General features: G+C 59.8%; 203 protein-coding genes, 4 tRNA genes and 4 pseudogenes (2 of these 211 only partly in view). 93 read left to right on the top strand and 118 right to left on the bottom strand.

All coding sequences use genetic code 11. The features are described 5' to 3' along the window. From BN2664_RS07970 to dcd, 6 genes are all read right to left on the bottom strand, one after another. A protein-coding gene (locus tag BN2664_RS07970) for an MrpF/PhaF family protein (RefSeq protein WP_007000718.1) crosses the window boundary here: on the bottom strand, positions 1 to 359 show its 5' portion. 196 nt of this gene lie to the left of the window's left edge; the window shows 359 of its 555 coding nt (coding positions 1–359); its start codon is at positions 357 to 359; its stop codon lies beyond the left edge, outside the window. Beyond that, on the bottom strand, positions 356 to 991 hold the full coding sequence (locus BN2664_RS07965) for a Na+/H+ antiporter subunit E (protein ID WP_007000719.1): 636 nt from the start codon (positions 989 to 991) through the stop codon (positions 356 to 358). The genes BN2664_RS07970 and BN2664_RS07965 overlap by 4 nt, the downstream gene beginning before the upstream one ends. Next, the gene (locus BN2664_RS07960) at positions 988 to 2,871 is read right to left on the bottom strand and encodes a Na+/H+ antiporter subunit D (protein ID WP_007000720.1); all 1,884 of its coding nucleotides are present in this window, start codon (positions 2,869 to 2,871) and stop codon (positions 988 to 990) included. The genes BN2664_RS07965 and BN2664_RS07960 overlap by 4 nt, the downstream gene beginning before the upstream one ends. Beyond that, complete coding sequence (locus BN2664_RS07955) at positions 2,868 to 3,413, bottom strand: Na(+)/H(+) antiporter subunit C (protein WP_007000721.1); 546 nt, start codon at positions 3,411 to 3,413, stop codon at positions 2,868 to 2,870. The genes BN2664_RS07960 and BN2664_RS07955 overlap by 4 nt, the downstream gene beginning before the upstream one ends. Next, complete coding sequence (locus tag BN2664_RS07950; RefSeq protein WP_007000722.1) at positions 3,406 to 6,624, bottom strand: Na+/H+ antiporter subunit A; 3,219 nt, start codon at positions 6,622 to 6,624, stop codon at positions 3,406 to 3,408. The genes BN2664_RS07955 and BN2664_RS07950 overlap by 8 nt, the downstream gene beginning before the upstream one ends. 374 nt (positions 6,625 to 6,998) lie before the next feature. Continuing rightward, positions 6,999 to 7,595 carry a dCTP deaminase gene (gene dcd, locus BN2664_RS07945; protein WP_007000723.1) on the bottom strand — a complete coding sequence of 199 codons (597 nt, stop codon included), beginning with the start codon at positions 7,593 to 7,595 and terminating at the stop codon, positions 6,999 to 7,001. A gap of 209 nt (positions 7,596 to 7,804) precedes the next feature. On the opposite strand from dcd, the gene BN2664_RS07940 reads away from it, so the two are divergent. Beyond that, a tRNA-Gly gene (locus BN2664_RS07940) sits at positions 7,805 to 7,878 on the top strand. Positions 7,879 to 8,086: 208 nt separating this feature from the next. On the opposite strand, the gene BN2664_RS07935 is transcribed toward BN2664_RS07940, so the two are convergent. From BN2664_RS07935 to BN2664_RS07890, 9 genes are all read right to left on the bottom strand, one after another. Then, positions 8,087 to 9,658: a recombinase family protein gene (locus BN2664_RS07935; protein WP_007000724.1), complete on the bottom strand. Its 1,572-nt coding sequence runs from the start codon at positions 9,656 to 9,658 to the stop codon at positions 8,087 to 8,089. Next, entirely contained in the window at positions 9,655 to 10,905 is a 1,251-nt protein-coding gene (locus tag BN2664_RS07930; protein ID WP_007000725.1) for a recombinase family protein, read from the bottom strand. Before BN2664_RS07930 ends, BN2664_RS07935 begins: the two co-directional genes overlap by 4 nt. Positions 10,906 to 11,672: 767 nt before the next feature. Beyond that, positions 11,673 to 12,488 (bottom strand): N-acetylmuramoyl-L-alanine amidase, encoded by an 816-nt coding sequence (locus BN2664_RS07920; RefSeq protein ID WP_007000727.1) that lies wholly within the window; start codon positions 12,486 to 12,488, stop codon positions 11,673 to 11,675. Beyond that, the gene (locus BN2664_RS07915; protein ID WP_007000728.1) at positions 12,488 to 12,946 is read right to left on the bottom strand and encodes a phage holin family protein; all 459 of its coding nucleotides are present in this window, start codon (positions 12,944 to 12,946) and stop codon (positions 12,488 to 12,490) included. The genes BN2664_RS07920 and BN2664_RS07915 overlap by 1 nt, the downstream gene beginning before the upstream one ends. Before the next feature lie 91 nt (positions 12,947 to 13,037). Beyond that, positions 13,038 to 13,259 carry a hypothetical protein gene (locus tag BN2664_RS07910; RefSeq protein ID WP_007000729.1) on the bottom strand — a complete coding sequence of 74 codons (222 nt, stop codon included), beginning with the start codon at positions 13,257 to 13,259 and terminating at the stop codon, positions 13,038 to 13,040. Then, entirely contained in the window at positions 13,256 to 13,678 is a 423-nt protein-coding gene (locus tag BN2664_RS07905; protein WP_007000730.1) for a DUF1617 family protein, read from the bottom strand. Before BN2664_RS07905 ends, BN2664_RS07910 begins: the two co-directional genes overlap by 4 nt. 16 nt (positions 13,679 to 13,694) lie before the next feature. Next, entirely contained in the window at positions 13,695 to 16,526 is a 2,832-nt protein-coding gene (locus tag BN2664_RS07900; RefSeq protein ID WP_007000731.1) for a phage tail spike protein, read from the bottom strand. Positions 16,527 to 16,599: 73 nt separating this feature from the next. Beyond that, positions 16,600 to 17,292 carry a hypothetical protein gene (locus BN2664_RS07895; protein ID WP_007000732.1) on the bottom strand — a complete coding sequence of 231 codons (693 nt, stop codon included), beginning with the start codon at positions 17,290 to 17,292 and terminating at the stop codon, positions 16,600 to 16,602. Between the two features lie 2 nt (positions 17,293 to 17,294). Then, positions 17,295 to 19,970: a phage tail protein gene (locus BN2664_RS07890; protein ID WP_007000733.1), complete on the bottom strand. Its 2,676-nt coding sequence runs from the start codon at positions 19,968 to 19,970 to the stop codon at positions 17,295 to 17,297. Positions 19,971 to 20,226: 256 nt separating this feature from the next. Here BN2664_RS07890 and BN2664_RS07885 point away from each other — a divergent pair, with 256 nt between their 5' ends. After that, complete coding sequence (locus BN2664_RS07885) at positions 20,227 to 20,844, top strand: alpha/beta fold hydrolase (protein ID WP_040316952.1); 618 nt, start codon at positions 20,227 to 20,229, stop codon at positions 20,842 to 20,844. Here BN2664_RS07885 and BN2664_RS09215 read toward each other — a convergent pair. From BN2664_RS09215 to BN2664_RS07840, 10 genes are read right to left on the bottom strand one after another with little or no spacing between them, the layout of a single operon-like run. Beyond that, complete coding sequence (locus tag BN2664_RS09215) at positions 20,841 to 21,011, bottom strand: hypothetical protein (RefSeq protein WP_007000736.1); 171 nt, start codon at positions 21,009 to 21,011, stop codon at positions 20,841 to 20,843. The genes BN2664_RS07885 and BN2664_RS09215 overlap by 4 nt on opposite strands. A gap of 23 nt (positions 21,012 to 21,034) precedes the next feature. Then, positions 21,035 to 21,451, bottom strand: a complete 417-nt coding sequence (locus BN2664_RS07880) for a hypothetical protein (RefSeq protein ID WP_007000737.1) — start codon at positions 21,449 to 21,451, stop codon at positions 21,035 to 21,037. A gap of 12 nt (positions 21,452 to 21,463) precedes the next feature. Then, positions 21,464 to 22,060 carry a major tail protein gene (locus tag BN2664_RS07875; protein WP_007000738.1) on the bottom strand — a complete coding sequence of 199 codons (597 nt, stop codon included), beginning with the start codon at positions 22,058 to 22,060 and terminating at the stop codon, positions 21,464 to 21,466. A gap of 12 nt (positions 22,061 to 22,072) precedes the next feature. Further along, positions 22,073 to 22,417, bottom strand: a complete 345-nt coding sequence (locus BN2664_RS07870; RefSeq protein WP_007000739.1) for a hypothetical protein — start codon at positions 22,415 to 22,417, stop codon at positions 22,073 to 22,075. Further along, on the bottom strand, positions 22,414 to 22,851 hold the full coding sequence (locus BN2664_RS07865; RefSeq protein ID WP_007000740.1) for an HK97-gp10 family putative phage morphogenesis protein: 438 nt from the start codon (positions 22,849 to 22,851) through the stop codon (positions 22,414 to 22,416). The genes BN2664_RS07870 and BN2664_RS07865 overlap by 4 nt, the downstream gene beginning before the upstream one ends. A gap of 2 nt (positions 22,852 to 22,853) precedes the next feature. After that, positions 22,854 to 23,183 carry a phage head completion protein gene (locus tag BN2664_RS07860; protein ID WP_007000741.1) on the bottom strand — a complete coding sequence of 110 codons (330 nt, stop codon included), beginning with the start codon at positions 23,181 to 23,183 and terminating at the stop codon, positions 22,854 to 22,856. Positions 23,184 to 23,187: 4 nt separating this feature from the next. Beyond that, entirely contained in the window at positions 23,188 to 23,505 is a 318-nt protein-coding gene (locus BN2664_RS07855; RefSeq protein ID WP_007000742.1) for a head-tail connector protein, read from the bottom strand. A 35-nt stretch (positions 23,506 to 23,540) separates the two neighbouring features. Next, positions 23,541 to 24,770, bottom strand: coding sequence for a phage major capsid protein (locus BN2664_RS07850; RefSeq protein ID WP_007000743.1), 1,230 nt, complete (start codon positions 24,768 to 24,770; stop codon positions 23,541 to 23,543). A gap of 14 nt (positions 24,771 to 24,784) precedes the next feature. Further along, positions 24,785 to 25,663: a head maturation protease, ClpP-related gene (locus BN2664_RS07845; protein WP_004012032.1), complete on the bottom strand. Its 879-nt coding sequence runs from the start codon at positions 25,661 to 25,663 to the stop codon at positions 24,785 to 24,787. Beyond that, the gene (locus BN2664_RS07840) at positions 25,660 to 26,961 is read right to left on the bottom strand and encodes a phage portal protein (RefSeq protein WP_004007612.1); all 1,302 of its coding nucleotides are present in this window, start codon (positions 26,959 to 26,961) and stop codon (positions 25,660 to 25,662) included. The genes BN2664_RS07845 and BN2664_RS07840 overlap by 4 nt, the downstream gene beginning before the upstream one ends. Positions 26,962 to 27,024: 63 nt before the next feature. On the opposite strand from BN2664_RS07840, the gene BN2664_RS07835 reads away from it, so the two are divergent. Next, entirely contained in the window at positions 27,025 to 27,363 is a 339-nt protein-coding gene (locus tag BN2664_RS07835) for a DUF2651 family protein (protein WP_231723463.1), read from the top strand. Here the strand turns inward: BN2664_RS07835 and BN2664_RS07830 are convergent. From BN2664_RS07830 to BN2664_RS07795, 8 genes are all read right to left on the bottom strand, one after another. Continuing rightward, entirely contained in the window at positions 27,333 to 28,937 is a 1,605-nt protein-coding gene (locus BN2664_RS07830) for a terminase large subunit (protein WP_040316953.1), read from the bottom strand. The genes BN2664_RS07835 and BN2664_RS07830 overlap by 31 nt on opposite strands. A gap of 29 nt (positions 28,938 to 28,966) precedes the next feature. Continuing rightward, positions 28,967 to 29,254, bottom strand: coding sequence for an Nmad4 family putative nucleotide modification protein (locus BN2664_RS07825; RefSeq protein WP_007000745.1), 288 nt, complete (start codon positions 29,252 to 29,254; stop codon positions 28,967 to 28,969). A 94-nt stretch (positions 29,255 to 29,348) separates the two neighbouring features. Further along, complete coding sequence (locus BN2664_RS07820) at positions 29,349 to 29,999, bottom strand: hypothetical protein (protein WP_007000746.1); 651 nt, start codon at positions 29,997 to 29,999, stop codon at positions 29,349 to 29,351. Further along, positions 29,996 to 30,178 carry a cell division protein gene (locus BN2664_RS07815; RefSeq protein ID WP_227469325.1) on the bottom strand — a complete coding sequence of 61 codons (183 nt, stop codon included), beginning with the start codon at positions 30,176 to 30,178 and terminating at the stop codon, positions 29,996 to 29,998. The genes BN2664_RS07820 and BN2664_RS07815 overlap by 4 nt, the downstream gene beginning before the upstream one ends. 75 nt (positions 30,179 to 30,253) lie before the next feature. Further along, entirely contained in the window at positions 30,254 to 31,660 is a 1,407-nt protein-coding gene (locus tag BN2664_RS07810) for a DNA cytosine methyltransferase (RefSeq protein WP_007000747.1), read from the bottom strand. Beyond that, positions 31,653 to 32,906 carry a site-specific DNA-methyltransferase gene (locus BN2664_RS07805; RefSeq protein ID WP_007000748.1) on the bottom strand — a complete coding sequence of 418 codons (1,254 nt, stop codon included), beginning with the start codon at positions 32,904 to 32,906 and terminating at the stop codon, positions 31,653 to 31,655. Before BN2664_RS07805 ends, BN2664_RS07810 begins: the two co-directional genes overlap by 8 nt. Next, on the bottom strand, positions 32,878 to 34,068 hold the full coding sequence (gene metK, locus BN2664_RS07800) for a methionine adenosyltransferase (protein WP_007000749.1): 1,191 nt from the start codon (positions 34,066 to 34,068) through the stop codon (positions 32,878 to 32,880). The genes BN2664_RS07805 and metK (BN2664_RS07800) overlap by 29 nt, the downstream gene beginning before the upstream one ends. A 79-nt stretch (positions 34,069 to 34,147) precedes the next feature. Beyond that, positions 34,148 to 34,720: a P27 family phage terminase small subunit gene (locus tag BN2664_RS07795; protein ID WP_004007621.1), complete on the bottom strand. Its 573-nt coding sequence runs from the start codon at positions 34,718 to 34,720 to the stop codon at positions 34,148 to 34,150. A 70-nt stretch (positions 34,721 to 34,790) separates the two neighbouring features. Between BN2664_RS07795 and BN2664_RS07790 the strand changes: the two genes are divergently transcribed. After that, complete coding sequence (locus tag BN2664_RS07790; RefSeq protein WP_240923141.1) at positions 34,791 to 35,327, top strand: ClbS/DfsB family four-helix bundle protein; 537 nt, start codon at positions 34,791 to 34,793, stop codon at positions 35,325 to 35,327. Between the two features lie 237 nt (positions 35,328 to 35,564). After that, a complete protein-coding gene (locus BN2664_RS07785; RefSeq protein ID WP_227469326.1) occupies positions 35,565 to 35,999 on the top strand; it encodes a hypothetical protein in 435 nt (144 codons plus the stop codon). Here BN2664_RS07785 and BN2664_RS07780 read toward each other — a convergent pair. The 10 genes and pseudogenes from BN2664_RS07780 to BN2664_RS07740 all read right to left on the bottom strand — a co-directional run bounded on the left by BN2664_RS07780 (position 35,990) and on the right by BN2664_RS07740 (position 46,265). Continuing rightward, positions 35,990 to 38,479 carry a glycoside hydrolase domain-containing protein gene (locus tag BN2664_RS07780; protein WP_007000750.1) on the bottom strand — a complete coding sequence of 830 codons (2,490 nt, stop codon included), beginning with the start codon at positions 38,477 to 38,479 and terminating at the stop codon, positions 35,990 to 35,992. The genes BN2664_RS07785 and BN2664_RS07780 overlap by 10 nt on opposite strands. Before the next feature lie 408 nt (positions 38,480 to 38,887). Further along, positions 38,888 to 39,265, bottom strand: a complete 378-nt coding sequence (locus tag BN2664_RS07775; protein WP_007000751.1) for an HNH endonuclease — start codon at positions 39,263 to 39,265, stop codon at positions 38,888 to 38,890. Positions 39,266 to 39,404: 139 nt separating this feature from the next. Further along, the gene (locus BN2664_RS07770; RefSeq protein WP_040316954.1) at positions 39,405 to 39,863 is read right to left on the bottom strand and encodes an ArpU family phage packaging/lysis transcriptional regulator; all 459 of its coding nucleotides are present in this window, start codon (positions 39,861 to 39,863) and stop codon (positions 39,405 to 39,407) included. Continuing rightward, entirely contained in the window at positions 39,854 to 41,227 is a 1,374-nt protein-coding gene (locus BN2664_RS07765; protein ID WP_007000753.1) for a DEAD/DEAH box helicase, read from the bottom strand. Before BN2664_RS07765 ends, BN2664_RS07770 begins: the two co-directional genes overlap by 10 nt. After that, complete coding sequence (locus BN2664_RS07760; RefSeq protein WP_007000754.1) at positions 41,208 to 41,486, bottom strand: VRR-NUC domain-containing protein; 279 nt, start codon at positions 41,484 to 41,486, stop codon at positions 41,208 to 41,210. Before BN2664_RS07760 ends, BN2664_RS07765 begins: the two co-directional genes overlap by 20 nt. 140 nt (positions 41,487 to 41,626) lie before the next feature. Next, complete coding sequence (locus BN2664_RS07755) at positions 41,627 to 43,888, bottom strand: phage/plasmid primase, P4 family (protein ID WP_007000755.1); 2,262 nt, start codon at positions 43,886 to 43,888, stop codon at positions 41,627 to 41,629. Continuing rightward, on the bottom strand, positions 43,885 to 44,322 hold the full coding sequence (locus BN2664_RS07750; RefSeq protein WP_004007630.1) for a DUF7768 domain-containing protein: 438 nt from the start codon (positions 44,320 to 44,322) through the stop codon (positions 43,885 to 43,887). The genes BN2664_RS07755 and BN2664_RS07750 overlap by 4 nt, the downstream gene beginning before the upstream one ends. Next, a complete protein-coding gene (locus tag BN2664_RS07745; protein WP_007000756.1) occupies positions 44,319 to 45,083 on the bottom strand; it encodes a phage antirepressor in 765 nt (254 codons plus the stop codon). The genes BN2664_RS07750 and BN2664_RS07745 overlap by 4 nt, the downstream gene beginning before the upstream one ends. 558 nt (positions 45,084 to 45,641) lie before the next feature. Continuing rightward, positions 45,642 to 45,830 (bottom strand): annotated as a pseudogene (locus BN2664_RS09210) (IS1249 family transposase); the annotation flags it as partial. A 123-nt stretch (positions 45,831 to 45,953) separates the two neighbouring features. Continuing rightward, the gene (locus tag BN2664_RS07740) at positions 45,954 to 46,265 is read right to left on the bottom strand and encodes a transposase family protein (protein ID WP_007000757.1); all 312 of its coding nucleotides are present in this window, start codon (positions 46,263 to 46,265) and stop codon (positions 45,954 to 45,956) included. Between the two features lie 156 nt (positions 46,266 to 46,421). On the opposite strand from BN2664_RS07740, the gene BN2664_RS07730 reads away from it, so the two are divergent. Beyond that, positions 46,422 to 47,647, top strand: a protein-coding gene (locus BN2664_RS07730) for an IS3 family transposase (protein ID WP_102183840.1) whose coding sequence is annotated in 2 segments (ribosomal slippage) — positions 46,422 to 46,701 and positions 46,701 to 47,647 — 1,227 coding nt in all. Because the reading frame shifts where the segments join, the coding sequence is not laid out codon by codon here. 158 nt (positions 47,648 to 47,805) lie between these two features. Beyond that, positions 47,806 to 48,204 carry an SHOCT domain-containing protein gene (locus tag BN2664_RS07725; protein WP_007000760.1) on the top strand — a complete coding sequence of 133 codons (399 nt, stop codon included), beginning with the start codon at positions 47,806 to 47,808 and terminating at the stop codon, positions 48,202 to 48,204. A 177-nt stretch (positions 48,205 to 48,381) separates the two neighbouring features. Here BN2664_RS07725 and BN2664_RS07720 read toward each other — a convergent pair whose 3' ends face one another. Continuing rightward, the gene (locus BN2664_RS07720; protein ID WP_146001743.1) at positions 48,382 to 49,572 is read right to left on the bottom strand and encodes an IS256-like element ISAmas1 family transposase; all 1,191 of its coding nucleotides are present in this window, start codon (positions 49,570 to 49,572) and stop codon (positions 48,382 to 48,384) included. 174 nt (positions 49,573 to 49,746) lie between these two features. Between BN2664_RS07720 and BN2664_RS07715 the strand changes: the two genes are divergently transcribed. Next, positions 49,747 to 50,667, top strand: coding sequence for an Abi family protein (locus BN2664_RS07715; protein ID WP_007000762.1), 921 nt, complete (start codon positions 49,747 to 49,749; stop codon positions 50,665 to 50,667). Here BN2664_RS07715 and BN2664_RS07710 read toward each other — a convergent pair. The 7 genes from BN2664_RS07710 to BN2664_RS07680 all read right to left on the bottom strand — a co-directional run bounded on the left by BN2664_RS07710 (position 50,664) and on the right by BN2664_RS07680 (position 56,241). Continuing rightward, positions 50,664 to 52,631 carry a DNA polymerase gene (locus BN2664_RS07710; RefSeq protein ID WP_007000763.1) on the bottom strand — a complete coding sequence of 656 codons (1,968 nt, stop codon included), beginning with the start codon at positions 52,629 to 52,631 and terminating at the stop codon, positions 50,664 to 50,666. The genes BN2664_RS07715 and BN2664_RS07710 overlap by 4 nt on opposite strands. A 77-nt stretch (positions 52,632 to 52,708) precedes the next feature. Beyond that, positions 52,709 to 53,266: a DUF2815 family protein gene (locus tag BN2664_RS07705; protein ID WP_007000764.1), complete on the bottom strand. Its 558-nt coding sequence runs from the start codon at positions 53,264 to 53,266 to the stop codon at positions 52,709 to 52,711. Between the two features lie 15 nt (positions 53,267 to 53,281). After that, positions 53,282 to 54,418 carry a DUF2800 domain-containing protein gene (locus BN2664_RS07700; RefSeq protein ID WP_007000765.1) on the bottom strand — a complete coding sequence of 379 codons (1,137 nt, stop codon included), beginning with the start codon at positions 54,416 to 54,418 and terminating at the stop codon, positions 53,282 to 53,284. Then, the gene (locus tag BN2664_RS07695) at positions 54,405 to 54,818 is read right to left on the bottom strand and encodes a hypothetical protein (protein ID WP_004007636.1); all 414 of its coding nucleotides are present in this window, start codon (positions 54,816 to 54,818) and stop codon (positions 54,405 to 54,407) included. The genes BN2664_RS07700 and BN2664_RS07695 overlap by 14 nt, the downstream gene beginning before the upstream one ends. Next, on the bottom strand, positions 54,815 to 55,051 hold the full coding sequence (locus BN2664_RS07690; RefSeq protein ID WP_004007637.1) for a hypothetical protein: 237 nt from the start codon (positions 55,049 to 55,051) through the stop codon (positions 54,815 to 54,817). The genes BN2664_RS07695 and BN2664_RS07690 overlap by 4 nt, the downstream gene beginning before the upstream one ends. A gap of 18 nt (positions 55,052 to 55,069) precedes the next feature. Then, on the bottom strand, positions 55,070 to 55,747 hold the full coding sequence (locus tag BN2664_RS07685) for a sigma factor-like helix-turn-helix DNA-binding protein (protein WP_007000766.1): 678 nt from the start codon (positions 55,745 to 55,747) through the stop codon (positions 55,070 to 55,072). A gap of 350 nt (positions 55,748 to 56,097) precedes the next feature. Continuing rightward, positions 56,098 to 56,241: a hypothetical protein gene (locus BN2664_RS07680; protein ID WP_197408656.1), complete on the bottom strand. Its 144-nt coding sequence runs from the start codon at positions 56,239 to 56,241 to the stop codon at positions 56,098 to 56,100. A 235-nt stretch (positions 56,242 to 56,476) separates the two neighbouring features. Here BN2664_RS07680 and BN2664_RS07675 point away from each other — a divergent pair, with 235 nt between their 5' ends. Genes BN2664_RS07675 through BN2664_RS07650 form a run of 7 tightly spaced genes read left to right on the top strand, consistent with a single transcriptional unit; the run spans position 56,477 to position 65,439 of the window. Continuing rightward, positions 56,477 to 57,334, top strand: coding sequence for an NBR1-Ig-like domain-containing protein (locus BN2664_RS07675; RefSeq protein WP_007000767.1), 858 nt, complete (start codon positions 56,477 to 56,479; stop codon positions 57,332 to 57,334). Further along, positions 57,331 to 57,561 carry a helix-turn-helix domain-containing protein gene (locus BN2664_RS07670; RefSeq protein WP_004007641.1) on the top strand — a complete coding sequence of 77 codons (231 nt, stop codon included), beginning with the start codon at positions 57,331 to 57,333 and terminating at the stop codon, positions 57,559 to 57,561. Before BN2664_RS07675 ends, BN2664_RS07670 begins: the two co-directional genes overlap by 4 nt. Continuing rightward, positions 57,561 to 58,745: a site-specific DNA-methyltransferase gene (locus BN2664_RS07665; protein WP_007000768.1), complete on the top strand. Its 1,185-nt coding sequence runs from the start codon at positions 57,561 to 57,563 to the stop codon at positions 58,743 to 58,745. Before BN2664_RS07670 ends, BN2664_RS07665 begins: the two co-directional genes overlap by 1 nt. A 47-nt stretch (positions 58,746 to 58,792) precedes the next feature. After that, complete coding sequence (locus tag BN2664_RS09390; protein WP_007000769.1) at positions 58,793 to 59,200, top strand: hypothetical protein; 408 nt, start codon at positions 58,793 to 58,795, stop codon at positions 59,198 to 59,200. Positions 59,201 to 59,212: 12 nt separating this feature from the next. Continuing rightward, complete coding sequence (locus tag BN2664_RS07660) at positions 59,213 to 61,855, top strand: DEAD/DEAH box helicase (protein WP_007000770.1); 2,643 nt, start codon at positions 59,213 to 59,215, stop codon at positions 61,853 to 61,855. A 16-nt stretch (positions 61,856 to 61,871) separates the two neighbouring features. Continuing rightward, positions 61,872 to 62,807 (top strand): HamA C-terminal domain-containing protein, encoded by a 936-nt coding sequence (locus BN2664_RS07655; RefSeq protein ID WP_231723462.1) that lies wholly within the window; start codon positions 61,872 to 61,874, stop codon positions 62,805 to 62,807. Then, complete coding sequence (locus BN2664_RS07650) at positions 62,800 to 65,439, top strand: DEAD/DEAH box helicase (RefSeq protein ID WP_231723461.1); 2,640 nt, start codon at positions 62,800 to 62,802, stop codon at positions 65,437 to 65,439. The genes BN2664_RS07655 and BN2664_RS07650 overlap by 8 nt, the downstream gene beginning before the upstream one ends. 447 nt (positions 65,440 to 65,886) lie before the next feature. Here the strand turns inward: BN2664_RS07650 and BN2664_RS09065 are convergent, their stop codons facing one another. The 11 genes and pseudogenes from BN2664_RS09065 to BN2664_RS09490 form a co-directional block, all read right to left on the bottom strand. Then, positions 65,887 to 66,192 carry a type II toxin-antitoxin system YafQ family toxin gene (locus BN2664_RS09065; RefSeq protein ID WP_007000773.1) on the bottom strand — a complete coding sequence of 102 codons (306 nt, stop codon included), beginning with the start codon at positions 66,190 to 66,192 and terminating at the stop codon, positions 65,887 to 65,889. Then, entirely contained in the window at positions 66,189 to 66,461 is a 273-nt protein-coding gene (locus BN2664_RS07640) for a type II toxin-antitoxin system RelB/DinJ family antitoxin (RefSeq protein ID WP_007000774.1), read from the bottom strand. The genes BN2664_RS09065 and BN2664_RS07640 overlap by 4 nt, the downstream gene beginning before the upstream one ends. 96 nt (positions 66,462 to 66,557) lie before the next feature. Next, positions 66,558 to 69,545, bottom strand: coding sequence for a type I restriction endonuclease subunit R (locus BN2664_RS07635; RefSeq protein WP_007000775.1), 2,988 nt, complete (start codon positions 69,543 to 69,545; stop codon positions 66,558 to 66,560). Further along, positions 69,545 to 70,777, bottom strand: a complete 1,233-nt coding sequence (locus BN2664_RS07630; RefSeq protein ID WP_007000776.1) for a restriction endonuclease subunit S — start codon at positions 70,775 to 70,777, stop codon at positions 69,545 to 69,547. The genes BN2664_RS07635 and BN2664_RS07630 overlap by 1 nt, the downstream gene beginning before the upstream one ends. Further along, complete coding sequence (locus tag BN2664_RS07625; RefSeq protein ID WP_269431469.1) at positions 70,777 to 72,195, bottom strand: HsdM family class I SAM-dependent methyltransferase; 1,419 nt, start codon at positions 72,193 to 72,195, stop codon at positions 70,777 to 70,779. The genes BN2664_RS07630 and BN2664_RS07625 overlap by 1 nt, the downstream gene beginning before the upstream one ends. 196 nt (positions 72,196 to 72,391) lie before the next feature. Beyond that, positions 72,392 to 73,948: a type I restriction endonuclease subunit R gene (locus BN2664_RS07620; protein ID WP_197408655.1), complete on the bottom strand. Its 1,557-nt coding sequence runs from the start codon at positions 73,946 to 73,948 to the stop codon at positions 72,392 to 72,394. A gap of 284 nt (positions 73,949 to 74,232) precedes the next feature. Next, positions 74,233 to 74,577 (bottom strand): annotated as a pseudogene (locus tag BN2664_RS09300) (type I restriction endonuclease subunit R); the annotation flags it as partial. A gap of 12 nt (positions 74,578 to 74,589) precedes the next feature. Next, positions 74,590 to 74,748, bottom strand: a complete 159-nt coding sequence (locus tag BN2664_RS09295; RefSeq protein WP_197408654.1) for a hypothetical protein — start codon at positions 74,746 to 74,748, stop codon at positions 74,590 to 74,592. A 211-nt stretch (positions 74,749 to 74,959) separates the two neighbouring features. After that, positions 74,960 to 76,114: an MFS transporter gene (locus BN2664_RS07615; RefSeq protein WP_007000782.1), complete on the bottom strand. Its 1,155-nt coding sequence runs from the start codon at positions 76,112 to 76,114 to the stop codon at positions 74,960 to 74,962. A gap of 201 nt (positions 76,115 to 76,315) precedes the next feature. Next, the gene (locus BN2664_RS07610) at positions 76,316 to 77,170 is read right to left on the bottom strand and encodes a siderophore-interacting protein (RefSeq protein WP_007000783.1); all 855 of its coding nucleotides are present in this window, start codon (positions 77,168 to 77,170) and stop codon (positions 76,316 to 76,318) included. Positions 77,171 to 77,373: 203 nt separating this feature from the next. Continuing rightward, entirely contained in the window at positions 77,374 to 77,574 is a 201-nt protein-coding gene (locus tag BN2664_RS09490) for a M20/M25/M40 family metallo-hydrolase (RefSeq protein WP_231723460.1), read from the bottom strand. 268 nt (positions 77,575 to 77,842) lie between these two features. Here BN2664_RS09490 and BN2664_RS09285 point away from each other — a divergent pair, with 268 nt between their 5' ends. Further along, on the top strand, positions 77,843 to 78,181 hold the full coding sequence (locus BN2664_RS09285) for a hypothetical protein (protein ID WP_007000785.1): 339 nt from the start codon (positions 77,843 to 77,845) through the stop codon (positions 78,179 to 78,181). 209 nt (positions 78,182 to 78,390) lie between these two features. On the opposite strand, the gene BN2664_RS07595 is transcribed toward BN2664_RS09285, so the two are convergent. The 3 genes from BN2664_RS07595 to BN2664_RS07590 form a co-directional block, all read right to left on the bottom strand. Further along, positions 78,391 to 79,071: a type I restriction-modification system subunit M N-terminal domain-containing protein gene (locus BN2664_RS07595; RefSeq protein WP_007000786.1), complete on the bottom strand. Its 681-nt coding sequence runs from the start codon at positions 79,069 to 79,071 to the stop codon at positions 78,391 to 78,393. Positions 79,072 to 79,710: 639 nt separating this feature from the next. Continuing rightward, positions 79,711 to 80,907, bottom strand: a complete 1,197-nt coding sequence (locus BN2664_RS09280; RefSeq protein WP_197408652.1) for a G5 domain-containing protein — start codon at positions 80,905 to 80,907, stop codon at positions 79,711 to 79,713. Continuing rightward, positions 80,904 to 84,167, bottom strand: coding sequence for an adhesin domain containing protein (locus BN2664_RS07590; RefSeq protein ID WP_197408651.1), 3,264 nt, complete (start codon positions 84,165 to 84,167; stop codon positions 80,904 to 80,906). The genes BN2664_RS09280 and BN2664_RS07590 overlap by 4 nt, the downstream gene beginning before the upstream one ends. An 856-nt stretch (positions 84,168 to 85,023) precedes the next feature. Between BN2664_RS07590 and BN2664_RS07580 the strand changes: the two genes are divergently transcribed. Then, positions 85,024 to 85,914 carry a DNA polymerase gene (locus tag BN2664_RS07580; protein WP_007000790.1) on the top strand — a complete coding sequence of 297 codons (891 nt, stop codon included), beginning with the start codon at positions 85,024 to 85,026 and terminating at the stop codon, positions 85,912 to 85,914. Here BN2664_RS07580 and BN2664_RS07575 read toward each other — a convergent pair. After that, positions 85,899 to 86,720, bottom strand: a complete 822-nt coding sequence (locus tag BN2664_RS07575; RefSeq protein WP_007000791.1) for a TIGR02391 family protein — start codon at positions 86,718 to 86,720, stop codon at positions 85,899 to 85,901. The genes BN2664_RS07580 and BN2664_RS07575 overlap by 16 nt on opposite strands. Positions 86,721 to 86,883: 163 nt before the next feature. Between BN2664_RS07575 and BN2664_RS07570 the strand changes: the two are divergent. From BN2664_RS07570 to BN2664_RS07385, 39 genes and pseudogenes are all read left to right on the top strand, one after another. Further along, positions 86,884 to 87,650, top strand: a pseudogene (locus BN2664_RS07570) (phage antirepressor). Continuing rightward, positions 87,647 to 88,090: a DUF7768 domain-containing protein gene (locus BN2664_RS07565; protein WP_007000793.1), complete on the top strand. Its 444-nt coding sequence runs from the start codon at positions 87,647 to 87,649 to the stop codon at positions 88,088 to 88,090. Before BN2664_RS07570 ends, BN2664_RS07565 begins: the two are co-directional and overlap by 4 nt. Further along, positions 88,087 to 90,354, top strand: coding sequence for a phage/plasmid primase, P4 family (locus tag BN2664_RS07560; protein WP_007000794.1), 2,268 nt, complete (start codon positions 88,087 to 88,089; stop codon positions 90,352 to 90,354). Before BN2664_RS07565 ends, BN2664_RS07560 begins: the two co-directional genes overlap by 4 nt. A gap of 133 nt (positions 90,355 to 90,487) precedes the next feature. Continuing rightward, complete coding sequence (locus BN2664_RS07555; protein ID WP_007000795.1) at positions 90,488 to 90,766, top strand: VRR-NUC domain-containing protein; 279 nt, start codon at positions 90,488 to 90,490, stop codon at positions 90,764 to 90,766. Beyond that, positions 90,747 to 92,108 (top strand): DEAD/DEAH box helicase, encoded by a 1,362-nt coding sequence (locus BN2664_RS07550; RefSeq protein ID WP_007000796.1) that lies wholly within the window; start codon positions 90,747 to 90,749, stop codon positions 92,106 to 92,108. The genes BN2664_RS07555 and BN2664_RS07550 overlap by 20 nt, the downstream gene beginning before the upstream one ends. After that, a complete protein-coding gene (locus BN2664_RS07545) occupies positions 92,105 to 92,569 on the top strand; it encodes a hypothetical protein (RefSeq protein ID WP_007000797.1) in 465 nt (154 codons plus the stop codon). The genes BN2664_RS07550 and BN2664_RS07545 overlap by 4 nt, the downstream gene beginning before the upstream one ends. Before the next feature lie 155 nt (positions 92,570 to 92,724). Then, positions 92,725 to 93,102: an HNH endonuclease gene (locus BN2664_RS07540; protein WP_007000798.1), complete on the top strand. Its 378-nt coding sequence runs from the start codon at positions 92,725 to 92,727 to the stop codon at positions 93,100 to 93,102. Positions 93,103 to 93,347: 245 nt separating this feature from the next. After that, positions 93,348 to 93,923, top strand: coding sequence for a P27 family phage terminase small subunit (locus BN2664_RS07535; RefSeq protein WP_007000799.1), 576 nt, complete (start codon positions 93,348 to 93,350; stop codon positions 93,921 to 93,923). A gap of 87 nt (positions 93,924 to 94,010) precedes the next feature. Next, positions 94,011 to 95,201, top strand: a complete 1,191-nt coding sequence (metK, locus tag BN2664_RS07530) for a methionine adenosyltransferase (protein ID WP_007000800.1) — start codon at positions 94,011 to 94,013, stop codon at positions 95,199 to 95,201. Beyond that, positions 95,173 to 96,423: a site-specific DNA-methyltransferase gene (locus tag BN2664_RS07525; RefSeq protein WP_007000801.1), complete on the top strand. Its 1,251-nt coding sequence runs from the start codon at positions 95,173 to 95,175 to the stop codon at positions 96,421 to 96,423. Before metK (BN2664_RS07530) ends, BN2664_RS07525 begins: the two co-directional genes overlap by 29 nt. Positions 96,424 to 96,570: 147 nt before the next feature. Next, positions 96,571 to 96,756, top strand: coding sequence for a hypothetical protein (locus BN2664_RS07520; RefSeq protein WP_007000802.1), 186 nt, complete (start codon positions 96,571 to 96,573; stop codon positions 96,754 to 96,756). Next, entirely contained in the window at positions 96,753 to 97,409 is a 657-nt protein-coding gene (locus tag BN2664_RS07515) for a hypothetical protein (RefSeq protein ID WP_007000803.1), read from the top strand. The genes BN2664_RS07520 and BN2664_RS07515 overlap by 4 nt, the downstream gene beginning before the upstream one ends. Further along, the gene (locus BN2664_RS07510; protein WP_007000804.1) at positions 97,406 to 97,603 is read left to right on the top strand and encodes a DUF4314 domain-containing protein; all 198 of its coding nucleotides are present in this window, start codon (positions 97,406 to 97,408) and stop codon (positions 97,601 to 97,603) included. Before BN2664_RS07515 ends, BN2664_RS07510 begins: the two co-directional genes overlap by 4 nt. 94 nt (positions 97,604 to 97,697) lie before the next feature. After that, the gene (locus tag BN2664_RS07505; RefSeq protein WP_007000805.1) at positions 97,698 to 98,033 is read left to right on the top strand and encodes a hypothetical protein; all 336 of its coding nucleotides are present in this window, start codon (positions 97,698 to 97,700) and stop codon (positions 98,031 to 98,033) included. Positions 98,034 to 98,226: 193 nt separating this feature from the next. Next, positions 98,227 to 98,514, top strand: a complete 288-nt coding sequence (locus tag BN2664_RS07500; protein WP_040316958.1) for an Nmad4 family putative nucleotide modification protein — start codon at positions 98,227 to 98,229, stop codon at positions 98,512 to 98,514. A gap of 33 nt (positions 98,515 to 98,547) precedes the next feature. Continuing rightward, positions 98,548 to 98,838 (top strand): hypothetical protein, encoded by a 291-nt coding sequence (locus BN2664_RS07495; protein ID WP_007000807.1) that lies wholly within the window; start codon positions 98,548 to 98,550, stop codon positions 98,836 to 98,838. Positions 98,839 to 98,949: 111 nt separating this feature from the next. Further along, the gene (locus BN2664_RS07490; RefSeq protein ID WP_007000808.1) at positions 98,950 to 100,548 is read left to right on the top strand and encodes a terminase large subunit; all 1,599 of its coding nucleotides are present in this window, start codon (positions 98,950 to 98,952) and stop codon (positions 100,546 to 100,548) included. A 27-nt stretch (positions 100,549 to 100,575) separates the two neighbouring features. Then, positions 100,576 to 101,898: a phage portal protein gene (locus BN2664_RS07485; RefSeq protein ID WP_007000809.1), complete on the top strand. Its 1,323-nt coding sequence runs from the start codon at positions 100,576 to 100,578 to the stop codon at positions 101,896 to 101,898. Then, positions 101,895 to 102,725 (top strand): head maturation protease, ClpP-related, encoded by an 831-nt coding sequence (locus tag BN2664_RS07480; RefSeq protein ID WP_007000810.1) that lies wholly within the window; start codon positions 101,895 to 101,897, stop codon positions 102,723 to 102,725. Before BN2664_RS07485 ends, BN2664_RS07480 begins: the two co-directional genes overlap by 4 nt. 22 nt (positions 102,726 to 102,747) lie before the next feature. Further along, positions 102,748 to 103,968, top strand: coding sequence for a phage major capsid protein (locus BN2664_RS07475; protein ID WP_007000811.1), 1,221 nt, complete (start codon positions 102,748 to 102,750; stop codon positions 103,966 to 103,968). Positions 103,969 to 104,000: 32 nt separating this feature from the next. Further along, positions 104,001 to 104,315 (top strand): head-tail connector protein, encoded by a 315-nt coding sequence (locus tag BN2664_RS07470; RefSeq protein WP_007000812.1) that lies wholly within the window; start codon positions 104,001 to 104,003, stop codon positions 104,313 to 104,315. 3 nt (positions 104,316 to 104,318) lie between these two features. Next, complete coding sequence (locus BN2664_RS07465; RefSeq protein ID WP_007000813.1) at positions 104,319 to 104,681, top strand: phage head completion protein; 363 nt, start codon at positions 104,319 to 104,321, stop codon at positions 104,679 to 104,681. Next, complete coding sequence (locus BN2664_RS07460) at positions 104,650 to 105,087, top strand: HK97-gp10 family putative phage morphogenesis protein (protein ID WP_007000814.1); 438 nt, start codon at positions 104,650 to 104,652, stop codon at positions 105,085 to 105,087. Before BN2664_RS07465 ends, BN2664_RS07460 begins: the two co-directional genes overlap by 32 nt. After that, on the top strand, positions 105,084 to 105,428 hold the full coding sequence (locus BN2664_RS07455; RefSeq protein ID WP_007000815.1) for a hypothetical protein: 345 nt from the start codon (positions 105,084 to 105,086) through the stop codon (positions 105,426 to 105,428). Before BN2664_RS07460 ends, BN2664_RS07455 begins: the two co-directional genes overlap by 4 nt. Before the next feature lie 18 nt (positions 105,429 to 105,446). Then, positions 105,447 to 106,043, top strand: a complete 597-nt coding sequence (locus BN2664_RS07450; protein WP_005295596.1) for a major tail protein — start codon at positions 105,447 to 105,449, stop codon at positions 106,041 to 106,043. Between the two features lie 12 nt (positions 106,044 to 106,055). Further along, positions 106,056 to 106,466: a hypothetical protein gene (locus BN2664_RS07445; protein WP_007000816.1), complete on the top strand. Its 411-nt coding sequence runs from the start codon at positions 106,056 to 106,058 to the stop codon at positions 106,464 to 106,466. A gap of 17 nt (positions 106,467 to 106,483) precedes the next feature. Next, on the top strand, positions 106,484 to 106,660 hold the full coding sequence (locus BN2664_RS09275; protein ID WP_007000817.1) for a hypothetical protein: 177 nt from the start codon (positions 106,484 to 106,486) through the stop codon (positions 106,658 to 106,660). Between the two features lie 26 nt (positions 106,661 to 106,686). After that, entirely contained in the window at positions 106,687 to 109,341 is a 2,655-nt protein-coding gene (locus tag BN2664_RS07440) for a phage tail protein (RefSeq protein WP_007000818.1), read from the top strand. Further along, on the top strand, positions 109,341 to 110,027 hold the full coding sequence (locus tag BN2664_RS07435) for a hypothetical protein (protein ID WP_007000819.1): 687 nt from the start codon (positions 109,341 to 109,343) through the stop codon (positions 110,025 to 110,027). The genes BN2664_RS07440 and BN2664_RS07435 overlap by 1 nt, the downstream gene beginning before the upstream one ends. 81 nt (positions 110,028 to 110,108) lie before the next feature. Beyond that, on the top strand, positions 110,109 to 113,030 hold the full coding sequence (locus tag BN2664_RS07430; protein WP_007000820.1) for a phage tail spike protein: 2,922 nt from the start codon (positions 110,109 to 110,111) through the stop codon (positions 113,028 to 113,030). 21 nt (positions 113,031 to 113,051) lie between these two features. Beyond that, the gene (locus BN2664_RS07425; protein ID WP_007000821.1) at positions 113,052 to 113,492 is read left to right on the top strand and encodes a DUF1617 family protein; all 441 of its coding nucleotides are present in this window, start codon (positions 113,052 to 113,054) and stop codon (positions 113,490 to 113,492) included. Further along, a complete protein-coding gene (locus tag BN2664_RS07420; RefSeq protein ID WP_007000822.1) occupies positions 113,489 to 113,698 on the top strand; it encodes a hypothetical protein in 210 nt (69 codons plus the stop codon). Before BN2664_RS07425 ends, BN2664_RS07420 begins: the two co-directional genes overlap by 4 nt. Before the next feature lie 86 nt (positions 113,699 to 113,784). Then, a complete protein-coding gene (locus tag BN2664_RS07415) occupies positions 113,785 to 114,252 on the top strand; it encodes a phage holin family protein (RefSeq protein ID WP_007000823.1) in 468 nt (155 codons plus the stop codon). After that, the gene (locus tag BN2664_RS07410; RefSeq protein WP_007000824.1) at positions 114,252 to 115,094 is read left to right on the top strand and encodes an N-acetylmuramoyl-L-alanine amidase; all 843 of its coding nucleotides are present in this window, start codon (positions 114,252 to 114,254) and stop codon (positions 115,092 to 115,094) included. Before BN2664_RS07415 ends, BN2664_RS07410 begins: the two co-directional genes overlap by 1 nt. Before the next feature lie 482 nt (positions 115,095 to 115,576). Next, positions 115,577 to 115,987, top strand: coding sequence for a hypothetical protein (locus tag BN2664_RS09270; RefSeq protein WP_007000825.1), 411 nt, complete (start codon positions 115,577 to 115,579; stop codon positions 115,985 to 115,987). Next, positions 115,984 to 116,199, top strand: a complete 216-nt coding sequence (locus BN2664_RS07400; RefSeq protein ID WP_007000826.1) for a hypothetical protein — start codon at positions 115,984 to 115,986, stop codon at positions 116,197 to 116,199. The genes BN2664_RS09270 and BN2664_RS07400 overlap by 4 nt, the downstream gene beginning before the upstream one ends. Positions 116,200 to 116,266: 67 nt before the next feature. After that, on the top strand, positions 116,267 to 117,655 hold the full coding sequence (locus BN2664_RS07395; RefSeq protein WP_197408650.1) for a recombinase family protein: 1,389 nt from the start codon (positions 116,267 to 116,269) through the stop codon (positions 117,653 to 117,655). After that, a complete protein-coding gene (locus BN2664_RS07390; protein WP_007000828.1) occupies positions 117,656 to 119,242 on the top strand; it encodes a recombinase family protein in 1,587 nt (528 codons plus the stop codon). 76 nt (positions 119,243 to 119,318) lie between these two features. Next, entirely contained in the window at positions 119,319 to 119,765 is a 447-nt protein-coding gene (locus tag BN2664_RS07385; protein WP_197408649.1) for a GCN5 family acetyltransferase, read from the top strand. A 25-nt stretch (positions 119,766 to 119,790) separates the two neighbouring features. Here BN2664_RS07385 and BN2664_RS07380 read toward each other — a convergent pair whose 3' ends face one another. From BN2664_RS07380 to BN2664_RS07365, 4 genes are all read right to left on the bottom strand, one after another. Continuing rightward, on the bottom strand, positions 119,791 to 120,486 hold the full coding sequence (locus tag BN2664_RS07380; protein ID WP_007000830.1) for a type I restriction-modification system subunit M N-terminal domain-containing protein: 696 nt from the start codon (positions 120,484 to 120,486) through the stop codon (positions 119,791 to 119,793). Next, complete coding sequence (locus BN2664_RS07375) at positions 120,476 to 120,679, bottom strand: type II toxin-antitoxin system prevent-host-death family antitoxin (RefSeq protein WP_007000831.1); 204 nt, start codon at positions 120,677 to 120,679, stop codon at positions 120,476 to 120,478. Before BN2664_RS07375 ends, BN2664_RS07380 begins: the two co-directional genes overlap by 11 nt. 585 nt (positions 120,680 to 121,264) lie before the next feature. Then, entirely contained in the window at positions 121,265 to 121,909 is a 645-nt protein-coding gene (locus BN2664_RS07370; RefSeq protein WP_007000832.1) for a M81 family metallopeptidase, read from the bottom strand. 108 nt (positions 121,910 to 122,017) lie between these two features. Next, entirely contained in the window at positions 122,018 to 123,571 is a 1,554-nt protein-coding gene (locus tag BN2664_RS07365) for an amino acid permease (protein ID WP_007000833.1), read from the bottom strand. A gap of 499 nt (positions 123,572 to 124,070) precedes the next feature. On the opposite strand from BN2664_RS07365, the gene BN2664_RS07360 reads away from it, so the two are divergent. Continuing rightward, complete coding sequence (locus tag BN2664_RS07360) at positions 124,071 to 129,452, top strand: S8 family serine peptidase (RefSeq protein WP_007000834.1); 5,382 nt, start codon at positions 124,071 to 124,073, stop codon at positions 129,450 to 129,452. 245 nt (positions 129,453 to 129,697) lie between these two features. Further along, complete coding sequence (locus tag BN2664_RS07355; protein WP_007000835.1) at positions 129,698 to 130,702, top strand: hypothetical protein; 1,005 nt, start codon at positions 129,698 to 129,700, stop codon at positions 130,700 to 130,702. A 27-nt stretch (positions 130,703 to 130,729) separates the two neighbouring features. On the opposite strand, the gene BN2664_RS07350 is transcribed toward BN2664_RS07355, so the two are convergent. After that, positions 130,730 to 131,497, bottom strand: coding sequence for a CDP-alcohol phosphatidyltransferase family protein (locus BN2664_RS07350; protein ID WP_007000836.1), 768 nt, complete (start codon positions 131,495 to 131,497; stop codon positions 130,730 to 130,732). Between the two features lie 92 nt (positions 131,498 to 131,589). Between BN2664_RS07350 and BN2664_RS07345 the strand changes: the two genes are divergently transcribed. Both BN2664_RS07345 and BN2664_RS07340 read left to right on the top strand, forming a co-directional pair. Next, on the top strand, positions 131,590 to 132,168 hold the full coding sequence (locus BN2664_RS07345; RefSeq protein WP_269431467.1) for a (deoxy)nucleoside triphosphate pyrophosphohydrolase: 579 nt from the start codon (positions 131,590 to 131,592) through the stop codon (positions 132,166 to 132,168). Between the two features lie 130 nt (positions 132,169 to 132,298). After that, on the top strand, positions 132,299 to 133,936 hold the full coding sequence (locus BN2664_RS07340; protein WP_007000838.1) for a hypothetical protein: 1,638 nt from the start codon (positions 132,299 to 132,301) through the stop codon (positions 133,934 to 133,936). Positions 133,937 to 134,109: 173 nt separating this feature from the next. On the opposite strand, the gene hisC is transcribed toward BN2664_RS07340, so the two are convergent. After that, positions 134,110 to 135,216 carry a histidinol-phosphate transaminase gene (gene hisC / locus BN2664_RS07335; RefSeq protein WP_007000839.1) on the bottom strand — a complete coding sequence of 369 codons (1,107 nt, stop codon included), beginning with the start codon at positions 135,214 to 135,216 and terminating at the stop codon, positions 134,110 to 134,112. A 195-nt stretch (positions 135,217 to 135,411) separates the two neighbouring features. Here hisC and BN2664_RS07330 point away from each other — a divergent pair, with 195 nt between their 5' ends. Next, positions 135,412 to 136,410 carry a fructosamine kinase family protein gene (locus BN2664_RS07330; protein WP_007000840.1) on the top strand — a complete coding sequence of 333 codons (999 nt, stop codon included), beginning with the start codon at positions 135,412 to 135,414 and terminating at the stop codon, positions 136,408 to 136,410. A gap of 107 nt (positions 136,411 to 136,517) precedes the next feature. Here BN2664_RS07330 and purB read toward each other — a convergent pair whose 3' ends face one another. Beyond that, positions 136,518 to 137,936: an adenylosuccinate lyase gene (gene purB / locus BN2664_RS07325; RefSeq protein WP_040317167.1), complete on the bottom strand. Its 1,419-nt coding sequence runs from the start codon at positions 137,934 to 137,936 to the stop codon at positions 136,518 to 136,520. A gap of 255 nt (positions 137,937 to 138,191) precedes the next feature. On the opposite strand from purB, the gene BN2664_RS07320 reads away from it, so the two are divergent. The 9 genes from BN2664_RS07320 (at position 138,192) to BN2664_RS07280 (ending at position 150,349) form a co-directional block, all read left to right on the top strand. Continuing rightward, positions 138,192 to 138,890, top strand: coding sequence for a DedA family protein (locus tag BN2664_RS07320; protein ID WP_007000842.1), 699 nt, complete (start codon positions 138,192 to 138,194; stop codon positions 138,888 to 138,890). 244 nt (positions 138,891 to 139,134) lie between these two features. After that, entirely contained in the window at positions 139,135 to 139,374 is a 240-nt protein-coding gene (locus BN2664_RS07315) for a heavy-metal-associated domain-containing protein (RefSeq protein WP_007000843.1), read from the top strand. A 67-nt stretch (positions 139,375 to 139,441) separates the two neighbouring features. Continuing rightward, positions 139,442 to 141,877, top strand: a complete 2,436-nt coding sequence (locus BN2664_RS07310) for a heavy metal translocating P-type ATPase (RefSeq protein WP_058120667.1) — start codon at positions 139,442 to 139,444, stop codon at positions 141,875 to 141,877. Between the two features lie 146 nt (positions 141,878 to 142,023). Beyond that, entirely contained in the window at positions 142,024 to 144,723 is a 2,700-nt protein-coding gene (locus tag BN2664_RS07305; RefSeq protein ID WP_007000845.1) for a lysylphosphatidylglycerol synthase transmembrane domain-containing protein, read from the top strand. Continuing rightward, positions 144,720 to 146,441, top strand: coding sequence for a DUF2079 domain-containing protein (locus BN2664_RS07300; RefSeq protein WP_007000846.1), 1,722 nt, complete (start codon positions 144,720 to 144,722; stop codon positions 146,439 to 146,441). The genes BN2664_RS07305 and BN2664_RS07300 overlap by 4 nt, the downstream gene beginning before the upstream one ends. A 2-nt stretch (positions 146,442 to 146,443) precedes the next feature. After that, entirely contained in the window at positions 146,444 to 148,114 is a 1,671-nt protein-coding gene (locus BN2664_RS07295; RefSeq protein WP_007000847.1) for a DUF2079 domain-containing protein, read from the top strand. A gap of 24 nt (positions 148,115 to 148,138) precedes the next feature. Further along, positions 148,139 to 148,600 (top strand): fluoride efflux transporter FluC, encoded by a 462-nt coding sequence (locus BN2664_RS07290; protein ID WP_007000848.1) that lies wholly within the window; start codon positions 148,139 to 148,141, stop codon positions 148,598 to 148,600. After that, entirely contained in the window at positions 148,597 to 148,995 is a 399-nt protein-coding gene (locus BN2664_RS07285) for a fluoride efflux transporter FluC (protein ID WP_007000849.1), read from the top strand. Before BN2664_RS07290 ends, BN2664_RS07285 begins: the two co-directional genes overlap by 4 nt. A 235-nt stretch (positions 148,996 to 149,230) precedes the next feature. Further along, positions 149,231 to 150,349: a glutathione S-transferase family protein gene (locus tag BN2664_RS07280; RefSeq protein WP_007000850.1), complete on the top strand. Its 1,119-nt coding sequence runs from the start codon at positions 149,231 to 149,233 to the stop codon at positions 150,347 to 150,349. A 166-nt stretch (positions 150,350 to 150,515) separates the two neighbouring features. On the opposite strand, the gene BN2664_RS07275 is transcribed toward BN2664_RS07280, so the two are convergent. Next, positions 150,516 to 151,682, bottom strand: coding sequence for a YrzE family protein (locus BN2664_RS07275; protein WP_058120688.1), 1,167 nt, complete (start codon positions 151,680 to 151,682; stop codon positions 150,516 to 150,518). A gap of 238 nt (positions 151,683 to 151,920) precedes the next feature. Between BN2664_RS07275 and pgm the strand changes: the two genes are divergently transcribed. After that, positions 151,921 to 153,597, top strand: coding sequence for a phosphoglucomutase (alpha-D-glucose-1,6-bisphosphate-dependent) (gene pgm / locus BN2664_RS07270; RefSeq protein WP_007000852.1), 1,677 nt, complete (start codon positions 151,921 to 151,923; stop codon positions 153,595 to 153,597). A gap of 384 nt (positions 153,598 to 153,981) precedes the next feature. Further along, on the top strand, positions 153,982 to 155,448 hold the full coding sequence (gene gndA / locus BN2664_RS07265; protein ID WP_007000853.1) for an NADP-dependent phosphogluconate dehydrogenase: 1,467 nt from the start codon (positions 153,982 to 153,984) through the stop codon (positions 155,446 to 155,448). A gap of 79 nt (positions 155,449 to 155,527) precedes the next feature. Here gndA and BN2664_RS07260 read toward each other — a convergent pair whose 3' ends face one another. Next, a complete protein-coding gene (locus tag BN2664_RS07260) occupies positions 155,528 to 156,781 on the bottom strand; it encodes a hypothetical protein (RefSeq protein WP_007000854.1) in 1,254 nt (417 codons plus the stop codon). Positions 156,782 to 157,051: 270 nt separating this feature from the next. On the opposite strand from BN2664_RS07260, the gene BN2664_RS07255 reads away from it, so the two are divergent. The 4 genes from BN2664_RS07255 to BN2664_RS07240 all read left to right on the top strand — a co-directional run bounded on the left by BN2664_RS07255 (position 157,052) and on the right by BN2664_RS07240 (position 161,303). Further along, the gene (locus tag BN2664_RS07255; protein WP_007000855.1) at positions 157,052 to 158,155 is read left to right on the top strand and encodes a siderophore ABC transporter substrate-binding protein; all 1,104 of its coding nucleotides are present in this window, start codon (positions 157,052 to 157,054) and stop codon (positions 158,153 to 158,155) included. A gap of 198 nt (positions 158,156 to 158,353) precedes the next feature. Beyond that, complete coding sequence (locus BN2664_RS07250; RefSeq protein WP_007000856.1) at positions 158,354 to 159,361, top strand: ABC transporter permease; 1,008 nt, start codon at positions 158,354 to 158,356, stop codon at positions 159,359 to 159,361. Then, on the top strand, positions 159,358 to 160,482 hold the full coding sequence (locus BN2664_RS07245) for an iron chelate uptake ABC transporter family permease subunit (RefSeq protein ID WP_231723458.1): 1,125 nt from the start codon (positions 159,358 to 159,360) through the stop codon (positions 160,480 to 160,482). The genes BN2664_RS07250 and BN2664_RS07245 overlap by 4 nt, the downstream gene beginning before the upstream one ends. Before the next feature lie 71 nt (positions 160,483 to 160,553). Continuing rightward, positions 160,554 to 161,303, top strand: a complete 750-nt coding sequence (locus tag BN2664_RS07240) for an iron ABC transporter ATP-binding protein (RefSeq protein ID WP_040317174.1) — start codon at positions 160,554 to 160,556, stop codon at positions 161,301 to 161,303. A gap of 22 nt (positions 161,304 to 161,325) precedes the next feature. On the opposite strand, the gene BN2664_RS07235 is transcribed toward BN2664_RS07240, so the two are convergent. Together BN2664_RS07235 and BN2664_RS07230 are read right to left on the bottom strand one after the other, a co-directional pair. Continuing rightward, complete coding sequence (locus tag BN2664_RS07235) at positions 161,326 to 162,243, bottom strand: trimeric intracellular cation channel family protein (RefSeq protein ID WP_007000859.1); 918 nt, start codon at positions 162,241 to 162,243, stop codon at positions 161,326 to 161,328. A 138-nt stretch (positions 162,244 to 162,381) separates the two neighbouring features. Then, on the bottom strand, positions 162,382 to 163,434 hold the full coding sequence (locus tag BN2664_RS07230; RefSeq protein ID WP_007000860.1) for an endonuclease/exonuclease/phosphatase family protein: 1,053 nt from the start codon (positions 163,432 to 163,434) through the stop codon (positions 162,382 to 162,384). 108 nt (positions 163,435 to 163,542) lie between these two features. Here BN2664_RS07230 and BN2664_RS07225 point away from each other — a divergent pair, with 108 nt between their 5' ends. After that, on the top strand, positions 163,543 to 167,925 hold the full coding sequence (locus BN2664_RS07225) for a DUF3418 domain-containing protein (protein WP_007000861.1): 4,383 nt from the start codon (positions 163,543 to 163,545) through the stop codon (positions 167,923 to 167,925). A gap of 84 nt (positions 167,926 to 168,009) precedes the next feature. Here the strand turns inward: BN2664_RS07225 and BN2664_RS07220 are convergent, their stop codons facing one another. Further along, a complete protein-coding gene (locus BN2664_RS07220; RefSeq protein ID WP_007000862.1) occupies positions 168,010 to 168,732 on the bottom strand; it encodes a hypothetical protein in 723 nt (240 codons plus the stop codon). Positions 168,733 to 169,004: 272 nt separating this feature from the next. Between BN2664_RS07220 and BN2664_RS07215 the strand changes: the two genes are divergently transcribed. After that, positions 169,005 to 169,499, top strand: a complete 495-nt coding sequence (locus BN2664_RS07215; protein ID WP_007000863.1) for a SprT-like domain-containing protein — start codon at positions 169,005 to 169,007, stop codon at positions 169,497 to 169,499. Positions 169,500 to 169,614: 115 nt separating this feature from the next. Here BN2664_RS07215 and BN2664_RS07210 read toward each other — a convergent pair whose 3' ends face one another. From BN2664_RS07210 to BN2664_RS07170, 9 genes are all read right to left on the bottom strand, one after another. After that, a complete protein-coding gene (locus tag BN2664_RS07210) occupies positions 169,615 to 170,673 on the bottom strand; it encodes a hypothetical protein (protein WP_007000864.1) in 1,059 nt (352 codons plus the stop codon). Beyond that, positions 170,673 to 171,302 carry a low molecular weight protein-tyrosine-phosphatase gene (locus BN2664_RS07205; RefSeq protein WP_051014098.1) on the bottom strand — a complete coding sequence of 210 codons (630 nt, stop codon included), beginning with the start codon at positions 171,300 to 171,302 and terminating at the stop codon, positions 170,673 to 170,675. Before BN2664_RS07205 ends, BN2664_RS07210 begins: the two co-directional genes overlap by 1 nt. Positions 171,303 to 171,447: 145 nt before the next feature. Then, positions 171,448 to 172,572 carry an ABC transporter ATP-binding protein gene (locus BN2664_RS07200; RefSeq protein WP_007000866.1) on the bottom strand — a complete coding sequence of 375 codons (1,125 nt, stop codon included), beginning with the start codon at positions 172,570 to 172,572 and terminating at the stop codon, positions 171,448 to 171,450. A 164-nt stretch (positions 172,573 to 172,736) separates the two neighbouring features. After that, positions 172,737 to 173,681, bottom strand: a complete 945-nt coding sequence (locus tag BN2664_RS07195; RefSeq protein WP_007000867.1) for an ROK family protein — start codon at positions 173,679 to 173,681, stop codon at positions 172,737 to 172,739. Next, on the bottom strand, positions 173,681 to 174,955 hold the full coding sequence (locus tag BN2664_RS07190) for an N-acetylglucosamine-6-phosphate deacetylase (protein ID WP_007000868.1): 1,275 nt from the start codon (positions 174,953 to 174,955) through the stop codon (positions 173,681 to 173,683). Before BN2664_RS07190 ends, BN2664_RS07195 begins: the two co-directional genes overlap by 1 nt. Positions 174,956 to 175,068: 113 nt before the next feature. Beyond that, positions 175,069 to 176,082, bottom strand: a complete 1,014-nt coding sequence (gene galE, locus BN2664_RS07185; protein WP_231723457.1) for a UDP-glucose 4-epimerase GalE — start codon at positions 176,080 to 176,082, stop codon at positions 175,069 to 175,071. 23 nt (positions 176,083 to 176,105) lie between these two features. Then, on the bottom strand, positions 176,106 to 177,458 hold the full coding sequence (locus tag BN2664_RS07180) for a UTP--glucose-1-phosphate uridylyltransferase (RefSeq protein WP_007000870.1): 1,353 nt from the start codon (positions 177,456 to 177,458) through the stop codon (positions 176,106 to 176,108). A 162-nt stretch (positions 177,459 to 177,620) separates the two neighbouring features. Next, positions 177,621 to 178,754, bottom strand: a complete 1,134-nt coding sequence (gene galK / locus BN2664_RS07175) for a galactokinase (protein ID WP_007000871.1) — start codon at positions 178,752 to 178,754, stop codon at positions 177,621 to 177,623. Positions 178,755 to 178,977: 223 nt separating this feature from the next. Beyond that, positions 178,978 to 182,811 carry a cadherin-like beta sandwich domain-containing protein gene (locus tag BN2664_RS07170; RefSeq protein WP_197408648.1) on the bottom strand — a complete coding sequence of 1,278 codons (3,834 nt, stop codon included), beginning with the start codon at positions 182,809 to 182,811 and terminating at the stop codon, positions 178,978 to 178,980. A 294-nt stretch (positions 182,812 to 183,105) separates the two neighbouring features. Here BN2664_RS07170 and BN2664_RS07165 point away from each other — a divergent pair, with 294 nt between their 5' ends. Beyond that, positions 183,106 to 183,858 carry a sulfite exporter TauE/SafE family protein gene (locus tag BN2664_RS07165; RefSeq protein ID WP_007000873.1) on the top strand — a complete coding sequence of 251 codons (753 nt, stop codon included), beginning with the start codon at positions 183,106 to 183,108 and terminating at the stop codon, positions 183,856 to 183,858. A 120-nt stretch (positions 183,859 to 183,978) separates the two neighbouring features. Here the strand turns inward: BN2664_RS07165 and BN2664_RS07160 are convergent, their stop codons facing one another. From BN2664_RS07160 to BN2664_RS07140, 6 genes are all read right to left on the bottom strand, one after another. Continuing rightward, positions 183,979 to 185,349 carry an alpha-L-fucosidase gene (locus tag BN2664_RS07160; RefSeq protein WP_007000874.1) on the bottom strand — a complete coding sequence of 457 codons (1,371 nt, stop codon included), beginning with the start codon at positions 185,347 to 185,349 and terminating at the stop codon, positions 183,979 to 183,981. Next, a complete protein-coding gene (locus BN2664_RS09200; RefSeq protein ID WP_155856457.1) occupies positions 185,346 to 185,489 on the bottom strand; it encodes a hypothetical protein in 144 nt (47 codons plus the stop codon). Before BN2664_RS09200 ends, BN2664_RS07160 begins: the two co-directional genes overlap by 4 nt. A gap of 72 nt (positions 185,490 to 185,561) precedes the next feature. Further along, positions 185,562 to 186,512, bottom strand: a complete 951-nt coding sequence (locus BN2664_RS07155; protein WP_007000875.1) for a carbohydrate ABC transporter permease — start codon at positions 186,510 to 186,512, stop codon at positions 185,562 to 185,564. After that, positions 186,509 to 187,438, bottom strand: a complete 930-nt coding sequence (locus BN2664_RS07150; RefSeq protein ID WP_051014165.1) for a carbohydrate ABC transporter permease — start codon at positions 187,436 to 187,438, stop codon at positions 186,509 to 186,511. Before BN2664_RS07150 ends, BN2664_RS07155 begins: the two co-directional genes overlap by 4 nt. 127 nt (positions 187,439 to 187,565) lie before the next feature. Continuing rightward, complete coding sequence (locus BN2664_RS07145) at positions 187,566 to 188,969, bottom strand: extracellular solute-binding protein (protein ID WP_007000877.1); 1,404 nt, start codon at positions 188,967 to 188,969, stop codon at positions 187,566 to 187,568. Positions 188,970 to 189,051: 82 nt separating this feature from the next. Continuing rightward, positions 189,052 to 192,519 carry a glycoside hydrolase family 2 TIM barrel-domain containing protein gene (locus BN2664_RS07140; protein WP_007000878.1) on the bottom strand — a complete coding sequence of 1,156 codons (3,468 nt, stop codon included), beginning with the start codon at positions 192,517 to 192,519 and terminating at the stop codon, positions 189,052 to 189,054. 189 nt (positions 192,520 to 192,708) lie between these two features. Here BN2664_RS07140 and BN2664_RS07135 point away from each other — a divergent pair, with 189 nt between their 5' ends. Continuing rightward, complete coding sequence (locus BN2664_RS07135; RefSeq protein ID WP_162137560.1) at positions 192,709 to 193,368, top strand: GNAT family N-acetyltransferase; 660 nt, start codon at positions 192,709 to 192,711, stop codon at positions 193,366 to 193,368. Here BN2664_RS07135 and BN2664_RS09450 read toward each other — a convergent pair. The 7 genes from BN2664_RS09450 to BN2664_RS07100 all read right to left on the bottom strand — a co-directional run bounded on the left by BN2664_RS09450 (position 193,365) and on the right by BN2664_RS07100 (position 201,973). After that, positions 193,365 to 194,198 (bottom strand): FadR/GntR family transcriptional regulator, encoded by an 834-nt coding sequence (locus BN2664_RS09450; RefSeq protein WP_007000880.1) that lies wholly within the window; start codon positions 194,196 to 194,198, stop codon positions 193,365 to 193,367. The genes BN2664_RS07135 and BN2664_RS09450 overlap by 4 nt on opposite strands. After that, positions 194,173 to 195,027: an alpha/beta fold hydrolase gene (locus BN2664_RS07125; RefSeq protein WP_162137561.1), complete on the bottom strand. Its 855-nt coding sequence runs from the start codon at positions 195,025 to 195,027 to the stop codon at positions 194,173 to 194,175. Before BN2664_RS07125 ends, BN2664_RS09450 begins: the two co-directional genes overlap by 26 nt. A 367-nt stretch (positions 195,028 to 195,394) precedes the next feature. After that, positions 195,395 to 196,315: a dihydrodipicolinate synthase family protein gene (locus tag BN2664_RS07120; RefSeq protein ID WP_007000882.1), complete on the bottom strand. Its 921-nt coding sequence runs from the start codon at positions 196,313 to 196,315 to the stop codon at positions 195,395 to 195,397. Next, the gene (locus BN2664_RS07115) at positions 196,315 to 197,175 is read right to left on the bottom strand and encodes an ABC transporter ATP-binding protein (RefSeq protein WP_007000883.1); all 861 of its coding nucleotides are present in this window, start codon (positions 197,173 to 197,175) and stop codon (positions 196,315 to 196,317) included. Before BN2664_RS07115 ends, BN2664_RS07120 begins: the two co-directional genes overlap by 1 nt. 3 nt (positions 197,176 to 197,178) lie before the next feature. Further along, entirely contained in the window at positions 197,179 to 199,323 is a 2,145-nt protein-coding gene (locus BN2664_RS07110; protein ID WP_051014100.1) for a dipeptide/oligopeptide/nickel ABC transporter permease/ATP-binding protein, read from the bottom strand. A 2-nt stretch (positions 199,324 to 199,325) separates the two neighbouring features. Further along, positions 199,326 to 200,285, bottom strand: coding sequence for an ABC transporter permease (locus BN2664_RS07105; RefSeq protein WP_007000885.1), 960 nt, complete (start codon positions 200,283 to 200,285; stop codon positions 199,326 to 199,328). Positions 200,286 to 200,389: 104 nt separating this feature from the next. Next, entirely contained in the window at positions 200,390 to 201,973 is a 1,584-nt protein-coding gene (locus BN2664_RS07100) for an ABC transporter substrate-binding protein (RefSeq protein WP_007000886.1), read from the bottom strand. 485 nt (positions 201,974 to 202,458) lie between these two features. Here BN2664_RS07100 and BN2664_RS07095 point away from each other — a divergent pair, with 485 nt between their 5' ends. From BN2664_RS07095 to BN2664_RS07085, 3 genes are all read left to right on the top strand, one after another. Further along, the gene (locus BN2664_RS07095) at positions 202,459 to 203,640 is read left to right on the top strand and encodes an ROK family protein (protein ID WP_007000887.1); all 1,182 of its coding nucleotides are present in this window, start codon (positions 202,459 to 202,461) and stop codon (positions 203,638 to 203,640) included. Positions 203,641 to 203,749: 109 nt separating this feature from the next. After that, on the top strand, positions 203,750 to 204,427 hold the full coding sequence (locus BN2664_RS07090) for an N-acetylmannosamine-6-phosphate 2-epimerase (RefSeq protein ID WP_007000888.1): 678 nt from the start codon (positions 203,750 to 203,752) through the stop codon (positions 204,425 to 204,427). 104 nt (positions 204,428 to 204,531) lie between these two features. Further along, positions 204,532 to 205,308, top strand: coding sequence for a glucosamine-6-phosphate deaminase (locus BN2664_RS07085; protein WP_007000889.1), 777 nt, complete (start codon positions 204,532 to 204,534; stop codon positions 205,306 to 205,308). A 140-nt stretch (positions 205,309 to 205,448) separates the two neighbouring features. Here BN2664_RS07085 and BN2664_RS07080 read toward each other — a convergent pair whose 3' ends face one another. Beyond that, entirely contained in the window at positions 205,449 to 206,765 is a 1,317-nt protein-coding gene (locus tag BN2664_RS07080; RefSeq protein WP_007000890.1) for a sialidase family protein, read from the bottom strand. Positions 206,766 to 206,937: 172 nt separating this feature from the next. On the opposite strand from BN2664_RS07080, the gene BN2664_RS07075 reads away from it, so the two are divergent. Next, a complete protein-coding gene (locus BN2664_RS07075) occupies positions 206,938 to 207,858 on the top strand; it encodes a hypothetical protein (RefSeq protein WP_007000891.1) in 921 nt (306 codons plus the stop codon). Between the two features lie 444 nt (positions 207,859 to 208,302). Beyond that, a complete protein-coding gene (locus BN2664_RS07070) occupies positions 208,303 to 209,781 on the top strand; it encodes a DUF1846 domain-containing protein (RefSeq protein WP_040317187.1) in 1,479 nt (492 codons plus the stop codon). 111 nt (positions 209,782 to 209,892) lie between these two features. Here BN2664_RS07070 and BN2664_RS07065 read toward each other — a convergent pair whose 3' ends face one another. Then, positions 209,893 to 211,017, bottom strand: a complete 1,125-nt coding sequence (locus tag BN2664_RS07065) for an FHA domain-containing protein (protein ID WP_007000893.1) — start codon at positions 211,015 to 211,017, stop codon at positions 209,893 to 209,895. A gap of 86 nt (positions 211,018 to 211,103) precedes the next feature. On the opposite strand from BN2664_RS07065, the gene BN2664_RS07060 reads away from it, so the two are divergent. Next, positions 211,104 to 212,387: a hypothetical protein gene (locus tag BN2664_RS07060; protein WP_231723456.1), complete on the top strand. Its 1,284-nt coding sequence runs from the start codon at positions 211,104 to 211,106 to the stop codon at positions 212,385 to 212,387. Positions 212,388 to 212,410: 23 nt separating this feature from the next. Here BN2664_RS07060 and BN2664_RS07055 read toward each other — a convergent pair whose 3' ends face one another. From BN2664_RS07055 to BN2664_RS07020, 8 genes are all read right to left on the bottom strand, one after another. Further along, positions 212,411 to 213,484 carry a transcriptional regulator gene (locus tag BN2664_RS07055; RefSeq protein ID WP_058120666.1) on the bottom strand — a complete coding sequence of 358 codons (1,074 nt, stop codon included), beginning with the start codon at positions 213,482 to 213,484 and terminating at the stop codon, positions 212,411 to 212,413. 546 nt (positions 213,485 to 214,030) lie between these two features. Then, positions 214,031 to 215,002: a transcriptional regulator gene (locus BN2664_RS07050; RefSeq protein ID WP_058120665.1), complete on the bottom strand. Its 972-nt coding sequence runs from the start codon at positions 215,000 to 215,002 to the stop codon at positions 214,031 to 214,033. Between the two features lie 387 nt (positions 215,003 to 215,389). Further along, positions 215,390 to 216,685 (bottom strand): tRNA guanosine(34) transglycosylase Tgt, encoded by a 1,296-nt coding sequence (tgt, locus tag BN2664_RS07045; protein ID WP_007000897.1) that lies wholly within the window; start codon positions 216,683 to 216,685, stop codon positions 215,390 to 215,392. Positions 216,686 to 216,773: 88 nt separating this feature from the next. Continuing rightward, complete coding sequence (locus tag BN2664_RS07040) at positions 216,774 to 217,556, bottom strand: queuosine precursor transporter (RefSeq protein ID WP_007000898.1); 783 nt, start codon at positions 217,554 to 217,556, stop codon at positions 216,774 to 216,776. 169 nt (positions 217,557 to 217,725) lie between these two features. Beyond that, on the bottom strand, positions 217,726 to 218,613 hold the full coding sequence (locus BN2664_RS07035) for a DUF4261 domain-containing protein (RefSeq protein WP_007000899.1): 888 nt from the start codon (positions 218,611 to 218,613) through the stop codon (positions 217,726 to 217,728). 80 nt (positions 218,614 to 218,693) lie between these two features. Then, positions 218,694 to 218,783 (bottom strand) — tRNA-Ser (locus tag BN2664_RS07030). A 171-nt stretch (positions 218,784 to 218,954) separates the two neighbouring features. Further along, positions 218,955 to 219,884 (bottom strand): HAD family hydrolase, encoded by a 930-nt coding sequence (locus BN2664_RS07025; protein WP_007000900.1) that lies wholly within the window; start codon positions 219,882 to 219,884, stop codon positions 218,955 to 218,957. Between the two features lie 26 nt (positions 219,885 to 219,910). Next, complete coding sequence (locus BN2664_RS07020) at positions 219,911 to 221,131, bottom strand: aminoglycoside phosphotransferase family protein (protein ID WP_007000901.1); 1,221 nt, start codon at positions 221,129 to 221,131, stop codon at positions 219,911 to 219,913. Positions 221,132 to 221,185: 54 nt separating this feature from the next. Between BN2664_RS07020 and BN2664_RS07015 the strand changes: the two genes are divergently transcribed. Then, positions 221,186 to 221,272: transfer RNA gene (locus BN2664_RS07015), tRNA-Ser, on the top strand. Positions 221,273 to 221,460: 188 nt separating this feature from the next. Continuing rightward, complete coding sequence (locus BN2664_RS07010; RefSeq protein ID WP_007000902.1) at positions 221,461 to 221,979, top strand: hypothetical protein; 519 nt, start codon at positions 221,461 to 221,463, stop codon at positions 221,977 to 221,979. On the opposite strand, the gene BN2664_RS07005 is transcribed toward BN2664_RS07010, so the two are convergent. The 4 genes from BN2664_RS07005 to BN2664_RS09195 all read right to left on the bottom strand — a co-directional run bounded on the left by BN2664_RS07005 (position 221,966) and on the right by BN2664_RS09195 (position 223,833). Further along, a complete protein-coding gene (locus BN2664_RS07005; protein ID WP_007000903.1) occupies positions 221,966 to 222,436 on the bottom strand; it encodes a hypothetical protein in 471 nt (156 codons plus the stop codon). The two genes, BN2664_RS07010 and BN2664_RS07005, sit on opposite strands and share 14 nt — an antisense overlap. Before the next feature lie 170 nt (positions 222,437 to 222,606). Then, positions 222,607 to 222,888 carry a hypothetical protein gene (locus BN2664_RS07000; RefSeq protein ID WP_058120663.1) on the bottom strand — a complete coding sequence of 94 codons (282 nt, stop codon included), beginning with the start codon at positions 222,886 to 222,888 and terminating at the stop codon, positions 222,607 to 222,609. Positions 222,889 to 222,956: 68 nt separating this feature from the next. Beyond that, entirely contained in the window at positions 222,957 to 223,283 is a 327-nt protein-coding gene (locus tag BN2664_RS06995; protein WP_081586541.1) for an EndoU domain-containing protein, read from the bottom strand. A gap of 298 nt (positions 223,284 to 223,581) precedes the next feature. After that, a complete protein-coding gene (locus BN2664_RS09195; protein ID WP_156407885.1) occupies positions 223,582 to 223,833 on the bottom strand; it encodes a hypothetical protein in 252 nt (83 codons plus the stop codon). Between the two features lie 374 nt (positions 223,834 to 224,207). Between BN2664_RS09195 and BN2664_RS09535 the strand changes: the two are divergent. Further along, positions 224,208 to 224,327 (top strand): annotated as a pseudogene (locus BN2664_RS09535) (hypothetical protein); the annotation flags it as partial. Here BN2664_RS09535 and BN2664_RS06980 read toward each other — a convergent pair. After that, positions 224,324 to 225,172 (bottom strand): DUF1684 domain-containing protein, encoded by an 849-nt coding sequence (locus BN2664_RS06980; protein WP_007000909.1) that lies wholly within the window; start codon positions 225,170 to 225,172, stop codon positions 224,324 to 224,326. The pseudogene BN2664_RS09535 and the gene BN2664_RS06980 overlap by 4 nt on opposite strands. A 101-nt stretch (positions 225,173 to 225,273) precedes the next feature. Here BN2664_RS06980 and BN2664_RS06975 point away from each other — a divergent pair. Both BN2664_RS06975 and BN2664_RS06970 read left to right on the top strand, forming a co-directional pair. Beyond that, positions 225,274 to 225,349: transfer RNA gene (locus BN2664_RS06975), tRNA-Arg, on the top strand. Between the two features lie 225 nt (positions 225,350 to 225,574). Further along, complete coding sequence (locus BN2664_RS06970; protein WP_007000910.1) at positions 225,575 to 226,258, top strand: NYN domain-containing protein; 684 nt, start codon at positions 225,575 to 225,577, stop codon at positions 226,256 to 226,258. Between the two features lie 113 nt (positions 226,259 to 226,371). Here the strand turns inward: BN2664_RS06970 and BN2664_RS06965 are convergent, their stop codons facing one another. From BN2664_RS06965 to BN2664_RS06955, 3 genes are read right to left on the bottom strand one after another with little or no spacing between them, the layout of a single operon-like run. Beyond that, positions 226,372 to 227,280 (bottom strand): metal ABC transporter permease, encoded by a 909-nt coding sequence (locus BN2664_RS06965; protein ID WP_007000911.1) that lies wholly within the window; start codon positions 227,278 to 227,280, stop codon positions 226,372 to 226,374. Then, a complete protein-coding gene (locus BN2664_RS06960) occupies positions 227,273 to 228,094 on the bottom strand; it encodes a metal ABC transporter ATP-binding protein (protein ID WP_007000912.1) in 822 nt (273 codons plus the stop codon). The genes BN2664_RS06965 and BN2664_RS06960 overlap by 8 nt, the downstream gene beginning before the upstream one ends. Then, complete coding sequence (locus BN2664_RS06955) at positions 228,087 to 229,088, bottom strand: metal ABC transporter substrate-binding protein (RefSeq protein WP_231723455.1); 1,002 nt, start codon at positions 229,086 to 229,088, stop codon at positions 228,087 to 228,089. The genes BN2664_RS06960 and BN2664_RS06955 overlap by 8 nt, the downstream gene beginning before the upstream one ends. Before the next feature lie 266 nt (positions 229,089 to 229,354). Here BN2664_RS06955 and BN2664_RS06950 point away from each other — a divergent pair, with 266 nt between their 5' ends. Together BN2664_RS06950 and BN2664_RS06945 are read left to right on the top strand one after the other, a co-directional pair. Next, positions 229,355 to 230,572 (top strand): hypothetical protein, encoded by a 1,218-nt coding sequence (locus tag BN2664_RS06950; RefSeq protein WP_155856460.1) that lies wholly within the window; start codon positions 229,355 to 229,357, stop codon positions 230,570 to 230,572. A 1-nt stretch (position 230,573) separates the two neighbouring features. Beyond that, positions 230,574 to 230,686 carry the 5' end (the start) of a hypothetical protein gene (locus BN2664_RS06945; RefSeq protein WP_007000915.1) on the top strand. 415 nt of this gene lie beyond the right edge of the window, so only the first 113 of its 528 coding nucleotides appear in the window; the start codon lies at positions 230,574 to 230,576; the stop codon falls past the right edge of the window.

Below are 230,686 nucleotides of genomic sequence, written 5' to 3'. Positions count from 1 at the left end.
TGAGCCGGGGCGGCGTCCTCTTCCTCGGGGCCGTCCTCGGCGCTGTCCGCCGCGGCCGCGGCTTCAGCTTTACGCAACTCGCGCGGATCGATTGGGTCGATCGGCCGGGTAAATCGCGCCACGGTCACAGACCCCAGGAAGCCGACCACGGCCACCACCACGAATACGGCGAGCAAATCGGCGCGGCGGGTGACCGCTGCCAGCAAGGCGATCGCGCCCATCATGATGGAGGCGATTACGTCGAGGGAATTGATGCGGTCCAGAGCCGTCGGACCCTTCTGAATGCGCACGATCACCAGCACCGCGGAGATTCCGAGCATCACCGCGCATACCCCGATCACTACTGAAAATATGCTCATGCTGCGTCCTCCGATGAGTCGGGGGCGAACGGGGTGGGCAGGCGCCCGGCCTTGGGCGAGGAACCCGGAACAAAGCCGGCCTCCACTAGCTCCAGGCCGGATGCCAGGGCGCGCAACACTCGCTCCTCCAGTTCCAAAACCGACTCGTGAGCCGCGGAAACACCGCCGGACAGTTCCACGTCAAACACGTGAATGTATAGCGTGCCGGAGGCGGCGTCGGTGTCGATCACCAGGGAGCCGGGAACCAGGGTGGACATGCAAGCGGTGATAAAGAGGTAAAGGTCCGAGTGCGAGCGGAGCTGCACGCGGATCACCGCGCCGCGCGGGGTTTTGCCGCGCAGGATGAAGAACGCCATCTGGGTGGAGGCCACCACGAGGTCCTTGAAGAACACCGCGATCAGGCGCACGAGGGCGGCGGGGCGGAAGCGCGAGTCGGTGGCGGTGAGCGGGAAGGGGGCGACTTCGGTGACCAGCAAGGCCAGGCAGAAGCCGGTCACCACGTTGCCGGCGCTCACTTCGCCCCACAGCAAGACCCACACGATGGTGAGCCAGAGCAGGAGGCCCAGGGATGCTTTCGGGAACCGGGTCCCGCGCCGAGTGGCGACCCGGACGGCTTCAGATGCGCGGCTCATCGGCCCTCTCCTTCCGTTACGAACTGCGGTTGCGGGTCGACGACGCCGCCGCTCGCCCACGGGGAGCCGGCAAAGGCGCTAGCCGCGCCGGCCGCTGAGCTGGAAGCGCCGGCAGAACCGCCAGGCACAGCGCCGGCGGCCGAGCTAGAAGCGCCAGCCGCGGGCGTGGTGACGTACTCGCTGGGGGTTGCCGATCCGCTCGGCACACCCTCGGGCTCTCGCGGAGAACGCGACGGCACCTGGGTTTGCGAGGGATCCGAGGTGCGCACCTCCTGCGGGGTCGGGGCTTCCCCGAAGGGGAATTTGACCGACGGGGTGGCACCCGGCTCCGGCGTGGGCACGGGCGCTTGTTCGGCCACGTCGGGCGAAATTCCCGAGCCACGCTCAAGATCCGGCAAAACCGCGTGAATATAGGGTTTGTGCTCAATCAGCTCGCGGGCGGCGCCGTCGGTAAAACTACGAATGGGCGCGGCGAAAATCGTAATGCCGAGCATGAGCACAATGAGCCCACTGGCGCTCGTGACCATTCCGCTCGGGTAGGAGCGGTCCGGAAGTTCGTCCGGAGCCTCCTGCCAGAAAGCCATATTCCACACCCGGATCACCGCGTAAAGCGTGAGCAGGGAGGTCACCAGGCCGGCCGCGATCAGGCAGTAGTCCAGCGCGGTGCCTTTCGCCGCGGAGGCCTCGATGAGGCCCACCTTTCCTAGGAAGCCGGAGAAAGGCGGGATGCCGCCCAGCGAGATCGCGGGAAGGAAGTAGAGGATCGCCACGATTGGCGCGGCCTTCATAATCGAGCCGAGCTTAATCAACGAGGTGGTGCCTGCTACCCACCCAATCAGGCCCACCACCAGGAACAGCGCCGTCTGTACCACGATGTGGTGGATGGCGTAGAACATGGTGGAGGAAAGCCCGGCCTCCGAGCCGATGGAAACGCCCCAGATCAGATACCCGATATGCGAGACCAAGGTGAAGGAGAGCAGACGCTTGGCGTTCTCCTGCGCGATGGCGCCAAGGATTCCCACCAGCATGGTGATAATCGCGAAGAACGCCAGGATGCCGTCCAGCCGCCCATCCGGGAAGAGCAGGAACTGCGTGCGGATGATGGCGTACACACCCACCTTCGTGAGGAGGCCCGCGAATACCGCGGTGACCGGGCCCGACGCCGTTGGGTAGGAATCCGGGAGCCAGGCCGAAAGCGGGAAAATCGCCGCCTTCAGGCCGAAGGCCACGAGGAACATAATCTGCAAGATCAGCCGCATCCCGGGATCAATAGCCGGCAATTTCTGCGCCAGATCAGCCATGTTCACCGTGCCGACGGCGGCGTACGTCATGCCGAGTGCGGCCAGGAAAATCATGGAGGAAACCAGGGACACGATCACGTATACAGAGCCGGAACGCATGCGCTCGGAGGTGCCGCCCATGGTGAGGAGCACGAAGGATGCGGTGAGCAGAATTTCGAAGCCCACGTACATATTGAACATATCCCCGGTGAGGAAGGCATCGGAGACGCCCGCCGAGAGGATCATAAAGGCTGGGTAATACACGGCCGTGGGGGCACCCTGTTCGCCGTCGGCCACCCCTTGGAAAATGGAGTAAATGAGAACCAGAAGCGTCACCGCCACCGAGGTGACGAGCATGATGGTAGAGAGGCGGTCCGCCACCAGGGAGATTCCCACCGGGGCGGCCCAGTTTCCGACGTCGAGCACCACCGGGCCGTCAAGCGAGCCGATAAGGAGGGTGATGGCCGCCGCGAGGACGACTGACATAATCGCCACGGCCGTCCACGCCTGGGCGCTACGCCGGCGCCCGAGCACCAGGAGCACGCCGGCCGCGAAAAGCGGCAAGACGATGGGGAAGGGAAGGAGGAGCGCTATGTTCATCGGCGTCCCTCCACTCCGCGAGTAGCGTCCGGATTCGAGGTGACTCCGCGGCGGCGCACCCAGCGGCGCACCGGCCCGGGCGAGGCGCGGAAGAATCGCTCGGATCCTTCGGTTTCATCGCGAAACTCCTCGGAGGTTTGCGCCAGATCCGTACCGGCCTCGGAGCGATCTCCGGCTCCCATGAGCTCGCGGCGAATCGCGATGGTGCGATCTTCGACGTCGTCGCGAACTTCGTCGTCGTCACGCAACTGCCAGGTGCGGTAGGCCATGGCGCAGAGAAATCCGGTTGTGGCCAGGGTAATGACGATGGACGTGAGCATCATGGCCATCACCAGTGGGTCGGACCAGGTGTCCGGCTCGGATTGCTCCACGAAGGGCGGGTTACCGGCGCGGCCGCCGGCGATGAGGAAGATGATATTGACGCCGTTGCCCAGGCAGGAAATGCCGAGGACCACGCGGGTAAGCGAGCGTTCCAGAATCAGGTAAACGCCCACGGCAACAAAAATGCCGCACATGATGACGAGTGCGAGGGAACTAGTCATGCTGGGTACCTCCGTTCTGGTTGCGATGGCTCGGCGCCGGCTGGCCCATGGGGCCCATTGCCAATGACGCGGGAACAGCCGTGCCGCCCCCGGAGCTGGCGGCCGCCACCTCGCGTTGCGCATCGCGCTCGCGAATGCGTTCGCGTTCTTCTTCTCCCCCGGCGCGCTCGCGCGCGGCATCGTGCGATTCCATCTCCTCGCGCAAAGCCAAGCGGGAATCTTGCGAGGGGACGAGCTCCGGTTCGGGCACCAGCAGGCCTTTCTCTCGCTCGCCGTGGCGATCAATTTCCCCGCCCAGGGAGCGCAGGATCTCGTGAACCAGGCCGAGCACCACCAGGTAAACGCCGGTGTCGAAAACGAGCGCGGTGGTGAAGTGAACGTCTCCGAAGATCGGAAGCGCCACGTCTATGCGCGCGGTCTGTAGCGGCGTGCCGCCCAGGGCGGTGGGGGCCAGCGCCGCCAGAGTGGCGAGGGCCAGGCCAAAACCGGTGAGGTGCGCGGGGAGGACGGGCAGGGTTGCGCCGAGCTCGAAGCGGCCACCGGCCAGGTAGCGTAGCACCAGCGCAATGCCGGCCAGGAGGCCGCCCGCGAAGCCGCCACCCGGCAAATTGTGGCCCGAGAACAAGAAGAAGAGGGAGACCATGATGATCGAGTGGAACACCACGCGGGTGCCGATCTGCAACATAATCGGGCGGCTCTGCACACCGGGGCGGTGCGTGGAGGCGAGCCAGGCTCGCCCGCGCCCGCGGGTTTGCTCGTGTTCTTCGCGTTGAATCGCGCGTGCCATATAGCGCGCGGCATCCTGACTAATGCGCTCGCGGCGCTGGCGGCGCGCCTCGGAGGAACCGAGGATATTTCGCAAGCGGTCGGTGCCGCCGGCGCGATCGCGAATAAAGAGCAGCGAGGCGATTCCCACCGCCGCCGCTACGATCACCGAGATCTCACCCATGGTGTCCCAGGCGCGGATGTCCACCAAGGTCACGTTCACAATGTTGCGGCCGTAGCCGAAGCTGAAGCCCTCGGAGGCGAAGTTCTCCGAGACCGGCACGTGGACGCGCGCCCCGGCCGCGAGCATCGCGATTCCCGCGAAAACCACGCCCACCACCACGGCCAGCACAATGCGTTTCATCTGCACCACGCGGCGGCGTCGGGAAGAGAAGTAAATAGGGAGGCGGCGCATCACCAAAACGAAGACCACGAGGGTGAGGGTTTCGGAAAGCACCTGGGTGAGAGCTAGGTCAGGGGCGCCGTATAGCTCGTAGGTGAGAGCCACCGAGTAGCCCGCGATACCCATGAGGATCACCGCTTTGACGCGGTGGCGCGCGCGGGCGGCGAGGAGCGCGCCAATGCAGCCGACGACGGCGACTAGCGCCTGCACCCAACCATCCCAGGCACGCACGCCCGGCGGGGCGATAGGCGGCTCAAAGACCAGCGCCGCCACCAACGCGGCAACCAGGGTCCAGAAAATCGTCTGAACGTAACCGGGCAGCGAACCCGTTTGGGTGCGCGAGGTGACGTAGGCGGAAAGGTGCTCCAGCCCGGAAATAATGCGATGGTAGATCTCCTCCATCGCCAGCGGGAAGCGGAATTGCTCGGTGAGGCGCTTCCAGGGGGCGCGGAGCGCGAAGATTGCGACGCCGGCGGCGATGATGCCGAGGGTAAGGAAGAACGGACCGCCGAAGCCGGCCCAGAGGTGGAGGTCGTGGAACTCGCTGGAGAATTGGGCCACGTGGCAGGCGAGGAAGGAATTCACCAGCGGAGTGGCGAGGCCAGCGATAAGACCGAGCGTCGCCAGGATCGCCACCGGCCAGACCATAATGTGGGAGGCGGGACGAACCTCGGTGGGCGGGCGCTGACCTGCGCGCTCTCCCGTGCCGGAGACGTCGGCGCCGACCAGCGGCTTAGACATAAATGCACCCCACCAGAACCGCAAGCCGTAGGCCACGGTGAGGGCGGAACCCACCGCGATCACGATCATGACAATGACGTCTTCCAAGGTGCCGCCCCACAGATGCCCGAGGGCCCCTTCTTTAGCGACGAAGGCGGCGAAAGGCGGAATTCCCATCATGGATAGATCGGCAAGGCCGGCGAAGAAAGCCACCTTCGGCATCTGCCTGCCCACTCCGGAAAGCTCGCGCAGGTCGCGGGTGCCGGTGCACACGTCCACGATTCCGACCGAAAGGAAGAGGGCAGATTTGAAGAGCGAATGCGCCAGCAAAAGCATCATGCCGGCGAGGAGCATAGTGGGGTGGCCGTAGCCCACGAACAAGATGATGAGGCCGAGCTGAGAGACCGTGCCGAAGGCGATCACCAGTTTGATGTCAGTCTGCTTCAGGGCGCGGTAACCGCCCAGGAGGAGCGTGTAGCACCCGGCCACCACGACCATACAGTGCCAGATTGGCTCGTCGGAGAAACCGGGCGCCAGGCGCGCCACCAGGTAGACACCGGCTTTCACCATGGCTGCGGCGTGCAGATATGCGGAGACCGGGGTGGGCGCCGCCATCGCGGCGGGGAGCCAGAAGTGGAAGGGGATGAGGGCGGATTTGGAGAACGCGCCCACCAGAAGTAGCGCGATTCCGGCCGCGAGGAGCGCCGGGTTACCGGGGCTCAGAGTGCCGGCGTGCGCGGCGTTGACAAGCTGGTGGAGTGAATATGAGCCGCCCTCCATTTCGCCGAAAATCGCGATGCCGGCCAGCATCGCCAGGCCGCCAAAAGTGGTAACGATCAGGGCCTGCACCGCGGCGCGGCGGGAGGAGGCGCGGTCCGAATAGTGACCGATGAGCAGGAAGGAACAAATGGTTGTAAGTTCCCAATAGATGTAGAGCGCAACGGTGTTGTCGGTTGTTACTAGGCCCATCATGGCGCCGGCGAAGGCGAGGAAGATCGCGCCGAAACGCCCCAGATATGAGGCCTCCGGGCTGAAGTAGCGCCAGGAATAGAAGAGCACCACGCTTCCCACCCCCGAGGCGATGAGGGCGAGAAGAAGGGAAAGGACGTCGATGCGGATGTCGAGATTCATGCCTAGCTGAGGCACCCAGGTGATTCCCGCTTCATAGTAGTCGCCGCGAAGCGTGCGAGGAATGAGAGTGAGAAGCCAGGCGAAAGCCGCCCCCGGGATAATCGCCAGCACCGCAAACCCGCCGCGCCCTCGCGCCATAAGAGCCGGTGCGCAGAGCGCGCCCACGAAGAACAGGGAAAGCAGGACCGGCATAATCCTCCATCGCTAGGTGAGGGGCGTGAGCAATAAAAACTAGTTTACGTTTTACCTGCTTTATTAGCTATCAAAAGCGTTCTTTCTCGCTGTTTGGGAGGGAATTTGAGACGCGGTGGCGCGGTGGCGCGGTGGCGCGGTGGCGCGGTGGCGCGGTGGCGCGGTGGCGCGGTGGCGCGGTGGCGCGGTGCCAGCCTATGCCGCGGCTCCGGCGTCGCCCACGTCGACGCGGCGGCAGTCGAGGTAAGAGCGCGACGCCGTGGGCCCGCGCTGGCCCTGGTAGCGCGACCCGGCTGCGCCTGCGCCGGCCGTGTGTGGGGCTCGGGAGGAACGCTGCAAGCAGACGACCGGGAGCGCGGTGGCGCGGTGCCAGCCTATGCCGCGGCTCCGGCGTCGCTCACGTCGATGCGGTGGAAGTTGAGGTAAGAGCGCGACGCCGTGGGCCCGCGCTGGCCCTGGTAGCGCGAACCGGATGCGCCCGCGCCGTAGGGGTTTTGCGCTGGGGAGGAAAGCTGGAAGAAGCAAAGCTGGCCCACCTTCATGCCCGGGTAGAGCTTGATGGGCATGGTGGCGGTGTTGGAGAGCTCGAGCGTTACGTGCCCGGAGAATCCCGGATCGATGAAGCCCGCGGTGGAATGGGTGAGTAGCCCCAGCCGGCCGAGCGAGGATTTACCTTCCAGGCGCGAGGCGATGGAATCGCCCAGAGTGACCTGCTCATAGGTGGAGCCAAGCACGAACTCCCCCGGATGCAAAACGAATTCGCCGTCCGCCGGCACTTCAACCAGGCGCGTGAGTTGCTCTTGCGGCAGGGCCGGGTCGATCACCGGGTAGCGGTGATTATCGAAGAGGCGGAAAAAGCGATCGAGGTGGATGTCGATTGACGAGGGCTGAATCATTTCCGGATCCCACGGATCGAGCCGAATATTTCCCTCGTCTACGTATTTGAGAATGTCTGTATCTGAAAGAAGCACGCTTAGATTCTGGCACGGTTAGGGCGCCAGCGGGGAATTTTCCGAGGATTTGACTTGCGCATCGGGGCGTGGCGACGCCACAAATGTGACGCGCCTCTTTTGCTCCCGGCCCGCCGAGGCGGTAAAGTTTTTCTTCAGTGCGAGACGCGCGGACCGCAGTCGACTCTGCAGGGCGAATAAGCAATGCAAAGAACATGGCGCGGTGCTTCGCGGGCGTAGTTCATCGGTAGAACGGCAGCTTCCCAAGCTGCAGAGGCGGGTTCGATTCCCGTCGCCCGCTCCACTTAGACGTCGAAAATGATAAGTAGGCGTTTGCGTTAGCGCGTACGCCCCAAGGGGGTCAAAGCGTTAGCGAGTGTATAGCGTGTTAGCTCTGACCTGCAGAAACGCTCCCCGAGCACTATCGCTTCGCTGCTGCCACGATTTCTGGGCATGAGAAAAGCCCGTCCGGCGCTCATGCGCGAACGGGCTAAAAATTTCCCTCTAACCTCCTACAGCTGAACCCTCACTACCTCACCAACTCGGAACACGAACCGGATCGTATCCTCGTCTACGATGGCGTGGTCGATGAGTGCGCTCCACTGGGCGGGGCGGAACTCGCTCACAGGTTCGCCTGCCAGATCGCCTAGGGCTGTGGTGACGGCGGCATGCTTGGCGGTGTTCGCTGCAATATCTGCCTCTAGGCTTGTTTTGCGTGCGAGTGTCTTACGGTAGGCAGTATCGAGCTCTGTGTACTTGTTTTGGTAGGCGTCTTGGTCGAGCGCGCGTTGCTGATTTTCGGCTATCAGTGCTTCGATCTGCTCAGTGAGTTCCACGATTTTTGTTTGGCAAGCGGCGGCTTGTTCTTCCATACGGCTCGTATCAAACATGGAGTCAAAGATTTGCAGTAGGTGGCTTTGCCGTGGCTGGCGGGCGATCAGTTGGTTGAGTGCTTGGACGAAAGCGTTCTTGATATCTTCGTCTTTCATAGTCGCGCTGCTGCAAGGGTGTTCGCCTGCGTATTTATGGTTGCATTGCCAGACTGTGTACTTATATTTCGTGTTCGACGCCCACGTTTTACGCCCATACCACGACCCACACTGCGCACACTTGAGCCGGGTGGAGAACAAGCCGACCTTCGCTGAGGATATGTTGGCATGCCTGGTGGCGAGTTCGTATTGCACCTGATCCCAGATACGCGGAGCAATAATCGGCTCGTGATTGCCTGTTACGTAGTATTGGGGTACTTCGCCTTCGTTGACCTTCATCTTCTTAGTAAGAAAATCGGTGGTGAATGTCTTTTGAAGCAGGGCATCGCCCTTATATTTTTCATTCGACAAGATCGAGCGCACTGTCGACGTTGACCACACTTCTTTCCCACGCGGGGTGAGGATCTTGCGGGCAGCAAGTTCGGTTTTGATCTCACTAATAGCCATCCCGTCAAGGAAAAGCTGGTAGATCAACCGGACAGTCGGTGCCTGGGTTTCATCGATGACGAGACTGCCATCCTCGCCTTTCTTATATCCGAGCAGCGACTTGTAGGGCACCATGACTTTTCCATCGGCAAAACGTTTCCTGTGTCCCCAGGTGACGTTTTCGGAGATAGATCGGGATTCTTCCTGGGCCAGGCTGGACATGATCGTGATGAGTAATTCGCCTTTGGCGTCAAAGGTGTAAATGTTTTCCTTTTCGAAGTAGACCTCCACGCCTGCGTCTTTGAGCTTGCGCACGGTGGTCAAGGAGTCGACGGTGTTGCGAGCAAACCGGGACACACTCTTGGTGAGGATCAGGTCGATTTTGCCTGCCAGGGCGTCATCGATCATGGTTTGGAATCCCTCACGGCGCTTCATAGAAGTGCCAGAGATACCTTCGTCGGCGTACATGCCCGCGAACTGCCAATCATTACGGGAATGAATGTAGGTGGTGTAGTAGTCGATTTGAGCCTCGTAGGAGGAGGTTTGTTCTTCCATCTCGGTAGAAACTCGCGCGTAGGCGGCGACCCTTCTGCGCGCCGGTACCCCAGATGAGGCTGCGGCAGATCGAACCTTCTTTGTCGCGGGTATCGCAGTGACCGTGCGACTCATGCCAACCTCCCCTCACTGGTTAAGCCCACCGGCGTCATAGTTCCATCCGCGAGGTGGAATGTGAGCTGGTGCGGGAAGGCTTCAATCATCACGATCTGCTCGCCAACCTGGACGGGGTCGAAACTTTGGGTGCCGAGCATGTCTGCGCAGGCGTGTTCGAGGAGTGTTTCGCGCAAGTTGTGCCCCCTACAGGGGTTGCCGTTCCCGGTGCAGGCACTCCAGCACCGCCAAAACTTATACGAGGTTCCAGACTTGTAGGTGCGGGTTTTGCGTTGATAGTTCTTCCCACACGCGCCACAGCAGATCCGCCCGGTGAACACGCCCGTGTTCTTTGACGGGGTCGCAGCCGGACCAATCTCACGCCGATAGGCGATTTCTGCTTGCACCGCGTCAAACACAGACTTATCGATGATGGGTGGGAGGGCTTGCTCAACCCAGTATCGCGGCAGCTCCCCGTCATTGAGGGCACGTGTGGGTGCTTGGATCGCAGGGCGGTACATTTTCTGCAGCATCTGGCAGCCCTTGTAGCGCTCATTTTCGAGCATGCGACGAAACACTGACCCGTAGAAGCGTCCTCCACCGCGCGAACGTACACCTTGACCATTGAGGATCGCGGCTGTCTTTTCCGGGCTGATCCCATCGAGATAATTGGCAAACAGTAGGCGCACAATCTTGGCTTCATCGTCAATGATGGTGAACTCGCCGTCTGCCCAGCTATAGCCGTAGACGACGAAGGAGTTTGTTCCACCGTTCTTGTACCGGTTACGGATCGCCCATTTGACGTTCTGGGACAGGGAATGTGATTCTTCTTGAGCAAACGACGCCAACAAGGTCAGCAGGAGTTCTCCGTCAGCGCTGAGGGTGTCGATGCGTTCGCGTTCGAAGCGCACGGCCACACCAAGGTCTTTCAGCTCACGAACCGTAGCGAGCAGGTCGACAGTGTTGCGGGCAAGGCGCGAGATCGATTTACACAACACAAGATCGATCTTTCCTGCTCTGGCAGCGTTCATCAGGTCGGCCAGGCCTTGCCGGGATTTCATCGAAGTGCCAGTAATACCCTCATCGGTGAACACGCCCGCATAGGCCCATCCGGGCGTGGACTGGATCAGGCGCGAATAATACGACACTTGCGCCGATAGGGATGCTAACTGCTCGACGGCGTTGGTTGAGACCCGCGTATATGCTGCCACGTTGACCAGTTTCGGGGTCGGCGGCCGAACTGGTGTAACCACACTAACCTGTGCCACGTTTTCTCCTTTCGTGTTAGGTCTATACACGCTCTAAAGGCGGTGTTTATCCAGTCGTTTCGCCCACAATCTGTGACTGATAGATCGGGCTCCACGCCTGGAACAACAACCGATAGACACGCCGATACTCTGCGGGGGTTAGCACTCCTCGACCTGCCAGCATGCTCAACGTGTGAGCGTCAGTAATGAAGGCGAGTTCTCGGGCGAATACCTCGGGCCTTGTCATCTGATCGACCGTGGTGGCGAGCGTGTTCATGAGCGCCCACCTCGGGTGCCAAAGCGAGCACGCACATAACAGGCGTGACAGCAATACTTTTGACCTGGCTTATCCACGATCACGAAGCGGTGCCCGCAGTGCGCACAGGTCTGCTTGCGCACGGGCTCGGTTTTCTGCCGATGCCGCCACGCTTTATGCCTGCAGGCGGGCGAGCAAAACCGAGCACGAGCACCTCCCCGAATAGGGCTGGCACACCAGCGGCACACCCGCTGGACCACCACTGAACCGGCCTCGAGATTTCGGCTGGTGCAGTATGAACGGACCTGGTCACGGGTCAAGGCGCAAAACTCGGCAATCGCTTTATACCCCCAGCCCGCTGTGCGCAGGTTACGGATACGTTCTTCTTCAATGTTCTTCACAGTGGGGTCACTCCCTTCACCCCACTGCCGACAAACCCGTATGTGTTAAATCCGCCCGTAAAATGACGAAAAGCCCCGCCACCACCCATGACGGGTAGCAGCGGGGCTAAGTTGCACAGTGGCGCGTGTGGTTAGTAGCCGAGCTTGGCGTTCACGCGCGCTTGCACCGCGCTGTAGAGGTTTCCGAGACGTCGTTTACGTTCCTCACCATTGCCGTACTCGCCACGGATCACGGCGTCAGCCAGCGCATCGATGTTGGGTGCGGCGGGCTTCGTGGCAGGCGTGTTGCCGGAGAGCTTTTCGTTGACTCGCTGTTGGATGGCGGCGTAGTTGGCTCCGAGGCGACGCTTACGTTCTTCACCGTTGCCGTAGTCGCCACGGATCACGGCATCGGCGAGAGCGTCGATGTCCGGTGTGGCTGGTGCTGGTGCTGGGGTGTTGCCGGTCATCTGGTCATACCAAGACTGTGCGCGAGCCATATAGGCGGCATGCTGACTGCCTGCCAGCGAGGCTGGGCATTCGGTCGAGGAGAAGTTCTTGTGACCGAACACGTTCTTCCCCCAGACCGGTCGGCCGAGACCGTAGAATTTACAGATTGCGGCCACGAGGTGTGCTCCGTTATCAAGGCACGCCTCGGATACAGTCCATGGATCACTGGTCATGTCGGCGTGTTCGATGCCAATACTGGTGGTGTTGGCTACCCAGTTTCCTGCGTGCCAGGCGGTGTCGCGGTCCCACACCAACTGACCTATGCGTCCGTCGGATTGGACTTGGTAGTGGGCGGAAGCTGGGCGGGTTTGCCAGACGTCGTAACATCCCTTGATGGTAAGGTTTCCGGCGTTGTGGTGGATGATGACCTTATCGATCCGTCTACCGTTCCTGCCGGGTGTGTAGTGCTTGTTCATGATGAGGTCGATGTCAGCCTCAAGCGCGAGCCAATTCTTCATCAGTGAATCTCCTTTGTGTTTTCAGTGGTCGTTTCGGTGAGTGAGGGTCTGGTGTCGGCGCGGTTCGCGATCGCATCCAAAGCTCCACGCATCTGGGCAGGCACAGGCAGACCCAAGCGGGTGGCGTTCTCAATCAGGGAGATGCCTTCGTTGGACAGGTAGAAGAAAATGACCGCCGCACGCAGCACGCCGGGCGCTCCGAGAATATGGACGTCGATCAAATGGGCGAGCCCGACGAGGGTGAAGATAAGGATCTTGCGGCTGATACCCCTGAAACCAACTGCGCTGGAGAGGCGGCGCTCTGAGATGGCGGCGAGCACCCCGGTGATGTAGTCGGCGATAGCGAAGACGATCAGGGCATAGACGAGGCCGTCGAGGCCTCCGAGGTAGGCGGCGAGCCATGCGCCGAGGCCTGCGAGGCCTGCTTGGGTGGTGTGCCAGATAGCGTGAATAGACATAAAGCGTGTTCCTTCCAGGGTGGGTGGGCAAATGAAAAATACCCCCACCCATCTGGGGTGAAGGCATCAAAAATTGGTGTAGCGCAGCGATTTACATAGTCGGGTCAGTCAAGACCTCCAAGATCGGCAGGCTCAAGTCGAAGGACGCCGCCTTGGGTGCTGGGAGTTCGTGGGTTTCGATGGCCTCTGCTGGTGGTGCAGGCGTTGTATCGGATTCAATTGGGACGATCGGCAACTGCACCTCATCGTCAGGCGTTGACTCATCAGCGGAGACTTCGGTGAGTTCTTTGCTCTTTTCTTCTTCGGCGCTCATGTGTTGTCCTTGGTGATCGCGTCGTAGAGAACGTCGTAGGCCTCGGCCGTTTCGCCAGACAGCTCACCGTCATAGCCATCAAGAAGTGTTTTCACGTCATTGTCGTGGCCGTCGTAGGTCGGGCCAGATACTTCAGCGATCGACGCGAGCAGGGCTTGGCGAGCTTCGAGGAATTCACTCGCTTTATCTGGGTCAGCGAGAGCAAAGGTGCCGTCGTTACCAAAGACTGGGCGACCCTGATCGTCAAGTGTTGCGAATTGGGTGACGAGGTCGTATTCGTCCTCCCCGAACCGAGCAATCGCTTCCTTCACTAGCGTGAGGAGTTTGGAGCGCGCCCTAGATTGAGCGGCTTTGAGCGGCATCCCAGCGAGTAGCTCGGCGACGGGTTGGAGGTGCTGGTTGGCGATCTTGATCTTCATCAGTGTTTCCTTTTACTTATGCGAGGTTGGTGGACATGGCCGATAATCCAGTGTTGGAGAAGTACCGCCACGTGATGTTCGATCCGGTTCCGGAGATGGATGTGATCCACCCCTGATTGAGCAGGCTGAGGATCGCGTTCATCCGCGACATCAAATCTTTGGTGCGGTCGAATAGGCGGGTCATGTTGTAATACGACCCATTGGTGACGACCATGACGTCGTAGGTGTGGAAGACGATCTTCGCCAGCCCATTGCTCGACGCCCACCCGGCGTAGGTGCCTTTCCCGGTGAGCGTGCAGTCTTGCAAGGTCACGTAGCGCGAGCCGGTGGTGTAGAACTTGTAGCCGTTGGTGCGCAAGTCAGCACCGAGATGAATGCCGGCCTTGCCGTAGAAGCGTCCCTTCGGATCCAGGGTGAGGCAGGTGTAGTAGGTGCCGCCGGAAACCGTCTGGTATGTCCAGGCCACATAGTCGCCTTGATAGGCGACCTGGTTGACGACGCCTTGCACGTCGGGCTTGTCCTTGTGGGCACGGCGTGCCATTTCCCCGATGTAGCGGGTGCCGTACCAGAATTTCATCCCGGAACTGGAGATTGTCCCTTCCAATGTCGAGCCGTTATACCAAGCGATCTGATACGGGGTGATGCGGATAGATTGCGTCCACCCGGCAAGACCTACTTGGATCGCGTTGGCTGCGAGCTTGTCTGCCGTAATCGAGCGCGCCCCAATCCGAGCCGCCGACAACGTCCCGGTGGTGATCTTCCCAGCATCCAGCGAAGCAATCTTGGCCGATGTGACCGCAGCGTCCTTGATCATCACGGACTGGATAAAACCGTTAGCGATCGTCAACTTGTCCGAGGTAATCGAACCGGCAGCGATCCGTGCCGCCGACAAGGTACCGGTCGTAATCTTCGACGCCGATAGACTGCCAACCTTCGCGTCCGTGATCGCGGCGTTGGCAATCATTGCGGTGGTGATGAACCCACTCGCGATCGTCAGCTTGTCGGAGGTGATCGAGCCGGCAGCAATCCGTCCAGCAGCGAGATAGCCGCTGGTGATCTTGGTTGCCGACAGTGAACTGATTTTCGCGTCGGTGATCGCGGCATCAGCGATGTGTGCGGTGCCGATGGCGGCGTCTGCGATGTGTGCTTGGCTGATCGCTTTCGGCCCGATCATCGCGGCACCGACCGGTGTTTGTTCCCATTGGTTGTTGGTGAGGATGTATTGGCGGGCGATCACTCCGTCGACGCGCACTTGCCACAGCGCACCCTCCGGTCGGCCAGCCGCGTCCGCTACGCTCGGGTCAACAACGGCAACCGTGATCCGCCCATCCGAGGTTACCGCGATGTCGTGGGCGTCCTGCGCCAGCTGGGTAGCACCAGCGGCTGCGGTCTTGGCCTGGTCAATCTCCACCTGCGCCGACGCCATCTGAGTGGCGACAGCATCGGCGGCGTTTTGTGCATTCTGGGCCGCAAGCAGGGCGTGGCCGACTTGTGTGCGGGCGGCATCGAGTTCCGCACCGAGCTGGGCATGATTCAGATCGGTGGCGAGTGCTATCCAGCCGGGCTGCCCGGTATCAGTGGGCCGGTAGATCCAGATCTCGACCTGTTCGCCATTTTGCCGGAACCACGTGTCACCCAGCTTGGCCTTGGCGGGCTGGATGCTGCCGTAGTGGTTGGTGTTCTTCCCATCCGCTGAAGCGAGTGCGAATCCTGCCGCATCCGACGCAGCCACCGCCGTATTGATGGCGGTTTTGACCTGCCGGGTGACAGACGTGAACTTCCGAGCAGTAGAACCCAGCTCAACGGAGATGTACTGGAGCGTGAGCGGGTTGTATTCGTAAGCGACCACCCGTGCCGTGAGCGCAATCCCAAGATCAGTGTGGCGGACGGTCACGGTATCGCCAATCTCGACGGTTTCGAGCCGTGCGAGGTCGGCGTATTCACGGGTGGTGGCGAGATCGACGAACCGCACCTTATACGAGCCCGACGGCTCATCGACATGTCTTGCGCTGAATTCTGCTGCAGCTAGTCGGCGCAGCTCAGAGTGGGCTTGGTCGAGTGGGAGTTCACCCTCACGCGGGTTGTCTTTGTCGGTGATGGCTTTGACTTGTCCGTAGCGGATGACGCGGATACGCGGCACCACATAATCACCCAACTTCGGACTATCGACATACAGTTCGGGTAGGAGTAGGCCGTCGTATCCGACTGGCAGAATCCGCGTCGCCACTGTTGAGAAGTCAATGGATGATTCAAAGCCGGTGAGGTTCTTCCGATCACGGATGACCACCCCGTGGTTGGCTCCGCGCATGGGCGTGTGATGGATCAGCCAATTATTACGCGTAATCTCGCCGCCCCAACGCGCAGCGAACGTGTTGTCCTCGCCCGCATCCATGAGAGCGGCGGCGATGGGCATGCGCACTATCCGCGCCGATGCCCTGGTCACCGTATCCGAGGAGGTAGCAGTAAACCCGTGCTTAGTGTTTGCCGCCCCAAGGATCTGGGTCAGTGCGCCTTTCGCGGTTTTGTTGACCACGTAGGTGTCGGCGATGAGGTTCGCAGCCAGATCATAGAAGACATGAAACGCGCTCACTTCGAGCATGCCGTCAAGGGTGGTGACAACCTCGCTAATACGGAACCCCTGATGTTGCTCCAGTCCTGGCACGGGCGCTGCCACAATGTTTTCCACTACGAGGTGCGTGGCTGAAGGGTCGTCTGCTGGGTAGGTGAAGGTCAGTGAGAATTCGCCACCTAGTTCTTCCGTCACGATCGGGTTGATGATCTCCCGATCCAAGACTCCTAGCCCGGTGGTGGTGAATGTGGTGGCGGTGCGGTCGTGAACCGTAATCATGAGAGGCCTTCCAGATAAAACACAACGACCACCCCACGAAGGGATGGCCATCGGAACTTGCGTGAGTTGGGTGTTAGGGGTTGCGCCAGTTCGGCGTGATCACGATCTTCGAAATACCCGCGCCGAGCGTGAGGCGATTGATCCCAGGCTTGAAGGTCGGGAAGGTTTCGGTGAGCGCATCGGTCTGGATTTTCCCGTGGGCGTGTGCGACGAGGCGTTCGCTGTCGAGCGTGACGGAACCTGCTGGCGAATTCACGTGATAGACGCGCGCATTGATCGTCAAAGACAACGTTCCGGTGCCAGTAACGGTGATGATCGGATCCGCATCGAGTAGGCCGGGGTTCGTGATCGTCCCAGATGCAGTGAGCGTTACTGGATTCAATCCCTCGGTCAGGTAAGTGAAGGGCTGGCAGGTGAGCCGCGCGGTGAAGAACCCCCACCCCGATAGCTCCCGGCGCAGTTCGCTCACTTCGCAGTGCTTAACCTTGCGGTAAACACCAGGCTCGGCAGTCAACGCAATCGTCGAAGAGCCCGTCAGCTCGTGAGCAGCCTGCCGATACTGGTGGAGCCCGTCACGAACAGGAACGGCGAGCTCAAGCTCGATCTCGGTATCCTCCCAGCCCGTGAAGCGCGTGAGGGTTCCTGCTCTGCCTTCGACCTCAATATCATCCACCGCACGGACGGCTGCGGGAATCGCCACCGGCGCCGTGAGTCGCAGACCGAGCGACGCCGAAGTCTCCGCGCTGTTCAGCGTGAAACCAAACATGATCAGTAGCCTCCTGCCATCACGGTCTGCCGCCGATCGAGGCGTGCGAGTTGTTTGTCAAGAGCAGGTGCGAGTTTGCCAACCAGCGTCCCATCCGAGAGCTTCACGCTAATGTCCAGCGAGGACAGGATGCGTTTCGCCGTTGCGTCCACGATCCCAGCGACATCCACACGCTCTGCCGCTTCATCAGTACTTCGCTGAGATACAGTCACGGGTTGTGGGGTGAGGTCAACGCTCGGCACTTGCAGGTCTGCCACCGCCTCGATCGGCACGGCCAGCCCGTCCTCAAGGTCGGCGAAGGCGTCTATCGTGTCGCGCGCGAGCCCTGAAGCTGCGGTGACAGCCTTGTTGCCGTCCGTGCGGATGGAGCCTGCGAGGCCTTCGACAAGCATCCGTCCTGCCCAGGCCATCTTGCGTGACGGTGAGTGGATGCCGAAGAAGCCAGTGATGGAGTCCCAAATACCTGATGCCCAGTTCGAGACCGAATTCCACAGCCACCCCGCTAAGGATTGGATACCGTTCCACAGGCCGTAGACGAGGTTTTTGCCCGCCTGGGCCATCGCTGAGACGCCCTGACCAACAGCAGACACAATCCCAGAAATAATCGATGGGATTGCTGCGACGATTGTGGAAATAATCTGCGGCAGGTTTCGTACCAACGCGGTCAAGAGTTGGATGCCTGCTTGGACGAGTTGCGGGATCGCCCCACCAATCGCCGACACAATAGCTCCGATAATCTGCGGGAGCGCGGCCACGATAGTCGTAATGATCTGCGGCAACGCCCCAATCAAAGCCGTCAGTAGCTGGATCCCTGCGTCGATGAGTTGCGGGATTGCGCCGACCACGCCGCTGACGATCGCGGTAATAATCTGTGGGAGTGCTGCGACAATCGCTGTGATGATCTGAGGCAGCGCCCCGATCAAGGCGGTGAGTAGTTGGATTCCTGCTTCGATGATCTGCGGGATCGCCCCCACAAGGAACGTGACAATCCCGGTGATGATCTGTGGGAGGGCTTCGATGATCACGGGAATGGCAGCGATCAAGCCTTCGGTAAGTCCGGTGATGAGCTGCAACGCCGCATCAAGAAGCAACGGGAGGTTGTCGACCAGACCCTGTACCAAAGCCATGAGCATCTCCACCGCCGCAGGAACCAGTTCCGGTAGTGCTTCGCCGATACCAGAGACCAGTGTGGCGATGATCTGTATCGCCGCCTCCAACAGGGACGGCAACGCTTCGATGATTGCCTCGACCAGAGCGATAATCAACGTCACCGCCGTCTCGGCCACTTGTGGCAACACCTTGATAATGCCTTCAAGGAGCGCGGTCAAAATGCTCATGCCGGTCTCGACCACCATAGGTAGTTGCTCAGCAATAAAACCAAGTGCTTCTTGCAATACGCTACCGAGGGCGTCGATCAACGCTGGCGTGCCGCCTTCTTCAAAAGCTGTCGTGAGTTCGTCGATCCAGCCGTTCACCATGGGAAGGACTGACCCAGCCAACGCCTCGCTTAATCCGCCAGCCAGCAAGCCTTTGAGGTTTTCGATCCCGTCCTGCATTGTCGCGAGCTGACCAGAGAAGGTCTTGGATTGGGCGTCCATAGCCCCGTAGAAACGCCCGCCCTCGCTAGTGGCAGACGCAAAGGCGTCAGCGACCATATCAGCCGAAATAGCACCCTTCGCCATATCTTCTTTGAGTTCACCAATACTCTTGCCGGTCTTACGCGAGATTTCCTCCAGGGGGTTGAATCCGGCGTTGATCATCTGCAGCAAGTCCTGACCCGTGAGCTTGCCGGTCGAAGACATTTGAGCGAAGGCGAGTGTCAAGGACTCCATCTTCACCGCGTCACCTTGGCTAATGTCGCCGATTTCGTTCAGGTGCTTTTTCGCATCCTCCAAGCTCATGCCAAAGCTCAGGAGGGTTTGCATGTTGCCCGCAAGATCCTCCATACCAAACGGAGTCTTCGCCGCCTCAACCTTCAAATCATTCACAAGCTGCTGAGCCTTGGCTTGATCACCAAGCATCGTCGTGAAGCTTGTGGAGTATTGCTCCATACGCGCGTTGTACTCCACGCCCTCCTTCAAGGCTCCAGCCATGCCGCGACCAATACTGGCGATCGCATGCCCGATACCCTTCACCCCGGCGAGGATCGCTTCGGAGGCAAGGTTGGCTTTCAACACGTCGCCGAAAATGCGGGTCTTGGAGCTGGTGGTGTCCATCTCGTCACCGAGATCATCCACCGCGCCCTCAAGACGTCCTGCGTCCTTTGCCGCGCCCTTGGCATCATCGCCCGCACCGTCCGCCTCGTTCCCGAAATCAGAGAGGGCGTCGTTGTTGGCTTTGAGTTCGCTTTCGAGGCGGTTGAGCTCCGCGCCTGCGTTGTTGAGCTGGATCTGCCAATTCTTCGTCCGCGAATCATTCTCACCAAACGACGAGGCAGAGTTTTCGAGTGCGGCGCGTAGGGTCTCAATCTTGGCTTTTTGAGCTTCGATTTCTTTGCCGAGTACTTGGTTGCGGGCGGTGAGGGCTTCGGCGGACTTGTCGTTCTTATCAAAAGACGAGGCGACCAGTTTCATCTCACTGCCGAGAACACGCATCTCACGGTTAATATCCGTAATCGCGCGCTTGAACTCACGCTCACCCTCAAGCCCGATCTTCAAACCAAACGAACTGTCAGCCATAGGTCTGTATTCCTTCGCGTTGCTGGGGCTTAAAATTGGCTAGAGGATGAGGAGGAATCGTGTGGGCCAATGTTGTAACTAATCGCCGGTGGGTATGGCCGTTGTTTGCTTTACTCGTCATCGGTACGGTCGTTTTCGCTGTTTTGTGGATGAGCGGTGTCGTGCATCCCGTCACGGGCATCGCTAATGCAGCAGGTTTCGCAATATGTGCGATCGGGCTTGCAGCGTGGCACCTTGCCACTCGTGGTTTGCAGCGATGAGCACTCCGGTACTTTTCCTTCACGGACTCGGTGAGACCCCGCAAGCCTGGAATGGTGTCATCAACGAGTTCGAGAGCATTGACGCGCTCACGCCCACTGTTGTCGATCAGCCATCAGGAACGCCATGGTCGTTACATGAGCGCACGGACGAACTCGCCGCATCACTGAATGATCCAGTCGACGTGGTTGGGCTATCTCTTGGCGCGGTGATGGGTCTTGATCTGGCTATATGGCACCCGCACATGGTTCGCTCCCTGTTTCTTTCAGCTCCTCAAGCACGCCCGCCTAAAGTATTGATGCGCATTCAAAGCGTTCTAATGCGAGTCTTGCCTGAGCGTCTCGTGTGCCCACCACAGATTTCCAAGCAACAGTTGCTGGAAATCCTGCGTCAAATATCAGCCATTGATTTCGAGCCAGAGCTTGGAAATATCACGGTTCCAACAACGATTGCGTGCGGCTCGAAAGACCGTGCGAATCTTCCTGCCGCCCGCACCATCAGCCAACAGATCCCGCCAGCCCGCCTCATCGTTGTGCCAGACGCGGGTCATCAATGGCATCAATCAATGCCCACAGAATTCGCTCACGAACTAAAAACCCACTGGAACAACATCTAAATCCCAGCGGGGATGACGTCGTCGATGAACCATTGACGTAGCGGTTGGGCTCTGCCGGTCTCTAACCGCCAGCAGTCGACCAGATCCAAGAGTTCCCCGAACACGGTTAAGCCCACCTCCACTTGGCTGAGGTGAAGGTGAGCCATGCCGATATATGTCAGCCGCATGAACACAGCCTGATCGTTGTCGACTACGCGTCCGCTGCTGGTGCTTTTGGGGCTGACCCGGTCAGGATGTCTCGGCGTGTGCCTCGTTGGAGGGCTTCAGTAATCGCGCCGCGATAATCCGCCAGATCAGCAGGCACAGTGAGTAGTTCAACCTCGTCCTCGGTCAACTCTGGGCGCTTGTCGTCTGGGTGGCGCAGGTTGTGGATCTGGATGGACTGGTTAGCCAGCAGCGTGATCAACCAAATCACCTCACCGAGCGTCTTGCCCAGATCGTCGGAGATTTCCAGGGCGTTACCCAGGTGTTCGAGCCCGCCGTAACGCTCAGCAATTAGACGTGTGGCTTTCGTCGTCAAGACAAGCTCGCAGTCGGTACCGCCGATGCTGACAGTGGCGGAGCGTCCAGGTTCGACAACTGATTCAGTCTTCTTCTTGGTTGTCATGGCTCATGCTCCTTAGGCTTCAGATGTGGTGCTGGCGGGTTCATAAACTTGCGCATACCAGTTCGTGATCGTCTCGGGCTTGACGCCGGTGCCGCCCTCTAGCACTTCGGCCTTCCACGGATGACGCCCCTTACTATCGGGTTTGTTACGCCGCAAAATCGTGCCCTCAATCGAGGGTGTCGAGAACGTAATCGAGTCTGCCTTAGTGGCCAACGTTTCTGTTGGGAGGGCGAAGTTGACCCGGTACAGCCAGAAATACTGATACTTCCCCGTAGAGCGTGCGGCTCGGAAACCGATCGCCACGGGAGCCCCGCCATCTTCTGAGGCGGAGATGAGTACGCCGTTTGCATCCACGCTCGCCCCAGTGAGGGCTGCGGCTGCTTCACCACCCAGGTCGTCGATACCCAAAGTCAGGGTGCCGGATTTGAATTCCTTGACAATCTCGGATGGACCGTCATCGGCATACAGGATTGCCTCGGCGACCTCAACACTGAGTTCTGCGCTGATGGCTTTGGCGAGGGGTTTGGGTGTGGCGTAGGTTTCCTCGCCCGTGTCGGGGTTTTCAGTGATGGTGGCGTAGTAGAGCTTGTCTAAACCAATAGTCGCCATGAGAAATTCTCCTTATCTGTAGGTGTGGTGGGTTGCGACGTCTATCGCGTAATGGTGAAATCCAGTGTCATTTTCGAAGCCGACATAGGTACGGGCAGTGATCGTCAGTCCAGTGTCGAGTAGGGCGCGGGTAATGCGGTTACGTAGGTCGAGGTAGTTTCCGCGAGTGAAGAGTGCGAGGCGGACTTCCTCAACCTCAACGCTGGGTTGGTTATCGGCGAACACGTCCAGCACATCCGTCAGCGGGGTTGCCACCAGATACGTCTGCGGCGCAGGCGTTGCCGTGTAGAGACCGACCTCGAACGGCAGGCCGAGCTTGTCAGCAATCTGCGTGAGTTGTTCCAATAATGCGGTCATGGCCCCACCTGCTCAATGCGCGCTGTGAGCGCTGTTTTCATGGCTTCGATCGCACCACGCCGCGTTTGCGACCGTGTGGGTGCAAGGAACGGGCGTGCAGGCTGATCACTACGGCCGTGTTCGAGGACGTTGGCGATCAACGCATTCGCTCTGTCGTCGCGGCGGTTCTCGGCGAAGCCGACCTTAATGTTGTGATCACCTTTGTTGTTTACTTTCACCGAGGTCGTACCAAGCGCGCTGAGTAGTTGCCCTGTTGAACGCGAGGGCTGCTTGGTGGCACGTCCGATCGCGCCCGTGAGGTTGGCTCGCATTCGCGGCTCAACCACCGCGGCTCCCGCCTCCAGCACCTCATCAGCAGAGGTTTCGAGCACACGGCTGGCAGCATCAAGAGAATCAATAAACGCGTTCGGCAAGCGAATCTGCACTCGAGCCATGACTATCTCCCTTCAGGGGTTATCTGGTGGGCGAGAATCTCGACATACCTGCCGATCACCTCAACTGCGTCAATCACATACCGCCCATCCGGGCCACTGATCTCCATATCAGTGGTCACGGACAGTCCGGGAAAAGATCTGATGCGGAAGAGGACGTCAGCCTTTGAGTACGCTGCCCGGTTCACCCACGCGCTCGATGCGTGCCGCACCTCGATCTGCGCCCGCACCGTCGCCTTCACTTCATCGCGCGTGGTGGTGAACCCCGCCTTATCCCGAACAACCGTCGGCTGGATGAGGTCGATGGTGGTGCGCATGGATCCCAAAGAAGCCATTGGTCTACACCTTCCAATCCCGGTCCAGGCGCAGCAGATTGTTCACCGCGTTCCATACCGCCCGAGCCGCATCCGGTTTATCGGCCCAAAAGCCTGCCGTCGAACCATCACGCGACTCATAAAGATGGGAGGCGAGCATGACAATGCCCTGCCTGGTTGCCCCGCTCATTTCATTCTTTTCGTAGTGGTTTTCGGGCAGGTGCTGGAAGGAGCAGGCGTAGGAGGTGGCCGCATTCACCAATGCGACAAGCAGCTTGTCGTCATCGTCGAAGGTGATGAGCAGGTTCGCCTTCACCTGCGAGGTAAGCTCTGTTGTGGTCATTGCGGCCACCTCCTCTCAGTGTGTAGAACCGCTGGTTATGCGGATGCCTTTTGGGTGAGCAGCTTGACTGCTTCAGGCAGGACGAGCTTGCCGTCCAGTCGCTGGGATGCGAGGAATCCGACCTGTCCGGTGGTGGCGAACAGTTCGTTGAGCCGCTTAAAGGAGCGGCCCTGCCGGTCGGCGATCCAGTAGTACGACACATCACCGAAGGCCACCGTTGATGCACCTGCCTTGATCTCCGGAACGAACGTGCTCGTGTGGACGGGGCGGCCGAGAACCAGGTCTGGTGTTCCTGCGGTCAGGGCAGGTTGCCACAGATATTGACCGTTGCCGTCCTTGAGCTTGCGGATTGTTTTCACGGTGGAGTCGTTCATGAGCCACACTGCGTTCTTGCGGTACGGGCCGCGCAGGGCGTAGTGCAGGTCGATGAGCTCATCAGCGGTAATGTCGGTGGCCTTGCCCGTGGTCACCGCCTTCTCGCCACCGCCGGAGGCTGCGAAGATGCCGGTGGGTTTGCCCTTTCCGTCTCCGGTGAGGAAGGCTTCTTCTTCAGCCGCGCCGATACGGCGAGCAAACTCAGCTGCTAGGTACTGCTCGACATTAAACGCGCTGTCATTGAGTAGCTCTTCGCTGATTTTGAGGAAGGTGCCGAGCTTAAACGCACTCAATGTGACCTGCGTGAAGGCTTCATCGGATTCGGTGTACGGCTTGCCTTCATCGAGCCACCCGGCAGTGCCATGGGTAGAGACGACTGGGATCTTCCGATCCCCGCTGGTGGTTTGAATGACCTTGGCCAGGCCGCGCATGATGTTCTGATCCGCCAGTGCCGCCACGAGGGTGTGTTCGAACTCGTCCGGGACGAGGTAGCCGCCCTCAGTATCGACGCCTTCGGAGAGGGCGTTGCGTACTTCCATCGGAGAAGCGTTGAGCCGCATGGCATCCCAGAAGGCTCGCTTATAGGAGGATGTAGCGCGTGGGGTTGTGTGCTTGACCTCGTCATTGTCGGGGTTGATGCCTGGCATTGAGGTGAGCGGTGTGTTGGTTGCCTTAGCGAGGTCGGCGTCGCGGCGCAGGGCACGTTCAGAACGGGCAATCTCGTTGGTGAGACGATCGATTTCGGCTTCCATCTTCGCGTAAGCCTGATCATCTTCAGCAGACAGGCAACCGGTTGTGGTGTCGCGGCGCTCGTCAAGGAATGCCTTCGCCTTCTCCCAAGCATCTGCGCGCTTGGTGCGAAGGTCAGAAACAGTCATAGGGGTTGTCATGGGTGTTGGTCCTTTCAGTGGGGTTGGTTCGCTAGTTCGGCGTACAAATCGAGAACCCGCCGACCAACAGGCACGGCGGGTTGAATGGTTGGGAGTGGTGGACGCACTCGCTTCGACGGAGGTGGCGGTGATGTGGCGGTCAGGTGTGCGACGAGCTTTTGTTCGGAGGCGCGGCGGGAAAACACCGTGCCTTGTCCCGCGTTCTTGGGTGGAAACGGCAGGCGCTTCGGATCTTCATCCTCGTCGTCTTCGTCGGGTTCGTCTGGTGACTCGGCCTCGTCCTCATCGTCATCCGGCTCGTTGTCCGGCTCAATCGCAAACATTGGGTCGCGTTGGTTGGTGAGGAGTTCGTCGGCGAAACCCATGTCGATCGCAGCCCGCGCATCCATCCACGTCTCAGCGTCCATGAGCTTGGACAGCTTCGCCCGACTCAGGTTCGTCTTCTCCTGATATGCATTCAGAATCGATTCTTTGACCGAATCAAGCATGCTCATCGCACGTGCGAGTTCGTCCTTATCGCCAACCGCCATGGTGGCCGGGTTATGAATCATCAACATCGACACCGGGCTCATGGCAACCTTCGTGGCGGCCATCGCGATCACAGACGCGGCCGATGCGGCGATACCGTCGATATTGACGGTCACCTCGCCTGGGTAGTCGATGAGCATGTTGTAGATCTGCGCCGCAGCCACCACATCACCACCCGGGCTGTTGAGCCAGATCGTCACCGGCCCCGACCCAGCGTTCAACTCGCTGGCGAAGATGCTGGGTGTGATGTCGTCATCGAACCAGGATTCTTCAGCGATCGTGCCGCTAATGCGCAAAACCCGGACTGCATCTGCGTCCGGGTCAGTTGATGGCTCTGGTGTGAGCCAGTTCCAAAAACGTCTCATATCCTCCTCCTTACAGAAGATTCACTCATAGGTTCCTCAGCCGGTTCAGGCTCCGATTCAGACCCGGTTGTCTGCGCGTATGCACCTGCGAGACTGAGCGGGAGCATGTTCCCGTTGACGAGGTAGAGGTCGCCGCCAGCCTCGGGACTGATGCGATCGAGGTTTTCTAGTTCGCGGATATCGTTGGCGCTCATCCAGCCGTTTTGCCTTGCCACCGCATAACCATTCATTCGGGATTCGTAATCCCCACGTAGCAAGCCTTCGAGGTTGAACTTCACATACACGCCAGGTTTTTCACGCGAGCTGAGGAGTGTTTTGGTGATGGCCTGTTCCCACCGGATCACCCACGGGTCCAACGTGTACTTCACAAACTCCAACGACTGCTGCTCAATATTGGAAAACGAGGATTTTTCGAGGTCGCCGATCATGTGCGGGGGTATGCGGAAGATTCGAGCAATTTCGTTGATCTGAAACTTCCTCGTTTCAAGGAATTGAGCTTGTTCTGGGCTGACGGAGATGGGCGTGTATTTCATGCCTTCCTCGAGCACAGCGATCTTGTTCCCGTTGCGGGCTCCGCCGAACGTGGACTGCCAGGACTCCCTAACGCGCGCGGGGTCTTTGATCGTTCCCGGATGCTCCAACACACCACCAGGTGCAGCACCGTTAGCAAAAAACGATGCGCCGTAGTCTTCTGTTGCTTGGGCGAGGCCGATGGCATTCTTTGCCATCGCAATCGGGCTATAACCAACCAGCCCGTCAAAGCCCAACCCTGGAATGTGCAGCACCTCGCGCGCCGAGAGTCGCACCGTGTCGAAGCGTCCAGCTGGTTCGTCCCAGGTGCGCTGATACTCGTAATAGAGTCGCCCAGCCTCGTCGCGCCCCACCATCATCCGGTTCGGCATCAACGGATACAAACCAATCACTTCATCTTTACCGTTGCGCAGCACTTGGGCGAACGCATTACCCCAAAGAAGCAAATGCGTCATCAGAGTTTCCCTAAAGACAAAGGATGTCATTTCAGGGTTCGGCTCATCATGCAACAGCCGGTATAAGGGATGGTCGAGCGCCTTCACCTTCGCCCCATCACTGCTCTGCTGGTAAACATGCAACGGCAGACCCGCGATAGCTTCAGCCAAAATCCGCACGCATGAGTAGACGGCGGTCATTTGCATCGCGCTGCGTTCTGTCACCGGACGGCCAGAGCTCGTTGCCCCGAAGAAAAAGCTGTAGCCAGAGCTGATCGCGTGATCGTCAGCGGAGCGGGTGGTGTCGCCACGCAGCCAATTCAGAAAACTCATGCGGTGTCCTTTCACATGTAGAATTGGAATATGAAAGCGCCCTCAAAACAGTCGTGGGCACTGATGAGTGTCCTGCTAGCGGCATTTTGGTTGTTGCCGCTCATTTCCATGTGGATCAGCAGGCTGAGCGATCCCAACGCCAAGTGGTTCATCGCGTTGCTCTTCCTCGCGTTTCCACTACTCACCATCGTTTTGAGCGTTATCGATGGGGCACGCCACGGGTTCGGCTGGTGGTGGCTACTGGCCCCGTTCGCAGGGTTCTTGACCACACTGTTCGTGTACTACAACGATTCAGCCCTCATCTACGGCGTCGCCTACTCGATCTTGGGACTGATCGGCGCAGGCATCGGCGCGTTCATCCATGAGCGTGCTCACAGCACGAGTAGGCCGCGTTCGTCATAAACACTGCCGCTGACGTGCCCGGTGCCGTTTCGGATGGCGCGGTCGAGGGCCATGATTGTTGCGACGACGCCGTCGATCTTCTCGGTGCTCTTTTGTTTGTCGGGTTTGATGTTTCCTGCTGGGTCGGTGCGGACGTGAATGTTGTCTACCATCCACGAAAGCACTGGATGCCCGCCATGTGCCAGTTTTCCCTCTAAAGCGAGTTTCATGAGTTCTTTGGATGGTGGGCTCATGTCTTTGAAGCCTTGCCCAAACGGAACAACCGTGAAACCTGCTTCGTCAAGGTTTTGGCTCATTTGGACTGCGCCCCACCGGTCGAATGCGATCTCGCGGATATCGAAGCGTTCACCGAGTTGCTCGATGAAGGCTTCAATTGCGCCGTAGTGGACGACGTTGCCCTCAGTGGTTTGTAGGAAGCCTTGCTGTTGCCACAGGTCGTAGGGCACGTGATCACGGGCAACCCTTAGTTTGAGGTTGTCTTCGGGTATCCAAAACCATGGCGCGACCGTATATTTGTCATCGTCCCCGTAGGGTGGGAATACGAGAACGAAAGCAGTGATGTCCGTCGTGGAAGCCAAGTCGAGGCCGCCGTAACACACGCGTCCTTCCAAATCTGACAGGTCGACGGGTGCTGAGTTTTGGTTCCAGATGTGCATGGGCATCCACCGCACGCTTTGTTTGACCCATTGGTTGAGGCGAAGTTGGCGGAATGTGTTTTCTTCGGCTGGGTTTTGTTTCGCGCTCGTGCAGGCTTGGCGGACTTTCTCGATCGGGACAGTGATCCCTAAGCTCGGGTTAGCCTTATGCCACACGTCCTCGTCGGTCCAATCATCATCTTGCGCCGCCCCATAGATCACCGGGTAGAACGTGGGGTCGTGCTTTTTGCCATCTAGGATGTCTTGGGCTTTTTGGTGTTGCTCATAACAAATGCTATGCGTGTCGGTACCCGCTGTCGTGATGAGGAAGTACAGGGGTTGGGTGCGCGCGTCGCCTGATCCTTTCGTCATGACGTCGAACAAGGCACGGCCCGGTTGGGTGTGGAGTTCGTCGAAGACAACGCCGGAGATGTTGAACCCGTGCTTCGAATACGCCTCCGCGCTCAGCACCTGGTAGAAGGAGTTGGTGGGCTTGTAGATGATCCGCTTCTGCGAGGCAAGAATCTTGACGCGTTTGGACAGCGCTGGACTCATGCGAATCATGTCCGCTGCGACCTCAAACACAATGGATGCTTGCTGGCGATCAGCCGCGCACCCATACACTTCAGCGCGTTCTTCACCATCCCCGCAGGTGAGTAGTAGCGCAATTGCGGCGGCGAGCTCACTTTTGCCCATCTTTTTGGGTATCTCGACGTAGGCGGTGGTGAATTGGCGGTAGCCGTCTTCTTTGACAGTGCCGAACAGGTCGCGGATGATTTGCTCTTGCCAGTCGATGAGCTGGAAGGGCTTGCCTGACCAGCGGCCTTTGGTGTGCTTTAAGGCTTGGATGAACGCGACCGCGAAGTCGGCTTTACGCTTGTCGTAGCGTGAGCCTGTGGCCATGAATCGGGTCGGCGTGTAGGTGTCGAGAGTGCGCATCACGCCCTTCAGGCTCCTTCCTGTGCTGGTTAGTTGGTGTGGGCAAGCGCCCAGGCGATGGCGTGGCCGGCGTCTTCGAACAGTTCCTCAGCCTCAGCAACCAGGGCGAGTTCGCATTCAATGAAACTGCGGGCGTCCGATCCCCAGCCAGGGATGGGCTGCTCGGCGAGTTTGTAGACGCGGGCGTCGTTTCCGATCCGGCCTTTGCCCAGGTACCGGTATGCCGAGGCGAGGACGAAGTCTCCGTAGGCGATAACCGTGCCGTAGCTGTCGGTCGCGATCTGCAGCTGCTCCATCGTGACCTTGCTGGTATTCATGACCTCGCTCCTTTATTTCTTGTTCGATCATGTACATACAGCCATAGGTGTGCGCGGTTATCCAGTCGCTTTTCGCCGGTTCTCCGCAAGGAACTCAGTGGTCGGATTTGGGCAGGGTTTTCCATGCTGCGTTGCCTTCCAGATTCGCTAGCAGGACTCGGCGCACGTGCTTGTAGTTGTCGCCGATCATGCCCAGGCGCAGCAACCAGCAGCGCATCGCATACTTGTCATTTCCACCTGTCTTGGCAGGCTTCGCGGAGACTCTCGTGGCGGTTTTCGCGTGCTCGATCATGAGCTGAATCAGCACGCTGACCGCTTCAATCACCTCCGCATCTGGGAGCTGGTCAAACCAGGCAAACTCAACGGTCCCTTCCGCCTCATCGATCGCCATGGGCGTAGCAGGAATAACCAGTGCCTTAGCGATGAGTGCTCCCTTGGAGGCGAGCAGGGCGTCGAGCTTCGCGCCTGTGGCCTCGTCCCACCTGGTCGTGGGGAATGTGAGCGTGAGTCCGTAAACCTCACCCGCAGGCGCAAACCCGGCCGCGCTCGCGGCGTCGGTTATCGCGTCGCCGTCTGCGTTGTCTGGGAGGTGGAGCACCCAGTCCCGATCCAACCGCGCCTCACCAATCAGATAGTCAAAGGTGGGCATGCCAGCATACCTGGCTTTCACGCCAAGATGTTCCGCGATGACTTCGGCGAGTTTCTTACGCCCAGCCTTGTTCGGGGTAAACTTGATCGTGGTCATCGGGTCACCTGTTCAAACCAAGAATCAACCAGTCGCAGATAGCCATGCGGGTCGTGTTCGATCGCACCGGCAACCAGGGAGAAGTTCCACTTTCGTGCAATGTCGAGGGCTTCTTCAATGTCCCAGATGTTGATGCCTGCCTCCAGCATCTCGCTGATCTCGATATGTAGATCACTCATGACCATCCTCCATCTCATGTTTCCCCCTTGTCGGGGTTTGTTTGGTCATGTACATACAGCCATAGGTGCGAGTGCTTATCCAGTCCCTGCGCGAGCAAAATTCTTCAGTCTTTCAAGGACGTGGCGAGCAACGGGCAAAGCGATCGCGTTACCCCACAACTTGTACTGGGCACTATCACTGGTTGGATTCTCCAACCAAGTAGTGACTTGGCGTGCGGTTCGTGGTTTCACGCCGCGCGCCAAGTTCCAGGTAGCCCAAATGCCCGTCCAATACTCGATGTCCTCGCTTGTCGGATCCTCGATAGCAAGACCGTCACACCAATCGTCAGGAAACCCCTGCAACCGGGCACACTCGACCGGCGTCAACCGCCTGGGGCACAGCGACGAGCTGGCGACCATGGGCGGATCGGTGTAATCCGTGGCCAGCAGCGCACCTGCCTGATCCTTGGTGACGCGGGTGAAATAGTCGGCCTTGGATGCGGCATAGACGGGCTCCAAGATGACCATGCCGCCCTGATTGCAGGTCGGCTCCCCGCCTTTCAAGTCGAGGGTTTTCGACACTTCCGCTTCGTAGCCGTAGTGGCCGCCACCGCTGCGGGACTGGTGGATCGAATTCAGGCCAAACACCCTGCGTTCTTCTGGGGCGTCGAGGAGGATGGGGACGTTGGTGGGTGAGTTGCCCATCCGGGCAGTCAGCGTCTGCACCACCCCCGAGGAGTTAACGGTCAACCTCGAGTCCTGCGGATGATGATCCAACAACATCACCGAGCTGCTACGGCCTCCAAGGCTTGCTTCAGGGGTGTGGGCATGGTCTTGTTCTTGCGTGTCGCACGATTCAGGATTCCTTGGCAAGCTCGCGGGCTCAAAAAGAATCTCGGGTGCGGATCGGCCTGCAAAATCTGCGACAAGGTAGATGCGGCGGCGTCGTTGGGCGAGGCCGAAATGTTGCGCATCGAGTACACGCCATGCCAGTGAGAATCCCTCACCCATGACACATCCCGCGTACGGCCATCCACCCTCAGGGACAGGCATATCAGGCGTGCTCGGGTCGACGATGCGCGTGAGCGTGGTAAGGACGGTGGCGAAATCGGATCCTTTGTGTGAGGAGAACGCGCCAGGGACATTCTCCCAGATCGCGTAGCGTGGAAACATTCCATGGGTTGCTTTCCTCATCTGGTCAATAATTCGTACAGCATGAAAGAACAGACCCGAGCGTTCACCCGCCAGGCCTGCTTGTTTACCTGCAACGGATAGGTCTTGGCAGGGAGAACCAAACGTGATCACATCCACCGCATCAACATCAGCCCCGTTGACCGTGGTCACATCACCCACATGAGTGAGCTGCGGCAGACGGCGGGTCGTAACGAGAATCGGGAATGGCTCGATTTCACTCGCCCACACAGGACGAATACCCGCCTGAATACCTGCGAGAGGGAAACCACCCGAGCCATCAAACAAGGAACCCAACGTCAACTCACTCACGGTTCACCCCCTCAACATCGCGCACCAAATCCAAATACGCGTATTCCTTGCCGCCTCGCAGGCAAGTAATCCCGGCAGCGTCCCCTGTATGTTCGGCATAACGGCGCAAAATAACGCTCGCGTATTTCTCATCAAGCTCCATGCAATAGCAGATGCGGTCGGTTGCCTCAGCTGCCATGAGTGTGGAGCCTGAGCCTGCGAAGGTGTCGAGCACGATCGCGTTGGCCTGCGTGGAGTTCCCGATCGGATACGCCAACAAATCCAGTGGCTTGCTGGTCGGGTGGTCAGCATTACGGCGGGGCTTGGCGAAGTTCCAGATCGTGGTTTGTTTCCGGTCGGCGTACCACTTGTGCTTACCCGTCTTCACCCACCCGAATAGCACCGGCTCGTGCTGCCACTGATACGGGGAACGTCCCAATACGAGGGAATCTTTAACCCAAATACAACAGCCCGACAGGTAAAAGCCTGCCTCAACGAAGGCGCGGCGGAAGTTCAAGCCTTCAGTGTCAGCGTGGAACACATACGCGGACGCGTCCTTCTCACACACGCCCACCATGTTCGAAAACGCTGATAGCAGGAAATCGTAGAACTTATCGCCATCCATCTTGTCGTTCTTGATGGACAATCCGGATCCTGATTCGAAGGCGACGTTATATGGCGGATCAGTCAACACAAGATTCGCACGTTTACCATCCATCAACAACTCGACGTCCTCGACGCTGGTGGCGTCGCCGCACACGAGTCGGTGACGGCCAAGCGTCCAGATATCCCCACGCTCCACGAACGCGGATGCTTCGAGTGCGGCGGTAAGGTCGAAGTCGTCGTCCTCAACCTCGTTCTCATCCAAGGAGCCGATCAACTGCTGGATTTCGGCGTCGTCGAAACCGGTGAGTTCAGCATCGAAATCCGAAGCATCGAGGTCGGCGATGAGGAGGGCAAGTCTGTCGTTGTCCCATTCGCCGCTGATCTTGTTGAGCGCGATGTTGAGTGCTTTCTCGCGGGTCTCATCGAGCTCAACAACGATCACGTCCACGTCCGTGTGGCCGAGATCTTCGAGCACCTTCAAACGCTGGTGTCCACCGACGATGTTGCCAGTGGTGGAGTTCCAGATGACGGGTTCGACGTAGCCGAACTCGGTCAAGGATCGCTTGAGCTTCTCGTATTCGGCATCGCCAGGCTGGAGGTCTTTACGCGGATTGTAGTCAGCGGGCTTGAGTTCACTGATGGGCATTGGTTTCATGAGCATGTGTGGTCACCGCCTTCTTTAATGCGTCGACGTGAGCGAACGAGTTCTCCCAGTGCAAACCGGCATGGCTGAAGTGTCCGTAGGTCGAGTAGCGGGTGTAGCCGGGTGCTCGCAACCCCAAAGCGTCAATGATCGCTCCTGGGCGTAGCGGAAACACCTCACGCGCAGCCTCGGTCAGGATCTTGTCGGAGTATTCACCACTGCCGAGCGTGTCGATGGTGAAGGCGACCGGATCAGCCTTCCCAATCGCATAGGAAATCGCGACCTGGCATTCCTGCGCAAGACCGGAGTCGACGATAGTCTTGGCTATCAGACGCGCCATATACGCACCCGAGCGGTCAACCTTGGACGCGTCCTTACCCGAGAACGCCCCACCACCATGTGGGGCGAGACCGCCGTAAGTGTCGACCATCAGCTTGCGACCAGTGAGCCCCGTGTCTGCCTTTGAACCACCCACCGTAAACAAGCCCGAGGGATTCACCAGAATCTCGGTGTCAGCGCTAATTGGCAGATACGGCTTACACGCGGGTGCGACGATCAGTGTTTTGACCTCAGCCGCAAGCTCGTCCAGAGTCTTCGTAGCGTCGTGTTGGATCGACACCACCACGGTTTCGACTGCTACGGGTTGTCCGGCGGCGTCGTAGCGAACCGTCACCTGCGCCTTACCATCGGACTTGATACCGCTGATCGTGCCGTCCTTGCGGGCGTCATCAAGACGCCCACAGATCTCATGCGAGAGTACGAGCGGCAATGGCAAACGCTGCGGGGTTTCGTTGGTGGCGTATCCGTAGACGGTGCCTTGATCGCCAGCGCCCTGCAACGCAAACTCACTCGTGTCTCCGAAGCGAGCCTCCAAGGACTTGGAAACTCCTGCGTTGATGTCTGGGGATTGGCGGCGTGTCCAGACGAAAACGAGGAACTTCCACGGCACATAACCCGCCTTCACCAGCGCGTAACGCACCGACTCACGAATACGCGGACGAACCTTCGAAGTGATCTCGCCAGTCACAATGATCCTGCGGCCAGATGCCATCACTTCTACTGCAACGCGGGCAGCAGGATCCTCGTAGAGGATATCGTCAAGGATCGTGTCAGCGATCAAATCACAGAGCTTATCGGGATGGCCGATACACACGGCCTCAGCAGTCTTCGTAACAGACATACACACTCACTTTCCAAAGAATCGGGACATAGAAAAGTGCCCACCCATCTCGGGCAGGCACACGAGAATCAAAGGGGTGTTAGGAGCGGGCTTGCAGCAGGCGCTCCATCACGTCATCACCCGGCGCCGAACCTGAGTAGTCGCTGGTGCAGGTGGCGCGCACTATCTCGTAAATCTCGTACCAGTACACGTTCGCTTGCTTCCCGAAAGACTGGGACATAGCAACGAAAGGGGATGCGATCGCAGCCCCTGTGGTTGGGTGTTTGCCGAGCAAGCCGAACTTGGAGATCGCCTGTTCACACTGCACATAACGCGCGAACGCCTGCGCATAGGATTCGATCAAGCGCGGTGCGACGAACTGGGAACAGCCACGTTGATCGAGCCATTGCCATGTTTCTCGGTAGACGAGGTCAGCGCCGAGGGGTTTACCATCACGCTGAATCTCCGACAGATACTCGGCAGGCTCCGGCATCACCTCACCAGCAAGCACCGCACCATCCCCGATATCTGAGCCTTCAAAGTCAAACGGCTCACCCAGCGGATCATCAAGCCGCGTGGCTGGGCGGCCAGCTGCGAGCTTCGCATTCAGCGGATCGGGTTTCGCACCTGCCCGCACACGGCGGCCACCCCGGTTCGTTCCGTCTTTCGCCATAGGTTTTCATCTGCTTTCCTGCTGTGAGACAATTAGTGGCGTGCCGAGACCGAAGACGAAAACTGAACTATTGGATGCCGCCGAGGCGCAGTATGCGAAACTGGACAGCCTCATTGAGGGCATGAGTTCCGACGATCAGCATACGAATTTTGATCCCAGCATCACTCAAATCGGTAAAGAAGCCCACTGGGCGCGGGACAAAAACCTGCGCGACGTCCTTGCCCACCTGCACGAGTGGCAGCGCATGTTGCTTGGCTTCGTCGACGCCAACCGCCAGGGTCAGCCTCGACCGTTTCTTCCGTTTCCTCACACGTGGCGAACCACGCCAACGCTCAACCAAGAGATTTGGACTCAATATCAGGGCACTGAGCTTGAGGCTATCCGCGAGAACCTCGCTGACAGCCACACCGCAGTAGTGGCTCTCATCGGCGAGTTCACCAACGAGGAGTTATTCACCAAGGCGCATTTCCCGTGGACGGGCACAACCTCGCTCGGCTCCTACTGCGTGTCAGCCACATCAAGCCACTACGAATGGGCAATCAAAAAGCTCCGTGCATTCACCAGAAAGCCGCCAGAACAACCCCATAACCAAGCCGCCCCCCAGTAGCTTCTTACCACGCTGTACACCACAGACAGATACTCGGGAGCCTCTGGTATAGGCGCTCCCGTGCGCCTTTTCGTGACTGTCGGGTTCAACGCACCAGGCCTCGTGCCTGCATTCACGCAACATCCGCCCGATCAGCGCTATCCTTAGCAATGCAGGGAAACCCTTCTTGTAGAATGAGAACTTATTGGGGCATACAACTCCTGATGCCGTTGCCGTATCAAAATGTGTAGCGAAAAGTTGAAGGGACTGGTCATCAAAAAAATATCTGTGTTTCTTGTATCCGCTCTGGCATATTTTGTCGGCGCGTGGCTTTTCGCCGCCATCTTTCTACGGTGCAAGGATCAGGATCAGAGATTTTTTGTGGTCTTCTTATTGATGCCACTCATGTATGTGTGTTTCACGATTCTTCTTCTGCTTTTTAATAAGCATTTCATCGGTATTCAATCTGCCCGCGCGTTGCAACTTTCAGCAGGAGCCTTTATCGGACTCTCAGCTTTTCTCTTTTCACTCGATGGTGTCGGCTCGTTAGTTCATAGTGATTCTTTTTCTCAACTGCTGAGCCAGTTTTCCGTTCCCGCCATCGGCGCTCTTGTTGCTGGTGGTGTAGCGCTTGGGTTTAGCGTTTTTACCCAAGCGCCACACCAAGGAAAAGACCAAATCAATTATCGGTAGATGAATTCAGCTAGCTTTCGGCAAGCTGTCAAACGAATCTCTTCCTTGACGTATCCAGCCAGGAACCATCCTAAAACGGCGCTATCCAAGTCGGCATATTCACTTATTTTCTGATATGCCTCAGTGGAATTATTCGCCCCCAAGCTCCAGCCAATCTGCTTGAATCTGTTGGCAAGTTTGCTGGAATTGTTGTAGTACTCTCGCAATGTTGCTGACAGAAGATGAGCGTTGGAGTCGTTGCCGTTTTCTAGCGTGTTAGCGATAACGATGGCATCTCCGTCACAGCAGAGATCGTCACGGTTACAGTTGTTTCCTACCGATTCCCATTTTCCCTTGTCGTTTTTCTTGTCAAGTACTAGCCCCTTCAAGCCAGGATGCTGACGGTAATCGTTACCTTGACCGATTAGAGCTGTGGCCACCTGATCCAGGTTCGCACTGGGATTCCACTCAAGTGTTTTCTGAATATTCTCCATGGCAGTAGCTAGGTCTCCGGCCCAGCCAGTCCACGCATCAGGGATAACATTCCAGTTGGTGTATCCAAGTGTTGTTGCCGCCAGATGCGCCAGATCAACCGATTCTCCGGTCTTGTCGGTCATGGATTGCCGCCACGTGTTATCAATATAGCGATTCAAGGCAGCGATGATCTTCTTGCCTACAGCGTCCTTCTCGAGTACGCTCGCGTCAGCACTCCTGAAACTTTCGGCAGACACGGACCAATTCACCGCAGATCCACTACCACCGTCACGCAGGTAGGCTTTTGCTAAATAGTTGAGGATGCAACGCCAAGTCGGAACGGCAATCCGCGTTCCCACACCATGAGAACCCGCAACGTAGTCTTTTCCAACCTTGCCACTGGCACGAAGTTCTTCGAAGCGTTTCTCTAAATGCCAGATCAGATCAATCGGAGCCAGCTTGGTGTAATCAATGCTGGTGTCGGGCGCAGCGCCACCGGCACTCGAAGGAGCAACATGATCAACTGCCGCTGCTTGTCCTGAATAGGCGACCCTGTCTAGGTCAAAACCAGCACCCTTGTAGTCACTGATTTCAGTGAACTGGTCATAGTTCCAATCGTCAGGAATAGGGAAGCCAAGGTTGCCAGAAAATCCTGTAGACATGTCCGAGACGAACGCGCTTCCAGCGTAGCCGGCTTTAATGATGCGGCTACAAATGTTACGCGAGGCGTAGATGCCTACTTTGTATCCGCCTCCCAGGCTTCCACGCACACCCTGGAAATACGGAAGAATGTGACTTGTGACCTCGGGGTCGGTCGCGTCGAAATCAACTGCGAAATAGATATACGTTCCCGGAATGCCAAGTCTTTGGGCTGCTTGCCTTGCGAGCGTCGCGTGCCGAGCGCCGTTTTCCCGCGTGAAGTGTCGAAGCTTGGTTGAGTACTCCTGGAAAATCGGGAAGAACTTCATTCCTCCGTTGGTGATGCGTTCAAGTTCTCCGGGGCGAATTGCTTTGAAATAGTCAGACGGATCTTTTGAATCCTGATTCGGCTCAGTCAGGTAACGCCCCACAATCTCATAGCCGTTCGCCTTAAGTAGGTTGAGTCGCTCAGCCGTAATCTCGAAGCGTGTATCGCATGCTTTGCAGGCGCGATTCGGATCACCTTTCGAGGTCAACAGGCTCATCCATGTAGTCGAGTCGACCACCCCGCTTCGTGGGAGCTGATACTTTGCTTGGAATTGCGGAACGAACGTTGACAGTGCGGTTTGTGCAGAAGGATAGATATCGGGAGAAATCCGGTTACACACTAGAGCAACCTGAGCTAGCCAAGCCCACTTCGGTAAACTTGCCGCATTGCTGGGTGTAACTATTGTTAGACGCGCTTTGGTGCCATTGCCGAAATTACCTGTGGCTTCCGCAGGGCTAAATCCTTCAATGGCTTGCAAGACCTGAATCAGAGCAGTGTTCATTTCCCGACCGTAGAGTCCATCGGTTGGGATGATTCCGGTATAAGCGCGATACTGTTGGTTGATTTGTTGCTGTGCTTGCCGAATCGCTGAAATGCCCCCATAAGAGCGAAGCAGGACGAATTGCTGCATTGACAACAGCGCTTTCATGACGTCGAGCGTCACAGTGGAATCTCCACCAATGCCCATGTCGCTCTTAAGCTGTTTGATGGCCTTTCCAGTTCCGCTATAGAAATGCGTAGTGATATCGCTGGCACCAGCAGAATATCCCTTACACCACAAAGCACCTTGGATAATGCCGTACACATTAGAAGTCTCCTGCGCACCGTCATCCTGCTGGTGGATGCCGTTAGGCCACCGAGACTGGAAGCGACTGATAGTTCCCGGTCCGAAATTGTTCGCCGTTGTCGTAATACCCAGCTCGATTTGCAGGGCCCGAATCAAAGCGTTGACCGTGCCCCAGCCGGTATATCCGTCCTCTACGACTGAACCGAATCCAGCCTTGCTCCTATAGGTGCGATTGAGCCATTGCTGTGTTTTTAGCACCATTTGATCTGTCATGATTCCTCCTTTTTAGAAACCAGTTTGTTAATTCAAGACAGGCGAACACCTGCAAGGGAGGGATCCAGAACACCGGATGAGAAGCTCCGAGTTTTTTGCCCTCACCTGTACGTCCCTGGGAAACCTAAATCCGGACGGACAAAGCGCAAGAAAACCGAGCAACACTCAGCGGGATTTCACCCCTCACTGGTACTGCCGACGAAGCCCGAAGTGTTAATACCTTGTTTGATTCGGTCTTTTTGCGCACGGTTGGCCCCGCCCGCTGACCTGTGCCAAGGCTGTAGAGATTCGACGGCCCTACCCCTCGTCAGGCTTTCGACGGTGGCTCGTGTTCGGCAAACGCCAGGCGGGTAGGCAACTTTGAAGTGCGTGACGACAACCGCGACAGGGCGGAACGTGGCGAAGAATTCAGTAGGTGTAGACCCGAGGTTGTTGCCTCCACCGGTCGTCATCCAGCGCGCTCTGGCGCGAGTGGCAGGGCTTGCACAGCGAACGGAGGTTGTCGAAGTTGTGGGTGCCGCCGTGTTCGAGCGGGAGCACGTGGTGGACTTCCTGCACGGGCGTGTACTTGCCTTGTTCGAGGCAGTCTTCGCAGAGCGGGTGGGCTGCGATGTAGGCGGCGCGGATCTTGCGCCACCGCGCGCCGTAGCGGCGGTTGATCTTCGGATCACGCTGATACTTCCGATACCGGGCGTCTTCTGCCTTCGCGTGGGCCTCGCAGTAGCGTTCACGGGTGAGCTCAGGGCAGCCGGGGTGGGAGCACGGGCGGGCTGGTTTGACCGGCATCGCTGGCTCCTTCCCCCTGGATGTGGTGAAGCCCCAAGTTCCCGTGTGGGTTCTTGGGGCTTCTCCTAGTTTTCAACCACTTACATGTTCTCACACCGATATGCGGTTTTCTATCGCATGTTTCGGATACCCGCTAACGCTAGAGCTGTCCGTATAAGGCGGTGGCGAACCTGTCGAGGGCCCGGTTCTTGCGCCGATAGACCGTGTCACGCTCGACGTAGAAATGATCGGCTATCATCAACACCTTCTCATCTTGTGTCCCCTCGCTGAGGAAGAAGCCTTCGAGGATGAAGCGGTCGTCTTCAGCGATGACTTCCCACGCAGGTAAGAACCAGTCCATGTACTGGCGGGCCTGTAGGTAGCGAGCCTTGTAGGCGTCGATTCGCTCAATGCTCGCCACGATCCGATTCTCCGAAGCGCGGAGATCGCCAGAAGGTGGTGTGCCGTCCATGCGTGGGGATGCTGGGCTTGCCGCGTCAGCGTAAGCCGTCTTGATCTGCTCGTCGGTACTCTCGATGATCTGTTCCATCACCGCATAATCCTGTAGCGCTGCGATCGCGGCTTTCCTTGTGTCGAGGTATTTGGTCATCACATGCATGAGCTTGTTCTTTCAGTGGTTGTAATTTCTGCTGTGACCGCGTCAATCAACGCAGCCTGAGTAGCGTCTTTCGCATCAAGAGCTTTGAGAACGGTTTCATCGAGCGTCCCTTCCGTAACAAGATGCGTGATCGTCACAGGTTCGGTTTGTCCTTGCCGATAAAGCCGTGCGTTGGTCTGCTGGTAAAGCTCCAAGCTCCACGTGAGCGAGAACCACACCAGCAGATGCCCACCTGATTGGAGGTTCAGCCCGTGGCCGGCCGACGCGGGGTGGATCAGCCCAAGCGCAATCTCGCCTCTGTTCCACGCCTCGATATCCGCGCTCGTTTTCAGTTCGCGAGCCTGCGGGAAGCGGGAGACGATGCGTTCGCGGTCATGGGTAAACCAATAGGCCACCAATAACGGGCTGCCGTTGGCAGCCTCGATGAGGTCTTCGAGGACGTCGAGCTTCCGCTCGTGAACCGCCGTCCACTGACCATCACCGGTGTAGATCGCGCCCGACGCCAACTGCAGCAACTTGCCCGACAATGCAGCAGCATTCGCAGCGTCGATTGTCGCCTCACCGAGGTCGAGGACAAGATCAGATTTCAACTGCTCATACACGCGTCGTTCTTTCGGATACAGCACCACAGGCATTGTCGTCACCGTCAGTTTTGGTAGCTGCAGGTGGTCGGTGGTTCTCATCGACAACGTCATGTCACCAATCGCCGCATAGATCTCATCCTCAGCACCCACGCGTGGCTTATAGGTGAAGACCTGCATCCCATTACGCTTATCCGGCGTGAACCAGCGCTCGCGATAACAAATAATGAAACGGCCCAAACGATCCCCGCCGTCGAGGAGCCGGAATTGTGCCCATACATCCATCAGCCCGTTCGACGCTGGCGTTCCGGTCAGGCCAACCCAGCGCTTGACGAAGGGTCGCATTTTCACCAGCGCCGTGAACCGCTTTGCTCGGTGGTTTTTGAAGCTGGAGAGTTCGTCGATGATAACCATGTCGAACGGCCAGCTCCCCCCGAGTTGGCTAATGAGCCATGGGATGTTTTCACGGTTGATGACGGTAACCATCGCAGACGCCGCGAGAGCGTTCAGCCGGTCTTGCTTGGTGCCAACAGCGACCGCGACGGTGAGCCCATCAAGGTGATCCCACTTCGCTATTTCGGCGGGCCAGGTATCACGGGCTACCCGCAGTGGTGCGATGACTAGGACTCGGTGGATGGTGAAGTAGTCGAGCATGAGCTGCCAGATCGCCGTCAACGTGATCACCGATTTGCCCAAACCCATCCCAAGGAAGATTGCGGCCTCGTGATGGTCGATGATGAACTGGGTCGCCTGCCGCTGGTAGTTATGCGGCTGATAGTGCATCAAGCACCTCCTGTATGCCGTCAACCGAATCAATGACCAAAGCGGTGAAACCTTGGTAGCGGAGTTGATTCATCCGGCGCACCTGGATTGGCCTGGGTTTCTGTCCTGGTGCTTTGAGCTCAACGAAAACTACGCGGTTTCTCATCAGGCATATCCGGTCAGGTACACCCGTGGTTCCAGGGCAGACAAGCTTCCAGCACAAGCCGCCAGAGGCTTCAACGGCTTTCTTCAGTTGGTGTTCTATGGTGCGTTCGTTCATGGTCACTCCTTGAATGGTTTCTCAAGGGGTGCAGAGTGGTGCAGGGTATTTCCTAACCTTTTACATAGAGAAAAACACCATGTAATTTCACATGCGTAAGGTAGGAAAACGGGTTGCATCGGTCTGCACCCTCATAACTTTCAGCTGTTGAATTCGCTGGTCAGGGCCAGCCCGTAGACGCGGATACCGGACTTGGTTTTCTTGCGTTCGAATCCTGCTTGTTCGCATGCGGCGTTGAAGTCGACCATCGGGCGCGCCCATCCTGAGGTGTTTTGCGCCCACGCCCGATACGTCTGATAGAGGTCACCAGCCCTCTCCGATAATCCGTCCTCGACGTCGCACGAGTCCTCAAGGAACTGCGAGAACCAGTCGTTATCCTCCTTATATGCTTGCGAGGCTTGAACCACCTGAGGTGGCGGAGTGAGCTTGTATCCCTCACTGTGAATGAGGCGCGCTCCTTCCATGATCCAGGAAAGGATTGCTCCGCCAGCGTGTTCGTAGAGGTGGTCGGCGTAGTTCTTCACATCCGTGTCGCCTTCGATGGTGGCGTTGAACGGGATGACGATCAGACGCCGCCAGATGCCTGCATCCATAGCTCCCACACGCGGCAAATGGTTCGTGTACAAGACCAGCGTGTGGGAGGGGGTGAAGGCGAAGGGGTCCTTGAACTTTTTCTCTGCCGAGATTTGATCGGTCGAAGCCAGCTGTTTAACGTTCGAGGTTGATAGGCGCATGCCTTCTTCGGTTTCAGCCGCGATCAAGAGACGTTTGCCTCTGGCTTCGGCGAGTTCGGGTTTGACGTTGCGACGCACCCCGACTGTGAGCGCGTCGGCTGAGATCGTGCCCGAATACGTCCCCAACACGCGGGCGATGGTGTTCCAGAACGTGGATTTGCCGTTTCGTCCGTCCCCGTAAGCGATGACGAGCGCTTCGACGAAGACTTGCCCGATCGCCGCCAACCCCACAATGCGCTGCACGTAACCAATCAACTCAGGATCTCCTTGGAAGAAGACGTCAAGCGCGTCGGCCCAGATCTGTGCACCCTCATCGTTGGGGCCGACAGCGGTCTGTTTGGTCAGCAGATCGGCGGGATTGTGCTCGTGGCTACTACTGTCGCGTAGATCCCAGGTACCTGCCGGGGTGTTGAGCTGGTAGGGGTCGACGTCGAGGTCGCGGACACGTACCTGCAAGATCGGCCCGGCTTCTTTCAACGTGGCCGTGATGTTGCGTGACAAACGCCTGGAGAGAACGAACTTGTGATAGTTTTTGGATTCATCCCACGCCCTGAATGCTGCGACTTGGGCAGGGTTGAGTTTTGCTAGGCCGCGGGCTTTCGATGAAGCCGATGCCATCACCACGTCAGCACCGGTAGAAACCATGTCTTGCCATGTTGTGGCGATAAGGTGTTGTGCTTCTTCAAGTTGACGAGAAGTCAGTTCTTGAACCACTCCTTGTGCGGACAGGTCGTTCTCATCCCACACGCCATGGTCGTAGACAAGCCACTTGGTAGCCAGTGAGTAGCGGATCTTGTTCGCATACTCGCCAGCCAATGTGTCTGCCTGACCGACATCGGAAAAATCATCCGGACGTAAACCTGCTAACGCCTCATACGCCTCTGGTGGCAGATAGCTCGGGTCGGAGGCGACCTTCGAAGCGAACCTGCATGCCGAGTTCCAGATCGTCTGCAGTTCGCCCTCGTTGAGCGGTGGTTCGCAGAGGTTGGCTTTGCGGTCGAAGAGGTCTCGTGCTTGATCGGTCTGCCCGTAGCGGATGAGGACCCGCCCAGCGAAGCGAGAGAGCGTGGCGTTGCGTGACCCTTCACCGATCACGAGAGTGCTCTGATCGAAGGCGGCGAACACGTCGATCTCGTCAGCCGCGTCCAGCCACGCATCGAGCAACTGGTCGCCCTCATGCACCGTAACTTGTGGGTTAGGGGTGCCGTAGATGAAGCGACCGGCATCCAGAGCATTGCGATCAAAGAAACCAAAGCGCGATGCCAGACGATGCTTCAATCCCGCGTATTCGTCCGCGTTCGTGATCGTGTGGATTGGGAAGTAGACGTGGAAACGTGGCCGGGCGGAGAGCACACCCTTCGGTTTCATGTGGTTGCGGGAGGTGGCGGTCATGAACTCCACACCAGACATCAACTCGCCGAGCTTCTCAGGCGTAATCCACTCGGTGTGGGTTTCGGTGTGATCGTTATCGATATCCATCACCACGCAATCCGAAGACATGAACGCTGCAGTTGAGCGGCGGTCATTCACGTAGGTGGCTGCCACGTGATCAAAGCCAGCGACCACGCTTAGGGATGCCGCGTCAATGATCTGATGTGGGTTCGGGTAGTGGTTATTGTTCTGCACACCGGTAACCGCGGCAGCGAACAAGGTGAAAGGCGTGGTCATGGGGTGACCTCCTTGAAATCAGAATCGAAGTACTTAATCGGCAACTCGAGGTCTCGCGCCCAGCCGATCTCCAGGCGCATACCAGGGCTAACGTGACCCACGTATGCCCACAGGGCTTCGCATTTAGCGAGCAACACCCTGTTGAAGAACATCGCCAACTCGCGCTGATCGGGATCGGCGTCATCCATGAACTGCGGATAGTGCAGATGCGGGGCGAACGGGATCTTGCCTGCCGCTACTGCGAGCTCGCAGAATTGGCGGGCGAGCTCAACGTTCGCTTGCACGTCGCCCGAATACGGTGAGCAGATATAAACCAAGGGCCGGTAGCCGAACTGTTCGCGCTGGAGCTTCTTGAGCGCGTGGTAGCTCGTTAAGTCCAGATAGCCTTCGGTGTTTTTCTTCGAAAACCCAATATCGAGTGTCGTGGCGCTCATGCTTGCACCTGACCTTCACGCTCAATCACCGGGAGGATGCCGAGCTTGTTCTTGAGCAGGTCGTAGATGAACAAGCGCCCCTTCTGGGTCCAGTACATGTGGGTGCGGGTCTGGCCTTCGCCGTATTCGTGAGTCTTGGACTGGGTGTAGCCCTGCTCGGCGTACTTCGCGTAGAGGAACCACCGGCCCGACTGATGGAACTGCACGTGAGCATCACGCAGGATTCGGTTGAGCTTCTTCGCGGAGAGTCCGTAGTCCTTCGCAATCGCCGTCGTCGTCAACAACGAATCGGACTGCAGCACGACGTCGTAGTACGAGACTTTCGGTGCCGCCTCCAACAGGGATTGCTCTGCGGCGAGGCGCTTGGCTCGCTCGGCCCGCAGAGTGGCGATGGCATGCTCCAGGAACTCATCGTCAGCGAGTAGTTCGTCGTATGCGTACATGCCGTGGCGGCGAATCGTCGGCAACACCTCATCGAACACCCAGGCTTCGAACTTCTGCGCTGCCGGGAGCTTTGAAGAAATGATGAGGCGGTAGAGGTCGCCCTCGGTAATGAAGCGGACCTGCTGGATTCCGCCAGCGGTCTCAAGGGGGTGGTAATTTGCCACCCCCTTGCAGTGCAGCTTCACCGCGTTCGTCGGATCCTGGTAGCCGAGCGCGGTGGCGACATCCTTGCCGCAGAAAAGGATCTGACCATCATTGGTGATAGTGCGGATGGTGCCGAACACGTCGTTGGTGAATGTTTGAATCTGGTTTCCCATGGCGGGGCTCCTTCCCGAGACCCCGTCGAGAAAAAGTCGTGCCGGTCGGCACAAGGGTTAAGGGCCTCACCCCACTGCCGACGAACCAGAAAGTGTTAAATCACGGGTACTCAATCGCTTCTCGTTCTGGCACGATTGGTGTTGAAGCCCCGGTGGAGCGCTATCTGTTAGAGCAATCTGGCAGGTATTCTCGCCGGGGCATAGACAAATTTCTCGAGTGCTCTGTGTGGAAGAACCATCATTCTCTTGCTACAGCGGTGCCGACACGGTGGTCTTTTAGACAACATGCCCGGTTCCGCTGCCCGCCTCGGTGGGAGCACAGGGTCGGTTCTCGTTTCTTAGCGGTCTTGGATAAGCTTTCTTCTCTGATGGTGATACTTCGCCGAGTTCTTGATTCTGTCGCTGTTTTCGCGGTATAGTGATTACCACTAGTACCGGCTCGCTTGTATCGGTTTCCGAGACAGGTCAGAGCCGGTCTTCATGTTTTTGGAAGCAGGTGGGGGTTAAGTAGCAAAATGTGTGTCCGGTCGGCGTGTCGTCGGTCGGACACTTTTTGTGCTATTTCATGGGGCCTTTTCTGATTCGTATCGAGTGGTTGTATTCGGTTGGGATAGCGTTGTCGTAGAAGGCTGGTCGTCCTGTTTCTTGGTCGGCTTTGTTGTGGTCTTCTTCGGCAAGATCGTTGACTTTGGCGAGTTGGTCTTGTCCGAAATTGCACTGCCTGGCGATCGTGAGTGCATCGTCAGGTCCGTCTAAGAGTCTCACGCGGGTGCAACGGTGAGGGGTGTAGAGAACGCACGGTGGGCGGTTGCGAATAAGTGACCACGCTGGCAGCCGAGAGGTACGAGCGATGAAAGATCAGCTCGAGCATTAGCGAACGTACTGACGTCGCTTTATTAGGTGTACTGACCGGGTACGTTGCGGGCACGCCGGTTCGGCGCACCGCCACAGCCGCTTGCGCCACACCAGCAGCACCGGCCGCCCCGCCGAGGGGATGTCACGCACCAGATGCTCACGCCGGCCGCGGGCCACCGCGACCACCCCGCACCGCGGGCACCCGGTCACCGACTCGGAGGTCTCCACCAACAGCTCCAGCTCACCGCCGTACTCACCGGCGGCAAGCACCACCAACCCCGAGATGCCGAGCATCGCAGCGGGCAGGACGGTAGCCTCAACACTCACCTGGGACTCCTCTCGATCCGTTGCTTGGTCGCTACGAATCGTGGAGTCCCAGGCCCGTCTTCACCAGCCCAACCCGGTCAGCGCGTCGCAACCCGGCTACCACGCTTTGAAGCGTCCTGGGTTTAGTTCCTACCTCAGCTAAGGAAGGATTGAACTATGCCTAGAAAGTATTCCGTCGAGTTCAAGGAAAAGGCGGTCCATCAAATCATCGAAATGGTCCGCCTGGAGTCCTGCTCACTGCAATGCGCCTACACAGAGGTCGGCGAGCTCCTTGGAGTATCTCACCACACGTTGCGGGCTTGGTACCGTGACAGCGCTTCAGTACGTGATGACTCAGACGCTTCAGGTGGCGAAACAATGGAAGAAGAGCTCAAGCGTCTGCGCCGCGAAAACCGCGAACTGAAACGAGCAAACGGGATTCTTAAGACTGCTTCGGCTTTTTTCGCAGCGGAACTCGACCGACCCACGACCAAATGATCTCCTACATCGACGCGTACAAAGATCAGTTTGGGGTCGAGGCCATCTGCCGAGTCCTCAAACAAGCAGATCGTGGATTCATCACCTCACGCGGCTACCGCAAAGCCACCACACGCGTTCCCAGCGCAAGGGCCTTAAGCGATAGCCTTCTCATCCCAGAGATACAGCGTGTGCATGCGCAGAATTTCTCGGTCTACGGCATCCGCAAAATGTGGCACGCGATGAACCGTGAAGGCTTTCATATCGGCCGCGACAAGACCGCCCGATTAATGAAGCTAGCAGGTGTTTCCGGCCGCAGACGTGGGCGAACGCCCGTGACAACGATTAGCCCGAAGACACCGGATCATCGCCCGGACCTAGTGCAGCGAAACTTTCGTGCACAAGCGCCAGGCAGGTTGTGGGTTGCCGACATTACATACGTTCGTACCCTGTCAGGATTCGCCTACACCGCGTTTGTCGTGGATGTCTTCAGCCGAAAAATTGTTGGTGTTGCTACACGCTCGACGATGCGCACCGATGCGCTGCCCATGGAGGCCTTGGAGCATGCATTAACGACTGCCGGACGAATCCATGGTAACCAGCTGATTCACCACAGCGATCGGGGCAGCCAGTACGTGTCGCTGAAGTATTCCACCGCCCTAGCGGAATCAGGAATACGCCCGAGTGTGGGAACAGTCGGCGATTCTTATGACAATGCACTAGCCGAAACAGTCAATGGTCTCTACAAGGCGGAACTGATTCATGCCCAAGGCCCGTGGACATCGGTCGGAGAAGTCGAACTGGCCACCTTGCGGTGGGCGCATTGGTGGAACACCAAGCGGCTTCACGAAGCATTGGACTACGCCACCCCACAAGAAGTAGAAACCGAGTACTATCTCACCCAGCCCATCAACACAGGGCCGTAAAAGAAGCGGAACTAAACCCAGGACGCTTCACTTGGTGAGGAAAAGCTGCTAACATGGTTCGGCGACGGCCCGGGCACGTCCTTGTTCCTAACCGTCGTGCGCTAGGGTCCGCGTGGACCGCTCGGCCAGCGTCCATCCAGTCAGGAGGAAGTCAGCAAATGTTCGACGACAACGGCTCATTCCTACTCGCCATGTTCGAGTTCTTCATCTTCTTCGCATGGTTCATGTCCCTGTGGTGGATCTTCGGAGATCTCTTCCGCAGCAAGGACCTCGGCGGCTTCGCGAAGGCGCTGTGGGTGGTGTTCATCCTCGGGCTGCCGTTCATCGGAATGCTCGCGTACCTGCTTGTTCGAGGTCGGGGGATGACCGACCGCGCGGTCGAGGCGCGCCAGGAGCTCCAGCAGCGGCAGGATGAGTACATCAAGTCCGTCGCCGGCGGCTCCGCCGGATCGAGCCCGACCGATGAGATCGCCTCGGCGAAGGCCCTTCTCGACTCGGGAGCGATTACCCAGCAGGAGTTCGACCAGATCAAGGCAAGGGCGCTCTCCTCGGTCTGACCCTGGTCCGCTCCCTCGCCAGCCGCAGCGTCGCGGTCCGAGGGCGAAGAAGTACCGTTCTAATGACAACACCCCGCAGGGAAACCTGCGGGGTTATTTTTGGGTTAAGGGTCAAAAAGGGGTTAAGTAGCAAAATGTGTGTCCGGTCGGCGTGTCGTCGGTCGGACACTTTTTGTGCTATTTCATGGGGCCTTTTCTGATTCGTATCGAGTGGTTGTATTCGGTTGGGATAGCGTTGTCGTAGAAGGCTGGTCGTCCTGTTTCTTGGTCGGCTTTGTTGTGGTCTTCTTCGGCAAGATCGTTGACTTTGGCGAGTTGGTCTTGTCCGAAATTGCACTGCCTGGCGATCGTGAGTGGATCGTCAGGCAGTTGCGTTTTTGCATACAGGCACCACTCGAGCATTTTTCGTTGGCGTTCTCCTGACCTGCCGCGGTGTGCATCGGCGATGCGTTTGAGCTGGGCGTTGATGCCGCCTTCGAGGCTGTTGGTTGTTGAGACCCACCGGTTTGGCTCGAGTGCGTTTTTGGGCGGCTGCAGGTAGGTAAACAGCCATCCTTTCCGTGAGAGGTGCAGCAGGGAGTTGTATGCCTTGCGAACTCGCAGGTGGGTCCATTCCCACTGGTGATTCAGCGTGCGCCGTTCTTTTGGCACGGGGGTCTTTTCGTCGAGGAATGCTTTATAGACCTGTCCGAAGTCGTGGAGACGCAGTGTCCATTCGCGTGCCTGGTCAAGTGTGGTGATGCGGGTCAGTTTCAACGCCAGTGCGTAGATCGCCTTGCCCGCGTCGGTGCGTGGTTGGGTCGACGTGTAGCGACGGATCGCGCGTTGGGCATGGACTAGGCAGCGCTGAATGAGCGTGTTTGGCCAGCACGCTTTAATGGCGGTGAGTGCTCCTTGTCCGCCGTCGAGGACCACACATAGTGGCTCGGCGATCTTTTTGAGCAATTGGGTGTAGGCGTGGGCGGTTTCGCTTTTCGCCCAGTGCCATGCGATGACGTGGTCATAGCTGGCCGCGACGAGGAGGCAGCCAGCGGCGGTGTAGGTACCGTCGATGAAGATCTGGTCATAGACGCGGTGAGGTTCACCATCGTTGGGCACATCGATGAGCCAAAACGGCGCGAATCGGCGATCTAGGGTCCACCGGCTGATGTTTCGCAGGCGAGCGACCTCGGCCAATGAGGCGGTGCAAGTCGCATAAGAGATGAACGCTTGAAAGTCGCGAGTTTGGGTGTGATCGGTGCGGCGGCGTGTCGTCGAGCTGCCGCAATCTGGGTTTTTGCACCGCCACCTGGTTGTGCCTTTGGAAGTGGTGCCATTTTTCTTCATTTCCCCAGCGCATACTGGGCAACGTGGTCTGTTTCTACTCACCCAGAAAGCACACCAATCCCCGACTAGCACATGAGGATGCCATTCCGGTGGATTGAACGAGAATCGAGCATATATAAGGTGCGAAACCTTATATACGGCCGATTTATGCCGTCTGAGCAGTGAGGACTGCGAAAATCAGACACACATTTTGCTACTTAACCCGCAGGTGGGCTGGTGGTCGACAAACCGTGGGTCAGTATCGATGAGCAAATCAATATCCTCACTCGTCGTGGCCTATTGGATGCCGGTGATTACCGCCGCGAGTTATCTACTGTCGGCTATTACCGGCTTTCGGGATACTCCTACCCGCTGCGCCAGCCAGCTCCCGAAGGCTCACCTCGGCGGCGTTTAGATCGTTTCGTTCCCGGCACACGTATGCATCACGCGATTGAGCTGTACGAGTTTGACGAACAACTGCGTCTTGCTGTGTGGCGGGCGCTATGCAAGCTGGAGGTGTGCCTGCGAGTTGACGTGGGGCACGTGCTGGGTGAGATCAATCCGTTCATTCACCTCGACCTCGAACGGATTTGGCCGTCAGGCGCAATGCATCGCCGCGCAGTACTGTTCACGCAGAAGCTAGCCCAAACGCAGTCGCGCTCTACAGAAGATTTCGTCATGCATTACAACCAGACCCACGATGGTCGTTTGCCGGTGTGGGTGGCCACCGAGATCCTCGAATTCGGACAACTCGTGACCCTGTTTTCGTTGGCTCCCTTCGAACAGCGTCGTCGCATTGCTGACAAGTACTTGGCACGTGCCGACGAGTTGGAATCATGGATGCGCACTGCGAATTTCATTCGTAACATATGCGCTCACCACGCCAGACTATGGAATAGGCAACTCGTTATCCGTCCACTGGTCAAACACCGCCGCAGCGACCAAACGCTATCGGCCGTGACACATTCTTCAGGACGTATATACACCGCGTTGGTGCTCACCGCATTCCTCTTGCGACGAGGAAATTTCACCGCTGAAATACAGGCCATCAGCGACGTCCTAGACAGTTTCCCCACCGAAATTCCTGGCGTCGATCTAACGCACATAGGTGCCAGCCCCAGCTGGAAACAAGATCCCATCTGGACAATCAACAGCTAATCCTTACGGTAATAGGCGCACTCATACCCGTCCGCATCCAACGGCAAACCTTCGGCCCATGCTGGGAGCGTGGACATGAGCTCGCAAGCACCAGTGGCGGTGAAGCCGGAATTTTCGGGTTCGTCGATGACGATCTCGTCGTGAACATGCATCACAATCTGATGCCCGGCTTTGGCGACGGCGTGCATGCCAGTGACGAGCAGATCACGAGCGATCGCCTGCACGATATTCTCGACAAGTTTTCCACCGTAGGTTTCGAGCTGTCCCCAGCGCCGTGCCGTGGTGGTGCCGGTGTAGGTGATGGATGTGCCGCCCCACCTGTTCTCACCCAGACGCGGCTGCACATACGCCAACCGCCTACCCGAGGGCAGCTCAATAAACAAGATTCCGGCTTCGACGCTGAATCGCAAATTCCGCAGCCGGATCGGCTGACGAGACGCGATCGCGGCGATAGCTGCTTCTTCGACACTTGACCAGAGCTGAACGATGTGCGGATTAGCTTGCCGCCAGGCATCAACGATCGGTTTGAGCTCGTGCTCAGCTAAGCCCATCCGCAGGGCTCCCATGGCTTTCAGCGCACCAGCTGACCCTTGGTAACCACAGCTGAGGGTCGCAATTTTCCCCTTCTGGCGTAGCTCGCCGTTGATGCCGTGTTTTTCTACTGGGACGCCGAACATGCGGGAGGCGGTTTCGCAGTAGAGGTCTTTGCCCTCACGGAAGGCCTGGAGGGTGGTGGTTTCTCCTGCGAGCCAGGCGATGACGCGCGCTTCGATGGCCGAGAAGTCCGCGACGATAAACCTGTGCCTAGGAGAAGGGATAAACGCGGTGCGAATCAACTGTGAAAGCGTGTCGGGCACGGACTCGTACAGAAGCTCAAGTGCCTCGAGGTTGCCTGTTCTGACGAGCGATCGGGCTTGGTCAAGATCAGGCAGATAGTTCCTGGGGAGGTTCTGGACTTGGACGAGGCGTCCGGCGAAACGTCCGGTACGTCCTGCGCCGTAGAATTGGATGAGCCCACGTGCTCGACCGTCGCTGCCTGCGACGTTTTGCATCGCCACGTACTTCTTCACCGAAGATTTAGCTAGATCGCCGCGAAGTTCGAGGACTTCTTTCACCTCGCCCGTGGCAGTATCGAGGGCGGCATCGACTTCGGCCTTCGCCAACGACTCCAGCGCGCAGCCACGCGATGCGAGCCATTGTTTGAGTTGGATGGGTGAGTTCGGGTTCTCCAGCCCCGTGAGCTTCTGCGCACGCGCAAGCGACGCGTTGCGGTGGTGCTCGTCCACGGCAACGGCATTATCAACCAGCGTGTGGTCGAGAAGAATCCCAGCATCATTAATGCGTTGGTCAAGAGCGTAGGTGTCCCATTCGGACTCCGGTATCGGAAAACAAGCCAGTCTGTTGTGGATGGCGAGCTCGACTTCGACGTCACGACGGTTGTAGTCGATAAACCTCGCCCACCCGGTCGGGTCAGCTGATGGTGGGTTCCTGCGTTTGCCTCCGTTCAGGACTGAGGGTGTGGCGGGTGTGCAAAACTGCTTGATCAGCTTCTTGCCTACTGTGTCTTTTTGGACGTCAAGCTTCAAAACTGTGGCTACTGCATCGAGGCTCATCGGCAGGCCAAGGTAGGCCGACCAGATCATGGTGCAGCGCCACTGCCTTGGGTCAAGAAAGCCCTCGTCGAGGAGCTTGGGATGATGCGCTCGTAGCCAAGCGGACAAGCAGACACGTTCGAAGGCGGCGTTATGCGCCCACTTCACGATGGATGGATCAACTAAAGCCGCCAGAACCTCGTCGGGTATAGATTGTCCGTTGGCGAGATCCACCACCTCGATCGGGCCGCCGTCAATCGAATAGCCGAACAGGAGCAGCTCGAAGTCTGGGTGCTCGCAATACGGGTAAACGCCTGTCTTGGCGAGTTGGGCGGGGCTGAAAGATTCGATATCGCAGAAGAGTGTTCGCATGACGGGGTTCCTTTCACATAGAGGAAAAGTGGAGGGAACCAACAAGATGTGCTGGTTCCCTCCACGTGTGGGGATGGTTAGTTCAGGAAATCGTCATCAGCGGCGAAGGCACCGAAGTCGGTCTCAGCGGAAACTCGTCCACCGCCAAGGGTTTCTCCGTCGCGGGTCTTTTGGATATTGCCCAGTCCGCAGGCGATACCACGGTTGCCGTTCGTGTTGAACGCATAGAAGGACAGGGATACGCGTGCATAGCAGCCCGAGTACACTTCGGCGCGGTCCAGGATCGGGGCGACGCTCTGATCGACGATTTGGGGAGCGGTCAGGGAGTTCGCGTTGAGGAAGTAGGCACCCTTGTAGGCTTCGTCGTCACGCTCAATATCCCCATCACGCAGCGGCAACTTGAGGGCGGCCTTGTTGGGGCGCTTTCCACCAAACTTGGCCGTCCCGGCCTCGATCGCCGCATCCACCGCGCGCTCGATCGCAGTGATCGTGGCGGTATCGGACTTCGGGATGATCAGGGAGACGGAGTACTTGGGCTTGCCTCCCTGGATGGAGTTCGGCTCCCACACGTGTGCGTAGGATAGGCGTACTTCGCCGGTCACAATACGAGTTGTGTTAGTCGTTGACATAATCATTCTTCTTTCTACTAGTTACTTGTTTGGTTGAAAATCGGTGGCCGCACTCACCAGGTCAAGCGCTGGCCGTTTATCGGATGCAGGCACCAACGTGGGTTTGCCTGCAGGTTTGATCACGAGATCACCGAGGATCTCGTTGAAGGCGGGTTTACCCATGAGGCGTTCCATCGCTGTGAGGGTGATGAGCTTGCGGTCATAGATGTCCCTATAGCCAGCCGCCTCAGCCGCTGCAGCGACATCGGTTTCGGAGGTGTATTTGCGGATCGACCGGCCGGCGACGAGCTTGAAACCAGTCCAGCGCTTGCCCTGGTTCACCGCTTGGGAGAGCGCGTATGCTTCGACATCCGCCGCCCAGGTTTTGAGCTGCGGAATCCGGGCCAGCACGTCGGCAATCTCGCTGTCGGACAGTTCTGCTGGCGGGGCGAACTCCAACCTGGCCAGCGCAAGATTGGCTTCAGCTCGCGCCCGACACGTGGGTGCAATCTTGCAGAACTGACACCACGAGCCCGGACAAAACTCACCCTCGCCAGCTGCTGCCAGCTCAGCCTTCGGTTTCACTTCCGCTTCGGCCCAGTGCTCGAGTTCAGTGACGGAGATTTCCCAGGTGTCGACGTTGCCCCGACGTGGCTGGTAGATCGTCACCGCTACGCGCTCGATGTCGTACAGGTCGCCGAAAGTGTGAAGGGCTCCGAGAGCGTAGAGCATCAACTGGGGATTACGCTCAGCCTCAACCAACACACCTTGCCCGTACTTCAGATCAATAATCTGCAAGGTAGGTTCGGCGATGATCACGCAATCCCCGGTGCCAAAACCTCCCGGAACCACATGGCTGAAATCCAGGCGCTGCTCGATGAGCACCTGTGGATCCCCACAGGTCTCCCGAGCCAGCGAGATGTGTTCTTGGACGTAGGCGACGTAGTCGTCTGTCAAGGTTTCCATCTCGTCATCAATCCAGGTCGAGACTGGCCGCTTCGAGCGCTGCTTCAAAGCGCGGCGGAGTTTGTGCTCGGCGAGGGCGTGTGCTGCGGTGCCTTGCTCGGCAGCCGCAGACGTGGATTCTGGCTCATCGGATTCGAGGCGGGCGGAGGGGGTGCAGTTGAGCCACCGGTGAGCACCAGAAGCTGAGAGGAGTGCGTGATCAGACGGTGCCATCAGCAATCTCCTTCGCCCGATCCAGCAGCCACCCGTACTTCGACGGATCCACCGCTGAGAGCTTGTCCGCACCAGCCTCGACGATCAGCTCACGAACCTTTGCCGTGTGACCTTGCGCTGAGAGCTCGGAAAGAAAAGCACGTACTTCTTCCAACGTCACCGTCGGTTCAGGTTCAACCTCTGGCTCGTCCGCAAGTAGTTCTGGCTGGGCGTGCGTGGCTGGGATGGTTCCGAAGGGTTCCTTGATCTGCAGGGCAAGCTCCGGGCGTTCACCAGGCATTCCTGCGTGGTCTTCGAAGCTCTCCTCAACGATCTGCTGAGCCCGCGCAAGCAAATCGGCGAGCGATCGCATCGTCTGGTTTCCATCACGAATGAAGGCGTTAATTTCCGGCATCATCATTTGGATTCACCCGCCTTGAGAGCATCGGCCAGGGCCATGAGGTCGTCATCGGTGTTTTCGGTGATGTCGATCTGCTTGACCGAATCACCAGGGACAAGGATCATGACTTTGCGCGGGGTACCAAGCAGTAGGCGCATGAGCCGTTCACGCAGCGTCACGTTCTTAGTTGCGACGATTCCGGGGTCGTCAGGGATATGCCGGGCAATATGAAGCTTGAGACTATGTCGAGCCATCGGGCTTACCTTTCTTCCTCATTTGTGGGAGCAGCCCGGTTGGCTTCTCCCTTTCACCCCACTGCCGACACCACCGAAAGTGTTAAATCGGGCATCCTCAACCGCCTGTCGAATCAGCGGTTTTACCTCTGCCACTAGCTGCGATACCCGAGCACGGGTCAACCCCATATCGCGTGCCACCTGCGCCTGATTGAGCTTGTCGGTTGCAAGAAGGCGCGTCATCACCTCACGATGCTGAGGATCCAAACCAGCGATGACGCCACGCATCACCTTGAGCTCACAAGCACGCTCGACACTATCCTCGCGTTCGATGACCTGGTCTTCAGCGCTGATACCCGGTGAAGCTGGATCAAGGTCGATGTCGAGCATCTGCTCATACGAAAACGGCTTGTTATTCGGGACGCGGCATCCACGTCGAGGACCGCACTCAGCCCCGCACGTGCATGTCTTCTTACCCTTGCCGCGATCGGCGCGAACCGCCTGATGCGTGGCCGCTTCTTCTGCGTTCCACAACTCGTCGAGAATCTTCTGCGGTGTGCGGGGCTTGACCTGGTTGAGCGGAACACCAGTTGTGGCGGCGCGTTGCTGCCGGTGGGTTGCGATCATGAGAGCGAACTCGCCAGGGTCAATGTCGAAAGTGTCAGTGATGGACTGATTCTTGTTGTTGTCTGCTTCGTGCTTGAAGGTGACCTTCATCGAAGGATCTCCATTTCTCCGGGAATCCCGGTGATTTGGAGACCTGATCTGTTTGGCTCAGATCACTGGTGAGAACTGCTAGGAAGACGACAAAGGCGAGCCACCCCACCCGCCCCTCAGCAAAGAGGTTTGGGTGAGGTGACCCGCCGAGCGCTCCCAGAGCAGGTCTCACTAGTGGTTCATTTGTCTACAACCACAGCCAGCACTCGCTGTGGAGGTCGCTCATCCGCCAGATGAGCTCCCGAACAATCACGTTCAGGCTTGGAGAACGTCAGTGCCGATGGCCACCAGCGCTACCGTCCCCACCCACCCGGCCCGAGCTGTGTCGAAACCGAGTGGGCTGTGTACGGCTACTTGCCACGCTTGGACGGCTTAGTCTGCGCCAACGCCGAGGCGGCAACGGACTTGGTCCGCACCGAAGAACGGCCATCGCGCAGCACAGCTGATGCCTTGCGTGCCACAGCACGCGATGTCTGCTTGCGGTTCCTACCCACGCTCTTCACCTCCTTCGCTCTCGCTACGACACCCACCACCAGTTGGTGCGTGTTCATGAGCGTTCGCGCGAGTCGGCGTGCGATAATGAGAGTGATGTTGCTCGTCTCGTCGGCTCGTGTTTTGCTCACACTTCAATCAAAGTGGACGAATTTTCTAGACGACGGACGATGAAAGGGCAGGAATTTCTAGATCTTCTAGAGTTTCTTCTAGACGGTGTGTGACGGAGGTGGATCATTGACTCTGAGCGCCTTTTGCTGCGCAATTTATAAGCCAAAAGCTCCGATAAAATCGCAGAGTAAGTTCGCACGCGCAGTTTTTGAGGCAGCAGGAAGCGCCGCAGTCTATTCCACTTCGTACTGGACGGCGCTCTTTCGCGGCGACCAAGAAGTATCTGACCCAGTTCGCGGTTCGCTACCGAATCAGATCAAGAAACAGGCACTGCACAAGTTCTTGCTAGGTCACATCAGCCCACCCCGTCGCGCCACATACACGCTGGAAGATCGATGCCACGAAATCGGCGCTTCTGCCGGTCTTCCGTCAAGCATGGAAATTGAACCTGACGCGTTCATCTGGGCACTGACCGACTGGTTTGATGTGATCATCCATGACCCAGACCATTGCGATGTCCTCGAACGCTGCTACCGACTTCGCCTTAAAGGCCAGGAACCAGGTGAGATCAACCTCGCACCGCAGCCGCTCTATCAAGGAGATCGCGTCGACGTGACGGAACCGCCTGCACTGCAGAAATACAGGCCAGGGTTTTGGGTCGAGTTCACTCACACATGGACACTGCGCAACGTTGGCAGCATCAATTGGACCAGTCGGACACTCGTCTGTACGAATCCGACAGACTCGCGACTACGACCCGTCGGCACCACACAGATCGCCATTCCTGACAGCCCACCGGCGACAGCGAAGTTCATCAAGATTTCTTGCACGTTTCGGGCGCAAGGCTATGAAGGTGCTGCCTCAAGCCACTGGGAAATGCATAACGTGGATGGCGAGAACTGCTTCCCTCAAGCGACCACAACATTCAATGTCAATGCCACAGTTATTAACCCGGATCTTCACGCGATAAGGCAGGAACGATGAGCGAAGCTGAATTAGAAAACTGGGTCACCATGAAAGAAGCGCAAGCCCACCTCGGGGTGCGCCGGGAAACCATCACGAAATGGATAACAACCCATAATCTTCCCGCCTATAAAGTCGGCAGGGTCTGGAAGTTCAAACTCTCAGAAATCGACGAATGGGTCCGCACCGGTCAAGCCGCAGAAGAACCACATCCCAACAACCCTCACGAGCCTAAGGAGGAACGCTAATGCCAGAACTGAACTGGGTCGGCAAAGACAAGGTGATCACCCACCACCTCGACGTTCCCTACCGCGTCCTCGACCGCCAATACTCATATGACGAGCACGGCCAACACGATGGGGACAACGGCTCACAGAACATGATTATTCATGGTGACAACCTCGAAGCCCTCAAAGCTCTACTACCAAAGTACGAAGGCAAGGTTGACTGCATTTATATCGATCCTCCCTATAACACAGGCAACGAAGGCTGGATCTACAACGACGCCGTCAACGACCCACGAATCAAGAAATGGCTTGGCGAAGTCGTCGGCAAAGAAGGCGAAGACCTCTCCCGCCATGACAAATGGCTATGCATGATGTACCCACGGCTAAGACTTCTCCATCGCCTGCTAGCCAGAAACGGATTGATTGCTGTCTCGATAAGTGACACAGAGCTGTCCAACCTAGGCTGCATCATGGACGAAATCTTTGGCCCTGCAAACCGACTTGCTTGTGCGCCAGTGCGCTCTGAACCAAGTGGAGGGAAAGATAAAACGGCCCTGCGAACAGGGCACGAATACATTTTGTTCTACACCAAGGGTGACCAATCAAGTCTTGTCAAAGAAGAGAAGACAACTGGGAAGCTTGACCTCAAGGACAGCAAGGGCCCGTATCGAAAAGGGCGTGAGTTACGAAAGTGGGGTGCAACTTCCGACCGATCAGATCGACCGACGTTGTGGTTCCCCATTACTGCACCCAATGGTGGAGAAGTATTCCCAATCAAGAATGACGGGTCTGACGGCTACTGGCGTTGGAGTCCTGCTCACGCAGGTATGTCAGAGTTATTGGACAATCCTGAGGCTGCTCACTGGGAGAAAACATCATACGACCCAGGGGTTGTTGTAGATGGAGAGACTGAGCGCTGGGTTCCATACGAGAAAATTCGTGACGTAAAAAAATCATTCGGATGGAATACGTGGCTCGATGGCTATGGAACTAACGCCGACGCGACTGCAGTAATCAAGGCAATCTTTGGAAACAAGAAATTCGACACCCCGAAACCACTATCACTAATCGAATGGATTATCGCCCTGCATGGCAACACAGACGGCATCGTCTTAGACTCATTCGCAGGCTCAGGAACGACCGCACACGCCGTGCTTAATTCAAATATGTACGACGCGACGCAGATAGAAAATTCATCCTCGTAGAGCTCAGCGACTACGCAGAATCAATCACGGCAGAGCGGGTCAAACGAGTGATCGACGGATACCGCACCGATAAGGATGAAGTGCCCGGAACAGGAGGGTCATTCTCTTTCTACGAGTTAGGCGCGCCACTACTTCTCGCAGGTGACTTGAACCCAGAGGTGCCTCTTGAGCGGGTTCGTGAGTATGTGTGGTTCACCGAGACGGGGCAGCCGTTCTCGAATCCGCCCAGTGCCCATCCGTATTTCTTAGGACGGCATGAGGATGCATCGTTGTTTTTCGTATATGAGCCGGATCGGGCAACGGTTTTGGATCGTGACTATCTGGCTTCGATCCCTCCTGAGTGTGCGGCTAGTTCGTATGTGATTTATGCCGACACGTGTTTGTTGTCGGATGAGGAGCTGCGCTCTCTGAATATCACGTTCAAGAAGATCCCTCGGGATATCACCCGTCTCTAAGGAGTGTTGGTTATGGAGTTGAAGAAGTATCAAAACCGGGTGATCGCCGATCTAGAGGATTACCTCACCCAGCTCAACGAGCAGCCTACGCTGAACGATGCTTTTAAGGTGTTTTGGGAGTCTCGCCAGATTGAGGTTGGCACCCCGCAGATGCCGGGCTACCAGAATGTGATCGATGGTGTTCCGCACGTGTGTTACAAGGTTCCAACTGGCGGTGGGAAGACGTTTTTGGCGTGTGCGTCGGTGAAGCCGATATTTGAGGCTTTGCCGCCGACGCGGAAACAGGCTGTGGTGTGGCTGGTGCCGTCGGATTCGATTTTGACGCAAACCTTGGCGGCGTTGAAGAATCCGGCCCATCCGTATCGGCAGAAGTTGAACGCTGATTTTGGTGGCCGTGTTGAGGTGTATTCGAAAGAAGAGCTGCTGGCAGGGCAGAATTTCAGCCCGTCGACCGTGGCTGAGCAGCTGTCAGTGATGGTGCTCTCGTATGATTCGTTCCGCTCACGAACAAAGGACGGACGCAAGGCATACCAAGCTAATGGGAATCTCGCCTCGTTCGCGACCGCGTTTGGTGCCCCGGAGCAGCCGATCGAGAACGCGGATGAAACTGCACTGTTCCAGGTGATTAACCAGTTGAATCCCGTCGTTATCGTGGATGAGTCGCATCACGCGACGAGCACGTTGAGCCAGGAGATGCTCACGAATTTCAACCCTGCATTCATTCTTGATCTAACCGCAACCCCGAAGCGGCAAGCAAACGTGATCTCGTATGTGGATGCGCTCTCACTTAAGAACGAGAGCATGGTCAAACTTCCGGTCATCGCATACAACCGGGCGTCACAAAAGGATGTTGTCACAGACGCGATCGACCTGCGTCGTTCACTAGAAATCGCTGCTACACAGCAGTATGAAAGTGGTGGCGCTTATATTCGCCCAATCGTGTTGTTTCAGGCTCAGCCGAAGACGAGCGAGGACGCTACCTCGTTTGAGCGGCTGCGTGACAAGCTCGTCAAGGCGGGTATTCCTGCAGAGCAGATCGCGATCAAGACCGCCGACGTAAACGAGCTTAAAGGCGTTGACCTGCTCAGCAAGGAGTGCCCGATCAGGTTCATCATCACCGTGAACGCGTTGAAGGAGGGCTGGGATTGCCCCTTCGCCTATATTTTGGCGTCGTTGGCGAACAAGACCAGTCAGGTCGATGTTGAGCAGATCCTTGGCCGTGTTCTGCGCCAACCCCACGCCAGGAAGCAGCCGAACACGTTGTTGAACATGAGTTACGTGTTGACCTCCTCGAACGATTTCGGGACCACGCTCAATCAGATCGTTGCGGGGCTCAACAGTGCCGGATTCTCCAAGCGTGACTTCCGTGCAGCCGATCAAGTAGCTTTCGACTTCACTGGCACGGACCAGCCAAGCAAACCTGCCCCAACGTCCCCAGTCGCAGGGGAAGGTATGGACGTTGAAGAGTTCTTGGAGTTTGACGAAGAACAGGTTGCAGCTGATCTGGATGCGCGAGAAGAATCCGCTAGTTCACCAGAGCCTTCGGCGGATCCGACGGTTGCTTCGATGATTGAGCAGGCGGCTCAGCAGGGTGCGGACTATGAGCAGGAGGTCGAAGAAGCTGCACAGATGGGTGAGGGCTTCGTACCTTCAGATTTGGAGGATGCTGTGGACACGAGCTTCGTCAACCACGAATTTGATGACGAGATCGAAATCCTTCGCCTTCCCCAATTCGTCATCCAAGAACCCGGATCAGCATTGTTCCCGACCGCTCATGAGGGATACAACGAGCTCAAGCACGAGGCACTAGCCGGTGACTTTGACTTAAAGACGAAAGACATCGACATTGACCTGTCGACGGCCGATGAGCAGATGTACAAGATCGACGTGCGAAAGGACTCCGAGGTTCCTAAAGCCTTCCGGATGTCGAGTACCGATCAGAAATTCATGCGCGAACACTTCTCGAAACTGAGCGTCGAAGGACAAAAACGCAACACGGCAATCGCCATCTACGATCGGATCAAACCGATCAATTCGATCACTGACTCTGACTTGCGCGCATACATTGTGCGGATGGTTGAAGCGTTTGGCACCGAGCAGCTGCTGACATTTCAAGAGCATCCGCATGCGGTAGCAAGCAAGGTCAAGCAAAAAATCGATGGTCTTTTGGAAGCGCACAAAGTCAAGAGATTCTATGAGGATATCGAGACCCGCCGCGTTGATGTTCAAGCGTTATACGCGTTTCCGAAAGCGATCCAGCCCATTCATGCCTCCTCCCTCATTGGTGGCTCCCTGTATGAGGCCGAAGACAAGATGAACGGATTTGAGCTCGAACTCGCTGGTCGCTTCTCTGGAATGGACAACGTTCGCTGGTGGCACCGGATCATTGAACGCAAGGGCTTTTGCCTCAACGGTCCGTTCAACCACTACCCAGATTTCGTCGTGATGACCGCTAGCGGCACCATCGTGGTTGTCGAGTCCAAGGGCGAGCATTTGAAGAACGACGATTCTAACCGCAAGATCAGGCTCGGCCGGGCGTGGGCGAACATGTCTGGCAATGACTACCGCTACTACATGGTCTTCGAAGATGGCGTCACTCCGCCTGACGGGGCGATCACTTTGTCGGAGCTCGTGCGTATCCTCGAAAAGCTGTAGGCGGGAAGGACACCTCTTGGGAGAAGACGAGATGGCACAGGCAACGATCACGCCAACGCTGCGCGGCGACACATTCGCGTCCACGTTCACCGAAGTGGCCCATTCGAACACGTTAGGTCTTCGAAACGACGAACAGTTACGCCTGTTCCATCTGTCTATCCAAAACAACCGCTTCGACCACACGGCCCTCGTCAAGTTCCTCAAACGCAACGTTGGACGCTACGTCTTCTCCCGCGCCGAATACGAAGGCTACAAACAGCGAGACGATCTCGAAGAAGTTGCTCTCGACGCGGTAAACCGGATGCGTTCACAACAAGACGGCATGGGGTTAGGTGAAATCTTGCTCTACGTCCTGCTCGAACAAATCCTCGAAGCACCCAAAGTGATGAGCAAGATCGAGCTCAACCAGGCCCGAGGCCAGATCCACAGCCGCTGTGACGCCATCCACCTACTCACACCAGACGGTCAGCGAACCACCAGCAGCATCGTGTTTGGAACCTCCAGCGTGGTCGGCAACATTGGGGATGCCATCACTGCAGCATTCGACCGCGTTGTAGATATAGAACAGAATCGCTCAGACGAGGTTCAGCTCGCCGAGCAAACTGTGTTCACCAAGACCCTCGACCCAGCAACAGCAAACTACGTCAAAGATCTGCTAATCCCGAAGCCGGGTGGAGCACCCGAGTTTGATACCGCTTATTCGATGTTCCTGGGCTACGACATCGGTCTCGATCCGAAGAACTATGGCAACCAGCAATATCGGGCTGCGCTCGATCAGAAAATGCAGGGAGATATCGCCGCGCACGCCCAAATCATCGCCAACGAGATCAACACCCGAAACCTCGATAACTACTCGTTCTACATTTACGTTGTGCCTCTCAACGAAGTAGACGTTGACGCGGACGCAATTATGGATGGGCTCGTGGGTGGGCCAGGTGGTAGCCATGTCTGACAAGAAATTAACAGTCGGCGAGCTCGTATTTTCTGACATCGACTCCAACGAATTCCTCAAACAGCTGTACGCCAACCTGCTCTACAACTACGGCTTACATCGATTGGGGCTGGCGGATCGTCACCCATACGACGTGGATCTTGAAGCCGCCCTGCGATTCGCAGACCTGCTGTCGAAATCAATCCACCCCACCAATCGTGACCGACACAGGGTGTGGGCGCAAGAAATCGCGCTCCTGTGCCACATTCTCTACCCACAAGACGCGCGAACGAAAGCATACGTTCCTGCAATCTTCACCACGCTAGGTAACTACCCAGGCCTGAAGCAGTTGGGTGTGACTTCCGATGCGGGCATCCTCGACGCCGCATTCAACGCCTACCAAGCCGAATACCTCACCGTGCCCGGTGATAAGTCGATGAAGTTTTTCGCGCCGCAAAAGAAGATCTACGACCGCCTGAACGACGGCAAGTTTTCCTTCTCGGCCCCAACGTCACTGGGCAAGTCCTTCATCATGCGCACCTTCATCACCAACCAGATCAAATCCGGGGTGACAGCCAACTTTGCGATCATCGTGCCGTCAAAAGCGCTGATCAACGAGACCCGCTCGAAACTGATCGCTGACCTCGGCGAAGACCTTGAACGGCACAACTATCGAATCGTCAGTGCCGCTGGTGACATCGTGCTCGAAGGCGATCACAACTTCATCTTCGTGCTCACCCCAGAACGCTTGCTTTACCTTCTGATCGGCAAACCTGCAATCGAATTCGAGTACGTCTTTTTCGACGAATCACACAAACTCTCAGGCAAGAACAGCCGCGCCCCGTTCTACTACCAAACCGTGACAATCCTTCAACACCGCCACAGACCACCACACTTCATCTTCGCTTCACCCAACATTCCCAACCCAGAGGTATTCCTAAGGCTGGTTGATCCAAACTCTGACGAAAATGAAACCAACGCGGTCGCAACCCAGTATTCGCCAGTCGCGCAATTCAAATACCTCGTCAACCTGCACGAGAACACCATTTCCAGCTACAACGACCACACCCAAGAATTCACGCACCTAGCCTCACTTCAAGCTCAGGACGCTACCGCACAGGGCGTAACCCGATTTGTTAGTGAATCATCACGAGGTTCAGATCATCGTGGGCAAACCATCGTGTTTCATTCTGCCCGACATCACGCAGTGCAAGCGGCGCGTGACTATGCCCAGGGTTTGGCAGACCTCAACGATAAAGACTTGGACGCTCTCGCAAAAGACATCGAACGCGACGTCCACGAGGACTACTACCTCAGCGGTCTCATCCGTAGAGGCGTCAGCTACCACATCGGCTACCTCCCGCCAGCGATCCGCGAACGCATCGAAGGCCTGTTCCGCGAAGGCAAAATCTCGACACTATTCTGCACCAGCACGCTCCTCGAAGGAGTCAACCTTCCCGCCGACAACCTCGTCATCACAACCAACAAAATCGGCAGAGCAGGAATGACAGCAGTCGACTTCAAGAACCTGATCGGCCGAGTCGGGCGTATCGAGTTCAACCTCTACGGCAACGTATTCATCATCGTGGGCAACCAACTTGCATCCGAGCAAAAGGCCAAGGAACTCCTACAAGCGAACGTTCCTGCACAGAAGCTATCCGTGCAAACTGACTCACAAATTATCAGCAAGAAAATGAAGCAAGGTGTCGTCAAGGATCTACAGGAAGGTCGCATCGAATTCTCCAAAGGGAATGAGAGCTATGAGCGTTATGATATGAAACGCAAATTCGGTCTCATGCTCTTGCGCGACATCACTACCGGACGTCAAAGCCTGGTGCGTGAAGAATTCTCTGACTATCTTGACGAACAGGCTACCAACAGCATTATTGCTACTTTCTCGCGACGCGAAGGCCAACAAGATGACGATATCAATGTCTCCGTTGACCAGGCAGAAGCGCTGACGCACGCAATCCAAGCTGGACTCCAGTATCCACAACTTTCTCCAAACGGAAAGTTCAGTTACGACGAGACCCTCGCGTTTCTTCAGCGGCTTGCCTCAATCTTCAAATGGCGAATTTACAATCCCGAGACGTTAGGGAGAACAACCAAGGGAAGTGACCAGCTCGCTATGCTGTCCTGGTACACCGTCCTCCTGTTGCAGTGGATGGAGGGACACGGTTTGCGTTCCATCATGAATCGTGCAATCGAGCATCACCGGAAAACTGGAATTGTGTGGATCAATCGGCAACCGAATCGCTACCTAGATTCGAAAGAACACCGAAACCTTGTTTTTAGTGACACGCTTGAAGCTATTGAGCAAGTAATCCTTTTTGAGCTATCGAATTACTTTCTTAAATTCTCCAACGAATACAAGAAGGTCCACGGAAAAGAGCAGTTCGACAACGACTGGTACGAATACGTCGAGTACGGCACAACGAAACAGGAAACCATCCTTCTCCAACGACTCGGATTCACCCGCGAGAGCGCCACTTACATTCGAATCAACGTCTCCAATGCAATCTTCCTTCACGAAGGAAAACCCCACCTGAACCCGATTCTCCTCGAAAGCTCGAACATCAACGTCCGCAAAGAAGCCAACGAAATCAGATACAACGTGCCAGAAGCCTTCTCGATGCCAGATTTCTTGTTCTAACACCCTCGTCTGATACCCGCTAACGCAAGCATTCCCGCAGACCCCCTCAACCAGAAACGTGCCCCTGCCGCGCGGACGTCATGGCGACGAGCACCAGATCACCGGACCTCCAGCGAGCCAACGAACAACCCCAGAAACGACAAAACCCCTGCTCAACAGGGGTTCAAGGGTTCAAGCGGCTTTTATCATTTTCGACGTCTAAGTATCCACTATGACCTCGCATTTGATAAGGCTGGGGTTGCGTTTGGCGAGTATGCCCTTGGGGGTCTAGAATTTCGGCGAGCGTTGGCGGGTTTATGTTTTCCCTGGTCAGCCGTAGTTTTCTAGCTTCACGGCGCCACCTTCCTAACCGTTGTCGAGTGAGCAAATCCGCGACAATAAAATGCTGTCATCGCTTAGACCGACTAAACCAAAAAACTAGGCTCCGTTATTTCCACCAAAAATTTTTTATGCTCGAAAGAGCTCATCGTGCGATCCAGTGCGCTGGAAGTAGGCGGTCTGGTTATCGACTCGCCAAATAACCAACCAATCACCTGCATTCGCCACGTGGCATTCGTTGCTTCCGACCCACTCACCGGACAACTTATGCATACGATGCCTCCGCTTGAGGATTTCTAGGCATTCCAGACTGTTCTCAAGAATGAGATCAACCACAGTCTCAAGTTCGAAGAGTTCCCAACGACGTTTTGCGGCCTTCTTCTTGAGATCCCTACTAAAGGCAGGCGTAAACTTGCCCGTGAGCCGACAAGTCATGCCATAGCAGCCTCGAGGAGATCTGAGCCTGAGGCGTAGCCTTCACCATTGCCAGTGGAGATCATTTCTTCGGTTTCTCGAATCGCTTCCAAGCTTTCGGCATTGGGACGGCGATAGTCAAACGAAAGCGGAATAGCATTGGTGCTCACAATCTCGGTAAAGAAAGCGCGCACGATTGACGACAGGTCGAGCCCGTAGCCTTCCACCACCTTGGCCGCCTCATCCTTTAGGTCACTATCGATCCGTACCGTCAAACTACTGTTTGGCATGACACTCCCCATCAACACTTGCACCGACAGTATATGACATAAGCACAAATAACGCCAGACAATTGCCTGACGACTGAGAAGTAGTGTAGGTTGCCGCTAGTCTTGGCTATTGAGGCGTGAGTAGATTAGCGGCAATAGAACGCGATCGACATCTGCTCTGAATTGGGCATCCGAAAGGTATTTGATCGCGAAATCTTGATTTTGGCTCATGCGCTCAAGGACGATGTCTTGGATGCGCTCAGAGTAGACGATGGAGAACAAGTCCACGGAGTTGTGAGCTCGAGCTTTGACCTCTGCGTCTTCGACCATGTCCTCGGTAAGCTGTTCGATGACCTTGTCCATGTGGGTGAACTCGGTTCCCCAGCGGTCGTTGAGTTTCGAGATGATATTCGACAGGCTATCTTTCTCGTCTTCGCTCGCACCTGAGGTGTCGGGGTTGTTCGCCAGTTGGCCTTCCTCGTCCATGAGGTCGATTGAGTCTTCGTAGACTTTTTGGATGCGGTAGTACTGCAGTGCGACCTCATCTTCCAGGTGTGGGGTGGGATCACCATCGATGCGGAGCTTACGGACGAGGAGTTTGGCGTAAGCGGCGAAACGGTGCAGTCGCTCGTCGTCGTAGCGAATGATATGGGTCAAGAAGTCGTAGTTGCGGTTGAACTTGTTCATCCGCGCTCGCACTTCAAGTTTGTCCTCATCCTCGAGCTCATTGAAACGCGCAACCGCTGGATCCAGGTAGGCGTTCAGGCGGCTGAAGTCGAGATTGGTCTGCTTCGTCTGCTGGGTAAAGAACACTCTTGTGAAGCCCTCGATTTCCTTGTCTGTCCACAGGTGGTAGGAGGCGAGGAAGTGATACAAGTCGTAGACGATATTCGGATCGGTCTCTTCAGTGATGCCAGTGGAAATGTAGTAGTCCTGGAAAGACTTCTGGATCTCCTCAGCAGTGTTAACAAAATCGAGCACAAATGTGTCAGTCTTGCCCGGGTGCATGCGGTTGATCCTTGACAGGGTCTGCACGGCCTTCACCCCGTGTAGTTTCTTGTCGACGTACATGGTGTGAAGCAGCGGCTGGTCGAAGCCGGTCTGGTATTTCTCCGCAACGAGCAACAGCTGATACTCGCAGGTAGCGAACCTTTCGGGCAGCTCGGCTTCAGGAATCTGGTTGAGTTGTTCCTCGGTGTACTCCGCCCCCTGATCTTCAACAGCCCCAGAGAACGCGACTAGGACGCCAAGATCCGTGTATCCCTTCTGTTTGATGTAGTCACGGAAGGCGAAGTAGTAACGAACCGCGTGCAAGCGAGACCCCGTCACCAGCATCGCTTTAGCCTGGCCACCGATCTTGTGGGCGACATTGGCACGGAAATGCTCAATAATTATCTCCGCCTTCTGCCGCAGATTGTATGGATGCAGACTCAAGTACTTGCCCAGGGCTTTGTTCGCCTGCTTGGTGGAGTACTCAGGGTCATCGGCAGTGGTCTTACCGATCTTGTAGTACGTCTGGTACGTGGTGTAGTTCTTGAGTACGTCAAGGATGAAGCCCTCTTCGATAGCCTGACGCATTGAGTACACGTGGAATGGACGTGGAGTAGCATCCGGCACCGGAGTGCCGAAGATCTCTAGCGTCTTCTGCTTCGGAGTCGCGGTAAACGCGAAGAATGACAGGTTCTCTTGATGGCCCTGCGTTCGTAGCTCCTCAGCGATCTGTTCATCAATCTCAAGTTGCTCGGCCTCGACCTGCGCCTCGGCGGCCGCGTATCGCTCTAAGAGGTCTTCTTCGGATTCTTTACCCGCCGTAGCGGTATCCGCCAGAACTTGCTTCAGCTTCTCCGACGCCTCACCAGTCTGGGACGAATGCGCCTCATCCACGATGACAGCAAACCGCTTCCCGGCTGTGGCAACCTTGCTCACGTCAACAAACGGGAACTTCTGCAACGTCGAGATGATGATCTTCGCACCATCGGCCAGCGCCTCTGTCAGTTGGCGGGCGTTCTTATCGACCCTCACCACCACGCCAGCAGTGTGATCCATCGAAAAAACCGTATCCTGCAGCTGCTTATCCAACACACGCCGATCCGTGATCACGATGATCGAATCGAAAACCGCCCGCTGCTGATCATCATGCAGATTCGACAAGTGGTGCGCTAACCAGGCGATCGTGTTCGATTTGCCCGAACCGGCCGAATGCTGCACCAAGTAGTTCTTTCCGGCGCCATGCTCCTTGGCGTCCGCCACCAAAGCACGCACCGCATCAAGCTGGTGATACCTAGGAAAGATCAGTTTGTCCTTACGCCGATCACTCTCATGCGGGACGAACTGGACGAACCGCTGCAGAATATCGAGCAGGGAATCCTTCGCCAGCACCTCCTCCCACAAGTAAGACGTCTTGTACTTACCCGGCACCGGAGGGTTGCCAGCACCATTTTTGTAGCCCCGATTAAACGGCAAGAACACAGTATCCATCCCGGCGAGCTTCGTAGTCATCCACGCCTCGTCAGTATCGACAGCGAAGTGAACCACCGCACGCCGGTTCAACCCAAACAACACCTCAGAAGCAGGCCGGGAACTCTTGTACTGATGAATCGCATTCCGGTACGTCTGGCCAGTCAGCTGATTCTTTAACTCCAACGTCACCACCGGGATACCGTTGACGAACAGCACAGTATCCACCGAGTTCTCGTTCTTCGTCGAATAGTGCAACTGACGCACCACCGTCATCCGGTTAGCCCAGTACTTCTCCGCTAACACCTCATTCAAATCAGAACCCGGCGCAAAGAACACCAGCTTGAATCTAGCCCCCAGGTCTTCTACGCCACGGCGTAACACCTCGACCACGCCACGCCGGTCGAGCTCGCGAGCCACCCGTTTACAGAATCTCTCGCCAGCCTTCGCCCCATGAATACGCTCCAGGCGCTCCCACTGCTGAGGCTGAGTCTCCCGCACAAAATCCAGCAGATCCTGCGAATACAAACCAAGCTGCCTGTCATACCCTGAAGGCGACTTCGACTCATAAAGGTCAAACTCAGACGGGCCAACGTGCGTCAACCAATACTCGATCTCGTCCTCAAACCTGCGCTCAGACGTATCCATCACGCAACCTCTCCCACACGAACCTTGCCCGTCACCAGATCATTAATAACCTGCTTGCGATATTTACCTAGAAGCTCAATCTGCTTATTGATCCCGGCCACAGTGGAGTCAATTTCGCTGGATTTTTTGTTAAGGAAATCCGCTATGCGGCCCTGCTCAGATAGTGGAGGTAGAGGGAAAACCATATGACTAAAAGTCTTGAAATTAATTGACTGCCCATCCCGTAATTGGTCAGTCAGCGAAGACAGCTTCGCAATGAACGGAGAAGACTTCAATAGCCATCGATAGTAGTTCTTGTCTCCACCCTGACGAGCGGAAATGACCGTGTAGGCGTTACTCACTTTCCCGGCGTAGTTCGAAAGCTCTATACCACCTTGGAAACTTCTCAGATGAATGATGAAATCACCAATCTCTACATGTTTCATATTGTTAGGAGCTGAGAGGTTAAGAACCGGCTTCGTGCCAGACATTCGCATGTACTCTTCTTGAGGAAGTACTCCATAAATTTGTGATGGGGTCAGGTGCACATCTGTTTCGGTAGATTTTTCTTTTCTCTGAAAGAACAACGCTTTAGCCCGCTTGATTTCCCACGCCAAAGGAACTTCGCCAATCCAGTCGATTCCACTATCTTTCATCGGCACATCGGGATCCAGCCCACGGGTCACGGTACGAGCGATCAGCTCACGCCTATACCGCTCCAACAACTCCACCTGGCGAGCCATCTTCCCGATCATCCCATCAATCTCAGCAGTTCGCAGGTCAATAAGATCTGTAATCTGCCTTTGTTCATCAACGGGTGGAAAAACGATAGGCATCCCGTTCAACATTGGCTTCCGAATTGAGTCGACCGTCGACTTTGCAGACCCTGCATCCACCTGCATGGGAAAGAAGGTGGAAAGGTAGTAGAAACCAAAATCTGTGGTGACCCGATTCAAGAACTCGATGCAGTAAACACGCTGATGACATGCAAATTTTCCGCTTACTCTATGGAATATCCTTCCTGCGCCAGCACCGTCTCCAGACATCAAAACTGCCTCAGCATCAAAGGTGAAGGCGTTAGCTCTACGAACAACTGGAGATCGAACATAGAAAGGATAGAGTCCATCATCTACCGAATCTACGGTATCCATGTTTCCGGTATTGATTCGCGTGAGGCGAATGAGCTTTGCAGATTCCCAGCCACCCGGAACTTCCTTTATCCAGGGGATATCCTGTCGTTCCAATTCGCCCATTACCCCACCTGCTCGCTGAAGAGTTTGGCGATGTCGGCTTGGATGCTTGCGGAGAGGGCTTGGATTTCGGTGAGGGTTTCTATCGGGTCGCCGAGTTCTTCGTACTTGTAGAAATAGCGGGTGAAGGGAATCTCGTAGCCGATCTTGGTTTTGCTGTGGTCGATCCACGCGTCTGGCGCGTAGGGGATGACTTCACGTTGGAAGTAGGCTTCGACGTCCTCACGGAACGGGATCTGTTCACTGTCGCGCAGGTCTGAGTCAGGTTCTGGGTTGCCTTTCGCGTCGAGGCAGATGTCCGCGTCCGGGTTCTTCACGCCGAGTTCTGCCACGATCTTGCGCAGCACAGTAATACTGATCTTCTGGCCGCGCTCTTTGACGCCTTCGCGGACCGCATTAGTGAACTCGTCACGATTCAGGAACACCTGCTCAGAGCCGAGCCCCTGTAGGGTCTTGATGATTACGTCTTGTAGGCGCTTGCCAGCCTCAATCGCCTGGGAGCGTGCCGGTTCGGCCTTCTTTCTGGAGGTGGCCAGCGCAGTGAATGTCTTGGTTTCTTGGAGCGCCTTGATGGCCTCGGGCGTGGCTTGGAAGCTGAGCCGCAGAGGGCGTTCGACGGTGACTTCGTGGTAGGCGAAGTCTTCAGTATCGAATATCTTCGACTCCTCAGTTTCCTGGAACGCACCATAGATGCGCGTGATGTCAGCGATGTTGGCCTCGGTGAGTTCTTTTCGTTTCTCACCGAGGGGTTTGCGCATCCGCTGGAAATAGTTGGTGGCGTCGATGAGTTGCACCTTGCTCTTGCGGCGGCGTTCTTTCCGGTTGGAGAGCACCCACACGTAGGTGAGGATTCCGGTGTTGTAGAACATCTGATCCGGTAGGGCGATGATCGCCTCGAGCCAGTCGTTTTCAAGAATCCAGCGGCGAATTTCGGACTCGCCCTGGCCAGCCCCGCCTGTGAACAGCGGAGAGCCGTTGAACACGATGCCGATCCGTGTTCCTGGTGCGTTGACCGGATCGTTGGGATCGTAGGGCTGCATCTTAGAGATCATGTGCTGCAAGAACAGGAACGAGCCGTCCGAGACCCGGGGAGTGCCCGCGCCGAACCTGCCCTGATACCCCTTGCGCTCGGCTTCTTCGAGGATCGGGGCGGCGTATTTCTTCCAGTTCACCCCGAACGGCGGATTGCACAGCATGTAGTCGAAGTGCTTGCCTGCCGTCTTGTCGTCAGTGAGCGTGTTACCAAGGTAGATGCGCTCTTGGCGTTCGCCTTTGATCATGATGTCTGACTTCGCCACGGCATAGGTCTGCGGATTGAGCTCCTGACCGAACACCTCTAGACGAGCGGTTTCGTTCATCTCCGCGACGTGCTGGGCTGCAATCGACAACATGCCGCCCGTGCCTACCCCTGGGTCGCACAACCAGTCACGATGGATACAAGACCCTGGTGCGGAGTGGTGCTATCCGATAGCGCCGAGACCGGCTATGAACTGGGAATTCGTACCGTCGCCGTCGTTTGGAGATTAGGCTGCTTAACCGTTGAGTGTCCGGCACGCCGCTACCCCGGCTGTCTTCCGTAGAGGGGTGAACCAGTCGGGATTTCGCGCGCAGCAATTGCTACTCCTGGTCGACGTCATCCTCTTCATCGTCTTGAGGCTGTGTATCCTTCTCAGCCTGGTGGCGAAGCTCCCAGTAAACAAGGTCGGAGATCTCTTTAATGATCTGGCCCTTACGATGAGCGCTTTCGAAGAACTTCTCCATGATGTTTTGCTGGGAGTCCTGGTGATCGAGCACCGCATTCGTGACGGCAGTTTCGATCGTCTGCGACTCACGAAACTGCTCCTTGGTGTTTGCGTTGACCTGATCCTTAATCTCTTCATTCTGAACCAGAATCGTGACGACGCCCTGTCCCCAAGACTCCACTGAACCAGGGTCAAACTCTTCGTCCTCAAACAGGGAATTGATGTTGTTCAGGGTTTCTTCCCAGGCCACCAGGTGCGGGTCGCGCGAACGTCCACCGCCAACTCCCATCGGGTTGAGCTTCTCGCCGTCGCCGCCGAGTGAAATAGCTCCTTCGCTCTGGCGCGTCTGCTTGATGAGGGTGAGCTCGATGTTGTTAAAGTCCAGCTCTTCTGGAGTCTTGCGACCAGTAAGTCGCGGTCGTAGTAGCCGGAGGAACAGGGCGAGGTTCTCGAGGTCGGTGTCCTGATAGTCGACAACCTGAGACAGGAAATCGTAGAGGCGCACGAATGAGCCAACGTCCTTGCGGAAGAGGTCAAGCTCGTCAATCTCGGCCTTTGTGTTGTCGGCCAAGGCTGCGACGTAGTGGTCATTGAACCGATCAGCGGCTTGCTTCAGCGGTGCAGTGTGCTTACCGTGCTTCTTCTCGATGATGAATGCCTGCGCGAAGGCATCCACGTCATCCTTCGTATAGATCCCGGCAATTTCAAGCTTCCGCGCAAGGTCATGCACGAGGTCTGGGTCGGTAGTTTCAATGATTTCGGCAGTGCGGTAGTACGGCAGGAGTGCGTCACGGATCGTGTCCGTGTCGTTGACGAAGTCAAGAATGTACATGGTGTCTTTACCCTTCGACGGCAGGGTACGGTTCAGACGGGAAAGCGTCTGGACCGCTTCGATCCCGTCAAGGCGTTTGTCCACGTACATCGCGAACAGCAACGGCTGATCAAAGCCCGTCTGGTACTTGTTGGCAACAATCAGAACCTGGAACTGATCGCCCGCGAACGCCTGTGGAATCCCGCGCCCGCGCAGGTCAGGGTTCATGTTCGTTTCTGTATATGGCTCCTGCACTCCGGGCACGAAATCATCAATCTGCTCAGCGGTTAAGCTTCCGGAGAGCGCCACCAAGGTTCCCAATGGGTAATTGTGTTTCTCAACATAAGCATCGATTGCCATCTTGTACTTCAGCGCAGCGGCTCGGCTCGAGGTCACCACCATCGCCTTAGCGTGTCCATCGAGGAGCTCAGCAACATTCTCGCGGAAATGCTCGACGATGATCTGAACCTTCTGAACAATGTTTGCCGGATGCAGACTCACCCACCGCATGAGGCTCTCTTTCGCGGTGCCCTCATCGACGAGATCTTCACCACCAACAGCACCACCAGCTCTCTGAGCGAGCTGGAAAGCCGTCTCATAAGTCGTGTAGTTACGCAGCACATCAAGGATAAAACCCTCCTCGATGGCCTGCTGCATCGTGTACACGTGGAAAGGCTGTGGCAACCCATCCGCACCAGGGCGCCAAACATCTCCAACGACTTGCCCTTCGGCGTAGCAGTAAATGCATGGAGCGAGATGTTCTGAGCTGTCGCCCGCGCTGCCATCTCACCGGCAAGCACGTCCTCGACGCTTACCTCGCCACCGCCCTCGAGGGCTTCGACCTCTGCTTGTGAAAGAACCTGTCGCAGCTTCTGAGCACTTGTACCGGTTTGAGATGAGTGCGCCTAGTGCGCGATTACCGCAAACTTGCGATCCGCGAGCCCACCCTGCTGCGCAAGCGCCTCAAGCACTAACGGGAAAGTCTGGAACGTGACGATGATGATGAGCTTGCCGCTACTCAGTTCCTTGGCTAACAGGTCCGATTTTGAGGTAGCTGACGCTTTACAAACCTCGTCAGCGTTAATCGTTTCGACCAAACCCCTCGTGCCCTCAATTGCCTTCTGAAGCTGGTCATCGAGCACGGTACGATCTGTCACGACAATCACCGAATCAAAAGTCTTCGAAATATCGGCGTTGTGGAGGTTCGCCAGCCCGTGAGCCAGCCACGCGATCGAGTTCGTTTTTCCTGATCCTGCAGAGTGCTAGATCAGGTACTTACTACCCGCCCCCTCAGCGCTCGTGGTCTCGAGCAAACTAGTGACGGCCTCCCACTGGTGGAAGCGCGGGAAGATGATCTGCCTACTACGCGAGCGAACACCAGTGATTGGATCGACCTTCTCAGTGATCTGCAGTTGTATCACTAGGACTGGCTCACCGGACCCAATCCGGGCTACGGCTTTGCCGGCGGGACCTATCCGTCTTCCACGCTGACGGATGAGGACCACATCGAGGCGATCCGCGACTTCCTCGCCGAGATCGACCCGGAGACCGGTTACCTCTCAGACGACTGAAGCCTCGGCCGGCACGACTTGGCACTGCACCCCGCCGACGGAACACGCGCAAGCGCCGGGTTCAGCGTTCACGTTCCTCCCGGTCAGGTGCAGTCGCGCTGAGAGCGGTGCTGACGACCGATTCGGGCCCCGCAGCGGCCGACTCGACCGGCAGCACGGCGCGACCGGCGCCGTGGTTGAGCGTCTGCGTCCGGTATCGCCGCTGGTGCCACACGGTCAGTGCCGCGCCGATGGCGTAGAGGATGCTCGAACCGACGAACACCGACACGTAGCCCAGCTGGCCGGCCACAGACAGGGAGACCGCGCCAGCGCCGAAGGACACGAGCATGGCGAACGAGGCGAGCGTGGTGTAGTCCGACCCAGCGCTGCCCGGACGCGAGTAGTCCATGTTGATCGAGTACACGATGATGGAGCCGGCGGTGTAGCCGAGGAAGAACACGATCGTCACCGCGACGATGTAGACCGTGGATGCTACACCCGAGATGACGGGGAGGAACGCGACCATTCCGATAACCGCCAGTGCACAGCCGACCAGCAGGACGCGCTCCCTGCCGAAGCGCTGGATCAGCACCCCTGTGCCGAGGGCGGCAGCTGTCCCGCAGACACCAGCGAGCAGCGTAGTCAGGGTGGCTGTCTCTTCGGCGCTCCAACCTTGGTCGATGAGGCTCGGGGTGATGAGACTGTAGCCTGCAGTGAGGCCCATCCACGTTATCGGCACCACAAGCAGCATCCAGATCCCCGCGCCCCGCTGGCGCACCACCGTCCAGATGGTGTTCACCGAGATCCGCGCGGCCCGCGCCTCGGCGCTGGCTGGGGGTTCAGGGCTCACGGCGATCAGCAGCGTCGGCAGGAGGGTGAGCACAGCAAGAGTCGCGAGGGCGGCGAACCAGCCGGCCCACCCGTAGATCACGGTCGTGAGTCCGCCTCCGACGATGAGGCCGATGTAGCTCCCGGCAACCTGGACGCCGTTGGCGAATCCGCGTTCATCACTGCGGATCGAAGAGATCGCCAAGGCATCGGCCGCTACGTCCTGCGTCGCCGAGAGGAGGATGTAGACGGCGGCCAGCAGCAGGAAGACCCCGAACTGTGCGCGCACATCCGGCAGGCAGGCGATGACCGCAAGGACGCAGGCGAGAAGCGGCTGAAGAACGAGCAGCCAGCTGCGGTAGTGGCCCCCGGCCCGGTTGCGGCCGAATCGGTCGACCACTGGTGCCACAGGAACTTCACCGCCCAGAGCATCCCCAGGGCACTCACGGCTGCCATCGATTCGAGTGCGACCCCTTTCTCGCGGAGGATAGCCGTAGCGCCGGTCATGAGGAACCCGATGCCGAAGTACTGGGAGGCATACAGCGCAAGAAGCAGCAGGAAGCGCCGTTCGCTGAGCCGGGTTTTCGAGGATCCGTTGCGGATTCGTGTGTCAGAGGCGCGCACGACCAACCTTCCAGAAGCCCGAGCTCATCACCTGACGGCGGGGGACATCGCATTCCTTGACCAGGAAGCGCCGTCCGAGCGCGGCAGTCTTGGCCTCGGCACACACCCATCCGTAGTCGATCCTGCCCAACTGCTGCTGGCCGAGTTCAGCGGCGAGCGCAGAACCGGGGTCGTCTCCACCGCGGCACACGACGGCGATGCCGGCTTCGCGCGTACCCGGCAGGACATGGTCCTCGCTCGGCACCTCGACGATCGCACTGAAGCGCAGCTCGGGGTCCGATTTGTGAGCGGAGAGGATTTCGAGCACACCGGGAAGACCGGTCTCATCGGCGATCAGCACGTGGTGCCCGACATCGGGAGCACTGCCGTAAGGCGCGGTCTGAAAGCGCAGGCCGACCGGATCGCCAGGTTTCACCCGTGTGATCCAGCGGGCGCCGGGACCGTCGTGTCCGCGGCTGACGATGTCGATGTCGATCTCAGCGAGCGCCGCGCGATGTTCGCGCACTGTGTACCACCGCAGATCGGGGCGGGAGGCCTCCGGAATGCGCGAGAGAGTCGATCGTGGGTTGAGACCTGCGTAGTCGGGCATCTGGAGGCCCTGCCCGGGCGGCGGCATGAAGAGACCCACATACTCATCCGGACCCATCAGCGCCACGTCTGAGATCTCCGAGGCTGTGATCGTGACGCGGCGGAACGCCGGCGTCAGGTCGGTGACGGCGGTGACGCGAGCGGAGAACTGGGGGCAGTGGTCGCGCTCCGGTGGCAGCGCCATGGACCGCGAGTAGACCGCACGGATCGTCGACTTCGCGGTGCTCTCAAGCAGATTGCCTCGTTTGGACATGTAAGCCTTTCTTAGGTTAGCCTAACCTTAAGAGGGATCCTACACCGGCACCCACGGCGATGTCGACGCGACCGCGAGCAGCTTCTGGCGCTGCCTGGACAAACGGAATCCCGGAGGCCAGCAGCCTCCGGAAGAAGCAGGAAGCGGCGAGGGTGCACCTCGCCGCTTCCGCATGTCGTTCTGTTCGAGCCCCTATGCCAGCATCAGCCGTTCCCGGCCTCGGCCACCACCGCGGGATCTGTCACGATCCGTCGCAGCACCTCGGTGAGGTGGTTGAGACCGGCGAGCAGGTCGTCGTCCTTGGTGAACTCGTTGAGGTTGTGCGAGACGCCTTCGAAACTCGGCACGAACAGCATCACCGTCAGCACAAGGTCCTTCATGTTCGTCGAATCGTGACCGGCCACGGTCAGCACCTCGCCATGGGACAGGCCGAATGCCTTGGCGACGGAACGCGGTGCCCTCCGGCTGGTAGGGGTTCTGGTCCCAGGCGTGCTCGTGGACGATGTCGATCTCGACAGCGACGGTCTCCTCCACCTCGGCGATGCTCGTCCGCAGCTTCGCAGCCGCGCTGTCGATGACCTCCATGCTCGGTGAACGCAGGTCGAGCAGGATGCGGGCCTCGCTGGCGACGACCGGGGAGTTCGGGTAGACGGTGATCTCACCGACCGCGGAATGCAGAACGCCCTCTTCGTAGTCGTCGACGAGCTCGCGGGCGGCAACGATGAGCGTGGCCGCCCCGAGCAGCGCGTGACGCCGTCCTCGTCCATGTTGCTGGCCCTGCTCGACGTGGATCTCGGCATACGCGGCCAGGTCGACTTCGACCGGCCCGAACTGGTTGCCGATCTCATCGCGGACGACCTTCATCCCGTGGCGCTGCAGGAGCTCTGCGAACCAGCGGCGCTGCTGGCCGTCGGGCTCGGTGGCCTCCTGCCGGTCGACCCCGTGGGTGCCGGGCACCGCACCGAAAGTGCAGTGGACGTTCCAGTCGGCGAGGAATGCCTCAGCCTGTGACGTGTGTGTCATGGTCGGTCTCCGTTCATTACCCCGGCCGGCACCTCCGGGGAGGGGGGCGCGCAGCGTCGGGTCGGTGATGACGTGCAGCAGTGCACCGGTCGGGCTCATCAATGCCCGTTCGACAGTGTCGACGATCTCATCGGTCGAGCGCACGGTTTCGCCGTGCAGACCGTAGGACTGCGCTATGAGCGCGAAGTCCGGGTTCGTCAGTAGTTCGCGCGCGTTTGTATCCAGCGTTGCATGAAAGTTTCATAAATCTCGATGTTCTCGCGGTCCCGCAAGTGCCAGGCCACAATCTCACTCATCAGCAACGACACCTCGTGCGGCGTGTAGAACTCGCCCGCCTTCTTACCCGCGTTCGCCGCGAAATTCGAGATGAGGTACTCGTAGATGAAGCCCAGCACGTCATAGTCCTGCTTGCCCCCCATCGGGATGTCCTGGATGAGGTAGATGAGGTCACGCGCCGCCTTCGACTGGGCGCGGGCATCCGTACCCAACTTCGAAAGACCCGACTGAAGCGTGTCAAAAATGCCGTTGAAGACCTTCTTGCGAGCCGGGTCAATGTTGCGGCTAAACGCGGAGAGCGCGTCGCGAACGTTATCGATGCCGAAATCATTGCCCTTGGCCAGCCACGTGCCAAACAGGTTCTCGTAAGAAATGAAGTAGCCACACAGGTCTCGGGTGTACTCGACGATCTCGACGTCGTCCTCCGTCAGCGCCGTCAAGTCATCCAGCCCGTCCCGCCTCAGCCGCGCCACCTGCTCTTCAGACAGGAACTTGTAGAAAATGAAGCCAAGAATGTAGTCCTTATATTCATTCGCCTCGATCTTCGAGCGCATACGATTCGCAGACTTCCAAATCCTGGAAGCAAGCTCCTGCTTATTCATCACTCAACCCACATTCTACTTCGACTCCGGCACCAACGCCGACATGCTGCTTGCCATGTTACTGGAGGAGAAGCGGGCACCTGAGCAGGCCGGCCGGTCGCCGTCGGCCCGGCCCCAGCCATAGACCCAATACACCACCAATTGAGAAGAGCCTAAAGCGTCCTGGGTGGAAGTCGCGGCCGACCAGATCAGGACACATATCTAATCTCTTCGAGCTACGAGTTGTCACCGGTGATGTGCCCTTGCCTCTACCCGATACTCCAGCTATGCACATCAGTCTAGCAGTCTGTTCTCAACTAACCGCGATGCCATTACGGTGCAGGGCCTGCCACATTTTCCACACTCCATAGCTGCAATCACGCGCGTCATGCATGCTCTTCGCGCGTTCAAATGAGTGCCATGTCCCGCACGGCTCTGACGCTCTGCCCGCGGCACGAAGCCGGGCGTTGTCCAGGCTCATGTCCCCCTCACCAGGCGACGGCAACCCAGCCTTACGAGCAGCCTGAACCCACTGCAGGAGACAGCTTTGAACGCGCCACACAAATTCGTATACAAAAAGCGGCGAGGCCACGGGATCTCTCCCGTGGCCTCGCCGCTTTTGTGTTAGTCAGCGACTCAGCGCAGTGACTGTTCTACAGCTCAGCGCTTCGAGGGGCGCCTGCGCACTGCGAGCAGTCCCACGCCGCCGGTGATCAGCATAGCTGCTGCAACGAGTGCCGCTGCGACGCTGGCGCCGGTGTGCGGCAGAGACCAGCTACCAGAGCTGCTCGAGCCCGCCGGGTTGCTACCGTGCCCACCCGAGGTGCCAGGAGTCTGAGCTCCATCACTCGGCTTGTCACCGGGCGTGGAAGGCTGGCTCGGCTCGTCGCCGGGCGTGCCGGGTTCAGTCGGGTTGCTGGGCTTGTCACCCGGATCCTCGGACGGGTCCTGCGTAGGCTCGTCTGACGGATCGTCGGTCGGGTCCGGGGTCGGCTCTTCGCTCGGGTCCTCGGATGGGTCCGGGGTCGGCTGTTCGCAGTTGCACTTGGCGCCTACGCGCAGCTTGCGCGGCTGCGGTTCGGTCACGACCTTCTCGGTGGTCTCCGGGTCACCGACCGGCTTGCCGTTTTCGAGCTTCCAGGTCTTGGTGATTTCCTTTTCGCCGAAAGCGCCAGGCTGGTCTTCAACGATCTTGCCGACTTCGAGGTTCGGGTCGTACTCGATGACCGTGTCGAACGGGATCTTTTCGGTGTGCTTATCGGTCAGCTCGGTCTGGTTCTTGGCCGGACCAACCTCGACGATGTGCTTAACCGGATCGCTGATCTTTTCGGAGGTGTCCTCCGTGGAGATCTCACCGTTTTCGGCGTTCACCTTGACGGTGTGCTTGACCTCGCCCTGCTTACCTTCCTGGACAACCTTGGTTTCACCAGGCTGCAGGTCAGGGTTGACGCGCACCTCGACGTCGAACGGAGTCTTCTCAGTCCACTCGATCTCGGTGGAGGCGGGCTTGCCCTTCGTGCCGACCTTGATGATCTGCTTGACCGGCTCGGTCACACGCTCGGTTTCGGTCTTGGAGTCCACAACCTTCGAGTTCTCGATGGTCAGGGTAGTGGTTACCTTGTCCTTACCAAGCTTGCCTTCCTGAACAGTTTCCTGCTTCCCGGCTTCCATCGTGTCGTCGAAGATGACCTCGGTCTCGAATGGCACATCCTTGGTGTACTCACTGGTGTGGGTGCCTTCAGTGGTGGTCTTGGTGCCGACACGGATGATCTGCTTGACAGGTTCCTTGGTGCGCTCAGTCGTCACTTCCGGGTCACCCGAAGGCTTGCCGTCCACGATCTTCTGAGTCGAGGTCACAACCTCGGTACCAAGTTCACCCTTCTGATCACAACCTTCTGCTGACCTTCTTCCAGGGTGTTGTCGAAGACGATCGCGGTTTCGAACGGAACAGGCCTCTCGACCTTGGTCACCAGCTCGCTCGGAGCTAGGCCGGGGCCGTACTCAACGATCCGCTTGACAGGCTCCTTGGTGGTCTTCTCCTCGGCTACCTCAGCCTTATCGCCCTCGGCCGTGAACTTAGCGGTATAGGTCTTCTCGCCGTTCTCACCTTCCTGAACAACCCGGGTTTCACCAGGCTTCAGGTCCGGGTTCTCGCGAACCTCGGTCGGGTACGGGATCGGAACCGTCCACGTGACTTCCTTGGCGCTCTTAGCAGGCTTAGTGCCGACGATGACGACCTCGTTCACCGGCGCCTTGGTCTGCTCCCAGCTGCCGTCCTTGTTCTGCTTTTCTGAGCCCGGCTCGCCCTTGGTCTCAACCTTGTACTCGCCGGCAGGGATGGTGTCGTCGTACTTGTATTCGACCTTGAACGGAACTTCACGGGTAGGAACGTCAACAACGTTCACCACTGCGTAAGCGCTATCCGTGGAGCCGTCTTCGTAGGAAACGGTGACGGGAATCTTGACCTGGTCGCCCGGCTTTGCATCCGCAGGTGCGGTTGCGGTTACCTGGCCGTTCTCGTCAATGCGGGCATCCCAGCCGGCCGGAATTTCACCCAGCTTGTAGGGGTTTTCCTTTGCGACGTTGACGTTGTCTGGCTTTTCCAGAGCAACTGGTAGCGTCGCGGTCTCGCCCGGGTAGACCGTTTCTACAGGGTAGGTCGGCTCAGCTTCCCAGCTGTTGGTTAGCTTCACCACGGTGGTGACAGGCACCAACGGAGTTGAACCGTCTGGGGTTTCAACAGTGACGTTGATGGTCTTGCTGTCACCCGGCTTGGCATCTGCCGGAGGGGTAGAAGTGACGACACCGGTGTTCGGGTCGACCTTGTACTTCCAGCCGTCAACCTCCTGCTCGGTGATCGGTTGGTCGTTCTCATCCTTACCGAACGAGAACTTCGACCCCTTAGGGGCGTCCTGAACGTTGTGGTTCACAGCCTGGTTCGGGCCGGTGGTCTGCACGTCGTATGACGCGTTGATATCGCCTTTCAGAACGACCACGGTGCCCTTGACCTCTTGCGGCTTGTCAACGTTGTCGTAGTAGGCAAGAACCGGCACGTTCAGGATGTAGCCCTCTGGAGCGGTCCGAGGAATGGTCGTGGTGATTTCACCAGTGGTCTCATCAATCTTGACGGTCCACTTACCGCTCTCATCTTCGACGGTGTACTCGGTCTTACCTTCCTTGAAGGTGTAGCGCTTCGGCGCCTCATCGCTCGTGTTACCACTCAGGCCGCGCTCTGGAACCTCAGGCTTGAGAGTGACCTTGGCGCTTGGCTTATTGGTCACCGTGCCGTAGGTCGGGATCTTGATGTCAACGATCGCCTGGAACTGGGTCTCGATTTCGTCCGTGGTCTGGTCCGGGTAGGTTGCCTTCACCTTCGGGGTGATGATGGTGCCCGGCGCCACGGTGTCGTCGGCCTTCGCAGTGACCTTGCCGGTCTCATCGATAGTGACAGTCCAGCCTTCAGGAACGGTGGACTCATCGATCTCGAACTTAGCCGGGTGAACCGGCTTGTAGCCCTTCATGATGGATTTCGTGCCCACCTGGGCGGTCAGCTCGTCGCCAATCGTGCCCTTCGTCAGACCCGGGCGTACGAGGTCGGTGACCTGGGTGTTGTTCGGGTCAACAACGACGAGCAGTTCAAGCTTGTCAGTGGAGCCGTTGGAGTACTCCACTGTAATAACAGGGCGCGCGAAGGTGCCCGGACGCGGATTCTCCGGGGCGGTGACGGTGACGTTGTAGTCCTCGTCCATCTCCACGGTCCAGCCCTCGTAGACGTACCTCTCGTCGAGGGTGACCTTAGCTTCGAAGCCGCCGTCGCCCTTCTTCTTTGCCAGTTCCTTAATCAGGTCAGCGGTCTGGGTGAAGGTGACCTTCTGCGGCTCGGTCGCAATCGGGCCGGTAGCGCTATCGACGCCGGAGATGATCGAAGCCTCGGTCTTGTCGTACTTCGGGGAGTGGTACTCCGTGTCATCCAGGGAGAAGGCCTTCGAGTCGATGACGTTCGCCTTGTTGTAGCGAGTCAGCGAATTAGAGCTGTCGAAGACTTTGCCTTCGCCATAGAGATTGTTGTTCTTGTCAGCAGCCTGGAGCTGGTCCACGGTACGTGGCTTAGCCAGAACGGAGAAGCTCACGTTCTTGTCAGTGGCCAAGTCGGTACCGCGATACTCAGGCCAGGTGAAGTAGATCTCGCCGGTCTTTTCGTCGATACGCAGGTTCTGCGTACCGCCGGACGCTGCCGGGTCGGTGGTGCCGATGAACTTACCGTTGCCGTCGTAGGCCTCCACGACCATGCGAGACATCGAATCGTCCGTGCCTTCGCCCTTGACAGCAGGAACGTTGATCTTACCGACCTTGGTTTCCACACCAGGGACGATAACGTGCTTCTCGAAAGACTCCCACGACACCGTGATCGGGTTACATTCGATGTTCTCGCTCGGCCACGGGTTTACGATAGCGCTGAATCCAGCACTGTTACCTTGCGAGGCATACGGTCCGGTCGGGTTCCCTTTCTTGTAGTTACTTTGCCAACCGTAACGCACAGGGTTATCGGCAGTGGCCGAGGCGAACTGTTTGATTTTCTCCTCGGTCAGCTCTGCATAGATATTAACGTTTCGTTGGCGGACGGCCGCAGTAATCTCAATGTTCTCGTCAGCCTTGTGGGTGACGTTCTTGTCAAGGAAGGTCTGACCGACTTCCATGGAGGGCAGCTCGCCGACATCCAGAACGCCGCCAAGTAGACCCGAATTGGTGAAGCTCCAATCAGCGAATGTGCGATCTTTCGAGTTATCAAAAGACACACTCACGCCCCATAGGGTTTTCGACGGGCTCGTTGCGCTTGGCTCCAACGTCTTCCACGTGAAACCCGCCTGGCTGCCGTCCGGAGTGCTTTCATAGACAACGCACGATCCAGCCGGGAGGTCGGAAGCCTTCTGGGCGTCCTTCTCCACCGCGCCGGACGTGTCTCGGATGCCGCCGGTGAAGGTTGACGCGGACGCCGGTGAGGCCGTCACGAGGCTGGATCCGGCAGATGCGCCCAGAGTTAAGGCGAGGGCTGTCAGTGCAGCACTCGGGGCACGCAAAAAGCGCCTTCCCGGTGTCGAAGCTTTAGATAAATCCATCCCTAAGTCCTTCCAATCTTCTATATGACTTCAGCGGCAGCCGGAGGACGGGGCGGCGCGCAAGAACACTCTCCACCGCCGGCCTCGCAGGCTCGGGGTCGGCAGGTTTGTAAAGGAGTTAACAGCATTCGCATCTAGGATACTGCACTTTTCTTGCTTTCGACACTGCGCGGATTTCGCATATCCGAGGCGGCCAACAATTGAACAGCAAGGCGTTGAGGGGTACTCTCCCCTACGGGCGTTTTGTCAGTGAGCATAAGATCACATAGCGATCGTCAAGGATTGGTTCTAGATGCTCTCACCTTGGGGAGGATGGCGATCTGTTTCCGTTGCTGACCGCGTAGTTGCGGGCCGCGGTGATCTCCTGGTCGCCCATGCCGTCGCCGACCAGAAGGATGCCGTTCTTCCCGCCGGTCTGGCTGACGGGGTCGCACACAAACGCCGTCTGGTCGCCACTGCTCTGGTCGACGTCGCAAGGGCGAACCACACCCAGTACAGGACGACGCCGGTCAGTACGATCCCGAGCACCGCGCCCAGCACCTTCATGACCGGGTTGCGAGCCGCCAGCAAGGCGAACGCGTGTTGATTCGCCACGGCACCACCTCGAAAGCTTTTGCGTCACGGCAGCCAGGCCGCTTGTGGGGTGGGTGAAGGCAAGGCGATCCCGCAGGCGGACAGGGCGGCTCGGGCGTCGTGAACACGAGGGCCGGGCAGGCGGACGCACGGGCACCCGCTAGAACCGATAGGGTAAGGCTTTATCTTGACGTGAAAATACTCCGCGGACATTGTAGTGTGAGCACCAGAAGAATAATCAGGTGACAACCGGCACACGCCGGGATTTTCGAAGGGGAAAAGAATGTCCGATTACAAGCTCGTCTTCCACATCAACGAGAACGACCGCTGGCCGTTCACCCTGCGCTCCGTACGCAACTTCATCCGCGCCGACGGGCACCGGTTCGTGGTGGCCGACTTCTCCGCGATCGAGGCGCGAGTCATCGCCTGGCTTGCAGGCGAGGCCACCACGCTTCAGGCCTTCCGTGACGGGAAAGATTTGTACTGCGAGACCGCGAGCCGCATGTTCGGTGTCCCCGTCGACAAGCATGGCGTGAACAGTGGGTTGCGTCAGAAGGGCAAGATCGCAGTGCTCGCCTGTGGTTATCAAGGCGGCGTCGGTGCCCTGAAAGCTATGGGGGCGCTGCGGATGGGGCTGGCTGAATCCGAGCTCCAGCCGCTGGTCGATGCGTGGCGGGCAGCCAACCCCAGCGTGGTGCAGCTGTGGGCGGACATCAACGCCGCCGCCATCGAGGCCATCTCTACCCGCCAGCCGACCGGTGTTGGTGCGCTGACCTTCACCGTGGAGTCCGGGATCATGTTCGTCCGACTGCCCTCCGGACGTCGCCTGGCCTATGTGAAACCCAAGCTGGGTGAGAACAGGTTCGGTGGCACTGCCATCACGCACGAGGGCATCACGACGGGTCGAAAGTGGGGCCAGTTGGAAACCTACGGTGGGAAACTCACCGAGAACATCGTCCAAGCCGTCGCCCGAGACCTGCTCACTTTCGGCATGCACCAGGTCGATCGCGCTGGGCACAGGATCGTCATGCACGTCCACGACGAGATCGTGGTGGAGACCGCCACGGCCACCGTGGACGAGATCTGCAAACTGATGGCCATTACGCCTGACTGGGCAGCGGGGTTGCCGCTAGCGGCAGACGGGTACGTGTGTGATTTCTACATGAAGGACTGATATCGCTGGGCGGAATCGAGGCGACGATGGACATAGGAGAACAAGCTGAAGGCATCGAGGAAGTCATGTTTACCTTCCTCACTACCTAGTCGGGTTTTGTGAGCGCGGGGATTGCGATAGTGCCCGTGGATCCCTATAAGCAGGTTCTTAAAACCCTTGTGCTCTGATTTTTCCGACTCCGTGGAAAAGCTATTAATCACGAGCTTAGGGGCAGAATTGTTTGTTCCCAAAGCTGCGTCGAACAACTCCTGACCATCGTCGGTCAAGCTAGTAAGGATACGGATGCGGTCAGGGATCGACTTGGCTGCCTCGGATATCGCGTGGAACAGAGACTCCGCGATCAGTTCTTGGCTGCAATACTCCATTAGGCGTTCGTGGGTACCGCGCCGCTGAAGTTCCTCCACGAGAGAGCTGGTAAGACGCTCGATATCATCGAATGTGCGTGCCGCCTCAGCGAGTTGGGTCAACTCGCCAGCATCGTCGATATGCCATCCTTCGGTCGCCAGCACCTTGTTGAGCAAGCGGCGCAAATCATTCCAACGCTGACGATCGGTGGTATGCCGTGCCGGGCTCATCGCAGTCGTTATGAACTCACGAGTGAGTTGACCTGCTTGCGCTGCGGACATTCCTTCCGTAAGCGCGCCAAACAGTCCTTCTCGCTTACTCCCGGCAACACGCGGTGGCGCACCAATGTCGAGGAGAAGCTCGTCGATTTGGCTTCCGCTTAGGCCCGGCAAATCGGTACTTGCCAGGACATTCGCAATACTGCGGATAGTCGAGCGTTGGGAGAAAGAATCGGACTGCATCACCGCTCCAGCTTCTCATGTGAGCGAGTGGCCTGAGTATTTCAGCAAGACCCGGGTGTCCGGATTCTTGCGCGCTCAGGGGCGTATGCGTGAGAGCCCGACGCGGCCGCACCCGTGGCTTGCTGGAATTCACGTCAATCCTGGCTCTTAGAAGGAGCCAGACATGGCTACGAGAGATCTTCAGGTATTCACCAACGATGCCTTTGGAACGATCCGAACTGTCGAGCATGAGGACAAGGTGTATTTCTGTGGCCGCGATGTGGCCACCGCCTTGGGGTACAAAGATCCAGTTAACGCCATCAAGCAGCATGGACGTGGGGTGGCGTTTCACCACCCCATCACGGATGCGCTCGGTCGCACTCAAGAAGCCAGGTTCATCACCGAAGGTGACCTGTACCGGCTCATCTTCTCCTCCAAGCTCCCCGCAGCCCAAGACTTCGAAGCCTGGGTTGTCAACGAGGTCCTGCCCACCATCCGCCGCCACGGCGTCTACGCCATCGACGAGCTCTTGACAACGACGAGTTCCTCGAGCACGCCATCATCCAGCTTCGCTCCGAGCGGGCCAAGCGGCTGGCCGCCGAGCAAGCCCTGCTCGAGGCCGCCCCGAAGGTCTCCTACTACGACGTCGTGCTCCAGTCGGACTCGCTACTGACCATCACCGAGATCGCCAAGGACTACGGCCTGTCAGCCAAGAAGCTGAACTTGCTGCTGCACGACGCCGGGGTGCAGTTCAGGCAGTCCGGCCGCTGGTTCCTCTACGCCCGGTTCGCCGAGCAGGGCTACACGCAGTCCAAGACCCACGAGTACGACGAAGGCAAGACCCGCACTCACATGTACTGGACCCAAAAGGGCCGCTTGTTCGTCTACGACCTGCTGAAGAACCAGTTCGGCCTGCTGCCGGTCATCGAGCAGGACGGCGGTGCGGCATGACGACGACTGCTCCCGGCATCGACCTGGGTTTCTCGCCCCACAACACGGAGGGCTACCCAGACCCCACCGCGTACAAGGCGCTGAAGAATCTCCAACGCGCCGAGTACGGCTACCGGCCCTTGGTCTACATCTGCTCGCCGTACTCCGATGACACAGAGAACAACGTGGAGTTGGCTCGCGCGTTGTGTGCTCACGCGGTGGCACGTCGCAAGATTCCGCTCGCACCACACCTGTTGTTTCCGCAGTTCATGGACGACACCGACGCGAGTGAGCGTGAGTTGGCGATGTTTTTCAACCGAATTCTTCTGAGCAAGTGCGAGGCGATCTGGGTCTACACGGCCCGCGTCTCGGCAGGGATGCGCGCCGAGATCGAATGGGCCCACCACCTCGAGCTGCCCATTACCTATTTCGACGCCGACTTTGAGGAGGTCACCCTATGAAGGCGATGACGATGTTCACCGCGCAAGTGGCAGGTCAGCAGAACAACGCCCACTACCCGAACCCGCACACCGTGACCACGGCAGCCGACCTGGAGGCGGTTACGCGGTTGGATCATGTGGTTGCCGAGTACGTGGGTGGCAGGCGCTCGGCTGGCAGTTTCGTGACCTCGAACTGCTTGGTGATGGACGTGGACAACTCCCACACCGAGGATGCTGCCGAATGGGTCACCCCGGCATCGCTGGCGGAGCGGCTGGCGGGTGTGGCGTTGATGACCGCCACCTCCCGCAACCACCAGAGGACCAAAGGTGCCCAGTCGCCCAGACCCCGCTTCCACGTCTACTTCCCAATTAACCCCGTAACTGATGCTGAGGCCTACGCGGGGCTGAAGAAGCAGCTCGCCGCCCGGTTCGTGTTTTTCGACCCGAACGCGATCGACGCTGGCCGCTTCATCTACGGCCACAATGATCCGCAGATCACCGTGGTCGAGGGTGAACGCACCATCGACGCTTGGCTTGCCGACACGGTGGAGGAGGACGTGTTCGCCCAGTGGGATGAGGGCACCCAGGCGATCGAGGAGGGTTCGCGTAACGCCACCTTGTCGAGGTTTGCTGGCAGGCTGCTGATTCGCCTCGGCACGACCGATGAGGCACGCGACTTGTTTGACCGCAAGGCCGCACGCTGCAACCCGCCGCTGCCCGAGGCAGAGGTGGAGTCGATCTGGAGGTCGGCCACCCGGTTCGCCAAGACGGTCGAGAACCAGCCCGGGTATGTGCCACCAGAGGATTTTGAGGCGAGCCTGGATTCGGTACGCCCCGCCGATTACAGCGACGTCGGCCAAGCCCACGCCCTAACCAAGGCCTATCCGGACTCGCTGCGCTACTCGGAGGCCACCGACTGGCTCGTCTATTACGACGGTGTCTGGTACGAATCCGCTCCCGCAGCCCAAGCCGTCGCCCAGGAGCTCACCGAACGCCAACTGGCCGAGGCTCACAAGCTGCTCGAAGACGCCAAAGACCAGCTCGCTGCCACGGGGGCTGCCATGTTGTTGGCGTCGATGTCGAAGGCGAAAGCCCAGGCCATGTTCAACACCGCCCAACAAGAGGCGTTCGCCGCATTCGAGGACGCGAAAACCTATGCGGCCTACGCGCTCAAGCGTCGCGAATCGCGCGGGATTACCAACTGCCTGAAAGAAGCCCGCCCCATGCTGCTGACCACACCTGAGCAGCTCGATGCCGACCCGTATCTGCTCAACACCCCATCAGGCACCTACGATCTGCGCCACGGAGCCGCATCGCGCCGCGACCATGACCCGGCGGACCTGGTGACCAAGCAGACCAGCCTCGACCCTGGCATCGACGGGGCGCACCTGTGGCAGGAAGCCCTCGAGGTGTTCTTCCAGGGCGATGCCGAGCTCATCGCCTATGTGCAGCGCATCGTTGGCTTGGCTGCGATCGGGCAAGTGTTCGTCGAAGCGCTCGTCATCGCTTACGGGGATGGTCGCAATGGCAAATCGACGTTCTGGAACACGATCGCCCGGGTGCTGGGCACCTACGCAGGCAACATGAGCGCTGATGTGCTCACGATCGGTGGGATGCGCAACGTCAAACCGGAGCTGGCTGAGGCCAAAGGCAAACGCCTCATCATCTCCGCCGAGTCCGAAGAAGGCGTGCGCATGTCCACCTCCGTGGTCAAACAGCTCGCCTCCACCGACCAGATCTACGCGGAGAAGAAATACAAGGCACCGTTTGCCTTCACCCCCTCGCACACCTTGATTCTCTACACCAACCATCTGCCCAGGGTGGGGGCGATGGATGCTGGTATTTGGCGCAGGCTCATCGTCATCCCCTTCGAAGCCAAGATCGAAGGCACGTCCGACATCAAGAACTATGCCGACTACCTCTATACGCAGGCAGGCGGGGCGATCCTGGCCTGGGTTATGGAGGGCGCGCACCTCATCCACGCCGAGAACTACCACCTCAAGGCCCCGGCCCGAGTGGTGGAGGCATCAGCGGCGTATCGGGAAGAGAACAACTGGTTCGCCCAGTTCCTCGACGCCCACTGCGACCTCGACCCTGGGCTGTCGGAACGGGCCGGGGACTTGTACCAGACCTACCGGGCGTGGGCGATGTCCACCTCCGGGTGGGCGCGTCCCATGGTCGATTTCAACGCCACCGTAGAACACCACGGCTTTGTCCGCAAAAAGATGAAATCCGGGATCAGGGTTTTTGGCCTCCAACTGAAAAACGAGTTTGACCAGCAGTAATAGCGCTGGGTGCAGCCTGGTGCAGACCCATATGTGAGTTTCCTATAGGGCATAAAAACTAGCCCTATAGAAAAGTCCAAAACGACCCTGCACCAGGTTGCACCCTCGGCAAAACACCAAGGACGTGTAACCCATGAACGAGCAAGCAATCGAACAACACTTGAAGCAAGCCGTTGAGGCGATCGGTGGCCTGTGCTGGAAATTCACCAGCCCAGGAACCGCAGGGGTTCCAGACCGCATCTGCATCCATCGCGGACGCGTCATCTTCGTCGAACTCAAAGCACCCGGACGCCTCCCACGCCCCATCCAACGCCGCCGCATCCACCAACTCACAGACCACGGCATGGACGTGGTCGTCGTTGACAACATTGACGCGATCCAGGAGGTGGCTGATGCGCTACGAGCCGCATGACTACCAACGACAGGCCACCGCCTTCGTTGAAGACCACCCGCAGGCCGCGATCCTGCTCGGGATGGGCCTGGGCAAGACGGTGATCACCCTGACGGCAATCTGGAATCTGCTGCTGGACTCCTTCCAGGCCCGCCGGGTCCTCATCGTGGCACCCCTGCGAGTCGCCCGCGACACCTGGCCTGCCGAGGCCACCAAATGGGACCACCTCGCCGGGCTCACCATCGCCGTCGCCGTCGGGTCCAAAGCCCAGCGGCTCGATGCCCTTGCCGCCGAGGCGATGGTGACCGTCATCAACCGCGAAAACGTGCCCTGGCTGGTGCGCCACCTCGGCAACACATGGCCGTTCGACACGGTCGTCATCGACGAGCTGAGCTCGTTTAAGAACCACCGGGCGCAGCGGTTCAAAGCACTCGCCTCCGTGCGACCACGCATCACCCGGATCGTGGGACTCACCGGCACTCCCGCAGCCAACGGGCTGATGGACTTGTGGGCGCAGTTCCGACTCCTAGATGAAGGCCAGCGCCTCGGCAGGTTCATCACCTACTACCGCAACCGCTGGTTCGTGCCCGATCGGCGAAACGGCCAGCAGATCTTCACCTACAAGCCCGCACCCGGTGCTGAGGGCGAGATCTACGAGGCGATCAGCGACATCACCTTGTCGATGCGCACCACCGACTACCTGCGCTTGCCTGAGCTGACGGTCACCACGAAGCTCGTCGACCTCGACGTCAAGGAGCGCAAAGCCTACGAGCGGTTGCGAGATGAGATGGTGCTCGACCTCGACGGGCAGGTCATCGACGCCGCGAACGCCGCAGCCCTCTCGGGCAAGCTGCTGCAGCTGGCCTCCGGTGCGATCTACGACGAGGACGGCCAGCCACTGGTGGTGCATGACCGCAAGCTCGACGCGCTCGAAGACCTCGTGGAGGCAGCCAACGGCCAGCCACTACTCGTGGCCTACTGGTTCAAACACGACCTGCAGCGGATCACCGAACGCCTCCCGCAGGCCCGCGAGCTCACAACCAGTACCGACATCGAGGCATGGAACAGCCGGGAGATTCCCCTGGCGCTGATCCACCCGGCCTCCGCCGGGCACGGGCTCAACCTTCAGCAAGGCGGCAACCTCCTGGTCTGGTTCTCCCTGACCTGGTCGCTGGAGCTCTACCAGCAAACCAACGCGAGGCTCTACCGCCAGGGCCAAGACCAGCCGGTGACGATCACCCACCTGGCAGCAGCCGACACCCTCGATGAGGCGGTGCTGGCCGCGCTGGACAACAAAGACACGACACAGGCTGCGTTGATCAATGCGGTCGCAAAAACTCTGGGAAAGCAGGCTCACTCATGAACGACCACCCCATCTGGGACTACTTCGACTACCGCAAAGCCGCCATCGGCGTCCTCCAGGACTACGCAACCCAAGCTGTCATTCTCCAGCAAGGCGACGGGTACGCCGACGAGCTCAAAGCCTCACTGACCTCAATCGGCTCACCCCGATTCGACGGCCTCCCACGGGGCAACAACCCGCACGCTGGTGAAGCGAGAGTCTGCTCGATCCTCGACAACCTCGACGCGCTCAAAGCCCGCAACCAAAAAGCGCAGGCCTACATGGATTGGTTCAACCCGGCCTGGGAAAGCCTCAGCGACGATGACCGGCTGGTCCTCGAGGTCTTCTTCCTCGACGACCTCTCCGCCGAGGACGCCGCCGTCAAAGTTGCCGAGCACTTCTACGTCGAACGCAAGACGGCCTTCGCTAAGAAGCAGCGCGCCCTTGCCCGTTTCGCCCGTCTCTTGTTCGGCAGAGACTGAAGCATTGGCGCGCATGAGTGTCGCAAAGAGGGGATGACTTTCAGGGTGTGCCTGTCGCATGCTGTAAGTGGTTGAAAAGTAGGTCCCGACCCCCAGACGAATCATCACGGTTCGTCTGGGGGTCGTTGCCATGAACGACAAGGGTGGTGAGACGGATGCCTTTCAAACCCAAGCGCCCGTGCTCCCAGCCCGGTTGTCCCGAGCTGACCGACGCCAGGTTCTGTCCCGAGCACGCCCGCGCCGAGGACACCCGCTACCGCAAGTACCAGCGCGACCCGAAGATCAACCGACGCTACGACCACCGGTGGCGAAAGATCCGCGCGGCCTACGTGCAGGCCCACCCGTTGTGCGAGGACTGCCTGGCCCGTGGCCGGTACACGCCCGTTGCTGAGGTCCACCACGTGATCCCGCTGGAACACGGCGGCACCCATGACGAGTCGAACCTGCGCAGTCTGTGCAAGCCGTGCCACTCGCGCCAGTCCGCGCTCGATGGCGACCGGTGGCGGCAAGCCCCTCAGGTCCACAGCTACTAAACGCGCTGTGTGCCCGCCTCTCGCGGCCTACCTGACGACCCTCACCTGTGCCGACCTCGAGGCCGCTGGCCCGGCACGAGGCGACGTGGCGCGTTTGCCGAGGGGTGGGGGCGAGCGGATCTCCACAGCTGGCGCGCTCCTCAGCGGGCGGGGCCAACCGTGCGCAAAACCGCCGAATCAAACGGGGTATTGACCCCTCACGCCCTCCACACCAGGGCACGACGCCCTGACAAGGAGGCAAAGCCATGGCCAAAGACGGCACCAACAGGGGCGGACGTAGGGTCCGCGCCGGGGCGAAGCCCGAAGCGCTGAACGACAAGCTCGCCGCAGGGCGCCCCGCCACCCGGCTCACCACACCGGCCGAGCTCGATGTGTTCGACCTGGACGGCACCGACATCGGCGATGGCGCGCTGCTCGCAGGCGAGACGATGCCAGAACCCGGCGAATACCTCTCTGCCGAGCAGCGCGACGGCCAACCACTCGGCGCGGATTTGGTCTACCGGGAGACGTGGAGCTGGCTGGATGAACGCGGCTGTACCGAGTTCGTCTCCAAACGCTTGATTGAGCAGTACGCGCAGGCGTTCGCCCGCTACATCCAGTGCGAGCAGGCGATTTCCAAGTTCGGTCTGCTCGGCAAACACCCCACCACGGGCGCTGCAATCGCCAGCCCGTTCGTGGCCATGTCGCAGTCGTTCGGCAAGCAGGCCAACGTGTACTGGTACGAGATCTTCGACATCGTGCGCGCCACCTGCACCACCGACTACTCCGGCACCACACCAGGCGATGAGGTCATGGAGCAGCTGCTCAAAGCCTCCTCCTAACGCCCCGCGACCCCTTGTTTCGTTTCTGGCCTGCCCGACACACGGGCGGGCTTTCTTGTTGTTCGCTTTTGTGAAAGGAGCCCTCGCGTGTCTGTAGTGCGAAGTGCTGAATCTGTGTGTATCGGCCACCCCGACAAGCTGTGCGACCTCATCGCAGACCACATCCTCGATGACATCCTCACCCTCGACCCGACGGCACGCGTGGCCGTTGAGGTCATGGCAACCGGCAGGCGCATCATCGTCACCGGCGAGATCACCACCACCATCCGGCCCCGTCTGCGCGCCTCCACACGGGAGGCGCTGCGCCAGGCCGGGTACAACCCGAACCGGTTCCTCATCTACGTGTGGGTGCACCGCCAATCCGCCGACATCAGCGCAGGTGTCACCACCTCCATCGAGGCCCGTGCCGGTGACGAGTCGGCGTATGCGAGCCTCGGGGCGGGCGACCAGGGCACCGTCTACGGGTACGCCACGAACGAAACGACCCAGCGCCTGCCACTGCCGCTCGTGCTCGCCCACGAGATCTGCCGCCGCCTCGATACAGCCCGCACCGACGGCACCATCCGTGGGATCGGACCCGACGGCAAATCCCAAGTCAGTGTGGTCTACGACGAGCTGGGCACCCCGATCGGCATCGACACCGTGATCGTTTCCATCCAACACGATGCGAACAAAGACCCCGAGGCGCTTGAACGCGAGGTGCGCACGCTGATCGTTGCTCCCGCCATCGAGGAGCACCTGCCCGGTGCCACGGCTGAGCGCGTGTTGGTCAACCCGTCCGGGCGGTTCGTCACCGGCGGCCCCACCGCTGATACCGGGCTGACCGGACGCAAGCTTATGGTCGATACCTACGGTGGGCTCGGCCCGCACGGCGGTGGCGCGTTCTCGGGGAAGGACCCCTCCAAGGTCGACCGGACGGGCGCGTACATAGCTCGCCTGATCGCGAAAACCGTGGTGGATGCGCGCCTGGCCGAAGAATGCCACGTCGCTATCTCCTATGCAATCGGTAAGGCTGACCCGGTCGCGTTCCACATCGACACCTTCGGCACCGGTCAGCACCCGGACTGGCTGCTCACCGACGCCGCCCAGGCGATCTTCCCGCTGCGCCCGGCCGCGATCATCGAACGCCTCGGCCTTAGAGCCCCCATCTACGCGAAGCTTTCCACCTACGGGCACATGGGCCATGGCCTGAGCGAGTGGGAATGGACGCTGCCGTTTACCGACAAGCTCACCACGGAGGTGATCCGCCGTGCTCATCAAGCAGCTACCCATCAGTGAGCTCAAGCCCGCCGACTACAACCCGCGTAAGGACCTAAAACCAGGAGATCCAGAATACGACAAGCTCAAGCGCAGCCTCACCGAGTTCGGTTACGTCGAGCCAGTGATCTACAACCACACCACCGGCCACGTCGTCGGCGGCCACCAGCGCCTGAAAGTACTCGCCGACCTCGGCCACACCGATGTTGACTGCGTGGTCGTCGAACTGGACGAGACCCGCGAGAAGGCGCTCAACGTCGCATTGAACAAGATCAGCGGCGACTGGGATGAATCCAAGCTGGCCCTGCTCATCGCCGACCTGGACGCGGCCGACTTTGATGCCGAGCTCACCGGCTTCGACGATGACGAAATCCAGGCGATGATTGGTTCCCTCGACGATGACGAGGTCACCGATGACGGCTTCGATCTCACCGCCGCTCTCGAGGCCGCATCCTTCGTCCAGCGCGGGGACATCTGGACTATCGGCAGGCACCGGCTCGTCTGCGGGGACGCTACCAACCCCGGTGATGTCGCGGTGCTTATGGACGGCAAGAGCGCGAACCTGGTGCTCACCGACCCGCCCTACAACGTGGCCTTCGAGTCTTCCGATGGGCTCACGATCAAGAACGATGCGATGAAGGCCGACTCCTTCTATGAGTTCCTGCTCGCCGCGTTTACCAACATGGCAGGTGTTCTCGACAAGGGCGGGTCTGCGTATGTGTTCCACGCCGACACCGAAGGGCTGAACTTCCGCAAGGCGTTCATCGACGCCGGGTTCAAACTCTCCGGCTGCTGCATCTGGGTCAAAGACTCCCTCGTGCTGGGACGCTCACCGTACCAGTGGCAGCACGAACCGGTGCTCTACGGGTGGAAGCAGGGAACCAAGCACAAGTGGTTCGCTGACCGGAAACAGACCACGATCTGGAACTTCGCCAAGCCCCGCAAAAACAGTGACCACCCGACGTCTAAGCCGCTGGATCTGCTGGCCTATCCGATCCGCAACTCCACCCAGGCAAACGCGATCATCCTCGATACCTTCGCTGGCAGCGGTTCGACCTTGATGGCAGCCGAGCAGACCGACCGCATCGCCTACCTCATGGAGCTCGACGAGAAGTACGCCTCGGTGATCCTGCGCCGCTACGCCGAGGCGACCGGGGACGCAGCCGGGATCACCTGCCAGCGAGGCGACACCCAATACGCCTACCTGGATCTGGTCAAACAGGTCGACCGCGACCGCGAATAAAACCCCGCAATATGCAGGGACAACAGGGGCGTGAAAATGAGCCGTTGATGAGGGCAAAAACGACTGGATAAGCGGAAAAACGTATGGCTGTATGTACATGACCGAAAACACCCCCACATCCGGGGAACCGAGCGAAAAGGACTGGTCATGAGTGAATTACACATCGAAATCAGCGAGCTCATCGCAGCCGGAGTCAACGTCTACGACCCCGAGGAAACCCTGCGGGTTGCCACAGCACTTGGCTACCAGCTGGTGGTACGCGTGATCGAGTGTGACCCGACGCGTTTCCTCAGCATGGTGGCCGCCTGGTTCGAGCAGGAGGTCGTGGCATGAGCATCCTCGCCTTCACCCCGCACAAAACGGGCAGGGAAAAGCTCGCCCAGCTTCTCGCCAATCACCTTGGCGTCAAGGCCACCTACCTGGGCACGCCCTCCTTTGCCTACCAGATCGCAGACGCCACGCTGGATCGGGACTGGACCCTCTACCTACCAGATGGCATCGAGGCGCAGGCCGTGCTCGAGGCCGCCTACAAGGCGGGCTTTGAAACCGCCGACCCGGGCGAGGTGGCGTTAACGGTCACGATGCCCACCACCGGGTGGAGTGAGCGCACACGCGCCAACCTCGAAGCACTCCTAGCGGCTAAAGGGCCACTGATCGCCAAAGCCCTGGGCATCCCGGCCACACCCGTCGAGTTCAACGATGACCAGACGGTCTCGTTCCCGTGGTGTGAGTCGATTACGCCGGAGACGGCACGCGAGGCGGTGATCCCACTTGTGGCCAGGCTCTGCCAACGCGCCCAGGAGGCAACCCGGATCCGATCCACACCGCCTGCACCGGGCAATGACAAGTACACGATGCGCTGCTTCCTGCTCTCCCTGGGCTTCATCGGCCCCGAACACAAGCAGGCACGCCGCATCCTGCTGGCAGGCCTGGAAGGAGACGCCGCCTGGCGCACCCCGACAAGCAGGAAGGAGAACCGGCCATGACTCCCGGCCAGCGGGTGCGCCTGATCGCCACCAGCTACCCGTACACGACGCTGCGCCCCGGTGTGCTTGGCACCGTGGCGTTCGTCGACGACCTCGGCACCGTCCACGTCGACTGGGACACCGGATCGAATCTGGGGCTCATCCCGGGCGAGGACTCCTGGGAAACCCTACCCACCGAAAAACCCGAAAAATAGCAGCTCATCAGGGCAAACAATGACTGGATATGCGGCAAAACGTATGGCTGTATGTACATACCGAAAGCACACCACCTCAGGGAAGGACACAGCCATGAACACCCAGGCAAAGATGAGCATCGAAGAGGAAACCACCCAGCGCCTGGTCGAGAATGCGAACCGGCTCGCCTACACCATCGTCACCATCGACACCACAGACGACCTCGCGATCGAGATCCGCCCCGCAGCCCGCATGCCGTACACCCCGCCCTTGTACCGGGATTGGCAGACCGGCCAGTGGACGATCCAAACCACCTCATACGGCTCCCTCGACCCGGAAGAGATCGAAAAGGTCACCGACGGCTATCGACGCGCCATCGCCATGGTCAGCGAACTGGCACCCCTGAACGCCCGCGACCTGGTGAACTGCAGCATCACCCGCAACGCCTGACCTGCTGGCACCCGGAAACCCTGCCTCGAGCGGGGTTTCCCTCGTCACAAGCCTTGTTTCTCCACGGTTTTTCCGAGTGCTGTAGATCCCAAAAAATAGTGCCTGATCTGGGCAAATACGACTGGATAAGTGCCCGCACCTATGGCTGTATGTACATGACAAAAGAACACCACCTCAGGAAATGACAACAGCCATGAACACCACCGAGAAGCTCACCACCGAAGCCCTGCAGATGCGCGTCGACTCCTACGGGGCGATCCTCGCACACGGCGACTACACGCTGGCCACCTTCGCGACCTGGACCAAGAAAGACGGCTACGGCAACAGCGCCCAGGTCTACCGCCTCACCGAAGCCCCGATCGACGGCTTCGGCCCGAACGCGCGCGGCCGCAGCGAATGCGCCCTGGAGCTCATCTCCGAGGCCGACCACCTTTTCGCAGACGCCGGGCACGCCATCGCCTGGGCCCTGACCCAGATCTAACCCACACCCCACCAAGGCCAAGGAGGACACCCGATGGACGCCACCCGGGAGCTGGTCACCAACCACCTGGAGATCCCCGCCGACGCCGCCCCGCACGGTGAGATCCAGGCTGCCGCCGAGATCCCCTTCAGCGTCCTCGACGAGCTCGCCGAGGAGGTCGGGGCTGAGAAGATCCCGGTCCACACGCTCAGCCGCATCGGCTGGCACTACACCAAAGCCGATCAGATCATCGCCCTGGCCAGGCAGCGCGGCCTGTCCGATTGGCGCTACGGCGGCTTCGACACCGACCAGGTGGTCGCCAACTTCCGCGCCACCTACTGCTAACCCCTCGCACCGTCCCGACCCTCCAACGGATCGGGACTTGCCCCACACTCTCCGTTTCGCCCCACACGGTTGGGGCTTTTCTTATACCCCGAGGAAGGAGCTGCCGCCACGATGACGAGCACGTATCAGCCGACCAGGTTCATGGCAGACGGCTCCACCTACAACCAGCGCAAAGCTGATTTCGCTGTCGCATTCATTCAGGCGCTGCGCCACACTAAAGGCCGCTGGGCAGGCACACCGTTCACGCTGCTGGGCTGGCAGGAACAGATCGTGCGTGACCTGTTCGGCACCATCAAGCCCGACGGCTACCGGCAGTTCACCACCGCCTATGTGGAGATCCCCAAGAAGCAGGGCAAGTCCGAGCTGGCTGCTGCGATCGCGCTGCTGCTGACGTGCGGGGACGGGGAGCAAGCCGCCGAGGTGTACGGGTGCGCGGCCGACCGGCAGCAAGCCAGCATCGTCTTCGAGGTCGCCGCCGACATGATCCGCCAATCACCGGCCCTGTCGAAGCGGGTGAAAATCCTCAGCAGTCAGAAGCGGATCATCTACAAGCCGACCAACAGCTTCTACCAGGTGCTCTCGGCTGAGGCGTACTCCAAGCACGGGTTCAACATCTCCGGGGTCGTCTTCGACGAGCTGCACACTCAACCCAACCGCGCGTTGTTTGACGTGATGACCAAGGGTTCGGGTGATGCGCGCACCCAGCCGCTGTATTTCCTCATCACCACCGCAGGTACTGACACCCACAGCATCTGCTACGAGCAGCACCAAAAAGCGCGCGACATCCTGGCGGGCAAGAAACACGACCCCACGTTCTACCCGGTGATCTACGGCGCTGATGTGGACGATGACTGGACAAGCGAAGATGTCTGGCACAAGGCCAATCCTTCGCTTGGGGTCACTGTGCCGGTGGAGAAGGTGCGGGCGGCGTGCAACTCGGCTCGCCAGAACCCCGCCGAGGAGAACTCGTTTCGCCAGCTTCGCCTCAACCAATGGGTGAAACAGTCGGTGCGGTGGATGCCCATGCACATCTGGGACGCATGCGTCGACCCGGTGGACTTGGACGAGCTGGAGGGTAGGCCCTGCTACGGAGGGCTGGACTTGGCCTCCACGACGGATATCACCGCGTTCGTGCTGGTATTCCCGCCCTACGGGGATGACGAGAAGTACCGGATCGCCCCGTGGTTTTGGATACCGGAGGACAACCTGTCGCTTCGGGTGGCGCGTGATCACGTGCCCTACGACCTGTGGCACAGCCAGGGCTTCTTGGAGACCACGGAAGGCAACGTCGTCCACTACGCCCACATCGAGCACCTCATCGAACAACTCGGTGAGAGGTTCGATATCCGCGAGATCGCCTTCGACCGGTGGGGCGCGGTGCAGATGAGCCAAAACCTCGACGATGCCGGTTTCACCGTCGTGCCCTTCGGGCAGGGATTCAAGGACATGAGCCCACCGAGCAAGGAGCTGATGAAGCTCGCACTCGAAGGACGCCTCGCCCACGGGGGCCACCCGGTGCTTTCTTGGATGGTCGACAACATTCATGTACGCACCGACCCGGCAGGAAACATCAAACCCGACAAGCAGAAGTCCACCGAGAAGATCGACGGGGTCGTGGCCACCATCATGGCGCTGGACCGCGCGATCCGAGGCGGCAGCGCCCACGCGGGCACGTCGGTGTACGACTCGCGCGGGCTGCTCGTCCTCTAACGCTTCGACAACGTAAAGGAGGCCCCTGTGGGACTTTTCGACTGGCTCAGACCCAATCCCCGGCAGGTGTCCAACCACCAGCTGTCCTCGAGCTACAGCTTCTTGTTCGGGCCCACCAGCTCCGGGCGCACGGTCACCGAACGCTCAGCGATGCAGATGACTGCGGTCTATTCGTGTGTGCGGATTTTGGCTGAAGCTATCGCTGGTTTGCCGCTGCATGTGTATCGCATCGAGTCGGACGGATCGAAAGTCAAAGCCACCGATCATGGCTTGTATCGGCTTCTTCACGATGAGCCGAACCCGGAGATGACCAGCTTCGTCTTCCGCGAGACGCTGATGACGCATCTGCTGTTGTGGGGCAACGCCTACGCGCAGGTCATCCGCAACGGCCTCGACGAGGTCATCGGCCTCTATCCGCTCATGCCCAACCGGATGAGCGTCGGCAGGGATGATGCGGGCAGGCTCTACTACGAGTACCAGGCCATCAGCGACGAACCCGCTGGCCAGTGGTCTCGCATCCGGCTTTCGCCTGCTGACGTGCTGCATATTCCTGGGCTCGGGTTTGATGGGCTGGTGGGCTATAGCCCGATTGCGATGGCGAAGAACGCGATCGGTATGGCCATGGCCACTGAGGATTACGGCGCGAGTTTCTTCGCTAACGGGGCTGCCCCCGGTGGGGTGTTGGAGCATCCGGGCACGATCAAGGACCCGTCTCGGGTGCGTGAGTCTTGGCAGCAAACTTTTGGTGGGGCCCGCAACGCCAACAAGGTCGCGGTGTTGGAAGAGGGCATGAAGTACACGCCCATCTCCGTCTCCCCGGAGCAGGCGCAGTTCTTGGAGACCAGGAAGTTTCAGATCAACGAGATCGCCCGGATCTTCCGCATCCCACCGCACATGGTGGGAGACCTCGAAAAATCGAGCTTCAGCAATATTGAGCAGCAGTCGTTGGAGTTCGTGAAATACACGCTCGACCCGTGGGTCATCCGCTGGGAACAAGCCCTGACCAAGACGCTGCTGAGCCCGCGTGAGAAGCCGAGCGTGTTCGTGAAGTTCAACCTTGAAGGTCTGCTGCGCGGCGACTACGTCTCGCGCATGAACGGCTACGCGGTAGCACGCCAGAACGGGTGGATGAGCGCGAACGACATCCGCGCCCTGGAAAACCTTGACCGTATCGCTGTCGCTGATGGTGGCGACGTGTACCTGGTCAACGGCAACATGCTGCCGCTATCCATGGCCGGGGCCTACGCCACCAAGGGGCAGGAAGAACCAGCGGGGTTGGAGCCGTCAGAAGGCGGTTCGCCTCCTGGCGGGCCACCAACTGAACACAGAGTTGAAAGGAGGAGCCGGTGAGACGGTTCTGGAACTGGGAGCCACCCGCTCCCGACACATCTGACCCGGCGGGTAGCGATACCAGCCGGGTTTTGCGTATCAACGGGGTGATCGCTGAGGAGTCATGGTTTGACGACGACATCACCCCGGCCCTGTTCGCCTCCGAGCTGGCGGCAGGTTCCGGTGATGTGACGGTGTGGATCAACAGCCCCGGCGGCGACGTCGTCGCGGCAGCCCAGATCTACAACATGCTCCTCGACTATCCCGGACACGTGCGGGTGTGCATCGACGGGATCGCGGCCAGTGCCGCCAGCGTGATCGCCATGGCAGGTGAAGTCGTGGCGATGAGCCCGGTGTCGATGCTCATGATCCACAACCCCGCCACCCTCGCCGTCGGTGACGCCGATGAGCTGGGCCGTGCCATCGACATGCTCGCAGCGGTCAAAGAATCCATCATCAACGCCTACGAGCTGAAAACCGGGATGAGCCGGGCCAAGCTCGCTCGCCTGATGGATCAAGAGACCTGGATGGACGCGCGTGCTGCCATCGCGATGGGTTTTGCCGACGGCTACCTCACCGGCAACGCCCCGAAGGTCACCGACCCCGATGAGGACGACGATGAGGGGCCGGACACGAAGCCACCGTGGCCGCCGAAGACCGGAAACCCAGCCCCGCTCGCCGATACCGCCAGCGGGGTGTGTTTTGCCCGAAAGCCCGCCGAGCAGCGCCTCGTCGCGCACCTGACCGACACGCCACCAGCCACCCAGCCACCAACCCCAGCGCCCGTACGGCTCACGGGTCGTCGGGTGGTGGACCTGTACGCCGCCCTGGTCAATCACACCCACTAACAAGCAAGGAGAACCCTTTCCCATGTCCACGATCACGATTTCTGACCTGCGTACCCGCCGCGCCGACACCTGGGAGAAGGCCAAGGCCTTCCTCGACGAGCGCCGCGACACCACCACCGGCTGCCTCTCCGCCGAGGACGACCAGACCTACGCCCGCATGGAAGCCGACATTGAACGGCTGAGCGCCGAGATCGCTCGCGCCGAGCGCGCCCAGCGCCTAGACGCTGATCTGGCCCGCGCCACGAATACGCCGCTGACCTCGATGCCCGGCCAGACCGGCGAGGAGAGCGAACCCAAGACCGGCCGCGCCACCGCCTCCTACAAGCGCGCCTTCTGGGATGCGATGCGGCTCAACGCCTCTCCCATGGAGGTGCGCAACGCCCTGTCCGAGGGGGTCGATTCCGAGGGCGGCTACCTCGTCCCGGACGAGTTCGAGCACACCCTCGTGCAGTCGCTCGCCGACCAGAACATCATGCGAGGGCTTGCCAACGTCATCCAGACCACCAGCGGGGACCGCAAGATCCCGGTCGTCTCCACCCACGGCAGTGCCGGGTGGCTCGATGAGGGCAAGCCCTACACCGAATCCGACGAGACCTTCTCCCAGATCACCCTCTCGGCGTTCAAGCTCGGCACGTTCCTCAAGATCAGCGAGGAACTGCTCGGCGATTCGGTCTTCGACGTCGAGGCCTACCTCGCCGCCGAGTTCGCCCGCCGCATCGGTGCCGCCGAAGAGGAGGCTTTCCTTGTCGGTGACGGCAAGGGCAAGCCGACCGGCATCTTCGACACCACCGGTGGTGGCATCTCGGATGTGACCACCGCGAAGGCCACAGACATTACCGCCGATGAGCTCATCGACCTGCACTACAGCCTGCGCGCCCCGTATCGGGCCCGGGCGGTGTGGCTGATGAACGATGCCACCGTCAAGACCGTGCGCAAGCTCAAGGACAACCAGGGCCAGTACCTGTGGCAGCCAGCGCTCACGGTTGGTGCCCCGGACATGATCCTGGGCAAGCCGGTGCACACCTCCACGTTTGTCCCTGAGATCAAGGCGGGCGCGAAGACCGTGGCGTTCGGTGACCTGTCCTACTACTGGATCGCTGACCGGCAGGGACGCTCGTTCAAGCGGCTGAACGAACTGTTCGCCACCTCCGGCCAGGTCGGTTTCCTCGCCTCCCAGCGCCTGGACGGCAAGCTCGTCCTGCCCGAGGCCGTCAAGATCCTCACCCAGAAGGCCGGAGCCTAAAACCCCCACGCAACGAATAGGAGGTGGCAGCCATGAACCACCAGCTCATCGACCAGGTCAAAGCCAACCTCATCCTCGCCCACGACGAGGATGACGAGCTCATCGCCAACCTGGTGGTAGCTGCCACCTCCTATGCCACCGCCTACCAGCACTTGCCTGAGGACTACTACGAGGCCCACGAGATGCCCGGTTCGACCCGGCAGGCGATCGTGATGCTCGCCAGTCACTTCTACGAGTCGCGTGACGGGTCTACGGCCGGGTTCTGGTCCGACAAACCCGATGCCGCCAAGGCCATGTGGGGCGCGGTGAACACGCTGCTGCGCCTTGAGCGCGAATGGAAGGTCTAACCCATGGCAGGCATTGGCAGTATGCGAGAAACCATCGACCTCATCACCCCCGTGGCCCGAAGGGACGCTGCGGGTTTTACCGCTAGCGCCGAGCAGGTGGTCGCCTCGGTGCGCGCCTACCGAGAGGTCCGGCACGCCAGCTCAGCGTGGGTGAACCGTGCGGCCTACACGCATGCAACCGTCTTGTTCCGCATCCGCACCATCCCCGGGCTCACCGTCTCAGAGGTCATGCAGATCACAGCTTGCGATGGCCGCTACGTCATCGACACCGTCGAGCCCATCGGCGGCTACATCGAGATCCTTGCCCACCGTCTGCAACCGGAAGGAGCCCATCATGGCGCGCGTCCAGATCCGACTCCCCAATAAGTACATAGACGCACTCGAGGCCACCTCACGCCTGCTGGACACTGCAGCCGACGAAGTTCTGACAGCTGGCGCGAACGTGGTCGAACCACGCATGCGAGCCAACCTCGCCGCCGCGATCGGGCAGGCGACCACCACGCCGTCGCGCTCAACCGGCCAGCTCCTCGGGGCCCTGGGTGTCACGAGCGTGAAGGTCAACTCACGAGGCGATCACAACGTCAAGGTCGGTTTCGCCGAGAACCGCCGCGATGGCAGGTCGAACGCGCTCATCGCCAACGTGCTTGAGCACGGCAGGAGCAACCAGCCCGCACGCCCGTTCCTGGCACCGACACGCTCCCAGACCAGACGGGGCGCGGTGGAGGCGATGAAAACCGTGCTTAAAGCCAAGCTCGACGGGATCACACCATGACCATCCCGCTTTTGGAAACCCTCACCACGGTCGCTGACCGGCTTGATCTGCCGATCGCGGTGAGCCTGTTTAGCGCCTCGCCCGCACCGGATACCTATCTGGTGGCCACCCCGATCGGCGACACGCTGGAGGTGTTCGCCGACAACACCCCGAGCGTCGAAGTCGAAGAAGTCCGCCTCGGCCTGTTCACAACTGGCAACTACCTGACCTGGCGAGACACGCTCACCCACGCGCTCGTCGACGCGGGGCTGGTGGTGACCGCCAGACGCTACATCGGCTTCGAGGACGATACGGGCTACCACCACTACAGCTTCGATATCAGCTGCCACCACCCGTTTTAACGAAAGGACGAATCACCCATGGCCACGATTGGTCTTGACAAGCTCTACTACGCCACGATCACCGAAAACCCCACCACCGGCGAGGAAACCTACGCCAGCCCGAAGCCACTGGCCAAAGCGATCTCAGCGGAACTCTCCGTCGAGGTCGCCGAGGCGATCTTGTATGCCGACGATGGGCCCAGCGAGATCGTCAAGGAATTCAAATCCGGCACGCTCACCCTCGGCGTGGACGACCTAGGAGCAGAAGCCGCAGCGGCACTGACCGGTGCCACCCTGGATGCCAACGGGGTGCTCATCTCGTCCTCGGAAGACGGCGGCACACCGGTAGCGATCGGGTTCCGTGCCGCCCGCTCCAACGGCACCTTCCAGTACTTCTGGCTCTACCGCGTCAAGTTCGCCCTGCCAAGCACCACGCTTGCCACCAAGGCCGACTCGATCACGTTCTCCACCCCGAGCATCGAGGGCACGATCCTGCGCCGCAACAAGCCAGACGCGAAGGGCCGCCACCCGTGGAAAGCCGAAGCCACCGAAGGCGACCCCAAGGTCAAGGCCGAGATCATCACCGGCTGGTACCAGTCCGTCTACGAGCCCGCCGCCACCAGCCCCGGCAAGTAAAGGAGCCCGCTCATGACAAACACATCCTCGATTGATGTTGCCGGGCGCAGTGCGACCGTGACGATTGGTGGGAGCGAGTACGAGCTGGTGCTCACCACCAAGGCCACCCGGCTGATCGCCGAGCGCTACGGCGGGCTGGACAAGCTCGGAGCCGCGTTGGAGACCTCCGAGGACCTCGGCCAGACACTGACCGAGGTGATCTGGCTGATCACGCTACTGGCCAACCAGTCAGTGCAGATCCACAACCTCACCCACCGCGACAACCCGCGCCCGCAGTTGACGGAGGACGAGGTGGAGCTGCTGACGGTTCCTGCCGATATCGCCGACTACCGGGGTGCGATCGCTGAGGCACTGCAGCGAGGCACCCGCCGCGACATCCTCACCGAGCCAGCCCCAAAAGTGAGCCCGGCAGCGGACGGATAGTCGAATCCGACCGGGCAGTGTTCACCCGCCTGACCTACATCGGTTTAGCCCACCTCGGCCTGAGACAAGACGAGGTGGGCCTGATGGTCTTTGGTGAGCTCCTTGACCTGGTGGACTGCTGGCGGATCGAGACAGGACGAGCGAAACCAGCACGGGTGTGGTTCATCGACGACATCATCCCGCCCGGGATCTAACCCCACTGACAGGCAGGTGAATCCTCATGGCTGACTCATCGTTTGGTCTCAAGATCGGTCTGGAAGGTGAACGCGAGTTCAAGCGGGCCATCACCGACATCAACCGTGAGATGCGGGTGCTGGGCTCGGAGATGAAACTGGTGGCCTCCCAGTTCGACAAGAACGACAAGTCCACCCAGGCGCTGGCCTCCCGCAACCAGGTGCTGACCAAAGAGATCGAGACCCAAAAGGCCAAGATCGAAACACTCAAGGCCGCGCTGGAGAACTCGGCCGCGTCGTTCGGGGAGAACGATTCGCGCACGAAAAACTGGCAGATCCAGCTCAACAACGCCGGTGCCGAGCTCAACGAGCTGGAAAAAGAGCTAAAGGCCAACAATGATGCGCTCGGCGAGTTCGGTGACGAGGCCGACGGTGCAGGCGATGATGCGAAAGACGCTGCCAAGGATGCCGGGCATTTGGAGGACGCGGTCGATGATCTCGGCGACGAGATGGACGACACCGGGGATAAGACCCGGATCTTCGGGGACGTGCTCAAAGCGAACCTGGCCGCCGAGGCGATCGTCGCTGGTGTCAAGGGCATCGGCAAGGCGATCACGAGTATCGGCCGGGGTATGGCCGATGCGTTGAAGGACGGGGTGGAGTACAACGCCCGCATGGAGCAGTACACCACCAGCTTCACCACGATGCTCGGCGATCAGGCAAAAGCCCAACAGCTGGTCAACGACCTGAAAACCCAGGCCGCGAAGACCCCGTTCGGCATGGAGGATTTGGCGAAGAACACCCAAACCCTGATGGCGTTCGGTATCAGCGCCGACGAAGCTACCCGCAGACTAGGCCAGCTCGGTGATATCTCCCAAGGTGACGCGCAGAAGATGGAGTCACTGACGTTGGCGTTCGCCCAGATGTCCTCGACAGGCAAGCTGACTGGCCAGGACCTCAACCAGATGATCAACGCCGGGTTCAACCCGCTGGAGGAGATCTCCCGCAAGACGGGCAAGTCCATCGGCGAGCTGAAAGAGGAGATGGCCAAGGGCGCGATCAGCGCGGACATGGTCGCTGACGCGTTCGCTTCGGCAACCGAGGAAGGCGGCCGTTTCCACGGGGCGATGGAAGCCCAGTCGAAAACCTTCACCGGACAGCTCTCTACCATGCGCGACGGCATCGACAACCTCAAGGGCCTGCTCGCCCAAGGTTTGACCGACGCGCTGGCTGGCACGGTCATGCCGATGGTCAACGGGTGGATCGATGAGCTCACGGCAGCCTTCGAGCAGGGCGGAGCCCCGGCGTTGATCGACAAGCTCGGCGAGATCCTGCAAGAAGCACTCGCGTTCATCGCCGAGCAGCTGCCGATGGTCGTCGAGACCGGCATGTCGATCCTGACCGCCCTGCTGGAAGGCATCATCGAGGTGTTGCCGTCGGTGGCCGAGACAGCGGTGATGCTCGTCGTCGCACTAGTCGAGGCGATCATCGAGGCGCTGCCGTCACTGTTGGAAGCAGCCCTGCAGATCATCGCCACCTTGGTCACCGGTATCGGTGAGGCACTCCCGGAGCTCATCCCGGCGGCCGTGGAGATGATTGTCGCCCTGGTCCAAGGGCTGGTCGATGCGCTGCCAATGATCCTGGATGCCGCGTTGCAGCTCATTTTGGGGCTCGCCCAGGGCCTGCTGGAGGCGATCCCGGTGCTCATTGAGGCGCTGCCGCAGATCATCACCTCGATCGTGGAGTTCCTCATCGGGGCGATCCCGCAGATCATCGAGACCGGTATCGCGTTGTTGACCTCCTTGGTCGACGCGCTCCCGGAGATCATCACCGCGATCGTGACGGTGCTGCCACAAATCATCACCGGCATCATCACCACGCTGCTGTCGGCCCTGCCGCAGCTCATCGAGGCTGGCGTCAAACTACTCACCGCCTTGATTGGGGCGCTGCCGCAGATTATCGCAGCGATCGTCTCGGCGATCGGTGGGGCGATTCCGCAACTGGTCATGGCGGGTGTCGAGCTGTTGACCGCGTTGATTACGAACCTGCCGCAGATCATCTCGACCATCGTGGCGGCGATCCCTCAGATCATCACCGGGATCGTGGGCGCGGTCGGTCAAGGGGTCGGCCAGATGGCCTCTGCTGGCGCGGACCTCGTGCGGGGCTTGTGGAACGGCATCCAGTCGCTGGCAGGCTGGCTCTGGGACAGGGTTACAAGCTGGTGTTCTGACATTTGGGATGGCATCACCGGCTTCTTCGGCATCAACTCGCCGTCCAAGGAAATGGCGTGGGTCGGTGACATGCTCACCAGAGGCCTGGCCGGAGGTATCGAAGACACCGGAAACCGCGCAGTCGCAGCCGCCGAGGACGTCGCCGCAGACACCCTTAAGGCCATGAGCGAGCTCACCAGCGGTATCGACGTGCCGATCACCACCAGCCTGGAGCCGGTCGATCTGACCCCAACCCACCTGCAACCACCGCTTGCAACCACCAGCCACAGCGCTGTCGGCCAGGAGGAAGGGCGCGCAGGAGAGGTGGCGGGCATCGTCGACCAGACCGCCCGGGCACTGCTGGAGGCCATGGACATCAAGGTCGTGCTCAACGACGGCGCGCTGGTGGGCAAACTCGCTCCCGGCATCAACCGCCAGTTGGCTCGTATCAACTCCCACCACACGGTGCTCGCTACAGGAGGAGGTGTCTGATGCATGGTTTCACTCTCGACAAGACAGTGTCCTCAACGTCGCTGGGCCTGCGGCTCACCGGCCCGGTCGACCTACCTGTCGCCGAGCGGGTCACAGACGATATTGAGGTGGCGGGCAGAGCCGGGACGCTGACCCGCCTGGGCGGCTGGCATGACACGTCGATCACGTTGCCGCTCGCGATCACAGGCAGCCTGGCCGCCTACCACAAAGCCGCACTGGCGCTGACCCGGGCGGCGACCATTCACCTGTCCCACCAGCCCGGGGCGTTCCACAAGATCAAACACGCCTCCATTAGCCCACTGCGCGCGGACATGTCCTCGTGGGGATTCTTCGAGGCGCACCTGGTGTGCGAGCCGTTTAGCTACCTGGATTCTGGGCTGACCACCCACACGCTCACCGCCTCCGGGCAGATCACCAACCCTGGCCTGGTGGATGCGGCACCGATCATCACGATCAGGGGCACCGGGGCGTTGACGCTGACGATCAACGGGGCCGCCTATCGCGTTCAGTCACCGGCAGGGCAGATCACCCTGGACTCGGCGCGGCTTGTCGCGCACGTGGCAGGCCGGGTGCAAACCGACGCGCTGACCGGCACGTTCCCGATCCTTACTCCAGGGGTCAACCGGGTCACTTTGGGTAGTGGCATCTCCAAAGTCGAGATCACCGGGAACTGGCGAAACCCCTAACCCGGCCCATCTCTTTGCTCCCAGTGCGCCCGTAGCCGTTTCTTTGGCTGCGGGTGCACGTCTGCGAAAGGAACACCACCGATGCTCACCGTGCATGCCCCGACTGCCACCACGTTCACCGCCACCGGCGAGGGTGTCCTCGACCCTGAACTGATCGACGCCCGGGTCGTTGAGGAACTCGGCGGAGCCTACCAGCTGACCGTCACCTATCCAGCCGATGGGCCGCTGGCCTCAAAGCTGGTAGTCGAGGCGATCATCGCAGCCCCTGTTCCCGGCACCACCATCCGGCAAGGGTTTCGTATCCACGAGGTCACAACGAGCCTGGACGGGCTGTTGGAGGTCACCGCCTTCCATCTGTTCTACGACCTGGCAGGCAACTTCATCGCCGACACCTTCGTGGTCAACAAAACCCCCAAGGCAGCCCTCGATCAGCTCCTTAGGTCTGCGACCACGCCGCACCGGTTCACCGCGACCAGCTCCGATACGGCCACCAGGGCCTCTGCGCGCGTGGTGCGGATGAACCTTGCCGCCGCGATCATGGACCAGGGGTCGGATAACACGTTCGCTTCCCGGTGGGCCGGAGAGCTCACGCGCGATAACTGGCACATCCACCACGCCGCCACACGCGGCGCAGATCGTGGGGTCGTGATCCGCGATCGCAAGAACCTCACTGGTTACACCTCGACCATCGATCTGACGAGCGTGGTCACCCGGATCGTGCCGGTCGGGTTTGATGGGATCACCCTGCCCGAGCTCTACGTCGACTCACCACACCTGAATGCCTACGCGATCCCGCATATCAAGGTGATGCGCTACCCGGACATCAAAGCGATCGCCGACGCAGATAACCCCCGCGAGGACGAAGTACCTCTGCCGCAAGCACACGCCCTTCTGCGTCAAGCCGCTAAGACCGAGTTCACCACCAACCACGTCGATACGCCTGCCGCGAGCTACACCGTCTCGTTCGTTGATCTCGCATCGACTGCCGAGTACGCCGACCTCGCCGAGCTGGAGACCGTCCTGCTGGGAGACACGGTGACGGTACAGCACGCCGACCTGGGCATGTCCTTGTCCGCGCGGGTCGTCGGCTACGAATACGACCCGCTCCAGCAGGCGTATGTCTCGGTGGAGCTCGGGTCGGTTGCAGGGAAGTTCACCCAGATCACCCGCCAGATCACCACCGCGCAGACGGCCGCCCAGATGGCTGCTGATCTTGCTGGCGTGGCGCTGGCATCAGCGGACGGGAAATCCACCAACCATTACGGGCCGAAACAGCCCGCTGCCGCCCGCCTCGGGGACACGTGGTTTAGGGACAATGGCGAGAGCATCGAGATCTGGATCTACCAGGTCACCGACACCGGCGAGCCCGGCTGGGTTGCCCTTGCCACGGACCTCAACCATGCTCAGGTCAGCGCTGAGCTCGCCGAAGCTCGCGCTGAGGTGGAGGCCGCGAAAACCGCTGCTGACGATGCCCAAGCTGCCGCTACCGCTGTCGCTGCTCGCCTCACCGTAGCCGAAACCGAGATCAGTCAGGCGCGCGAAGCAGCCAGCCAGGCCGAAGCCACAGCACGGGAAGCTGAGGCTGTAGCCGGAGAGGCTGGCATGAAGGTGACCGGGCTTGAGAGCTCAGTCTCCCAAGCGCAACACCGTGCCGATACGGCCTACGAGACGGCACGGCAGGTTCAAACCAGTAATGAGGCCCGGTTCACTGAGCTGACGAACGCGGATAACAGCCTCGCCTCGTCACTTTCAATGATGGCCAGCGACCTGAACCTGCGCGTGCGCTCAGGCGAGATCATCTCCCAGATCAACATCTCACCCGAAACCATCTTGATCGCCGGTGAGCGCATACACATCACCGGCCGAACCAGTATCGATGACGCCACGGTCACTACCGCAATGATCGCCAACGCGGCGATCACCGACGCCAAGATCGCTAACCTGTCGGCTGCCAAGATCACCACCGGTACGCTCGCGGCTGCCCGGATCGCAGCAGGGTCGATCACCAGTGACAAGCTCACGATCGCTGATGGGTTCATCAAGACGGCCATGATAGCTAACGCGGCAATCACGGACGCAAAGATCGGTTCGTTGTCGGCCTCGAAGATCACCACCGGCACCCTGTCCGCTGCGCGGATCGCGGCCGGGTCGATCACCAGCGACAAGCTCACGATCGCAACCGGCTTCATCCAAACCGGAATGATCGCGGATGCGGCGATAACCTCGGCGAAGATCGGTGCGCTGGATGCAGGCAAAATCACCACCGGCGTGCTTAATGCCTCGCGTATCGGGGCAAGGTCGATCACGGCGGACAAACTCGCAACAAACGCCATCCAGGTGGGGCTGGCGGGGTGGACGAGCTCCATCCGCATCAGCCCCACACAGATCGCCTGGTACAACGGGTCCACTCTGGAAGGAAGCATCACCTCGAGTGGGATGAATTTCTATTACGGGACTAGGTTTATCGGCAGAACAGGCCAGCAGTATAAAACCGGCAACACGAGTGTGCGAGGGATTTCAAACTCACTGGATACCCAAGGTGACTACATCACCTGGTCGTATAAAAAGCTCCAATCTGACGATTCGTACACCACCATGCTCACCTTGGATCCTCGTGGAAAGTTCTACGGCCATGCAGGTATTCACTTGGGTGCAGAGCTACGCACCCACGGGCACTCGTTTTATACCGGCGAGAACCGTTCCGTTGTCTTGCAAGACTGCACACTCACGGGTAAAGGCACGTTTGCTGGCTGGGCAGGCAGCTCAAACCTATCCAAAGTGGTGTTCCATACCTACGACCTGATGATCGTTACCAACGGGTCGTTCTACAACATGACCCGATTGGTCGACCGAGTTAATGACCTCATGACCCGCGTCAACTCACTGATTCTTTCATTGAACCAAGGCTGGGTGAAAAACATCAACGATGCTGGCAATGGCCGAATCACCTGGAACTACTTCTACAACACCGGATTATCGACCATGTCAACCAACCTCAACTAGAAAACCGAAAGGACACCACAGATGCGATTTCTGCTCCCACCACGCCATCTCCAGCCCACCTTGGAACTCCTTGAGGCGATGCCGCTAGCCGCATCAGCATCCCGTGCACGCACCAAACTGGTGCACCTGCTCAAAGCTGCCTACGCCCGCTTCGCTGAAGACGAATACGATCTAGTGGTCCACTACGCCACCTGCCACGACGACGGCACCCCAGTAGTCGACTCTCACGGCATGTTCACCCTCAAAGACCCCGACACTGCTGCCGAGTTCCACTCCCACCACGACACACTCCTGAACACGCGCGTAGAAGTAGCCGGAGCCACCTATGAACAACACGCCTGCGACATCCTCGACTTTCTTAAATCTTCAACCATGGAACTCTCCGGCTGCCAAGCAGAAGCCTACGACGCGCTCTACGACGCCATCACCGAAACCGTCGCCGGAGGTCAGCAGCACCCATGAACAGCCCAGCCACCCCAATCACCACACCCGTGACCAGTGACGACGAAGAAGGGATCGTTGAGGTCATCAGCAGCGGACCGTCATCTCGCCACACCGTCTCGGCCACCCCAGCCACGGATCAACCGCCTGCCGCGCCCACCGAACACACCGGGACGATCGACCTGTACGAGCCGATCCTGGAGATCCTCACCAGCCCGGAAATCTAACCCCAAACCGCACTCCCAACAGGCCCACACCACTTCGGTGCGGGCCTTTGTCGTGTGCCCACAAAACGGGAAGGAACCCACTTTCTATGTCGCTCAAAGCTATCTGGGCCACGATCCAAACCGGCCTGGCCGGGGTCGGGGCCGTCATCGGCGCGTTCCTCGGAGGCCTCGACGGCCTGGTGTACGCGCTCATCGCCTTCGTCGTAGTCGACTACATCACCGGCGTACTCGCCGCGATCGCCGAACGCCGCGTCTCCTCAGCCATCGGGTTTCGGGGCATCTCCCGCAAGATCCTCATCTTCACCCTGATCGGACTTGCCCACCTGCTCGACGTGCACGTCATCGGAACACCCGGAGCGCTACGCACCGCCACCGTCGTGTTCTACCTGTCCAACGAAGGCATCTCCCTGATCGAAAACGCCACCCGCCTTGGGCTGCCCGTGCCTGATCACATTCGCCGCGCCCTGGACCTGGTCACCCGTGACGTGACAGGCAAACCCGACCTCGAACACCACCCCAACCAAACCACCCCAGCAGAAAAGGAGAACCTCTGATGAAGAACTGGGCCACCCTCGAAGCCGACGAAAACCGGCTGATGAACAAGCACTACAGTGCCGGGCGAAGCGGACGGAAGATGAACAAGGTCATCATCCACCACAACGCAGGCAACCTCACCATCAAGTCCATCTGGGACGTGTGGCAGACCCGCCAAGCATCCGCCCACTACCAGGTCGACTCAGGCGGCCGGATCGGCCAGCTCGTCTGGGATCGCGACACCGCTTGGCATGCAGGCAACTGGGATGCCAACACCACCTCCATCGGTATCGAGCACGCCGACATCTCCTCCAAGCCCTGGCGTATCTCCGAGGCCTGCCTTGACAACGGTGCCCACCTCGTCGCGGCCATCTGCCACTACTACAAGCTCGGACGACCCGTGTGGGGTAAGAACGTGTTCGGCCACAAGCATTTCTCTTCCACCGAATGCCCGGCCTCGCTGGCAGGAAGCCAGCATGCGGCCTACATGGCACGCGCCCAGTACTGGTACGACCGCCTGAGCGGCACCAAGCCCGCCCCGACACCACCGGCAAAGCCCACACCGCCCGCACCCAAGCCCTCCGCCAACATCGACGCTCTGGCTGATGCGGTGATCCGAGGCGAGTACGGCAACGGGGACGAGCGCAAGCGCCGACTGGGAAGCAAATACGCCGCCGTGCAGAAACGCGTCAACGAGAAGCTCGCCGGAGGAAGCCCCGCCAAGCCCTCCGTCAACATCGATGCCCTGGCTGATGCGGTGATCCGAGGCGAGTACGGCAACGGTGAGGAACGCAAGCGCCGCCTCGGCGGCAACTACGCCGCTGTGCAGAAGCGCGTCAACGAGAAGCTCGGCATCGGCTAACCCACACGAGAACACTCTCTGGCCCCGTCATCACCTTCATCGAGGTGGTGGCGGGGCCCTTTTCTGCGTTTGCGCAGCTGGTGTTTACCGCAGGTCGTCGAACGGGTCGATGACGGACTGCACTCCACAGCTCGGGCAGATGAACGCGATACGTATTCCCTCGCCTTCGCCTGTAACAAACGGGTCGGGGACACAATCTGAGCCGCATTCTGAACAGGTTCAGTACGACTGGTCGTCGAGAAACACCGGGAGTTCAAAGTCGTCGTTAGTCATCTTCACCCGCCCTTGCTCTGTCGCGGTTCACACGTCGATCGGCCCGCATTGTGAATTGAGCAAAGAATAACTGCCTTATCTGAATAGAGGCGCAAACCCAGCCACGGGTGCGAACGCGGCAGGGAGCTTTGTTTCTGCTGTCCGGTTTCGTCTGGTGCAACCGGCGTATAGGCGACCACCTTTCGCCTCGTTGCCAGGAGGGCCTGCTCATGGCTCTGAACCATACTGATCGCCATCACATTCAGATGATGCGCGCTGCGGGGGTTGCCTACTCTCGTATCGCCGCGCACCTGGATCTCAACGCCAACAGTGTCAAGACCTATTGTCTGCGACACGGCATCACCGTCGATCCTGCCGTTGAGCAGGTCAGCGACCCAGTTGGAGTGTGGTGTTTGCACTGCTGCAAGCCAATCGAGCTCCGGCAAGGATCGAAGTTCTGCTCCAAGGCCTGTCGACGAGCCTGGTGGGCCACCCACCGCAGAGTGGTCACCGAAGAACTGGTCTGCGCGAACTGCCACCGACAGGTCACTGTTGCTCGCACGAGCCAGGTGAAACGCAAGTACTGCTGCCACCCGTGCTACATCCAGCACCGCTTCAACACACGTGGCGGTAAACGATGAACATGGCAGCCGAGCTGACGGCTCATCGCCAGCTCACGCAGGTCAAGCAGCTTCTCGAACGCGGCATCCTCACCCCACGCGAAGCCATCACCGTCTGCCAGCGCCTCAACGCCCCCGATGCGCCGCTGGCCGCCCTACAAAGAGCCTGTTTCGTTGACTATCTCGAGGGTTTGAGGGATGTATGGATACAACCTGAAACCCTGTCTGACTAGGAGAAATACCTTGAAGAGAATGGAGCAAATCACCCCGCCACCGATCAGTGCTGCTCCGCTTGTGAAAGTGGCAGCGTATGCCCGCATCAGCATGGAAACCGAACGCACACCGCTGAGTTTGTCCACCCAAGTTTCCTACTACCAGCAACTCATTCACGACACTCCTGGCTGGACGTTCGCCGGAGTGTTCGCCGATTCTGGAATCTCTGGAACCACCACAAATCGCCCCCAGTTCCAAGAACTGCTGGCCCTCGCCCGGAAAGGGGCAATCGACCTGATCCTCACCAAGTCGATCTCGCGATTCGCTCGCAACACCGTCGACCTGCTCGAAACCGTTCGCGAGCTGAAAGACCTCGGGGTGGAGGTGCGATTCGAAAAAGAGAACATCTCCTCAACCAGCGCTGACGGAGAACTCATGCTCACCCTGCTGGCGTCTTTCGCGCAGGCAGAATCAGAGCAAATCAGCCAAAACGTCAAGTGGCGCATTTGGAAAGGCTTCGAAGAAGGCAAAGCGAACGGCTTCCACTTGTACGGTTACACCGACTCCGCTGACGGCACCGACGTGCAGATCATCGAAGAAGAAGCAGCCGTGGTGCGCTGGATCTTCGCCCAGTACATGAAGAAGACCTCGTGCGAAAAGATGGCCGCGCAGCTCATCGCCGAGGGCAGGGTTCCGCACCTGGCTGACAACAAGATGCCCGGCGAATGGGTCCGTCACATCCTGAAGAACCCGCACTACACCGGCGACCTCCTGTTGGGCCGTTGGTCCACTCCGGAAGGCAGGCCTGGACGAGCAGTACGCAACACCGGCCAGTTGCCGCAATACCTGGTGGAAAACGCGATCCCCGCGATCATCGACCGCGACACCTTCACCGCTGTACAAACCGAGATCGCTCGACGTCGCGAGCTCGGTGCCCGCGCGAATTGGTCCATCGAAACTGTGGCGTTGACGTCGAAGATCAAATGCGTGTCCTGCGATTGCTCGTTTGTGCGCAACGTACGCAATCCGAAAACCCAAAACTCGATCTCCACCGAGCACTGGATCTGCACCGAACGCAAGAAAGGCCGCAAAACCGGATGCGGCACCTGCGAGATCTCTGACACGGCACTCAAAGGCTTCATCGCGCGAGTCCTGGGTATCGATACCTTCGACCAAGAGGTGTTCAACGAGCGTATCGACCACATCGAAGTGCAGGGAAAAGACCATTACACGTTTCATTACACCGATGGCACCAGCAGCTCGCACACGTGGCGACCAAACCTGAAGAAGAGCTCGTGGACCCCAGCAAGAAAAGCCGCCTGGGGTGAACTCTTGCGTGCCCGCTGGGCAGAAGCCAAAAGGCTCGGGTTGAACAACCCACGGCAAGCACCAACACCACCAGAAGCATTGGCGAAGTACCGGGCCGTGGCCAAGGCAGAGGCTGAGCGCCTGCGCGCCGAGCGAGGCGAACGCTAAATGGCCCGCACCGTCACAGCAATCCCCGCCACCCGAGCGCTCCACACTGGTGCTCCACTTGGACAGACAACCCTGCGCAGGGTCGCCGGGTATGCCCGCGTGTCCACCGACCACGACGATCAGGTGACGTCCTACGAAGCCCAGGTCGACTACTACACCCGCTACATTAGCGATCACGCGGGCTGGCAGTTCGTGAAGGTCTATACCGACGAAGGCATCACAGGCACCTCAACCAAACACCGCGCTGGATTCCAGCAGATGGTCACCGACGCGCTCGACGGCAAGATCGACCTGATCATCACCAAGAGTGTGTCCCGGTTCGCCCGCAACACCGTCGACTCGCTCACCACCGTTCGAGCCCTCAAAGACAAAGGCGTGGAGGTCTTCTTCGAGAAAGAAGGCATCTGGACCTTCGACGCCAAAGGCGAGCTCCTCATCACCATCATGAGCTCGCTGGCGCAAGAAGAAGCCCGCTCCATCTCAGAAAACGTCACCTGGGGACACCGCAAACGCTTCGCCGACGGCAAGGTCACCGTCCCATACTCTCGGTTCCTCGGCTACGACAAAGGCGAAGACGGCAGCCTCGTCATCAACACCGAACAAGCCAAACTCGTGCGCCGTATCTACAACATGTACTTAGGTGGCATGTCCATCGGCACGATCGCCCGCACCCTCACCGACGAACCAGAGACCTTCACCGCCGCAGGCAACAAGACCTGGTATTACCAATCCATACGAGCGATTCTCACCAACGAGAAATACAAGGGTGACGCCCTCCTGCAGAAGTCGTACATCGCTGACTACCTGACGAAACGTCAAGTCATCAACCAAGGCGAAGTACCCCAGTACTACGTCACCGCCAGCCATGAGGCGATCATCAGCCCGGCAGTGTGGGACTTCGTCCAAGCCGAAATAGCTAAAGGGGCTAGAGATCAGCGAACCCAGCATCGCACCCGGCCCTTCTCATCGACCTTGGAGTGCAGCCAGTGCGGGCACTTCTTCGGCTCGAAAACCTGGCACGCGGGCAGTAAGTACGAAAAGGTCATCTGGCGGTGCGGCCACAAATACGCAGGCCAGGAAAAATGCGCCACCGGGCACATCAGCGATCAACGACTCAAGGACATGTTCCTTAAGGCCATTCGCCTTCGATTCGGCTCATCGACCGACACAGGTGTCAACCAAGCCGTTCTCGACGCCCTCGACACGAGTGACCTGGAGGTTGAGGCCGCCGGGCTTCTCGCTCAGATCAACGAGGTGGCCAAAAAGCTCCAATCGATGATCGCCCACAACGCACGAGTCGCTCAAGACCAGCAAACCTACGAGAAGGCGTTCAACGCTAGCCACGAACAGCACCAGGCGCTGTTAGCTGATCACGCTGCCGTGGTCGCCGAGATCCAGAACAAAAACAACCGACTGGCCGCCTACCACTATTACATGCAGGAGACCGCCAACCTTGATCTTGAACGCTTGGTCTTCAGCCCATACCTCTGCGTAGCTTTGCTCGATAAAGGCACCGTCGACGTCGACGGCAACGTCACCTTTCAATTTCGCGACGGCAGCACCCAAGTAGTCGCCATCAAGCAGTAACCCAGTATCCACATCTAAGCGCCTGCCAGAACCTGGTGGGCGCTCGCGTAGTCTTGGAGTGGTGGATTGCTTACAATTGAAAATTCTTCAGCAAGTTGAGGACTACGTGACGCCGTTCCAGGTGGTCGAGGGATTCGATGACCGCTGGTGGCACGACAGGGCTGGACGAGTCGGCGACGACACCCTGGGTGGCAAAGAGTACATCCAGTTTCTTGCCGATAGTGTGGAAGTCGGGCGCGCTGAGGTGACAGATTGGCCGCTCTCCGATAGCTATATCGGAGTTGACTCGACGGTGCCAACCAAAGAGATCTGGTTCTTTGAAATCCGCCATGACCTTCGCCGACAGCACTATGGGGCTGAGTTTGCAAGGCATCTGATCAGCCACTACGCAGGTTACCCCTTGATCGCTTTCTCCGAAGGCGCTGACGAGTTTTGGGCAGGAATTGGCTGGCACTATTACCCGCGTAAAGACGGGGATCCCCATTACCGCAAGCTCTTCGTTTCCCGGAAGATCGGCCCATGACCCTCGCTCGCTGGAAGTGAACCAGTCAAGCGGCTAAATCGTAGTTGGCGCGCGTTTGTATCCGTTGTGACATGAAAGTTTCGTAGAGCGAAGCCATCGCACCATCAGCGCAAATCCGCTCCATGTCTTCCTCGGGACTGAACAGGATGTTGACCATGAGCTTGATGACTTCGCGTGGGGTGAAGTGTTCACCAGCGCTTTCGTTCGACAACTCGGAAAACCGGCGAATAAGCTCTTCGAAGATGTGGCCCATCTGGTCGTTACTAACTACGTCCGGGTGAAGGTTGACTTTGGAGGATATGAACTCGGACAGCACCTGGTAAAGCAGTCCCGCTTTGTCGAGGCGTTCGATGACGTTGTAAAAGTTGTACGCCTCCATCACTTCACGCGCGGCAGGAGCAAACGCCTGCACGTAGTAGCTCAAGTTCTGCTCAAGATTGTCCGGGTCATCCAGCAGGGTCTTGAGGGTGAAGTTCGAGGTGTTCCAAAACGGGTAGCCCGTCGCTTTCGCGTACTGCAGCTCCTTGATCTTGTTCGGCACCGAGGTGGCCTTGATATCAAGGACTGCCTGCTTGGTGTCCACCAGAACCGAATCGAGTCGGGTCAGTACAGTGAACGGCAACACGACGTCGCCGTATTCGTGTTCCTTGTAATCGCCACGCAGGATCTCCGCGATATTCCAGATCAATGAAACGTGGCTGGAGAATTTGTTAGTGCTCACTCGGGTCGATTCCTTCACTCATCAGTCGTTCGTAGCGCGCGTTGGAGATCACCACGGCAATCGGTTTGCCGTAGCGCAGAACGTAGGCTGGCTCATCTTTCTCAGCCACCTCTTTGATCAGGCGCGATGCTTGACCGCGCGAAAGATCACCGATGTTGATATGGCGCATCGGAATCTTGCGTCGCTTGGCCATCACGGCCTCCCTAAACCTCGAACGTAACGCTCCAAGTTTCCCACAAACCAGCCGCCTCCTAGCCTAGACCACGCCTCTTTTACATGTAACTTCAAACTTATTTCTTCATGCTGTATCCCATGTGTATTTACATGTAATTTGAGTGATAGAAGAACCAGCACCCCGCTACACAGAAGTCGACCCCTCTACCTGCACTCGCCAACGCAGGGCGCAGTCCGCACCCCTCCTCGGCTGGTGGCGTAACTCTTCATGGCAACAGAGCTTCACGACAGAACCCGAATGCTGCACGCTGAAGGCTTCAACTCGCCCGAGAAACAAGGAAACCCCTGGTAAACAGGGGTTAGGCGGCAACGGCGGGTCTTATCAAATCCGACGTCTTAGTCTCCATGTGATCAGTCGGGACATAGTTGACAGTGTCAGTCCGGGCATTCCTCTCCTCACCAAAACGCTTCGCGTCCCGCTCGCACGCATGCCTGGATTTCTGTTTCCCCTGCGGTATTTGACCGCCAGCCTTGCTTGAGTCGATCCCGACGTCGACTTCGAAAAGATTTTCTTTGGCAACAATAAAAGTCCCGTGCCCTGCATCTAGGAGCGAGGCGAGGACGCGGGACGATACAGATTTCGAGCCGGCTTCGCGCTAGTAGAGGTTTTTTCACCCGGAAGCAGCACGGGCACATCCACCTTGGCCTTTGCCCACCTCTGGCCGCGGCCGCGATCCTCCAGTAGCTCCAGCAAGTTCCGGACAACGCGAACCTTGGTTTCCCAGATATCCACGTGTGGGGCCGTGCGGTAGCAACTGAGGAGCTCCGGGTTTTTAAAGAGTCGGTCGAAAACATTACCGCGCAGATCCATGGAGGCGACGACGGCGACCTCGGGGCCCACGCAGGCGCGCACCGCGAGCTCCCGCTCCGCATCGGCTCTGCTGAGCGCGACCATCGCGCCGTGAATGTCAAGGTAAACCGCATCCAACCCGTGTTGCGCCGCATCCCGTAGACGGGTGAAGAACTCGCTTTCCCAGGCCTCATAGAAATCAGCAGCCACCAGCCCGCCGGGAAAGGCGCGCCCGTGTACAAGCGGCACCCAATCCACGCGCCCGGAAAAATCGCCGATCCCCTGCCAGTCCAGGAACGCTTGACCGCGGCGGAGGATGAAATCCGCGGCGCCAGAGCGGTACGGCGTGAAGGTGGACGATTCAATGTGGATGCCACCCGTTGCTATTTTTAGCGCCACGCCGTTTCCTCCTTTAAATCGAGCCGGCTCGGCGCTGGCCTCGCGCTGGGCAGGGCGCGCGGTTCGGGGCGCCCTACGGTGCGGGCGCCCTGTGCACTGGGCGGGGCGCTAGCTTTCGGCGAGGTGCGAGCGTTCCAAGTTCGCTGTTTCCGGGGTAACGCCAGGCTGCTTGGTGACCAACTTGTGCCCGATCCACAGCGCGAAGAACAGCGGCAGGCCAATGTAGCTAGAAAGCAGGGAAGCGAAGTTTCCGTTTCCGATAATGGCCTCAAAGTTCTGGCCCAAGATAACGACGAGGCACATTACCAGTGCCAGGATCGGCCCGAAGGGATAGAAGGCGGAGCGGAAGGGCAAATCTTCCACCCGGTGGCCCTGGACAAGATAGGCGCGGCGGAATTTCAGGTGACACCAGGCGATAGACACCCAAGTAATGAATCCCGCCAAACCCGAAGCATTCACCAACCAGGTATAAGCCTGGCCGGAACCGAGCAGGGAGGCCAGGAACCCAATGGCGCCCACCGCCGTCGTCGCTAGAAGCGCAGGCATGGGGATGCCGCGCCGCGTCGTCGTCGCGAAAATCCGCGGAGCCTTCCCTGAAACCGCGAGCGCGTGCAACATTCGGGTGGAGACGTAAAGCCCGGAATTCCCCGCTGAGAGTACCGAGGTGAGGATGACGGCGTTCATCACCGAGGCCGCCGCGGCAATGCCAACGCGGTGGAACACAAGCGTGAAGGGCGAAAGCGCGATGTCCTCGTTAGGGTTGAGCAGGCTCGGGTCAGTGTAGGGAATGAGGAAGCCAATCACGGCGATCGCGCCGATGTAGAAGAGGAGGATGCGCCAGAACACCGAGCGAGTGGCGCGCGGAATGTTCTTTTCTGGGTCTTCCGTCTCCCCGGCGGCGATGCCGAGCATTTCCGTGCCCTGGAAGGAGAAGCCCGCGATCATAAATACGGCGAGAATTCCCATGCCGCCGCCAACGAAGGGCGCATCGCCTACGGTCCAGTTTTCGAAGCCCACCGATTCGCCGCCGATAATTCCGGCGATCATCGCCACGCCCAGGACGAGGAAGATAATGACGGTGACGACTTTAATGGAGGCGAAGATGAATTCGCTTTCGCCAAATCCTCGTACCGAAACCGCATTCATGGCGAAAAGTAGCGCGAGGAATCCCGCTGACCAGACCCACGGCGGCACTCCCGGGAACCAATACTGCATGACGATTGCCGCCGCCACGAGTTCTGCGGCCACCGTGATCGCCCAGTTGTACCAGTAGTTCCAACCCGTCGCGAAGCCGAACGACGGCGAAACGAAGCGCGTGCCGTACTCCTCGAAGGACCCCGATACCGGCAGGTAGGTGGCCATTTCTCCGAGCGACTGCATAAGGAAGAAGACCATGATGCCAATCAGCGCGTAGGCAAGGAGCGCTCCGCCGGGCCCAGCTTGGGAGATGGTGGCGCCCGAGGCCACGAAAAGGCCGGTGCCGATCGCCCCGCCTATGGCGATCATATTAAGATGGCGCGAATGCAGACCGCGCTTGAGGCCAGCGGTTGAAGTGTGGGGGGCACTTGGGGCACCCGGGGCGCTAGGAGCGCTTTGGTTGTTGGGGGCGCTTAGGCCACTTGTGCCGTCGGGGCCGCTTGAACCGCTCAGGTCGCGTAACATTTTTGAATACCTTTCCGATCACGTGCCTCAAACCGGGCACGCGTGTAGACCAATCATCCGTGCGAAATGCACTCATACCTGCGCCTATGCACGAGGGCCCCACACCCTAGCCCTAGGGTAGACCCAAGTTAGCCCGCCCGCGGGTTTGGCTCAATGAATGAGCAAAGTTGGGGCGGTTCAATTGTCGCCGGGCGTGGAGGCGTGGCCGTGACCGGGACACGCACAGCGGCTAGGCGAAGCAGGGGCACGAGACAGATGGTCAAAGCGGAGGCAGAAAACGTCATCGCGGGAAAACGTGGCCCACCCCATACGTCTACGCGGTCACTAAGATTCTTTTTCACAATCCCGATAATTCCGCGCAATTTACAACAGCCGCGAGATCGCGGCGAAAAGCCTTCAGAACGCCATAAACATAACTCTGCCTTGGGTGAGGGATGCCTTACCGGCGCACGTAAACTACTTTACGCAAATTTTCCTGGAATCACTCGAGAGGATAGACGTGAGATCCCTGAAACACCGGCTCGTTGCCGGTTTTTTGAGTTGCGTACTGGCCGGTACGGCACTTACCGGCTTAGCACCCACCGCCCACGCCACCGGCGTCGGCGATAATTCCGACGAAGTTACGCGGGCGCAGAGCGCGAGCCCCACCGCCAAAGATTCCGCGCCCGCAGAAAACGCGGAACCATCGGAAAGCGCAAGCCCCGCAGAAAACGCGGAACCATCGGAAGGTGAGGCGGACGCACCGGTGCGCGTGATTGTTCTGCTCCAAGACCAGCCGGCGGCGCCGTCGGAAAGCGGCCGTGAGCAGGCAATTAGCGAGCAGAACTCCTACCTTGACGGATGGAAAGCAGACCTCGGGCTGGCGGTGGACCGCCAGTTCGGCTACCTGGTAAACGGATTTTCCGCCACTATTCCGGCCAGCCAAATTGACGCTTTGCGCGCGCAGCCGCAGGTCAAGTCCGTCAACCGCGAGCGCTTGTACTACCCGGCCGTCAATGCGGTGCGCGAGCACGAGGGCGTGGCGGCGGCTGCAAAGAATTTCGGCACCGACGGGCGCGGAATGGTCATCTCGATTATCGACACCGGCGTCGATACCTCGCATCAGGATCTTCGCCTCGACCCGGGCGTTTGCGAAAATTCCGCGAAAATTCGCACCATCAACCCCAAGGGTAACTTCACCTGCAAGGTGCCCAACGGCTACAACTACGCAGGCCAGAACTACGACGTCAAGGACAACGGGCCCTACCAGCACGGTATGCACGTGGCGGGAATTGCCGCCGCAAATGGTCAAGATGATTCCGACGTTTCTACCGCTTCGCGGGTTGAGGGCATCGCACCGAACGCACAGCTGCTAGCGATGAAGGTGTTTTCGGATAAAGGAGGGGCCGGCGATAGCGAAATTATCGCCGCCATCGAAGATTCCGTGAAACTTGGAGCGGACGTTATCAATATGTCCCTCGGCTTCCCCAACGGCTTTAGCGATAATTCCGACGGAGTGAACCAGGCGATTTCTGCCGCCACCAACCAGGGTGTTATCGCGATTGTTGCCGCCGGTAACTCGGGCCAGAACTATTCAAACAATGGTTTGGCGGACGATTTTGTGGGGCGGATCGACGACGGTACGATCTCCCACCCGGCCGCCGCATCTGATGCCATCTCGGTGGCGTCGCTGGAAAACACCTCGATTACCGCACATACCGGACTCTGGGCGCAGGGCGAAACGCAGGGGAAGTTCGCCGTCGACATTCAGCAGGGCGATCTGCCCAAGCAGCTCACCGATTTGGTTTACGTGCGCGAAGGCGACGAAAAGGGCTACCTCGTAGACCCCACCGACAAGTGGGGCGACGACGTGGACGTGCGCGGAAAGCTCGTGCTTGCCGATCGCGCCACCGTACCTTTCCGGAAGATGTTCAACGAAGCTCGCAAGCGCGGGGCCCTCGGGGTGATGGTAATCAACAGCGAGGAAGGCTCGCGAGTTTCGCCCTTCGTACGCATTGGCGAGATTGAGAACATCAAGCTTCTGGGTGCCTCGGTGAGCTACCAAGACGGCCAGAATCTCAAGAAACTTGCCGCGGAGGGGAACCTCAAGGTCCTGCTTTCGAAGAACCCGCTTCCGGTGAAGAACCCGGGCGGCGGCCTCACCCCGTCCGAGTTCACCACGTGGGGAACCACCGCGGCTCTGGACTTCGATCCGGATATCGCCGGAATTGGCGGAAACGTCTACTCGCTGCAAAACGGCAACGGCTACACCTCGATGTCTGGCACCTCCATGGCGGCGCCGGGAATTTCCGGCCTCGCCGCGCTCATGGCGCAGCAGCTCAAGGGTAGCCTTTCCGGTAAAGACCTGGTGGAAGAGGTCCGCGTGCGGATGCTCAACACGGCGCAGATTCCCACCAGCGCCGACGGCGTACCTTATGCACCGCGGCAAATTGGGGCCGGTTTGGCGCGAGTTGATCTAGCGCTGGCCACCGACGTCGTCGCCACCGTTGAGGGCTCTCCCTCCGTGGCACTGCGCGAAATTCACGGCGACGCCTCGTTTACGGTGACGCTCAAGAATCGCGGAACTATCGATCGGGCGTTCAACATTGGCAAGCAGGCCGTGGTGGGCGAGACCGAAGGCGAGCGCCAGCACGCCACCAAGATTATGCATTCGCAAACCGTGGTGACCGGCGAAGAACTGGTAGCAGGAACGGCGTCGGTAACGGTTCCCGCCGGCGGCTCGGCCAGCGTCACCTTCACCCTCAAACCCGATACGTCCTACAACCATTTCATTGAAGGTTGGGCGCGCTTTACCTCCGCGGATCCCGCGCAACCGGAACTGGCGATTCCCTACCTCGGATTCGTCGGAGATTGGAACGCCGAGGCGATCGTGGCCCCGGCCGGCGAGGGCGTGTTCCCGGATTACTACTCGGTGACCAAGCTCGCCACGAATCTTCTGCAGAATTACCAGAACGCGAAGATTCCGTACATTTCTCCGAATAACGACGGCGAAGAGGACTCGATTACGCCGCGCCTAGCGATGCGGCGCAATGCCTCGGATATTCGCTACACCGTCTTGGACGAAGCGGGCAACGAGCTGCGCGTCATCGGAATCGACCGCAATGTGCGCCGCGAAACGGGAAGACAGTGGCTTTCAACCATCGAGGCGGACACGCTTTTACATAACGGCCTCACCTTCAACGGGCGCGTGTGGGATGCCGCGGCGGCGAAATTCCGCACCATTGGCGAAGGCATATACTCGATGAAAATCGAATCCAGATTGACGCAGTCTTCGCCGTGGCAGACGATTCAAATGCCGTTCGGCGTCGACCTCACTCCACCTGACGTCCAGTTCGCGGAAGGCGAGGACGGCACGCTTACGATTACCGCGACCGACGCGATGTCCGGGGTGGCGGCGAAGATCGGCACCACCTCCGTCTCCAACGTGTTCTTCTACTGGGCTGACGGATCAACCTTCCGCCCCGAAGTGGTGGAAGAGAGCCCCAACCGCTACGTGTGGCGCACCAAGATCCCGGATACGAAGGCCGCCCGCTACGCGTCCGTGCGCGTCTACATCCCCGACCAGGCGATGAACGTGAACAAATCCGGCAAGGTGCTGGGCACTCACGCGCTCACTATCGAAAACCGCAACAAGATGATGTCCGATAATCCGTTCCTCGGGATCGGGCCATTCTCCAATGCTCCGCGCGTGAACGCGAAGGAGAAAACCATCGAAATTCGCGGATTTGTTTCCGATGCGGTTGCTAGCGTGAAGGTCGGCGAGCTCGAGGTGAAGCCGGAGGCCAGTAGCTTCTTGGTGAAGTACCCCGCGGCCAGCGGTTCGAATACCGTTCCGGTGATCGCGTACGACGCCGAAGGCAAGGAACTGGCGAAGGAAACCCTCAAGTTCTACTTCGACGTCACGCCTCCGAAGCTCACGCTTTCTGGAAACCTCAACGAACGCGGTGAGATTATCCCCAACGCCGATGGCACCGTCACAATTCGCGGAACCATCGAAGATGACCAAGCCGGCCCCTACCAGGTGCAAATTGGCAAGGGCAGGCGATTCTCGGTTCCGGACAAGACCTTCGAAAAGACCGTCGATCCGGGGAACGTGACGTCCGTCAGTGTTTTCGCGTGGGACAAGCTGTGGAACGCGGGAACCGCTTCACTCGCCATTGCCGGGCGCTCCGCGGGCAATACACCCGTCGCTGACTCGGTGGCCTTCTCCAATATGAAGTGCGACGAAGGATTCTTCGGCTGCACGGTGGCGGGAACGACCACCGATTACGATCCGGCCACGGGCATCTTCACCGTCAAGGGCAAGTACTCGCGTCCCGGCTTGAAGCTGGAGTTCACCCCGCGCAATTCGGCAGTCGGGGGCGAAGGTTCCGCGAATTTGCCCGGGTCCTATGCCGACCCCGCGCCGATCGCCGCGGTGAGCGAGAACGGCACGGACTTCACCGTGCAGTTGCCCGTCAAGCCCGGCTCGAACACCTTCCGCTACCGCCTAACTACCGAAAAAGGCAAGACGGTCAGCGATCTGCCGATGGCGATCCACTTCGACGTTTCCGTGCCGACCATTAGCTTCACGGAGCCGCAGCTCGTGGACGGAACTCTCTACGCGAACTCGCCGAAGGTGCGTTTCAAGGGAACGATTTCCGACGACGGCTTCGGCTATGTCCTGGCGATCAACGGATCGACGAAGCTGGACGTGTTCTACAAGAACGCGCCTGGCGCAAAGTCCAACGAGCGTTCGTTTGATGAAGAGATCCGGGTTGCCAATGGGGACACGGTCCTTATCTCCGCCACGGACGGCAATAACAACATGTTGCTGGGAGGCATCCCGGTGGTTGTTGACGAGGTGAAGCCGGAAGTGAAGGTCGACGGGGCCGAGGGCATCCGCACTTCCGCCGACGTCATTACTATCAGCGCTTCGGACGCCAATTTGCGCGATCTGAAGGTACTGGTTGACGGCGAAGAACTTTCCTCCGAAGTTACGGAACTGGCGAGCCGCCCAATTACGGACGTGCGCGCCGAGCTTGTGAACATGAACAAGCCCGCCAACCCGGCAAAACCCGCCGCCAAGCCGGCTTCGCTGGCGGGTACTTTGGCCGCAGCCCTCCCGGCCGTGCAGCCGGCCGAGCCTAGCGATAATTCCGCGAATTCTTCGCAACCCGCGACAAACGAAAACGCGGAATCTTCGCAGACGGGCGCGGCGAGCGGCGAGGAGGTTCTCGGGACCAAGACCGAAGCTACGCAAAAGACGCTGGAGACAAAGGTTTCCCTGGCGGATTGGAAGGCCGGAATCCACCGGCTCGAAGCAGTATCAACCGATTTGGCCGGCAATGTTACTACCGTTCCCGTGAGCGTAACCAAGGACGACCCCGCAATTATTGAGGGGCCGGAGAGCGTTTCCGTCGAGCTTGAGAAGCTGGACCCAGCGGCCGCGGCGGATTCGATTCTTTCGCACTACCGCGTCGTCGACGATGGTTCCGCGATTTCGCAAACCGATCCGACCTTCGCCCTCGCCCCCGAAACCATCCTCGTTCCGGGAGAGAATCAGGTGAAGCTCGTCGCCACGGACGCCGCTGGCCGCGAGGTGACGCGCACCGTCACGGTCTTCATCACGGTTGTTTCGTCTGACGACGCCGATGCTCCCGGCGAGACCGATCCGAGCGAGGAGCCCGGCATAGAGAAGCCAGTTCCCGGCCAGACCGGCGGTAAGAACGACGGAAAGATCGATCAGGGCCATACCAACGATAAGTCCGCCGATAATCCCGCGGAAAAGTCGCCCACGCTCTCCCACACCGGGGCGAGCGTGGAGAATTCAATCGGAGCGGCGGCGCTCCTGACGCTGCTCGGTTTCTTGGGCCTGGCCGCCCGGAGAAATCGCCGATAAATCCGCTCAAATAGGGCCTACATTCCGGTAGGTTCCCGCAAGAATAAATGCCGGCCGCGTGGCCAAAGGCAGTTCGTTACTCCGCAGAGTTCGCCTCTTAGGATGCTTCAATACTCGCCATTGGCGCGCGGCCGGCATATTATTTTCAGGCGGATTGCCAGGTGCTAGTCCGCATCATTGATACCAATTCAAGCCCTCCGCACCATCTATCGAAGATTCACACACCGACTCGAATTATCTGACGCATGGCCAACCTCAACATTCTCGGAAATATCTCATTCGCCGAAAAGTTCTCTTTGGAACCGGAGGCGGTGCGTAGCGCCGCGGGCGTGGAGCGTATCGGGGATATTACCGACCGTCTGGTGTGTGAGTTTCCGCCCCTGAGCGAGCTAGCACCAGACCGCCTGCTCAAAATGGTTGGTGCATCGCTACGAGATTCGGTGCGCAAGCGCGAGCGGCTGTGGCTCATCCCCATGGATGCGAGCGCCGTGGTGCAATGGGAGCGCTGGCTTGGCCCACAAAACCTCACGCGCCTGGGCCCTTCTATTTCCGCGCCCGTCGCTCCCGGCGAAGATTGCGCGGAATCTTCGACGCGCCTCAATCCCGGCGATAATTCCGCCAATTTGCAACCCGGCCGAGCAACGGCGTCGGGAACTGAAAACCCGGGGGAGCTCACGCCGATCGGGATCGCCCCGGTGCGCCTGATCGAAGCCCTGCTCGACTCCCCCGACCCGCGCGACGCCGCGCTCCTGCGCGAATCGCTCGAGGAAGTGGACGGGCTACTTCTTTCGGCTCGCGTCCACAATCGCCTCATCGAGGCCGGTGTGGGAATCATTCCGCGCAACGCGGCCGTCCGCTGGATTACAAACCCCAAGGTCATCACGTACCTCGTGGTGCTTGTTTACTCCGCGCTGCGCGCCCTGCCGGTCACCTTCCTGCCGCAATTCGAAGGCTCGGTGCTCCTGCTCTGGACGATTGACCTGGTCACGGCCATCCCCTACACCTGGGGAATCCTCGCCATCGTCACCGCCGCGCGCCTGGCGACCCGAATCGTCGGAATGATCGTCACCATCGCCACGTTCATGGCGCCCTACATTTATTTCGCGGCCTACGGTGAGGACTATCCGCCTTTCGTGTGGATTATCATCGGCTTCCTCATCGCCTGCACCTTCGCCCTGGAGGGCTACCGCTGGGCGCGCGACCGCCGGGTATCCCGCCAACTTCGCGCCGTTTCGGGCGTAGTTTCGTAGTTTTTCCGACGACGACGCCGCGCGGACTTACGCCTCGAAATCGGGGCGCATGCGGATTGACCGCAGGGCGGAGACTCCCAAAATCCACAGCCCGGCAATCCACCAAATAATCCAAACCGGCAGCGGTGCGCCCGGATGCAGGTAGACAAGGATCGCCGTCGTCGCCACCCACAACGCCGCAGCGGTGGCCGTGATCGGACGTAATTTCTTCACGCGGAACGAGTGTACCCACGCCCACGGGACGATCGAGAGCACCGTGAAGACCACGACGGCGGTCCAGTTCACGGCCACCCCGGTGCCCAGCAGCCAGAGAATCAGGATGACCACATTCCACGCCGCCGGGAAGCCGATGAAGTACCAGTCGGCGGACTTTTCGCGTTCGTTGCAATAACAGAACATCGACGACGCCGCAGCGGCGAACGCCGCGACTAACGGCAACGCGCCCGGGCCTAGCGGCAGTGCCACGATCATGAAGAGAACGGGGATGAAGGTCCAGGTGAGGTAGTCGACGATATTGTCCATAAGCTCGCCGGAGAACCACGGGATCACCTGCACGGCGCGGAATTTACGCGCCATTGGGCCGTCGGCAGCGTCAACGATGAGGGAGATCACGAGCCAGCCCCACATGGAGCGGTAATTGCCCTCTTTAAGCGCGACCACGGCGAGAATCGCCCAGAGCAGGCCGGTCATGGTGAAGGCGTGCACCGCCCAGGCCCGCGCGCGAACGGATATCGGGTATGCCGGGGTCGGCGCGCTCCCGGCGCTCGAGCCCGCTAGCGGGAAATCGGTTGTCACGTGGGTCTCCCAGCGTAAAACTTAACTATCTCGGACAGCTTAGGATACCGCGGGAGCGCGCTTCGCGTGGCCCGAGCGCGTAGCCTGAAGGAATGATGTTGCCTGCACATTCCTCCAGACCTGCTAGCTCCTCCGAATCCGATAATTCCGCGTTTTCTGCGAGCGGGGAAAACGGGGCGAGAACCTCCGCGCGGGAAGGAAACTACGCGCGGGCGGTCGTGGGCGCCGCGATTGTTGATAGCCTCGCTCGGCCCACGTATTTCCTCGCCGCCCAGCGTTCCTACCCCGCCTGGGCGGACGGTCTGTGGGAATTCCCCGGCGGGAAGGTCGAGCCAGGTGAAACTCCCGAGGAGGCAATTCACCGGGAAATTCGCGAGGAGCTACACGCCGAGATTCGCCTGGGGCAGCTAGTGCGCAACCCCGCGAGCGCGGATGGATCGTGGAATTTGGAGAGCACTGAGGTGAACGCCGGGAAAGCCGAGGTACATAACCGGGGCCGGAGAATGTTCCTCTGGCTAGCGGAGTTCACCGACCCGGAGGCGGGTTTTACGCAGACCGGCTCGCATCGCGAATTGCGCTATCTTGATGCCCGCGAAGTCGAGGCGGTGCCGTGGTTGCCGGGAGATCTGCAGATCCTCCCTGTGCTCACGCAGATTTTCTCGAGGGCCTGAAACCGGTAAAGTGGCATAATCAGATAGCGTTATGGGCATCGCGATTAGCCGCGTAACGCTCGCAAGGACGCGGGCTAGCCCGGGTCAACATCGAGGGCCCAGAGCCCATCACGGCATTGAGGAGGCTCGAATGTCAGACGAAACGCCCAAGTCGCCGCGCGAGGAGGACCATCCCGGCGGCGAGAATGCCGCGCTGGGTCAGGGCGCCGAGAGCGAGCGCGAGGCTGAGCGTGAAGCGGGCGACGAGTGCGAGGCTGAATCTCAGCAAGCGAATGAACCCGAGCAGACCGAGACTGAGACGACGCCGGAGGCTGAGCCTGCGGCGGAGGTTGACCCTGTGCCAGAACCCGCCGCGGAGCTCGACTCGGACCTTACCCAGACCCTCGACGTGGCCGAAATCAATCGACGGATCCAAGAGCGCGCCGACCTCACGCTCAATCGTGCCGGTAACGCCCCCGAGAGCGACGCCGACTCGGCCCGCGCTGAAGATTTTGACAGCGTCGAAAACTTTGACGGCGTCGAGCATTTCGATAGCACCGAAGCGCCGAGCGATTCTGCGCCGACCGAGCAAACCAGCTTTGACCCGCTCATCAGCGAGGGCGTTTCCGAGCAGCCCGGCTACGGCCAGCTTTCCGAGCGGCCCGCATACGGACAGCACGCATACGGCCAGCCCGCGCCAAATGAAGCGGCGCCGACTCAGGCTTTTGCCCCGCAATCCGCACCGAACCCGGCCGGGTTCGGATATGGCGGCCAGTTTGGCTGGGAGCCAGCGGCGGCGTCGGGAAACATCCCCTCACAACCGTATGAATACCAGCAACCGGGGCAGACACAGCAAGGCGCGTACGTGCGCTCCTACGACTCGCGCAACAACACGTTTGAGGAGCAACTTTACGGACCCGGCGGATTCCCGGGCGGCCGCGGGTCGGCTCCGACGGCGCAACAATCGCGCCGCTGGCCAATGTATTTCCTCGCCTTTTCGATCGTGATTCTTCTCGTGGCCGTGGCGGCCGTGTTCTTCACGCAGTTCTTCCACAACGGGCGCAACGCAGCGGCCGGCGGTAACTCGGGCGACGCGCCTGCCACCACCGCTCCCGCCGGGCAGCCGAGCGAGGCGCCCTCCCCTTCCGCCAGCGCGGACGGCTCTGACCTGGATCAACTCCGCGCAACCGTACGGGGATTGCCGGGTAAATCGACCTGCGACGCGAGCTCGGACGCGAACACGCTGCTCGCTTACGCCACCGCGGCGGATTCGGCCGGCGCGCTTTCCCGCGAAATCTCCGGCATCGAAACCGCGCTCACCGAGCTCTCCTCGAGCTGCAACGCCCAGTACACCGTCGACATGACGGAGGCGCTCACGGGCGGCAACGCACCGGCGGAGGTCACCTCGCTAGCCAGCTCGCGCGATTGGTGGCACCTGAAGCGCCCCGCCGGCGCGGGAGCGATTGACGTCACCGAATTCACGACGCCGGCTAACAATATTCGTTGCCGCTTTGGCGAAGACAACGTCTCCTGCTCGATTTACGCATACGACTATCCTTCACCTCCCGGCTGCGAAGGGCACACCGCCACCTACCATGTGGAGCACGCCGGAGAAGTGACGGCCGACTGCGACTCCGAGCTCAGCGTGGCCAACCAAGTTGACTATGACCAGGTGGTTTCCCATAACAACTTCGCCTGTAGCGCCAGCCAGTACGGCGGAGTGACCTGCTGGAGCGAGCTCTCCGGCCACGGGTTCACGCTCAAGCGTTCAGCGGAAGATCGGTTCTAGTTTTAGGACGTTCTATTTATGAGGCGGGGCGCCCTTCCCTTTGCTTGGGAGGGGCGCCCCGCCTTTGCACTTGGCCGCAATTCCTACTAGTCGCCGCGCTTTTATTTGCTTTTGCACTCACGTGCATTCGCGCACTGTCGCGTTTGATCGCCGTGCTACTAGTCGCCGCGCACCTAGTCGCCTAATTTTTCCAGCGCCGCGAGGAGGCGATCGGTCCCGGCCGGCTCGGCAACCGAAACTCGTACTCCTTCATCGCCGAATCGCCGAATAATAATGCCCTCTTCGCGACCCAGTTCTTCCAGCCGGGCCGCATCAATGGCGGGAGCTTCGGCGTCGTCGACCGAAATTTGACCCTCGCCCGCGAACCAGATGAAGTTTGCGGCGGACTGCGGGACGGCGAATCCGAGCTCGCGGACGCCGCGGCTCATGCGCTCGCGTTCGGCCACGATTGTTTCGACGCGCTCGAAAACTTCCGCGGACGAGTCGAGCGCGGCGAGGGCGGCGCGCTGGGCGATGAGGTTGACGCCGAACGGGGTGCTGATCGCGGTGAGCCCGGCGGCGATTTCCGCGCTGGCCAGCACGTAGCCCACGCGAAGCCCGGCCAACCCGAAGGCCTTAGAAAATGTGCGCGCCACCAGCACATTTGGGAACTTGCGTGCGAGCGCCTTGCCGTCCTGAATTGCCTCGCCAACCCCGGACGCGAAGTGAATATAAGCCTCGTCGATGAGAACCGGAATATGCTTCGGCACCCGCTCCAAGAACGCCTCGAGCTGAGCATGCGAGATCGGCACGCCCGTCGGATTGTTCGGCGAGCACACCATAATCGCGCGGGTGTTATTAGTAATCGCCGCAAGCATCGCTTCCAAATCATGCGAACCGTCCGCATGAAGAGGCACCGGCACCGGCGTTGCCCCCGCCGCGAGCACCGCGATCGGGTAAGCCTCGAAAGAACGCCAGGGGTAGACGACCTCCGCGCCCGGAACTGCCACGGCCTGCAGGAACTTCTCAATCAGCGCGGTGGAGCCATTTCCGAGCACGATCCCATTGGCGGGCCAGTCCTCGAACTGCGCCAGACGCTCGCGCAAATCGGCATTCGCCATATCCGGGTAGCGATTCACCAACTCGGCCGCCGCATTGATCGCCCGCGCAACCTCGGCCGTGGGCCCAAACGGGAGCTCGTTGGAGGAAAGCTTGATGACGTTAGGATCCGTATCGCGTTTCCCGGCCACATACTGAGGTAGCTGTGATACCTCCGGCCGGAACCAGTTCTGAGTGCTCATGGACCTATTGTTTCACCTCGGTGGCTTCGCTTGCTTTAGCTCGGTAACTTCCCTTGCTATTGCATCGCGCACGCACTTGCTGTTGCATCGCGCACGCACTTGCTGTTGCATCGAGAACTCGCGCGCTGTTGCTTCCGCACTTCGCGGGCCGCCGAAAGTTGGGCGCTCGGGCGCGTCGCTTCTAACAATTGAGCCATGCAGACTTTTGCGAAAACTGGAGATCCAGCCGAACTTTTAGGGGAGCTTGCGGGGCTGCGCGATCTTGCGGCGGCGGCCGACGCCGGTGGCGCGCCGGTGGTGGATGTGCTTTCCGACCCGGCCGCGGCGCGAGCTGGCAAGTTGGTGGAGCCGCGATTGGTCAGCGGCGCCCCGACCCGCGCGGCCGCGTATAAATTTGGAGAGCGACTCGCGCTGACGCACGCCTATTCTGGCGACCTAGCACCCGGACAGATCCGGGTTTATGGGCAAGCGCCGTCCATGCTCGCAGGTAGCAGCGAGGCTGGGACTCGTGCGGGGACTCGTGCGGGTGTTAGCGAGGCGGGATTCGGTGCGGAAGGCGGCGAGCAAGGCGAAACTCGGGCTCAGGCGCGCGGCGCGGAAACTGGCCCCGAACTGGGACGTTGGCACCTGAGGACCGTCTTTGCCTCGCATCCCCAGCGCACCTTCGGCGAGTTTTACGCAGCGGATCGGATCGAGCCTTACTTCCCCGCCGCTTTGGCAAACGGTTCGCTTTCAAACTCGGATGTAAGGGCGATCGAGCAGCTGTGTGAAAAGCTATACCGCGGGGATTTTGACGCCGATGAACCCGCGCTTGTGCAACGCGGAGCCTCGCTAATCCACGGCGATCTGTGGGGCGGCAATATTTTGTGGGCCACGGCGGAATCCGCTCGAGAGGGCGCCGCGCTCCCAGACGAAACTGCGCTCCAGGACGGCGAACAGGAGTCCGTCGTCGGCGTGCTCATCGATCCGGTAGCGCACGGCGGCGCGGCCGAAACCGACCTCGCTAGCCTGACGGTTTTCGGCACCCCCTACCTCGAAGAGATCTACGCCGGCTACAACAATGTTTCCGCGCTCTCTGCCGGTTGGCGCGAGCGGGTAGGGCTTCACCGCATGCATATCCTCATGATCCACTGCGCCATGTTCGGCGGAAGTTACGGATCGGAAGCGGTTGCCCAGGCCAGGCGGTATCTCTAGCTTTTGCGGGCGGCGGCCTTTTGCGGGAGGTAGCGGGCTAGCCGCTGGTCAGAGCCAGAAGCGCCCGGCCCGAAGCCCCAACACCGCAGGCCAGGCCCCGAAAGTACCTAGAGGTAGCTCACCAGGTGCTCGGCCAGTCCGGTGTAGGTGGCGGGAGTCAGCTCCAGCAAGCGCGCCTCCACGTCGGCGGGCAAGCCGAGGCCGGCGATGAACTCCCTCATTTCCGGGCCCGTGACGCGCCGACCGCGAGTCAGCTGCTTGAGGCGCTCGTAGGGATCTTGCATTCCCGTCGCGCCGGCAAGCGCCGCCGCGCGCATCGCCTGCTGGATCGGCTCGCCAAGCACTTCCCACTCGTGATCGAGATCCTCGGCCAAGCGCGCCGGATTGGGATTGACCCCGGAAATCCCGCGCGCGAGGTTGGAAAGTGCCACCAGCGAATGCCCAAATGCCACACCCATATTGCGCTGAGTGGAAGAATCGGTGAGGTCTCGCTGCATTCGCGACGTCACCAAGGTCTGCGCCAAAGTATCGAAGATTCCGCCCGATATTTCGAAGTTCGCCTCAGCGTTCTCGAAGCGGATGGGGTTGACCTTATGCGGCATGGTCGACGACCCGGTCGATCCCTGCGCGGCTAGGTCTTGGTGGAAATAGTCCATCGAGATATACGTCCAGAAGTCCGTGGCGACGTTATGGGCGATGCGGCCAAAATGCGCGACGTCGGAGAAGAGATCCGCGTTCCAGTCATGGCATTCAATTTGGGTTGTGAGCGGATTCCATTCTAACCCGAAGCTCTCCACGAACGCCCGCGAAACCGCGGGCCAATCCGCATCAGGAACCGCGGCCAGATGCGCTCCGAAAGTGCCCGTGGCGCCGCTCCATTTGGCCAGGTACTGCGCCGATTTGACGCGGTCGAGCTGGCGCCCCAGCCGGCGCGCGAAAACCGCCATCTCCTTGCCCAGAGTGGTCGGCGTAGCCGGCTGACCGTGGGTGTGCGAAAGCATGGGTTGGGCGGCGTACTTGTGGGCGAGGTCGGCGAGTTCGTCAATGACCAGCTGAGCGGCCGGAATCCACACCTGGTCCACCGCTCCCTTCACGCCAATCGCCCAAGAAATGTTATTGACGTCCTCGGAGGTAGCGAAGATATGTACCATCTCGCGAAGTTCCGGCAATCGCGAACCGGGGATCTCCTCCCCCGCGCGATCCATGCGCCGCTTGACGAAGTACTCCACGGCCTTCACGTCGTGGCGCGTCTCCGCCTCAATTTCCGATAGTTCCGCGATTTCTTCGCTTCCCATCCTCGCGGGGATCTGCCGCAAATAAGCGACTTCCGCATCCGTAAGCGGAGCGACGCCGTCGAGCACGCCGCTTTGCGCCAGGAAAATAACCCATTCGATTTCCACGCGGACGCGGTTGCGGTTGAGCGCCTGCTCGGACAGAAAATTGACGAGCGGCGCGCAGATTGAGCGGTAACGGCCGTCGAGTGCGCCGAGCGCGACCCCGGGTTCTAGCTTCGCGAAATCCAACATGGCTCTATTCTTGCCTGTTTTTTGCCGCCGCGTCTTCCCCGCGCGGCGCGATGTGGTGAGCTGCCCGATGAGGCGCGGGGCCTTCAGCGCCCGACCTTCGACGCGGCGCAAGGCGCGATCCTTGCCGAACGCGGCAATATCCAAACGGCACGCGGCGCTATCCATACGGCGCGAGATTCGGCACGTCGTCGCACGCCCGCGGCGAATCTCAGTAGAATCAGGCGAGCCCGCTGATCCCCAACGAACGGAATTATCGTGAATCCAGCAATTCTCACGCTTCTTGGCTCCGCCCCGCTGCAGAACGCGGGCGGGGAGGAAATGTCCGGTATTGCCGGTTGGGTCGTCAGTATCATGGACGCGATTGGCGGATTCGGCGCGGCGCTTCTGGTGGCGCTGGAAAATCTGTTCCCGCCCATCCCCTCCGAAGTGATTTTACCGCTCGCTGGTTTCACCGCCTCCGACCCGACGTCGAATATGTCCCTAATCGGCTCGGTGCTTTGGTGCACGGCGGGTTCCGTGGTGGGCGCGTGGATTCTCTACGGCCTCGGCGCCTGGCTGGGCCGCGAGCGCACCCGCAAAATCCTGCTCTGGTTGCCGCTGACCAAGCAGTCCGACGTCGACAAAACCGAGCAGTGGTTCGACGCGCACGGTCAGTGGACGGTATTTTTCGGCCGCATGGTGCCGATTTTCCGCTCCCTAATTTCCCTTCCCGCCGGCGTCACGCGCATGAACGCCGCGATTTTCACGGTGATGACGCTTAGCGGCTCGCTTATCTGGAACACCGTGCTAATCGGCGCCGGCTACGCCCTCGGAGCGAACTGGCACGTGGTCGAAAATTACGTCGGAATCTTCGCCAAGGTTGTGGCGGTTCTGATCGTGCTCGTTGTGGTGGGGTGGGTTGCGCACCGCCTTTACGTCACCCGCACGAGGCGCGACGAGGACGCCGCAGCGTAGCCCGCGCTAATTCCACACGAATACCCGCCGGCCCGGGTGCGGAATGTAGTTGGGGCAGGTGGCGCATTCGAAAAGCGCCTAGTCACTGGCCCACCCGGGTGCGGAAGACCCGGTCGCGCCGGCTCTAAAACCCCAGTTCCGCCAGCGAATCCGCGCCCGGATGTGACCGGCGCGATATCCTGGAACGGGAGTGATGGGAATATCCCCCGCGGGGGTTCGTTCCACTACCGGAAGGACGGGAATTATGGCAATCGACTTTGACCGCACCATCGAACTGAAAATCTCCGGAATGACTTGCGCGCATTGCGTCGAGCACGTGCGCGAAGAGCTCACGGAACTCCACAATGTTGAAAACGTCGTGGTCACCCTCGGCAAGAGCCTCTCATCCGCTCTGATTTACACCCCGCAAGACATCCCAGATGAGGACCTCATCAACGCCGTCGCCGAGGCGGGCGACTACAAGGTCGAGGAAATCATCCGCTAGCGCCTCACCGCACAATTGCGGCCGGCGCGGCTAGCGCATCGACGCGCAATTGGCGCCGAATACTTTTATGACTCACTCCCCTCAGCAATCCTTATATTCTTCCCGGCCGGTGGCAGAGATCGACCTCGCCGTCACCGGCATGACGTGCGCGAGTTGCGTTTCCCGCGTGGAAAAGAAACTCAACAAGCTGCCGGGCGTCCGCGCCGCCGTGAACCTCGCCAACGAGCAGGCACACGTGGATATCTTTAGCGAAGGCACGCAGCTCTCGGACGAAGACTTCATCAATCAAGTGAAGGTGGCCGGCTACGACGGAAGTGTGATTCGCCGCGCGAACCTGACCCCCTCCGGTAAGCGGGACGTGCAAACCGACGCGGCCCAAGCGAGCGCCGCGGAAGAAAACGCGGAACTATCGCATCGGGCCCGGCTTGCCAGCCTGACCCGCCGCTTCTGGGTTTCCCTCGCGCTTTTCATACCCATCGTGGGCATTTCCATGATTCCCGCCCTGCAATTCCCGGGCTGGCAGTGGCTGGTCGCGGCACTGAGCCTGCCGGTGGCGTTCTGGGCCGGCGCGCCCTTCCACATTTCGGCGGCGAAGTCGCTCCGCCACGGCGCCACCACGATGGATACGCTCATTTCGCTCGGCACCCTCGCAGCAATGTTCTACTCGCTATGGGCCCTGCTCTGGGGAGGCGCCGGAACCATTGGCTACACCATGACGATGACGGGCATTCACTCCATGGCCCACGGCGGCGCACCACATCTGTATTTTGAATCCGCCGCCATGATCGTCACTTTCCTCCTGCTCGGCCGACGCCTGGAGCTTTCCTCGCGCCGCAGCGCGGGCGATGCCCTGCGCGCCCTTATTAGTCTGGGCGCGAGCACCGCGCGGCGCACCCGGCGGGCGGACGGTAGCGTCGTCGATGAGGTCATTCCCGCCGCGCAACTGGAGGTTGGCGACGTGTTCCAGGTTGCTCCGGGCGAACAAATCGCGAGCGACGGCGTCGTCGTCACCGGGAATTCCGCCGTCGACGCCTCCCTCCTTACCGGCGAATCGGTGCCGGTGGAGATAGGGCCCGGCGCGGAGGTGACGGGCGCGACCGTGAACGCCGCCGGCTCACTAACGGTGCGGACCAGCCGGGTCGGCGCGGATACCACCCTGGCGCAGATGGGGCGCTTGCTCAGCCGCGCGCAATCGGGAAAGGCGCCCGTGCAGGCACTGGCGGACCGCATTTCGGCCGTGTTTGTACCCGCAATTATCGCCATCGCCACTGGCACGTTCGCGGTGCGACTCGCCCTCGGTAATCCACTCGAAGCCGCGCTGACCAGCGCAATTACCGTGCTTGTGGTGGCTTGCCCATGCGCGCTTGGGCTGGCCACGCCCACCGCGCTAATGGTTGGCTCGGGGCGCGCCGCGAAAATCGGTGCGCTCATCGCCGGCCCGCAAATCCTCGAATCCGCGCATCGCGTGAGCGCGATTGTGCTGGACAAAACGGGCACGCTGACCGCCGGTGAGATGGTGCTCGACGGCGTTGCGCCGGCCAATAGCCAGCCCGGCAGCGAAGGACAGCCCGGCAGCGAGGGCCAGGCCGAGGGCGCGGCCCGGTCTGGTAGCAAGAGCCAGGGCGATCCCGCAGAAGTAGAGGCTACGCGCGGCGAAGTCCTGCGGATCGCGGCGGCGTTAGAGGATCATTCCGAGCATCCGATTGCGCGGGCGATTGTGCGCGGCGCGCAAAAGCGCGGAATCTTCGTGCCAGGCCACGTGGAAGAAATCGCGGAATTTTCGAATGAGGCCGGGCGCGGGGTGAGCGGGAAACTTGGAGACTCGCTGATCCGGGCAGGCTCGGTGCGCTGGATGGACGAACTTGGCGTCGATACCTCTCGGCTTGCGGATCGCCTGCGGGACTTCGCCCAAACCGGCGCCTCGGTGGTGGTTGTGGCCCGCGACGGGATCGCGCTCGGGGCGCTTGCCGTGCGCGACACTTTGCGCCCGGAGGCGCGCGAAGCCCTCGAAGAACTTACTCAGGCCGGGCTACGGCCGGTCCTCGCCACCGGCGATAACGAAGAGACCGCGCGCGCAATCGCGGCGGAGGCGGGAATTGCCGACGTGCGCGCCGGGCTACTTCCGGACCAAAAACTCCAGGTCGTTGAGGAGTTGCAGGCGGGCGGCGAGGCGGTTGCAATGGTCGGCGACGGCGTGAACGACGCCGCGGCGCTGGCCCAGGCAGACCTTTCGATCGCAATGGGTTCGGGCACCGACGTGGCGAAGGCCGCCTCTAATATCACGATCGTAAACTCGGATCTTCGCACTGTTCCCGCGGCCCTGCGGATCTCGCGCAAGACCTTGCGCATCATTCGGCAAAATCTTCTCTGGGCCTTCGGCTATAACCTTATTGCCGTTCCCGCGGCCGTTTTGGGATTCATCCTTCCCGGACTCGCGGCCGCGGCCATGGCGGGGTCGTCCGTCATTGTGGTGCTCAATTCGCTACGCCTGCGCCGCGCTTGACCGCGCTCGCAACTTTCGCGGAATTATCGGGAAGGCCGGCCTCGCTCACCGCCCGCCACTTTCGCGGAATTATCGCTGGGAAGACGCGCGCGGGGGAATCCTCACGTTAGCGCTGAAAAAATGCGATTTCCGCGTACACTGAACAGGTGCACACCGAGGAGAACGGCGAACTACGCCCCGAAGAGGCGCTCGCGGAGCTGCGGGAAGAACTTCCCAATGCCGCGCTCGAGCGCCCCGTTGAGGAAGTTTTAACTCCGCCGCGCGACGTCCTCCTGGTGGATTCACTTGCCCGCTGGCAGCGTCGTCCGGCGAATCTTGTCTCCGGAATTGTTTCCACACTCGGCATCGTTGCCGTTATCCTCATTTCGATTTTCGGCTTTTCCTCCACCGTCGCCGTCACCAACGACGTCGCTAACGCGGCCGCAAACGTGCTCCGAACCGTGCTTTTTATGCCGGTCAACGTGCTCGAGGGCATTATTTCCCTGCTGTTACCGCTGTGGATTCTGGTGGAACTAATTTGGCATCAGCGCTGGCGAGCCCTGGCGACCGCCGCCACCGCCGTGACCATCTCAGTGGTCATTTGCTATGGCGGCCTGTGGCTTTTCCGCCATTATTTGCCCTTCGCGGCCGTCACCGAGGCTTTCTCAAAAACCCTCAATGAGCAGGCGACCATCGGAATTCTCCCGTATGTCTCCGTCATTTCCGTGCTCTTGACCATCGCGGGCTCGTTCCGGGCTTCCCGCGCGAGCCGCTGGGGCTGGTGGCTCCTCGGCGTCGTCGTTATTCTCTCGGTTCTACAGGGCTTGCAGTCCCTCACCGGCGCAATTTTCACGATTCTGGTTGGAATTGCCACGGCCCGCTTCGCGCTATTCGCCGTCGGCGACGCACCGCAACGAGCGTCCGGGGAAAGCGCGGTGCGCCTCGTGCGGCGCGCGGGACTCGACGTCACCGCCCTCATTCGCATTGACGAACAGGAAGGCGAGCTCCACTCGTGGTCAATTCACGTGTCCGGCGCGCTCGGCTACATCGACGCCTCAGCTTTTGGCGAGTTCCGACGGGTGCTTTATAACGACGTCGAAAACGCGGAATCATCGGACGCGGAGGAAGACTCGGATGAGGTGAAAATTCCCGCGGTGGAAAGCGAGGTCGACGCCGTCGCCGCCGCCGCGCACGCGCGCGCCACCTACAACCCGCCGATTACCGACGCCACCGCGCGCAACTACATCGCCGAACTCGCGGACGGCACCGCCCGCCTCGTCACCTTCATCGACACCGACCAAGAAATTCTCGGCCGTATTTCCTCGGCATGGAAACGCTTCACGCTCAACGCCGCCACGGAGCGCTTCGGCGACAATATCGTGGAAACCGCCGAGCGCACGCTGTTGATGGAACAGCAGGCCGCCGCCGTGGGCGCGACCCGCGATCGCCACCCGCATACCGCCGGCGGCGATTCTTCCATGGTGGTCACCTTTACGCTCGACGACGCCGTTCCGCTCAGCACCCTCACCGCCGACGCCGTTTCGGACGCCGCGCTCGATTCGGTATGGGATTCACTCCTCACCGCGCATCGCGCCGGGCTTTCGCATCAGGACGTGCGCGCCTCGACGGTAATGGTCGCCGAAGATTCCGCGCATATTGTGCATTGGCGCAACGGGACGGTAGCGGCCTCCGAGCTGAGCCGTCAGGTGGATTTGGCGCAGGCGCTGGCAATGATGAGCGCGGCCGTGGGAAGGGAACGCGCCGTCGCCTCGGCACGGCGCCGCATTCCGGCCGGCCAGATGTCCACCATCGCGCCGGTTTTGCAGCGCGCGATTATTCCGCAGGAAACCATGCAGATGTTCGAGGACCGCAAGGACCTTCAGCACCTGCGCGACACCCTCACCGAAGAACTCCCGCAGACCGGAACGGTGCAGGCACCCAAGCTCACCCGCTTCTCCCTGCGGACCATGATCACCGCGCTGATCGGCGCCGTGGCCCTATTTATCCTCCTCGGCTCCATCAACTTCAACGAGCTGGTGGAGACCTTGCGCACCGCCAACTTCGTCTGGGCGATCGCGGCCTTTGTGGTCGGAATGCTCACTTACCTGGGCTCGGGCCTCCTCCTCAAGGCTTACACGGCCGAGAAGCTCAAGCTCGGCGAGGTGACGCTGGTGCAGATTGCGGCTTCCGTGGTGGGCCTGGTGATGCCCGCCGGCATCGGCCCGGCTGCCCTCAACCTGCGCTATTTGCAGAAGAATAAGGTGGCCACCCCGGTTGCGGTGGCAACGGTCTCGCTAGTGCAAGTGGCGCAGTTCGTTGCCACAATTCTGTTGCTCCTCATGCTCGGCCTGCTCACCGGTGATTTCGGCGCGGTTTCCCTGCCCTCCGGCTCGGTGATGATCGGCGTGGTTGTGGCCGCGGCCGTGGTAGCGGCGGTGCTCTTCATCCGCCCCCTGCGGCGCTGGATTCTGGCAAAAATTCGCCCCACCCTGGAGCAAATCTGGCCGCGTATGGTCTGGCTGGCCACCCACCCCTCGCGCCTGGCGGCCGGCTTCGGTGGCTCTCTGGTGCAAACCGCCAGTTTTGTTGGCGCCTTCGGCCTGTCGCTGGCCGCATTCGGCGGCTCGCTCCCGATTACCACGCTAGCAATTACCTACCTGGTCTCCAATTCGGTGGGCTCCCTGGTGCCTTCGCCCGGCGGCATTGGCCCAGTTGAGGCGGCCCTGACCGGCGGCCTGGTAGTGGCGGGGATTCCCTATTCGGTGGCATTCTCGACGGCGATGCTCTATCGCGTGGTGACCTTCTGGATTCGCGTGCCCATCGGCTGGGTGGCCCTGCGCTGGCTGCAAAAGCGGGAGCGCGTGTGAGCGCTGCTCACTCGGCCGAGCATTTGCGCGCGGAAGAATCGGCGGAATCATCGGGTACTCGGGTGGGTTCGGGGGATGCTGCGGGATCTCGCGATGCAGCATCGCGTAATGCGGAATTGCACAATGCGACGAACCAGCACCCTGCGGCTGGCCCGCGGCACGAAAGTGCCAGAGAACCCCGCGGGGTGCTACGGCGTCGTCGCCCCGAAATCGACGGCGTGGCGGCACTCCTGGCCCTCGTGGCGTTCGGCGTTTATCTAGGATTTTCCGCCTACACCTGGGCCAATTTTTCCTCGGTCTCGTGGGATCACGGTATTTTTACCCAGCTGGCAGACCAGTACGCGCGCGGGAAGTTCCCGCCCATCGTGGACATCAAGGCTCCCGGTTACAACCTGTGGGGCGACCACTTCCATCCAATTCTCCTGCTGACCGGGCCACTCTTCGCTCTCTGGCCGAGCGGGATGATGCTTCTGACCCTGCAGTCCGCGCTTTTTGCACTCTCGGTTTATCCCGTCATGAAACTTGCTCGCGAGCGCCTACGCTTTGGCGCGATTATCGGCGTGGCATATGCGCTGAGCTGGGGACTCACCTCCGCCCTCGTGGTGCAATTCCATGAAATCGCCTTCGCCGTGCCGCTTCTGGCCTTCGGAATAACCAATTGGCTGTGGGGAAAGCAGCGCCGGGCCGCCGCGCAAATCGTGCTTCTGGTTTTCGTCAAAGAAGACATGGGCCTAACTGTTTTCGCGTTCGGTGCGCTGGTGCTTTTCCTCGCCTGGCTGGGCCGCACAAAAAAGACGGAATCATCGGGAACGCGCACCCGCGCAAAAAAGACGGAATCATCGGGAACGCGCACCCGCGCAAAAAACGCGGAATCATCGCGGAGCGAGGCGCGGATAGGCGCATTCCTCATGGTCTGGGGCCTTACCTGGTTCATTCTGGCCACCCAGGTTATTCTTCCGGCTTTCTCCGGCCAGGGCGCCTGGGAGTATACAAACCGGATCGAATCCGACTCGGCCCCCGGCATCTTTGGAATTTTGCTACCGCTGGACGTGAAGCTTCCGACCATTATTTTCATCGTCACTTCGCTCGGAATTATCGGATGCGCGAGCCCGTGGGCGGCTCTTTTGCTCCCCACCCTCGCCTGGCGTTTCGCGGGAAATAACCCGTATTACTGGACGATCCTGTGGCATTACTCCGCGGTAATCGCGCCGATTATGTTCATTGCGCTTATCGACGCCGCCTCCCGGCTCAAGGCGGCCGATCACCTGGGTAGCGCTACTTTGCGAAAAAAGATCGTGGTGTGCTGCGGCGTCGTCGCCTTGGGCTCCTCGCTCATTGGAACGTCCACCAACGGATTCGGCAGCTGGGCGACAGGCCGCGGAAACACGCAAGCCTGGAACTCGGTTCCTAAATACGGCGCGGCGCAAAGCCCAGCTGAGCAGGCCGCCGGGCGCACTGGCATCGAGATGGTAGGCCAGGGGCGGACGGTTCTCACCGATGTCATCACAATGTCGTACGTTGTACCTGGTAACCGCGTTTTGTGGGAGCATTCCTACCGCGGCGCCGAAGACGAGGTCGATACGATTTTCTTCTCGAATCGGCTCAACCACGGCTCGGGCCTCACCGTGGCCATTTGGGCCACCGAGCATTTCGGCGGGATCTGGGAAGTGAAACTCGACCGCGAGGCATACGTGGTTGTGATGAAAGAAAGGAGCTGAGGATGACTTCGCACGCACCGCGCAAGGAGGCGGCAGAAGGCCGAGCCGCGGAGGCGAACGCGCAGCTCACTACCGCTCCGCAATCGCGCATCTCCCGTACCCTCCCCCCAACCACGCAAGCGCTCCGCGTGGTCATCCCCTGCCTGCTGGCGAGCCTGGCCTTCGTCATTTACACCGGATTTTCGCTGGCGCAGTGGCAGAGTTTCCGCGCACCCTCGTGGGACCTGGGCATTTTCACCCAGCTGGCCGACCGTTACGCGCATTTCCAGGCGCCGATCGTGAATATCAAAGGCGACGGCTTCAACTTGCTTGGCGACCACTTCCACCCAATTCTGGTGTTGCTCGGGCCGATTTTCCGGCTTTGGCCCTCGGGATCTACGCTCCTCGTGGTGCAGAATCTGCTGTTTGCCATCAGCATTGTGCCCGTCTGCTCGCTTGCGATGCGCCGCCTGGGCGCGACGGCCGGTAGCGTGCTCGGCATTTCATACGCTTTTAGCTGGGGCCTCACCGCGGCGATCGTGGCGCAGTTCCACGAGATCGCCTTCGCGGTGCCACTTCTTGCTTTCGGCATTACGTGCGCACTGACCGGGCATTTGCGCGCCGCTGCGATCCTGGTAGGCCTCAATGTTTTCGTCAAAGAAGATATGGGCGTCACCGTGGCGGCGTTCGGCCTGGCGCTTATCGTCGCGCAGGTGGTCGCCGAGCGCGAGCGCCGCGGGTACAAGCGCTGGCGCCGCGCGATCGCCACCCGCGAGGGACGAATCGGCAAATGGCTCATCGTCTGGGGAATTGGCTGGCTGGTGGCAAGCCTTATCTTCCTGACAATTATGAACAACGCCGGTGGCTGGGAGTACACGAACCGCCTCACCGGCTCCGACCATGACGCCATGACGCGCATCGGAATGATGGCCGTGACCTTGCTTTTCACCATCGCCACCGCCGGCCTGGTGGGGCTCGTCAGCCCGCTCGTGATCGTCGCCCTGCCCACGCTAATCTGGCGCTTCGCCGGCAATGTTGAGTTCTATTGGGGGATGGACTGGCACTACTCCGCGGTTCTGATGCCCATCGCCGCGCTCGCGCTGGTCGACGGCGCCTGCCGGCTCCGGGCAAGATGGCCGCGAAGCGCCCGGCCGGGCAAGCAATCGCCTGGTAATCAGGACACCGGTTCGTACAGCGATAATTCCGCGGTTTTGCATGACGATGATTCCGAGCTTTTGACGAGTAAGCCAGGCACTGTTGCCACCAGTAAGCCGACCGAGTCGGTTGCTGCTGCCCACGCAACCTCGCAAATTCTCACTTGGGGAGCGGTAATCATCGCACTAGCGGGGACTTTGTTCGGAACGGCCAATAACGGATTCGGCGCCTGGTTGAAAAATCCCCAATTATCGAGCGAGGCCAACCGCCAGGCTGCACAGAGCCTGATAGACGGCGTCGGGAATGGAAATACCGTCGTTACCGACATTTGTTTGCTCGCGTACCTCGTGCCCACGAATAACGTGTATTGGTCCGGTACGTCCGAGGGAGCCGAGCCCAACCTGGTTGCATTCTCCCCGTGTTCGAAGTCCTCCGCCGAAACCTTCGGCGCGGAAAAGTTTGGCGGGGTCTGGAGCACCGATTTTTCCGAATCCGGGTACGAAATTGCACGAAATGCCGATGTGGCCTCGCTGGACTAGCCGCCCGTGGCGTAATCTAGCGCCATGGCATCACTCCACCGGGACCCGATTGCGCTCGGCGCTATTTTCCTCGGAGGCGCACTCGGCACGCTTTTGCGCTACCTCGTGCCCTTGGCCGTTGCCGCAGTGAGCCAGATGCCGGACGAACCGCGAGAGCTTGCCGCAACGTGCGCCGTAAATATTATCGGCGCGTTTCTTCTCGGCTTGATTACAGGCATTTGGGCTGGGCGCAAGGCCGGCCCGGACTCGCGAAACGGACACCTCAAGATTTTCCTCGGCACCGGATTTTGCGGCGGCTTCACCACCTACGGAACCTTTGTCTCGCAGGGCACCTGGCTCGTATACCTGGCGCCGAGTTTCGGCGTCGCGGGCTACGCGAGAGCTTTCACCTATATATTTGGTTCACTCGGCGTGGGATTCGCGGCCGCCTGGCTCGGGGTGGCGCTCGGCGCGCGCCTGGCTCCGAAGCGGGGTGAGCGGGCATGATTTACACCGACCCGTACATGATGGGCATATTCATCGCTTTCGCTGGCGGATTCGGCGCCGTCGCGCGCGCACTTCTCGACGAGTTCATCACCAACCGCGGCCGCTTCGGCTGGCCGGCTGGAATTTTCACCGTCAACATTATCGGCTCGTTTTTCGTCGGTATCCTCTCCGCCACCGGTCCCCAGCCGAGCCTAGAGTTCGTGGCGCTGAGGATGATTCTCGTCGCCGGTTTTTTGGGCGGTTTCACAACTTTCTCGACGGCGATGGTCGACGGCGTCAAGCTTGCCCGCACTGGCAAGTGGGGTAAAGCTTGCGCGCTCGTGCTTGGCAACTACGCCACCGCAACCCTGGCTTTCCTTCTAGGAGCCTTCATCGCCCAGCTCATCTGGCAGTAGCTAGCGCAATAGTTCCGCGTTTTCTAACCCTTCCCGCCAGCGATAATTCCGCGAGTTTTTCGGGCGTGAAGTTGCTGCGACAATTTCACGGAATTATCGCGAGCGCGAGTTAGTACGATAATTCCGCGATTTTTCGCGACCGCGAGTGGCTTTAATTTTGCTATAATTTTCAACTAGTTTAGTTCGGGGTAGAAATTTTTCGCCTCGAAAATCAGTAGCCAGGGCGGGAGGAAAAATGACAGGGTCGGAGAAAATCGGCGCGAAATTCACGGATAAGGGTAAGCCCTACAATCGCGACGAAAGCTATATCACCACCCGCATTACTCGCGATGGACGCGACGGATTCCCCGTTGAGCCGGGCCGGTACCGCCTGATTGCAGCGCGCGCGTGCCCGTGGGCAAACCGCACGATAATTGTGCGCCGCCTACTCGGACTCGAAGATGTCATTTCCCTGGGAATGCCCGGACCCACGCACGATGAGCGCTCGTGGGTTTTCGACCTGAACGAAGGTGGCGTTGACCCTGTTCTCGGCATTCACTTCCTGCGCGATGCCTACCTCAAACGCGATCCGGAATTTAGCCTCGGCGTAACCGTCCCCGCCGTCGTCGACACCACCACTGGCGAGGTTGCCACGAACGATTTCGCGCAGATCACCCTCGATTTCGGTTCGGAGTGGCGAGAATTCCACCGCCCGGGCGCCCCGGACCTCTACCCCGCCCCGCTCCACGAGGAGATGGACCAGGTGATGCGCTATATCTACACCGAGATCAACAACGGAGTGTACCGATGCGGATTCGCCGGCTCGCAAAGCGCATACACCGAGGCCTACCTGCGACTTTTTTCCGCGCTACACGTCATTGACCAGCACCTTTCCTCGCGCCGCTACCTGATGGGCGAGCACATCACCGAAGCAGACGTGCGCCTATTTACCACGCTGGTGCGATTTGACGCGGTTTACCACAGCCATTTCAAGACGAACGAAATGAAGCTCAACGAATTTGAACATCTGTGGGGATACGCGCGGGATCTTTTCCAGACGCCAGGTTTCGGCGATACCGTCGACTTCGAGCAGATCAAGGCGCATTACTACATGGTTCACGAGGATGTGAATCCCACTCAAATCATGCCTTGCGGGCCTGACACCTCGAACTGGCTGAGCGAGCATGGACGCGAGAAGCTCGGCGGCTCGCCCTTCGGCGGTCCGTCAACAAACGCGGAATCATCGACGGCGCCGGGGCCGGTGCGCCCGGGCGAGGAAGTGCCGCTCGCGCATCGCGCCGGCCACTCCGGCAACTTGGCCGAACTCGCGGCGCGAGAAGATTTCACTTCACGGATTCCTGAAGCTCTCCGCTAAAGGACATACGCCCCGGAGGGGGCGCTACAACAAACAAAAATGCTGGGCCCGGAAAATCCGAGCCCAGCATTTATATTTCGCTATCATGCCGAGGCAAGCCTCGCACTAGTGCCAGCGCGCACCCGCACCACACGCGAAGTCGCGCTAGGCCAGTCGCTAAATCGCGCTAGATCGCGCGGCGGCGGGGCGAGGTTTCCAGCTCCCCCTCCACGTTGCGCGCGGCTACGGTGCGAGATCCGGCCGCACCGGCGAAAGCGGTGAGGACCGCGGCCAACACGAGGGCCACAAAGATCCAGACCGAGGCACCGGCAATGGCGGAGGTGGCATCGTTGATCGTTGCCTTGGCTTCGTCCACCATCTGCTTAGCGTCCTCAACCGCTTGCGGAATGGCTTCCTGAGCGGACTCCAGGCCATCCTTGACGGCTTGCGTACCCTTCTCTACGGCTTCGTAAGCGTTGTCGGTGGCCTGCTGAGCCTCCGGGCCGGTCAGATCGGTGTTCTGCTCAACCGAGCGAGCAATTGCATCGCGGTCAATGGAGTCACCAATCTTTTCGGCGCGCGCACCGAGGGAATCACCCAGATCGTTGAGGATCTGCTCGTAGTTCTCGGGGTGAACAACCAGCTCCTTGGCCGCATTGGTCACTTCGTCGCTGGCTTCGGAAACCTGGTTCTGCAGGTACTCGGGCTGGAGCTCCTCCACGCCCGTTCCGCGGAGGATGTCCTCCGTCTGCTGCTGAACCTGGTTGCCGTCGACGTGATCGGAGACCGTGTCAACCACGGAACCAATACCGTCACCCACGGCGGAGGCGAGCGAAGAAGCACCGCTACCGAGCGTGGATGCCGTTCCACCCACAATGTTGCCGAGGGCACCGAAGAGCGAGGAAAGCCCCAGGGCGATCGCCGCAAAAAGCACCAGCACGGCGGTGGCGAAGGTCGCCAGACCGTGGAGCAGGCCCGCGCGCACGGCGAGGGTGCCCGCCACGTAGCCGCCCAAACCGAAGGAAATAACGATGGTCAGCACGAGCCAAATGCCCAGGCCAACCCCGACACCTTGGAAAGGCTTTCCGGATTCAAGATCAAAAATTCCCAGCCCGAGCGCCGTGCCCAGGAAGGAAAGTACAAGCATCGTTGCGAGCGTGACGGCCACGCCTACAAAAATCGATCCCCAGGAGGCGTTGGCGGTCTTCCCGCGCTCATCTGCGCCCACGAGGGCAGCACGCCAGCCCGGCTTATTGTTTTCCGGCTCGGTATGAGCCGCCGCTTCCGTACGCGCCACGGGTGCGTGAACCTGTGCGCGAGGTGCGGAATTCCGCTGACTACCTTCTGACGTCACGTTCTTCTCCACATTCTTCTCGATAATTCCGCGCAATTGTCACGCGGTACAAATCCACCGTATGCACACCTTCCGTCAAAGTCTAAATAGTTCACTCCGAGCGTAAAGGGTTGCGGATTTTGATTCTGTTATTTTGTTGCCGCTTCCCACCAAGGACGACGCCGTCGCGCGGGATATTTTTAATTCCGCCAGTAGAGCAGTTCGGCCATAGCGCGCCGCTTCGTGGGAGAATAAGCCCATGAACGAACGCGCAGGAACAAAGGCGCGCCCCGAAGACCTCATCAATGTAGATGAGCTCGTGGCGGCGTATTACGACATCGAACCGGATCCTAGCGATCCTAACCAAGCCGTTGTGTTCGGTACTTCCGGGCATCGCGGTTCCGCTTTCGACGGCGCCTTTAACGAGGCGCATATCGTGGCAACAACTCAGGCGATTTGCGAGTATCGCAAGGCTCAGGGGTACGACGGCCCGCTCTTTATCGGGCGCGACACCCACGGCCTTTCAGAACCGGCAGAAAAGTCCGCTGTCGAGGTGCTCATCGCCAACGGCGTGGATGTGCTGGCAGATTCGCGCGGCTCGTGGACCCCAACCCCGGCGGTTTCGCTGGCTATTTTGGAGGCCAACGGGGCGCCCGGAAATCTGCGGACCGAAGGCGCGGGGCTCGCCGACGGCATCGTGGTAACGCCGTCGCACAACCCTCCGCGCGACGGCGGATTCAAGTACAACCCGCCCAATGGCGGCCCGGCGGATACGGACGCAACGGGCTGGATTGCCGACCGCGCGAACGAACTTCTGCGCGAGGGCTGGAAGCAGATTGAGCGCGTTCCCTACGAGGAAGCGATCAAGAGCGAGCATTACGGAACTTACGATTTCCGGGCCCGCTACGTGGAGGCGCTCGATACGATTATCGATTTTGACGCGATCCGCGAGGCGGGCGTGAAGATCGGCGCTGATCCGCTGGGCGGCGCGTCGGCCGAGTACTGGCAGGAAATCGCCGATCACTACAAGATCGACCTCACCGTGGTGAACCCGACCGTTGACCCCACCTGGTATTTCATGACCCTGGATTGGGACGGAAAAATCCGCATGGACTGCTCTTCGCCGTCGGCGATGGCGGGCCTGCTGGAGCGCATGGAACCGGGTGAAGACGGCAAGGCGCCTTACGACCTCGCCACCGGGAACGACGCCGACTCTGACCGGCACGGTATCGTCACGCCGGATGCGGGGCTCATGAACCCGAATCACTACCTGGCCGTCGCCATCGAGTACCTCTTCACGCACCGTCCGGGCTGGAGCAGGGACACGAACGTGGGCAAGACGCTCGTTTCTTCCTCGCTGATTGACCGCGTTGTGGAAGGCATCGGCCGCACGCTAATCGAGGTTCCGGTGGGCTTCAAGTGGTTCGTGCCCGGACTCCTTACCGGCGAAATCGGCTTTGGCGGCGAGGAATCCGCCGGCGCCTCCTTCCTCCGCAAGGATGGGACGGTCTGGACCACCGATAAGGACGGTTTGGTTATGGACTTGCTGGCGGCGGAGATTATCGCCGTGACCGGCAAGAGCCCCTCGCAGCTGCACGAAGAGCAGGTGGCCAAGTACGGCGATTCGGCTTACGCCCGTATCGACGCCCCGGCAACCAAGGCGGAAAAGGCAAAGCTCAAGGCGCTCTCCCCCGAGGACGTCACCGCCTCCGAGCTGGCCGGCGAGCCCATTGATGGCAAGCTCGTCAACGCTCCGGGTAATAACGCCCCGGTTGGCGGTCTCAAGGTGACGACGGCGGACGCCTGGTTCGCGGCCCGCCCCTCCGGCACCGAGGACGTCTACAAGATCTACGCCGAATCCTTCAAGGGCCCCGAGCACTTGGCCGAGGTGCAGGAAGAAGCCAAGCAGGTAGTCGGCGCGGCCCTCGGGCAGTAGCGGGCCCGGCCCACTTCAGGCCCGACCAGCCGACCCTCAGGCAAGAGCCCGGAGCGTAGCCCCTCCGGGCCCAGCCAGCCGGCACATAAAAACTAAATACTACGGGTGGTGCGCCGCGGAAGAATCCGTGGCGTACCACCTTTTTCACATTGCTCTTTCGTTGACTTTTCTATACACACTTACCGAAGCCGCCCCCACGCCCGGCCACTTGTAGCGCGGCATCCGCTCGTGCCCAGCCGGTTTACGCCCCAGCCACTTACACCAAGGCGTCCGCTCGCGCCGCCGCATCTGCGCTACCGGGGCCGCGCGCTTTAGAATAGGCACGAGCGTGCGCGAGAGCGCGCAGAAATCACCAGTCATTTCGGCAGAAACATGAGGAGTCTTATGTCTATTAGCACCCCACCGGTGGGAATCGCAGATATCGGGGTTACCGGCCTCGGCGTGATGGGATCGAACCTGGCGCGCAATCTGGCGCGCAACGGCTTCAAGGTGGCGGTACATAACCGCTCCGAGGGCCGCACCCAGAACCTGATGGAAAACCACGGCAGCGAGGGCGAGTTCTACCCGGCCGCGTCGATGGAAGACTTCGTGGCCAGCCTCTCCAAGCCGCGCGTGGCGATCATTATGGTCAAGGCCGGCGCCGCCACCGATGCGGTGATTGAGCAGCTCGCCGAGCTGATGGACGAAGGCGATATTATCGTCGACTGCGGAAATTCACTTTTCGCCGATACGCGGCGTCGGGAAGAAAACATTCGCGCGCGCGGACTGCATTACGTGGGAAGCGGCGTTTCCGGCGGCGAGGAAGGCGCCCTGTGGGGACCGTCGATTATGCCGGGCGGCACCAAGGAATCCTATGATCGCCTGGGGCCGATGTTCGAAAAGATCTCCGCCAAGGCCGAGGATGGCGCGCCCTGCTGCACGCACGTGGGCCCGGACGGCGCCGGCCACTTCGTGAAGATGGTCCACAACGGTATTGAGTACGCGGATATGCAGCTCATCGCCGAAGCCTACGACCTTATGCGCAAGTCGCTCGGCTGGGACGCGAACACGATTGGCGACGTCTTCACCGAATGGAACAAGACTGAGCTGAACTCTTACCTCATTGAGATCACCGCGGAAGTGCTTCACCACACCGACGCCAAAACCGGCAAGGCACTGGTGGACGTCATCCTCGACCAGGCCGCGCAGAAGGGAACCGGCGCCTGGACGGTGCAGAATTCCGCCGCTTTTGGCGTCCCCGCCACCGGGATCGCCGAAGCCACCTTCGCCCGCTCGCTTTCGGGCGACGTCGAAGAGCGGGCCGCCGCGCAAGAAACGCTTCCCGGGTTCGAAGAAAACTTCATTATTCCCGACCCCCAGGCCTTCGTTGAAGATATCCGCCTAGCCCTCTACGCCTCCAAGATGGTGGCATACTCGCAGGGATTCGAGCTGATTCGCAAGGGCTCGAAGGAGTTCGATTGGAATATCGACCTGGGCGCAATGGCGCGGATTTGGCGCGCGGGTTGCATTATTCGCGCCCAGTTCTTGAACCGCATCACCGAGGCCTACGAGCGCAACGCGGATCTGCCGCTTCTGCTCGCCGATAGCTACTTCGTGGAAGAAATCTCCGCGGCGATCCCGGCATGGCGCCGAATCGTGGCTTTCGCCTCCCAGACCGGCGTTCCGATCCCTGCCTTCGCCTCCTCGCTGTCTTATTACGACGGCGTACGTGCCGAGCAGCTTCCGGCCAATCTGATCCAGGGCCAGCGTGATTTCTTTGGCGCGCACACCTACCACCGCATTGATGGCGGCGAGGGTGTGTTCCACACCCGCTGGGCCGAAGAAGGCCGCCCCGAGGAGCAGTGGAGCTAAGGCACTTAGCTAAGGCACTTAGCTAAGGCACTTGGCCGCCGCGGATTCTTCCGTGGCGGCCACGTTTTTTAGTCTTGCCCTACTTGGCCGGCGCATAGCCGACTAGATCATTGCCATCCTGGAGAATCAGGCTCCCTCCGGCGAAGTAAACCGCGCTGCCGGGAAGCTCCCAGGCCACTTCTCCGCCGTCGCCCACCTTCCAGTACCGCACGGTACCGGTGGGAGATTGCGGCTTCGCGAAGTTCGCCACGGTGTAGGTGAATCCGCGGAAATCGGAGGGAATTTGCGCCATGGTGAGCGCGGCGGAAGTTTCCTCGCCCTGTAAACCGGTGGGGAGCATATAGCGCCGCCCGTCAAAAGACACGGCTTCTCGCCCGCTCACCTGTGTGCCGACGGCGTAGGTGAGCGCCTCGGCCCGGGAAATATCCATGGGGAGCGACTTATTGGAAATATCCGGATCCGAGAGGAAGTTCGACGCCGCCTGGAAGCCCTCGTAAATACTGATGGCCGGGGGCTCATTGGTATTCATTGGCACAATGGCGGCCGAGGCGTCGTTCTTCTCGGTCTTCCCCTTTTTGCCGCTCTGTTCCACGTAAAAACCGCCGCTCGGGAACCAGAAACCGCCGGTCACCGGCACAATCACCTGCTGGCGGCCAAAAGTTGCCGGGCCTTCGGCAACCAGTTTTCCGTCCCCGCCGTCATACAGGTGCCATTGGAATTTACCCTCGGTACCGTCCGCAACCATCACCTGCCCGGTCTGGGCATTGTAGGCGGAGGTCACGTAAGCCGCGGTGCCCTTCACGGTGTAAATCTCATCGAGTTCGTCCAGCTCCGGGGCGTAAACCTGCGCCTCGCCAGCCGCCCCGCCGTAGCTTGCCAGAACCCAGCGGCTTTGGTCGCCAGCCACGGTGAGGTAGTCTCCGTCCGCGGTTTGCCAGACCGGCTGGTCTTCGGCTTGGTTACCGGCGGGCAGTTCAGTGTCGGCGGCCTCGCCAGTGGCGCCGTCGAGGATCACGGCCGTTCCATCGCTCCGCTGGGCCAGCAAGGATTTTCCATCCGCGCTCGCCGTAACTTGCAGAAGATCTTCACCCTTCCAACGCCAAACCTCGCGGGGGGCGGCGGACCAATCCGCACTGCTCGGCGTGGCTGAACTTTCGGCGCCGGCAGTCGGCGTCGTCGATACCTCGGGCGCCGCGGAAACGGAAGGGGTGGGCGTGACCTGGGGCGACGAACACCCACCGAGGACCACCGCAAGCGGAAGCAGGAAAAGAGCCGCGCGAGAAGCTCGAGACGCGGGCGAAAGAGAATACTTGCGGGAGGGCGAATGCTTCATAAAGTTTCCTTACCGATGCGCGGGCCATGCGCAAGCCGTTCGCGGGCCGCCCGCGCCCTAGTCACACGTGCTCTAACATCATAGTTTCAGATGCGGGGCTCGCCCAACCGCTTTCGTGTCTATCACCGTATTTTTCACGTATTTTTCGACGACGCCGCCACTTTGGCGCGTTCCCCCGCGGATTCCCCCAACCAGAACGGATCAAGTTAGGTTATGCTAACTCAGGTAGGCACTACACGCGAGTCCCACAACTCGCGGAAAGGATATGTAATGAAGAACTTTGGACGTGGTTTGGCTGCGCTTATCGCCGCCACGGCCCTCTCTCTCACCGCTTGCTCGGGGACCGGCGGTTCGAACAAGACCTCGGCCCCGGCCGAATCGAAGGCGGCGACGTCGCAGGCGGCGGAAAGCCCCGCCGCGCAGGCTGCTTCGGGAGCGGCGAAGGCGACGCTCAACCCGGTCGACGCTGAGGGCAATATCGAGGTCACCGACGCCCACGGCACCCAGAAGATCAAGCCGAACCCGCAGCGCGTGGTTCTCCTGGACAACCGCACTTTCGAAACCCTCGAGGATTGGGGCGTCAAGCCCCTGGCGCTCCCGAAGGGCGTTATGCCGAAGACCCTCGACTGGACCACCGACGATTCCATTGCGGATATCGGAAACCACCGCGAGCCGAACTACGACGTCATCACCGCGGCCGATCCGGACTTCGTCCTCGTCGGCCAGCGCTTCTCGCAGCACTATGACGACATCAAGGCCGCTGCCCCCAACGCTCAGATTCTCGATCTGAACGTGGAGTTGCCTAAGGAAGCCTCGGATCCGAAGGCTAAGGAATCTGGCCAGATCCTGGTGGACGGCCTGGCTCAGGACGTCACCACCCTCGGCCAGATCTTCGGCCACGAAGAGGATGCCGCCAAGCTGGTTGACGATCTGAACGCTTCGATCGACGCCGCTCGCGCCGCTTACGACGGCCAGGAGACCATCCTCGCTGTGAACACCTCGGGCGGAAAGATCGGCTTCCTCGATCCGAACGTCGGCCGCGTGTTTGGCCCGCTCTACAACCTGCTCAACTGGAAGCCGGCGCTGTTCCTCGAGTCCGGTACCGACAACCACAAGGGCGACGAAGTTTCCGAGGAAGCTATCGCGCAGGCCAACCCCGATTTCATTATGATCATGGACCGCGATGCCGCCGTGAGCAGCACCGAGGGTAAGACGGCCACGCCGGGTAAGGATCTGGTGAAGGAATCGCAGGCCCTGGAGACGGTGAACGCCGTCAAGAATGACAAGCTCTACGTCGCTCCGGCTGATACCTACACGAATGAAGGTATCCAGACCTTCACCGAGATCTTCAACGATTTCGCGAAGATCAAGTAGAGCCCCAATCTCTCACCACTACCATCGGTAGCACCCTTCGTGAGTTGGGTCGCGGGTGGCGGGATTCGTCCCGCCACCCGCGTTCCGCATAAGCCTCCTATCGCGCTGGCCCTTCCGCGCCGCTCATCCGCGCGGGGCAGAACCGGCGCCGCAAGGCCGCGAGCACGCGCCAAAAGTCAACATTCAGGGAAATAGTAAGTGAGTACACCAGAAACAATTACATCGCCGGGTAAGACCGGGGCGAAGTCCCGCTCTGCCCGCAAACCCATTGGCTGGGGATTCTTGCTCGCCGTGATTCTTCTTATCGGGCTTCTAGTGGTTTCCCTGTTTACCGGCGCCTATGACCTCTCCCAGCCCAACGGGCGGGAAATGTTTTGGATTACTCGAGTTCCGCGCACCGCCGCACTGATTTTGGCCGGCATTGCCATGAGCCTGTGCGGGCTCGTCATGCAGCTTCTCGCCCAGAACAAATTCGTGGAACCCACCACCACCGGCACCACCGAGTGGGCCGGCTTGGGCTTGCTTATCGCCATGATTATTGTGCCCGAAGGTTCCGTTACTCTGCGCATGGTCAGCGCAATCTTCGTTGCCTTTATTGGCACCCTCTGCTTCTTTATGTTCTTGCGCCGCGTAACCTTGCAGAGCTCCGTCATCGTCCCCATCGTGGGCCTCATGCTCGGCGCGGTGGTCTCTTCCATCTCGACCTTCTTGGCCCTGCGTTTCAATGTTTTGCAGAACCTCTCCACCTGGTTCCAGGGCAGCTTCGCGCCGATGGTGCGCGGACGCTACGAGCCGCTGTGGATTACCCTCGCGGTCACCTTATTTATTTTCTTGCTCGCCGATCGCCTCACCGTTATCGGCCTGGGCAAGGATGTTGCCACCAACGTGGGAATTAATTACAACGCCATGCTTCTGATCGGCACCGGGGCGGTGGCAGCCGGCGCCGGCGTGGTGACCGTCGTCGTCGGGAACCTTCCCTTCCTCGGACTTATCGTTCCCAACATTATTTCGCTGACGCGCGGGGACGACCTGCGCTCGAATTTGCCGTGGGTGTGCGTGCTCGGCGCCGGTGTGACTACCGCCTGCGACCTGCTCTCCCGCACACTCATCGCGCCGTTTGAAATTCCCGTCTCGCTGATTTTGGGCGTGCTCGGTTGCGCGGTGTTTGTGGCACTGATCGTTTCGCGGAGAAAGGTGCTGCAGTGACACAAGAAACGGAATCTTCGTTGGAAACCGGGCGCGCGGGCCAAGTCGAACGCGGTTGGAACGCCGACACGGCAACCCCGGGAACACGCTCCGAAACCCGGGCGGGCAATCGCCCCGGAAAGCGGCGTTCATCGGGATCTTTCGCCACTCGGAGGGCGCGCGTGCGCTACTGGGTGATCCTTATTCTCATGGTGATCCTCGGCCTCGCCTTCGCCTACATTTACGTCAATGTTGGCAATATGGCCGAGCCGGGCACGCAACCCTGGAAGATTATTGCCGCGCGGCGCAGTAAAACGCTGATCACCATGCTGATCGTGGCGGTGTGCCAAGCTATGGCCACGCTCGCCTTCCAGACGGTAACGACGAATCGCATTTTGACGCCGTCGATTATGGGATTTGAATCCCTCTACGCGGTGATCCAAACCGGCACAATTTTTGTGGGCGGCGTGGCAGGCTTCGTGGCTTTCCAGGGCACCGGCGCCTTCCTGCTCCAGGTTGGCCTCATGGTGGCGCTAGCGGTGTTCCTCTACGGCTGGTTGCTCAGCGGAAAATTCGGCAACCTCCACGTCATGCTACTCGTGGGCATCATTATTGGTACCGGCATGCGCTCGCTTTCCACCTTTATGCAGCGAATGCTTTCCCCCTCCGAATTCGACGTGCTCTCGGCGCGAATGTTCGGCTCACTGGCGAACGCAAAAACCGACGAGCCGGTGGCAATTATCCTCACCGTGTTCACCAGCGCCCTGCTTTTCTTCTACTCGCGCCGGCTTAATACCGTGGCCCTGGGGCGCGACGTCGCCGTCAACCTCGGCGTCAACCACAAGCGCGCCCTCATGTGGACGCTCACCCTCACCGCGGTGCTCATTGCAGTGTCGACGGCGCTGGTGGGACCGATGACGTTCTTCGGCTTCCTGGTGGTGACACTGACTTACCAAGCCGCGGAAACCTACGATCACCGCTACACCTTCCCAATGGCGGTTGCGATTGGCTTTGCCACCCTCAGCGGCGCCTACGTTGTTATGCAAAATATCTTCTACGCGGAAGGGGTTGTGTCGGTGATTATTGAGCTCATTGGCGGCAGCGTCTTCCTCATTGTTGTTTTGAAGAGGGGACGACTCTAGTGACTAATTCGCCAGCTTTTGAAACCCCCGCCGTCTCCGGCGATAATTCCGCGAAAGTTGCGGGCGGAGGAATCGACGTGCGGGAAGCCGTCAAGCGCTACACCTCCGACGTCGTCATCGGCCCCATCACCCTCAACATTCCTCGCGGCGGCATCACCGCGCTGGTGGGCCCCAACGGCGCCGGGAAGTCGACGCTCCTGACGATGGTCGGCCGCCTGCTAGATTTCGACGAAGGAAAAATCGCGGTCGCCGGCAGGGACGTGCGCCATACCAAGAGCAATAAACTCGCCAAAACCGTGGCAATTTTGCGCCAGGAAAACCACTTCGTCACCCGCCTGACGGTGCGGCAGCTGGTCGGTTTCGGGCGCTTCCCGTATTCGCACGGGCGCCTGACGGCCGACGACGAACGAATTATCTCCAAGTACATTGATTTCCTCGGCCTGGAAGATCTGGAGCATCGCTATTTGGACCAGCTCTCCGGCGGGCAGCGCCAGCGCGCCTATGTGGCGATGGTGCTCGCGCAGGAAACTGACTTTGTGCTTTTGGATGAGCCGCTCAATAACCTGGATATTTCCCGCTCAATCCAGATGATGAAGCATTTGCGCCGCGCCGCGGACACCCTCGGCCGCACCATTGTGGTGGTGCTTCACGACATCAACTTCGCCGCCCGCTACGCCGATCAAATCATCGCGCTACGCGAGGGGAAAGTGTGCGAGATGGGAACGCCGGTAGAAATTATGCACCCGGAGCGCCTTTCACGAATCTTTGACGCCGAGATCGACGTTATCGAAACCTCGCGCGGGCTGGTGGCCGTTTATTAGTGCGCCCGCGGCGCGGCGGCACTTACTCGCCGGACCCGGCGGAGCTAGCGGCGTCGTCGGACTGTAAATTCTTCACGCGGCTCGCGTCATTACTTTCGTTACCGTTTGCGCCATCCACGCGCCCCTTGCGCTGCTGGGCCAGCTGGCGTAGCGAAAGCTTGGACTGATTGCGCCGGCGCGTGGCGTGACGCTTGCGCTCCTCACGCACCTGCTGCTTGTGCTCCTCCGAGCGCAAGAAAGACATTCGCGCCGTCAAGGAACTGGAAACCTTGCTCAGGGTGTCATTGACGGAATAGTCCTGGTTGGCCGGTAGCACCCAGCCACGCAGACGCGCGACCACGGCAATTCCGCCAGTCAGGAGGGTGGTCACGACCATGCCGATAGTGGGCATATGCCAGAACCAGAAGAGTGAGGCGGGAATCGTGCCAATAAGCGCCGCCGTGGCGTAAAGCGGATTGCCGCCGAAGATTCCGGGCGTGCGGCCCACCGCGATATCGCGGACCATTCCCCCGCCCACCGCCGTCACCACTCCCATGGCCACGGCCGCAACATAGGAAAATCCGGCGTCGAGCGTTTTCATCACGCCGGTGGCGGACCAGACGCCAATAACGAAGGCATCCATCGCCGTCATGGCACGGCGGATCCATTTTCCGCGCAGGCGCAAAAGATAGGCCACCGCGGCGCCGGCAAAGGCCATCGGAAGATAGAACGGGTTGGTGAGCGCCACCGGTGCCTGCTGCAGATTCGGCCCGTTGCCAATGAGAACGTCGCGAATCATGCCGCCCGCGAGCGCGGTCATAATCGAGACGACGACGAATCCGACCGCGTCGAAATTCTTTTCGCGCGCCACCATGCCACCCAGGATCGCGGCAACGAAAACTCCGCCGATATCGAGAGTGTTAAAAACGTAGGGGTACAGGTCCGCCAAATCGATAACCACGGCTTTATTCTAGGGCCGACGGCCGGCGCTTTTTATTTGATTCTGGACTCACCGGGTGGCGGGCGGCTTCGCACACCTAGTCTGGGCGGCCCCGCTCACCTGGCTGGCCGCCCCCGCGCTTTCGTGCAAGCGCGGCGCCTAACGCGCAACCGGGGCGAGGCGCACCAAAATTCCGCGGTGATCCGAACCGCCGGCGTCTACAATCGCGCCCTCGGTTCCCGTCCAATTATCTGAACCCGTCAGCACGCGATCAATTGGCGAAGCAAGAACCGCGGGAATGTTCGTGGGCCAGGTGCCGGTGCCGGCAACCCTGGCCTCGCTACCGGCGTCCTTGCAAGCGTTGAAACCACCCGCCGATTCATGGTCGGCAGTGGAGTTGAAATCACCGAGCACAATCGCGTGCGGATGGGAGGCACATAACGAATAGCTCAGGGCGGTATTTGCCCGCCACTGGTCAATAAACTCGCGCACCGGAGCGATCGGATGCACCGCGATAAACTCGGGTGCCTCCGCGCTCGCTCCCGCGGCCGGCGCCGCACCGACGATATAGGGCACGTCCGCACCGTCTGCGCCGGCCACCCCGAACTGCTTATATTCGCCCAATTCCGCCGAAACGAGGAGCACGGTCGAACGCCAATCGGACTGGTATCGCGAAACATCATGGTCGAACTTCTGGAAGGCCAGGCCGCGGCGCGAGAGTTCTTCCACTAGTTCGACGCCGTAGCTCGTCGACGTTTCCGAAAGCGCCACAGCCCTCACACCGTTGTTTTCAATCAGATTCGCCATGGCCTCGACGGGCACCTTGCCGCCCTCGGTGTTGTATTGCAAAGTGGTCAGCGAGCCGGGAGCGGCGGCGTCAAGCACCGCCTCAGAACCGAAGCGCACGGCACTGTAACCGCGGTCGAAAATGACCAGGGCGTGGGCCAACGCGCCGCCCAGGAGAACCAGGGCGAGGAAAACGCACAGGCCCCCGCGGCCGAAGAAGCCGCGACGCACCGCGCCGATAAGCGCAAAAATGACCGCGCCGCCCAAAAAGGCGACTGCGACGGCGCCGCGCATGGCAACCACGTAGGCGCCCGGGAAATCGCGGGCGATTGAGGCGAGCGGCCCGAACCAGGCCGGGTTGAGCGTGAAGACAACCGCGCAGGCAAGAACAAGCGCGAGTATGCCTCCAAGTGCTTTGCGAACCATCACGACCTCCGATGTGGGCATCCGTCTTTGCCAGCTTCCGCCAGATTAGTTCACTAACCCGAAAAAACCTGGGATGCGCGTCTCAAAAGTGGGATAATTCCCGCCAGTATGGGTATGAACAAGGAAAACTCGCACCACCAGTCGAAGAAGCGCGGCAGGCGCCCGCGCCGTCACGCGCCACGCGCGTTTTCGGAAAAGCAGATCGCGCAGCGGCGGGCTTCGCTCCCGGCGATTACCTACCCCGAGGAGCTCCCGGTTTCCGCGCGGCGGGAGGATATCAAGAAAGCCATTGCGGAAAACCAGGTGGTCATCGTGGCCGGCGAGACCGGCTCCGGAAAAACCACGCAGCTACCGAAAATCTGCCTGGAGCTGGGGCGCGGAATCGAAAAGCTGATTGGGCACACCCAGCCGCGGCGCATTGCCGCCCGGTCGGTGGCCGAGCGCATTGCCCACGAGCTGGGCCAGTCGGTTGGCGAAACGATTGGCTTCCAGGTGCGATTCACCGAGGACGTTTCGCAAAACACCCTGGTCAAGCTGATGACCGACGGTATTTTACTGAACGAAATCCAGTCCGACCCGCAACTTTTGCGCTATGACACGCTAATTATTGACGAAGCGCACGAGCGCTCGCTGAATATCGACTTTATCCTCGGATATTTGGCGCGCCTGCTCCCTCAGCGCCCGGATTTGAAGATCATCATCACCTCCGCGACTATCGACACCGAGCGCTTCGCGAAGCATTTTGGCGAGCACAGCTATCGCGGCCGCAAGGGCGCCAGCGCACCCATTATCGAGGTCTCCGGGCGCACGTATCCGGTGGAGATTCGTTATCGTCCCCTGGACGACAACGCCGTCGATGCATCCGGCGCTGGCGATAATTCCGCGTTTTCTACCACCCCCTCGCGCACTGGCGATAATTCCGCGAAAGTTATGCGGGCGACGGCCAATCCCTCCCCGCGCACGCCCGGCCGGGCATCGGCAAAGGATCAAATCGACGGAATTATCGAAGCGGCCGAGGAACTCATGAGTGAAGGCGCCGGCGATATCCTCGTCTTCCTCTCCGGTGAGGGCGAAATTCGCGATACGCTGCACGCTTTCCAAGACGAGCTCGGGCCAAAATTCGTTGGCCCGGGTGAGAAGAGCTCGCTGCCCGGCGCAATTGAAGTTTTGCCGCTGTTTGGCCGCATGAGCAACCAGGAGCAGAACCGCATTTTCCATCCCGGGCAACTCCCGCGGATTATCCTGGCCACAAATATCGCGGAAACATCGATTACGGTGCCGCGAATTAAATACGTGATTGATCCGGGTACCGCGCGCATTTCCCGTTACTCGAATAAAACCAAGGTGCAGCGCCTGCCCATTGAACCAATTTCGCAGGCCTCGGCGAATCAGCGTTCGGGCCGATCGGGCCGCGTGCAAGACGGCATCACCATTCGCCTCTACTCCGAGGAGGATTTCCTGGCGCGCCCGGAGTTCACCCAGCCGGAAATCCAGCGCACGTCTTTGGCAAGCGTCATTTTGCAAATGCTCTCCCTCGGGCTCGGATCGGTCGAAGAGTTTCCGTTTATTGACCCGCCCGAACAGCGCGCGGTGCGGGCCGGAGTGCAACTACTGGAAGAAATCGGGGCAATCACCGGTGGACCCGCTCCTCGCCTCACGCATATCGGCCGCCAACTCGCCCGGCTTCCTATTGACCCACGCCTGGGCCGCATGCTGATCGAAGCGGATAAAAACGGTTGCGCCTCGGAAGTGCTCGTTTTGGTGGCCGCACTCTCAGTTCAAGATGTGCGCGAGCGGCCTACCGAGAAGCGCCAGCAGGCCGATCAGTACCATGCCAGGTTTAATGCGGCGTCGTCGGACTTCCTCACCTACCTCACCATTTGGCGCTACCTACGCACCCAGCAACGCGAGCTGTCCGGGACGGCGTTCCGGCGGCTTATGCGCGCCGAATTCCTCAACTACCTGCGCTTCCGCGAGTGGTTAGACGTGGTGCACCAGCTCGAGGAAATGGCGCGGCCGCTACGTTTGCGCGTGCGCCGCCTGCCGATTCCCTCGCATGCGGATGTGCGCCGCGCGATTGAAGAGCGCAAGGGTGGCGGGCATCCGGGAGGCGAACCGAACGCCGCGGCGGTGGCGGAGGCTTGCCGCGAGTTCGGCCGCAGCACGGACACTCCCGAAGCCGGCGCGATTCACCGCTCGCTCCTGGTGGGTCTGCTCTCGAATATTGGCAACTACCGCGAGCGCACCCGCGATTACGAGGGCGCCCGCGGCACGCATTTCGTGATTTGGCCCGGCTCGGGCCTGCACCGGCGCACCCCGGCCTGGGTGATGGCCGCCGAACTGGTGGAAACTTCGCGACTTTTTGCCCGTACCGTGGCGGCGATCAAACCCGAGTGGATTGAGCCGCTGGCGAGCTCGCTGGTGAAACGCTCGTATTCAGATCCGTATTGGAGCATTAAAAACGGCGCCGCCATGTGCAAGGAAAAGGTGACGCTCTATGGCCTCACCCTGGTGGCCGACCGCCCGGTACTACTTTCCTCCACCGGCACGCCGGGTGCGAATGCGCTGGCGCGCGAAATGTTCATTGAACACGCGCTGGTGAACGGCGAATGGCACAGCCATCAGAAATTCATGGAGCGAAACCGGCAGGCACTGGCCGAGGCGGCGGACACCGAATCAAAGCTGCGTGTGCGCGGGCTGGTGGCGGACGAACGCGCCCTGGCAATGTTTTATGACGAGCGCATTCCCGATTCGATTGTTTCCGCGGCGCATTTCAATTCCTGGTGGAAAGACGAACGCCAACGCCACGGCAAACTGCTCGATTTCACCCAGGAGTTTCTGCTGGGTGGGCGTAGCGCCGGCGCGGAGGACTTCCCCAGCCAGTTGCGCCAAGGCGAACTCACATTCGACGCCGAATACAGTTTCGCGCCGAATTCTCATAGCGACGGCATTACCCTCGATATCCCGGTCTCGATACTGCCGCAGGTCACCGAGGCCGGCTTCGATTGGCTGGTGCCCGGAATGCTCGATGACCTGGTAATTGGCACCATCCGCGCACTCCCCAAGCGGGTGCGCCGGCAACTGGTTCCCGCCCCCGATGTGGCCCGTGAGCTACGCGCGTTACTTCCTGAGTGGAGCGAGGTGGCCGGCGGGCGCCCCGGCGCCCCGACCTTCCGCGAGGCTTTCACCGGCGCGGTTGAGCGCTTGCGCGGTTTCCAGATCAACGACGCCGCTTGGGACGAGCTCGATCTGCCGGATTATTTGCAAATGCATTTCCGCATTCGCTCCGAGCGCGGGGCGGTGCTCGACGAGTCGAATTCGCTTGAGCGCCTCAAGCACGATCTAGCTCCGTCCACGAAGAAAGCGGTGGAGTCGGTGGTGGCCGGCGCGGTGGCGCAGGCGCTCGATGAGGCGCGGCGCAAACTCGAAGCCGGCGGGCGTTCCCGAGATGCGAAGAATCCGCGAGTTTCCACCTCTTCCGATCACTCCGCAAATTCTTCCCGCTCCGATCATTCCGCCGCTTTTTCCCTCACCGATAATTCCGCGAATTTTGCGGTGGCCGCCGGGCTGGTTAGCCGCGGCAGCGAGGCGCTAAACGATTGGCCGAATGATTTAACTGACGGAATGATCCCCGCGGTGATGGAGACCTCTGGTCCGCACGGCTCGGTGGTTCGCGCCTATCCCGCTTTGGTGGTGCGCGGCGAGGAAGTATTTTTGGACGTCTTGGCATCTCCGGGTGAACAAGTGCGGGCGCATAGCTCCGGCGTCGTGCAACTACTCACCCGTTCGCTCGCGCTCCCCGAGGCGCGCATAACCTCGCGCTGGGACGGAGATCTGGCGCTCAAGCTGGCCGCCTCGCCCGCGCGATCCACCGCCGCGCTGGTGGCGGATCTGCAGTGGGCGGCGGCGCGGAACCTCGCCGAGCGCTGGGGGAATTCGAACGATACTTCCCCCGCCGAACTGCGTTCGGGCGAAGATTTCGCGCAACTTCGCGCATGGGCACGCGATGAGTTTGAGGATGAGGTCTACCTTTTGGCGCAGGGGACGGCGAAAGCGGCGGAAGAATGGGCGCAACTTGAGCTGGCGATTCGCGAGAATACCTCGGTTTCGATGCTCGCCACCGTCACCGACGAGCGCGCGCATGTGGATGCCCTAATGCCAGCCGACTTCGTGCGGGCCACTCCCGCTGAGCGTTTCTGGGATTTGCCGCGCTACCTGAAAGCCGGCCAGCTTCGAATTGAAAAAGCGAAAATCAATCCCTCCGGGGACGATTCGCTCGCCTGGCAGATTCAAGGGGCCAGCGAGGCCGTGGAGCAGGCGCGGGCGGAAGCCGAATATGGCACCTACTCGCCCCGCGCGGCGCGAATCCTCACCGAAGCGCGCTGGATGATCGAAGAGCTCCGGGTTTCACTTTTCGCCCAGCAGCTGGGTACGAAGGGCAAAGTTTCCGTCAAGCGGATTCAAAAGAAGTTGGCAGAGCTGGAGGACTAGCGGCCGGCTGCGACGGCGGCGCGCCATTCGCGGGGCGGAACCGCCGTCGACCCGCGGCGCCGCCGTCGACCCGCTCACAGCAACTTAAACGTGCGCGATTCCCACCACTAGGCCAATGCCGAGCAGGAATCCGAGGGCGATCCCGCCAAACCATTCGAGGTTATCGACGGCGTCACTCCGATCAAGCGACCCGACCTTGAACGGCAACACCGGCGCATTATTATCCATCAGCCGAGGCCGCTTACTGAGGGCCTGCACTAGTTTGGCCTGCTCGGGGCTGGTTTCCTGAACGTTCTCCAGCTCGGCGTAGCCACGCTCAATTTGCCGCAATGGCATAAGCGTTCCCGGTTTGGACTCGTGGAAGGTTCCGTCGTTTTTACCGTGCGCTGCCACGACGGTGCGAAAATCCGCGCTTCCGTCCAGCGCGTCCACCGGCCGCACCACAACCGGCAAGAAGACCGCCATTTTCCCGCGGCCCTGGCGGTAAGTGCGCGTGCCGGAGGATTCATCGGTGCCGAGCACCCGCGCGACGACGTCGACCCCACCTTTCGCTTTACCCTCGCGTTTAAGCCACCACGGGACGGCGAACAGTAGCGTCAGCGCGATCGTGGCAGCCAGCAAGATGAGCCCGCGCCGGCTGCCCAGCTCAAAGTTCAGCCAGATGAGGGTGAGGGCCTCGCCGGCGAGCATGCCCCAGAACATGCCGGTGGTAACGCGGCGCGCGTGATCGATGGGCCGCTTGGCCGCCCGGCTCGCCTGCAACCAAGTATCGGCCACTACCTTCGTTCCGAGGCTTCCCCTCGCCATATTGCTCCTTCGCCGCGAACTAAAAATGCTCTGAACCGCGCCGGTGATTACCAAGGTGATTGCCACCGCATCGTCGGTCCACTAACCCATCATAGATAACGCGGAATTATCGCAGTGGAAAGACGGATGCCGGTGCCTTGCTGAGCGGCTATTTTTGGGGGCGTACAAAAACGCGGAATGATCGATTGCCGGGCAGGGAGATTCGGCGTCGGAGCGAGCGGATACATTGGAGGCCGGCCGCGAAACACGGCGGGCACCGAGGAGGAACATAAATGAATTTAGCGGAAGCGGAAGACCGCGCCTGGTCCCTTATGTGCGTGCACGGCCTCGTTGAGCGCGGCTGGACTTTCGCCTTCGACCGCGCGAAATGCCGCTACGGCCTGACCAATTTTCGGACGCGGCGAATTTCGCTTTCCCGCCAGCTCACCGCCACGGCATTGCCGGACGAGGTACAGGATACGATCCTGCACGAAATTGCTCATGCCCTGGCCGGTCCGCACCATCATCACGACGCTTACTGGAAAGAAATCGCAACTTCCCTCGGCGCGACTCCGCGCCGAGGCCGCCGGCGCGCCCCCGATGCGCCGCGCCCAGCTTCAAAGTGGATTGCGGTGTGCCCCAAGGGCCATATCTTAGAGCGCCACAGACGCTCCCGGCACTTGCAGTCCTGCGGGCGATGCGACCGGAATTTCAATACGCATTACCTATTGACGTATTATCCGCGCGAGGCGTGGGAGGCGCGAACAAAACCCGGATCGGCCGCCTAGCCGCGCTCGCCGGCGTAGAAGTTGCGGTGATAACCCGCCCGCGCCGGCTCCTGCGCTGACCCCAGCCCGGCGTGCCGCGTGGGCCACCCGGCCGGGCACATCGGGCCGTCGTATATCAGTCCGCTAGCCGCACCTGTCCGTCGCGCACCGTGAAGCGAATTTGCGTAGCGCCCGTGCCCGCGCCAAAAACATTGCTCGAGGTCCAGCTATCGGCGCTCCAGTCCTCAAAGGGGAAGAACCGGAAATCGTAGTCGGCTTTCATGGTGCCGCCCGAAATCTGCACGTTCCCGCCATTGCCCGATAGTTCCGCGGAAAACTCCGGCTTCTCGCTCCAGGAGCGATGAAGATTGCGCACGTTTCCGATCGGCGTCACGTCCATTGCCGCGGGGCAAATGCCAGCCAGCTCCTGCTCCCCCGATTCCACGCAGGCTTGCACCTTTTCCTGCGCTAATTCAATGGCCCGCTGGGCGGCTGCCTGATTTGGCACGCGCTGGAAATCAATGCGCGCACGCGCCGGCGCCGCGGAGGTGGCCGGAAGAATTTCGGCGGAATTTTCGCCCTGCCAGGAGGTGTACTGCTCGTCCTCGCTCGGCGTGAATTTGTAGACCCCGGGGAGCGCGGCCAAACGCGCGGGTTTTGTATCAGTTTCCAGATCAACGACAACGCCGCCCACCCGCCGCGCCCCGGCGGTCTCTCCCAGCTCGATATAGCCCTGGAACCCCGAGGTGATATGCCAATTATTGAAGATTAGCGCGGTTTTCCCGCCTCGGGCGAGCTCGAGATCCACATCGTAGGCGTGCCCATTTTGCTCGACTCGCACGCTCACTCGCGCGGCCGTCCCGGATTGCTCCACGCCGGTAACGCGGATCGAACCCGGGCGCAGAGCGGCACGATAAACCTCGTTAGAAAGCAGAGCCCGATCCTCGCCGTCGGCGTAGGGATCAAAAAGCTCTAGGGCATCGCGGGCACGACCCTCCACCAGCGCCGCGGCGTACTTTTCGACCACCGTGCGCGGGCTGAAGTGCTCGCGATCAAAATATGCTTTGCCACCCAGCGCGGCGATCGCCAGAGCCATAAAAACCAGCGCCGCCAAAACCAAGCGCAGAGTGGATCGGGTACGCCCGGCATTTTTCGCGGCGGACGGCGCGGGCTCGAAAGGAAGCGTGCTACCCATTAGCGCCTATTTTTGAGGAGCTCGACGAGCCCGTCCGCACCCTTTTCCACAACGTCGAGCGTGCGCTCAAACTCGGAATCATCCCCGCCCCAAGGATCCGGTACATCCCATTCGCCGGAGGAATAGTACAAATCGGAGGTGGTATTGCGCCGCTTACGCGAATTCTCCCCGGTCTGCTCGAGGAGGCCACCTTCGCCGAAGACTCCGTGTTCAAAGGGCCCTAGCCCGGAGCCGTCGAACTCACGCCAGAGGTGGATCACGCCGGTATCGAGATTGGCGGAGTCCATCATGCGGCGCAGGGCGCGTGCGTGGCCGGAGGTCATAGCCAAAATCAGACCCGAATTAGAAAGTTCCTCGCGGGTTACTCGATGTGCGCGGCGCTGTGGCACAACATATCCGCGCGCCCGGAGCGATCGCTGCGCCGGGGGATACACCCCGTTTCCCTGCTCTTCATTGGAAACCCCCGCGCTTTCCACGGTAATCTCCACCCCTGCGCGCACGAGTTTCTCACGCAAAACCACCTCGCCCATGGGCGAGCGGCAGATATTCCCTGTGCAAACCACAAGAATTCTCGGACGGCTTTCTAGCCGTCGTTGAATTTCGGTATTCCGATTGGCACATTCGGTCATGCCCCCATGGTACCTGTTCAGCTCAACTTCGCATTCTCACCCGCTTGTCGTTTCACTTACGATAGCGCCGAAGTTGCCCACGAACCGGGAAACTTCGGCGCTCTGCGTTATGAAATTATTTTTGCCACATTTCTGAAGGATTTGGTTAGTCGATGCGCTTCTGGTCTCCACCGGCGTGGAAGAAGTGCATCTGCGCCGGATCCGGCAGAGCCCAGACCGTCGAGCCGATCTCGGGAGCCATCATCGGAGCAACGCGCACCACCATCTGCGAAGAATCGTCGCCCGAACCGAACTTATGCTCGGATTCGCCAATCACGTGGCCGTAGACGTAGTTATCCGAACCGAGGTTCTCCACCATCTCCACCTCGATCGGCAGAGCGTCTGCAGACTCTTCGTTGGTTAGGCCGCGGAAGGCCTCGGGGCGGATACCGATAAAGACCTCGCCGTTGTCCTCCGGCGTGAGGGCGTCGATAACGTTGCGCGGGAGCCGAATATGCCCGTTGCCGTTCTTGGCCACTTCGCCGTCGACCTTGAAAATTCCCAGGTTCATAGCGGGCGAGCCAATGAATCCGGCTACGAAAGCGTTTCCGGGGCGAGAGTAGAGTTCCTCCGGGGTGCCCACCTGTTGCAGCACGCCGAAATTGAGGACGGCGATGCGATCACCCATCGTCAGCGCCTCGGTCTGATCGTGCGTAACGTACAGCGTCGTCGTTCCCAGCGAACGCTGCAGGGTAGCGATCTGCGTACGGGTCTGTACGCGGAGCTTGGCGTCCAGGTTCGAGAGCGGTTCATCCATGAGGAAGACGTGCGGCTTACGCACAATCGCACGACCCATTGCCACGCGCTGGCGCTGACCACCCGAGAGAGCCTTCGGCTTGCGGTCTAAGTAAGGCTCCAAATCGAGGATGCGGGCGGCTTCCTTGACCCGCTCATCAATTTCTTCCTTGGGACGCTTAGCGATCTTCAGCGCAAATCCCATGTTTTCCGCCACCGTCATATGCGGGTACAGCGCGTAGTTCTGGAACACCATCGCAATATCGCGATCCTTGGGGGCGACGTCGGTAACATCGCGATCACCAATGAAAATGCGACCAGAATTTACATCTTCCAATCCGGCGAGCATACGCAAGCTGGTGGACTTTCCGCATCCGGACGGGCCAACCAGGACGAGGAATTCTCCGTCCGCAATTTCCAGGTTAAGCTCGTTGACCGCGGGGGTTTCCGACCCGGGGTAGATACGGCTGGCGTGATCAAAGGTTACTGTTGCCATTATTAATGGTCCCTTCACCGGCAGGTACGTGCCGGACGATCCGAGTGAAAGGTGCCTGAGTGTCGACTCTGACACAACCGCGCACTTACGCGATCCGTTCAATTTTCGCACTCTTGGCGATTTTTTACAACTTTTTTCAGTGACTTCGCCGAACTATTCATTCCTTAGGCATCGGCTAGATCAAAGGCACGCGCCGCGGCTCCTAAAACTTGGCTATGGGAGCCAAGGCTGGCCGCCCGGAGCGGAATTTTCTCCAGGCTGAGCTCGTCGAGTGCCTTGCCCAGCGGGGTGAAGAAAGCGCTACCCGCCTGCGCCAATCCACCTCCGACAATGACCGGGATAGGGCCCACAAAATAGGTGAGGCGAGCGATCTCGGCCGCCAGAATGCGAATCCCGGACTCCCAGACCTCAGTTGCCACCTCATCGCCGTCTTCGACCAGCTCATGAAGCTCTTTTGCCCCGGCCCGGAAAGGAAGCACTCCCGGCCGCAGCCGCTGGAATCGTGCCACCATTCCCGCCGCGGAGGCGGCACGCTCCATAAGAACATTTCCCGGCCCGCCGTCCGGATCGGGGATGGACATTTGGCCCACTTCCCCGGCCCACGGATCAGCCACGACCGCCTCGCCGTGAAACAGAAAAATCGCCGAGATACCCGTACCGACAGCGAGATAAATCGATGTCGGTTCGGCCGTCCCCCACCGCATTTCCGCGTAGGCGCCGGTCCGGTTGTCGTGATCAACGAACACTCGCCGTTCCAGTTGGCTTTCGAGGATCTCACGGAGCGGGGTATTACGCCAGCCAATATTGGTTGAGTACCGAGCAACGCCGTCGCGCGGGTCAATCACGCTGGGGATATCGACGCCGACGGGCACCGCGACGTCCTCTGGGAGCACCGTCCCTCCCTCACCAACTGGAGGTTCGTCACTGACGACGCCGGAGGCTACCTCCGCGTGCACCTGGCGCACTAGCGCCACGATGGCTTCGTTAACGGCGTCGGGCCCCTGCGGAGTGGGCACGCGCCACAGTTGCACGAGGCGACCATCGCGGCTCACCACCGCCGCTTTAATGCTGGTGCCACCGACGTCGACCCCAATTGCGTAAGACGGCATCATCGCTGCAGAAGTTCTCCTTCGCGTACCACCTGAATGACGGTGAAGTCCTCATCGAGCACCACAAAGTTCGGCTTCGCGCCCGACTCGAACGTGAGCGTTACGCCCCGTGCGTTTTCGAGGTGCGCGGCGTGCACCGGTCCCGCCACGCAAGCCCGGACGGCCTGGCTCAAACTGAGCCGCCCGCGCCGGGCGAAAAGCGCTAACTGCTGGGCGAGCACTGAAATTCCGCCCGCGATGGAGTTCTGCCCCAGCAGGTAGCACACCCCGTCGCGAATTTCGACGTCGAGCCCGCCCAGCTTGTACTGGCCGGAGGTTAGGCCGGCCGCGGCGAGCGAATCGGTGACGAAGAAAGCTCCCGGTTCGATCGGCAACTCGGCCTCGGGGATATCGATGGGGGCGGGCGCGGCTTCGCGATCGGCGCTTGGTTCGCGATGCTCGAGGTAGAGGTACATATCTTCGACCAGGCCAGCATCCAGATGGTGGCCGTCGCCAATAAGCTCGACGGCGGCCTCACCGCGGCGAGCCGCCTGGGTGAGCTCGCGGACCGGGCCCGGGGCGCGGTGCGCAACCGGAGGCATGGCATTGAAGAGGTGCGTTGCCGTCTGCGGGGCGAAAGGGAAACCAATTTCTTCGGCCACTCGCGCGGTGTAGGCAATCAGCTCACGGGTGGTTTCGCCGTCGGCACTGGTGTGCCCCCAGCTGGGCATGGCGCCGTACTCGAGCAGAAGTCGAGCGGCTTCGCGCGCATTGTCGGTTTCCGGGGCAATCGTCATGGTCTTGACCCAGCCCCGCCCGGCCTCCAACCAGCTCCGCAATTCCTCGATATCCGCGCCGCGAATAACCGCCGGGTTCTGCGCGCCCTTTTTCTCTACCGAGATGAAGGGGCCCTCAAGGTGAATTCCGGCCAGCTCGCCCGCTTCACAGAAGGGAACCAGCGCATGGATTTGCGGAAGCGGATCGGCCAAAGAAACCAGGGACGCGAACATCGCCGTCGTTCCCCCGCGCCGGTGAGTGTCAATGGCGGTCTGGATCTGCTCGGGCTCGTAATCATCCGAGTACCCGAACCCACCACCACCGTGGCAGTGAATATCGACCATCCCGGGAACGATATAGGCACCTTCGATGGATTGCGTGCCAGCGGCGGGTTCCTGCGCCGGCTGAGATTCTCCCTCCTGCCCTAGGATCGCCGTGAGGATACCGGCGTCGTCGAGCTCAAGGCCCGCGCCGACCGCGCGCCCGTAACCGTCTAGAACCTTACCTACGTACTTCATTGTTTCTCCCTTGCCAGGCTCGGACCTTCCGCGGCGGGCGCGGATCACCGCGCCCTACTCTACCGGGGCTCGCCGACCTATTTGCGGGTTGTTCTACCCCTCCTATTTGCGGGTCAGCCCTCATAGCCCCGCGGATTTGCGGACTGCCAGGCCCAGGAGTCGCGGCACATATCTTCCACGCTTCGCTGGGTGCGCCAACCGAGTTCCTCCGCGGCGCGCGTGGCGTCCGCCCAGTAGGCGGGAAGGTCACCGGCCCGCCGATCACCAATAACGTAGGGAACCTCCACGCCGTTAACCTCTTGGAACGTATTGACGAGCTCCAGCACCGAAACCGGACGGCCCGATCCCAGGTTCCACACCCGTACGCCCTCGCCCGCGGCGGCCAAATAGTCCAGCGCGGCCACGTGACCGTCGGCCAGATCCATCACGTGGATGTAGTCGCGTTCGCAGGTGCCGTCTTCGGTGGGATAATCGGCTCCGAAAATCGTTAGATGATCGCGTTGCCCGGTTGCCACCTGGGTGATGTAGGGCATGAGATTATTCGGCACCCCCTGCGGATTTTCGCCAATTCGGCCCGAGGGATGGGCACCGATCGGGTTGAAGTAGCGCAGGAGCGCAACCTTCGTGCCCCGCGCCGCAGAAACCTCGGTAAGGATTCTTTCCGCCACGATTTTTGTTGATCCATAGGGGCTCGAAGCCGAAACCGCCGGATCCGTCTCCCGATAGGGCGCAGGGATATCCCCGTACACCGTCGCCGAGGAAGAAAAGACGAACAGTACTCGATCTTCCAACGCCGAAAGCACATTGATGAGGCTACCGATATTGTTCTCGTAGTACGCGAGCGGCTTTTCTACCGATTCGCCCACCGCCTTCATCGCCGCAAAATGAATTACGGCATCCGGATTGGCGCGCTGCACCACCTCGGCCGTCGCTTCTTTTTCGCGCAGATCCACCCGATACGTTTCTACCGGGGCGCCAATGAGCTCCTCCACTCGCTTCACCGCTTCGGGGCTCGAGTTGGAGTAGTTATCGGCAATGATCGGGGTGTGCCCCGCCCGCGCTAGCTGAATAACGGTATGGGTGCCGATGTATCCGGCGCCTCCCGTAACGAGAACTCGCATATCCATTCTTCCTTTCTTAGAAACTCTTCTTAGAAACTCTCTCCGCGAACCTGCCCGCTACCGCTCAGCTCCACATCGCCGGTGAACGTGAGGTCACCGGCAAAGCTCCAGTCTCCGCGCACGGTGAAGTGTTCGACGTCGCGCAGCGATGGCAACTGCTGGAGACGGGCCTCGAAGTCGTTGATTTTCTTGAAGAACTTCGGGTCTAGGTCAACGATCGGGGCCGCCTGGGTGAGGAGCTCTAAGCGGTAATCTTCGGTGAGCCGATAGGCATCCGAACGCACGGTGAGAAGATCGTTCGTGGTCTTGACCGGAAGGAACCGCGAGCGCGGCACCAGGACGGGAGCCGCGCCGTCGAACTTCTCAACAACCGCGCCAATTGCGCATTCGATCTGATAAACCTGCGTCGATTCCGCATCGCGTGGGTCAACCGTTTTCCGATTGCGAATCAGCGGCAAATCGAGAATTCCGTCGGTTCTTTCAAGTAGCTCATCGAGCGCCTCGAGGTTGAACCACAGATTATTCGTGTGGAAATAGCGGTGCCGGAACTCGTCCGTAAAGTAGTGCATATCCTCCGCCGGGGTCTGCGCCGTATCGCGCAGGATCACCCGACCATCGCGCTTGCGGCGAGCCAGGTGACCGCCTTTGCGATCAGCCGCAGTTCGCACGCACACCTCGGGTGCGTATGGAGCCCCACTCGCGGCAAACCAGCCGGCCAGTCGCGCGCTCGGGTAGGCCCCCAGGTTGTCCGCGTTCGACGTCGCTAAATACCGATAGCCCTGGTCGAGCAGTTGCTTCACCAATCCCGAATCGGTCAGGGTGGTGAAAATATCTCCGTGCCCAGGCGGGCACCATTCCAGCTCCGGATTTTGCGGCCACTCAACTGGCTCGAAATTATCGACCCGTAGCTTCGGCTCCTTGCCCTGCAAAAAATCAATCGGCACGCCGTCAACCCTGACGGAATCATCGATCGCTGCGAGGGAATCTTCGCGAGTGCGGAAGGAGTTCATCAGAATAAGCGGAATCTTCGCTTCGTAGCGCTGGCGCGCGGCGAGGAGTTGCCGCTGGATAATTTCGAGGAAGCTCAGGCCTCCGCGCACTGGCAACAGCGACTTTGCAATTTCCATGCCCATGGAGGTTCCCAAGCCGCCGTTGAGCTTGAGAACTACCGTTTTCCCAATTGCCTCCCGCGCCGCGGCCTCGCTCACCTCGACTTCGGCGACCGAAGGGACTTCATCTTCGGCCAGCGGGTCAATTGAATCTTCGGGGACCAGGCCCGTCGCGCCTTCCTCAAGTTGCTTTTGATAGCGCTCGAAAACACTTATAGCGCGAGCCGATGCTCCCGCTTCCCGCATTTTTTCGCGAGCCGCACTCGATGCCATGTTCTCTCCTTTATTGGCGCGCCACGCGCCGCCTTCGCTTTGTCTCTAAATCTTCTGTTGTCCAGGCCGGCCGGCTTCTTCGGCTCGCCGGCTTTTTCGGGGCCGGCCGGCTTCTTCGGTCCGCCGGCCGATCCCGCCGGCTCAGCCTCCGAACTCAGCCGGCTAGCTCACCCGGTGCGCGCCGCGTGCCGGAAGCCCGAGGTAATACTCCGGAGCTTCGAATCCGTGTTCGCGATATGCGGCGTCGACCGCCGCTTCAATCTTTCCGCGCTCCCCCGCGCGGCACAGCGCAATAGCGGAACCTCCAAATCCCCCGCCGGTCATCCGCGCGCCCAGAGCGCCTCCGCCCAGCGCAGCCTCCACGGCAACGTCCAGCTCCGCACAGGAAACCCGGTAGTCGTCGCGTAGCGAATAGTGCGACTGCGTCAAAAGCGGCCCGATTTTTTCAAAATCTCCCGCGTCACACAGTTCGACGACGTCGTCAACCCTCGCCTCCTCCGAGACAACGTGACGTGCCAGCGGCTGAAGTTCATCGGGAAGGTTCCGCACTTCGTCGGCCGTGGCTTGCGCAAGGAATTCGTGTCCCAAAAGCCGCGCCGCCCTCTCCGAGCCGCGCCGCCGCGTCTCGTACTGACCGTCTGCCAGGGAGTGATGCGCGCGGGTGTCGATAATGAGAACCTCGAGGCCTGCTTCGGCCAGCGGGAGCGGAATTTGCCGCCGCGACGCATCCCCAAAATCAATGAGGAGCGCGTGGTCCTCTTCGCACCAAATCGAAGCGCTCTGATCCATACCGCCTGTCGCCGCCCCGACGACGTCGTTTTCCGCTCGGATGCAAGCCTCCACGAGTGTTTCCAGATCCGGCCGCGGCTTTCCCGTCACCGCGGGATCGGTAAGCGCAAAAGCGCTGGCGCAACTAAGCGCGGCCGATGAGGAAAGGCCGGCGCCAAGCGGAACGTTGGAGTCCACTGCGGCGTCGAACCCGAAATCGCTTCCCAGCGCCCACGCCACGCCAGCCACATACGCCACCCACCCAGAGATTTTCCCGCTCCGGATCTCTTCCAGATCGGATTCCCAGACCTGGCGGCCAAGGGTTGATACGAGGCGCACGCCGTTATCGTCACGCTTCCGCAGCGCCACGCGAACGTGAAGGCCAAGCGCGAAGGGCAGAACCTTCCCGCCGTTATAGTCCAGATGCTCCCCAATCAGATTTACCCGACCCGGAGCGAACCACTCACCATCCGGCTCGGCATTAAAAACAGACCGAAACAATTCTTGTGCATCAGGGTGGCGTGCCACTCGTATCCCTTTCTAGAACTCCGCGGTCGGCGTTTGGGCAGTTCGGAGACGGCTCGATAAAAGCAAAACCGATCAGGCCGAAGCGCCCTAAAAACATTACCGCGATGAATTTTCTGAGGGGTGGGCCCAGCGGGCTCGGCCTCGGGCCCACCCCTTTCTGCCGAGCCGGAATCGATAGCTCGCGCTACCTCATCTGACTCGCTTATTTCATTGGAGCGGCGGATTACCTCCTGTCCACGGCCGGAGTATCAACCCCATCGCCGTTCCAGTCACCAATCAGCGCCGCGTCGTCCGCGTTTCCGTAGGTGTAGGTGTGCTCGGCGACGCCAGAGCTCAGCGCATTGCGGAGCAGGAAGCCGTTTCCGCGGTGGACCGCGACACCATCAACGCCGTCTCCATCCCAGTCACCAACGAGCAGTTCGTCGCCAGCCTGGCCGTAGGCAATAACCTTGGCCGCCTTCGAATCACCCAAATCGGTTTGGATAAAGAGGGAGTTACCGCGTACCGCAACCAGTTCGGTAGCCGCATCAGCATCGAAGTTGCCGGCAACTAACGTATCGGTGGCGTTTCCATAAGCAACAACACGATCGGCCACACCGCTGCGCAAGGTGTTCTTCACGTAAACCTTGTTTGCGCGAACCACGGCAATAGCGTCTTTCCCGTCGCCATCCCAGTCGCCTACCAGAACCTGATCATTTGCGTTTCCGTAGGCAAACTCAAACTGAGCCATACCCTTGACGTCGTTGGTGCCGAGGAAGCGGTTGCCGCGACGCACCATTGGCGTTTCGCGTCCATCTCCGTCCCAGTCACCAACGAGGAATTCATCGCCGCTATTGCCGTAGTTGTATACCCGATCCGCCGCGCCCTGGCCCCAGTTATCCGAGTAGTGAATACCGTTCGGATCAGATGCCGGCCAGCTCTTCGCCTCGTCCGAGGGTGCCGGGTCAGGCTGCGGTTCAGGGGCAGGCTCGGGTTCGGGATCCGGCGCAGGCTTCGTCGTCGGGTCAACCGTCGGGTCAACCGTCGGGTCGACCGTCGGGTCGACCGTCGGCTCAACCGTCGGGTCGACCGTCGGGTCAACCGTCGGCTCCGGGTCGGGTTGCGCCGCTTCCGCTTCCTGTACCCAGTAAACGAGGCGGTACTGGCCGCCTCCGATATTCGGAAGCGTCACGGAGAACTCATCTCCGGCACCCTCGGGCTCAATGGAAACCGGCTCGTAGGTCTCCGGATCCACCATCATGAGCTTGGCATTTTTGAACGGACGCTTCACATCGAGGGTGACGTTCTGCGCCGTCTCGCGGTAAGAACCGTTATCAGTACGCGGATTGAGCAGATACGACGGATAGTTCGTATCGCCGGTCAGGGCGTTTGTTACCAGGAAGCCGCGCGGGTTCTCCTCCGCGAACTTGCCAAAGATTTCCTCGGCCTTTGCCTTCTCCAATCCCGGCAGGGTGTCGAAGTAACCAATCACCACGTCGCCGGGCATGCCGTTATTGACGGTTCCCTTGTTTTCGACGGTAACGTTTCGCAGACCAACCTTTTCGTTAGCCGCCTTAGCTTCATCGCCGACGCCGAAGTTACCCATCTTGTGATAGATCGAGAGGTCGGGAGATACGCCGCGGTCCGAGTAGTTTCCGGGAACCAGGGCGACATACTGATTATTGAGGGCAACCAGGTACTCACCAACTCCACGAATATCTTGGAAAATCTTCGTGAACTCGTAGAAGGAACGAGTCGGGGCGCCGTCCTGGTCGATGATCGAGGAGCGGTCATAGCCGTTGTACTCCATACGGAACAGGCCGAACCACTTCTGGCCAGAAGCCAATCCCAGCGCGGGAACAACCGCCTTCTGAGACTCAGAAACGTTGGCATCCCAGTTGTAATCAAGGTACTGGCCGTAGAGGATCGGCTGCTTGCCATCGCCGGTAATTCCGGCCAATCCAGCTTGCCTCTGTGCCTGCCAGGTGCCGTTAGCGTAAAGCGAGTTCACAACATCCTTAGGCTTGGGACCGCCGTTCATTCCGTAGTAGTAGGTATCCCAGCTGAGCAGATCCGGTTGCGCGTCCTGCACGAACGGCTGGAGCCGATCGAGGCGCTTCCAGGTCGGATCATCGAACCAGTTAGCGTGGTTGATCGCTCCGGGCACATTCTCCCGCGCCCACTTGAACCACTGAGTGAATCCCTTCACCTCATCAGGCGAGTAATTACGTTCATCGCCAAACTGGATATCGATGAGGTTCTTGGCATACGCCTTCATATCTCCCGTCATGAAGTCGCGCGGTTCACCCGCTTCACGCATACCGTTCTGGCCGAAGGGTGCCTTCGCGAGCGCCCACGGCGTACCCTCACCGAGCTGGTTCATTACCGTCCGGTTGAAAAGCGGCTGGTCGTAGAACATCGGGAAAGCTCCGCCGGTGAGTTGCTGTTCGACGTCGTTGAACGCGCCGCGCGCGAATCCTTCCGAAGGAATCCACGCGGGCAAGACGATCCCGTACTGGAGCGCCAGAGCTTGCGCGCGGTTGACGCCCCACTTGGACTCGCCCGGGTTGAATGCCGTGAAGCGATCGCCCTGCGGATTCGGCTCTGGAGTTTTTGGCTCTTGGCCGGCCTCCAGGCCCCACACCTCGATCTCGTTGAAGTCCACCGAATTGACGATTTGGCTCGGCACCTGCGGGTCGTCCGTCTTGTTATTCAGCCAGATACGGATGTTCTTCGCCTTGTGATACCAGTTGAAATCCCAATACCACAGGCCGCCAGCATCTCGCGTCAACGAGGCGTGCTCGGCGATGGTGGTCCAGTTAGCTCCGTCGTCGGACTGGACGGCGATAGAAACGGAATTACCGGCGTGCCATCCGGCACCGCCGTTGAGGGTCGGCCAGCCCCAGGCGCTAATTCGGTGCACCCAGCGCGGGTTATCCAAGCTGAGTTGAATGCCCGTCACCTGGTCGTTCCACTCATTCGAGGTAACAATGTGGTCCGCCGTCCACGACGTCGCCATGTCCTCGTCAGTAAGCGCGGCATTCTGTTCCGGACTTGCACCGTTTGCCTTCGCGGTGGCGCCGATGAGGACGTTTCCGCGGAAATCGTTAGAAACCTTGGTTACGTTCGCTACGTACGTCGCCTTCTGAACGCCACGCTTGACCTCAACCTCAATCACATTGAGACCCTCGTCAAGGGTTATTCCCGCGACGCGGCCATTGCGATCAGGGCTTCGCCCGTTGATCGTGGCACTCGCACCCGGCAGAACCTTCACCTGGGCGGAGATCTCATCCGCGTGGTAGTAGGCCGTCGCCGCGTACGTGTGCGTGGTGCTATCGAAGCTCACCGGCTTACCAGGTTCCCCAAACGGAAGCACATCGAGATGGAAATCTGCCAGCAAATTAGCGCCCGAGCCCTCTTGTGGCTCGGTGGGCTTGGGCTTGCAGGGAACCAGCCGCAGATCTGATGCGCTCATCGGCTTCTTCGAGGCATCAATTGCCTGCAAGCCGATGAGGGTAAAAACGGGTGAGTTCGTGGCGTCAAACGAAATCGTCTGCGGATCGTTGGTGGCCTTCAGCGCGCCACTGGCAATCGGCTTACCGTACAGCTCGGCACCTTGGCCGCTGGCAACCTTTTCCCGCCATGCCGGCATGCTATCCGCATCTTCTGCGGGGTTTCCGGGATCTTCCTCGGTATTGAAAAGCTGATACTTACTCGGAGCATTGCTATTACCTAAAACATCGGCATAGCTCGGCCGAGCGGTGAATTGCACGCCGCAAATCGGAACCTCCGGCGTGGGATTCTTGAAAGTCAACGCATGCGGGAACGGATCTTCCCCACCCTTCCATTTCGTGTGCCAGTACGTGACCTGGCTCAGAGGTTTGCCCGAATCATCGTCGACCAGAGCCGAGATTGGCCCATTGTCCCCCGGCTCCCCTTCTAACTCTTCCGACGTCGCCCACAGCATCTGCGGGTGGAATGGCGCGGTGTCGTCAGCGCGCGCGGGCGCGACCACCGAGGTCACCAGTCCCCCTAAAGCTAGGGCCGACGCGGTAAGACCCCCTACTATTTTCCTCATTCTTGCCACTGGATACCTCCCTTGGTAGCTCGGCAAGACCAATAGCGCGACCGTCATTGGTAGCGCTTCTCATCATTTGAGCGTTACCCGGCGGAACACTGTTCCACATTCGGGTCAGTTTTATGGTACGGGTAACACCATTTATCTACAAGAGCGAGGCGGATTCTTTTACTCTCCGACCCGGCCGTTTGCCGCCTGCATTAGACTCCACGATGGATTCGCAGGACTTTTATTACTTCGCTTTGGGACGCCTGGCAAACCGTGCCCCGCCACCGAGGTACCGAAGGGAGAGGCATGATCGCGCAGTCGCTCATTATTGGTTGCGTCATTGGAATTGTGGTGGGCGCGCTCGGAGCCGGCGGCGGCATCCTTTCCGTTCCCGCTCTTTTCTTCCTGCTGGGATACTCGGCCCACGATGCCGCGACCGGATCGCTTATCATCGTCGGCCTCACCGCCCTCGTCTCCCTCATCTTCCGCGCCCGCCACCACGAGGTGAATTGGAAAACGGGGGCGATCTTCGGCGTCGTGAGTTGCGTAGGAACCGTTCTGGGCACGCACATTAGCTATCGCATCGACGGACGCGCGCTTATGTTTTCCTTCGCGATTCTCCTCGCCGTCGTAGGAATTGCGATGCTCTGGCAGGCTCTACAACCGCCTCGCGAAGAATCCGCGAAACAGTCCGGCGCGTCGGAGGTTGTCCTGAGCGCCATTGGCACCGGAATCCTCACCGGACTTTTTGGGGTAGGAGGCGGATTCATGATTGTTCCGGCGCTCCTCTTTACCCTCAATCTCCCAATTCGCCAGGCCTCGGGCACCTCGCTTTTGGTCATGACGATTACGTCCGCCACCGGGTTGCTAGCGAGAATCCCCGCGGGAATTAGTTTGGACTGGAGCGGCATTCTCCTTTTCGCCCTCGCCTCTATGGCCGGCGGCCTGGTGGGTGGGCCACTAACCAGCCGTGTTTCGTCCCGTACACTCACGATTATTTTTGCGGCCTTGCTCCTGGCGATCTCTATCTACACCGGCGTGACGACCGCGCTGGGCTGAACGCGAGCGGCGGGCGTAGCACATTCGCCACGCCCGCCAGCTTTATGCCCGCATGCTTTTTCGCCGGCCGGTTATAAGTCCGCCAGCTTCACGCCCGCCAGCACTAAAGCCCCATTCCGCTTAGTCGACCACGAGCTCCAAACCGACAGCCCAGCGCGAACCGTCGGAACTGAACGAAATCTCGGAATGATCATCCGCGGCGGCCACCTCGGCAACTTCACCGCCAAGCACCCGTGCGCTTCGCACCTTTCGGCCTATCCGCACCGAACTTAGAGCGGGCGAATCACCCTCTCCAACTCCAAACAGATAAATCCGCCCATCTTTTTCGGTAGCAAACCACTCCGAGCCCGGCTCGCCGGAAATACTCGCGGAAATATCGGGAGCGGCGGGACGCGTTGCGTATATTCCCTCACCGTTGATCTCCAGCCACTGCCCGAGTTGCTGAAGGCCCTCGCGAATGTGCACCGACATGTGGCCGGTTTTATCGGGACCGATCCCAATGAGATAATTACCGCCGCGCGCCACAATGGCGACGAGGTTATGAATGATTTCCCGCATGGGCTTCACCGGATCATCACGTTCCATGGAGCACCAGGATTTCGTCATGGTTATACACGATTCCCACGGATATTCGAGCAGTTCATCGGGCAATTCTTGCTCGGGAGTGCGGTAGTTTTCGTTGCGTCCGTGCACCTCGCGATCGACCACCAAAATATCTGGCTGAAGTTCGCGGGCGTGGTCGGCAATCGTATCCATGTCGATTGGTTCTTCCGGATCGCGCACCCACCCGGCATCGAGCCAGAGCACGTTAATGTCTCCGTAACGGCTCAGTATCTCGTGGATCTGGTTCTTGGTGTAGGTGATGAAGCTCTGCCACTTCGCGGGGTGCTCCTCGATCGGGTAGTTATGGAAGCGATCGGTGAGGGTTCGCGAGCGGTCCCAGTAGCCGGGGTGATTCCAGTCGGCCTTCGAGAAGTAGGCACCTATTTCGATGCCTTCCCCGCGAAAGGCATCGACAACTTCCCGGAAAATATCACGGCCGAGACCGGATTCTTCCGAGGTCGATTTGAAGTTAGAGAAATCGGTGTCGTACATGGCGAAGCCGTCATGATGCTTGGTGGTGAAGACCAGGTATTTCATACCCGCTTCCGCGCACGCTTCGGCCCATTCCTTCGCATCGAACTCTTCGCCCGTGAAGTTTCTAGCCTGATCACAGTACCAGGTGTGGTAGGCGGCGTCGTCGCCCTCCCACTGCGCGGGAGGTTCCGTGAAATCACCGAGGTAATCGCGATGCAGCGACCACGAACCCGCCTGCCCAATATAGGCGTAAATTCCCCAGTGGATAATCACCCCCACCTTGAGGTCTCGCCAATGCTCCAGCGCCTTGGCGGTACGCGGATCCGCAGGCCACTGGTACCCCGGATCGGGCGCGGGGGTAAGGGCGCCCGCCGCCTCGAGCTTATCCGGAGTGAAATCGAACTCTTCGCTCATAATATTTCCTTGTTTGTTTCCCGGAAGTTCTTCTTCTCACGTGGGTTGTAGGTAAAGAATGCGGCGGCGTCATCTTTTACGACGACGCCGCCGCCAGCGCCAGGCTCAATACGTCCACGCAATGCGGACTCAACACGCACCGGTTCACCTCGCGGGGTCACGCTCTGCCGCTAGGTTTCACGGTGCCCGCACGCGCGAATCATGCCTGGCTCCTAGAACTTCAGACCGCCCGCTTCAATTCCCCGGAAGAAGTACCTCTGGGTGAACATGAAGAGGAGGACGGGCGGCAGAAGTGCAATAACAGCACCCGCAAGAACCAGCTGATAACTCGTTCCTTGGGGTGAATTCTGGATGGCGTTGAGGGTGAGCATCAGGGTCTGATGGTCCGGGCTCGGCAAGATGAGCAACGGGAGGAGGAAATCCGACCATACGGTGATGAAGGTAATAAGACCAACCACCGTGAGCGAACCCTTCACCTGCGGGAGCATCACCGAGATGAATCTGCGGAACTCGCCCGCCCCGTCAATAAGCGCCGCGTCTTCAATCTCATCCGGAATGGCGAGGAACGCAGCGCGCATGAAGAGGAGCTGGAACGGGTAGAGAATCGTCGGCAACCACACGCCGAGGAGCGAATCGTACAGACCGAAGCCCACCATCATGGAGAACAGCGAAAGCATGATCGATTCGAACGGGAACATCATTGCGCACAACACGATGAAGTAGCAGATTGTGCGGCCATTCCATCCGCGGCGAGAGAGCATATAGCCGCCCATGGTGGACAAAACGAGGTTCGACGCCGTGCACAGCGCCACGACGATGGCCGAATTGAGAATCGACCCGAGGATATCGGTGCGCTCAAACAACCTGCGGAAGGATTCGAGTGACCATTCCTGGGGAATGATGGAGGACTGGGCGCCGAAAACGGGTTCGCCGGGTGTCTTGAAAGCGGAGAAAAGCGGCAGAAGGATTGGCCCCACCAAAATAATGAGGATGATCGTCAGCACAATATAGCGGCGAACTAACGCCCAGCCGCGCAGAGTGCGGGAGGTGCCGCGAGCGGCTTCGTTCGCTAGCCGGCGTTGCCTACGTCGCTGGCGTAGGCGATCAACGACGCCGTCGGACTTCGCCTCGGAAAGCTTTACGGTATCTACTTGAGTCGTCATTCGTTTTCAGCCTTACTCTGGATCCGCTGCGACAGCAGGATGAATCCAAACGTGATGAGGAACAGGAATACCGATGCCGCGGTGCCACGACCCAGCGAACCGAACGTCGGATCCTGGATCTGATCGCGGATGTACATGGTGATCGTCTTTGTCGGTGAATTATCGCCACCGAGCAGGTAGACCTCAGTGAAGATCTTCAGCGATCCGATCAGGCACAGCACGCCTACCAGATACATCATGATTCGAACACCCGGAACCGTTACGGTGAAGAAGCGCCGCACGGGACCGGCGCCGTCAAGTTCCGCGGCCTCGTAAAGCGAATCGTCGATGTTCACGAGGGCCGAGAGGTAAAGAATCATGTAGTAGGGAAGGCCCTGCCACAGGGTGATGAGCATGGCGCAGAAGAGAATCAACCAACGATTGGAGAGGAACGGGATCGAATTCTCGAGGAGCCCGATGCCTCGCAAGAAGTTATTGATGGGGCCCTGCTGATCGAGCAGGAAACGCCAGGCAATCGAAATAACCACCAGCGAGCAAACAGCTGGGATGTAGAACATGGCACGGAAGAAACCAATACCGGGAACGTTCGTGCGAACCAGGAGCGCTAGAAGAAGCGGCAGGAAGACCATCAGCGGCACGACCACCAGCGCGTAGATAAGGGAGTTTCCAACGGCCTGCCAGAAAACATCATCTCCGAAAATGTACTGGTAATTCTTTACTCCGTTGAAAGGCCCCATCGAACCCAGCGGCCGGGTGTGGGTAAATGATGTGACGATCGTATTGATAAATGGGTAGATGTAGAAGAGCAACATCGCCGCGATCGGCAACCCTACCCATAACCACGGGACCCACGGCTTACGGAACCGAGCGGCACCGTTCAACCGTTGTTCGACCCGCTTCTTCTTTTTCGGTGTGCGGACCTCCACCGATTTTGTTTCTATTTCCGTGCTCACCTTTGCCTCCTACAGCGGCAAGTTAGTAATTGACGGGCGGTTGAGAGTGGGGCCGGCCATCCGTTTGGCCGGCCCCACCTCGTGTCAGCCGCGAAGACGCTTAGCCTTGGCGGTCAGCATTCAGTTCATCCAAGAGCCGGTTCATTTCCTTCTGCGCTGACTGCAACGCGTCGGCCGGCGCAACCTCTCCGCGAATCGCTGCGTTGACGTTCTCAACCAGTGCGCTCTGTACCGCACCGTTGACGTAGAAGATATCGAGGTAAGCCTCGGCGTTCTTCGCCGCCTTGGCGGCCTCTCCATAGGCTTCCTGGAAAACCGGATCATCGGCGAAGGTCGGCGGTTCGGCAACGATCTTGTCGAGGGCTTCGCCCACCGACGGGAAGACAATGGCGCCACCGTCGTGAGCCCAGGCGTACTGGTTCTCAGCGTTCGTAATGAACTCTGCGAACTTCACGGAAAGCGGGGCGTTCTTGGTAGTGACGGAAACCGCCACGTACTGACCTTCAAACACCGGCGCTACATCCGGGTTCGTCGGGAACTGACCAATTCCGGTGTTCTCGTAGACCTGGCGGTTGTTATCGCGTACCGCCTTGAGGTAGGAGGCGTTCGGCGTTCCGAAGGCAAGGTTGCCATCGGCGTAAGCCTGGCCGGGATCGGGCTGGCCGGTCAGCGAGTCGTGAGGAATTCCGCCGTTCTTGTACAGATCTGAGAGGCGCTGTACGTAGTTAATCGCGGTCTCGTTATCGGCAAAGTCGAACGCGGTGTGATCCTTGTTGAGGAGCTCAATGCCCATGCCGTGCAACTGAGCCACCAGGTACCAGTCCGGCGAACCGTAGATGGCGTAATCGCCGGTCTTGGCGGCAGCCACCTTATCGGCCTGGTCGAGCATATCTTCCATCGTCTTGGGCGGAGTAGTCGGATCCAGACCCGCACGCTCGAACACCTGCTTGTTGTAGGTCGTTACGTACGGACCGAAGTACCACGGCAAGGCGGTGTGGTGATCCTGGGCTCCCAGCGCGGTGGAATCCCAGATAGTCGAAATGAACTTATCGCCAATGCCGGGCGCCTTGACGTCCAAATCCATCAGCAGATTGGCGGTCGACAGCGCGAGGATCGACGACGAAGCCACGTTGACGACGTCGGCCATCTGGCAGTTAGCGGCCTGCGAGGTGATGGCCTGGTCGAAGCCGGTGCCGCCACCCTGATCAGTCCAGTTGATCTTGGTGCCGGGGTTAGCCGCCTCGAACTCGGCAATCTTCTGCTTGAAGAACGGAGCGAAATCGGCCTGCAGACCCTGCGTCTGGAAAGTGATTTCGCCTTCCACCTTCGAGGTGTCAATCTTGCTTGCGTCAATATTCTGTGCGGGGATATCGCAGGAAACGGCGGGCTTCGGGATGCCGCTTTCGCTATTCGTATCTCCTGAGCCGTTTGAGCTACATCCAGCCAAACCTAGGGACAGGGCCATGACCGCACCGGCCACCGCCGTAAACTTCCGATACTTCATTAAAGACCTCCGTTGGTCGCTCTACTACCGGGCAACGTCGCCCGGAGTCGTCTCGATCGTGGATCCGACTTGAACAATGGTATTACGATCTCAGCAAAAACGAAACACTGTTCTGCCTATTGGAAGTCGCCCGGAGCTGGAATTCTGGCCGTACGCCCGGCCCGCAAGACCTCGTACCAATCCCGTTTTGCCCGAAATCTAGCCAAATAAAGGTGGAACTAGAGGTAGGTAGGTCATCCCAATGGGAGGCTTCATCCATGTTGATCTCGTTTTGATTACAAATCGAAAACCCGACTTCGGCGGCGTTTCCCCCTCGCGCGGCGAGTTTTTGGACGCGCGATTTTTTCCTATCAGAAACCGCCGTTTCCGATGCAGAACCATAGGCTTCCCCAAACTCGGCATCGCCCATCGGAATAATGGACAGCCGGGCCGGCACGGCCGCTCCGCTCCCCGCGCCGGCTTGAGTCCCGGCCTCAGCGGTAGCGGCGGCGGTGATATCGGTAGCGGCGCCAGGCTTGCTGAGATGCAGCTCTCGCATGCCCGGACGAAAACCACCCTCCTGCGGCTTTTCGTGGCGCTCCCACATCGCCTCCACGCTTTGCGCGCTAAAAACCCCCGGCCAACTAGCGTGCGCCATATCGGGATAGGCAAGTCCGGGCCCGGAACCGACCCAGTCGATCTTCCATTCGGGGTCCGGAATCTCTAGGCGCATCCCTAGCCGGCCCAGCACCTCGGGCCACTGTCCATCCAGCCGCACTGCGTAGGTAACCAGCACTCCTTCGCGCACCGGCCGATAGGTAATCTCTACGTCCGCTCCGTACTGGAAGGACGGTGCGCCCCACCTTTCGCGCACACGAACCACCCCGTCACTTTGGCGCTCGAGGGCCCGCAACTGGCGCGTGAGCATAGAAACATTCGCGCTCTGCCAGTGGTCGGCGTTGGACGGGCCTCGCGTATCGTGGCCCTCCCCAATTTCTCCGACCTCGTCGAGGCCCCAGTAATCAGCTTGCGAGTGCCCGCGATCATTATCGGTGGGCGCGCGGAAAGCCGTCAGATCAATTCCCCGCAGATCGATTTTCCCAACCCTGCGAAGCATGCCACGTTCGTCAACCAGGAAGCTTTTTTCCTCCCCACCCCGGATTTCCGCGGAACGCTTTTCTACCGGATCCAGCTCGGTAAAGGCGTGGGTCACCACGCGTTGGCCACACCCGTCAGTAAAGCCAGTGGGAACCGGGTGGTAACCGGCGATCGGATGAATGGAAATGCCGCGTTCACGCTCTCCATTGCTGGCAAATTCCAGCCCGTAGCCATCGCTGGCAACCACGCAGTAACGCACCGCCCAGCGCGTGCCGGGCCACCGCTCTTCTGCTCGTTCGCACGCCTGCGCCAGCTCGGGAAGTTCCAGTCGAACTTCGCCGTCGAACGCAGGAATGGAAACAACCCCGGTTGCCTCGCCACCCTCCGCGCTCCCTCGTGGGCCAAGCGACTGGAGGGTCCAGCGCAAAGCCAAACCCTCGCAACGGTTACGCGACCACTGGTTGACGAGGGTGACGCCGGAGTTATCGGCGCCCGAACTCCGTATTTGAATGGGGGCCATAACCGTCGCCCAGTTAATCAGGCCGGAATCTACCTCGCCGAGTGAGCCGAGCAGACCGTCAGTGACGAAGTTTCCGTCGTGGATTTTCTCACCGAAATCTCCGCCGTAGGCGATCGTTCGCCGCCCATCTTCATCAACTTTCCACAGTCCGTGATCGCGCCACTCCCACAGGTAGCCACCCATGGATCGCCGATGGTGGAAGAGTCGGGCATAGCCATCGGCTCCTCCCGGCCCGGTTCCCATGGCATGCAGGTACTCGCAGAGCAAATAAGGTGCGGCGCGCAGTCGGCGCCGCGCATCGGCGTCGACCTTCCCCGCTAAATGGGAAGGCACCGCCACCGGATCTTCGGGCGCACCGTCCAACACCGCTTCCACCTCTTCGTAAGTGGCGTACATACGCGCGTAAATATCGGTGTAAGCGTGGTCGTGATCGGACTCGTAATGAACGATTGCCCGCGGATCACGCGCGTGGATCCAAGCAGACATCGCCGCCAGATTCTCCCCGGTCCCCGATTCGTTTCCGAGCGACCAGCTAAAGATGCTGGGATGGTTCTTGTCTCGTTCAAAGGTTCGCCGCGCCCGGTCGAGGAAAGCAGTGCGCCAAGCCGGATCATCCGAGGGATTACCGGCCCATTCGGAGGACCCGGAGTACTGGAACCCGTGGGTCTCCACGTCGCATTCGAGCATCACCCAAAAACCCATTTCATCCGCGAGATCGAGAAGCTTCGGGTGGGGCGGGTAGTGAGCCGTGCGAATGGAGTTGATATTGAACGCTTTCATCGCCCGCAGATCATTCCGCGAAAATTCCTCGTCGAAAACCCGGCCGGCGTCCACTCTCACCTCATGCCTATTGACACCAATAACCTTGAGGGGAAGTCCATTGGCTAGAAGTTGCCCGTCGATGATTTCGACGCGCCGGAAGCCGCTGCGGAGGCGGCGCTGACTATCTCGGTTTTCCACGATTACCTCGTAGCGTCGAGGCGTATCGCAATCCCACGGCTCCACCGCTCCCACGCCCGTCCAGTCGCACACGTACCGCGCCCGGCCGGGCGCAATTTGCGCGGAATCTTCGCTAGCTACGCGCAAGGGAGCGGTGAACGCTAGCTCAGGAATTCGCACCCGGAATTCCTCCTCCCCTCGCGGCGATGATTCCGCGTTTTCGTCGGCGCTACCGGCCGCGGCTGGAAGCACCCCAGCAGAAACCGTGCTGGCAGAAGCAGCGCCCACAGAAAGCTCCCCGGTCTGAAGGGTCAGTGCCTCAACACGGATGTTCCCCTCGCCGGTGCTCGGGTCAAAATCGGTACTGACCCACACATCCTCGATTTCGCCTGGCTCCAGGTGACGCAGCGTCACATCTCGGAAGATTCCCGGTAACCACCATTGGTCCTGGTCTTCCACGTAGGTGCCGCGAGAGAACTGGTTGACCCGGATGAAGACCTCGTTTTCGCCCGCGTGAAGCAACTCGCGAATCTCGAATTCGCGAGGCATTCGCGAACCCGTTGTAAACCCGGCCCACACCCCGTTGATCCAAATTCGCGCCGCCGACTCAACGCCGTCGAGCCGCAAGCGGGTAGAACCGGCAACAAGCCATTCTTCTGGCACGGTAACGGTTCGCCAGTAATCGCCGGTCGGGTTGGAATCGGGAGGAAGCGGCGGGGTGATGGCGAAAGGAAAGTTGACGTTCGTATAGGCCGGAGCGCCGAATTTTCCGGCAGGAAGCACCCAGTGGGAGGGAACGCGCATGGAGTCCGTTTCACCCTCCGGAATGGGTCGCGGAGCCGGGCGCGAAGGATTGAGTAGGGGATCCGGATCGGCTGGGTAGTAGCAGAAACTCCATTCGCCGTTCAGATCGAGGAAGCGCTCTTCCGACCCCGGCCACGAGCGAGGAGGCAACACCGCCCCCGCGTAGGGCTCGTAGAATTCGTCGGACACGTTGCTACCCAGTTGCATCATTGCCTTTACTCCTCAGAATGGTAGTCGGTTCCAAAATCCGAACCACACCATTGTGCACGCTCGGAGGAGCGATCACAAAATACTTAGCCCGCTAATTTGTTGTAGGCATTAACTTCTCTGCCGCAGATCCCACATTTTTCCCTTCGGCAGGGGTGTCGCAAAAGGGGGACGCGGCTGTACTCTTTGCTGGTGGAAAAAGTGCTGACACAGTGCACCCTCGAGGACGTGCAACAGCTCGCCCGCATTCGGCGAGAGATTGAAGAATCCCTTGCCGCGGAAGGCATTGAGCAGTGGCCCGTAGGATCGATGGGCGCCGAGCAAATCGAGCAACTTATTCGCGACGGCGAATGGTGGGCGATTCGCGACGGCGATGATATCGCCGTCGCCGTGCGGCTCCTTGATTCCGATCCACTCCTCTGGCCGGATAACCGAAAAGCTCTCTATCTGCATTCGCTGATGGTCAACCCCGAGTATGGCGGGCGCGGTTTGGCGCGCGACCTTTTTGAGATCCTTATCGACGTGGCGCGCGAGCGCGGGCTGAAGCAAATTCGCCTCGATTGCGTTCCGCGCCTGCTCCCCTTCTACGAAAAACTCGGATTTATCCGCACCGGGTTCTGGCACACCTGGAACACCTCGGAGACGGAAGTTTCCTATCTGCTCTATCGCCCCGTTCCCGAAGAACCCGGCTCTACCCGCAATGTGCTCGGCCTGACGATTTCGCGCAAACTGAGCGATACGCCCGCGCCCGCCCCCAGCGGCAAGCCGTTCCCGGATTCCCCCTTCTCCTACGCGCTTATGGATGCCGATATCCAGGTCCCCGCCGGGGAAACCCGCGAGCTGGAGGACTAGGAGGCAGCGCCCTCCTTGCCCTCCTGGGCTTCCTTTGCTTCGAAGGCGGCAATAATGCTTTCGAGCGGCTTGTAGTGGTCGTTCACCGCACCGCGGTAGGCAAAAATATCGCCCGCCTCCGCGGCGTCGAGAATCCGCTCGTGAGCGCGCGCCGTCTCCAACATCTGCTGGTTGGTTTCCTCGCCGCCCATCTCATGCATGGATAGCCCATGCACCACCCACAGGGCGGTGAGTACCTGCGAAGCAACGGCGTTGTGTAGCGAGTCAACGATTTCGGTATGGAAGCGGATGTCTTCTTCCCAGAATCTCTCGCCGCGTAGCGCCTTCTCCTTCATCCGGCGCAGGATATCGCGCAGCTCCGGATTCTCGGTGCCGCGCAGTGCCGCAACCACGTCTGTGCTCATGCCCAAGTCGAGGTAACGGCGTAGCGCCACAATTTTTTGTACCCCGTGCGCGTCGGCGCCTTCCTCCAAAGTGGCGCGCAGGAGTAGCGACTCCACCAGCGGGGTGAAGGACATATCGCCAATCACCGTGCCGCGCCCCTGCTTGGGAGCCACAATATTGAGAGCCTCAAGCTTCGAAAGCGCCTCGCGCACCGAGGAACGCGAAACCCCCAGCTCCTCGCAGAGTTGCGCCTCCGTCGGGAGCTGATCTCCGGGCCCGAGGTGATGCTGAAGAATATAGGACTTGATGGAAGTCATCACGATATCCACGCGATGCGCCGGCTTTTTGCGCGCACCCGTCACCGTCTCCACCGCTAGAATCGCGGAATTCTCCTTGTGTTGCTGGGTTCCCCACCCGCTTTTAGCCATGGACTTTTTGCGTGCCACAACGAGCCCCCTTCGCCTCTGCTAAATTTTTCGCGCCCTTCCGCACCGTTTCCCGAAGGAATTTCCCGACGACGCCGCTGTACGCCGCGCCTTGGTCACGCCTCACTTCGTGGCGGGCACCGGGAATCAGGCACACCTCCAGGTGCGGAGCGGCCGCGTGAATTTCCTCCAGCCCGCCCGGGCCGAGGAGCACATCTGCACCGTCGGAACTAATAACCAGAGTTGGCATGGTGAGTTTTTGCGCTATGAGCTCCCAAGGCTCGTCGAAAGTAACGATCCCGGTACCTACGAATTCTGTGTCTACCTGAACTTTCGCCTGTGCCCATCCGGCTCGCTCCGCCGTGCTCCAGGCCGGATGCTCACGGGCTAACTCGGCCAGGGCCTGGTCCATATTGCGCGCAATCCATTCCGCTCTTTTCGCCGCCTGCGGTCCAGCTGCCCGGTAGCGGGCGCGCCCGGCGGAATCGAGCCAGGCCGGCTCTTCCAAAACTAGGCCGGCAAAAAGCTCGGGGCAGCGGGCAGCCACGTAACTTGTTAGCGCGGCTCCCATGGAGTGCGCAATCGCGATAACGGGACGGCCGCTCCACCGCGCGAGCTGCGCGTAGGTCTCTTCTAACGCCTGCGCTTGGGCAGCAAAGGGATGTTCGAGCTGTTCGGGCGTGAGGCGAGGCGAAAGGCCGTGGCCCAGCAAGTCGATTGCGGCCACGCGGAAGCGGGGATTGAGCTCGCTCACGAGCGCGGCAAGAGAGGCGGCGTTGTCGGTAACGCCGTGGGTGAGCGCGATCAGCGGGGAGCTCGTTTCATTCCCGCTGAGGATAATGCTTAACACGTTTCCTCTCAGTGCCTTGAAATGCCACAGAAACATAAAGACCACAGCAAGAGCAAAACCCGCGCACCATTGCGTGGTCACCACTGCCGATCTAACTGAATTGTACCTAATGTCAGACAAATTACCTAGGTGCGATCGCGATTCCTTATCGCCGCGCACCCGCACCAAACCTCCGCACGCAACATTCGCGGAAAAATCGCCCCGCACCCGCCCCGCAACATTCGCGGAATCATCGGGAGGGCGGAGGAACAAAAATCGGGCCCCGGATCTTTTCGATCCAGGGCCCGATCCCGAAACGGGAGCGAGGCACCGGGCGCAGCGTGGCGGCTGAACTCGCCCGGCTCAGTTAGCCGTTCAGATCAGCTGTTTAGAGCAAACCCGATTCGACCAAAATCTGGCGAACAGCCTCAACATCCGCCCCTTCGAGCGCCTCGACCGGGCGAGGCATCTGGTTGGTTTCGATTACACCGAGGAGCATGAGCGCCGTCTTGAATCCGCCCACGCCCACGCCGAATCCGGCGGTGGCCTTGGCGACCATGGCGATGCGCATCAGGCCGGCCAGGCGGTCCTGAATCTCGCGGACCTTATCCCAGTCGCCGGCCTGCGCGGCCTGCCACTGCTCAACGTAGCTACGAGCGTCAACATTGCCCAGGCCGGGAACGGATCCGTCCGCGCCAGACATATAGGCGCCGTCGACCACGACCTCGTGCCCGGTCAGAACCGAGAGCGGTGAGCCCGCGGCCTTGTTGGCGCGCACCAGGTAGCGGAAGTTGACGTCGTCGCCGGAAGAATCCTTCACGCCGGCGAGCACGCCGTCGTTGGCCAAGCGCATCAGCATGTCCACGCCGAGCTTCTTGTGCACACAAACCGGAAGGTCGTAGGCGAACAGCGGCAGATCCACCGCCTCGTGCAGCGCGCGGAAGGAAGCTTCGTCTTCCTTGACAGATGACAGCGCGTAGAACGGAGCAGTTGCCACAATGGCGTCAACGCCCAGCTCCTTGGCCTGCAGGCCGTGCTCAATCATCTGCTCGGTTTGCATATCAACGACGCCGGCCAGAACCGGAACCCGTCCGTTGACCACGCGCACCGCGGCTTCGATGATCTCGCGCCGGCGCGACGGCGTCGAAAACGCTACTTCTCCGGTGGAACCGAGGAAGAAGAGGCCATCGACCCCTGCCTCGATCATTCGATTGACGTTATTCTCGAACGATTTCTCGTCGAACTGACGGTCGGCCGTCAGCGGCGTCACGACCGGGGGAATGACACCCCTGAAACGTGAATCTGCCATTATTCTTTTCCTCCCAGATTAGGGTGCAGGAGGGACGGAGTGGCCGCGAGGAGGGTCCTCGTGTACTCGTCCCGGGGACTGTGAAGAACCTGCTCAGCGGGCCCTTCTTCTACAAACTCTCCGCGGTTCATTACCGCGATGCGATCCGAAACGTAACGAACTGTCTGAATGTCGTGGCTAATGAAGACCATTGACATTCCCAGCTCGGTTTTCAAATCCGAGAGCAAGTTGAGGATCTGCGCGCGTACAGACACGTCGAGTGCCGAGGTCGGTTCGTCCGCAATAATCACATCGGGTTCGAGCGAAAGCGCACGCGCAATTGCCACGCGCTGGCGCTGACCACCCGAAAGCTGCCCGGGAAGCGCTTCCAGAGCAGAGGCCGGCAGGCCCACGAAGGAGATCAGCTCGCGTACGCGCTTTTCGCGCGACTGCGCATCCCCGATCTTGTGTACAAGAAGCGGATCAAGGAGCTGGTCATGCACGTTCATACGAGCATTCAACGCCGTTGCCGGATCCTGGAAGACCACCGAAACGACGCGCCCAATGACCTTGCGGGCCTTGGCGCTACGGTGGGTCACATCGTGACCCTTGAAGTAGACCTTGCCACCGGTAGCCTGCTGCAGGCCGCACATTACGTTCGCCGTCGTTGATTTACCCGAACCGGATTCACCAACGATACCGATCGTTTCGCCCGGATAAAGAGCGATATTCACGTTCTTGACAGCGTGCACCTTATTCGGGTTGAAAAGCTTGCCGGTACGAGTCGTGAAGGTAACGTCAACGTCCTTCAGCTCGATGAGTGGCTCTCCGCTTTCCATGCGCTGGAGCTCTTCACGGGAAGCAATACGATCTGTTGTCATCGTTTACTCCTCTCCATCTTCCGCGGCCCCGCGCTCAACCTGGAGGCGTTGCGCGTCCGCTTCTTCATCGGTCATCCGAGACCCGGCGACTTCACCCTCGACGATCGCGCGGCGCCCGGCCTCGCGGTCCTCGATTTCCACGCCACCGAGCGGCTCGGCATCCAGCGCGTGCGCACCCGATTGCGCTTCCGGATGCCCGGCGTAGAAGTGCCAGGTATCGGGAACGCGGATAAGTACAGGTTTGGTATCCAGACCCACCGTCGGGTGCGAGGAACGCGGTGCGAAACGATCGCCCGCCGGGAAGTCCTTCGGCGAAGGCACGGTGCCGGGAACCTGATGCAGGCGTCCAGAACCGGCCTCGATCGAAAGCACCGAACCAAGCAGTCCGCGCGTGTACTCGTGGCGAGGATCCATCAGCAGTTCCTTTGTGGAAGCCTGCTCCACAACCTGGCCGGCGTACATCACCGTAATGCTGTTAGCCACCTCGGCCACCAGCGCCAAATCGTGCGAGACGAAGATCATCGCGAAGCCAAGCTTCTCCTGCAGGCGATTGAGCAGGTCAATCACCTGCTTCTGGACCGTCACGTCCAGAGCGGTGGTCGGTTCGTCAGCGATGAGGAGCTTCGGATCACGGGTGAGCGCCATGGCGATGAGGACGCGCTGGCGCTGACCGCCGGAAAGCTCGTGCGGGTAGGACTCGAGCGTACGCTTCGGGTCCAGTTCCACCAGCTCCAGGAGTTCCTCCGCGCTACGGGTACCCCCGCGGCTGGTCAGCTGCTTCATCTGAGACTTGATCAGCATCGAAGGGTTGAGCGAGGAGAGAGCATCCTGGTAAATCATGGCGATCTCGTTGCCGCGTAGATCGTTGTGTTCCTTCGGCGAGATCTCGAGGAGGTTCTTGCCGTTGTAAAGGATTTCGCCGGAAATTTCCGCCTCCGCGGGTAGCAGGCCCATGATGGAGAACGCCGTAATCGACTTGCCGCAACCGGATTCGCCCACCAGGCCCATGGTTTCCCCGGGTCGTACGGCAAAGGAGACGTGATCGACGACGTCGATGTCCCCGTGCCGCGGGAAGCGAATGCATAGGTTGTTGACCTGAATAACCGGTTCCTCCGTGGAGGTCGGCACGAATCGATCGTTGCGCTTGGATTCGACCTCGCGCAGGCGATCCAGGCGAGCGACCAACGCATTGTGCTGGGCTTCGTAGGCGAGCACCGGATCGGAGATGAGGCGATCGGCTTCGGAGCGAGACTCCGCGCCAGCCGTTTCATCAACGGAGCTCTGGCCCTTCGGAGCCACCACCATGGCGTCGGTGATGCCCTCAGAAAGGATGTTCAAGCACAGCACGGTGATCATAATTGCCAGGCCCGGGTACAGCGCCTGCCACCAGCGTCCGGCCATCACACCACCCTGGGCGTCGGACAAGATATTGCCCCACGTCGGCGTCGGCTCTTGAATACCGGCCTGGATAAAGGAGAGCGATGCTTCGAGCACGATCGCATCCGCCACCAGAACCGTCGCGAACACCATGACCGGAGCGGCGCAGTTGCGCACCACGTGCTTGAGGAGGATCCACGGTGCACGAGCACCGGAGACGATCACCGCACGTACGTAATCCTCGCCGTATTCGGACAACACATTCGCGCGAACCACGCGGGCTAACTGGGGTATGTAGACCACACCAATCGATATGGAAATCGTGATGAGCGAGTTATTGAACACCACCACGAAAACAGCCACCAGAGCGATGCCGGGGATAGCCATAATCACGTCGAGGCAGCGCATGATCAGTTCCGAAACCCACTTGCGTGATACCGCGGCGGTGGCACCAATAATGGAGCCAAAGAGCAACGCGATAAAGAGGGCCACAAAGCCCACCACCAGCGAGTAACGGCCACCGTACATAACGCGCGAGAGCACGTCGCGGCCCTTATCGTCCGTACCGAAAAGGTGTGTGCCAGAAGGCGCTTCCTTCGCGGTGAAGATCTCCAGCGGATCATGCGGGGCAATGAAATTGGCGAAAATAGCAACCAAAATTAGCGCCAGGATCACCAGCAGAGAGATCTGTGATCCCAGGCTCATGGCGCGGAAACGCTTGAAGCGCACCGGGCCACCTTCCAGCTTCTTTGTTAGTTTCTTCCGTCCCATCGTTACACCGACCTAATCCTCGGGTTGATGGCGATATAGAGGAGGTCGACGATAATGTTCACCACGATGAACGCAATCGCAACCACCAGCACAACGCCCTGGACAACGGTGGTCCAGCCGTTTGTAATACCGTCCACAATCACGCGCCCCATGCCGCGCAGATTGAAAATAACTTCGATAACGACCGCGCCGCCCATGAGGTAGCCAACGCGCAAGCCGAGCACCGTAACCGGGGTGATAAGAGCGTTACGCAAAACGTTGCGCGAGATAACAACCGTCTTCGGAAGTCCCGCACCGAGCGCGGTACGCACGTAATCACTATCCAGTTCTTCCACCATCGAGGTACGAATAACTCGGGTGAGCGAGCCAATCACGGGAACCGCGAGGGCGATAGCGGGAAGTAGCATTCGCAGGAACCATCCACCGAAGTCGCCAAGCATTGGTGGCAACTTTCCGGAGACCGGGAGCAGGTTGAGGTTCGAGGGCCCCATCCACACAATGAGCATGATGCCCAACCAGAACGACGGCGTTGCGATGCCGGCGATGGAGATAATGCGGATGATCTTATCCGGCCAGCGGTCGCGGTAGAGAGCCGCGAGAACGCCGAGCGGGAAGGCAATGAGAATGGCGAGAAGAAGACCGAAGAAGGTCAGCTGCATGGTAATTGGGAAGGCGTTTCCGACCAATTCGGCCACCGAATCCTGGCGAACGCCGTAAACACCGAGGTGCCCCCGGAACATTCCGCCAATGAAGGCGACGAACTGGACGATCCACGGCCTATTCAGGCCCTGCGATTCGCGGAACGCCTCGCGCTGAGCGTCGGTGGCATTCTCTGAAAGTGCGGAATACGCCGGATCATTGCTTGAGAATGACATGAGGAAGAAGACGAGGAAGACGACGCCCAAAATCATGAACGGCAGTGCAACCAGCCTTCGACCGATAAGTCTGATGAGGTTGTTCATATATTTTTACTCCTCAGTTCCCCGGATAGAGGAGGGGACGCCGTGTAGAACGAGCGCCCCCTCCTACTGGGATCCTGATTGACGAGAACCCTAAGGGGTTGCTCTTACTCCAGCGGGTTTGCCGTCAGCAAGTTCAGACCCGTGGTGGTGATCGGCGTAACGTCCTCAACAATCGAGGGGTTGTAGGCGGTGATCACCGTGCGGTGGAACAGCGGGTAGATCGGCAGCTGCTCAGCGACCATATCCATGGCTTCGTTCCACTTGTCCTGGCGCTCCTGGCCATCAAGCTGAACCGCCTCATCGAGCAGGCCCTGTAGCTTAGCGAAGTTCTCCGGGTCGGAAATCTTCCAGCCAGAACGCTTGCTCATCCAGATATTGTCTCCGTACCACCAGCGCAGGAGCATGTCCGGATCGTTACCGAAGACCGAGGGGTCACCGGGGGCGAGGGCGACGTCGAAGGTCGCGCCGTCAATGTCCAGGACGTTCGAGTAAAGCGATGCGGAAGCCTGCGAGTTGATCTCCACCTTCACGCCAACGGCTTCGAGATCGTTCTTGATCTGCGGGCCAAGAGCCTCGATCCACGGGTGATCGGTGCTGTTGAGGGTGATGGAGAGGTTCGAAGCGCCGGCCTCAGCGAGCAGTTCCTTGGCCTTCTCCGGGTTGTAGGTGTACTGGTTCGCGGCCTTGTGGTAGTACTCGGAAGTCTCGGGCAGGAAGCCGGTGGCCTCGGCGGCCTTACCGTCCATCGCGTTGTCGATGAGCTTCTGAGTATCAATGGCGTAGTGGAACGCCTGGCGCACGCGGGCATCGTTGAACGGAGCCTTGTTGGTGTTGAAGAGGAGGAACGGAAGGTTGAAGCCCTGCTTTTCCTCCACCTTCAGACCGGCCGACTCGAGGAGCTCAACGCGGTCAGCCGGAACGGCTTCCATCACGCCAATGGTTGCATCCTGAGCGGCGGTGGTGCGGGCGTTGTCATCCTTGATGACGTCCCAGTGCATGGCCGCGCCCTTGGCGGGCATATCGCCGTTGTAGTGCTCGTTGGGCGACATTTCGATCGCGGTATCCGTAATCGTGTCGTACTTCCACGGGCCCGAACCAATCGGCTTGACCTTCATCTCGTCAACGGTCGAAGCCTTCGGAACGATCTTGACAACGGTGAGGCGCTGCTTGAGCAGCGAGAAGGGCTGCTTCAGGTTGATCGTAACGGTGGAATCGTCCTTCTTTTCTACGCTCTGGATGGAGGTGAGCATCGAGGCGTAGAGGTTTTCCGGATCCATGGAGCGCTCGAACGACGAAACGACGTCGTCGGCGGTCACGGCGTTGCCGTCGGAGAAGGCGGCACCCTTACGGATCTTCACTTCGTACTGCGTATCGGTCACCTTGGTCGGCTCGTTGTCTGCCGCGAGTTCCTTACGCACGTTGAAATCGGGATCGAAGGAGTACAGTGCCTCAACTACGTGCCAGTTGGTGCCCATAGCCAGCGCCGACGACGTCGACGACGGATCGTAGTTGGAGGTTTCGTACGCCGCACCCGCGGTAATGGTTCCCGTCTGGGAATCGCTGGCGCCGCCGGACGTTGCATCCGAGGCACCACCTTTCGTACCGCCGCCACCGCCGCAAGCGGTCAGCGCTAGCGCCGCCGCGGCGAGGACCGCGGCGAACTTCTTGGAATAAATGCTCTTTCGCATCGATCGTGTCCTCTTCGTTGAGTTTTTCGATCTCGTAAAGCGCCGCGCGGAGAAACCGCACCAGCGGCTGAGATATCCGGGGAACTGTTCGCCTTTGTAGCCCCGCATGATCTCGGCAATGAGATCGCTGACCGAGAGTTCTCCAATAACTCCCTGTGAAGAATCTATGTCATCAGACAAATGAACGCAACCGGGGTTTACAACAATTTGGTAACAGGGCGCTAACGAGAAGTTTCCGGCGGCGAGCCTTTGGGATATATCCGCCAGATTTTAGGGCTTTTAGTCGTTTCCTCACCGGCCCGCATTCCAGGTAGACTATCCCTATAGTTTTTGTCTGACCTTTCACACGGCTCGCTACCAAAGCGACCGGGGAAGACGAATCCGCATCCAAAATACCGCCCTACCAACGTTGGCAGGGTACGTACAGGTCTGCGGCGCGGCGCATCACGTCACATTCCGCACAATAATAATGGGAGCAGAAAGCTATGGCGCTTGACACCGGCGCACACGGAGAAGCCACCCGGGGCATGGACCCCGTCCCCGTCCTCACCCTCGACATTGGCGGGACCAAAATTGCCGGAGCAATCGTAACCTTCGGAGGAAACAAACCGACCATTTCCCTCGCTTCTTCCACACCCACGCGCGCCGACCGTGGCGGGGCCCAGGTCCTCGCCACCATCGTCGATTTCGCGGGTTCACTTCTCCACGACGCCGCCCGGGCGGGGGTTACTCCGGCCGGGATCGGGGTTTCTTCGGCGGGTGTGATCCGCGCCGAGGACGGCTCAATTGCTTCGGCGACCGATACCATGCCCGGCTGGGCCAGCCAGCCTCTGGGCGAGGCACTTCGCCAGGCCTCCGGGTTACCGGTGGCAGTACTCAATGATGTGCACGGCCACGCCCTGGGCGAGGTGAGCTACGGGGCGGCGACGGGGGCGAGCACCGCCCTGGTCTTCGCCGTCGGCACCGGAATGGGAGGCGCGGCCGTTATTAATGGCACGGTCCATCACGGTGCTCGCGGGGTATCGGGGCATTTCGGCCACCTTTTCCATCCGCTTGCCGCCGGCCTGATTTGCTCATGCGGGCGCGAATCGCATATTGAATCGGTCGCCTCCGGATCCGGGCTGGCCCGGCTGTGGGCAAAGCGGGCGGCGGCGCTGGCCCCCGAGAGCGCGAGCATCGGAGCGCCCTGGCGCGCGGCAACCTACACCGGCGCGCTTGAGCCCGTCAGCGAGACCTTTGTCTATCAGTCCGCGGGCGGTGCGGCCGCAGAAACCCTTCCCACCCAGGTCAGCGGAGGCGGAGAGGTAGCCCAGCGCGCTGCCGCGGGCTCGAGTTTCGCAACCGCAGTTATTCACGATTCCGGCGTCGCTTTAGGCGAAGTGGTAGCGAGTTTGGCGAACTGCCTGGACCCCGACGTCGTGGTTCTTTCCGGCTCCGTGGTGGGGGCCGGGCCGGCGTGGCGGCAGGGGCTCGAAGCCGGATTCGCGGAAACCGCAATGACGCCCATCGCCTCCACCCCGCTGGTAGAGGGAAGCCTCGGAGGTAACGCTCCGCTGATCGGTGCCGGCGTGCACCTCCTCCACTCCCTTTCTACTCAGGGCGGGGCGGATGCGTCTGCTCAGGGCGGGACGGACGCATGCTCCGAAGCGTCCTTGGGCCAGCCCTAGGCGCGCCTATGTATTCCTTGGCTCCGCTCAACATCCCTAGACTGATAGGCGATTTTCGATCACCAAGTAATTTCAACGAAACATCAACGGAATCCAATGAAGGAGAACTATGAACCCGATTATTGAGGCCATCAAGGGCCGGCTAATTGTTTCCTGCCAGGCCTACCCGGGCGAGCCGCTGCGCCACCCGGAAACCATGGCACAAATGGCACTCGCCGCCGAGCGCGCGGGAGCGGCGGCTATTCGCTGCCAAGGCATCGCCGATATTGCCGCGATTAAGGGTCAAGTAGAAGTGCCCGTTATTGGACTGTGGAAGGAAGGCCACGGCGACGTCTATATCACCCCCTCCATTCGCCACGCTCGCGCTTGCGTGCACGCCGGAGCGGATGTGGTTGCCATTGACGCCACCGCGGCCACGCGTTTTGACGGAACCGATTTCGCCGATTCGGTAGCCCCGGTGCACGATCTGGGCGCACTGGTAATGGCCGACTGCGGCTCGCTTGAGGATGCCCTGCGCGCCCGCGATGCCGGCGCGGATTTGGTGGGTACCACCCTGGCCGGCTACACCCCGGCTCGGCCGAAGACCGATGGCCCCGATTTTGAGTTGCTCGCGCAAATTGTGGAGGCCCTTCCCGATACTCCCGTGATCTGCGAGGGTCGCATCCACACGCCCGAGCAAGCCCGGAAGGTAATGGAAACCGGAGCTTGGGCCGCCGTCGTCGGCACCGCGATCACCCACCCCACCACCATCACCAGCTGGTTCCGCGAGGCAGTCGAAGGAAAATAGCCCCCGCCAGCCAAGGCAGGGATACAAGTACCAAGAACTTTTGAGCCCAGAGGATTCTGGGCAAATCGATTCATCGAAGGATAAGTCAAAGAAAGGCACACACCGTGGAAATCGGAATTTTTTCAACCGAAGCCGAGGCCTCCAAGGCCGCCGCTGAGATCATCATTGAGCACTTCGCCGCCAACCCGGGCGCGACTCTGGGCGTCGCAACCGGTAGCTCGCCGCTCGGCATTTACGAAGTGCTTCGCGCCGCGCACGCCGAGGGACGTTTCTCGCTGGCGGACTCGAAGGCTTTTGCCCTCGACGAATACGTGGGCATCGCCCCCGATCACCCGGAGGGATACCGGAATGTGCTTCGCGCGCAACTGGTTGGCGACGATAAGACCGGCCTCACCGAAGAAGGCCTGCACACCCCCAACGGCCAGAATCCGGAACCGGTAGCGGCCGCCGCCGAATACGATGCTTCTATTCGCGAGGCGGGCGGCATTGACCTGCAGATCCTCGGCATTGGCTCCGATGGGCACATCGCCTTCAACGAGCCGGGTGGTTCGCTGGTTTCGCGCACGCATCACGAGGCGCTGGCCGAGCAGACCGTACGCGATAACGCTCGATTCTTCGAAGGAAACCTCGACCTGGTCCCCAAGTCGGCGCTCACCCAGGGCCTGGGCACGATTATGGAAGCCCGGCGCGTGGTCCTCACCGCCTTCGGTGAGAATAAGAAGGACGCCATCAAGCAACTGGTTGAGGGGCCGATCTCCGCTCACTGGCCCGGTACGATTCTGCAGATGCACCCGGACGCCACCATCTTGGTGGACGAAGCGGCCGCTGCCGATCTCGAGCTCACCGATCTTTACCGCGCCCGCTGGGAGATGAAACACTAAGACCGCGCCCGCGGCCCAAGCGATCATTCCGCGAAAGTTGCGCGTCCGGCTCAAGCGATCATTCCGCGAAAGTTGCGAACATAGAAAAGTGGTGGGCTACCAGGGATATTCCCGGTAGCCCACCACTTTATTTACAATATTTACCTAAGCGCCGAGAGCGGCAGAAACTCGACGTTTATCCCGTGTGCCCGCTCGTAGGCGACGGCAATCATTGGCTCGCCGAAACCGAGATTCGCGGCGACAGCGTCGTCCAACACGGCAGCGTCCGAGTACCCGAATTCTCCGTCGGAGAAGCGGTACCGAACGTTCTCCTCGTAATCCACGATGGCTCCGCTCTCCCGCGCGCCCAGGAGCGGGGAATTTGTGACCGGCTGGTTTTCCAGGAGGGCGCTCCCCCCGGTTACGGTTTGGTCGAAGCTTGCGGAAGACGGGGTCGACCCCTCCGCGTTTCCTTCACTCGCTTCTGCGACGGCGGAATCATCCAACCCGACGCTGGCGGCCTCCGGCTCAGCAGGTCGCAGGCCGCGCGTATGCGGGTGAATCAGCAAAAGCCCTCCATCGAGAGCAAGCAATTTTGCATTGCAGCCCGGATCTGGAAGATCAAGTGGGTGCGGGGTGGCCCAGTGCAGACCGTCATCGGACTCACTGACCCAGCGTCCACCGCGGCCCTGCAACCGGAAGTTCGCGTAGACCTTCCCGTTTGCCACCGCAAGGGTCGTTTCATCGAGTTGCACTTGCGCGGAATTAGCGCTCGCAACTTTCGCGGAATTATCGGAGGTAGAAAAAGCGGAATCTTCGCCGGGGTTTTCGATCCGAATCGGCTCGCTTACGGCGATGATTTCCCCCGCCCGGGCGTGAACCACGCGGATCTCGGCGCCCCTTTTGCTTTTGACGACATACGGCAAGAGCGCGACGCCGTCGAATACAACCGTAGAACCGGAGGTGGCGAACATTCCGTCACATTTGAATTCTTCGTAGAGGCAATCGACGCCGCGATGCTCCAGAGTTTCGAGGTCGCGCCCGTAGGCAATGTAGGGGTGGATGCGGGGACCGGAAAAACGCGATCCGAAGTACCCGACCTCGGTTGAGGAACCGTATGCAAGGGTAATCCCGTCTGCGTCAGCTCCCACGCACGCATCCGAACGCACTTCCGGGTCACCGCCAAGCGGGCGCGGCTCGCTCCATGCGCCATCCCGATAGATCGCGTAAACGATGCGATTGGGGTTGGGAAGATCGTCCGCCATTGCCCCGCCATTCGCTAACCAACCCTCGCCGGGAATTGGGTGCGGCCGCTCGTCCGCGAGCAAGGTCAGGGCGCCGTCGGCAACGAAAAGCGCGGGAATGCGGTAGTCGCGCGAAGCACTCGCCGCGAGCGCAACTCCCGCGGAATTATCGCTCGCAACTTCCGCGGAATTATCGCCGGCAACATTGACGGACTTATCGGGTGAGGCAGTCATGGTTAGCAGTATATGTAAACCCGCACAAAGCGCGGAATTATCGTGGCGAAGCGGCGCGGGGCGCTTTCATCAGGAACTGTTCGGATAAACCGGTTAGGGTTGAGCTCGTATTTGGCATGAGCGTCGGGTTGTTCTCGTGGCTCCACCATCATTACGGAAAAGAGATATACGGATGAAAATCAAATATGCCCTCGCCGCGCTCGCGGCGACCGTCCTCGCGCTGACCGGGTGCTCCGGCAATTCGAGTGCCGGCAATAGCGACGACGTCGTACAAACGGTGATCGATCAGGTCACCCACAACCCGGCCTTCAACCTCGCGGCGCTGGGCACCGAAGAGGCGCGCAAGGCGAAGGCGCTGGACGTGACGAGTACCGTCATGATTTCTCCGGTGAACGACGACGCCGCCGCGAGCGGCGAGCCGTCCGACGGCGCTAGCCCGACCAACAATGCTCCCCAGCAGACCGTGATCAAAATTTCGACCAATCCGAAGAACAACCTCATTAAACTCACCGCGCCGAGCCGGGGTTCGGAGACGAATATGTATTTCGAATCCGAGGATGGCCAAACGTTCATGGCCTACGCCAATTTTGACGACCAATGGCTCAAGCAGCAGATGCCCGCGTCCGTGATTGAGCAGTACAACTCCGCCTTTGGCAATACTTCCCCGGCGGAGGCTTCCGCCTATACGACCACGCAGACCGACGACGGTTGGGATGTTTCGACGCCGTATACCGTGGACGGGAACGAATCCTATGAGGGGACGGTCACCTACCACCTGGATAAGAAGCAGAACATTACCGGCATTACCTCAGACATCACCTTCAGCTCGAGTTCGCGCGGCAAGCACCACCTGGTGTCCGAAACCGCGGTCACCGACGCCGCCGATCCGATCTCATTGCCGGACGAGGCGCGTAATGCACCCGAGCAACCGGCCGCCACCTCCCCGGATTCGGGAGCCTCGAGTTCTGATAGTTCCGCTGGCTCCGATAATTCCGCGGATTCTTCGGTGACGGCCGCGCCCTCACCGCGCTCTGAAATGCCCACCGCGGTGCCGACCGAAAAGACGACGCCGGTGGAGCGTCCGACCGAATAGTCCGAACCAACATCGGATCATCACAATGAGCGTCGCGTAATCCGCGCTCCAAGCGCGACTATTCCGCGAAAACTGCACGTATCCCCGGCCGGGTCCGCCCGCCGGGGATACGTGCATTCGGACCATGGCGCCCGAGTGGTTTAGAAAACGCGGAATCATCGCTAGGGGCGCAGATGCGCCAAAAACGCTCGCACGTGCTTCGCGCAACATTGACGGAAGCATCGACATTTTGCCTGCATGCAGTAAGGTATCTAAGTACTGGAGACCGCGTGAAAGTGAACTTTAGTGAGCGCAAAGAAAAGCGTTTCGAGCAATGAAAACACCGTCCCCACCACCGCTCCCGAAAAGGGCGGCTCGCGAGAGGAAAAGAAGACCTCGCGAGAAACCTCTCCGCTAGGAAACCCCCAAAAATCCTCTGCGGGCAGTGGTGTACCCGGACGCAAAATCGGGTTTGACGCCGAAAAGTACGTCAAGCTCCAAGCCAAGAACATCAAGGAGCGCCTGCAAAAAATCGGCGGAAAGCTCTACCTAGAAATGGGCGGAAAGCTTTTCGATGATTATCATGCGTCCCGCGTTCTGCCGGGCTTCGCGCCCGATCTGAAGATCCGGATGCTCTCCGAGCTGAAGGATGACCTGGAGATTCTGGTTGCGGTCAACGCCCGCGACCTGAAGGCCAAGCAGCGCGCCGATATCGGAATTTCCTACGAGGATGAGGTCCTGCGCCTCGTCGACGTTTTCCGGGCAGCGGGATTCAAGGTAGACAACGTGGTTCTCACCCAGTTTGAGGACGATAATCACGTGGCCCGCGATTTCCGGCGTCGTCTACAGAAGGCCGGCCTGAAGGCCGCCCGCCACCGCCGTATTCCGGGATACCCCTCGGACACGAAGCGGATTGTTTCCGAAGACGGCTTGGGCAAGAACGATTACGTGGAAACCGAGCGCGACCTCGTGGTCGTCACGGCGCCCGGCCCCGGTTCCGGAAAGCTTGCCACCTGCCTTTCCCAGCTTTACCACGACAACAAGCGCGGAATCTCCTCCTACTACGCGAAGTTTGAGACCTTCCCGGTATGGAACCTCGCGCTCGACCACCCGGTGAACCTCGCTTACGAGGCGGCCACCGCGGACCTCGACGACGTCAATATGATTGACCCGTTCCACCTCGTCGCCTACGGCGAGCAGACGATTAATTACAACCGCGACGTCGAAGTTTTCCCGCTCCTTTCGCTGCTACTGCGCGAAGTTTCGGGCGAGTCGATGTACAAGTCACCCACCGATATGGGCGTCAATATGGTTGGTTACTGCATTTCCGACGACGACGCCTGCCGCGACGCAGCGCGGCAGGAGATCATCCGCCGTTACTATCGCGCCTTGGTGGATGAGAAGAAGGCCGAAGCTGAAGCGCAGGCATCGGAGCGGATCGCCATTATTATGACGAAGCTCGGGCTGAGCCGGACCGATCGAGCGGTGGTGGAGCCAGCGCTCGAGAAGGAGAAGGCAACTCATCAGCCGGCGGCGGCCATTCAGCTTCCCAGCGGAGAGATCATTACCGGCAAGACCTCCGAACTTCTCGGATGCTCGTCGGCGATGCTGCTCAACGCGCTGAAGGTTTTAGCGGGCATCGATGATTCCGTGAAACTTCTTTCGCCAGAGGCCATTATGCCGATCCAGAATTTGAAGACCGAGCACTTGGGTTCGGCAAATCCGCGCCTGCACACCGACGAAGTACTGATCGCCCTGGCAGTTTCCGCGTCCACCGACCAGCACGCGGCGGATGCGCTGGCTCAGCTACGCAATCTGCGCGGATGCGATGTTCACACGACGACGATTTTGGGATCCGTGGATGAAGGTATCTTCCGGAATCTCCAGGTCAATGTGACGAGCGAGCCGAAGTACCAGCGCAAGACGCTTTTCCGTAAGAGCTAAATTGCGGCTTGACCACAAACTGCGGCTGGCGGGGAACGATTCCCCGCCAGCCGCAGTTTTTTCCATGTCTCTTTTGTGAATCAGCACCGGCGCATCAGAACGGCGGGTGCTTTAGAAATACAGCCGCACCTGGAAAGTGACGTTTTCGCCCAGATCAACTACGTCGCCGTGCACTAGCTTCAGCGGATGCTCCGGTGCGACGCGAACTGGATCCTCGCCGGCGCGCAAGACATATGTTCCATTATTCGAGTCGCGGTCAACCACCTCGGCGCTCCAGCCCTCGACCCGGACCTCGCAATGCACTCGGGAAATCTCTTGATTGGGGCTCGGCACCTTGACGAAGAATGGGGTTTTGCGGCCCGGCCGGGCTTCGCCGCACGGGCGACGGCCGACAATGACGTCATTTTCCAGCTCAACCCGCTCCCCGTGCGAGAAGAGCAGCTCCCCGATGGTGGGCTGATCAATACTAACGAGCGGATTATTGAGCTCCGCCCCGCAACGCTCGCAAATTGCGCGCTCTGGCGGATTGGGATGGCCCGCATCACACAGCGTCGCGAGCACTTGCCCGGGCTGCGCCTGCGCAAAACTTTGCTCATCCGTCGATGGATTGAGGAACTCTTCCGGCTGCTCCGAGATATCCGTGGGCAAAGCAAATTCCGCGGCCCCGCCTAGACCGCTCGACTCCGCGAACGCCGGAGCCTCATCCGCTAGCTCTGTGGGAATCGTGGCACCGCTTAGCGACGGCGTATCATTCGCGAGCACCGGAGCGAGCGCCTGCTGGAGCTCGCTCAGCGGCTCATCGGCGCCGGAAACTTCCTCATCGGCGAGCCCAAATTCCACCATCGCGCCCGCGGCACGGGTGACGCCGTCGCGAAGGGGAAGCTCGGTCGGCTCCCCCGATTCTCCAAGGATTATCCGGGCATCGGCAGGAGCTTTTGCTTCGGCCCAGGTCAGCGCGCTAACGCCGTCGGCCAAGAGTCCACCATCGGCGTCGTTCACCACAAAACCGCGGGCAACAACGAGGGTGGCGTCCGCGGCGGCGGTCGCGAAGGTGAAGTCGAGCTCCGCGCGCTCCAGCAAACTACTCAGAACGCGCGAAAATCCGGCCGACCCGCGCAGGTGTTGCCACAGCTCGGCGGCGACGGGCGCCGTGGCGCTACGCAAGAAAAGCACGCTATTGGGGCTCGAGATGAGGTAGCCACTGCCGGCGTACGGGAAAACGCGTGATACAACCATGATTCCTCGCCAGATAAAGTGCAATTTTGGCTCTAGAATACAACGATCCCCGCGAAGCTTTCAGCTTGATCTGCAAGAATGGGAGCATGTCGTTGATGAATTGGGCGATCGAAGTTGCCACCCGCCACCCGGAGCTGGAAAATGCGCTCGTGAACGCGGACGGCGAATGGTTGGATATTCTCCTTGCCGATGGGCGCACCTTCCGCTTCCGTCCGTTCCAGATGATCAGCGAAGATGCCCCTGAACAAACCCGCGAAAGCCTGCTCAACCGCCTCATTTCGATTGGAATCTCGGGCGCCAAGCCGGCCACTTTCGAAGAGTCCATCAGCGCACCCGCGGTGCGAATTGACGGCGGCGAGGCGAGCGAGATGACGTCGGACGAGGATCCCTTCGAAGGTTCCCAGCTCACGCTCCCGATTGTGCGCGCGGCTGACTATTTTCTGCGCACGCACGATACCGCCGAAAACGATTCGCTGGTTTATCTCCCGCTGACGGATTTCATCGGCGTCGGGCTGGCGCGCGACACCCCCGAAAACATCATTCCGCTCTATTTTTCCGATCTACGGCTCGACCCCTATTCCACCGAACTGGGCGAGCATTTCGGCGCCGCGGTGGGCGAGCTTCGCACCCTCAATACGAACCTCGGCAAACCGGGCGTCGAGCTGGGAATGACCATTAACGCCGGGGCCCGGGCGCTCATGTTCACCGCCCCGCCGAGCTATCAAAGCTCCTGGTTCGCGGACGTGGAAACAATCCAGTCCATCGCTGCCTCGTTGAACGAGGAATTCCCGGACACCATCCCGCTTTTCGTGCCCGCGGCGCGCGGGATCTTCGCCGTCGTGATGGCGAACGACCCGCATCTGCCCCAGTTTTTCCGCTCACTCAAGCGCTTCGCGGGCGGGGACGGCGTGATCTACCCGCTCCCGCATACCATCGCCGCAGACGGCTGGGCGGAGTGGATCCCCCTCCCCGACGACCCCTCGTTTGTGGAGCTGGCCGACCTGCGCGCAACTTTCCGAGCGCGGATCTATCAAAATCAGAAGACCTATATGCAGCGCTGGTCCGGCGACCACGGCACTATCGCCGATTACGAAAAGTATCAGGTGCGCAGGCGCGCGGTGAGCATCACCCGTTGGTTGCGGTCGTATGGCCGCGGTTCCGTGCCCGCCACCGCGGACTACATTTCGTTTACCGACGACGCCGACGCCGCCGCGACTCCCGTCACCATTCGACTCAATATTGCTCGCGACGTTTGGCCCGAAGGTCTACAGCCGCTAGAGGGAATTTGGCCGCCGCGCTACGAAATCGCAACTTTCCCGGATGCGGCCACACTGGCCGTGCTGAACGAGGCCTCCGACCGGAAGTTCTGAGCAGCGGGCATTGGGCGCCGGTGCTACCAGCGCCAGCGGAAGTACGCGGCCGAAACCTCCGGGTGCTCAACGCTTACCTGCGCCACTCCGTCCACAACCTCGCGCGTTTGTACTTCCTCTTTCGCGTTTGCAGGGCTCCAGAGCTCTCCGGCGTCGGCGTAATTCATCGGCGAACCCGCACCCGTCATCGCGTAAGGATTGTCCCGTTGTGCAAACCTCGCAGCTTTCGGACCGCGGGCCATCGTGAAATCCACGGCGCGAGGGGAATCCTTCTCGAAGTGCACCGCCGCCGCGTAGTAGCGGGTATAGGACGGCATCCAGCGAGTTTCGCTTCGCACCAGCTCATCGTCCGAATGTAGCTCGGTCACAAACGAGATTCGGTGCAGGTCTCCCTGGCGTAAATAGCTGGGAAGCACGAAAGGCGTCAGGCGCATATTCACGTCTTTGGCAAAGACCTGCTCGCCCATCTTCGCGCCTCTTACCTCCACGACGTTTTGCATAATCTCGTGGTCGGACCAGCTGTGCACCACGTGGGAAAGCAGCGCATCGGCAGAGACGATGCGCAAAAGCTTGGTGGTTTTCACCCGCATCTGCGTGCGATCCGCCAACACCTCGGTGTCGTCCACAATGATTTCGGCGCGCGGTTCGAGCGAGATATCCACCCCGAAAGCGGCGGTGGAGGCGAAGATGCCGGCGTCAACTTTGCGGAGCATCGTTTCCAGTTTGGGCATCGCCCCGCCGCGGTCGACCGAAAGCGGGCCGCGCAGATAATCGCGCGGAACTCCCAGCACTTCCTCAACCGCGGAGATAGCTGCCAAGGATTCCCGACGCCGCGGCCGCGAACGGCCGGATTGCCAATAAGACAGCGTTGCCTGCGTCAGGTGCACGCTCCGCGCTGCCAGGGCATCCACAATCTGCGCCAAAGTGAGCCCTGAATTAGCTACCGCGTGGCGAAATACCGAGCCAAACGTGCCTTCGTCATCGGGCAGGTGCGGGTCTTTCTTTCCGCGAATCGGGGAGCCGGCGCCATCCGCACTTTCTTCAGATGAGGCACTTTCTTTTACCGCCTGCTTTGCCTGCCGCGGATCATCCTGCATCGCGCCTCCCGCCACCACCGAGCCGACCGCAAACCCGCGAATCGACTTTTGACTTTTACCGGGTATTTCGGAATAGCCTGCCGTTTACCCTACGATCAATAATATTATGCACAGATTTTCGAAGAATATATAAACTTAAGGTTCTAGGGCCAACGGCCGATACGGGACCTCCCAGGCAGATCCTCGTCGACCCCTGCTCGCCACGCCTCCGCATTTCACCCTCCAACCTGCTCGGACGCAGAGGCACTCAGGATCGCGCAACACGCCTCCCCCACACCGAAGATTCCGCGAGTTTTCCCGGATTGTGATAATGCTAAGACGTGCACGAAAACCGCCCCGAATCGGCGTCGGCATGGCATGGGAGCATGCATCGCCCGGGTGGGCAAGGGGCGCACATCACCCGCCCGCAAGTGCGGCTAACGCCCGCGCTCGATACTCCTCCCAGCGGTTGCGGAAAGCGCCGCGCGCGAAATGCGAAGGCACCCACTAACACACTCAACGCGCGCACCATGCGCGGCTAGAAGCTAGCGCTACTTAGAGAGCTACTTACCAGGTCCAGGCAAAGTAGCCGGCGCTGGCGTGCGGGGCGGTGAGGTTCATTTGCCCGCTCCGGCCAAGAAGATTCACCCGCTCGGTTTCGCTCCGCACCATCTCGAGCTCCTCATCGCCTCCCTGGACCACCTGCGAGGCATCGGGAACTCCCGAAAGTGAGCTGAGCTGCTGATCGATTTCAGTGCTGACCTGCCGCTCATTTTGCCCAAAGATCGAAACGAATCGAAGGCTACGCGGAAGTCGATCCGCAAAAGTAACGGAGGTGGAATAGAGCGCCAAGTACGAAGGGAGCCAACGCAACTCGGTGTTCGATGACGGCGCGCCCGGACGGAAGACGGTGGTAAACCCAAAGCGATAAAGATCGCCCGCCTTCAGATTCTGGGGCAGGCTGAATCGCACCAGCTCATCTCCAGAATCTTGGAAAGTGCGCTCCTTGGCCATCATGGCGCCGTGAACATCAACGATTTTCGGGGGCAGGGAAGTGCGATCCCAGGAGTAGGCAACATGCACGCTCAGCGAATCATCCGAAACAATTTTCACCACGCGGTTGGTTTTTACCTGCAACGTCTGGCCCTGGTCATAGACGGTGAACTCATCGAAAATGACCTGCGACTGCGGCTCGTTTTCCAGATTTACGCCAAAACAAGCCGTCGAGGCCAAGTTTCCAAAGTTGGTTTTCGGCAGATAGCTCATCACCTCTGCCAGTTTCCCCTCCTCTTCGGCGCCGAGGGCAATAAGCAAGGTCCGATCGGGCAGGCCGAGAACGTGTTCGAGGACCGTGACCGCCTCAAGAGAGTTTCGACGCCGTGGCCGGGAACGGCCCGACTGCCAGTACGAAAGGGTTGCCTGCGTCAAGCGAACTCCACTGGAGGCAAGCTCTTCAACGATTTGGGCCAAGGTTTTTCCGGAGCTGTCGATCGCATTCCGCAAAACGGCGGAAAATTCCCTATCGTCTACTACGCTCACAAAAGCCTCCAGAACGTCTCATCAAGGTTGTCGGAATCCTCAGCGCCTGATCCTCTCCCGGGCAACTCACATTCGAATCATTGTCTCTTTTACATCAAAAAACTGGATTTTTCGCGTTAATCGCAATGGGTTTCGCGCATGCGCTGAACCCAAATCCGAATGACGCTCAGAAGTGGTTACAGATTGCTGAACAAAGAATGAATTGCTTTCGCTTTGCCACCAGGCATGAGACCAATTTACCCCACATCTTAAGAATTATTAAGAGTTGGCGGGCGCGAGTGAAGTGCCGAATTTCGCGCGCCACTCCGCCCGAAGATTCCGCCCTTTCTTCCCCCACGCCCTCACCACGAAGATTCCGCGTTATCGCGTCTCTTCTCGAGCGCGAACCTATCCGCGCGGACGACGCCGCTGCACGTCTACCCTCCCCCAGTTACCTGCGTAGAAACGCGCTACGGTTTGCGCCTTATAGTCCTCGTAGTATCCGCCGTCGATCGATTCGCGAATTTCGTCAACCAACCGCACGGTGTAGCGCTCGTTATGAATCGTGGCCAAGGTGGAAGCCAGCTGCTCCTTCGCCTTGAACAGGTGATGTAGGTAGGCCCGGCTGTAATTGGTGCAGGTGTAGCAATCACATTCCGGCGTCAGGGCGGAAAAGTCGTCCTTGAACTGCGCGCGGGTAACGTTGAAACGTCCGTCCCGCGAATAGATCGCACCATTCCGGGCAACCCGCGAGGGGTTCACGCAGTCGAAAGTATCCGCGCCGGCCTCAATTGCCGCGAAGAAATCGTCGGGCTCGGAAATTCCGAGCAAGTGACGCGCCCGGTCGGCCGGTAGTTCATCCGTGCACCACGAAACGATATTTCCGAGGTTTTCTTTCTCAAGCGCCCCGCCGATCCCGAAGCCATCAAAGCGCTGCCCGTCAACTTCCATGGAGCCCAAATCCGCACACGCCTTGCGCCGCAGATCCTCGTACTGGGCACCCTGAATCACGCCGAAGAGTTGCTGATAGGGCTTATCGGCGCGCTCCTCAGTGAGCTTCTTATGCTCCGCCAGGCATCGCTCGGCCCACAGCCGAGTGCGTTCCAGGCTCTCCTCTTGATAATTCCGCGAATTCAACAGGGTGGTCAGCTCGTCAAAGGCGAACATAATATCCGCGCCCAAATGATGCTGGATGCCCATCGAAACTTCGGGCGTGAAGCGATGCTTCGAGCCATCCAAATGCGAGCGGAACCAGACGCCGTCGTCGTCCACCGCCGCGAGGCGCTCTTTATCGGGAGCGATCTGCGCGTCCGCCCGCCCGGCATTCGCGCCGGCATACTCCGCCGAAAGCACCTTTTTGTATCCGGAACCAAGCGAAAGCACCTGGAAACCGCCCGAATCCGTGTAGGTGGGTCCGCCCCAGTTCATGAATTGCGCCAGACCACCGGCCCGGTCCACAATCTCCGGACCCGGCTGCAGATAGAGATGGTAGGCATTGGCTAGCACCGCCTGCGCGCCGACTCCTTTCACCTGCTCGGGAGTAAGCGTTTTAACGGTGGCTCGGGTGCCAACCGGGATGAACGCGGGGGTGGCGATATCGCCGTGCGGCGTATGGATCACTCCGGTACGCCCGAGAGGCTTGCCGTTGCGTTCACCGCGGCGCACCGCCAACTCAGTTTTTGGTTCAAAACCACGATCTTTCACTTTCCCCTACTTTCACCAATGCTTTTCCAGATTCGAGCCCAGCGGCGACGTCGTCGAAAAAACCTCCACCGCGAAGAATCCACGAAATTTACGCAATACCTTCCACGCGCTTCACAGCGCCTACCACCGCGTAGGTGATGGGCAAAAGCACCACTTCAACCAGCACTTTGTAGACCCAACCGGTGACGGTGAGGTTGAGGATGGTGGCGAAGGAGAGGTTGCCGGCCACGATTTCCGCGCCCCAGGCCACCGCGCAGAAGATAATCGTGTCGACCAGTTCGCCGACGACAGTGGACGAGATGAGGCGCACCCACATCTGACCTTCACCGAAGCGACGCTTGATCCACACCAGCACGTATGAGTTCATGAGCTGGCCAAAGAGGAAGCCGCACACCGAGGCCGCCACGAAGCGCGGCACCACGCCGAGCACTGCCTCGAAGGCTTCCTGATTCGCGTAATCCGCGGCGGGCGGCGCGATTTGCACAAGCCAGAAACAGAAACTGGCGATGATCTGCACAATGAAGGCGAGAACGATGGTGCGGGCGGCGATTTTGAAGCCGTAGACCTCGGAGAGGAGGTCGCCCATAATGTAGGTCAGCGGGAAGAGAATCGCGCCGCCGTCGAAAACCAGCGGGAAGTTCCCCACCTCAATTTCAATCAGCTTCGTGGCGCCGATATTGGAAATCAGCAGGAACGAGACGAAGAAAACCGCCACGTAGCTGTAGAGTTTTGCGGCGCCAATGCGCGCGAAAGTCGCCTTGTCCTCCACGTAAAAATTCGCGGATTTATCGCGCGGGGTGGAGCTGTTCGTGAGATCGTTTGCGGCGGTGTTCGACGACGCCGGTCGACCCGCGGTGGACTGCATATCCATGCCATACCTTTCCGGAAAACCACTACATCGCATCGAGTTGCGTTTGACGCATCGTGCATCTGACTGTCCGGCTCTGCCACCGCGCGGACGGCTCTAGTTTAGAGGCGAAAGTTCCGAAAAATGAACGGGTTATGAGCTAACACATGCGCGGTACCGACGCGGCGGGCGCTTAGAACTTCAGCTCCAGTAGATCTTCGCCCGTCTCGGGATCTTTGGCTTGCGAGATGACGACAGCGCCGACACCGGGCGCCTCCAGAGTTTGGCCCGGCATCAGGGTTCCGCCATTCTCAATAACGTAACCGGCGGTGTTGACCAGCAAGTCGTAAACCTGTTCTGCGGATTTGGCCGATCCCGAAATTTGCACATCGAGGTGCCCGAAAAGGGGCAGACCCCGAGTCCGGCCATAGCGCAGATCGCCGTCGACCACGGGAACGTAAATCCACAAGAGGTAGGGAACCGGGCTGGCGAGCTCGAAACCGGTGATCACGTGGGCAGGGAAGGCGATGCCGATTTCTTGGCGCACCACCGCGAGCGCGGCGTCTTCGGCCATTAGGGCTCTGACGAGCGAGGTGTAGACGCCGAACAATTCACGCATTTCCGCGCGCCACTCCAGTGCCTCTTCGTTAGTGGCGGGCACTGAGGCAGTACCGTTCGGGTCGGCCGGGCCTCCTGCTCCGGCGGCGAACCTTCTGGCTCCAGCCGCCCTGCGCTCGTGACTTCCGGACGTCAGCATCGTGATTTGCAGGTGGAAGCTGTGTTCGGGCAAATGCATATCGCCCTGTAGAGGTAGTGGAACCGGCGTGATGAGGACGGTAATTCCGTCGCATACGTAATGGAAAATCAGCGGTCCGTTCGCGTTTTCTGCCCGGCCGGGGTCGATTTCACGCATTGTCCCGTCCGGATTCGGACTGGAGATGCCGAACGCAACCGGGGCTCCGGATTTGTCGGCCAGACGGTCGATCACCGCGGCAACGTCGATGGGCGCGGAGAATACCGCGGTGAATGCCAGGTGATCTTGAGCCGCCGGATGGATCGCGGAGACGGGAAGCTGAGTCATACGCCTATGGTAAGTCACTCGTCAGTCGATCGGCGCAAACATGTACGCTAAATCGTTGCTATCACGCCGTTTAAAAGAAATGGCGGAGGGTGGGGGATTCGAACCCCCGATGCAGTTACCCACATAACGGTTTTCAAGACCGTCTCATTCGGCCGCTCTGACAACCCTCCAGTGCCCACTTATCCTAGCGGCAAGAAGCCGGGCTGTGACAAATTTTCCGAAGGGGTGGCCCGCCTCACCACCCACAGCCTTCTCGATAGTTCCGCGGTTTCGATAATTCCGCTGTTTCGATAATTCCGCGTTTTCGGCAGTTCCGATAGTTCCGCGAAAGTTGCGCGGAACTATCGATCCAGCAATGCCTCAAGCACGGTGGCCAGTCCGTCATCCCAGACCGAATCGGTTGTGGCATCGGCCTGCTGCTGGACGTACGGATTTGCCTGACCCATCGCAATCCCGAGGTGAGCCCACCGGATCATGCCGATGTCGTTATGCCCGTCGCCGATCGCAACCGTCGAATTCGCGGAAATATCGAACTCGCGGCGAACCAGATCCGCCGTCACCGCTTTTGTCACGCCCGCTCGTCCGGCGTCGACCCACCCGGAATTCGAAGACGACGACGCCGCCCACTCAATTCCGGGCAAGTTGAGCGGCTCGAGGCGCCGCTGCAGCTCGGTGGCGGGCAAGCCAGGCTGGACCATAATGAGGCGCACGCAGTCATCGACGAATAAATCCGCGAATTCTACGTACTCTCCGCGCTGGGGATGGAGGATCCCGGTGGGGAAATCGTCGGCCAGGTAGCGCTCGCCGCTCACCGGCTCGACGGCGAAGAACGCGCGCGGAAATGCTGCCTTCATGGTGACAAGCGCATTGGCGAGGTCCTCTTCGTCGATCGTCGACACGTTCGTGATGCGCATGGTGACGGGCCGTCCGTCGTCGGTCAACGACTCGTAGGGAACGCCGGTGATCCCGTTAATGCTCGCGCGCCCGGTCAGCACGGTTTCGTTGCCGTTCGAGCAAATCATTACCGCGTTGCGTATGCGCAACATCTCGACGACGTTGAGCGCAGATACCCGCCCGCGGCCGGTGGCGATCACTACCCGGCTACCGGCGCGGATATGCGCGTGAATTGCATCTGCCACGCGCGGGCGAATGTAGCCGTCGGGCGGGAGGACCGTGCCGTCGAGATCCAGGAGGATCATAAGCTCCGGCCCCACCTCGGGCAGCCCCCGGCGATCGATAATTCCGCGAATTTTTTGCGAGACGTCCGGCATGGTGTCCTTCCTCGGCGGCGGGTTTTCTAAAATCCTAGCGCTCGGGCGAGTGCGGTAAATCCGGCCTGTAGCTCGGCTTGCGCGTCTAACTGCAGATCGGCTTGCGCGTGCGGGTGGGCTTGCCTGGTGGCTTCGCTCGATCTTTCCGCGGTTCTTTTATCGGAGTCTTCGGCTTGTAGCCGCGCGCTGGCTCCGCGAACCTCGAACCACAGATTCCCTAGAACATCGCAGATATTGGACACCCTCCACCAGCCGCCGCGGCCCTCAGCGATAATTCCGCCAATTGTGCCATGGCCAGCACCACCACTCGCGTAACCCTCTAAAAATACGTCCCTGAGCAGGGAGTTCTTTGGCCACTCGGAGCGTGCGAGTGGCATAAAGTCAGCTAATGCCGGGCGGAAACCGAAGCGGCCGAAGTCGATCACTCGCAACTCCCCGCCCTCGCCGACAATCCAGTTATCCGCCCGATAATCGCCGTGACTGGGAACCAAGGGAAGATCGCGTGGCTGGTATGCGCCGAGCTCCTCGCGGGCTTGCGACAAAAGCTCGGAATGTTCGCGACGGAGGGTAGAAAACGCGGAATCTTCGATCTCGGCGATGCGCGCGAGGGTTCGGCACACCTGTGCTTTCTCGTATCCATTGCTCGGACGCGTGGCCGCCTGATGCAATCTCGCGAGCGCGTATCCGGCCTGGCGAAAAATTCGCGGAATCTTCTCGGCGGATAGGTGCGCCGTAGCCTTACTCGCTGCCTCGCCCGGCACAAAGTCGTAGACAATCACCGCCTGCGATGAATCCGCGAAAACTTCGCGCGGCGCGAGCCTCTCGTTGATAAGGCCTTCCAGATAAGGTCGCGCGCGAAGTTCCCGCTCGACCGGATAGCGAAACTTTCCCGGAATCTTCGCGACGACGTCGCCGCTCGCCTCGGTGCGAATCCGCAAGACGAAGCACTCGCACAGCTCACCCGATAGATCCGCGATAATTTCGCCTCTCTGTGCACGGATCCAAGCGGCCAGACTGGGCGGCACGGATACCGCTTCGCTTTCAGGGACCTCCTGCGCGATTGGCTCCTCGAAGCCGCGTTTGGGCAGATCCGCGGTTGGTCTCTGACGCGAGTCGTCCAGCCTCGAGGTGCCCGACAAAAAGCTCGGAATCTTCGGTTGCAAGTCTGGCGGAATTATCCCGTGCGAATCCGGCGGAATCTTCGAATGGGGAGTTTCGTGCTCTGCCTCACCGCTTTTCAATAGCATCACACCCTCAAAAACCTGTAAACTCGAAAGGCCTAGCATACAAAGCCAGGTGCCGGAGACGTGGGTGAGAGGCCGAAACCGCTTCCCTGCTAAGGAAGTAGTCGCAATCGCGGCTCGAGGGTTCGAATCCCTCCGTCTCCGCGCTAAGTCGCTCTCGGAATTCCGGGAGCGACTTTTTCATGCGGTTTTGTGTTGCGGCGCTTGGGAACAGTCGGGGTTTAGCCGCCCCTCCCGACTATCGCTAACTATCTCAAGTATGCCCGGTTATGGTTTCGTAGGGGTACTTAGGGGGCAAAACCAAAGGGGTAAAAAGTCGCAAAGGGGTACGCGTGGCTAAATCCATTTTCGGGACCGTTCTCACCCGCGGCAAAAACTACTGCGGCCGCTACAGGAAAAACGGCCGCGAGTACTACACGCCCACACACCCCACGAAAACAGGCGTCCGCAACGACCTCGCCAAAATCCACGCCGCCATCCTCAACGGCACCTGGGAAGACCCCACCAAACCAGCCGCCAAAGCCACCCACGTCACTCTCGTCCTATGGGCAGACCAGTGGTTTGCGCTCATCGAAAAAGGCGTCAAAGAAGGCCGATACTCGCCCGACACCGAACGCACCTACATTTCCAACTGGAAAACACACGTCCTGCCGCTCCTCGGCCCCGCAACACCCCTCGCCGACGTGACCCCGGAGAAAATCGCAACCATGCTCACCACGCTTAGCGAGAAGCGATCACGAGCCACCGTTGACGTGGGCTTCGCCTTTTCAATGATCTTTCCCGCGAACTGTTCAGGAAGGACCGCTGTGAGGGACTGGCTGTTTACTACTGCCATGATTACTCCTTATTGAAAATGTCACGCACCAGCTGTGTGGCCGGCGTGACCTGTGCATTACTAGTTGGTTGATGTCCAAGCGCTGGAGCAGCAGCCATCCTGGAGGGCTGGTCACGCCACGCGAGAAGCTTTTCTGCTTGGGTTTCCAACTCTTCGCGGGTTGTCCCCGTCAACAGGCCTGCATCGACCTGTTTTGCGGACGCAACCTCGCTAACAAGCTGGGCGTGTTCAAGAACATGGTTGTGTTCCTCAAGCTTGCTAATCCGCGCTAGCGCCTTATCGAGGTCGCTGGACGTGTTTTCCAGCTCGCCGAGCTTGGCTTGTAGTTCGACCACCTGGGCCTTGTTCGCTTTAGCTCGGTCTTCCCACTTGCGGGCCATTGCTTTCCAGTCCGGTTCCTGTGCAGGACTCGACCCGGTTTCTTGCCCCTGACCTGCTGGCGTTTCATCAACGTTATGGTCGTCAACCATCATTATTTTTTGTTTCCTTCCCGTGCGGGCATATAGCAAAACCCACCTACTGTGCAGCAGGTGGGCAAAACAAAACCCCGCCAATCACGGCAGGGTAAAAATTTCTATACGGCTCAATCCGCTAAAAAGTAATGGAGGCTCCGTCTTAGCACAATAAAAAAGCTACTTTTACTTCAGGCTACGGCCGCCTGATTCTTTTCCCGATGCTTAGCGATCCAGCCAAGGGTGCGTTCGTAAAGCTCCGGGTCCCAAGCGGAACGAACCTCGGTTTCGGTCGCATCGAGAATCTCGTCAGGAAGTTCCACGCCGTGAATGAGAGAGAACTGGAGATAGTCATCAATCATCATTTCGAAGTCATCTAGATCTTCATCAGATCGAATGAAGCTTTGAGAGACCTCCGGGAGACGAGGAAATACTGCGTTAACATAGAAATCTTCGATCTCATCAAGATTCATTCCCCATCACCTCCCATTCGTCTGTTAGTTGGGGAATCCGCTGTTGCGAACGCTTTCCGCTACGGTGATTAGCAGAACACGCCGCGGCCACCTACCGCATGATAGTTGCGAAATTCAAATCCGCTTGCACCGATGGCAGAATCAAACACAGAAACTTCAACGAGTACACCGTCAATGACTCGCCTAACAGTCCTCCGATCGCCGTCGTATCGTACTGCGGTTGGGTTCTCCCAAGTTTCGGCTAGGACGAGGTCAATATCTTCTTCCGTCCACCGTTCAGGAAACTCGGTCTTACCCGGCACGTTCTGCCCGTAACCATGACCCCATTCCATCTGCCAGGCCTTCCTCCCGGATGCCCGATGAGTGTTTTCCGGCGAGCCGTATCGTCCCACCATGATGGCGGCTTCACCGTTGATTCCCGCAAGTCCTCAAGCCACGTCACCCCGCCCCACGGCTCAGCGGCGCGAACTGTCAGTAGCTCTCACTCACTGGATCGAACGGACCTACCACCGCAGACGCAGGCACAGGGCACTGGGGAAATTGACACCCGTCGAATACGAAACAATCTACGAAACAATCATGGAACCAGCCGCATTACTCACGGCCTAAAAACAGAAGGAAAACTGTCAACCAAAGCTACAGCAGTCCCAACAACTCATCATCCCCACCACCATCATCAACACGTTCATTAACCTAAGCTTCCAAGACGGGGCACAAAAGGTTATCGAGCCGGCCGCGAGCGACGGCGTGGACCGCGTCGAACTCTCCTCCGTGACGAGCCGCGAGCAGGCGAGCAGGTGAGAGGCGAGCGAGGTTCTCACCAGGGAAGACTTCACGTCTTTCCGGGCCCTGCCCGAGGATGGAGAACACGCCGCGGTTGAGGAAGCTTTCCTTGAGGTGGATCGGCTTGCTTTTGATGGGGGCCCGTGGAGGTTTACCCGCCACTTCCGCACGGCCAAGGACCGAGTGCCCGAATCGTTTAACGCGACTTTCGCCGACAAAACGTTCCTCGCATCAGTATCTCAACGTGGGGTCGGGTTTAGGACCGGTGATTGTTTGCGTGTGCGGCTCGAAGAGGTAACGCCGACGAATTCGCGTAAGCATCGCCGGTTTACGGTCCTTGAGCTGCTCGAAGTGCAGCAGGCGGGAACAATCGACGACGCAGGGGACTTATAGCCCGTCAACGGGTTTAGACCGGGGCGACTTGCCTCGCGCGAAATCTTGTCGGTACCGGGTTTTATGATTGCTCGGTGAGATTGAGCGAGATCGAGTTGGTGCAGCGCCTCCACGCGGACAGCGTGCACGTGGTCTATATGCTGCTCACCATTATCGGGATTCCCCTCGCAGTCGCGAACGTCAAGCTCATCCCGGTCACCTGCTTCCCGTTTGGGAAAGCTGTTGTGAGCCGCCGCGGCGCCCAGTTCGCCGGACTCGCCTAGCGTGCCTTCTTCTCCCCCGCCTCCACGCGCGCGGGAATCGAATTCCCCGCCGGCGGCGCCGGACAAGTCGCGAAGTCGCTGAACGCCATGGGGAAATTGAGCGCCCGATTGAAATCAATCTGCACATCACCGGCCCGCGCCGCCACGAACTGCCCCGCGGACTCGCGGTGATTCGCGCCGGGACCCGGGAATGAAACAAAACGCCAGGCGTCGGTTTCCTGACCGTTCGTCTCGTCGTGGAACAGCACCGTCAGCTGCTCATCCGCGTCGCCCTGCACGGCCAGAGTCACCGCGGCGCCGTCGTACTCGAACGACACTTCCCCCACCAGCCGGGCCCGCCCGCTGAGGCCTTCGCGCGCGGTCGAAATCTCGACCTCACGCGGTTCGTTGTAAGCGCGGAATTTTCCGACGACGACGTTGCTCGCCCTATAAGGGAATACCGGAACACCAGAAAAATTCGCCAAGGTTTCCGAACGCGGATCACGCACCCGCACCATGTACCGGCCTCCGCGCATTCCAACTTCTGCAATCACGTCGCCCGCACGCAAGCTGAAGTCCGAGCCATCTTCTGCGGTGCCGATGCGAACCTCAGTGACGGGCTGCCCGGATTGCGTGACGGCGTCGTCGGGAGAAAAACGCGCGTGTGCGCCATCCTCCGCCTCCCAAAAATCCCCCGGAAAACCGCTTACGGACACCGGTTCGGAGGTGAGCCATTGGAAGGAGACCAAGGAGAGCCAGCCGTGTGGATCGGCCAGCTCACGCTCGCGGCGCAACCGCCACTCCTGCCAGCGAGCTAGCTTAAATTCGATGTTTTCGATCGATGTCTCTGCCTCAAAATCCGTCATATCCACATTCTAGTTGTGATGTGACACCCAAACACCAAAATCGATTTGGGGGAAAGCGATTCCCGGGCTATACTCGTACGCGTTCCAATTTAGGAACGGATGCGCCCGTAGCTCAGTGGATAGAGCGTCTGACTACGGATCAGAAGGCCGGGGGTTCGAATCCCTTCGGGCGCGCCAAACTCCCCCTCGGATGGATTTCCCCGGTGGGGAGTTTTTTCATGCCAACCTCGGCTCGGCACCGCAGGAAGAACACGCGGAATTATCGCCGGGGACGTAGCCAGACCACTTACCGGCGTTTACCATTGTTTCAGAATCCAATTTTTACCCGCGGGTCCTCAAGTGGCGAGGCTCCGGATTGCTTCCGCAATCGCGAATGGCCGGGCTAGCGTCAGGAGTGTTCCTTTGCAAAGCGACGATCCGCAAGAAACGGTTGAGCAAAAAATGGCGGTCGTCGTCGACTACCAAAATATGCAGATAACTGCCGCGAAGATCTTCCTGCCCGGAAAACCAGTGGGTGAGGCGCTGATTGATCCCTATCTGCTGGCCCGTGAGATCGCGAGAGTGAAAAACGCGTCGCTGGCCGAACACACCTACTACTCGAAGTATCACGTCAACGCACAGTTCGTAGACGTTTATCGCGGGATCCCGCGCGAGGACGATGACCCCTTCGCATATCATCTCGACAGCAAGCAACACGACTACTGGCAAGACACCCCTGGCGACCCGGTTGTGCGCGTCACCTCACGCCCACTGCGATATCGCTGGGGCCTGGAAAACGGCGTCAATGTGCCGATTCGAGAGAGCCGGCACGAGAAGGGTATTGATGTTCTGTGCGCGCTTAGCCTGGTGCGGCTCGCCCGGTCGGGAGAATACGACATCGTAGTTCTCGCCTCTCATGACACCGACCTTGCTCCCGCGCTCGACGCCGCCTACAACGTGGGCGGCGCAAAAATCGAAGCCGTCAAATGGTTCGATAAAACCGGCCGGGCGCTTCAAGGATTTATGCGGACCGAGCACGACCTGTGGACCACTCAGCTTGACGAAGAGAGCTTTGAGCGAAGCCGCGACTTCCACTATTACTCGTAGACCGCAGCTTCGCCCAAAGCTCTCTCAAATATTGCCCGCTAGCTAGTTAACTCGCAGGTTTCGCTCGTTTTGGCGGAGGCCAGCCCGGCGCATTAGGCCGTGTCACCCGCGCATTAGGCGGAGGCTAGCTCCTGCGCCCGCGTGTCATTTGCCGGAGCGACGGCGTCGTCGGAAACCACCGCGGGCCCGGCAAGGTGACCGCGCAAACCGTGCGGCGAAAGCGCCCACACCACCAGGAACGCGGCGCCCTGCGTGGTGACGACGGCGGCGCCAGAGGGCAGGTCGAACCAGTAGGAAATGTAGATTCCGGCGAGTGCGCACAGGCACGCGAAAAGCGGCGCAATCCACAACATGCGCTGGATGCGCGAGCTAATGAGGTAAGCGGTCGCGCCCGGAACGATGACCAGCGCAATGATCAGAATCGCGCCCACCGCCTGCATGGCCGTCACCACCGTCAACGCCAGGGAAACCAGCAAAAGCGCGCCGATAAGTCGGGTGGAAATTCCCATCGCGCGCAGGTGGGTGCGGTCGAAAGCGTAAGCGGTAATGTCGCGGCGCTTGAGGAGCAAAATCGCCAGCGCGATTGGCGCCAGCACCAGCACCTGGATCATATCCGCGTTGGTGATGCCGAGCAGGTCGCCGAAGATGACGTGGTTGAGGTCCACGTTTGAAGGGTTGAGTTTGATGAGGATCAGGCCCAGCGCAAACATCGCGGTGAAGACCGCGCCCATCGATGCGTCCTCTTTTACGCGCGAGGTTCCGCGGAGCATAAATATAAGGAGGACCGCGAGAATAGCGGCCACCAGGGCACCCGCGGAGAACGGGATGTTGACCATATAGGCCACCACAACGCCCGGCAAAATCGCGTGGCTCAGCGCGTCACCCATCAGCGACCAGCCGATCAGAATGAGCCAGCAGGAGATGACGGCACATACTGCCGCGGCCACCAGGGTGACGACGGCGCCGCGCACCATGAACGGGTGCTCCCACATCTCGGCAAATAACATATAGAAATCAAGCATTGTTCGCTCCTGAAGTGGTTTGCGGGGAGGGAGTTGTGGCGCCGGGAAGCGCGGAGAGCCGGTGCTCGCGCCATTCGCGGGCCTGGTCGGGCGTCATGCCGAAAGCGGGGCCAAGGTTTTCTGGCCGCACCGCCTGGCTCACCTCGCCGTGGAAAATAACCGTGCGGTAGAGGAGCAAGGCCTCATCACACAGGTTCGGAAGCTCGTAAAGATCATGCGTGGCCACGAAAACGGCGATGCCGGTGGAGGCAAGATCCTTCAGGAGCTTGGTAATCACCAGCTCAGAGGGCTTATCGACCCCCGCGAATGGCTCGTCGAGGAGCAGCAGGCGCGCACCCTGCGCAATCGCCCTGGCGATAAATACGCGTTTTCTTTGCCCACCCGAAAGCGAGCCAATTTGCCGGTCAGCAAATTTCGACATTTCTACTGTTTTCAGGGCGGAGTCGACGGCGGCGTGGTCCTCAGCTTTGGCGCGGCGAAGCGGGCCCATATGTCCGTAGCGGCCCATCATCACCACATCGCGAACAGAAATGGGGAAGGCCCAGTCCACTCCCTCGTTCTGCGGTACGTAACCAACCAAACTCTCATTGCGGGCGGCACTGGATTCCCGCCCGTACACGCGGATCTCGCCCGAGGCCCGCACGGCGCCCATAATCGACTTCATGAGCGTTGACTTTCCCGAGCCGTTCATCCCGACGAGTCCGCAGATTTTTCCGGCTTGCAGAGAGAAGTTGACATCGTGGAGGACCTTGAGGCGCCCGTAGCTAGCCCCGAGGTCTTTGACGTCGAGTGCGGTAAGCGCTGCTTTACCCATTGGTACCGTCCTTTTGCTCGGAATTATCGGGGGTGGTTCCGTCGGAAGAAGAATCCGCGGAATTATCGGCGTGGGCCGAGCCTGCAGAAGAATCCGCGGAATGTTCGGAGGGCGGCGCGGAGGGCTCCTTGCCCGCCTGTCCGGCGGAGCTTTCGCCGCGCAGGCCCGAGGTAATGAGATCGGCGTCGTACCGCAAGAGATCGAGGTAAGTGGGAACGGGACCATCGGCGTCGGACAACGAATCCACGTAGAGCAGGCCGGCTACCGGGACGCCGGTGTCCTCCGAAACGGACGCCATCTTGTCATCTACCGTAGTTTCACAGAACAGCGACTTCACGCCGGACTCGCGCACAAAGTTCTCCAGCTCCGCTTTGGCACGCGGGCTTTGCGCGCCCTCCGCGTTGACCGCCCACAGGTAGCGTTCTTGCATTCCTTGATCGCGCGTCAAGTAGCTAAAGGCACCTTCGCAGGTGACGAGCGCCCGCTGAGACTCGGGGAGCGCGGAAAGCTGCTGGTTCATCTCGGTGCTGATCTCGTCCAGCTTTTCCTTGTACGCGGCACCATTCTTCTCATAAGTGGCGGAATTATCGGGATCGAGATCTGAGAGTGCGCGGACGATATTATCCACGTAAATCTTGCCGTTGGCTGGGCTCATCCAAGCGTGCGGATTCGGTGCACCCGCGTAGTCGCCCGCCGCGATCGGCATCGCCTCAATGCCGTCCGATAACACCGCGACTTTTGCCGAAGAATTCTCGACATACTTTTCGAACCAGCGCTCCAGACCGAGACCGTTGTAGAGGATCAAATCCGCGCCTTCGCCACGCTTAATATCCTCCGGGGAAGGCTGAAAATCGTGAATCTCCGCGCCGGGAACCGTAATCGACTCCACCCGTACCAAATCACCGCCTACGTTCTTGGCCATATCCGCAATAACGGTGAAAGAGGTCAGAACTAGGGGTCGATCATCATTGTTTGCGTTTGCAGAATGACTCACCGAACGTGGTGAACATCCTGCCACTATCAGCATAAGCGCCGCCAAAATGGCGGCGGCACGCGAAAATCTACGAGTTTGTTTGAGCATGTTGCGAGCATATTTCGGCTACCCGAACAAATCAATACGGCCTTCCTAACTTTTAATTTGCATCAGATTTCGGAGCGCGCCGGGCGAGAAAAACCTGGCCTTCGCGCCGGGCGAGAATGAAAGAAAAGAAACGCAGAATGATCGCGGAGGGCGGCGGGCTCGAAGGTAGGGTTGATGACATGTCTGAAGATCCTGATTTCGAAGCTCTCGCCGCAGAAATCGACGCAATCGCCAAGGAGGCGAAGCTCGACGCGATGCCTGCTGGCCCCGATTCGCCGGCATACATCGTCGATTCCTGGGAAAAACTCGTCACGGCTTGCCGCACGCAGTTACGTCCCGAAGTCACCGCCCGCCGCATGTTACTGCGCATTGCAATTGGACCGGTGGTCGACGTCGTCGAGGTCAGCCCCGCTCGCGATCGGCTCGGAAAGATCTGCTTCGGGATTTGGTTCCGCGTAGGAACGGCGGATTTAGTGGATCTAGCTGGCCTTTCGGGCTGGGTTGGGGAAACCTTCGCCTTCGGCGCGATCCGGGTTCGCGGCACCGATGCCTATCTCCACGTGGCTCTGCGCGCCGCCGACCTCTCTTTCTCGCGTTTTTCCTCGATGGTCAAATTTGCGATTATCGCCGGTATCGACGCGAAGGCGATTTTCGTGCGCGGCCTAGACAATCGGCCACCAACGAAAGAGGAAAACTTTGGCGGCGATGCAATTGCGGCGTCGGCGGAAAACGTGGAGCGAGCGAACGCTCACAGCGACCTTCTTCCAGACGACCTTTTCCCCGACGAAGCCGCCGACGGCGGAAACTTCAACGCAGCGGGTACCTATAACGCCGAAACCGCGAGTACGGACCAAACTTTCGGGCAGATGGGTCCAACCCCGGCGCCGCGCGATGACTTCGCAAACGATCAGGCCAGCGAAACGGATATTGACGGGCTCGACGACCCCGATCATCGCGTGATTTCTTGGAATGACCTCATCGCCAATCAGGAGGGCGACGCGCAGGAGCTTCAGTTCGGATTTGAAATGATGGTGGTGGTCAACGGCCAGCACATCCCGCTTTCCGTCACGCGCAACGTTCTCCCTTCCGGCGAAGATTCCGCGTATCTTTCCACCACGATTGGCGAGTCCACTCCGCGCCTCCTCCGATTGACCGCGGAGGCCGCGGCAAACGAGGGGCTGGGCGGCGTGGTGAGCGCGGGCGGCGAAATTGCCTACGTGCATTCCCTTGAGCTCGCTGGTCTAACACAGCGCCTGGTTCTGGAACAGGAAACCTCGCTCGCGCTCAGCGCTTTGCGTGTGGCCTCGCGCGCCCAGGCAGAACTGGACCTTTTTGGCGAAGGGCTTTCCGGCGGGGAAGGCGAAAACGCGGAATCTTCGGAAGACGAGGAGAACTGACATGAGCAGTGAAAATATTTCCGATGCCGGCGAATGGGCCGAGGTTGCCGCAATGTTCGAGCAGGATTTTGGCGCTACCGCGGGTGATGACGGCGCGCTCCGGTTCCGTATCAG

Source organism: Actinobaculum massiliense, assembly GCF_001457435.1.
Taxonomy (GTDB): Bacteria; Actinomycetota; Actinomycetes; order Actinomycetales; family Actinomycetaceae; genus Actinobaculum; species Actinobaculum massiliense.
Note: the sequence above shows the minus strand (reverse complement) of the source record. Positions and strands in the feature narration are given on the sequence as shown.

What these genes read in the sequence shown, in the direction of transcription:
- BN2664_RS07965 (WP_007000719.1), bottom strand. Translation starts at nt 991, where the DNA reads ATGAGCCGCGCATCTGAAGCCGTCCGGGTCGCCACTCGGCGCGGGACC.
- BN2664_RS07960 (WP_007000720.1), bottom strand. Translation starts at nt 2,871, where the DNA reads ATGAACATAGCGCTCCTCCTTCCCTTCCCCATCGTCTTGCCGCTTTTC.
- BN2664_RS07955 (WP_007000721.1), bottom strand. Translation starts at nt 3,413, where the DNA reads ATGACTAGTTCCCTCGCACTCGTCATCATGTGCGGCATTTTTGTTGCC.
- BN2664_RS07950 (WP_007000722.1), bottom strand. Translation starts at nt 6,624, where the DNA reads ATGCCGGTCCTGCTTTCCCTGTTCTTCGTGGGCGCGCTCTGCGCACCG.
- BN2664_RS07935 (WP_007000724.1), bottom strand. Translation starts at nt 9,658, where the DNA reads ATGAGTCGCACGGTCACTGCGATACCCGCGACAAAGAAGGTTCGATCT.
- BN2664_RS07920 (WP_007000727.1), bottom strand. Translation starts at nt 12,488, where the DNA reads ATGAAGAATTGGCTCGCGCTTGAGGCTGACATCGACCTCATCATGAAC.
- BN2664_RS07915 (WP_007000728.1), bottom strand. Translation starts at nt 12,946, where the DNA reads ATGTCTATTCACGCTATCTGGCACACCACCCAAGCAGGCCTCGCAGGC.
- BN2664_RS07910 (WP_007000729.1), bottom strand. Translation starts at nt 13,259, where the DNA reads ATGAGCGCCGAAGAAGAAAAGAGCAAAGAACTCACCGAAGTCTCCGCT.
- BN2664_RS07905 (WP_007000730.1), bottom strand. Translation starts at nt 13,678, where the DNA reads ATGAAGATCAAGATCGCCAACCAGCACCTCCAACCCGTCGCCGAGCTA.
- BN2664_RS07900 (WP_007000731.1), bottom strand. Translation starts at nt 16,526, where the DNA reads ATGATTACGGTTCACGACCGCACCGCCACCACATTCACCACCACCGGG.
- BN2664_RS07895 (WP_007000732.1), bottom strand. Translation starts at nt 17,292, where the DNA reads ATGTTTGGTTTCACGCTGAACAGCGCGGAGACTTCGGCGTCGCTCGGT.
- BN2664_RS07890 (WP_007000733.1), bottom strand. Translation starts at nt 19,970, where the DNA reads ATGGCTGACAGTTCGTTTGGTTTGAAGATCGGGCTTGAGGGTGAGCGT.
- BN2664_RS07885 (WP_040316952.1), top strand. Translation starts at nt 20,227, where the DNA reads ATGAGCACTCCGGTACTTTTCCTTCACGGACTCGGTGAGACCCCGCAA.
- BN2664_RS09215 (WP_007000736.1), bottom strand. Translation starts at nt 21,011, where the DNA reads ATGCGGCTGACATATATCGGCATGGCTCACCTTCACCTCAGCCAAGTG.
- BN2664_RS07880 (WP_007000737.1), bottom strand. Translation starts at nt 21,451, where the DNA reads ATGACAACCAAGAAGAAGACTGAATCAGTTGTCGAACCTGGACGCTCC.
- BN2664_RS07875 (WP_007000738.1), bottom strand. Translation starts at nt 22,060, where the DNA reads ATGGCGACTATTGGTTTAGACAAGCTCTACTACGCCACCATCACTGAA.
- BN2664_RS07870 (WP_007000739.1), bottom strand. Translation starts at nt 22,417, where the DNA reads ATGACCGCATTATTGGAACAACTCACGCAGATTGCTGACAAGCTCGGC.
- BN2664_RS07865 (WP_007000740.1), bottom strand. Translation starts at nt 22,851, where the DNA reads ATGGCTCGAGTGCAGATTCGCTTGCCGAACGCGTTTATTGATTCTCTT.
- BN2664_RS07860 (WP_007000741.1), bottom strand. Translation starts at nt 23,183, where the DNA reads ATGGCTTCTTTGGGATCCATGCGCACCACCATCGACCTCATCCAGCCG.
- BN2664_RS07855 (WP_007000742.1), bottom strand. Translation starts at nt 23,505, where the DNA reads ATGACCACAACAGAGCTTACCTCGCAGGTGAAGGCGAACCTGCTCATC.
- BN2664_RS07850 (WP_007000743.1), bottom strand. Translation starts at nt 24,770, where the DNA reads ATGACAACCCCTATGACTGTTTCTGACCTTCGCACCAAGCGCGCAGAT.
- BN2664_RS07845 (WP_004012032.1), bottom strand. Translation starts at nt 25,663, where the DNA reads ATGAGACGTTTTTGGAACTGGCTCACACCAGAGCCATCAACTGACCCG.
- BN2664_RS07840 (WP_004007612.1), bottom strand. Translation starts at nt 26,961, where the DNA reads ATGAGTTTTCTGAATTGGCTGCGTGGCGACACCACCCGCTCCGCTGAC.
- BN2664_RS07835 (WP_231723463.1), top strand. Translation starts at nt 27,025, where the DNA reads ATGAGTGTCCTGCTAGCGGCATTTTGGTTGTTGCCGCTCATTTCCATG.
- BN2664_RS07830 (WP_040316953.1), bottom strand. Translation starts at nt 28,937, where the DNA reads ATGCGCACTCTCGACACCTACACGCCGACCCGATTCATGGCCACAGGC.
- BN2664_RS07825 (WP_007000745.1), bottom strand. Translation starts at nt 29,254, where the DNA reads ATGAATACCAGCAAGGTCACGATGGAGCAGCTGCAGATCGCGACCGAC.
- BN2664_RS07820 (WP_007000746.1), bottom strand. Translation starts at nt 29,999, where the DNA reads ATGACCACGATCAAGTTTACCCCGAACAAGGCTGGGCGTAAGAAACTC.
- BN2664_RS07815 (WP_227469325.1), bottom strand. Translation starts at nt 30,178, where the DNA reads ATGAGTGATCTACATATCGAGATCAGCGAGATGCTGGAGGCAGGCATC.
- BN2664_RS07805 (WP_007000748.1), bottom strand. Translation starts at nt 32,906, where the DNA reads ATGCTCATGAAACCAATGCCCATCAGTGAACTCAAGCCCGCTGACTAC.
- metK (WP_007000749.1), bottom strand. Translation starts at nt 34,068, where the DNA reads ATGTCTGTTACGAAGACTGCTGAGGCCGTGTGTATCGGCCATCCCGAT.
- BN2664_RS07795 (WP_004007621.1), bottom strand. Translation starts at nt 34,720, where the DNA reads ATGGCGAAAGACGGAACGAACCGGGGTGGCCGCCGTGTGCGGGCAGGT.
- BN2664_RS07780 (WP_007000750.1), bottom strand. Translation starts at nt 38,479, where the DNA reads ATGACAGATCAAATGGTGCTAAAAACACAGCAATGGCTCAATCGCACC.
- BN2664_RS07775 (WP_007000751.1), bottom strand. Translation starts at nt 39,265, where the DNA reads ATGCCGGTCAAACCAGCCCGCCCGTGCTCCCACCCCGGCTGCCCTGAG.
- BN2664_RS07770 (WP_040316954.1), bottom strand. Translation starts at nt 39,863, where the DNA reads ATGCATGTGATGACCAAATACCTCGACACAAGGAAAGCCGCGATCGCA.
- BN2664_RS07765 (WP_007000753.1), bottom strand. Translation starts at nt 41,227, where the DNA reads ATGCACTATCAGCCGCATAACTACCAGCGGCAGGCGACCCAGTTCATC.
- BN2664_RS07760 (WP_007000754.1), bottom strand. Translation starts at nt 41,486, where the DNA reads ATGAACGAACGCACCATAGAACACCAACTGAAGAAAGCCGTTGAAGCC.
- BN2664_RS07755 (WP_007000755.1), bottom strand. Translation starts at nt 43,888, where the DNA reads ATGACCACGCCTTTCACCTTGTTCGCTGCCGCGGTTACCGGTGTGCAG.
- BN2664_RS07750 (WP_004007630.1), bottom strand. Translation starts at nt 44,322, where the DNA reads ATGAGCGCCACGACACTCGATATTGGGTTTTCGAAGAAAAACACCGAA.
- BN2664_RS07745 (WP_007000756.1), bottom strand. Translation starts at nt 45,083, where the DNA reads ATGGGAAACCAGATTCAAACATTCACCAACGACGTGTTCGGCACCATC.
- BN2664_RS07725 (WP_007000760.1), top strand. Translation starts at nt 47,806, where the DNA reads ATGTTCGACGACAACGGCTCATTCCTACTCGCCATGTTCGAGTTCTTC.
- BN2664_RS07710 (WP_007000763.1), bottom strand. Translation starts at nt 52,631, where the DNA reads ATGCGAACACTCTTCTGCGATATCGAATCTTTCAGCCCCGCCCAACTC.
- BN2664_RS07705 (WP_007000764.1), bottom strand. Translation starts at nt 53,266, where the DNA reads ATGATTATGTCAACGACTAACACAACTCGTATTGTGACCGGCGAAGTA.
- BN2664_RS07700 (WP_007000765.1), bottom strand. Translation starts at nt 54,418, where the DNA reads ATGGCACCGTCTGATCACGCACTCCTCTCAGCTTCTGGTGCTCACCGG.
- BN2664_RS07695 (WP_004007636.1), bottom strand. Translation starts at nt 54,818, where the DNA reads ATGATGATGCCGGAAATTAACGCCTTCATTCGTGATGGAAACCAGACG.
- BN2664_RS07690 (WP_004007637.1), bottom strand. Translation starts at nt 55,051, where the DNA reads ATGGCTCGACATAGTCTCAAGCTTCATATTGCCCGGCATATCCCTGAC.
- BN2664_RS07685 (WP_007000766.1), bottom strand. Translation starts at nt 55,747, where the DNA reads ATGAAGGTCACCTTCAAGCACGAAGCAGACAACAACAAGAATCAGTCC.
- BN2664_RS07670 (WP_004007641.1), top strand. Translation starts at nt 57,331, where the DNA reads ATGAGCGAAGCTGAATTAGAAAACTGGGTCACCATGAAAGAAGCGCAA.
- BN2664_RS07665 (WP_007000768.1), top strand. Translation starts at nt 57,561, where the DNA reads ATGCCAGAACTGAACTGGGTCGGCAAAGACAAGGTGATCACCCACCAC.
- BN2664_RS07660 (WP_007000770.1), top strand. Translation starts at nt 59,213, where the DNA reads ATGGAGTTGAAGAAGTATCAAAACCGGGTGATCGCCGATCTAGAGGAT.
- BN2664_RS07650 (WP_231723461.1), top strand. Translation starts at nt 62,800, where the DNA reads ATGTCTGACAAGAAATTAACAGTCGGCGAGCTCGTATTTTCTGACATC.
- BN2664_RS09065 (WP_007000773.1), bottom strand. Translation starts at nt 66,192, where the DNA reads ATGACTTGTCGGCTCACGGGCAAGTTTACGCCTGCCTTTAGTAGGGAT.
- BN2664_RS07640 (WP_007000774.1), bottom strand. Translation starts at nt 66,461, where the DNA reads ATGCCAAACAGTAGTTTGACGGTACGGATCGATAGTGACCTAAAGGAT.
- BN2664_RS07635 (WP_007000775.1), bottom strand. Translation starts at nt 69,545, where the DNA reads ATGGATACGTCTGAGCGCAGGTTTGAGGACGAGATCGAGTATTGGTTG.
- BN2664_RS07630 (WP_007000776.1), bottom strand. Translation starts at nt 70,777, where the DNA reads ATGGGCGAATTGGAACGACAGGATATCCCCTGGATAAAGGAAGTTCCG.
- BN2664_RS07610 (WP_007000783.1), bottom strand. Translation starts at nt 77,170, where the DNA reads ATGTCCAAACGAGGCAATCTGCTTGAGAGCACCGCGAAGTCGACGATC.
- BN2664_RS09285 (WP_007000785.1), top strand. Translation starts at nt 77,843, where the DNA reads ATGCAGAACGCCCTCTTCGTAGTCGTCGACGAGCTCGCGGGCGGCAAC.
- BN2664_RS07595 (WP_007000786.1), bottom strand. Translation starts at nt 79,071, where the DNA reads ATGAATAAGCAGGAGCTTGCTTCCAGGATTTGGAAGTCTGCGAATCGT.
- BN2664_RS07590 (WP_197408651.1), bottom strand. Translation starts at nt 84,167, where the DNA reads ATGGATTTATCTAAAGCTTCGACACCGGGAAGGCGCTTTTTGCGTGCC.
- BN2664_RS07580 (WP_007000790.1), top strand. Translation starts at nt 85,024, where the DNA reads ATGTCCGATTACAAGCTCGTCTTCCACATCAACGAGAACGACCGCTGG.
- BN2664_RS07575 (WP_007000791.1), bottom strand. Translation starts at nt 86,720, where the DNA reads ATGCAGTCCGATTCTTTCTCCCAACGCTCGACTATCCGCAGTATTGCG.
- BN2664_RS07565 (WP_007000793.1), top strand. Translation starts at nt 87,647, where the DNA reads ATGACGACGACTGCTCCCGGCATCGACCTGGGTTTCTCGCCCCACAAC.
- BN2664_RS07560 (WP_007000794.1), top strand. Translation starts at nt 88,087, where the DNA reads ATGAAGGCGATGACGATGTTCACCGCGCAAGTGGCAGGTCAGCAGAAC.
- BN2664_RS07555 (WP_007000795.1), top strand. Translation starts at nt 90,488, where the DNA reads ATGAACGAGCAAGCAATCGAACAACACTTGAAGCAAGCCGTTGAGGCG.
- BN2664_RS07550 (WP_007000796.1), top strand. Translation starts at nt 90,747, where the DNA reads ATGCGCTACGAGCCGCATGACTACCAACGACAGGCCACCGCCTTCGTT.
- BN2664_RS07545 (WP_007000797.1), top strand. Translation starts at nt 92,105, where the DNA reads ATGAACGACCACCCCATCTGGGACTACTTCGACTACCGCAAAGCCGCC.
- BN2664_RS07540 (WP_007000798.1), top strand. Translation starts at nt 92,725, where the DNA reads ATGCCTTTCAAACCCAAGCGCCCGTGCTCCCAGCCCGGTTGTCCCGAG.
- BN2664_RS07535 (WP_007000799.1), top strand. Translation starts at nt 93,348, where the DNA reads ATGGCCAAAGACGGCACCAACAGGGGCGGACGTAGGGTCCGCGCCGGG.
- BN2664_RS07520 (WP_007000802.1), top strand. Translation starts at nt 96,571, where the DNA reads ATGAGTGAATTACACATCGAAATCAGCGAGCTCATCGCAGCCGGAGTC.
- BN2664_RS07515 (WP_007000803.1), top strand. Translation starts at nt 96,753, where the DNA reads ATGAGCATCCTCGCCTTCACCCCGCACAAAACGGGCAGGGAAAAGCTC.
- BN2664_RS07510 (WP_007000804.1), top strand. Translation starts at nt 97,406, where the DNA reads ATGACTCCCGGCCAGCGGGTGCGCCTGATCGCCACCAGCTACCCGTAC.
- BN2664_RS07505 (WP_007000805.1), top strand. Translation starts at nt 97,698, where the DNA reads ATGAACACCCAGGCAAAGATGAGCATCGAAGAGGAAACCACCCAGCGC.
- BN2664_RS07500 (WP_040316958.1), top strand. Translation starts at nt 98,227, where the DNA reads ATGAACACCACCGAGAAGCTCACCACCGAAGCCCTGCAGATGCGCGTC.
- BN2664_RS07495 (WP_007000807.1), top strand. Translation starts at nt 98,548, where the DNA reads ATGGACGCCACCCGGGAGCTGGTCACCAACCACCTGGAGATCCCCGCC.
- BN2664_RS07490 (WP_007000808.1), top strand. Translation starts at nt 98,950, where the DNA reads ATGACGAGCACGTATCAGCCGACCAGGTTCATGGCAGACGGCTCCACC.
- BN2664_RS07475 (WP_007000811.1), top strand. Translation starts at nt 102,748, where the DNA reads ATGTCCACGATCACGATTTCTGACCTGCGTACCCGCCGCGCCGACACC.
- BN2664_RS07470 (WP_007000812.1), top strand. Translation starts at nt 104,001, where the DNA reads ATGAACCACCAGCTCATCGACCAGGTCAAAGCCAACCTCATCCTCGCC.
- BN2664_RS07465 (WP_007000813.1), top strand. Translation starts at nt 104,319, where the DNA reads ATGGCAGGCATTGGCAGTATGCGAGAAACCATCGACCTCATCACCCCC.
- BN2664_RS07460 (WP_007000814.1), top strand. Translation starts at nt 104,650, where the DNA reads ATGGCGCGCGTCCAGATCCGACTCCCCAATAAGTACATAGACGCACTC.
- BN2664_RS07455 (WP_007000815.1), top strand. Translation starts at nt 105,084, where the DNA reads ATGACCATCCCGCTTTTGGAAACCCTCACCACGGTCGCTGACCGGCTT.
- BN2664_RS07450 (WP_005295596.1), top strand. Translation starts at nt 105,447, where the DNA reads ATGGCCACGATTGGTCTTGACAAGCTCTACTACGCCACGATCACCGAA.
- BN2664_RS07445 (WP_007000816.1), top strand. Translation starts at nt 106,056, where the DNA reads ATGACAAACACATCCTCGATTGATGTTGCCGGGCGCAGTGCGACCGTG.
- BN2664_RS07440 (WP_007000818.1), top strand. Translation starts at nt 106,687, where the DNA reads ATGGCTGACTCATCGTTTGGTCTCAAGATCGGTCTGGAAGGTGAACGC.
- BN2664_RS07435 (WP_007000819.1), top strand. Translation starts at nt 109,341, where the DNA reads ATGCATGGTTTCACTCTCGACAAGACAGTGTCCTCAACGTCGCTGGGC.
- BN2664_RS07430 (WP_007000820.1), top strand. Translation starts at nt 110,109, where the DNA reads ATGCTCACCGTGCATGCCCCGACTGCCACCACGTTCACCGCCACCGGC.
- BN2664_RS07425 (WP_007000821.1), top strand. Translation starts at nt 113,052, where the DNA reads ATGCGATTTCTGCTCCCACCACGCCATCTCCAGCCCACCTTGGAACTC.
- BN2664_RS07420 (WP_007000822.1), top strand. Translation starts at nt 113,489, where the DNA reads ATGAACAGCCCAGCCACCCCAATCACCACACCCGTGACCAGTGACGAC.
- BN2664_RS07415 (WP_007000823.1), top strand. Translation starts at nt 113,785, where the DNA reads ATGTCGCTCAAAGCTATCTGGGCCACGATCCAAACCGGCCTGGCCGGG.
- BN2664_RS07410 (WP_007000824.1), top strand. Translation starts at nt 114,252, where the DNA reads ATGAAGAACTGGGCCACCCTCGAAGCCGACGAAAACCGGCTGATGAAC.
- BN2664_RS09270 (WP_007000825.1), top strand. Translation starts at nt 115,577, where the DNA reads ATGGCTCTGAACCATACTGATCGCCATCACATTCAGATGATGCGCGCT.
- BN2664_RS07400 (WP_007000826.1), top strand. Translation starts at nt 115,984, where the DNA reads ATGAACATGGCAGCCGAGCTGACGGCTCATCGCCAGCTCACGCAGGTC.
- BN2664_RS07390 (WP_007000828.1), top strand. Translation starts at nt 117,656, where the DNA reads ATGGCCCGCACCGTCACAGCAATCCCCGCCACCCGAGCGCTCCACACT.
- BN2664_RS07375 (WP_007000831.1), bottom strand. Translation starts at nt 120,679, where the DNA reads ATGGCCAAGCGACGCAAGATTCCGATGCGCCATATCAACATCGGTGAT.
- BN2664_RS07365 (WP_007000833.1), bottom strand. Translation starts at nt 123,571, where the DNA reads ATGTTACGCGACCTGAGCGGTTCAAGCGGCCCCGACGGCACAAGTGGC.
- BN2664_RS07355 (WP_007000835.1), top strand. Translation starts at nt 129,698, where the DNA reads ATGGCCAACCTCAACATTCTCGGAAATATCTCATTCGCCGAAAAGTTC.
- BN2664_RS07345 (WP_269431467.1), top strand. Translation starts at nt 131,590, where the DNA reads ATGATGTTGCCTGCACATTCCTCCAGACCTGCTAGCTCCTCCGAATCC.
- BN2664_RS07340 (WP_007000838.1), top strand. Translation starts at nt 132,299, where the DNA reads ATGTCAGACGAAACGCCCAAGTCGCCGCGCGAGGAGGACCATCCCGGC.
- hisC (WP_007000839.1), bottom strand. Translation starts at nt 135,216, where the DNA reads ATGAGCACTCAGAACTGGTTCCGGCCGGAGGTATCACAGCTACCTCAG.
- BN2664_RS07330 (WP_007000840.1), top strand. Translation starts at nt 135,412, where the DNA reads ATGCAGACTTTTGCGAAAACTGGAGATCCAGCCGAACTTTTAGGGGAG.
- purB (WP_040317167.1), bottom strand. Translation starts at nt 137,936, where the DNA reads ATGTTGGATTTCGCGAAGCTAGAACCCGGGGTCGCGCTCGGCGCACTC.
- BN2664_RS07315 (WP_007000843.1), top strand. Translation starts at nt 139,135, where the DNA reads ATGGCAATCGACTTTGACCGCACCATCGAACTGAAAATCTCCGGAATG.
- BN2664_RS07310 (WP_058120667.1), top strand. Translation starts at nt 139,442, where the DNA reads ATGACTCACTCCCCTCAGCAATCCTTATATTCTTCCCGGCCGGTGGCA.
- BN2664_RS07295 (WP_007000847.1), top strand. Translation starts at nt 146,444, where the DNA reads ATGACTTCGCACGCACCGCGCAAGGAGGCGGCAGAAGGCCGAGCCGCG.
- BN2664_RS07290 (WP_007000848.1), top strand. Translation starts at nt 148,139, where the DNA reads ATGGCATCACTCCACCGGGACCCGATTGCGCTCGGCGCTATTTTCCTC.
- BN2664_RS07285 (WP_007000849.1), top strand. Translation starts at nt 148,597, where the DNA reads ATGATTTACACCGACCCGTACATGATGGGCATATTCATCGCTTTCGCT.
- BN2664_RS07280 (WP_007000850.1), top strand. Translation starts at nt 149,231, where the DNA reads ATGACAGGGTCGGAGAAAATCGGCGCGAAATTCACGGATAAGGGTAAG.
- pgm (WP_007000852.1), top strand. Translation starts at nt 151,921, where the DNA reads ATGAACGAACGCGCAGGAACAAAGGCGCGCCCCGAAGACCTCATCAAT.
- gndA (WP_007000853.1), top strand. Translation starts at nt 153,982, where the DNA reads ATGTCTATTAGCACCCCACCGGTGGGAATCGCAGATATCGGGGTTACC.
- BN2664_RS07260 (WP_007000854.1), bottom strand. Translation starts at nt 156,781, where the DNA reads ATGAAGCATTCGCCCTCCCGCAAGTATTCTCTTTCGCCCGCGTCTCGA.
- BN2664_RS07255 (WP_007000855.1), top strand. Translation starts at nt 157,052, where the DNA reads ATGAAGAACTTTGGACGTGGTTTGGCTGCGCTTATCGCCGCCACGGCC.
- BN2664_RS07230 (WP_007000860.1), bottom strand. Translation starts at nt 163,434, where the DNA reads ATGGTTCGCAAAGCACTTGGAGGCATACTCGCGCTTGTTCTTGCCTGC.
- BN2664_RS07225 (WP_007000861.1), top strand. Translation starts at nt 163,543, where the DNA reads ATGGGTATGAACAAGGAAAACTCGCACCACCAGTCGAAGAAGCGCGGC.
- BN2664_RS07220 (WP_007000862.1), bottom strand. Translation starts at nt 168,732, where the DNA reads ATGGCGAGGGGAAGCCTCGGAACGAAGGTAGTGGCCGATACTTGGTTG.
- BN2664_RS07215 (WP_007000863.1), top strand. Translation starts at nt 169,005, where the DNA reads ATGAATTTAGCGGAAGCGGAAGACCGCGCCTGGTCCCTTATGTGCGTG.
- BN2664_RS07210 (WP_007000864.1), bottom strand. Translation starts at nt 170,673, where the DNA reads ATGGGTAGCACGCTTCCTTTCGAGCCCGCGCCGTCCGCCGCGAAAAAT.
- BN2664_RS07205 (WP_051014098.1), bottom strand. Translation starts at nt 171,302, where the DNA reads ATGACCGAATGTGCCAATCGGAATACCGAAATTCAACGACGGCTAGAA.
- BN2664_RS07200 (WP_007000866.1), bottom strand. Translation starts at nt 172,572, where the DNA reads ATGGCAACAGTAACCTTTGATCACGCCAGCCGTATCTACCCCGGGTCG.
- BN2664_RS07195 (WP_007000867.1), bottom strand. Translation starts at nt 173,681, where the DNA reads ATGCCGTCTTACGCAATTGGGGTCGACGTCGGTGGCACCAGCATTAAA.
- BN2664_RS07190 (WP_007000868.1), bottom strand. Translation starts at nt 174,955, where the DNA reads ATGAAGTACGTAGGTAAGGTTCTAGACGGTTACGGGCGCGCGGTCGGC.
- galE (WP_231723457.1), bottom strand. Translation starts at nt 176,082, where the DNA reads ATGGATATGCGAGTTCTCGTTACGGGAGGCGCCGGATACATCGGCACC.
- BN2664_RS07180 (WP_007000870.1), bottom strand. Translation starts at nt 177,458, where the DNA reads ATGGCATCGAGTGCGGCTCGCGAAAAAATGCGGGAAGCGGGAGCATCG.
- BN2664_RS07170 (WP_197408648.1), bottom strand. Translation starts at nt 182,811, where the DNA reads ATGAGGAAAATAGTAGGGGGTCTTACCGCGTCGGCCCTAGCTTTAGGG.
- BN2664_RS07165 (WP_007000873.1), top strand. Translation starts at nt 183,106, where the DNA reads ATGATCGCGCAGTCGCTCATTATTGGTTGCGTCATTGGAATTGTGGTG.
- BN2664_RS07160 (WP_007000874.1), bottom strand. Translation starts at nt 185,349, where the DNA reads ATGAGCGAAGAGTTCGATTTCACTCCGGATAAGCTCGAGGCGGCGGGC.
- BN2664_RS07155 (WP_007000875.1), bottom strand. Translation starts at nt 186,512, where the DNA reads ATGACGACTCAAGTAGATACCGTAAAGCTTTCCGAGGCGAAGTCCGAC.
- BN2664_RS07145 (WP_007000877.1), bottom strand. Translation starts at nt 188,969, where the DNA reads ATGAAGTATCGGAAGTTTACGGCGGTGGCCGGTGCGGTCATGGCCCTG.
- BN2664_RS07140 (WP_007000878.1), bottom strand. Translation starts at nt 192,519, where the DNA reads ATGATGCAACTGGGTAGCAACGTGTCCGACGAATTCTACGAGCCCTAC.
- BN2664_RS07120 (WP_007000882.1), bottom strand. Translation starts at nt 196,315, where the DNA reads ATGGCAGATTCACGTTTCAGGGGTGTCATTCCCCCGGTCGTGACGCCG.
- BN2664_RS07115 (WP_007000883.1), bottom strand. Translation starts at nt 197,175, where the DNA reads ATGACAACAGATCGTATTGCTTCCCGTGAAGAGCTCCAGCGCATGGAA.
- BN2664_RS07110 (WP_051014100.1), bottom strand. Translation starts at nt 199,323, where the DNA reads ATGGGACGGAAGAAACTAACAAAGAAGCTGGAAGGTGGCCCGGTGCGC.
- BN2664_RS07105 (WP_007000885.1), bottom strand. Translation starts at nt 200,285, where the DNA reads ATGAACAACCTCATCAGACTTATCGGTCGAAGGCTGGTTGCACTGCCG.
- BN2664_RS07100 (WP_007000886.1), bottom strand. Translation starts at nt 201,973, where the DNA reads ATGCGAAAGAGCATTTATTCCAAGAAGTTCGCCGCGGTCCTCGCCGCG.
- BN2664_RS07095 (WP_007000887.1), top strand. Translation starts at nt 202,459, where the DNA reads ATGGCGCTTGACACCGGCGCACACGGAGAAGCCACCCGGGGCATGGAC.
- BN2664_RS07090 (WP_007000888.1), top strand. Translation starts at nt 203,750, where the DNA reads ATGAACCCGATTATTGAGGCCATCAAGGGCCGGCTAATTGTTTCCTGC.
- BN2664_RS07080 (WP_007000890.1), bottom strand. Translation starts at nt 206,765, where the DNA reads ATGACTGCCTCACCCGATAAGTCCGTCAATGTTGCCGGCGATAATTCC.
- BN2664_RS07075 (WP_007000891.1), top strand. Translation starts at nt 206,938, where the DNA reads ATGAAAATCAAATATGCCCTCGCCGCGCTCGCGGCGACCGTCCTCGCG.
- BN2664_RS07065 (WP_007000893.1), bottom strand. Translation starts at nt 211,017, where the DNA reads ATGGTTGTATCACGCGTTTTCCCGTACGCCGGCAGTGGCTACCTCATC.
- BN2664_RS07060 (WP_231723456.1), top strand. Translation starts at nt 211,104, where the DNA reads ATGTCGTTGATGAATTGGGCGATCGAAGTTGCCACCCGCCACCCGGAG.
- BN2664_RS07055 (WP_058120666.1), bottom strand. Translation starts at nt 213,484, where the DNA reads ATGCAGGATGATCCGCGGCAGGCAAAGCAGGCGGTAAAAGAAAGTGCC.
- BN2664_RS07040 (WP_007000898.1), bottom strand. Translation starts at nt 217,556, where the DNA reads ATGGATATGCAGTCCACCGCGGGTCGACCGGCGTCGTCGAACACCGCC.
- BN2664_RS07035 (WP_007000899.1), bottom strand. Translation starts at nt 218,613, where the DNA reads ATGACTCAGCTTCCCGTCTCCGCGATCCATCCGGCGGCTCAAGATCAC.
- BN2664_RS07025 (WP_007000900.1), bottom strand. Translation starts at nt 219,884, where the DNA reads ATGCCGGACGTCTCGCAAAAAATTCGCGGAATTATCGATCGCCGGGGG.
- BN2664_RS07020 (WP_007000901.1), bottom strand. Translation starts at nt 221,131, where the DNA reads ATGCTATTGAAAAGCGGTGAGGCAGAGCACGAAACTCCCCATTCGAAG.
- BN2664_RS07005 (WP_007000903.1), bottom strand. Translation starts at nt 222,436, where the DNA reads ATGATGGTTGACGACCATAACGTTGATGAAACGCCAGCAGGTCAGGGG.
- BN2664_RS07000 (WP_058120663.1), bottom strand. Translation starts at nt 222,888, where the DNA reads ATGAATCTTGATGAGATCGAAGATTTCTATGTTAACGCAGTATTTCCT.
- BN2664_RS06995 (WP_081586541.1), bottom strand. Translation starts at nt 223,283, where the DNA reads ATGGTGGGACGATACGGCTCGCCGGAAAACACTCATCGGGCATCCGGG.
- BN2664_RS06980 (WP_007000909.1), bottom strand. Translation starts at nt 225,172, where the DNA reads ATGACGGATTTTGAGGCAGAGACATCGATCGAAAACATCGAATTTAAG.
- BN2664_RS06965 (WP_007000911.1), bottom strand. Translation starts at nt 227,280, where the DNA reads ATGCTTGATTTCTATATGTTATTTGCCGAGATGTGGGAGCACCCGTTC.
- BN2664_RS06960 (WP_007000912.1), bottom strand. Translation starts at nt 228,094, where the DNA reads ATGGGTAAAGCAGCGCTTACCGCACTCGACGTCAAAGACCTCGGGGCT.
- BN2664_RS06950 (WP_155856460.1), top strand. Translation starts at nt 229,355, where the DNA reads ATGTCTGAAGATCCTGATTTCGAAGCTCTCGCCGCAGAAATCGACGCA.